General features: G+C 38.9%; 191 protein-coding genes, 8 tRNA genes and 1 pseudogene (1 of these 200 cut by a window edge). 122 read left to right on the forward strand and 78 right to left on the reverse strand.

The window, feature by feature from the left end; genetic code table 11:
• Positions 1 to 219: pseudogene (locus T530_RS0100005) on the reverse strand (IS110 family transposase); the annotation flags it as partial.
• 175 nt (positions 220 to 394) lie between these two features.
• Between T530_RS0100005 and T530_RS0100010 the strand changes: the two are divergent.
• From T530_RS0100010 to T530_RS0100020, 3 genes are all read left to right on the forward strand, one after another.
• Positions 395 to 928, forward strand: a complete 534-nt coding sequence (locus T530_RS0100010) for a hypothetical protein (RefSeq protein ID WP_156011470.1) — start codon at positions 395 to 397, stop codon at positions 926 to 928.
• Positions 929 to 953: 25 nt separating this feature from the next.
• On the forward strand, positions 954 to 1,520 hold the full coding sequence (locus T530_RS0100015; RefSeq protein ID WP_027727241.1) for a WG repeat-containing protein: 567 nt from the start codon (positions 954 to 956) through the stop codon (positions 1,518 to 1,520).
• Between the two features lie 272 nt (positions 1,521 to 1,792).
• Entirely contained in the window at positions 1,793 to 2,506 is a 714-nt protein-coding gene (locus T530_RS0100020) for an MORN repeat-containing protein (RefSeq protein ID WP_027727242.1), read from the forward strand.
• Positions 2,507 to 2,713: 207 nt separating this feature from the next.
• On the opposite strand, the gene T530_RS13050 is transcribed toward T530_RS0100020, so the two are convergent.
• The 3 genes from T530_RS13050 to dapA all read right to left on the reverse strand — a co-directional run bounded on the left by T530_RS13050 (position 2,714) and on the right by dapA (position 6,701).
• Entirely contained in the window at positions 2,714 to 4,321 is a 1,608-nt protein-coding gene (locus T530_RS13050; protein ID WP_051537668.1) for a carboxylesterase/lipase family protein, read from the reverse strand.
• A 212-nt stretch (positions 4,322 to 4,533) separates the two neighbouring features.
• Entirely contained in the window at positions 4,534 to 5,631 is a 1,098-nt protein-coding gene (gene asd, locus T530_RS0100030) for an aspartate-semialdehyde dehydrogenase (protein ID WP_027727243.1), read from the reverse strand.
• A gap of 155 nt (positions 5,632 to 5,786) precedes the next feature.
• Entirely contained in the window at positions 5,787 to 6,701 is a 915-nt protein-coding gene (gene dapA, locus T530_RS0100035) for a 4-hydroxy-tetrahydrodipicolinate synthase (RefSeq protein ID WP_027727244.1), read from the reverse strand.
• 159 nt (positions 6,702 to 6,860) lie between these two features.
• On the opposite strand from dapA, the gene T530_RS0100040 reads away from it, so the two are divergent.
• From T530_RS0100040 to T530_RS13055, 3 genes are read left to right on the forward strand one after another with little or no spacing between them, the layout of a single operon-like run.
• Positions 6,861 to 8,120, forward strand: a complete 1,260-nt coding sequence (locus tag T530_RS0100040) for a POTRA domain-containing protein (protein ID WP_038073175.1) — start codon at positions 6,861 to 6,863, stop codon at positions 8,118 to 8,120.
• 31 nt (positions 8,121 to 8,151) lie between these two features.
• Entirely contained in the window at positions 8,152 to 9,252 is a 1,101-nt protein-coding gene (gene aroC, locus T530_RS0100045) for a chorismate synthase (RefSeq protein ID WP_027727246.1), read from the forward strand.
• A 2-nt stretch (positions 9,253 to 9,254) separates the two neighbouring features.
• A complete protein-coding gene (locus T530_RS13055; protein ID WP_051537671.1) occupies positions 9,255 to 10,709 on the forward strand; it encodes a D-alanyl-D-alanine carboxypeptidase family protein in 1,455 nt (484 codons plus the stop codon).
• A gap of 312 nt (positions 10,710 to 11,021) precedes the next feature.
• Here T530_RS13055 and T530_RS0100055 read toward each other — a convergent pair whose 3' ends face one another.
• A complete protein-coding gene (locus tag T530_RS0100055) occupies positions 11,022 to 12,026 on the reverse strand; it encodes a class II fructose-bisphosphate aldolase (protein WP_027727247.1) in 1,005 nt (334 codons plus the stop codon).
• Positions 12,027 to 12,257: 231 nt separating this feature from the next.
• Between T530_RS0100055 and T530_RS0100060 the strand changes: the two genes are divergently transcribed.
• Positions 12,258 to 13,022, forward strand: a complete 765-nt coding sequence (locus T530_RS0100060) for a flagellar filament outer layer protein FlaA (RefSeq protein WP_027727248.1) — start codon at positions 12,258 to 12,260, stop codon at positions 13,020 to 13,022.
• Positions 13,022 to 13,744 carry a flagellar filament outer layer protein FlaA gene (locus T530_RS0100065; protein ID WP_027727249.1) on the forward strand — a complete coding sequence of 241 codons (723 nt, stop codon included), beginning with the start codon at positions 13,022 to 13,024 and terminating at the stop codon, positions 13,742 to 13,744. Before T530_RS0100060 ends, T530_RS0100065 begins: the two co-directional genes overlap by 1 nt.
• Positions 13,745 to 13,788: 44 nt before the next feature.
• On the opposite strand, the gene T530_RS0100070 is transcribed toward T530_RS0100065, so the two are convergent.
• Positions 13,789 to 14,523, reverse strand: coding sequence for a hypothetical protein (locus tag T530_RS0100070; RefSeq protein ID WP_027727250.1), 735 nt, complete (start codon positions 14,521 to 14,523; stop codon positions 13,789 to 13,791).
• 162 nt (positions 14,524 to 14,685) lie between these two features.
• On the opposite strand from T530_RS0100070, the gene mraZ reads away from it, so the two are divergent.
• The 15 genes from mraZ to miaA (T530_RS13075) all read left to right on the forward strand — a co-directional run bounded on the left by mraZ (position 14,686) and on the right by miaA (T530_RS13075) (position 30,438).
• Positions 14,686 to 15,129 carry a division/cell wall cluster transcriptional repressor MraZ gene (mraZ, locus tag T530_RS0100075; RefSeq protein WP_009105828.1) on the forward strand — a complete coding sequence of 148 codons (444 nt, stop codon included), beginning with the start codon at positions 14,686 to 14,688 and terminating at the stop codon, positions 15,127 to 15,129.
• 27 nt (positions 15,130 to 15,156) lie between these two features.
• Positions 15,157 to 16,143, forward strand: coding sequence for a 16S rRNA (cytosine(1402)-N(4))-methyltransferase RsmH (rsmH, locus tag T530_RS0100080; protein WP_009105829.1), 987 nt, complete (start codon positions 15,157 to 15,159; stop codon positions 16,141 to 16,143).
• Between the two features lies 1 nt (position 16,144).
• Positions 16,145 to 16,450: a septum formation initiator family protein gene (locus tag T530_RS0100085; RefSeq protein WP_038073180.1), complete on the forward strand. Its 306-nt coding sequence runs from the start codon at positions 16,145 to 16,147 to the stop codon at positions 16,448 to 16,450.
• 19 nt (positions 16,451 to 16,469) lie between these two features.
• On the forward strand, positions 16,470 to 17,939 hold the full coding sequence (gene murF / locus T530_RS0100090) for a UDP-N-acetylmuramoyl-tripeptide--D-alanyl-D-alanine ligase (RefSeq protein WP_027727252.1): 1,470 nt from the start codon (positions 16,470 to 16,472) through the stop codon (positions 17,937 to 17,939).
• Positions 17,940 to 19,130 (forward strand): FtsW/RodA/SpoVE family cell cycle protein, encoded by a 1,191-nt coding sequence (locus tag T530_RS13060; protein WP_081773631.1) that lies wholly within the window; start codon positions 17,940 to 17,942, stop codon positions 19,128 to 19,130.
• Between the two features lie 44 nt (positions 19,131 to 19,174).
• Positions 19,175 to 20,035, forward strand: coding sequence for a cell division protein FtsQ/DivIB (locus T530_RS0100100; protein WP_027727253.1), 861 nt, complete (start codon positions 19,175 to 19,177; stop codon positions 20,033 to 20,035).
• A gap of 10 nt (positions 20,036 to 20,045) precedes the next feature.
• A complete protein-coding gene (gene ftsA, locus T530_RS0100105) occupies positions 20,046 to 21,317 on the forward strand; it encodes a cell division protein FtsA (protein WP_027727254.1) in 1,272 nt (423 codons plus the stop codon).
• A gap of 56 nt (positions 21,318 to 21,373) precedes the next feature.
• A complete protein-coding gene (ftsZ, locus tag T530_RS0100110) occupies positions 21,374 to 22,801 on the forward strand; it encodes a cell division protein FtsZ (protein WP_027727255.1) in 1,428 nt (475 codons plus the stop codon).
• A 6-nt stretch (positions 22,802 to 22,807) separates the two neighbouring features.
• On the forward strand, positions 22,808 to 23,689 hold the full coding sequence (locus tag T530_RS0100115) for a tyrosine recombinase (protein ID WP_027727256.1): 882 nt from the start codon (positions 22,808 to 22,810) through the stop codon (positions 23,687 to 23,689).
• A 29-nt stretch (positions 23,690 to 23,718) separates the two neighbouring features.
• A complete protein-coding gene (locus T530_RS0100120; protein WP_027727257.1) occupies positions 23,719 to 24,441 on the forward strand; it encodes a tetratricopeptide repeat protein in 723 nt (240 codons plus the stop codon).
• A 133-nt stretch (positions 24,442 to 24,574) separates the two neighbouring features.
• Positions 24,575 to 25,465 carry a DNA-processing protein DprA gene (locus T530_RS13065; RefSeq protein WP_197018219.1) on the forward strand — a complete coding sequence of 297 codons (891 nt, stop codon included), beginning with the start codon at positions 24,575 to 24,577 and terminating at the stop codon, positions 25,463 to 25,465.
• A gap of 20 nt (positions 25,466 to 25,485) precedes the next feature.
• Complete coding sequence (gene topA / locus T530_RS0100130; protein WP_027727258.1) at positions 25,486 to 27,621, forward strand: type I DNA topoisomerase; 2,136 nt, start codon at positions 25,486 to 25,488, stop codon at positions 27,619 to 27,621.
• Positions 27,622 to 27,635: 14 nt separating this feature from the next.
• Positions 27,636 to 28,217: an HAD family phosphatase gene (locus tag T530_RS13070; RefSeq protein ID WP_038073183.1), complete on the forward strand. Its 582-nt coding sequence runs from the start codon at positions 27,636 to 27,638 to the stop codon at positions 28,215 to 28,217.
• A gap of 18 nt (positions 28,218 to 28,235) precedes the next feature.
• A complete protein-coding gene (locus tag T530_RS0100140) occupies positions 28,236 to 29,489 on the forward strand; it encodes a class I SAM-dependent rRNA methyltransferase (RefSeq protein WP_027727259.1) in 1,254 nt (417 codons plus the stop codon).
• Between the two features lie 4 nt (positions 29,490 to 29,493).
• Entirely contained in the window at positions 29,494 to 30,438 is a 945-nt protein-coding gene (miaA, locus tag T530_RS13075; protein WP_038073185.1) for a tRNA (adenosine(37)-N6)-dimethylallyltransferase MiaA, read from the forward strand.
• Between the two features lie 156 nt (positions 30,439 to 30,594).
• Here the strand turns inward: miaA (T530_RS13075) and T530_RS0100150 are convergent, their stop codons facing one another.
• Positions 30,595 to 30,807 carry a hypothetical protein gene (locus tag T530_RS0100150; RefSeq protein WP_027727260.1) on the reverse strand — a complete coding sequence of 71 codons (213 nt, stop codon included), beginning with the start codon at positions 30,805 to 30,807 and terminating at the stop codon, positions 30,595 to 30,597.
• Between the two features lie 107 nt (positions 30,808 to 30,914).
• Between T530_RS0100150 and T530_RS13080 the strand changes: the two genes are divergently transcribed.
• From T530_RS13080 to T530_RS0100165, 3 genes are all read left to right on the forward strand, one after another.
• A complete protein-coding gene (locus tag T530_RS13080; RefSeq protein ID WP_051537675.1) occupies positions 30,915 to 31,682 on the forward strand; it encodes a TatD family hydrolase in 768 nt (255 codons plus the stop codon).
• An 85-nt stretch (positions 31,683 to 31,767) separates the two neighbouring features.
• Positions 31,768 to 33,078 (forward strand): hypothetical protein, encoded by a 1,311-nt coding sequence (locus tag T530_RS0100160; RefSeq protein WP_027727261.1) that lies wholly within the window; start codon positions 31,768 to 31,770, stop codon positions 33,076 to 33,078.
• Between the two features lie 9 nt (positions 33,079 to 33,087).
• Positions 33,088 to 37,545, forward strand: a complete 4,458-nt coding sequence (locus T530_RS0100165) for a hypothetical protein (RefSeq protein WP_027727262.1) — start codon at positions 33,088 to 33,090, stop codon at positions 37,543 to 37,545.
• 140 nt (positions 37,546 to 37,685) lie between these two features.
• On the opposite strand, the gene T530_RS0100170 is transcribed toward T530_RS0100165, so the two are convergent.
• Both T530_RS0100170 and ptsP read right to left on the reverse strand, forming a co-directional pair.
• A complete protein-coding gene (locus tag T530_RS0100170; RefSeq protein ID WP_027727263.1) occupies positions 37,686 to 37,943 on the reverse strand; it encodes an HPr family phosphocarrier protein in 258 nt (85 codons plus the stop codon).
• A 14-nt stretch (positions 37,944 to 37,957) separates the two neighbouring features.
• Positions 37,958 to 39,571: a phosphoenolpyruvate--protein phosphotransferase gene (gene ptsP, locus T530_RS0100175; protein ID WP_027727264.1), complete on the reverse strand. Its 1,614-nt coding sequence runs from the start codon at positions 39,569 to 39,571 to the stop codon at positions 37,958 to 37,960.
• Between the two features lie 346 nt (positions 39,572 to 39,917).
• Here ptsP and T530_RS0100180 point away from each other — a divergent pair, with 346 nt between their 5' ends.
• The 6 genes from T530_RS0100180 to secA all read left to right on the forward strand — a co-directional run bounded on the left by T530_RS0100180 (position 39,918) and on the right by secA (position 48,203).
• Positions 39,918 to 41,834, forward strand: a complete 1,917-nt coding sequence (locus tag T530_RS0100180; RefSeq protein ID WP_027727265.1) for a glucose PTS transporter subunit IIA — start codon at positions 39,918 to 39,920, stop codon at positions 41,832 to 41,834.
• 100 nt (positions 41,835 to 41,934) lie between these two features.
• Positions 41,935 to 43,371 carry a 6-phospho-beta-glucosidase gene (locus T530_RS0100185; RefSeq protein WP_027727266.1) on the forward strand — a complete coding sequence of 479 codons (1,437 nt, stop codon included), beginning with the start codon at positions 41,935 to 41,937 and terminating at the stop codon, positions 43,369 to 43,371.
• A 12-nt stretch (positions 43,372 to 43,383) separates the two neighbouring features.
• Complete coding sequence (locus T530_RS0100190) at positions 43,384 to 44,190, forward strand: Cof-type HAD-IIB family hydrolase (protein ID WP_027727267.1); 807 nt, start codon at positions 43,384 to 43,386, stop codon at positions 44,188 to 44,190.
• 21 nt (positions 44,191 to 44,211) lie between these two features.
• Entirely contained in the window at positions 44,212 to 45,054 is an 843-nt protein-coding gene (gene licT / locus T530_RS0100195; RefSeq protein ID WP_027727268.1) for a BglG family transcription antiterminator LicT, read from the forward strand.
• Positions 45,051 to 45,335, forward strand: coding sequence for a PTS transporter subunit EIIB (locus T530_RS0100200; protein ID WP_038073188.1), 285 nt, complete (start codon positions 45,051 to 45,053; stop codon positions 45,333 to 45,335). The genes licT and T530_RS0100200 overlap by 4 nt, the downstream gene beginning before the upstream one ends.
• 45 nt (positions 45,336 to 45,380) lie before the next feature.
• Positions 45,381 to 48,203: a preprotein translocase subunit SecA gene (gene secA / locus T530_RS0100205; protein WP_027727270.1), complete on the forward strand. Its 2,823-nt coding sequence runs from the start codon at positions 45,381 to 45,383 to the stop codon at positions 48,201 to 48,203.
• Positions 48,204 to 48,344: 141 nt separating this feature from the next.
• Here the strand turns inward: secA and lepB are convergent, their stop codons facing one another.
• Positions 48,345 to 50,075, reverse strand: a complete 1,731-nt coding sequence (lepB, locus tag T530_RS0100210) for a signal peptidase I (protein ID WP_051537677.1) — start codon at positions 50,073 to 50,075, stop codon at positions 48,345 to 48,347.
• 63 nt (positions 50,076 to 50,138) lie between these two features.
• Here lepB and T530_RS0100215 point away from each other — a divergent pair, with 63 nt between their 5' ends.
• The 11 genes from T530_RS0100215 to T530_RS0100265 all read left to right on the forward strand — a co-directional run bounded on the left by T530_RS0100215 (position 50,139) and on the right by T530_RS0100265 (position 62,848).
• Entirely contained in the window at positions 50,139 to 51,362 is a 1,224-nt protein-coding gene (locus T530_RS0100215; RefSeq protein WP_027727272.1) for a hypothetical protein, read from the forward strand.
• Positions 51,363 to 51,374: 12 nt separating this feature from the next.
• Positions 51,375 to 51,935 (forward strand): hypothetical protein, encoded by a 561-nt coding sequence (locus T530_RS0100220; RefSeq protein WP_027727273.1) that lies wholly within the window; start codon positions 51,375 to 51,377, stop codon positions 51,933 to 51,935.
• A gap of 2 nt (positions 51,936 to 51,937) precedes the next feature.
• Positions 51,938 to 52,336 carry a (deoxy)nucleoside triphosphate pyrophosphohydrolase gene (locus tag T530_RS0100225; RefSeq protein ID WP_027727274.1) on the forward strand — a complete coding sequence of 133 codons (399 nt, stop codon included), beginning with the start codon at positions 51,938 to 51,940 and terminating at the stop codon, positions 52,334 to 52,336.
• A 3-nt stretch (positions 52,337 to 52,339) separates the two neighbouring features.
• Entirely contained in the window at positions 52,340 to 52,708 is a 369-nt protein-coding gene (locus tag T530_RS0100230) for a hypothetical protein (RefSeq protein WP_027727275.1), read from the forward strand.
• Positions 52,709 to 52,724: 16 nt separating this feature from the next.
• Positions 52,725 to 53,843: an N-acetylneuraminate synthase family protein gene (locus T530_RS13085; RefSeq protein ID WP_038073192.1), complete on the forward strand. Its 1,119-nt coding sequence runs from the start codon at positions 52,725 to 52,727 to the stop codon at positions 53,841 to 53,843.
• Positions 53,844 to 53,889: 46 nt separating this feature from the next.
• The gene (locus tag T530_RS0100240; protein WP_027727276.1) at positions 53,890 to 55,113 is read left to right on the forward strand and encodes a HisS family protein; all 1,224 of its coding nucleotides are present in this window, start codon (positions 53,890 to 53,892) and stop codon (positions 55,111 to 55,113) included.
• A 287-nt stretch (positions 55,114 to 55,400) separates the two neighbouring features.
• Positions 55,401 to 56,639: a TetR/AcrR family transcriptional regulator gene (locus tag T530_RS14475; RefSeq protein WP_027727277.1), complete on the forward strand. Its 1,239-nt coding sequence runs from the start codon at positions 55,401 to 55,403 to the stop codon at positions 56,637 to 56,639.
• Positions 56,639 to 58,099: a TolC family protein gene (locus tag T530_RS13095; protein WP_051537679.1), complete on the forward strand. Its 1,461-nt coding sequence runs from the start codon at positions 56,639 to 56,641 to the stop codon at positions 58,097 to 58,099. Before T530_RS14475 ends, T530_RS13095 begins: the two co-directional genes overlap by 1 nt.
• A gap of 20 nt (positions 58,100 to 58,119) precedes the next feature.
• Positions 58,120 to 59,037, forward strand: coding sequence for an efflux RND transporter periplasmic adaptor subunit (locus T530_RS0100255; RefSeq protein ID WP_027727278.1), 918 nt, complete (start codon positions 58,120 to 58,122; stop codon positions 59,035 to 59,037).
• 19 nt (positions 59,038 to 59,056) lie between these two features.
• The gene (locus T530_RS0100260; protein WP_027727279.1) at positions 59,057 to 62,542 is read left to right on the forward strand and encodes an efflux RND transporter permease subunit; all 3,486 of its coding nucleotides are present in this window, start codon (positions 59,057 to 59,059) and stop codon (positions 62,540 to 62,542) included.
• Between the two features lie 9 nt (positions 62,543 to 62,551).
• Positions 62,552 to 62,848: a PG0541 family transporter-associated protein gene (locus T530_RS0100265; RefSeq protein ID WP_027727280.1), complete on the forward strand. Its 297-nt coding sequence runs from the start codon at positions 62,552 to 62,554 to the stop codon at positions 62,846 to 62,848.
• On the opposite strand, the gene T530_RS13100 is transcribed toward T530_RS0100265, so the two are convergent.
• Entirely contained in the window at positions 62,845 to 65,001 is a 2,157-nt protein-coding gene (locus T530_RS13100; RefSeq protein ID WP_051537680.1) for an EAL domain-containing protein, read from the reverse strand. The genes T530_RS0100265 and T530_RS13100 overlap by 4 nt on opposite strands.
• Before the next feature lie 190 nt (positions 65,002 to 65,191).
• Here T530_RS13100 and T530_RS13105 point away from each other — a divergent pair, with 190 nt between their 5' ends.
• The 3 genes from T530_RS13105 to T530_RS0100285 all read left to right on the forward strand — a co-directional run bounded on the left by T530_RS13105 (position 65,192) and on the right by T530_RS0100285 (position 73,169).
• Positions 65,192 to 66,820, forward strand: coding sequence for a DEAD/DEAH box helicase (locus tag T530_RS13105; RefSeq protein WP_038073195.1), 1,629 nt, complete (start codon positions 65,192 to 65,194; stop codon positions 66,818 to 66,820).
• Between the two features lie 131 nt (positions 66,821 to 66,951).
• A complete protein-coding gene (gene gltB / locus T530_RS0100280; protein ID WP_027727281.1) occupies positions 66,952 to 71,472 on the forward strand; it encodes a glutamate synthase large subunit in 4,521 nt (1,506 codons plus the stop codon).
• Positions 71,473 to 71,573: 101 nt separating this feature from the next.
• Entirely contained in the window at positions 71,574 to 73,169 is a 1,596-nt protein-coding gene (locus T530_RS0100285; RefSeq protein ID WP_027727282.1) for a glutamate synthase subunit beta, read from the forward strand.
• A gap of 7 nt (positions 73,170 to 73,176) precedes the next feature.
• Here T530_RS0100285 and T530_RS0100290 read toward each other — a convergent pair whose 3' ends face one another.
• The 3 genes from T530_RS0100290 to T530_RS0100300 are packed head-to-tail and all read right to left on the reverse strand — an operon-like array spanning position 73,177 to position 76,523.
• Positions 73,177 to 73,743 carry an ANTAR domain-containing response regulator gene (locus T530_RS0100290; RefSeq protein WP_027727283.1) on the reverse strand — a complete coding sequence of 189 codons (567 nt, stop codon included), beginning with the start codon at positions 73,741 to 73,743 and terminating at the stop codon, positions 73,177 to 73,179.
• A 2-nt stretch (positions 73,744 to 73,745) separates the two neighbouring features.
• Positions 73,746 to 74,912: a glutamine synthetase family protein gene (locus tag T530_RS0100295; protein ID WP_197018220.1), complete on the reverse strand. Its 1,167-nt coding sequence runs from the start codon at positions 74,910 to 74,912 to the stop codon at positions 73,746 to 73,748.
• An 18-nt stretch (positions 74,913 to 74,930) separates the two neighbouring features.
• Positions 74,931 to 76,523 (reverse strand): CTP synthase, encoded by a 1,593-nt coding sequence (locus T530_RS0100300; protein WP_027727285.1) that lies wholly within the window; start codon positions 76,521 to 76,523, stop codon positions 74,931 to 74,933.
• A gap of 373 nt (positions 76,524 to 76,896) precedes the next feature.
• Here T530_RS0100300 and T530_RS0100305 point away from each other — a divergent pair, with 373 nt between their 5' ends.
• The 4 genes from T530_RS0100305 (at position 76,897) to asnB (ending at position 84,414) form a co-directional block, all read left to right on the forward strand.
• The gene (locus T530_RS0100305; protein WP_027727286.1) at positions 76,897 to 79,002 is read left to right on the forward strand and encodes a glutamine synthetase III; all 2,106 of its coding nucleotides are present in this window, start codon (positions 76,897 to 76,899) and stop codon (positions 79,000 to 79,002) included.
• A 138-nt stretch (positions 79,003 to 79,140) separates the two neighbouring features.
• Complete coding sequence (locus T530_RS0100310; RefSeq protein ID WP_027727287.1) at positions 79,141 to 80,841, forward strand: ammonium transporter; 1,701 nt, start codon at positions 79,141 to 79,143, stop codon at positions 80,839 to 80,841.
• Between the two features lie 277 nt (positions 80,842 to 81,118).
• Positions 81,119 to 82,516 (forward strand): sodium-dependent transporter, encoded by a 1,398-nt coding sequence (locus T530_RS0100315; protein ID WP_027727288.1) that lies wholly within the window; start codon positions 81,119 to 81,121, stop codon positions 82,514 to 82,516.
• Between the two features lie 137 nt (positions 82,517 to 82,653).
• Positions 82,654 to 84,414, forward strand: coding sequence for an asparagine synthase B (gene asnB / locus T530_RS0100320; protein ID WP_027727289.1), 1,761 nt, complete (start codon positions 82,654 to 82,656; stop codon positions 84,412 to 84,414).
• Positions 84,415 to 84,703: 289 nt separating this feature from the next.
• Here asnB and trpA read toward each other — a convergent pair whose 3' ends face one another.
• The 5 genes from trpA to T530_RS0100345 are packed head-to-tail and all read right to left on the reverse strand — an operon-like array spanning position 84,704 to position 91,312.
• Positions 84,704 to 85,465 carry a tryptophan synthase subunit alpha gene (gene trpA / locus T530_RS0100325; RefSeq protein WP_027727290.1) on the reverse strand — a complete coding sequence of 254 codons (762 nt, stop codon included), beginning with the start codon at positions 85,463 to 85,465 and terminating at the stop codon, positions 84,704 to 84,706.
• On the reverse strand, positions 85,462 to 86,736 hold the full coding sequence (trpB, locus tag T530_RS0100330; RefSeq protein ID WP_027727291.1) for a tryptophan synthase subunit beta: 1,275 nt from the start codon (positions 86,734 to 86,736) through the stop codon (positions 85,462 to 85,464). Before trpB ends, trpA begins: the two co-directional genes overlap by 4 nt.
• A 19-nt stretch (positions 86,737 to 86,755) precedes the next feature.
• A complete protein-coding gene (locus T530_RS0100335; protein ID WP_027727292.1) occupies positions 86,756 to 88,228 on the reverse strand; it encodes a bifunctional indole-3-glycerol phosphate synthase/phosphoribosylanthranilate isomerase in 1,473 nt (490 codons plus the stop codon).
• Positions 88,228 to 89,841 carry a bifunctional anthranilate synthase component II/anthranilate phosphoribosyltransferase gene (locus tag T530_RS0100340; RefSeq protein ID WP_027727293.1) on the reverse strand — a complete coding sequence of 538 codons (1,614 nt, stop codon included), beginning with the start codon at positions 89,839 to 89,841 and terminating at the stop codon, positions 88,228 to 88,230. The genes T530_RS0100335 and T530_RS0100340 overlap by 1 nt, the downstream gene beginning before the upstream one ends.
• A 13-nt stretch (positions 89,842 to 89,854) precedes the next feature.
• Positions 89,855 to 91,312 (reverse strand): chorismate-binding protein, encoded by a 1,458-nt coding sequence (locus tag T530_RS0100345; protein ID WP_051537682.1) that lies wholly within the window; start codon positions 91,310 to 91,312, stop codon positions 89,855 to 89,857.
• 189 nt (positions 91,313 to 91,501) lie between these two features.
• Here T530_RS0100345 and T530_RS0100350 point away from each other — a divergent pair, with 189 nt between their 5' ends.
• The 3 genes from T530_RS0100350 to T530_RS0100360 are packed head-to-tail and all read left to right on the forward strand — an operon-like array spanning position 91,502 to position 94,229.
• Complete coding sequence (locus tag T530_RS0100350) at positions 91,502 to 93,154, forward strand: ABC-F family ATP-binding cassette domain-containing protein (protein WP_027727295.1); 1,653 nt, start codon at positions 91,502 to 91,504, stop codon at positions 93,152 to 93,154.
• Between the two features lie 15 nt (positions 93,155 to 93,169).
• Positions 93,170 to 93,697 carry a winged helix-turn-helix transcriptional regulator gene (locus tag T530_RS14480; protein ID WP_051537683.1) on the forward strand — a complete coding sequence of 176 codons (528 nt, stop codon included), beginning with the start codon at positions 93,170 to 93,172 and terminating at the stop codon, positions 93,695 to 93,697.
• A 7-nt stretch (positions 93,698 to 93,704) separates the two neighbouring features.
• A complete protein-coding gene (locus T530_RS0100360) occupies positions 93,705 to 94,229 on the forward strand; it encodes a KOW motif-containing protein (protein ID WP_027727296.1) in 525 nt (174 codons plus the stop codon).
• A gap of 32 nt (positions 94,230 to 94,261) precedes the next feature.
• Here T530_RS0100360 and T530_RS14485 read toward each other — a convergent pair whose 3' ends face one another.
• The 7 genes from T530_RS14485 to T530_RS14490 form a co-directional block, all read right to left on the reverse strand.
• Positions 94,262 to 94,720 carry a helix-turn-helix transcriptional regulator gene (locus T530_RS14485; RefSeq protein ID WP_051537684.1) on the reverse strand — a complete coding sequence of 153 codons (459 nt, stop codon included), beginning with the start codon at positions 94,718 to 94,720 and terminating at the stop codon, positions 94,262 to 94,264.
• Between the two features lies 1 nt (position 94,721).
• Positions 94,722 to 95,090 (reverse strand): hypothetical protein, encoded by a 369-nt coding sequence (locus tag T530_RS0100370; RefSeq protein ID WP_027727297.1) that lies wholly within the window; start codon positions 95,088 to 95,090, stop codon positions 94,722 to 94,724.
• Entirely contained in the window at positions 95,083 to 95,544 is a 462-nt protein-coding gene (locus T530_RS13120; protein ID WP_051537686.1) for a hypothetical protein, read from the reverse strand. The genes T530_RS0100370 and T530_RS13120 overlap by 8 nt, the downstream gene beginning before the upstream one ends.
• A gap of 407 nt (positions 95,545 to 95,951) precedes the next feature.
• Complete coding sequence (locus T530_RS0100380; protein ID WP_027727298.1) at positions 95,952 to 96,554, reverse strand: hypothetical protein; 603 nt, start codon at positions 96,552 to 96,554, stop codon at positions 95,952 to 95,954.
• A 160-nt stretch (positions 96,555 to 96,714) separates the two neighbouring features.
• The gene (locus T530_RS0100385) at positions 96,715 to 97,488 is read right to left on the reverse strand and encodes a DUF4469 domain-containing protein (protein WP_027727299.1); all 774 of its coding nucleotides are present in this window, start codon (positions 97,486 to 97,488) and stop codon (positions 96,715 to 96,717) included.
• Between the two features lie 6 nt (positions 97,489 to 97,494).
• Entirely contained in the window at positions 97,495 to 97,743 is a 249-nt protein-coding gene (locus T530_RS0100390; protein WP_027727300.1) for a hypothetical protein, read from the reverse strand.
• The gene (locus tag T530_RS14490) at positions 97,734 to 98,201 is read right to left on the reverse strand and encodes an NlpC/P60 family protein (protein ID WP_051537687.1); all 468 of its coding nucleotides are present in this window, start codon (positions 98,199 to 98,201) and stop codon (positions 97,734 to 97,736) included. The genes T530_RS0100390 and T530_RS14490 overlap by 10 nt, the downstream gene beginning before the upstream one ends.
• A 234-nt stretch (positions 98,202 to 98,435) precedes the next feature.
• On the opposite strand from T530_RS14490, the gene T530_RS15070 reads away from it, so the two are divergent.
• The 33 genes from T530_RS15070 (at position 98,436) to T530_RS13145 (ending at position 135,597) form a co-directional block, all read left to right on the forward strand.
• Entirely contained in the window at positions 98,436 to 98,606 is a 171-nt protein-coding gene (locus T530_RS15070; RefSeq protein WP_156011472.1) for a hypothetical protein, read from the forward strand.
• A gap of 461 nt (positions 98,607 to 99,067) precedes the next feature.
• Positions 99,068 to 100,387, forward strand: a complete 1,320-nt coding sequence (locus T530_RS14495; protein WP_215904672.1) for an Abi family protein — start codon at positions 99,068 to 99,070, stop codon at positions 100,385 to 100,387.
• 955 nt (positions 100,388 to 101,342) lie between these two features.
• Positions 101,343 to 102,434: an FRG domain-containing protein gene (locus T530_RS0100415; RefSeq protein ID WP_027727302.1), complete on the forward strand. Its 1,092-nt coding sequence runs from the start codon at positions 101,343 to 101,345 to the stop codon at positions 102,432 to 102,434.
• Positions 102,435 to 102,699: 265 nt separating this feature from the next.
• Positions 102,700 to 103,698, forward strand: coding sequence for a UDP-N-acetylglucosamine 4,6-dehydratase (inverting) (pseB, locus tag T530_RS0100420; protein WP_027727303.1), 999 nt, complete (start codon positions 102,700 to 102,702; stop codon positions 103,696 to 103,698).
• Between the two features lie 24 nt (positions 103,699 to 103,722).
• A complete protein-coding gene (locus T530_RS0100425) occupies positions 103,723 to 104,580 on the forward strand; it encodes a glycosyltransferase family 2 protein (protein WP_027727304.1) in 858 nt (285 codons plus the stop codon).
• A complete protein-coding gene (locus tag T530_RS0100430) occupies positions 104,577 to 105,644 on the forward strand; it encodes an FkbM family methyltransferase (protein WP_027727305.1) in 1,068 nt (355 codons plus the stop codon). Before T530_RS0100425 ends, T530_RS0100430 begins: the two co-directional genes overlap by 4 nt.
• Positions 105,645 to 105,655: 11 nt before the next feature.
• Positions 105,656 to 106,348 carry a pseudaminic acid cytidylyltransferase gene (gene pseF, locus T530_RS0100435; RefSeq protein ID WP_027727306.1) on the forward strand — a complete coding sequence of 231 codons (693 nt, stop codon included), beginning with the start codon at positions 105,656 to 105,658 and terminating at the stop codon, positions 106,346 to 106,348.
• Between the two features lies 1 nt (position 106,349).
• Positions 106,350 to 107,642 carry an aspartate aminotransferase family protein gene (locus tag T530_RS0100440; protein ID WP_027727307.1) on the forward strand — a complete coding sequence of 431 codons (1,293 nt, stop codon included), beginning with the start codon at positions 106,350 to 106,352 and terminating at the stop codon, positions 107,640 to 107,642.
• A gap of 50 nt (positions 107,643 to 107,692) precedes the next feature.
• Complete coding sequence (locus T530_RS0100445) at positions 107,693 to 108,757, forward strand: N-acetylneuraminate synthase family protein (protein ID WP_027727308.1); 1,065 nt, start codon at positions 107,693 to 107,695, stop codon at positions 108,755 to 108,757.
• Entirely contained in the window at positions 108,754 to 109,347 is a 594-nt protein-coding gene (locus T530_RS0100450; RefSeq protein ID WP_038073203.1) for a YdcF family protein, read from the forward strand. The genes T530_RS0100445 and T530_RS0100450 overlap by 4 nt, the downstream gene beginning before the upstream one ends.
• Positions 109,317 to 109,922, forward strand: coding sequence for a hypothetical protein (locus T530_RS0100455; RefSeq protein ID WP_027727310.1), 606 nt, complete (start codon positions 109,317 to 109,319; stop codon positions 109,920 to 109,922). The genes T530_RS0100450 and T530_RS0100455 overlap by 31 nt, the downstream gene beginning before the upstream one ends.
• 315 nt (positions 109,923 to 110,237) lie before the next feature.
• Positions 110,238 to 111,788 carry a hypothetical protein gene (locus tag T530_RS0100460; RefSeq protein WP_027727311.1) on the forward strand — a complete coding sequence of 517 codons (1,551 nt, stop codon included), beginning with the start codon at positions 110,238 to 110,240 and terminating at the stop codon, positions 111,786 to 111,788.
• Between the two features lie 17 nt (positions 111,789 to 111,805).
• A complete protein-coding gene (aepX, locus tag T530_RS0100465; RefSeq protein WP_038073391.1) occupies positions 111,806 to 113,104 on the forward strand; it encodes a phosphoenolpyruvate mutase in 1,299 nt (432 codons plus the stop codon).
• A 2-nt stretch (positions 113,105 to 113,106) separates the two neighbouring features.
• On the forward strand, positions 113,107 to 114,231 hold the full coding sequence (locus T530_RS0100470; protein ID WP_027727313.1) for a phosphonoacetaldehyde reductase: 1,125 nt from the start codon (positions 113,107 to 113,109) through the stop codon (positions 114,229 to 114,231).
• A 114-nt stretch (positions 114,232 to 114,345) separates the two neighbouring features.
• On the forward strand, positions 114,346 to 115,314 hold the full coding sequence (locus tag T530_RS0100475) for a polysaccharide deacetylase family protein (RefSeq protein WP_027727314.1): 969 nt from the start codon (positions 114,346 to 114,348) through the stop codon (positions 115,312 to 115,314).
• Between the two features lie 12 nt (positions 115,315 to 115,326).
• Positions 115,327 to 116,085 carry a glycosyltransferase family 2 protein gene (locus T530_RS14500; protein WP_051537691.1) on the forward strand — a complete coding sequence of 253 codons (759 nt, stop codon included), beginning with the start codon at positions 115,327 to 115,329 and terminating at the stop codon, positions 116,083 to 116,085.
• The gene (locus T530_RS14505; RefSeq protein WP_051537692.1) at positions 116,078 to 116,983 is read left to right on the forward strand and encodes a phosphorylcholine transferase LicD; all 906 of its coding nucleotides are present in this window, start codon (positions 116,078 to 116,080) and stop codon (positions 116,981 to 116,983) included. The genes T530_RS14500 and T530_RS14505 overlap by 8 nt, the downstream gene beginning before the upstream one ends.
• Before the next feature lie 249 nt (positions 116,984 to 117,232).
• Complete coding sequence (locus tag T530_RS0100490) at positions 117,233 to 118,990, forward strand: ABC transporter ATP-binding protein (RefSeq protein ID WP_038073206.1); 1,758 nt, start codon at positions 117,233 to 117,235, stop codon at positions 118,988 to 118,990.
• 71 nt (positions 118,991 to 119,061) lie between these two features.
• Positions 119,062 to 119,466 (forward strand): FdtA/QdtA family cupin domain-containing protein, encoded by a 405-nt coding sequence (locus T530_RS0100495; protein WP_027727316.1) that lies wholly within the window; start codon positions 119,062 to 119,064, stop codon positions 119,464 to 119,466.
• Entirely contained in the window at positions 119,463 to 119,939 is a 477-nt protein-coding gene (locus tag T530_RS0100500; protein WP_027727317.1) for an acyltransferase, read from the forward strand. Before T530_RS0100495 ends, T530_RS0100500 begins: the two co-directional genes overlap by 4 nt.
• A complete protein-coding gene (locus T530_RS0100505; RefSeq protein WP_156011518.1) occupies positions 119,921 to 121,021 on the forward strand; it encodes a DegT/DnrJ/EryC1/StrS aminotransferase family protein in 1,101 nt (366 codons plus the stop codon). The genes T530_RS0100500 and T530_RS0100505 overlap by 19 nt, the downstream gene beginning before the upstream one ends.
• Positions 121,022 to 121,448: 427 nt before the next feature.
• Positions 121,449 to 122,741, forward strand: a complete 1,293-nt coding sequence (locus tag T530_RS0100510; protein ID WP_197018222.1) for a CDP-glycerol glycerophosphotransferase family protein — start codon at positions 121,449 to 121,451, stop codon at positions 122,739 to 122,741.
• 356 nt (positions 122,742 to 123,097) lie between these two features.
• Positions 123,098 to 124,171 (forward strand): glycosyltransferase family 4 protein, encoded by a 1,074-nt coding sequence (locus T530_RS0100520; RefSeq protein ID WP_027727320.1) that lies wholly within the window; start codon positions 123,098 to 123,100, stop codon positions 124,169 to 124,171.
• A gap of 233 nt (positions 124,172 to 124,404) precedes the next feature.
• Entirely contained in the window at positions 124,405 to 125,370 is a 966-nt protein-coding gene (locus T530_RS0100525) for a glycosyltransferase (protein WP_027727321.1), read from the forward strand.
• Positions 125,367 to 126,287: a glycosyltransferase family 2 protein gene (locus T530_RS0100530; RefSeq protein ID WP_027727322.1), complete on the forward strand. Its 921-nt coding sequence runs from the start codon at positions 125,367 to 125,369 to the stop codon at positions 126,285 to 126,287. Before T530_RS0100525 ends, T530_RS0100530 begins: the two co-directional genes overlap by 4 nt.
• A 41-nt stretch (positions 126,288 to 126,328) precedes the next feature.
• Positions 126,329 to 127,534, forward strand: a complete 1,206-nt coding sequence (locus T530_RS0100535; RefSeq protein WP_027727323.1) for a glycosyltransferase — start codon at positions 126,329 to 126,331, stop codon at positions 127,532 to 127,534.
• A 23-nt stretch (positions 127,535 to 127,557) separates the two neighbouring features.
• On the forward strand, positions 127,558 to 128,343 hold the full coding sequence (locus T530_RS0100540; protein ID WP_027727324.1) for a glycosyltransferase family 2 protein: 786 nt from the start codon (positions 127,558 to 127,560) through the stop codon (positions 128,341 to 128,343).
• Positions 128,344 to 128,352: 9 nt separating this feature from the next.
• The gene (locus tag T530_RS0100545) at positions 128,353 to 130,293 is read left to right on the forward strand and encodes an AAA family ATPase (RefSeq protein ID WP_027727325.1); all 1,941 of its coding nucleotides are present in this window, start codon (positions 128,353 to 128,355) and stop codon (positions 130,291 to 130,293) included.
• Positions 130,294 to 130,598: 305 nt separating this feature from the next.
• Complete coding sequence (locus T530_RS0100555) at positions 130,599 to 131,390, forward strand: hypothetical protein (RefSeq protein ID WP_027727326.1); 792 nt, start codon at positions 130,599 to 130,601, stop codon at positions 131,388 to 131,390.
• A gap of 61 nt (positions 131,391 to 131,451) precedes the next feature.
• Positions 131,452 to 132,327, forward strand: a complete 876-nt coding sequence (locus tag T530_RS0100560; protein WP_051537694.1) for an AraC family transcriptional regulator — start codon at positions 131,452 to 131,454, stop codon at positions 132,325 to 132,327.
• A 97-nt stretch (positions 132,328 to 132,424) separates the two neighbouring features.
• Positions 132,425 to 133,501: a GDP-mannose 4,6-dehydratase gene (gmd, locus tag T530_RS0100565; protein ID WP_027727328.1), complete on the forward strand. Its 1,077-nt coding sequence runs from the start codon at positions 132,425 to 132,427 to the stop codon at positions 133,499 to 133,501.
• Positions 133,502 to 133,503: 2 nt separating this feature from the next.
• Positions 133,504 to 134,481 carry a GDP-L-fucose synthase gene (locus T530_RS0100570; RefSeq protein WP_027727329.1) on the forward strand — a complete coding sequence of 326 codons (978 nt, stop codon included), beginning with the start codon at positions 133,504 to 133,506 and terminating at the stop codon, positions 134,479 to 134,481.
• A gap of 51 nt (positions 134,482 to 134,532) precedes the next feature.
• Positions 134,533 to 135,597, forward strand: coding sequence for a mannose-1-phosphate guanylyltransferase/mannose-6-phosphate isomerase (locus T530_RS13145; RefSeq protein ID WP_038073399.1), 1,065 nt, complete (start codon positions 134,533 to 134,535; stop codon positions 135,595 to 135,597).
• A 340-nt stretch (positions 135,598 to 135,937) separates the two neighbouring features.
• Here T530_RS13145 and T530_RS0100580 read toward each other — a convergent pair whose 3' ends face one another.
• From T530_RS0100580 to T530_RS0100590, 3 genes are all read right to left on the reverse strand, one after another.
• Complete coding sequence (locus T530_RS0100580) at positions 135,938 to 137,080, reverse strand: reverse transcriptase domain-containing protein (RefSeq protein ID WP_027727330.1); 1,143 nt, start codon at positions 137,078 to 137,080, stop codon at positions 135,938 to 135,940.
• A 163-nt stretch (positions 137,081 to 137,243) separates the two neighbouring features.
• Positions 137,244 to 138,440 (reverse strand): hypothetical protein, encoded by a 1,197-nt coding sequence (locus T530_RS0100585; RefSeq protein ID WP_027727331.1) that lies wholly within the window; start codon positions 138,438 to 138,440, stop codon positions 137,244 to 137,246.
• Between the two features lie 159 nt (positions 138,441 to 138,599).
• Entirely contained in the window at positions 138,600 to 138,959 is a 360-nt protein-coding gene (locus T530_RS0100590) for a hypothetical protein (RefSeq protein ID WP_156011474.1), read from the reverse strand.
• Between the two features lie 536 nt (positions 138,960 to 139,495).
• Here T530_RS0100590 and T530_RS0100595 point away from each other — a divergent pair.
• Together T530_RS0100595 and T530_RS0100600 are read left to right on the forward strand one after the other, a co-directional pair.
• Positions 139,496 to 140,824 carry a hypothetical protein gene (locus T530_RS0100595; RefSeq protein WP_027727333.1) on the forward strand — a complete coding sequence of 443 codons (1,329 nt, stop codon included), beginning with the start codon at positions 139,496 to 139,498 and terminating at the stop codon, positions 140,822 to 140,824.
• A gap of 56 nt (positions 140,825 to 140,880) precedes the next feature.
• Positions 140,881 to 141,777, forward strand: coding sequence for a hypothetical protein (locus T530_RS0100600; protein WP_027727334.1), 897 nt, complete (start codon positions 140,881 to 140,883; stop codon positions 141,775 to 141,777).
• A 57-nt stretch (positions 141,778 to 141,834) separates the two neighbouring features.
• Here the strand turns inward: T530_RS0100600 and T530_RS13150 are convergent, their stop codons facing one another.
• The 4 genes from T530_RS13150 to T530_RS0100620 all read right to left on the reverse strand — a co-directional run bounded on the left by T530_RS13150 (position 141,835) and on the right by T530_RS0100620 (position 145,909).
• Positions 141,835 to 142,278 carry a Mov34/MPN/PAD-1 family protein gene (locus T530_RS13150; RefSeq protein WP_051537695.1) on the reverse strand — a complete coding sequence of 148 codons (444 nt, stop codon included), beginning with the start codon at positions 142,276 to 142,278 and terminating at the stop codon, positions 141,835 to 141,837.
• The gene (locus T530_RS0100610; protein WP_038073209.1) at positions 142,263 to 143,711 is read right to left on the reverse strand and encodes a ThiF family adenylyltransferase; all 1,449 of its coding nucleotides are present in this window, start codon (positions 143,709 to 143,711) and stop codon (positions 142,263 to 142,265) included. Before T530_RS0100610 ends, T530_RS13150 begins: the two co-directional genes overlap by 16 nt.
• A gap of 101 nt (positions 143,712 to 143,812) precedes the next feature.
• On the reverse strand, positions 143,813 to 144,937 hold the full coding sequence (locus T530_RS13155; protein WP_051537697.1) for a cyclic GMP-AMP synthase DncV-like nucleotidyltransferase: 1,125 nt from the start codon (positions 144,935 to 144,937) through the stop codon (positions 143,813 to 143,815).
• Positions 144,938 to 144,949: 12 nt separating this feature from the next.
• Positions 144,950 to 145,909: a CBASS cGAMP-activated phospholipase gene (locus T530_RS0100620; RefSeq protein ID WP_027727336.1), complete on the reverse strand. Its 960-nt coding sequence runs from the start codon at positions 145,907 to 145,909 to the stop codon at positions 144,950 to 144,952.
• Between the two features lie 329 nt (positions 145,910 to 146,238).
• Between T530_RS0100620 and T530_RS0100625 the strand changes: the two genes are divergently transcribed.
• The 7 genes from T530_RS0100625 (at position 146,239) to truB (ending at position 155,733) form a co-directional block, all read left to right on the forward strand.
• Entirely contained in the window at positions 146,239 to 147,576 is a 1,338-nt protein-coding gene (locus tag T530_RS0100625; protein ID WP_027727337.1) for a hypothetical protein, read from the forward strand.
• A gap of 9 nt (positions 147,577 to 147,585) precedes the next feature.
• The gene (locus tag T530_RS0100630) at positions 147,586 to 149,250 is read left to right on the forward strand and encodes an RNA-binding domain-containing protein (protein WP_027727338.1); all 1,665 of its coding nucleotides are present in this window, start codon (positions 147,586 to 147,588) and stop codon (positions 149,248 to 149,250) included.
• 336 nt (positions 149,251 to 149,586) lie between these two features.
• Complete coding sequence (locus tag T530_RS0100635; RefSeq protein WP_027727339.1) at positions 149,587 to 150,078, forward strand: ribosome assembly cofactor RimP; 492 nt, start codon at positions 149,587 to 149,589, stop codon at positions 150,076 to 150,078.
• A 1-nt stretch (position 150,079) separates the two neighbouring features.
• Positions 150,080 to 151,564, forward strand: coding sequence for a transcription termination factor NusA (gene nusA / locus T530_RS0100640; protein ID WP_027727340.1), 1,485 nt, complete (start codon positions 150,080 to 150,082; stop codon positions 151,562 to 151,564).
• A 17-nt stretch (positions 151,565 to 151,581) separates the two neighbouring features.
• Positions 151,582 to 154,284 (forward strand): translation initiation factor IF-2, encoded by a 2,703-nt coding sequence (infB, locus tag T530_RS0100645; protein ID WP_027727341.1) that lies wholly within the window; start codon positions 151,582 to 151,584, stop codon positions 154,282 to 154,284.
• Complete coding sequence (gene rbfA, locus T530_RS0100650) at positions 154,284 to 154,691, forward strand: 30S ribosome-binding factor RbfA (protein WP_027727342.1); 408 nt, start codon at positions 154,284 to 154,286, stop codon at positions 154,689 to 154,691. The genes infB and rbfA overlap by 1 nt, the downstream gene beginning before the upstream one ends.
• Positions 154,681 to 155,733, forward strand: a complete 1,053-nt coding sequence (truB, locus tag T530_RS14510; protein WP_051537700.1) for a tRNA pseudouridine(55) synthase TruB — start codon at positions 154,681 to 154,683, stop codon at positions 155,731 to 155,733. Before rbfA ends, truB begins: the two co-directional genes overlap by 11 nt.
• 22 nt (positions 155,734 to 155,755) lie before the next feature.
• Here truB and T530_RS0100660 read toward each other — a convergent pair whose 3' ends face one another.
• Both T530_RS0100660 and T530_RS0100665 read right to left on the reverse strand, forming a co-directional pair.
• Positions 155,756 to 157,390: a GGDEF domain-containing protein gene (locus tag T530_RS0100660; protein WP_038073213.1), complete on the reverse strand. Its 1,635-nt coding sequence runs from the start codon at positions 157,388 to 157,390 to the stop codon at positions 155,756 to 155,758.
• A gap of 163 nt (positions 157,391 to 157,553) precedes the next feature.
• A tRNA-Val gene (locus T530_RS0100665) sits at positions 157,554 to 157,627 on the reverse strand.
• Positions 157,628 to 157,793: 166 nt separating this feature from the next.
• Between T530_RS0100665 and T530_RS0100670 the strand changes: the two genes are divergently transcribed.
• Both T530_RS0100670 and T530_RS0100675 read left to right on the forward strand, forming a co-directional pair.
• Positions 157,794 to 158,444, forward strand: coding sequence for a hypothetical protein (locus T530_RS0100670; protein WP_027727344.1), 651 nt, complete (start codon positions 157,794 to 157,796; stop codon positions 158,442 to 158,444).
• A complete protein-coding gene (locus T530_RS0100675) occupies positions 158,437 to 159,375 on the forward strand; it encodes a hypothetical protein (protein ID WP_027727345.1) in 939 nt (312 codons plus the stop codon). Before T530_RS0100670 ends, T530_RS0100675 begins: the two co-directional genes overlap by 8 nt.
• A gap of 10 nt (positions 159,376 to 159,385) precedes the next feature.
• Here T530_RS0100675 and T530_RS13165 read toward each other — a convergent pair whose 3' ends face one another.
• From T530_RS13165 to T530_RS0100725, 10 genes are all read right to left on the reverse strand, one after another.
• The gene (locus T530_RS13165; protein WP_038073216.1) at positions 159,386 to 160,459 is read right to left on the reverse strand and encodes an AI-2E family transporter; all 1,074 of its coding nucleotides are present in this window, start codon (positions 160,457 to 160,459) and stop codon (positions 159,386 to 159,388) included.
• A gap of 37 nt (positions 160,460 to 160,496) precedes the next feature.
• Entirely contained in the window at positions 160,497 to 161,777 is a 1,281-nt protein-coding gene (gene serS, locus T530_RS0100685) for a serine--tRNA ligase (RefSeq protein ID WP_027727346.1), read from the reverse strand.
• A 34-nt stretch (positions 161,778 to 161,811) separates the two neighbouring features.
• Positions 161,812 to 162,504, reverse strand: coding sequence for an SIMPL domain-containing protein (locus T530_RS0100690; RefSeq protein ID WP_027727347.1), 693 nt, complete (start codon positions 162,502 to 162,504; stop codon positions 161,812 to 161,814).
• Positions 162,505 to 162,515: 11 nt separating this feature from the next.
• Positions 162,516 to 163,931 (reverse strand): outer membrane protein assembly factor BamD, encoded by a 1,416-nt coding sequence (bamD, locus tag T530_RS0100695; RefSeq protein WP_027727348.1) that lies wholly within the window; start codon positions 163,929 to 163,931, stop codon positions 162,516 to 162,518.
• Positions 163,928 to 164,347, reverse strand: coding sequence for a hypothetical protein (locus T530_RS0100700; protein WP_027727349.1), 420 nt, complete (start codon positions 164,345 to 164,347; stop codon positions 163,928 to 163,930). Before T530_RS0100700 ends, bamD begins: the two co-directional genes overlap by 4 nt.
• A 5-nt stretch (positions 164,348 to 164,352) precedes the next feature.
• Positions 164,353 to 167,277 carry a chromosome segregation SMC family protein gene (locus T530_RS0100705; protein WP_027727350.1) on the reverse strand — a complete coding sequence of 975 codons (2,925 nt, stop codon included), beginning with the start codon at positions 167,275 to 167,277 and terminating at the stop codon, positions 164,353 to 164,355.
• Between the two features lie 194 nt (positions 167,278 to 167,471).
• Positions 167,472 to 168,023: an SMI1/KNR4 family protein gene (locus tag T530_RS0100710; RefSeq protein ID WP_027727351.1), complete on the reverse strand. Its 552-nt coding sequence runs from the start codon at positions 168,021 to 168,023 to the stop codon at positions 167,472 to 167,474.
• Positions 168,024 to 168,069: 46 nt separating this feature from the next.
• On the reverse strand, positions 168,070 to 168,312 hold the full coding sequence (locus T530_RS0100715) for an Imm59 family immunity protein (RefSeq protein WP_027727352.1): 243 nt from the start codon (positions 168,310 to 168,312) through the stop codon (positions 168,070 to 168,072).
• Positions 168,313 to 168,349: 37 nt separating this feature from the next.
• Complete coding sequence (locus tag T530_RS0100720) at positions 168,350 to 169,351, reverse strand: YARHG domain-containing protein (RefSeq protein WP_027727353.1); 1,002 nt, start codon at positions 169,349 to 169,351, stop codon at positions 168,350 to 168,352.
• 11 nt (positions 169,352 to 169,362) lie between these two features.
• On the reverse strand, positions 169,363 to 170,421 hold the full coding sequence (locus tag T530_RS0100725; RefSeq protein ID WP_027727354.1) for a YARHG domain-containing protein: 1,059 nt from the start codon (positions 170,419 to 170,421) through the stop codon (positions 169,363 to 169,365).
• A 93-nt stretch (positions 170,422 to 170,514) separates the two neighbouring features.
• Between T530_RS0100725 and T530_RS0100730 the strand changes: the two genes are divergently transcribed.
• A complete protein-coding gene (locus T530_RS0100730; RefSeq protein ID WP_027727355.1) occupies positions 170,515 to 172,788 on the forward strand; it encodes an SH3 domain-containing protein in 2,274 nt (757 codons plus the stop codon).
• A 15-nt stretch (positions 172,789 to 172,803) separates the two neighbouring features.
• Here T530_RS0100730 and T530_RS0100735 read toward each other — a convergent pair whose 3' ends face one another.
• The gene (locus T530_RS0100735; RefSeq protein ID WP_051537702.1) at positions 172,804 to 173,925 is read right to left on the reverse strand and encodes a glycosyltransferase family 1 protein; all 1,122 of its coding nucleotides are present in this window, start codon (positions 173,923 to 173,925) and stop codon (positions 172,804 to 172,806) included.
• A 47-nt stretch (positions 173,926 to 173,972) separates the two neighbouring features.
• Here T530_RS0100735 and T530_RS0100740 point away from each other — a divergent pair, with 47 nt between their 5' ends.
• Complete coding sequence (locus tag T530_RS0100740) at positions 173,973 to 175,163, forward strand: DEAD/DEAH box helicase (protein ID WP_038073223.1); 1,191 nt, start codon at positions 173,973 to 173,975, stop codon at positions 175,161 to 175,163.
• A 109-nt stretch (positions 175,164 to 175,272) separates the two neighbouring features.
• Here T530_RS0100740 and clpX read toward each other — a convergent pair whose 3' ends face one another.
• From clpX to T530_RS0100790, 10 genes are all read right to left on the reverse strand, one after another.
• Positions 175,273 to 176,547, reverse strand: coding sequence for an ATP-dependent Clp protease ATP-binding subunit ClpX (gene clpX, locus T530_RS0100745; RefSeq protein ID WP_027727358.1), 1,275 nt, complete (start codon positions 176,545 to 176,547; stop codon positions 175,273 to 175,275).
• Between the two features lie 28 nt (positions 176,548 to 176,575).
• A complete protein-coding gene (gene clpP, locus T530_RS0100750) occupies positions 176,576 to 177,175 on the reverse strand; it encodes an ATP-dependent Clp endopeptidase proteolytic subunit ClpP (protein ID WP_027727359.1) in 600 nt (199 codons plus the stop codon).
• Between the two features lie 145 nt (positions 177,176 to 177,320).
• The gene (gene tig, locus T530_RS0100755; RefSeq protein WP_027727360.1) at positions 177,321 to 178,673 is read right to left on the reverse strand and encodes a trigger factor; all 1,353 of its coding nucleotides are present in this window, start codon (positions 178,671 to 178,673) and stop codon (positions 177,321 to 177,323) included.
• Between the two features lie 106 nt (positions 178,674 to 178,779).
• Positions 178,780 to 178,851 (reverse strand) — tRNA-Gly (locus T530_RS0100760).
• A 35-nt stretch (positions 178,852 to 178,886) separates the two neighbouring features.
• Positions 178,887 to 178,958, reverse strand: a tRNA-Gly gene (locus T530_RS0100765).
• 38 nt (positions 178,959 to 178,996) lie between these two features.
• Positions 178,997 to 179,076 (reverse strand) — tRNA-Leu (locus T530_RS0100770).
• Positions 179,077 to 179,103: 27 nt separating this feature from the next.
• Positions 179,104 to 179,176 (reverse strand) — tRNA-Lys (locus T530_RS0100775).
• A 243-nt stretch (positions 179,177 to 179,419) separates the two neighbouring features.
• A tRNA-Arg gene (locus T530_RS0100780) sits at positions 179,420 to 179,494 on the reverse strand.
• Positions 179,495 to 179,548: 54 nt separating this feature from the next.
• Positions 179,549 to 179,620 (reverse strand) — tRNA-His (locus tag T530_RS0100785).
• A 115-nt stretch (positions 179,621 to 179,735) separates the two neighbouring features.
• On the reverse strand, positions 179,736 to 180,365 hold the full coding sequence (locus T530_RS0100790; protein ID WP_027727361.1) for a hypothetical protein: 630 nt from the start codon (positions 180,363 to 180,365) through the stop codon (positions 179,736 to 179,738).
• Between the two features lie 198 nt (positions 180,366 to 180,563).
• Between T530_RS0100790 and T530_RS0100795 the strand changes: the two genes are divergently transcribed.
• From T530_RS0100795 to csrA, 5 genes are all read left to right on the forward strand, one after another.
• Positions 180,564 to 180,992, forward strand: coding sequence for a hypothetical protein (locus tag T530_RS0100795; protein WP_027727362.1), 429 nt, complete (start codon positions 180,564 to 180,566; stop codon positions 180,990 to 180,992).
• Positions 180,993 to 181,014: 22 nt separating this feature from the next.
• Positions 181,015 to 182,889: a flagellar hook-associated protein FlgK gene (flgK, locus tag T530_RS0100800; protein ID WP_027727363.1), complete on the forward strand. Its 1,875-nt coding sequence runs from the start codon at positions 181,015 to 181,017 to the stop codon at positions 182,887 to 182,889.
• Positions 182,890 to 182,942: 53 nt separating this feature from the next.
• On the forward strand, positions 182,943 to 184,187 hold the full coding sequence (locus T530_RS0100805) for a flagellar hook-associated protein 3 (protein ID WP_027727364.1): 1,245 nt from the start codon (positions 182,943 to 182,945) through the stop codon (positions 184,185 to 184,187).
• Positions 184,188 to 184,303: 116 nt separating this feature from the next.
• Positions 184,304 to 184,747, forward strand: a complete 444-nt coding sequence (gene fliW, locus T530_RS0100810) for a flagellar assembly protein FliW (protein ID WP_027727365.1) — start codon at positions 184,304 to 184,306, stop codon at positions 184,745 to 184,747.
• Positions 184,747 to 185,001 (forward strand): carbon storage regulator CsrA, encoded by a 255-nt coding sequence (gene csrA, locus T530_RS0100815; RefSeq protein ID WP_027727366.1) that lies wholly within the window; start codon positions 184,747 to 184,749, stop codon positions 184,999 to 185,001. The genes fliW and csrA overlap by 1 nt, the downstream gene beginning before the upstream one ends.
• A gap of 99 nt (positions 185,002 to 185,100) precedes the next feature.
• Here csrA and tsaB read toward each other — a convergent pair whose 3' ends face one another.
• From tsaB to T530_RS0100865, 10 genes are all read right to left on the reverse strand, one after another.
• Entirely contained in the window at positions 185,101 to 185,778 is a 678-nt protein-coding gene (gene tsaB, locus T530_RS0100820; RefSeq protein ID WP_027727367.1) for a tRNA (adenosine(37)-N6)-threonylcarbamoyltransferase complex dimerization subunit type 1 TsaB, read from the reverse strand.
• Positions 185,775 to 186,209: a tRNA (adenosine(37)-N6)-threonylcarbamoyltransferase complex ATPase subunit type 1 TsaE gene (tsaE, locus tag T530_RS0100825; RefSeq protein ID WP_027727368.1), complete on the reverse strand. Its 435-nt coding sequence runs from the start codon at positions 186,207 to 186,209 to the stop codon at positions 185,775 to 185,777. The genes tsaB and tsaE overlap by 4 nt, the downstream gene beginning before the upstream one ends.
• Positions 186,203 to 186,469, reverse strand: a complete 267-nt coding sequence (locus T530_RS0100830; RefSeq protein ID WP_027727369.1) for a hypothetical protein — start codon at positions 186,467 to 186,469, stop codon at positions 186,203 to 186,205. Before T530_RS0100830 ends, tsaE begins: the two co-directional genes overlap by 7 nt.
• An 81-nt stretch (positions 186,470 to 186,550) precedes the next feature.
• Positions 186,551 to 187,141, reverse strand: coding sequence for a hypothetical protein (locus T530_RS0100835; RefSeq protein WP_027727370.1), 591 nt, complete (start codon positions 187,139 to 187,141; stop codon positions 186,551 to 186,553).
• A 47-nt stretch (positions 187,142 to 187,188) separates the two neighbouring features.
• Positions 187,189 to 189,147: a flagellar filament capping protein FliD gene (gene fliD / locus T530_RS0100840; RefSeq protein ID WP_027727371.1), complete on the reverse strand. Its 1,959-nt coding sequence runs from the start codon at positions 189,145 to 189,147 to the stop codon at positions 187,189 to 187,191.
• 23 nt (positions 189,148 to 189,170) lie between these two features.
• Positions 189,171 to 189,557 (reverse strand): flagellar protein FlaG, encoded by a 387-nt coding sequence (locus tag T530_RS13170; protein WP_051537703.1) that lies wholly within the window; start codon positions 189,555 to 189,557, stop codon positions 189,171 to 189,173.
• A gap of 152 nt (positions 189,558 to 189,709) precedes the next feature.
• On the reverse strand, positions 189,710 to 190,558 hold the full coding sequence (locus T530_RS0100850; protein WP_027727372.1) for a flagellin: 849 nt from the start codon (positions 190,556 to 190,558) through the stop codon (positions 189,710 to 189,712).
• A 492-nt stretch (positions 190,559 to 191,050) separates the two neighbouring features.
• A complete protein-coding gene (locus tag T530_RS0100855; RefSeq protein ID WP_027727373.1) occupies positions 191,051 to 191,911 on the reverse strand; it encodes a flagellin in 861 nt (286 codons plus the stop codon).
• Positions 191,912 to 192,159: 248 nt separating this feature from the next.
• Positions 192,160 to 192,819 (reverse strand): RdgB/HAM1 family non-canonical purine NTP pyrophosphatase, encoded by a 660-nt coding sequence (rdgB, locus tag T530_RS0100860; RefSeq protein WP_027727374.1) that lies wholly within the window; start codon positions 192,817 to 192,819, stop codon positions 192,160 to 192,162.
• 31 nt (positions 192,820 to 192,850) lie between these two features.
• Positions 192,851 to 193,768 carry a hypothetical protein gene (locus T530_RS0100865; protein ID WP_027727375.1) on the reverse strand — a complete coding sequence of 306 codons (918 nt, stop codon included), beginning with the start codon at positions 193,766 to 193,768 and terminating at the stop codon, positions 192,851 to 192,853.
• Positions 193,769 to 193,974: 206 nt separating this feature from the next.
• Between T530_RS0100865 and T530_RS0100870 the strand changes: the two genes are divergently transcribed.
• The 3 genes from T530_RS0100870 to T530_RS0100880 all read left to right on the forward strand — a co-directional run bounded on the left by T530_RS0100870 (position 193,975) and on the right by T530_RS0100880 (position 195,758).
• Positions 193,975 to 194,047: transfer RNA gene (locus T530_RS0100870), tRNA-Met, on the forward strand.
• A gap of 232 nt (positions 194,048 to 194,279) precedes the next feature.
• On the forward strand, positions 194,280 to 194,690 hold the full coding sequence (locus T530_RS0100875) for a hypothetical protein (RefSeq protein WP_027727376.1): 411 nt from the start codon (positions 194,280 to 194,282) through the stop codon (positions 194,688 to 194,690).
• An 81-nt stretch (positions 194,691 to 194,771) separates the two neighbouring features.
• Complete coding sequence (locus T530_RS0100880; RefSeq protein ID WP_027727377.1) at positions 194,772 to 195,758, forward strand: bifunctional oligoribonuclease/PAP phosphatase NrnA; 987 nt, start codon at positions 194,772 to 194,774, stop codon at positions 195,756 to 195,758.
• Between the two features lie 168 nt (positions 195,759 to 195,926).
• On the opposite strand, the gene T530_RS0100885 is transcribed toward T530_RS0100880, so the two are convergent.
• The 5 genes from T530_RS0100885 to lnt all read right to left on the reverse strand — a co-directional run bounded on the left by T530_RS0100885 (position 195,927) and on the right by lnt (position 201,912).
• Entirely contained in the window at positions 195,927 to 196,688 is a 762-nt protein-coding gene (locus tag T530_RS0100885; RefSeq protein ID WP_027727378.1) for a radical SAM protein, read from the reverse strand.
• 9 nt (positions 196,689 to 196,697) lie between these two features.
• Positions 196,698 to 197,234 carry an anaerobic ribonucleoside-triphosphate reductase gene (gene nrdD, locus T530_RS0100890; protein ID WP_027727379.1) on the reverse strand — a complete coding sequence of 179 codons (537 nt, stop codon included), beginning with the start codon at positions 197,232 to 197,234 and terminating at the stop codon, positions 196,698 to 196,700.
• A gap of 18 nt (positions 197,235 to 197,252) precedes the next feature.
• Complete coding sequence (locus T530_RS0100895; RefSeq protein WP_027727380.1) at positions 197,253 to 199,361, reverse strand: ribonucleoside triphosphate reductase; 2,109 nt, start codon at positions 199,359 to 199,361, stop codon at positions 197,253 to 197,255.
• The gene (nrdR, locus tag T530_RS0100900; protein ID WP_027727381.1) at positions 199,354 to 199,836 is read right to left on the reverse strand and encodes a transcriptional regulator NrdR; all 483 of its coding nucleotides are present in this window, start codon (positions 199,834 to 199,836) and stop codon (positions 199,354 to 199,356) included. The genes T530_RS0100895 and nrdR overlap by 8 nt, the downstream gene beginning before the upstream one ends.
• Positions 199,837 to 200,106: 270 nt before the next feature.
• On the reverse strand, positions 200,107 to 201,912 hold the full coding sequence (gene lnt / locus T530_RS0100905) for an apolipoprotein N-acyltransferase (protein ID WP_027727382.1): 1,806 nt from the start codon (positions 201,910 to 201,912) through the stop codon (positions 200,107 to 200,109).
• Between the two features lie 87 nt (positions 201,913 to 201,999).
• On the opposite strand from lnt, the gene T530_RS0100910 reads away from it, so the two are divergent.
• The 3 genes from T530_RS0100910 to T530_RS0100920 are packed head-to-tail and all read left to right on the forward strand — an operon-like array spanning position 202,000 to position 205,946.
• Entirely contained in the window at positions 202,000 to 203,181 is a 1,182-nt protein-coding gene (locus T530_RS0100910; RefSeq protein ID WP_027727383.1) for a galactokinase family protein, read from the forward strand.
• 21 nt (positions 203,182 to 203,202) lie between these two features.
• A complete protein-coding gene (locus tag T530_RS0100915; protein WP_027727384.1) occupies positions 203,203 to 203,886 on the forward strand; it encodes a lipopolysaccharide assembly protein LapB in 684 nt (227 codons plus the stop codon).
• Entirely contained in the window at positions 203,886 to 205,946 is a 2,061-nt protein-coding gene (locus T530_RS0100920; RefSeq protein ID WP_027727385.1) for a hypothetical protein, read from the forward strand. The genes T530_RS0100915 and T530_RS0100920 overlap by 1 nt, the downstream gene beginning before the upstream one ends.
• On the opposite strand, the gene dinB is transcribed toward T530_RS0100920, so the two are convergent.
• Entirely contained in the window at positions 205,947 to 211,922 is a 5,976-nt protein-coding gene (dinB, locus tag T530_RS15355) for a DNA polymerase IV (RefSeq protein ID WP_081773633.1), read from the reverse strand.
• Positions 211,919 to 213,859 carry a hypothetical protein gene (locus T530_RS0100930; protein ID WP_027727386.1) on the reverse strand — a complete coding sequence of 647 codons (1,941 nt, stop codon included), beginning with the start codon at positions 213,857 to 213,859 and terminating at the stop codon, positions 211,919 to 211,921. The genes dinB and T530_RS0100930 overlap by 4 nt, the downstream gene beginning before the upstream one ends.
• A gap of 89 nt (positions 213,860 to 213,948) precedes the next feature.
• Here T530_RS0100930 and T530_RS0100935 point away from each other — a divergent pair, with 89 nt between their 5' ends.
• The 4 genes from T530_RS0100935 to ligA are packed head-to-tail and all read left to right on the forward strand — an operon-like array spanning position 213,949 to position 218,435.
• Positions 213,949 to 215,112: a hypothetical protein gene (locus tag T530_RS0100935; RefSeq protein ID WP_009105306.1), complete on the forward strand. Its 1,164-nt coding sequence runs from the start codon at positions 213,949 to 213,951 to the stop codon at positions 215,110 to 215,112.
• A gap of 1 nt (position 215,113) precedes the next feature.
• On the forward strand, positions 215,114 to 215,776 hold the full coding sequence (locus T530_RS0100940; RefSeq protein ID WP_027727388.1) for a hypothetical protein: 663 nt from the start codon (positions 215,114 to 215,116) through the stop codon (positions 215,774 to 215,776).
• A gap of 4 nt (positions 215,777 to 215,780) precedes the next feature.
• Positions 215,781 to 216,485 carry a tRNA (guanosine(46)-N7)-methyltransferase TrmB gene (trmB, locus tag T530_RS0100945; protein WP_051537705.1) on the forward strand — a complete coding sequence of 235 codons (705 nt, stop codon included), beginning with the start codon at positions 215,781 to 215,783 and terminating at the stop codon, positions 216,483 to 216,485.
• Positions 216,486 to 218,435 carry an NAD-dependent DNA ligase LigA gene (ligA, locus tag T530_RS0100950; RefSeq protein ID WP_051537707.1) on the forward strand — a complete coding sequence of 650 codons (1,950 nt, stop codon included), beginning with the start codon at positions 216,486 to 216,488 and terminating at the stop codon, positions 218,433 to 218,435.
• Between the two features lie 9 nt (positions 218,436 to 218,444).
• Here ligA and T530_RS0100955 read toward each other — a convergent pair whose 3' ends face one another.
• The 4 genes from T530_RS0100955 to recO all read right to left on the reverse strand — a co-directional run bounded on the left by T530_RS0100955 (position 218,445) and on the right by recO (position 223,030).
• Positions 218,445 to 219,002 (reverse strand): hypothetical protein, encoded by a 558-nt coding sequence (locus T530_RS0100955; protein ID WP_156011476.1) that lies wholly within the window; start codon positions 219,000 to 219,002, stop codon positions 218,445 to 218,447.
• 87 nt (positions 219,003 to 219,089) lie between these two features.
• Entirely contained in the window at positions 219,090 to 220,070 is a 981-nt protein-coding gene (locus tag T530_RS13180; RefSeq protein WP_051537708.1) for a M23 family metallopeptidase, read from the reverse strand.
• Positions 220,071 to 220,099: 29 nt separating this feature from the next.
• Entirely contained in the window at positions 220,100 to 222,247 is a 2,148-nt protein-coding gene (gene recJ / locus T530_RS0100965) for a single-stranded-DNA-specific exonuclease RecJ (protein ID WP_027727392.1), read from the reverse strand.
• A gap of 3 nt (positions 222,248 to 222,250) precedes the next feature.
• Positions 222,251 to 223,030, reverse strand: coding sequence for a DNA repair protein RecO (gene recO / locus T530_RS0100970; protein WP_197018223.1), 780 nt, complete (start codon positions 223,028 to 223,030; stop codon positions 222,251 to 222,253).
• Positions 223,031 to 223,095: 65 nt separating this feature from the next.
• On the opposite strand from recO, the gene T530_RS0100975 reads away from it, so the two are divergent.
• From T530_RS0100975 to truA, 8 genes are all read left to right on the forward strand, one after another.
• Positions 223,096 to 223,293, forward strand: a complete 198-nt coding sequence (locus tag T530_RS0100975; RefSeq protein WP_009105325.1) for a DNA-directed RNA polymerase subunit omega — start codon at positions 223,096 to 223,098, stop codon at positions 223,291 to 223,293.
• A gap of 5 nt (positions 223,294 to 223,298) precedes the next feature.
• A complete protein-coding gene (gene miaA / locus T530_RS13185) occupies positions 223,299 to 224,282 on the forward strand; it encodes a tRNA (adenosine(37)-N6)-dimethylallyltransferase MiaA (RefSeq protein ID WP_038073229.1) in 984 nt (327 codons plus the stop codon).
• 218 nt (positions 224,283 to 224,500) lie between these two features.
• The gene (dxs, locus tag T530_RS0100985; protein WP_027727394.1) at positions 224,501 to 226,399 is read left to right on the forward strand and encodes a 1-deoxy-D-xylulose-5-phosphate synthase; all 1,899 of its coding nucleotides are present in this window, start codon (positions 224,501 to 224,503) and stop codon (positions 226,397 to 226,399) included.
• A 62-nt stretch (positions 226,400 to 226,461) separates the two neighbouring features.
• Positions 226,462 to 227,277, forward strand: coding sequence for a diadenylate cyclase CdaA (gene cdaA / locus T530_RS0100990; protein WP_027727395.1), 816 nt, complete (start codon positions 226,462 to 226,464; stop codon positions 227,275 to 227,277).
• Positions 227,255 to 228,286, forward strand: coding sequence for a YbbR-like domain-containing protein (locus T530_RS0100995; RefSeq protein ID WP_027727396.1), 1,032 nt, complete (start codon positions 227,255 to 227,257; stop codon positions 228,284 to 228,286). The genes cdaA and T530_RS0100995 overlap by 23 nt, the downstream gene beginning before the upstream one ends.
• On the forward strand, positions 228,283 to 228,696 hold the full coding sequence (gene acpS, locus T530_RS0101000; protein WP_027727397.1) for a holo-ACP synthase: 414 nt from the start codon (positions 228,283 to 228,285) through the stop codon (positions 228,694 to 228,696). The genes T530_RS0100995 and acpS overlap by 4 nt, the downstream gene beginning before the upstream one ends.
• Positions 228,687 to 229,556, forward strand: coding sequence for a DUF2225 domain-containing protein (locus T530_RS0101005; protein WP_027727398.1), 870 nt, complete (start codon positions 228,687 to 228,689; stop codon positions 229,554 to 229,556). The genes acpS and T530_RS0101005 overlap by 10 nt, the downstream gene beginning before the upstream one ends.
• A gap of 21 nt (positions 229,557 to 229,577) precedes the next feature.
• A complete protein-coding gene (gene truA / locus T530_RS0101010; RefSeq protein WP_027727399.1) occupies positions 229,578 to 230,369 on the forward strand; it encodes a tRNA pseudouridine(38-40) synthase TruA in 792 nt (263 codons plus the stop codon).
• A 164-nt stretch (positions 230,370 to 230,533) separates the two neighbouring features.
• On the opposite strand, the gene priA is transcribed toward truA, so the two are convergent.
• Positions 230,534 to 230,686: the final stretch of a primosomal protein N' gene (gene priA / locus T530_RS0101015; protein ID WP_027727400.1), read on the reverse strand. Its footprint extends 1,857 nt past the window's final position; only the last 153 of its 2,010 coding nucleotides appear in the window; its start codon lies off the right edge, out of view; its stop codon occupies positions 230,534 to 230,536.

Below are 230,686 nucleotides of genomic sequence, written 5' to 3' on the forward strand. Positions count from 1 at the left end.
TCTACAAAGTTTATAACCTGTAGGGCCAGCTTCATAACCAACAAGGACCGGTTCTTCAGAGCCTGTCGTTTTTATAACGGATTTTATGTAATTGATTGCATTTTTTGAATCCGCTTCACTTTTATGTTCTGCGAAAAAACAGTCTTCTTCTTTTGAATAAGCGCAGTAAGAATAAGAACTCTTGTGGACATCAATTCCAATGTAAATTATACTATTCATGTAGTGTCTCCTTTTTGCATGAGGTAATGTCATGCTTTGTTTTGTTATAATTAAGAGTATTAGACTAAATCCTCGATTTTTGCAAACCTGTGAGGCACTACATATTGTTCTGTTTGCCTACGCAGCTAATAATCCGGTACACTATATAGACCCTACAGGTATGTGGTCCGATAAAATGGAAGCAGCTATTGACAATCATATATCAGAAGCTTATGAAGCAGGAACAAATGATTGTGATGCTTGGACTCAAAAAGTTGAAAAAGAAGCCCATCCAGATTCTAATCTTAGTGAGAAGTGGGGGGATGCATCAAAGACAAATGCATCTGGACATCGTGAAAATTTAAAAGACTCTTTGTCTGACAATATGTCGCTTGGAACAAATATTGTAATACAAACTCAAAAATCTAAATCAACACCTAATCATGTATTGATAGCCTGTCTGAATGAAGATGGTACTGTAGATGTTGCAGAGTGCACTAAGTATCCATGTGATAAATCCTTAAAAGATACAATGCCGGGTGGTTATTCGGAAAAGTTTTCATATGCTTCTGAAGATGAATTTAAAAATGACGGGTGGGGAAAACTAGAATTCTATTCCTTAGGAGATGCTGATGACTATGTTCAGAAATCTCAAAATCAGACCTCTGAAAATACTCCCCAAAAAACACCACAAGAGAAAATGCTAGATATGTATTATAAGCATCACTAATAATTTAGAGGAATTAATTTGCTTTATGACACAAAAAATTAAATTATTTATAATTTCATTGTTTTTTTTCTTAGGATGCAATAAAGCTGCAATTACAAATAATGAGAATCAGTTATACAGAATAAAAATTTCCGGAAAGTGGGGATTTATTAATTATAATGGTGATATTAAAATTCCATGCATATATAAAAATGAAACAGATTTTATAAATGGAATTGCTTTGGTTGATGATGGATATGAATCTTATTATATCAATACAGAGCAAAAAAAAGTACAGGGATTAAAAGAACTAAAATATAGCTCTGATGTATATAAAAACTATATAACCGATAATATAGAGCCTGATTATATACCAAAAGGATATATGTTGAGTTGTGATAATTCTTATATCGGTGAAAAAATGTTTACTGTTTCAAAAAAAGACAATGATGAACTTGTAGGCATTATGAATAAAACTGGAGATATTATTGTTGAACCTAAGTTTTATGATATTGGAATCTTTAAAAATGGAATGGCTCCTTTTAAGTATGGACATAACGGCATTGATGGCTATATTCGAAAGGATGGCATGATTTTTGATTATTCAAAGTAGTAGAACTTACTTATGAACACACTGCATCTAGTGTGTTCAACATTGATGAAAACGCTGTTTCTTAGTCCTACAAATACAAATTTGCAGGACTAAGAGAAGAATTGACTGATTTATAGCCGTAAAAAGGCCTTTTTTAAGTGAATATGACAGGTTTGAACCGAAAAAAAACTTGCTCTAAAACAAAAAGCAGGATTTTATACACTATTTTGATATAGAAAATTATTCGGTTTTTCTTATTAAAATTATCGTAAATCTGAGGAGGAAATAAACTAATGAAAAAATATTATCTAATAAGTTTTTTATTATTAACTATTTGTATGGATGCTCATTCTATATCAGATAGAATTCAATTACCCGATGGCTCATTCTACCAAGGAGAAATAGAAAATAATCTTTTTAATGGAAAAGGTAAACAAATATTTCCTGATGGATCATATTATGAGGGGGATTTTAAGGATGGATTATATAATGGTACAGGAAAATATGTTAATAGCATATTTTCATATTCAGGTGATTTCGTTAATGGCAGAATGACTGGAAAATGCAAATATCAATATTTTGACGGAAGTAGCTATGAAGGGGATATAAAAGATGGAATATTTAATGGAAAAGGAAAACAATTATTATCTAATGGGAATACATATATTGGTGATTTTTTAAATGGTAAACCAGATGGTAATGGATTTTACGTTTTAGCAAATGGAGATACATATACAGGTCATTTTTCAAATGGTGATTTTAATGGAAAGGGTGTATATTCATTTGCAAATGGTCAAAAATACATTGGTAATTTTTCTAATGGATTTTTTGAAGGTGAAGGAACATTTATTTATGCCAATGGAAAAACAAAGAAGGGTATCTATAAAAATGGATATTTAATTGGTAAGAAAAAAGTTGAAATAAATCTTTCTACTGCATTGCTTATTTTTATATTTATTCTATCTAATTGTTTTTGGCTTATTAAAATAAAAAAAATGAAAAAATAGACCTACACAAATTTGATATATGTATAGGTTTTCCTTATTCCACCAAATAGCAATTAGTTTGAGTAATAATAAAACTGATTGATTTATAGCATAAAAAAGACCTTTGCGACCTTGAACTGTCAATTTTTGAGTCGGAAGAACTTATAAAATGGGTAGATTGTTCAGTAGTACCGATTTCAAATCTGATTTATTTATAGCTAAGTTAAATCACTTCAAAAACTTGTAGAATCCCCTGAACGGATCTTCCCTCATTCGGCATTCGTCCCCGATTTCTAAAAGCAGTCCTCCGCTTGCCGCGCTTTCTTCCCACATGGGAAGTTCACGCCCCAAAGTGTCATTTCCGTTAGGATTTCCTGTTTTCACAAAGTTTATCCAGTAAGAGGACATTATTTCTTCAATTTCAAAATCTTTTTCGCTGTAATACTTGTTTCGCGGCACGTTTCTGTAAGCATAAATCATTTCACCAGAATGGTTGGAACCGATGCTTCCGTTTTCCCGTGAAAAATAATATTCCCAGACCGGCCTTCCCTGGGCAGCAACAGTCTTTGTCCATTTATCATGTGGCTTTGTAAAGCACCAGGCAGAAAAGATGTCGTTATATAAGGTCTTTGCTTCCCTGTCATTTTTGACAGGATATTTTTCAAAAAATTCTTCTGTCCTGTCTTTAAAAGTCGGTCTCATCATTTCCGGAAGAGACTTTGCAGTTACCTTTGTAAAGAAGGTAAAAGCTGCTCCTTCATTTTTATTAAAGCCGTTCAAAAGCGCTTCTTCGTGATTGAGCCCTTTCCTGTAAGTTTCGTAAGGCTTTTCTACCAGCGCGTAGCCGTCCACCGTCATCGAATTGTGGTCATAGCGGCTTTTCAAAAGTTTCTTTGCCGGAATCTTTCTGAGCTCCTCTATGCTTTTTACTCCAAACTCAGCCTTTACGTCTTCTCCCATTTTCAATGCCGCCTCCATCGTTCGGAAGGTGTGGGGAGGAGTTTCTTCTACAATCGAAGAGCTTTCCGCGATGGCGCGCCGGAAGGTCCCTTTAGTCAAAGGGCTTGCACATAGCGCATTGACAGATGATGACCCTGCGGATTCCCCCGCAATCGTGATGTTATTTTCATCACCCCAAAATGCCCTTATATTCTTGCGGACCCAGTCCAGGGCTTTTATCTGGTCTAAGAGCCCGTAGTTTCCCGTCGTTCCGTGAGGGCTTTCTTCCCTAAGTTCAGAATCTGCCAGGTAGCCGAAAATTCCTACCCGGTAGGCAATGGTAACGACAATAATTCCCTCTTTTGCAAGATTTTCTCCGTCATAACTTTCGTACCAGCTCTGTCCGCTGTTTAAACTGCCCCCGTGAATGTAAACAAGCACAGGAAGCGGCTCAGAAGCCTTAGAATCAGCGGGCTTCCATACGTTCAGATAAAGGCAGTCTTCACTCATAGGTGCCTTATAGGTTCTGCTCTTTTTCTGATGTGTATAAGCGTTATATAAAAAGTTCAGGAATCGTCCCAGCTGATTCTGCATTGCCATTGGCGCAAAATGATCTGCCTTGTAAACTCCCTCCCAGGGAATTACGTCCTGTGGCTCTTTCCAGCGTAAGTCTCCCACTGGAGGAGCCGCAAAAGGAATGCCCGCAAAAATTTCAACACTTTTATCTTTATTCCAGATTCCCTGTATATCTCCGCCACTTACGTGAATGATCTTTGTCTCATGTGGATTTTTTTCATTTACAGGTTTTGCAGCGTTTTTTGTAGTCGCACAGGAACTCAGCGCCAGAGAACTAAACGTAAGAATTATAAAAACAGAAATAATAATCGTAATTTTCATACGAATCAAAATTATAACATAGAAAAGCAGAAGTGTGGTTAAATAAAAAACACGAATCCTCACATCCGTGAAAATCCGTGTTTATCCGTGTCAGAAAAACTATCTGTGTTTATCTGTGTCCATACGCATTCGTCAAGGCACGCTTCGCTTAAAGCCTTGACAAACGCGTTTGACGGGTGGCTAATACATTATCCACCCGTCATCTGTGGCTATTAACCAAAGAATCCTTTAGCCTTCAAAAGTTCTGCGTTCAAAATACCGCCGAGTGCTGCTCCGCGTTTTGTGTTGTGGCTGAGCGCTACAAACTTAACGTCGAATACGTTACATGGGCGAAGACGTCCGATAACGCAGGCCATTCCCTTTTCAGTCTCGCGGTCACGGCGTGGCTGAGGGCGGTTTTCTTCGTGGCGAACAACAATCGGATGCTCTGGTGCGCTAGGAAGCTTAAGCTCCTGTGGCACTGAAGTATAAGAAGTCCAGATTTTTTCAATTTCTTCAAGGCTTGGTTTTTTGTCATCAGGCAAATCAAATTCAAGACTTACACAAGCTGTATGTCCGTCTACTACAGGTACACGTGTACAAGTAGAAGAAACGATAGGGTAAGAAGCGTTTTCAATCTTTCCGTCTTTTACAGTACCCAAAATCTTAAGGCATTCTTTTTCAGTCTTTTCTTCTTCACCGCCAATAAACGGAACGATGTTATCAATCATATCGAATGAAGAAACTCCAGGGTATCCTGCACCAGAGGTAGCCTGAAGAGTTGTAACAATCATTCTTTTGATTGGGTAGCCGGCCTGAATAAGAGCGTGAATAGGCATCATGTATGTCTGCAAAGAACAGTTAGGTTTTACTGCAATAAAGCCCTTGTCCCAGCCGTGATGTTTTTTCTGTTCTGCAATTACATCAAGGTGAGCGTAGTTGATTTCCGGTACCAGCATTGGAACATCTTCTGTCCAGCGGTTAGCAGATGCGTTAGAAACTACCGGGATTCCTTCAGCGGCATAAGCAGCTTCCAGAGCTTTGATTTCATCTTTTCCCATTTCCAAAGCAGAGAAAACGAATGAACATTTTCCAATGGCTTTCTTTTCATCATTTGCGTCTTCTACGATGAGGTTTGCAACGCCTGCCGGAATATCAGAACCAATCAACCAGCGGTTTTTTACAGCTTCACAGTAAGGTTTTCCAGCCGAACGTGGAGAAGCTGCAACATAAGTAACTTCAAACCATGGATGATCTTCCAGCAATTTAATATATCTCTGGCCTACCATACCAGTAGCACCTAATACACCAACTTTAATTTTATCTGCCATATCCTTATCTCCTTTTTTTTAGGTGTTAGGTTCCAGGTTTCAGGTTTTAGGAGGGGGATGCCTTCCCCTGGCTCGCACTTTGTTGCTCGCCACCCCTTCTCCTAGGAGCTACGCCCCTAAAACCCTAGCACCTATAACCTAGCACCTATAACCTATTATAAACCACAATCCTTAATAGCCTGCTCAATCTGCTTCTTAGCAGCGTCGTTTACCTCTACCAGAGGCAATCTCAAAGCGCCTGCAGCCATTCCCTTTACGTTCATTGCATATTTAATAGAAGAAGGGTTTCCGTCGCAGAATTCAGCCTTGAAGAAAGGCGCAAGACGATAATGAATCTCGCGGGCCTTTACAAAATCGCCTGAAAGACCGGCTGCTGCCAGATCATGCATCAAGGCTGGAATCATGTTAGAAGCAACAGAAATAATTCCGTCTCCGCCAGCTGCAATCAAAGGTAAAGTCAAACCGTCATCTCCGCTCAATACAGCAAAGTCCGGATTTTTAGCCTTAACCTGACCGATTACTTCCATCATCTGTGCAACAGAACCGCTTGCCTCTTTTACGCCGGCAATATTAGGAAGTTCAGCAATACGGGCAAGCAAATCAGTAGGAATATTCAATCCTGTGCGTCCTGCAATGTTGTAAACGATGATTGGAATTCCAACCTTCGAAACTGCCGCAAAGTGCTGGTAGATACCTTCTTTTGAAGGCTTGTTATAGTAAGGAGTTACGACCAAAGCAGCATCAGCTCCTGCTTTTTTAGCGCGTTCACAGTACATAACTGCATCTCGAGTGTTGTTCGAGCCTGCACCCAAAATTACAGGGATTTTTTTACCAGATTTTTTTTCAAAGGCTCGTACTTCTTCGAATACGATTTCAATAATTTTGTCCTCTTCCTGACCTGGACGCTCGTCCAAAGTAGGAGTTTCTGCAGTGGTTCCAAGAGGTACAAGGCCGTCAATTCCCTGCTCAAGCTGGTATTTGACATTTTTTCTGAAGCCCTCGTAGTCAACTGAACCATCATTGTTCATCGGCGTAATCAGCGCCGTAAAAGCACCCTTAAAAATGTTCATGGTAAATCTCCTGTGTAGATGATTTTTTTCTTGCAAAATACTATTATATTTTTACGGTTAATTCAATTATATTGAATAAATTAAGTAGAATTAAATTTCTGAAACGGGGTTGAATTTTTGGCACGCAGATTATTTCTTCTTTTTTCTATATTAATGATGATGTCCTCAGTCGCACACAGTCAAAATCTCAACCCGTCCGAAAGCGCCCCTTCCCAGGATGCCAGCCTAAGCGCTCCTTCGGAATCCCTTCCAAACCAGAACGGCCCTGTAATCTCAAAAATTTCTTTTATAGGTTTAAAACGCACCAAAGAGTCTTTCCTCCAGGATTCCCTTAAATCCTATATAGGAAAGCGTTACAATTCAAAATCAAAAAGCAATCTTGAATCAGATTTACAGGCGATGAATCTTTTTTCTTCAATAGAGTTTTCTTCATCCTTTACCGATGGCGGCACTGTAGAACTTAATATCAATGTAAAGGAAAAAATCGCCTTTATTCCTCTTCCTTTTGCAATGTATTCTTCATCAACCGGTTTTATGGTGGGTGGCTTTGTAATGGACATGAATGCCGGCGGTCAGAAGGATATGTTTGTTACAGGTCTTCTCTGGTCACCGAATAACACAATGGTCCTGGGACTTTATTCCCACGCGCCAAGAATCGGGGCGCCAGGCTTCAGAGTTCATGCTTCTGCCAGCAAACAGAACGCCTTCTTTAGAAATGCAGAGGGCGACGAACTCTTAAAAATAGAAAACTTTAATGCCGGTCTTGGAACTGCAATTTTATTCAAGCTGGACCGCTATAATAATCTAGACTGCGGTCTTACTTATCAGGGCTTTTTTCCTTATGACACGGACGTTCACCCTGACGCTTACCGCCGCAATAAATTCGGGGCAAACACCGGCTGGAAAATTTCTGACCAGAACTGGAACGGAGTTTTTCTTTCAGAAACTTCTTTCGGCCTAAATGGCGGTCTTTATATAGATACAAAAGCTCACCTTACAGAAAGTCTTTCGGCCAGCGTAAAAGTTCAGCAGCCTTTGATTCCAAAATTAAGGCTTAATGTCCTTTCGGGAGCTGGAATTGTTTTCAACGGCCTTATAACAGATAACCTTCAGAAGGGAACTGCCTGCGTCACAATTCTTGATGATAAATTTTCATCTCCAAAAATTGCAGGCGCCGCTTCAGGCTTGGAATTTGCTGTTTTCCAGCACAGAAAAATCGGAACAATTTCCATCTACGGAAACTATGAGTTTGTCTTTGCCCAGGAATTTGATGACAGCCTTTTGTTCTGCCAGGGCTTTAATGTGGGTTCAAAAGTTTATCTTTCAGGCCTTGCCTTTCCGGCAGTCAGCATGGGACTTGCCTATAACGCAACAAAAAATAAATTTTACTTTGCGGGAAGCTTCGGTGTGAGTTTCTAGCCGCTCAGTCCAATAAAAAAGTGAGGATAAAATGTCAGGAAATAGTTTTGGTTCAGTTTTTAGAGTTACAACTTTTGGTGAAAGTCACGGAGCTGCTCTTGGCTGCGTGATTGACGGCTGCCCTGCCGGGGTAAAAATTGACCGCGATTTTATTCAGGCTGCCTTAAACCGCCGCCGTCCCGGTGCCTGGGGAGAGCAGGGCTTAAACGCTTCTGTTACTGCCCGCAAGGAAGCTGACGAAGTTGAAATTCTTTCCGGCCTTTTTGAAGGCCGTTCAACAGGCACACCGATTTCACTTTTAATCAGAAATACTTCCCAGCATTCAAAGGACTATTCAAATATTGCCGCCTCTTACCGTCCCGGCCACGCCGATTTTACCTACGATGCAAAATACGGCTTCCGTGATTACCGGGGAGGGGGACGTTCAAGCGGCCGCGAAACAGCTGCCCGTGTTGCAGCCGGGGCAGTTGCCGCATGCCTTACTTCGCTTTCCGGCATAAAAGTTACCGCCTACACAATCGAAGCTGCCGGAATCAAGGCAGAAAAACGTGATCTTAGTCAAATAGAAAAAAATCCACTTCGTGCCCCGGATGGAGACTCTGCCCTTAAAATGAACGAAGCCATCGAAAAACTCCGCTCAGAAGGCGACTCAGCCGGCGGAATTATAGAATGCCTTGTAGAAGGCTGTCCTGCCGGTCTTGGCGAGCCCGTTTTTGACAAACTGGACGCTCTTCTTGCCCACGCCATGCTTTCAATCGGCGCAGTAAAAGGAATTGAGTTTGGTGACGGCTTTGAAGCTGCCCGTTCTACTGGCAGTACTAACAATGACGCCATGCACGCAGAAAACGGCGCCCCTGTCTTTGATACCAACCACGCCGGAGGAATTTTAGGCGGCATTTCAAACGGAAATAAAATCATTTTCCGCGTAGCCGTAAAGCCTGTTCCAAGCATTTTTAAGCCTCAGAATACAGTCCGCCACGAGGGTGACAGCCTTGTATCTTCTCAGCTTCAGATTCAGGGCCGCCACGACGTATGCCTCTGCCCGCGAATTGTTCCCGTTATTGAAGCCATGGCTCAGCTTGTCCTTGCCGACCTGCTTTTGCAAAATCGCTCTTCAAAGGTTGATTTTTAAAGATGATTACCGGCAATATTACTCCAAAGTCTTTCCCTGATTCATTACCCCAAAAACCTGCTAAAAAACTTGCAGTCCGCCTTGGGGTTATAGGCATCCTCCTCCTTGCCAGCTTCGCCCTTTTCACTGCAATCCGTTCTAATCAGTTTGCAAAACTTACATCTGCCCGTGTCCTGACTTCTGACGAATGTCTTTTGTTACAGTCAGAGCTTCAGACCCGCTATGCGTCTCAATATCAGATTTTAAAATCTCTTCCATATAATTTAGGCTCCCGAAACCTTGATGTTCGCGCAGAGTCTGCAATCTTAATTGATACAGCAAACGGCTGCATCCTGTATCAGAAAAATGCTGACGAGGTTATTCCTCCTGCCAGCATGACAAAGCTTTTTTCAATGTATCTTGTTGAAGAAGAAGTACGCAAAGGCCGTTTTTCCTATGACCAGATAATTCCCCTTCCGCCGGAAAGCTGGGCCTGCAATATGCCGCCTCACTCTTCCCTTATGTTCCTTGGAGAAGGGCAGAAGGTCACTCTTGAAGAACTGCTGCTTGGTCTTTCAATCTGTTCGGGAAATGATGCCGCCTATGCTCTTGCCTATGCCACCTGCGGCAATATGGAAAATTTTGTTGACGGCATGAATCAGATTGCTTACGATTTGAATCTTCCTCATACTTTTTTTGAAGAAAGTTCCGGTTACAGCGAAAAAAATACAACTACAGCTTATGAAATGGCTTCCTTTTGCCGTGTATATTTAAAAAATCATCCTCAGTCGCTTAAGAAGTTTCATTCAGTCCGTGATTTTAAATATCCGAAAGAAAAAAATCTTGCTCCCGGCGACAAACTGCAGCCACAGGATTTTTCACAGGGCTTACCCCGCCATATCACCATGTCGATTTACCAGCAGAATACAAATCCTCTTCTAGGAAAGCTTGAAGGCTGTGACGGTCTAAAAACCGGTTACATCGACGAAAGCGGCTATAATCTTTCCCTTACAGCAGAGCGAAACGGCACCCGCTTCCTTTCTGTAACCATGAAAGGGCCCGGTTCTAACACTGCCGAAGGTCAGGCTGGCCGCGTCCACGACGGCAGTGAACTTATGGAGTGGGCATTTTCAAATTTCTTTAATTACGATCTTCCTCAGGAATGTCTTCAGATTTTTACAAAAATCTACGGTTATAAAGAAAAGTCTCTTAATTTAATCTCTGCCTGGAATGATGCCGTAACAATTCCCTTTATTGCAGGTCAAAGCCTTGATGAGTGCAGGGGACTTGTTACTGCTCAGATTAATCTTACAAATCAGAAAGAATATCCATCTAAAATTGCCGCGGGCCAGGTTCTTGGAAATATTGCCATAAAAGTCGGCGAAACAGAATTGTGTCAAATCCCTCTCGTCAGCGACCGTTCCGTTCAAAAATCAAATATCTTCGTTCGAGCCGCAGACTGCCTTATAAGAAAATAGCCGCAGATAAACGCAGATGAGACACAGATTTGCAATGGTCGTAATGCAACTTATTCTCTCTAAATACCCGTAAACATTGCCTAACTTGCGCTAAAGCGCAAGTCGTATAATCATCTGTGAATATCTGTGTCCCATCTGTGGCTATAAAAAAAAGACCGCCTGAAAAGGCAGTCTTCTGTTGCGGTGCGCATAGTCGCACCGCTTGAGCCGTTTTCATGTAGAACCTAAACGTCGCTGAAATCAGCTTGATTAGCCCTTCGGGCTAACGACCCGCTGTCGCAGCTCGGTTTTTAACGGTTCTGCTATTATCGGCTAGTCGAGAGCGTGACCTGCAGATCCAAGTACGTCTTTACATTTGTGCATGTACATCTTCTTGAGTTCGTCGCGGGCTGGTGTCAGGTACTGACGTGGGTCGAAGTCACCAGGGTGCTCAACAAAGTGGCGGCGGATAGCAGCTGTCATAGCAAGACGTCCGTCTGAGTCGATGTTGATTTTGCAAACTGCAGATTTAGCAGCCTTGCGGAGCTGTTCTTCTGGAATACCAACTGAATCAGGGATTTTTCCGCCGTACTGTTCGATGATTTTTACGTATTCTACTGGAACTGAAGAAGATCCGTGAAGTACGATTGGGAAACCAGGAAGTTTCTTTTCAATAGCTTCGAGAACGTCGAAAGCCAGTGGAGGTGGAATAAGAACACCGTCAGCAGTGCGTGTACACTGTTCTGGAGTGAACTTACAGCGTCCGTGTGATGTACCGATAGAAATAGCAAGAGAGTCACATCCTGTTTTTGATGTGAAGTCGATTACTTCTTCTGGTTTTGTATATTTTGATTCTTCAGCAGCAACGTCATCTTCTACACCACCAAGAACACCAAGTTCAGCTTCTACTGTAACATCGTGTGCGTGAGCGTATTCAACAACTTTCTTTGTCAAAGCTACGTTTTCATCATAAGGAAGAGCAGAACCGTCGATCATAACTGATGAGAATCCGTTATCGATACAGTCTTTTGCTACTTCAAAGCTTGGACCGTGGTCAAGGTGAAGAGCGATAGGAATATCACATCCCAGTTCGTGTGCATATTCTACAGCACCGCGAGCCATGTTACGAAGGATGTTTGCATTTGCATAAGCGCGTGCGCCTTTTGAAACCTGAAGGATAACAGGAGACTTAGCTTCAACACAAGCCATAATGATAGCCTGCATCTGTTCCATATTGTTGAAGTTGAATGCTGGGATAGCATATCCGCCTTTCATAGCCTTTGCAAACATATCGCGTGTGTTTACAAGACCAAGATCTTTGTAATTAACGTTAGCCATATTACTTCCTTTCTTTAGGCAATTATTGCCTGAGATTTATTTAATGCATTATAAAATTAACAAGGATTTTGTTCAATGAAAGTTTTTTATATAGATACTTTTTTTTATATTTGACAAAGATAATTATAGAAAATATAATTTAATTAGTAATTAATTTGTGATATTATGCCGATATTACAAAGGGGACGTTAATGTCCATATCGGAATGATATAAGATTCAAGGAGTATTGCATGAAAAGGGGACTTAAAGTCTTAGTTGGTCTTGCATGTTTTTTTGTCATTGGTTTACCTGCTTTCAGTCAGCCAAGTGCCAAAAGTCTTGCTACAGTATTGATGGACGATTTTGATTCTGTTGGCGCACAGGATTATCTGTATGCTGGACAGAAATACAGCTGGGAATGGGGTGTACAGGCCAGCCGCTTTGTGGCTGATGGTTTCCCTAAATTGGAATATTTTAATGGTATTTCAAATTCATTGGCAGTGCTTAAACGTGGTATGGACGGAGAGCGCAAGTGTCTTGGTGTTCAGGTTTCATACAAACGAAAAGGCGATAACTGGTTTGAAGTTTTCCCTACAAAAGATGATAAAGCATTTGAGCCTGTATTCCAGGGAACTGTAAATACAGTTGATTTCTGGGTATGGGGTGCAAACTATAATTACTATCTTGAAATGCTTGTACGTGATGCAAACGGTACAGTACATGTTCTTAAGGTAGGAAGTCTTGCTTTCTCTGGATGGAGAAATATCGTTGTAAAAATCCCTGGATGGCTCTGTCAGCATTCAAAGCTCCGCTCAGGTCCTCCAAACATGACTTTTGTAGGATTTAGAATTCGTTCGGATGCCGGTGAGTTCGTAGATGATTACGCTATCTTCTTTGATGAACTCAAGTATACTACTAATACTCTTTCTGACATTTATGATGGTTATGACCTTCGTGATGTTTTTGAAAGTGCCGTTGATTCTGAAAGCAGTGATGAAGTTAAGGATGGTGAATAATGAAAAGGTTGTTAGCTCTTTGTTCAGTTGCAGTTTTGTTTGCTGGAATTTCATTTGCTCAGAATACAAGTTTGGGTGATCCAGATCCAGAAAATGTTGGTGCTGATTCAGCAATGGCATCTTTGCGCGAAGTATCTGTAGATAAGTTCGAGCGCGAAGGTTCATGGAATGTTCATATTTCATCTGATGACGGTGTAATCCGCGGACGTCTTTTTCAGGGTAGCCCAATTATGAAAGAGCCTTTGGAAGAAGATGAAGGTAAAGAAGAAGATGATGCACAGGTATACGGTGTAAAAGTTTCTTTCTTCCGCCGTGGTATCAACTCCTTTACAATTAAATCTGGTCGTCCAATGCCAATTGAAGGAACTGTAAAAACAATTTCTTTGTGGGTTTGTGGACGTAATCAGCAGCATGATATGTATGTTCTTGTTCAGGATTATTTTGGAAGCAACTTTGAACTTTACCTTGGTAATCTTGGATTCAGCGGCTGGAAGAAACTTACTTGTGTAGTTCCTCCAAGTCCTGATGGAGAGCATGGTATCGTTCAGGCTAACGCTTACTTTGGTGATAAGCCTGGTCTTAGAATTATTGGTTTCCGCGTAGACTGTAACCCAGTTCAGGCAAAAGGAAACTTCTACATGTATCTTGATGATTTGAGAGCTGTAACAGACTTGTACGATATCGAAAATCATGATGAAGATGATATGGTAGATAACTGGTAATATAAACCTTGAATAAAAAAAAGCGGCTTTAGAGCCGCTTTTTTTTATGCCTGAATGACTTTTTTGTAGTAATGGCTTTTATTTTCTGTTTTTGTTTCTGAGATAAGCTGAATTTTTTTAAGAAACCATATGATAAGGTTTGAGTTATTGTATATTCTTGCAGGGCAAAGTTTTTCTTCTTTCAGTCCTTTTGCAATATCTTTTGCGCAGAATTCTTCCGCTAGTGAAGCTGGGAGTAGTGAAAGGTAATCTTCCGGACTTTTAAAAGTGTGAATTTTATTTATTTCGTTCAGCTTTTTATTTATTTTATTCCAGTCTCTTTTGTATCTTCTTCTGTTATTTTTTGACTGAACAAGACTTTCTTCCTGAACCCTTATTTCAGTTATATCAATTTCCGGAACTTCGAGCGTAAAATTTTTCTCAAATAAAATCTGGTAGATTCCTGCTGCTTCACGAAAAACATCATAAACAGAACCTTTTTTAGAACTGCGGCTTCTTTTTATTATATTTCCATCTTTATCTTTTAATTCAATCTTTTTAGTAATTACAACAGGGTGAACAACTTTTATTTTTAATCCTTTTTCTAAAGTGTCCTTAATTTTGGGAAAAATCTGCTTAAGGTTTTTATTCTGGATTTCAATTATCTCACCGTCTTTTGTGATTATGTCGTAAATGTGCCCGTATTTTTCAACCTCAGTTTTGCCATCTGTCTGGTATGCGTAAAGCTTTTTCAGGGTATTGTGCAGGCTGCTTTCATTTAGAATGGAGAAATTAGACATAATTTTGCTATTAATATTTTTAGTAAATCTGTATCAAGTGATTTTTATAAAAAATGATAATATTTAGTTATTATCGGTAAAAAAATGGATTGACTTTAGAAAATTTTGGTATAAAATGATAGATAAGTGGGAAAAAGTGGTAAAAAGTGGTGTTAAGTGGGTATGAATCTATTAACTGGTGAATACAATAATACGATCGATGAAAAGGGACGTCTCTCATTTCCTGCTAAACTGAGAACGGCTGTAAATCAGAATGTACTTATTGTTACTAAAGGTTCAGAACGCTGCTTATGGCTTTTTACTACGGAAGAATGGGAATCATTTCAGACAAAACTTATGGGTAATGCATCAATGATGAAATCTAAAGACAGACAGATTGTCCGTCACTTTGTTGCTCCAGCCCAGGAAGTAGAGTTTGATAAAAACGGACGACTTTCTATCCCACAGAGCTTGCGCGAATATGCAGGGCTTTCAAAGGACTGTACTGTTTTGGGTATTTCAAAATATATAGAACTTTGGGATTCTGCTGAATATAAAAAGTGCGAAGATGAAAGTTCTGAATCTTTCCAGGAAGCAATGGAAGAATTCAGTGACATCACCTTCTAAATAAAGTTGGGTCAGGAAGTTAGAAAGTTGGAAATTGTTCACACACCTGTTCTTTTGAATGAATGTCTCGAGTATTTGGCGCCGTTGGGGGAACCGTACGAAAATCATGCCGTTATGGTTGATTCAACTACGGGGGAGGGCGGCCATTCTTTTAATTTTCTGACAAAATTTCCTAATCTTGAACTCAACTGTCTTGATGCAGATCCTGTAATTCAGGCTCGTGCTAAAGAGCGTCTTGCGCCTTTTGGAGATCGTGTTCATTTTTACAGCGGCTGGTTTCAGGATTTTTATGCAGATTATCCTTCTGATTTCAAAAAGCCTGATATCATCCTTTTTGATCTTGGAATTTCTGTATTTCATTATGAAAAATCTGAGCGCGGTTTTTCTTTCCGTTATGATGAAAAACTTGATATGCGCCTTAATGAAAATGCAGGCGAGTCTGCAGCTGACCTTGTAAATAATCTTCCGGAAGAAAAGCTTGCTGATTTGATTTACCTCTATGGTGAAGAAAAACTTAGCCGCCGCATTGCAAAGGCAATCTGCGATGCCCGTAACGGCGGAAAAATCGAATCTTCAAAAAATCTTGCAGAAATTATCTGGAATGCAGTGCCTGCAAATTACCGCTATGGTCAGATTCATCCGGCAACAAGAACATTCCAGGCTTTGCGTATTGCCGTAAACGGTGAACTTAAGCGTCTTCCACAGGCTCTTCATAATGCATTTAACTGTCTTAATGTGGGTGGAAAAATGGGAGTTATCACTTTCCATTCCCTTGAAGACAGAATTGTAAAAAATTACTTCAGAAATCTGGGAAAACAGTGTGTTTGTCCGCCGGAAGTTGCTCAGTGCAGATGCGGCGGCAAAGAGTGTGCAGAAATCCTTACCAGAAAACCTGTCTGCCCTTCTGAAGAAGAAATAAAAACTAACAGTCCGTCCAGAAGTGCTAAGCTTCGCGTGGTAAAAAAAATCTGCCAGGCTTCAGATTTCAGGTTGGATGGAGTAATCGGATATTAGAATGAGAGTTGAAATTGGAGATTTTTTTAAGAAAGTGCTGCTTTGCGCGCTTGCCTTGTCTATTCCTGTAATGCTTTACCTTTATGCTGTTCAGGCAAAGCGTTATACAGACCTGGAAAAGGATTTACGTGATCTGGAACGTAAGCAGGCAGAACTTATTGAACAGAACAAAAAACTTGTAAGTGATATAAGTGTCCTTTCAAGTGCAGATAGAATTGAAAAAATTGCCGTTGAAGATCTTGGAATGCACAAGGCTCAGGCAGAAGATATAGTCCGTGTTGAAATGACCGGCGAAAGAAAAAAATAAAAATAGCGAGAGAGTATTTATGAAAGAAGAATCCTTGTTAACAAAAGATGAACTTATCTCTGGTACTTCAGGTGCTGCTTTGGAAAACGGCGCAGACTGCTATTTTACAAACGTTGTTACTGACAGCCGTAATGTCTGCAAAAATTCAATGTTTGTTCCTCTTGTAGGTGAGTTTCAGAACGGTCACAAATATATTCCTCAGGCAATTGAATCCGGAGCTTCTGTTGTATTGTTGAATAAAGCTGAACTTTCAGAAAATGGCAGTCTTTATGAAAAGCTTGCTGCTGAAAATCCTTTTGTACTTTTTGTTGCAGTTGAAAATACCCTTCACGGGCTTCAGGATGCTGCCGAAAAATATGTAGAAAAGTTTTCTGATTTAACAAAGGTTAGTATTACCGGTTCCAGCGGAAAGACTACCACAAAAGAGATGATGGTGAGTGTTGTAAAACAGCATTATGGTGAAGATTTTGTTGTTCATACTCAGGGTAACCTGAACTCTGAAACAGGACTTCCTCTTTCTGTTTTTAATATTCGTAAGGCTCATAAAATCGGAGTTTTTGAAATGGGAATGAACCGTGAAAACGAAATCGGAGAAATTTCAAAAGTTCTTAAATCTCAGTACGGAATTATTACCAATATTGGAACTGCTCATATTGGAATTCTTGGCAGCAAGGAAAATATTGCCCGCGAAAAACGCAAGTCTCTTGATTATATTCCTTCAAACGGCGCTGCTTTTGTTCCTGCTAACGATGAATTTGCTGATTTCTGTACAGAAAACGTAAAAGGAAAAATCGTAAAATTCGGCGCTGATAATACAGATAAGGGCCGCTGGAGCATTCAGCTTATTAAGGATGACGGCCTTTTTGGAATTAATTTTAAAATTAACGGAGTAAACGTAAAGCTTCCTTTGAGCGGTGAACATAATTATTATGATGCCCTTGCCGTTGTTGAATGCGCAGAAGAGCTTGGTATTTCTGAGCAGGAAATCAAAGCTGGGCTTGAAAGCATGAAGTCTGTAAGCGGACGTATGGAAACATCTACCTTCCAGACCCGCAATGGCGCTGAAATTACAATCATTAAGGACTGCTATAACGCAAATCCTGATTCAATGGATAAGCTTCTTACTTTTGTTGACAAGCTTGATAACGGCGGACGAAAGCTTCTTGTCCTTGGCGATATGAAAGAACTTGGCGCAAATGCAAAAGAAGCTCACGAAGCTGTCGGTAAGAAAATTCTTGAAGTAAAGCCTGATTATACTTTCCTTGTCGGCAATGAAATGAAGGCTGCCTATGAATTGATCAAAAACCGTCCTAACGTTTTCTGGTTCGAAAAAAATACTGATGATGTTTTTGATTTGATTGTTAAGACAATTAATCATGCAGTTAAAAAGAATGACATCGTAGTTTTAAAAGGTTCTAACAGCATGAATCTTGTAAAAGTTTACGAAAAAATGCTCGAAACTGTTACCGTAATGCAGGAGGCCCGCTAAGTGGAAAGTTTTACTTTTTACGCAAACAAGCCTTCTGAAAATTATCATAAGGTTGATATGCTCCTTTTTGTCTCAATGATTTTGCTCTGGGGACTTGGCGTATTTTCAATCTTTATCTGTTCTCAGAGACTGGGATCTAACCGTTTTGGAAATCCTTATTATTTTGTAAACCGCCATCTTATCTGTTCTCTTGCAGGCTTTGTCCTCTTTATGTTCTTTCTTGTAAGTGACATGTCCTTTGTAAGAAAACTGGTATTTCTGATTGTGCTTTTTTCCATAATCAGCTGTATTTTTACATATTTCCCGGGCATTTCAATTGAAAAGAACGGCGCCCGCCGCTGGCTTAAAATGCCAATGAACTTTACTTTTCAGCCTTCGGAACTGATGAAGTTTGCCCTTGTTCTTTTTGTTGCAAACTACTTTGAAAAGCAGGAAGAAATTCTTGATGAAGATGAAAAGACTGTTTTCCCTTGCGTAGTAGGCTTTTTTGTTTTTGTCGGCTGTGTAATGGCTCAGAAAGACTTTTCAACCGGAGTTTTTCTTGCAATTATCGGAATTCTGATGTTTTTTGTTTCGGGAACAAAGCTAAGATGGCTTTTTCCATTTATGTTCGTTGCAATTCCGGCTGTAATTCTTCTGATTACTCTGGAACAGTACCGAATGGAACGAATTATCGGATTTTTAAGACCTGATGAGTTTGCTTCTTCTGTAAACTACCAGACTTTGGCTGCCAAAAGGGCAATAAGTGCCGGCGGTTTCTGGGGAAACGGAATCGGAAGCGGACTTAGCAAAATAAACAGCATTCCGGAAGTTCAGGCCGACTACATTTTTGCAGGCTGGTCTGAAGCAATGGGCTTCTGCGGAGTTCTTGCTTATTTTGTCCTTCTGTGTGTATTTGCCTGGCGCGGCTATCTTGCGGCTTTCAATAGTCCTTCACGATTTACCGGCTATGCATCATTCGGCTGTGTATCGATTATCTTTATTCAGTCGATAATTAACTGTATGGTTGTCTGCGGACTTTTACCTTCAACGGGTATTCCGCTGCCATTTTTCAGCCTTGGCGGTTCATCAATAATTGTGACCTTAGCCATGTGCGGATTTATCCTGAATGCCTCCAGGGCAGACGAAGGAATTGTAAAAGAAAAAAAATATGAAGAAATAAGTTTGAATACTTTTTCGGTTTTAAAATAGGGAGTTAGGGGGAGTAAGGCAGTTTTACTGCTTAAAAAAAAGTTATGAGTGATTTAAGTTTGATGCTTGACGATTATCTTGATGATGACAAGGCAGATTTGAATGAGTATTTCCAGGATGAGGATGTTGCTGATACTCAGGACGATTCTGCTGATAAAAAAATTAAAGCCATAAAAATTATTTTTGCAATTCTCTGTTTTCTTCTTGTTGCTGAACTGGTTGTTTATAAATATATCCTTCCAAGTTTTTCAAGCCCGAAGATTTCAGTTACTGGCTTGTCTTCTTATACTCCAGAAGATTTTGCAGAAAAGCTTGCTCCATTTTCTAACGCAAACTGGTTTGATTTTGATGTAGATCAGGCTGCGGCTGTAATTTCGAACGATGCTGGAATTGACAGCGTTATTGTTGAAAAGCACTTCCCTGATAAGATCTTAATCAAGGTTGAAGAGAGAAAGCCTGTTGCAATGATTTTCCTTATGGATAACGGAATTTCTTCTGCCCTTGAAATTGATAAAAACGGCGTAATTTTCCCTCAGCGCGCTTCAGAAGTAAGTGATAATTCTTATATGCCAATTATTTCCGGTCTTCCTGTTGAATACATGGCTCAGGGAATGCGTATTCCTTTGAAATACCGCCCTCTTATTGATCAGATTGCAAGAATTAAATCTCTTCCTCAGCAGTATTTTGCATCTGTTTCAGAAATCTGTGTGCTTCCAAAAGACACAGGCAACTATGAGCTGGCTCTTATTCCGGCTCAGGCAAAAGTAAAGGTACTGACCGACCGCTCATTGAATGAAGAGGCGTTAAAGTATATGATGATAGTACTTGACGTTGTAAATCAGCTCGGCTCAAATGTTACGGAAGTTGATTTGCGATACGGTTCGGTTTCTTATAAAACAAGGTAGGATTTTTTTAATGTCTGAAAATAGAATTGCAGTTGGATTGGATATAGGAACCAGTGAGATCAGGGTCGCAATCGGTGAATATGACGAAAACGGAAAGATTCAGATTGCCGGAACTGCATCTAAGAAATCTGCGGGTCTTAGAAACGGTGTAATTGTTAATATCGAAGATGCTAAAGCTGCTATTGAAGAAGCTATAAGTGCTGCTGAAATGAATGCCGGAATTAATGTTAATTCGGTGATTACGGCTATCGGCGGTTCTCAAATTGAAAGCGCCACCCACAAAGGCGGCGTTGCAGTAAATCCTAACGGCAGAAATAATAAAGAAATTACAAATGATGATGTTGAACGTGTAATTGCAAATGCAACTGCGGTTCCAGTTCCGGAAGACCGCGAAAAGCTGCATGTAATTCCACGCGATTATATTGTAGACGGTTATCATGGAATTTCTGATCCAATTCACAGAATAGGTACTCGTCTGGAAGTTGAAGTTCACATTGTAACTGCTGCCCGCACAATCATTCAGAATATGCGTTCTACAATTTCACGCGCAGGTTATATTCTTGACGGCGTTATGCTTAAAACTCTTGCCCAGACTTTTTCCGTTTGTCATGAAGACGAAATGGAACTTGGCTCAATTCTGATTGACCTTGGTGCGGGAACAACAGATGTAATCGTTCTGGTAGGCGGCGCTCCTGTAAGTACGGCAAGTGTTCCTGTCGGCGGAAATCTTGTAACAAATGATATTTCTATTGTAACTGGTATTTCATCAGCTACTGCAGAAGAAAAGAAAATTGAAGCCGGATGCTGCTGGCTTCCTTTAATTAATGAGCAGAATGATAAGGAAGTGGTTTTGCCGGGTGTTGGCGGCCGCGCTCCTGAAGTAATTATGAAAAGTCAGCTTTGCCAGATAATTCAGGCTCGTATGGAGCAGATTTTTACAATGGTAAAGGCTACAATCATAAAAAATACCGATGATTCAATCAAAAAGCTTTCTGGAAACATTATTCTTACCGGAGGCGGAGCCCAGATGGAAGGTGTTATTGAACTTGCTCAGAATGTGTTCAGAACATCATCTGTTCGTCTTGGCTGCCCGGAAAATCTAGGTGGTATAGAAGAAGATTACAGAAATCCTGCTTTTGCAACTGTAATTGGCCTTGTTCTTGCAAGCAAAAATATGCCGGCCAGCAAAGATTCGCGTAAAAAACACCGTTCTTTTGCTGACAGAAAAGAAAAAAAAGATGGCGAAGGTGTGCTTAAAAAGATTTTCAAATCGCTGTTTTAGTATATAATGGATATTGGGGAAATGTGTTAGGGGAAAAACACAGGGAGGAATAAAAAGTGGGAAATCTAAATATTTCAATCTTGGATGAAGAGTCTAATTTTAACGAAGCTTATGCAGAATCAAGCCCAACTGTAATCAAGGTAGTGGGCTGTGGCGGCGGCGGTTCAAATGCAGTTAACCGCATGATAAGCCACGAACTTAATAACGTAGATTTCATTGTTTTAAATACAGACTTACAGGCTCTTGGCCGTTCAAACGCGCCTACAAAACTTGCAATCGGACAGAAGGTAACTAAAGGTCTTGGTGCCGGTGGACGCCCTGAAGTCGGTGAGCAGGCCGCTGAAGAAGATAAAGAACTCATCACAAATGAACTTCGCGGCGCTGATATGGTATTCATCACAGCAGGTATGGGGGGTGGAACTGGTACTGGTTCTGCTCCTGTTGTTGCCCGCATTGCAAAGGAACTTGGCTGTCTTACAGTAGCCGTTGTTACAACTCCTTTCGTTTTTGAAGGAAATGTCCGCATGCGCCAGGCTCGCGAAGGTCTTAAAAAACTTCATTCTATGGTTGACTCAATGATTGTCATTCCAAATGAACAGCTTTTCAATACAATCGATAAAAATACAACTGTAAAGGAATCTTTCCGCCGCGCAGACGAAATCCTCTGCCAGGGTGTAGAAGGAATTTCAAATATCATTACAAACCCAGGTGATGTAAATACTGACTTTGCTGACGTTCGTAACGCTATGAGCGGTCAGGGAAATGCAATTTTTGGTATTGGTATTGCAGAAGGCGAAAACCGCGCCGCAGATGCTGCTTATGCCGCTATCAATAATCCAATGCTTGAAGATTCTCATATTGACGGCGCTAAGAATATTCTTGTTAATATCTGTGCATCTGAAGAAATTTCTTTGAGTGAAGTTGGTGAAATCTGTAAGATTGTAACTGCTTCTGCTGATAAAGATTACAATATGTTCTGGGGACAGGTTACTCAGCCGGATTTGGGTGGAAAAATCAGCGTAACTGTAATTGCTACTGGTTTTGAAAAGCCTGAAAATGAAGCTGTTGAGCCTGTTGCAGAAGAAAAGGCAGTTGAAAAAACTCCTGTTCAGTATTCTGAAAACGTTATGCGCTCTTCTGAATTGAACGGAATTCTTCATCCTACAAATAAGATTGGCGGAGATTTTGTTTCAAGAAAGGAATTTGCCGCTATGGCTTCTTCTAAACCTGCTGCTCAGCCGGCAGCTCAGAGACCTGTAGCTTCTGCTGCAGCTATGAATACTGAAGCTGTTAAAAAGCCTGAAGAAAAGCAGAACGGAAGCCTTGGACGCTCACTTTTTGAAGATACAGAACCTTCAATTGCAAGCCGCGCAGTAATGAACCGTTTTTCACCTCCTGAAGGATATAAAGGCGGAAACGACATCAATCAGCCTGCAATCTGGTCTAACATGAACTTTGGTCGTGGAATTAATCTTTCTGACTAAATAATTATGACAATTGAAGGGCTTTTGAATCAGTTTTATTCAGATTTGATTCTTGTAAAGCGTGACGCGCAAAAAACTGCCGAAACTTATAAAATTTCGGCAGAAGCCTTTTTAAACTGGCTTGTTGAAGAAAGAATAAAGCTTGTTGATGTAACGCCTCAGAATATCACTTATTTTCTGGTAAAGCGAAAAACTGACGGCTGTAATGAATTAACGATTGCAAAAGATATTTCCGGTATCAGGGCTCTGGGCGATTTTCTTGAACGCAAGGAATACTGGACTGAAAATAAGGCCCTGCTTCTGGAACGTCCTAAAACATCACATGCCCTTCCAAAAGTTTTGACAGAAGAACAGGTTGACGCACTTCTTGAAAGCATAGATACTTCTGATAATGTAGGAAAGCGTGATGATGCCCTTTTTGAACTGATTTATTCATGCGGGCTTCGTATCAGTGAGGCCTGCGATTTAAAAGTTGCAAACGTTCACATGGACGAGCAGATAATTCTTGTTCATGGAAAAGGTGATAAAGAGCGCATTGTTCCCTTTGGAAAGCGCGCCTATGATAAATTAAAAATTTATCTGGAAGAAGTTCGTCCTCTTCTTACAAAAGGAAAAAATGTTCCCGAAGTTTTTGTAAACTATAAGGGTGAGGGAATTTCCAGAAAAGGAGTATGGAAGCGTTTTAAGGAGCTGGAGACACTCTCAGGAGTTCAGGCAAAGGTTCATACCCTGCGACATTCCTTTGCAACTCATTTATTAAAGGGTGGGGCAGATTTAAGGGCTGTGCAGGAACTTTTAGGCCACAGCGACCTTGCAACCACTCAGATTTATACACATGTAACTAACGAGCAGCTTGAAGATGCTCATAAAAAATATTTTAAACGTTAAAAGTAGACTGCAATATAGCGGAGGATAATATGAAAAAGATTTTGTTTGGATTAGTTATTTCAATTTCTCTTATGACACTTTTTACTGGTTGTATAAAATCAAATAAAACAATTATCCGCTATCAGAAGATGGAAGAAAAAGTAGATCATCCTACTACAATTGAAGAACTTAAGGAAGCCATTGATAAATACGAAAACCGCGTTGCAGATATTCAGCTTGCAAACCAGCAGATTGCCATCTGGTACAAAATGCTTGGAACCCGCTATGTTGATGCAAAAATGTACGGAGAAGCCTTGAAATGCTTTCAGAAGGCACTTGAGTTCTATCCTAATAACCAGAACCTTTATTACTGGGTTGGCGTTTGTGCCGGCTACATGTCTCATGCTGCAATGGACTTCAGTGGAACAGGTTCTACACAGGTACGCATGAATTACCTGAAGCTTGCAGAAGATGCTTATTCACGCGCAATTCAGATTGATGACCGTTTTGTTCGCGCTCTTTACGGACTTTCTGTAATCTACGTTTTTGAACTTGACGAAAGCGAAAAGGCAATTCCTCTTCTTGAAAAAGTCATGGAAATTGAAACTAAAGATTTTAATGCCATGTTCGTGCTTGCCCGCGCTTATTATGAAAATTATGAATTTGACAAAGCCGTAAAAATATATGATAAAATAATATCATTAACAAAAGCGGCTGATATTATCAATGCTGCTCAAGACCTCAAAAAACAGGTTTTAGATGCTTCATACTGATGACGAATTAATTTTTCATATTTCTCTTGCAAGGATTACATTTTTAAAGTTCTCTGAGAAAGTTTTTTTATCAAAAAACATTGACAATTCTAAGGCTCTATCATTACTATCTATAGAAGAGATTGAAGCGTTTTTGGAACGAAAGCTTTCAAAAACTGTAATCTGGGATGGAAAGAAAAATCTTGAATTTGCAAGGAAGGCTTTTCAATTCTGCAAGGCTTACGGCATAAAATGTCTTTTACATGAAGACAGAAACTATCCTGAGCTTTTGAGGCAGATTTCAGATCCTCCCTATATGCTTTTTTGCAGGGGTGATGAAAGTCTTCTTACAGGATGCTCTGTTTCGCTTGTAGGAACAAGACGACTGAGTCCTGAAGGAAAAAAGGCTGCAAGGGAATTTTCCTATGCGGCGGTAACGGACGGAACTAATGTCGTATCGGGGCTTGCAAACGGGGCTGACGGTTTTGCTCATCAGGGGGCAGTAGACGCTTTCTTTGATTATGAAGAGAAGGGGCTTGATACTGCATCGCTTGGAAAGACTATAGCCGTGCTGCCAAGTTCAATTGATGAGGTAATTCCTTATTCGCATAAAAGGCTTGCGACTCAGATTTTGCAGACTGGCGGGCTTTTAGTGAGTGAGTATGAACCTGGCCGGGATATGGAAAAATGGCATTATGTGGCGCGAAACCGCATAATTGCGGGTTTGTCTCCGGCGACAGTAGTGGTTGAAGCGCCTGCGGGAAGCGGTTCCCTGATTACGGCGGATTTTGCCCTGGAAATGGGACGCGACGTAATGTTTCATAAAGCAACCTTTGGAGAGCTTGCAAAAAAGATAGCTGATACATCTAATGCTGAGCTTGAAAGACAGCATGCAGACGGAAAAGTCAGCAGATATAAAATAGAAAATCGTCCTGAAAAATTTCTGGAGGCAGGAGCCCCGGTTATCAGTGACTACAAAGATTATTTAAAATGCCTTGCCGAAGCGCCGGGAACTAGGAATCCTGTGCAAGGCCAATTATTCTGAAAACAAGGATAGGAAAGATTATGGCAACAAAGAAGACAAAAGAAAAAACTCCACAGACCCTGGTGATTGTAGAGTCTCCAGCAAAGGCACACACAATCGAAAAATATCTGGGCCCTGGCTATGTGGTTAAGGCTTCTATGGGACATTTGATAGACCTGCCTAAATCGCGCATGGCAATCGATATTGAAAATAATTTCCAGCCGGAATATATCACAGTTCGCGGAAGGGCAAAACTTCTTAAGGAACTTCAGAAAGATGCAAAAAAATCAGATTTTGTACTTCTTGCATCCGATAACGACCGCGAAGGAGAGGCAATTGCCTGGCATTTGAACAATGCCCTTAAAGATAAAACTGACGCTAAAATCAGCCGAATTGTATTTAACGAAATTACTCCGGTTGCAATTACAGAAGCCGTAAAACATCCCGGCGAAATTGTAGAAGCAAAGGTAAATGCCCAGAAGGCCCGCCGTGTTCTTGACCGCCTTGTAGGTTATAACCTCAGCCCTCTTTTGTGGGCAAAGGTAAAGAACGGTCTTTCTGCCGGACGCGTGCAGTCAGTTGCTTTGCGCCTTATTTGTGAGCGTGAAAAGGAAGTTGAAGATTTTATCCCTGAAGAATACTGGTCTTTGGATGCTGATTTTGCTAAGGGAAAATCAAACTTTACTGCTCAGCTTGTAAAGTATAAGGGAGAAAATCCTGAACTTAAGTCTGAAGACGTTGTCAATAAAATCATCGATGAGATTAAAAATTCTCCTTGTACAGTAACTTCTGTTAAGAAAACTGATAAGACAGTTCGTCCAAAGCCACCTTTTACAACATCAAAATTGCAGCAGGCAGCCGCTAACCGCTTTAATTTTACATCACGTAAGACAATGCAGATTGCCCAGATGCTTTACGAAGGTATTCAGATTGGCGAAAACCGCGTGGGTCTTATTACTTACATGCGTACAGACTCTGTCCGTATTTCTGATACAGCCCTTGCTGATGTTCGCGGATGGCTTTCAAAAAATTATCCGGATGCTCTTCCTGCTGAACCTATTCATTATTCTGTCGGAAAGGCAGCTCAGGACGCTCATGAAGGTATCCGCCCTACATACACAACTTACACACCTGAAAGCGTAAAGGAATATCTTACAAACGATCAGTTTAAGCTTTACTCAATTATCTGGGAGCGCTTTGTTTCTTCTCAGATGAATAATGCAAAAATGACTACAACTTCAGTTGAAATTACAAGCGGTGACGCAGTTTTCAGAACAGCCGCAAGTAAAATCAGCGAAAAAGGTTTCTATAACGTTATCAAACTGCTTTCTTCAAAAGAGGATAAATCAACATCACTTCCTTCTTTGAAAGAGGGTGAAACTCTGGAGACAGGAAAATTCCACCCTGAACAGCACTTTACCCAGGGACCTGCCCGCTATACTGATGCTTCTATCGTTCGCATGCTGGAAGAAAAGGGAATCGGACGTCCTTCAACTTATGCACCTATTATCTCTGTATTGCTGGACCGCTATTATGTTACACGTTCCAACAAGCAGCTGGTTCCTACTCAGCTTGGCCGCGTAATTTCTAAAATCCTTGTAGAAAGCTTCCCTGATGTAATCAACGAACAGTTTACTGCTGAGGTAGAAAATACTCTTGATAAGGTAGAGGCAGACGAGCTTGTATGGAACGATATGATAAGCGACTTCTACGGACCTTTTAAAAAGCGGGTAGAAGAAGTTACCTCTACAACCGAAAGCATTAAGGGCTTCCTTGACGAAGAAACAGACAAGGTTTGTGACCTTTGCGGAAAGCCTATGATTAAAAAGCTTGGAAAGTTCGGCTTCTTCCTTGCCTGCTCGGGCTTCCCTGAATGCCACAATACAAAATCAATTCCACTGGCAAAATGTCCGGTTCCTGGCTGTAACGGGGAAATTGTTGAGCGCAAGCAGAAGGGACGGGGAAAATCTTTCTTTGGCTGTACAAACTATCCTAAGTGTACCTTTATCAGTCACTTTAAGCCAATTGATTCTTACTGTCCTAAGTGCGGCTGGTTCCTTGTTGAAAAGTTTGACAAAAAGAACGGAAGCTATAAGTCTTGTATCAATCCTGACTGTGATTACCTGCACTCAGCTGATGATGAGCCTATGGTTATGCCGGAAGCCGGCGAAGAGTAAAAACAGGACTGACTATGCTTTTTATTTTTGATATGGGGGGCGTGGTTACCACAACCTTCCCCCTGGACGTACTCACTTCAAAACTTGGCCTTACAAAAGATGAATTTTTAGGCATTTGCCGCGAAAACGGAAATATCTGGGCAAAGCTTGAAAAAGGCGAAATTGAAACCCACGAATTCTGGGCTTCCTTTAACAAGGCAAAACCAGCTTCTGTGCCGGAAGTAAAAAATGATTTATTCCGCCTTTATTTTCATCCTCAGCTGCAGGAACGCACTGCTGAACTGATTAAGGCTCTTCGCAAAAAGCACCGTGTAGTTTGCGGAACAAACACAATTCAGAGTCATTGGGAAAATCACATGGAGCGCGGTGATTACGCATTTTTTGACCAGACTTATGCCAGCAATAAAATCTGCGAGGCAAAACCGGATCCTCACTTTTTTGAAGTGATTTTAGAGGCTGAAGGGTATAAGGCAGAGAATGCGTTTTTTACTGATGATAAAATTGAAAACTGCAGGGCGGCAGAAAGCCTTGGAATAAAGGCAGTGCACTTTGAAAGTCCTGAGCAGCTTTGGAAAGAGTGGGAAAAATATATTTAAACTTTTTTAGGAAGAAACATGTACGCAAAAGTATTTTTGAACGCAAAGGAAGAGAGAGAAATTTTACAGGGCTTTCCCTGGGTATTTGATAATGAGATTTCACATTTTAAACACCGTGCTGATGAAAAATCTGAATGGAAAAATGAAAGTCTGGCTGAATGCAGCCTGACTGACGGAAGTGCCGTTGAAGTTTGCACTAAGGCAGGCGGATTTTTAGGAACCGGTATCCTTAATAAAAAATCAAAAATTGCAGTTCGCCTTATCGGTACTGAACACGCTGACGTCATTTTTTCTGACATTGCAAAATTCTGGGAAAAGAGAGTTGAAGCGGCTTATAATTACCGCCAGCTTTATTATTCTCCGTCTGATTCTTACCGTCTTGTTTTTGGTGAGGCAGATTTGATTCCGGGCTTTATCTGCGAACGTCTTTGCAGCGAAGAGCGGAAAGTTTTCCTTGTAGTTCAGTTCCTGTCTATGAGCTGTGATATTTTCAAAAATGAAATCATCAAGGCTCTAAAAAAGGTTTGCAAGCCGGAAGGAATTTACGAGCGCAGTGATGAAGCTGTTCGCGAAAAGGAAGGGCTGCCTATGGTAAGCGGCTGGCTTGACGGCAAATCTTTTGATACTGACATTGTTATCGTAGAAAACGGAATTAAGCTTTGTGTTGACATTGCAAACGGACAGAAAACAGGCTACTTCCTTGACCAGAAGTTCAACCGTGAACAGATTAAACGCTTCTGCCACGGGAAAAAAGTCCTTGATACCTTTACTCACACAGGCGCTTTTGGTCTAAATGCCTTTAAGGCAGGGGCGCGCGAAGTAACTTCTGTTGATATTTCAGAAGATGCTGTAAAAATGGTAAATCACAACATCAAGCTCAACGGCGCTGAAAAAGTTATGAAGGCTTTGTGCGCTGATGTTTTTGACCTTCTAAAAAAATACGAAGCAGACGGTGAAAAGTTTGACGTAATCATTCTTGACCCTCCCGCTTTTACAAAATCTGCAAAGAACATTCAGAAGGCTTACGGCGGATATAAGGAAATCAATCTCCGAGCTATGCGACTTTTGAATGAAGGCGGAATCCTTGTTACCTGTTCATGCTCTCACTTTTTTGACACAAATACCTTCTATGATATGATTGTTCATGCCGCAATGGACAGCCACAAGAAGGTTCAGATTCTTGAAAAACGCGGTGCCGGACCAGATCATCCTCTTCTGGCAGGCTATCCTAAGTCTGAATATTTGAAGTGTGCAATCTGCGTTGTAAGGTAGTTTGATGAGCGGTAAGGCGGAATATAACTGTATAATAGTTCTCGGGCCGACGGCGGTGGGAAAAACTTCTATTGGAGTTGCCCTTGCCGGAAGTTTTGACGGAGAAATTATTTCTGCCGATTCCCGCCAGACTTACCGCCATCTTGATATAGGTTCTGGAAAAGACCTTGATGAATACGTCTGGAATGGAAAGCCCCTGCCTTATCATCTGATTGATATTGCAAGCCTTCCTGACGAATATAACGTTTATAATTATCAGAAAGATTTTTATACCGCTTTTAAAGATATTATCGCCCGCGGGAAACTCCCTGTGGTAGTCGGCGGAACGGGCATGTATCTTGATGCGGTGGTTCGCGGCTATGAAATGGTAATTTTACCGGAAAATCCTAAGCTTCACGCAGAGCTGGAAGAAAAATCCCTTGAGGAGCTGGGCCAGATGCTCTTAAAAGAACAGCCTGACTTACACGTAAAGGCTGACCTTAAGGAAAAAGAGCGTGTAATCAAGGCACTGGAAATTATTGAAGCTAAAAAACAGGGAATTGAATCAACTGCGGTTGAGCGCCCTGATATAAGGCCTTTTATAATCGGAACGACATTGCCGCGACCAAAGCTCTGGGAAAATATTCAGCTCCGACTTAGAGAACGCCTGGACGGCGGCATGATAGAAGAAGTTGAAAATATTCATAAAAGCGGGATTACCTTTGAACGCCTTGAAAAACTGGGACTTGAATACCGCTTTTGTTCAGAATACTTACAGGGCAAATACAAAAGCCGCGACGAAATGGAAGAAAAACTTTTTATTGCCATCCGTCAGTTTGCAAAAAGACAGGAAACCTGGTTCCGCATGATGGAAAAAAAGGGTGTAGAAATTCACTGGCTGGGTCAGGGCAGTAAGGCTGAACGCATTGAAGAAGCGGTAAAAATAGTTTCTGATTTGAAAATGCGGTAGCGATGGGAGCGGCGGCGAAGCCGGCCACCGGCAGGGGGCTGGAGCGATAGCGGAACCGCGGACGTAGCGACGGCGTCAGCCGGACCGCCCGAATAAAAAAAACGCCCCGACGGAGCGTTTTTACAAGGCTATTTCAAAATATAAAGGAGTTTCTTTCTAAGCCGAAACAACTACTTTTTCTTTTATTTCTGTCAGATATCCGGTTCGGATGCAGCTGTCGAAGAGTTCGCGACTGATGTAGTCTGTTTTTACGTCTTCGTAGCCGTCAAGGTCGCGCACGATTTTTACGACAAATCCGTCTTCCATTTCACGAAGGATTGTCATGTAGTCTGAAGTTTTTCCTATGCTCTTTAATGTGTAACTTTTCATATTGCCTCCCGCAATTAAGTTTAAGCACATCTATGAAGTAAAGTTTTTATCAAAATTAAGAGGGAAATCACGTTCCCATACCTTAATATTCGGTTATAATAAAAAAAATGTTAGAAAAATTTGAAAAAAAATTTTGTGATGCGCATTTTCACTATGCTGTCTGCCGGGACTTTCAGCCTGACCTTAAAGTAGACTGGAATGCGCTTTCCTGTGCTCATTCTTTTGAAGAGTGGGAAATCCAGAAGAAGGCGCCGGCCTGTGTAAAGAAGGCTTTTGGCCTGCATCCGCAAGCTTGTCTACAGCCGGATTTTGACATTAAAAAGTATGCTGATTTTCTTGAGGGCTTACTGAAGGCGGGAAAAAATACAATTCACGCAATCGGGGAAGCTGGCTTTGATTATTTTACTCCAGCCTTTCGTGAAAAAGCTCTTTTACAGGAAGAAATGTGGAACATTCAGCTTGAACTTGCCCTGCAATATAAAATGCCCCTTGTAGTTCACTGCCGGAAGGCTAACGAAAAGCTTTTTGAATATGCAGCTCGCCTTAAAAAACTGCCGGCGGTACTTTTTCATTCTTTTATGGGAAGTTTTGTAGAGGCAGAAAGTCTTATCCGGCGGGGAATTCCCTCTTTTTTTAGTTTTGGAAAGCAGATGAAAAACGGAAATAAAAAGGTGATTGAATGTGTAAAAAAGCTTCCGCTTGAAAATCTTCTTCTGGAAACTGATGCGCCTTTTCAAACTTTAAAGGGTGAAGCTTTTACCAGGGCAGGGGAAATCAGGCTTATTTATGAAGCGGCCGCAGAAATCCGAGGTTTCAAAGAAGAATATCTTGTTCAAAATTTACAACAAAATTTTATAAAATTTCTTAACTTCTAAACATTCTGGATTTAGCATGAATATAAGTTAAAAAAATTTGCAAGTAAAAATGTTTTTTTGTGATTTTTCATTAAGGAGTACATTTATGAAAAAGCATTTTTTTACATGCGCACTTTTTACTCTTGCCTTCCTTATTTTTTCCTGTGCAAACGGAATGAATTCATCTGACAATAATTCTTCCTCAACTCCAGCTCTGCCAACCGGTATTAATGCCAGAATGTCTTTTGTAAACGGTTATCTTTCTGCATGGATTGAAGATAATGGAAAAATTATAAGCGGCGAACAGTATGAAGATGAAGATGAGACAAAACCTCTTCTGAAATATCAGTGGTACAGATTGTCTGAAGATGAGGATGAGATTGATCAGCTGTTTTCTGAAAATTCATATTATGAATATGATGATCTGGATGATGAAAATCACATAATTTTGGCAAAAATTACCTATAAGGGAAATCAGTATGAGGTAAAATCTGAAAAACTTCTCGGCTGTTTAGACATGGATAATAGTGACATTAACGTTATCGATTTAGTTTGTGAGGAAGGTGACTACTTAGAGTCTGATGACCTTAAACTTCTGCATGCCTGGAAGGCTAATGATGAGGATGAAGAGGAATTAGATATTTCTGATATGTCGATTTCTTTTGCAAGGGTTTTCCGGGCAAGCAGTGAAAACGAAAATGTTTATACTGTTTCTCCTATTGATGATTTTTACTCGCCATACTCCGCTGAATGTCCTGTAATGATTACAAAACCAGGTTATTCCACATACATCTTAAATGTTTATGTTCTTGTAATTAAAAGCTTTGATGATAATGAAGTTCCAAAGCTTTCTAAATCTATTCAGAATATTACCAGAGGCTGCATTCGTCTTGAAGATACTGAGCTTGACCTTGAATATAAGTTTGGTAATGAATGGCTTCGCTATAGTTCGGGAAAGGAAATTCCTGTGACGTCTTCTGTTACGGAAATTTTAGTAAGAAAGGCTGCTGTCGGAAAAGAAGATGATGAAGTTTATATAGGTTACTCTGATGAACAGACAATTCCTGTAACAAAAGAAAATATTGGTGTTGATGTTTCAAAAATACCTCCTGTTACAATGTCTAATTTTGAAAGCTTCAACATTGATAACAGCGACATAAAGATTCTGAATATGGGAAACGGAGCTTTTTATGCCGCTTTAAGTAATCAGAATTTTACGGAAGAGAACATAACTTTCGAGTGGTATATTAATGACAGTTCTCCTGAAGGATTTTCCGGAGTTACTGTTTCCGGGGCAACCCTCCAGATTTCGCCTGATTCAGATATACCAAAGGGCACTGTTTATATAAGGGTAAAAGCCAGTTCAAAAGATACAGAAGGGCTTTTTTACTATAGTCAGTACAACTATTCATTTTAGGAGAAGCATATGACTAAAAAGATTTTTTTATTATCATCAATTATTTTTTCACTTTCTTTCTTTGCCTGCAACAATATGCTTGATACTCCTCTTGATACTTCTTCGCAGACAGAATCTGTCTCGTCTGACGGAAAAACATATATTTCTGCGGCAATCAATGATGACGGTTCCAGAACAGCTCTTCCTGTTCTTACAGAAAGAAATGCTTTTACTTACATAATTCTTAAGGGAAAAAAGGCTGGCAGTACAGAAGAAAAAATTCTTGGTTCATGGACAAGTGATGGAGCATCTTCATCTTCACCTTCAGCTTATTCTAAGATGGCTTCCGCTTCTATTGCCCTTGAGGCCGGAAGCTGGGATTTTTATCTTCGTGCATCAAAAGATGGAGCTGTTTCCTATGAGTCAAATATTAAAAACGTAACTCTTGCAAACGGTACCATAAGGCTTTTGAACTTTTATCTTGGCAGAAGTGATATTGTATTAACAGGTTCCGGAAAAATAGAGATTACGCTTAATTATGCCAATCCTACTGAAGAAGAAGATATAAAATCAGTATATGCTGCGTGTGAGCAGGAATCTGGAAACGGAGAATATGTAACTTCTATAGAAAAGCTTACAAAAAGCGGAGGAAATTATACTTTTACAAAAGATAATGTTCCTGCCGGTGTGTACTGCGTTACTTTTTTCTTTTATTCGGATAATGATCTCCGTAAAACAGATGATACATCAGCCTGGTGGAAAAACTGCATTGGTTACTGGAGGGAATACGCAATAGTTGCAGGTGGCCTTACTAGTATTTCTGAACAGACAGTTGAAAGTGTCGGAAGTCTTTTTCATCTTAAACTTTATGACAGCGACGGAAGCACAGAATTAACACCTACTGGTTCTGCCGGCTCTACTTTCCCAGTGACCTTTACACGCTTTTCATCAGAAATCAATCTTCCACTCGCAAAAGATGCCTGGGATACACTTTCTAATGAAGAAAAAGCAGAATATTTTTATGTTGAGAAACCAGGATATGATTTTGACGGCTGGTACACAAGTTCAGATTATTCTGGCGTACAGGCAGAAAGCGTTTCTGAAGGAACAATGAAGGACTGTGCTTTTTATGCAAAGTGGCTTAAAAAATGGACTTTGACATATAAATTGACTTCTGACAAAGAAGTGCCACTTTATGATGGTTATTCCTATAATCTTTGGGGAATTGAAGATCTGGATGAAGATGACAGACAGGCTGGAAAAATTCTTCTTGGCTGGACAAAAACTCAGAACTCTACTAAGCCGGATAAAAATTTTGAGGCCGGTGCATCTTTTAGTCCGGAAAGTGACCTTACGCTCTATCCTGTCTGGATTGAAATGCCCGCAACGACAATCCCTGTAATTGATGCATCTAAAGTAACGGCAGACACTGATGAGGAAAAAACTCGTAAAATTGCATTGTATCAGGATGAGGTTTTAAGGCTTGCTAAAACTAATGCCATCATGGATAAAAATTACGGTGAATATAAGCCTTATGTATCAACTGTTGACTCGGACGGAGACGGTCTTTATAACTGGGAAGAAGTTTATGTAACAATAACCAGCCCATGGCTCCGTGATACCGATGGTGACGGCTGGGATGATAAATATGAAATTACAACCTGGAACAAACAGTCTAACTCTTTTAATCCTCTTATTGCGGATCTTCCGCGGCTTAATGTAACAATTGAAAGTGCCCCATATTTTTCTTATAACTATACCACTACAAATGGTAAGACTTTAAGTGACAGCATAACAAGAAGTGAAAGCGGAACAATGGGACATTCTACCAATGCCACTCACTCTGAAACATCCGGCTATTCACGAACAGCTAATGTTAATGCTTCCTGGAATTCTAAGTGGGAAGTTAATCCTGCTGGTGGAAAACTTGAGCATGGATACAATACTGGCTTTGGTTATTCCCGTGCCTGGAATGGAAGTGACAGCTATAGCTTTTCAAAGGGCGAAAGTGAAAGCTATTCAAAGTCTGTATCAAACGGCCGTGTTAATACTACAAATGAGTCCCGCTCTATTACAGGTGGTTCTGTAAAATTTGCACTTAAATTTGAAAACCCGAGTGATATAGCCTATACCATTGGCAGTCTTGCTGTTGAAGCCTTCAGAAAACAGATTGGTGTTCCTTTTGGAGATAATGCTTCTCTTTACGTTCCTCTTGGTTCAATGAAAACGAATTCTTCTGTTTCAATGACTTTGCAGCCTCATTCATATTCTGGAATTATAAATTACGAAGTAACACTTAATCGTCAGCAGTATGAAGAACTTTTGCGTAATACAAGCGGTCTTGAAGTAAGTATTGCGGGATTTTCAATCAATTCAAAAGATACTCAGAAACGCACAACCGACTTCACAGATGCCTATACCAGTGTTTATCAGCTTACTTCCCGCATTTCAATTGACTATGGCCCTACTTACCTTTCTAAAAAACCTGAAATTTATAATGTAGCGGTAAAGTATAAGCCTAAGAAGTCTTCTTCAGGAACAGTTTCCGGGGCAATATATGAAGATGTTACTCTGCAGGATCTTTTAAATATTTGTGTTGGCGAAGGAAATTATAAAATTGAAAACGGAATCTTAAAAAGTATTTATGGTCTTTCAAATGCTTCGAAAGAAAAGGAAGGTTCCTGGTATGTTGATTACCGTTACTTTGACGGCGATGTGCAGAAAATGAAAATTGCAGGCCCTAAGGCAAATCTCACTGGAAAAACACTAAATGATATTACTTCTGTGGATGCAAAAACATCTTTTGGTATTTTCTATGATGTTGATGCTGACGGTGACAATGTTCCTCTTAAAATTGAAAAGGAATACGGCTCTTCAGATACTTCTAAAGATTCTGATGGAGATGGAATTTCGGATTATGAAGAAATCTACGGCTGGACACCATCTGAAAAAACAGGCAGAAGCTGGAAAAAAACAGATAGTGAAGATCATGCAAACGTATTAAACAAGATGATAAGTACCCGTCCTAATCTTGCGGATACTGACGGAGATGGCTGGAATGACGGTGAAGATGCTAATCCGATTGTTCCTCGTAAACTTGATGATTCAAGCTTAAGAAGTTTGTCCTACGCTTTTGGACTTGGTCAAACCGCTAAAAAGGTAGACAAGATTCCAGCTGCAAAATCAGGTTCGGCTGTATTTGGAAATCTGACAAATGCGGGTTCTTCAAAAATCTGGATTTCCGCCATTCCGACTCTTGTTACTTCAAAGGTTACTTACGCAATTGTGGAATCTCTGTCTGGAAAAATGCCTGAAAACATTCCAGCTGATGATCAATTTAAGGCAATTCCTGTTTATGGAATTGAACTGAAAAGAAACAAGACCTTTATTTATATCAGGGTTCTTGCACCGGACGGAGCATCAAAAACAACTTATACTCTTCCTGTTGAATCTCCTTATGTTGATATGGCTAATTTTACTTACAATACAAAGCCTTATGATACAGGGCTTACATTTGAAGCGGCTTTTAATTCTTATGAGGAACCAAGACATGGAAGTGATACAGCTGTAAAATATGCTTTCTATGCTACAAGCTCAGAGATTGCTGATGGTTTTTTGCCGAAGGGAGCTGATCTTACTGAGCTCAGAAATCCGGAAAAAGAAACTCCTGTAAGCAGTGAACTTCTAACCTCTATTTCTGCTGATGATATGAAAAAAGGCCGCTTTATGGTAAAAGGCTTTAAGCAGAGAACGAACTATAATATTGCAATCTTTGCATATTCTGGAACTGGTAATGATTTTTATATCAGACGGATTTGTAAGAAAGACAAGGTTGAGTTTGGTTATGCAAAAAAAGGTAAATTCAAGGTTTATCTGAACTGGATGCGGCTTGCCTGGGATCCAAATGCCTTCTGGAGTAAACCTGAATATATCTGGAATTTTAAAATGACTGGTGCAAATTCTGAACTGCTTAATAATGGAAAGCTTAGTGAAGTTACTTCGGATTTTTCACGTTCATTAAATATGGGAAGATATAACTGGTCCAGCTTCTCTGAGGATCAGTACAGGTATGGACGAAAGTATAAAGATGAATGTAGTCCAAAAAGCTGGGAAATTGAGTTTGACCAGTATGAGGATCTGGATATCAGGCTTAAAAAACAGATTTTCTATGAAACTGCAGAAGGACCTGATCAGCCTCTTACTATGAAAGATTATGTAATCAAATATGATAGTAAGAACAAAAAATGGACTATTAAGACAGATTGCCGGCAGTACACAAGGGGAAATAATTATAAACCTGGAACAGACCCTATGACTACAGCGGCTGATAAATACATGCTGTCGGCTTATGATGTTACTTTGACTCTTGATAAGCCGGATGGTCAGAAAGAGCTTGAAACCTACTATTCAGCCTGCAGCAGTGACAGTTCTGTAAGATGGGAGTACGGTGGCATGATTGTTAATGTTTCGTTTGAATGGACTGAATAAAAGATTTTATTTCTGTAGCTTAGGGGGCATTGTGTCAAATCTAAAGGTTATGTAAACTGAAATTGAGAGGGTTTATGAGGCGGCGGCAAAAATAAGGGGCATAAGTCTTGACCAGCTTATACCCCTTTTGAAAAGAAATTTTACAGATTTTCTTTGAAGAAAGTTTCCAATGCGGCTGCAGCTGCTTCTTCGTCGTCGCCTTCTACGCTGACGTTTACTACGTGGCCCTGTTTTGCGCCAAGACTCATAACGGCAATAAGGCGTTTTGCATCGGCTGTTTTTCCGTTGCATGTAAGAGTGATTTTTGAAGCAAAAGGTTTTGCTGCTTTTACAAGTTCTCCGCCCGGACGAGCGTGAATTCCAAGTGAATCTGTGATTGTGTAATCGAATGTTTTCATTAGGGGGTCTCCTCTTATTTTATATTTCTAATCCTGTCTCTTAAGGCAAGTATATGTGACGGCGAAACTGAAAGTTCGTCAATTCCCATATTTATAAAGGTCTCTGTAAGTTCAAGGTCTGCGCCAAGTTCTCCGCAGATTCCGACCCAGCAGCCGTGCTTGTGGCCGTTTTCTATTGTCATCTGGATTTCGCGCAAAACTGCCGGATGGTGAGGGTCATAAAAGCTTTCCAGCCGCGAGTTCTGGCGGTCGATTGCCAGCGTGTACTGGGTAAGGTCGTTTGTTCCAATAGAAAAGAAATCTACTTCCTGGGCAAGCTCTTCGCTCATCATAACTGCGGCCGGGGTTTCTATCATAATTCCCTGTTCAACATTTCCGTAAGGAATGTTTTCTTTGTTGAGGGAATAGCAGACATCCGAAGCGATTTTTTTAATGCGGCGAACTTCGTCCACGCTGATAATCATAGGGTACATGATTGCAAGGTTTCCAAAGGCGCTGGCACGGTAAATGGCACGAAGCTGAGTTTTGAAAAGGTCCGGGCGGTCAAGACAGATGCGGATAGCTCGGAAGCCCATTGCAGGGTTTTCTTCTTCATCAAGCTTAAAATAATCAGCCTGCTTGTCTGCTCCAATATCAAGAGTTCGGATAATCACCTTTTTGCCGTTCATCTTCTTTGCAACGTTTTTGTAGGCTACAAACTGTTCATCTTCGGTCGGGTAGGTGTGGCGGCCCAGGTAAAGGAATTCACTTCTGAAAAGACCGATTCCTTCGGCATCATTTTCAAGGGCTAAATCTGCGTCTGCAACCGAGCCTATGTTTGCATAAAGGTTGATTTTCTTTCCGCCCAGGGTGATGCTTTCTTTTCCTTTAAGATTCTGCAAAAGCTCTCGTTTGGAAAGAGCTTCCTTCTGAAGCTTTGTTTTTTCGGCAAGAGTTTCCTCATCCGGCTCTAAAATTACTTCGCCTGCAAAGCTGTCTACAATGCATTCTTTTCCGTTCCATTCTGAATCAATTACAACGCCTGTAATGGCAGGAATATTCATCGTGCGGGCAAGAATGGCTGTGTGCGACTGGGAAGAACCGAACTTTGTTACAAAGGCAAGGATTTTTGATTTATCAAGAGCTACGGTTTCTGCCGGTGTAAGGTCATCTGCATACAAAATGGCAGGAGCATCGGAATCAACATTTTCATCTTCGCCGCCGCAAAGAACTGTAACTACGCGGCGGGCAATGTCCTTAATATCTGCCGAGCGGGCCTTCATATATTCATCTTCCATTCCGGCAAAAATCTGACTGATACTTTCGCCGCTCTGGAAAACTGCGTATTCTGCGTTTGCTTTTTCGTCGCGGATTAATGAATAAACTGAATCTGTAAAATCATCATCGCCAATCAGCATGGACTGCACGTCAAAAATTGCTGCGGCTTCTTCTCCGACTTCTGTTTTTGCTTTCTGGTAAATTGCCTGAAGCTGGGCTACCGCTGTGTCGCGTGCCTTATTGTAGCGTTCAATTTCTGCTTCCGGGTTTTCAATAGGATGAAGACTTGTGTCGTAAACGACTTTCTTTAAGATTTTTACCGGGCCGATTGCAATGCCCTTGTAAATTGATTTTCCATTATACCTTTTCATACCGTCTGTGCTCCTGAATAAGAGGTGTATTTTTCCAGTTCTGCCCGGGGATTGATTTTCAACCGAGGTCACAGTCCGGTAATTTATGCGTACTTACGCTTTTATGTTATTTTAGCACGGGAAGATTTTGACTGCAAGATATTTTTATAAAAATTTGACGGACTTTGAATGATTTTGAAAGATTTTTGATATAGCAAAAAATTATTTGACAGAAATAAAGGTCTGCCACAATAATTAATTTGTAATTTAAGAAAGATTGTTACGGACAAAGCCGGCAAAACTTTTTACCAATTTCATACGAAAAGGGGTAATGGGTTTTGCCTTTTTTCATTTCAGGAGGTTCTATATGAACAAATATGATGGTCTTGCCCGTATCATCATTCAGAATGTTGGTGGAAAAGCTAATATTTCCAGTGTAACACATTGTGTAACCCGCCTTCGCTTTAAGCTTAAGGACGAAAGCAAGGCTCAGACAGAAATCCTTAAGGATACAGACGGAATCGTTAATATCCTTAAAGCCGGCGGCCAGTATCAGGTTGTAATCGGTCAGCACGTAGCTGATGTTTATGACGCTGTAATTTCTGTCGGTCATCTTGAAAATCTTGCAGAAATCCAGTCTGACGGCCCTGCAGAAAAACAGAATGCTTTCAACGCCTTTGTTGGAATTGTAACCGGCGTATTTACTCCCTTCCTGGGCGTACTTTCTGCCTGCGGTATCATAAAGGGTATTCTTGCCCTCTGCAGCGCAACCGGCTGGCTCAATCCTGCAGGAGGAACCTATAACTTCCTCATGGCAATCGGCGATTCAGCCTTCCTTTTTATGCCTGTTATTCTTGGCTTCACAGCAGCTAAAAAATTCAAGCTCCCTGAACTTGAAGGAATTGCTCTTGGTTTGATCCTTACTTATCCGGAATTGAAATTCCTTGCTCCTGCCGGCGCCCTTGCAAAAGACGCTTTGAGTCTTTTCAATATTCCGGTATTGTGGCCAGCTGCAGGTTACACAAGTTCTGTAATTCCAATCATTTGTGCCGTGGCCTTTGCTGCCTGGTTTGAAAGACTTTTCAAAGACCACGTGCCTAATGCCTGCAAAATTTTTGCAGTGCCTCTTATCACTTTGATTGTAACAAGCTGTCTTACTTTCTGGGTAATCGGCCCGGTTTCATCACTTCTTTCTACAATTCTTTCAAAGTTCTTTACTACAATTTCTGCAATCAGCCCTGTTTTGACAGGACTTTTGATTGGTTTCTTCTGGCAGATTTTAGTAATGTTTGGACTTCACTGGTCACTCGTTCCTCTTGCAATACTGAACTTTACAATGCTCAACGCTGGACAGGGACCTGGAGATACAATCCTTGTTGCTATGTTCGGAACAACTTTTGCCCAGACTGGTGCTGTAATCGGTATCATGCTTAAGACAAAAGATCAGAAGCTTAAATCACTTTGTCCTCCTGCAATCATTTCTGGTATTGCGGGTGTAACTGAACCAGCTATTTACGGTGTTACTTTGCCTAAAAAAGCTCCATTCTTCCGCACCTGTGGAATTGCCGCTGTAGCCGGTGCTGTTTTGTGTGCTCTCGGCGTTGTTGGAACAGGTATGGCCGGAATGGGCGTATTCGGATATCCTGCTTACATCGGAACTGCTGCTTCTGCTAAATACGGTCTTGCAGAAGGAAGCGTTTCAAAAATGGTTATTGCAATTGTTGTTTCTTTGATTTGTGTTGTAGTCGGAATGATTTCTGAATTGATTTTCTATAAAGACGGCGCTCCTGCAAAAAAACAGGCTGTAAAGGCTGATGCTTCAAGCGTAAATGTTGATTCACCTTTGTCTGGAAAAGTTGTTGAACTTACTTCTGTAAAGGACGAAGCTTTTGCAAGCCAGACTCTTGGTAAGGGCTGCGCAATTCTTCCTTCTGTGGGCGTAGTAAAGGCTCCTTGTGACGGAACTGTTTCAGTTCTTCCTGATACAAAGCATGCAATCGGGCTTACAAGTGCAGGCGGCGCTGACATTCTTATTCACGTGGGAATGAACACTGTTGAGCTTGGCGGAAAGAACTTTACTGCAAAGGTAAGCGAAGGCCAGAAGGTAAGTAAAGGCGATGAGCTTCTGGTATTTGATATTGATGCAATTAAGGCTGCCGGTTACGATATCACAACTCCGGTAATCATCAGTAATGCAGACAACTATGCAAACGTAGATGTCCTGGCTGAGGTCGGGGCAAATGTTGCTGCAGGCGACGCGCTGATTGCAGCTTCAAATATGTAAAAATTCTATAGCCACAGATGGGACACAGATTATCGCAGATTATTTTTATCTGTGTCTTATCTGTGTGTATCTGTGGCTAATTTGAATGGGAGAATATTTTATGAAAGGATATAAAATGCCCGAGGGCTTTTTGTGGGGCGGCGCTACAGCCGCTAACCAGTGTGAAGGCGCCTGGCAGGAAGGCGGACGAGGTCTTGCAAACGTAGACCTTATCCCTTATGGAAAAGGCCGCTTTCCTGTAATGGCAGGAAAAATGCGCATGCTGGAATGTGACTCAGAACATCTCTATCCGAGTCATGAAGCAATTGATATGTACCATCATTATAAGGAAGACATCAGGCTTTTTGCTGAAATGGGCTTTAAGTGCTACCGTCTTTCCATTGCGTGGACAAGAATTTTTCCAAATGGTGATGAGAAAGAGCCTAATGAAGCAGGCTTAAAATTCTATGATGACCTTTTTGATGAGTGCCATAAATACGGAATTGAGCCACTTGTAACTCTGGTTCACTTTGATGCGCCGGTTGGTCTTATCAAAAAGTTTGGAAGCTGGAAAAACCGCGAAATGGTAAACTGCTTTGAGCGTTATGCAAGAACTGTTCTTACCCGCTATAAGGATAAGGTAAAATACTGGCTTACTTTCAACGAAATTAATATGCTTCTCCATCTTCCTTTTATGGGTGCCGGAATCCTTTTTGAAGAAGGCGAAGATGAAGATACTGTAAAATACACAGCCGCTCACCACGAACTGCTTGCCAGCGCCCTTGCCGTAAAGATTGCTCACGAAGTAAATCCAAAAATGAAGGTTGGCTGTATGCTGGCTGCCGGTCAGTTCTATCCATATTCCTGCCGTCCGGAAGATATGTGGGCTTCTGTTTGTGATGACCGCAAAAATTACTTCTTTATTGACGTTCAGAGCCGGGGTGAATACCCATGCTATGCAAAAAAAGAGCTTGAGCGAAAGGGAATTAAGATTCCTCTTCTTGCAGGCGATGAAAAAATCCTTAAGGAAGGAACCGTTGACTTTATCAGCTTCAGTTACTATTCAAGCCGTGTAAGTGCCCATCCGGATACTCCTGCTGACCGCACGACAGGAAACGCAATCATCATTGGAATTAAAAATCCTCACCTCAAGGCATCTGACTGGGGCTGGCTGATTGACCCTCAGGGCTTGAGAATCACAATGAACGTGCTTTATGACCGCTATCAGAAGCCGCTTTTCATAGTAGAAAACGGACTTGGTACCAATGATAAGGTGGAGTCAGACGGCAGCGTAATTGATGACGACCGTGTTGCCTATATGAGCGCCCACATCCTGGAAATGGAAAAAGCCGTTGTAGAAGACGGAATTCCTCTTATGGGCTATACTATGTGGGGCCCGATTGATATTGTAAGCGCAAGTACCGGCGAAATGAAAAAACGCTACGGCTTTATCCGTGTAAATAAAGACGATCAGGGCGGCGGAGATCTTTCGCGCTCTAAAAAGAAATCGTTTGAATGGTATAAGGAAGTTATTGCCTCAAACGGTGAAAATTTATAGGACATTTTTTTTATGAAACTTATTTTCTTAGATGTAGACGGAACACTTATTCCTTTCGGCGGTTATATGCCTCCGGCTTCGGCTCTTGAGGCAGTAAAAAGCGCTCAGAAAAAAGGACATAAGGTTTTTCTTAATACCGGACGCTGCAGATGCGAGGTACACAAGGAGCTTACAGATATTGGCTTTGACGGCATAATCTGTTCAAACTCGCTCTACATCGAAGAAAATAATCAGAAACTCTACCAGAAGGATATTCCTGAAGAGGGGGTAAAACGCCTTGCGGAATGCCTTCTGGCAGAAAAGGTGGGATTTTTCTTTGAAGGACAGAAATCTGTAAAAGCCGTAAGCCTTTATTTTGAACAGATGGCTCAAAAATTCGGCGATAAGGCTTTGCGAGACCTTAAAAAAGGTTTTCCTTCAATCAAAGAATCCGACCTTTCCTATGACGGCGTCGCTAAAATCAACTTTATCACAAAGCCCGGCGCCTATGAAAAGCTGAAAAAAGAATTCGGAGAGGAATTTCAGATAAATCACTGGTCATTTTTAGGTGATGACAAAGGAATGGGAGAAATTACCCTGAAAGAAGCCAGCAAGGCAGAAGGCGTCCGCTTTATGGCAGAAAGGCTTGGCGTTAATATCGAAGATACCTGTGCTTTTGGTGATACCCGGGGCGACCTTTCAATGATAAAATTCAGCGGAACCGGTGTTGCAATGGGAAATGCCGAAAAGGAGCTGAAAGACGCTGCCGATTTTATTGCAGATGATATAGAAAATGACGGCTTATATAAAGCTTTTGAAAAATTAGGTTTATTAGATTAAAATGGTTTTGTAGGTTTTGTGATGAAGATTTTAAAGGTTTTAAACAATAACGCTGTTGTCTGCGCCGGAAAAGACGGAAAAGAAACAATCGCCATGGGCCGTGGAATTGCCTTTCAGCAGAAGGCCGGCAACGAGCTTGATGAAGGAAAAATCGAAAAGACTTTTGTCCTTCAGACAGAAGAAAAAAGCAGCCGTTTCCAGAAGTTTATTAAAGATATTCCTATGGAAGATGTTTTTCTTGCAGAAAAAATCATTTCTCATGCACAGGTTTCGGCCTCAAAAGAATTTGACGACAGCATCTACATCACCCTTACAGACCATTTGAGCGGCGCCCTTGAGCGTATGCGTTCTAATATTTCAGTTACAAATCCTCTTACAAGTTCAATCAAGACTTTTTATCCGAAAGAATTTCAGATGGGAAGTGATGCCATAAAAATTATCAAGGATGAAACTGGCATTCAGCTTTCAACTGATGAAGCGGCATTTTTTACCATGCACTTTGTAACCGCAGAACTTGGAAATTCTGAAATGGAATTCAGCGGTGTTCTGAATTTTGTTCAGGAAATCAGTAATATTGCAAAAGACTCTCTTTTAAATCCTGTCAGCGAATCATCAGTTTCATGGCAGCGCTTTTTGACCCATCTTTCCTTTTTTGCCCAGCGACTTATGACCGGCAAGGAAAGCGAAGACAAGGATTCTCCTCTTTATGATTCAGTATCAAACGCCTATCCAAAGGCCCGTTCCTGTGTTGAAAAAATCTCCCGCTGGGTTTTGGACAAATACAACCACAACGTAAACCGCGAAGAAAGAACCTATCTTATGATTCACGTAAACCGCCTTCACGAAGAGTGCGGAGCTAAATGATGTGGTCTTCCACTGTCTGCCTCACCGCGGGAATGCTTGTGGGGGGCACAAAAAACATTGTCCGCATAATTAACTGTTTTACACGGGTTCACATTCAGGTTCGCGACCTTGAAAAAATTACAGAAGAAACGAAGGCGCGGCTGGGAAAACTTCCGATGGTGAAGGGGATTTTGATTCGCGGGGATGAAATTCAGCTGATAATCGGCGTAGAAGCAGTCCAGATTACAAAAGATTTGAATAAACATCTGGGTTTTTACAATGACAAAACTTCTATTATATAGTAAAATATTATACCTATCTTTTGAAAACAACATAAGGATATAAAAATGTTATTGGATAAAATTCTTACTGCAATCTTCGGCTCTCAGAATGACCGTGATGTAAAAGCCCTCCGCCCGATTTTGGCGGCTGTAAATGCAAAAGAGGAATGGGCAAAAAGTCTTAAGCCGGAGGAGTTCCCAGAAGAGACTAAGAAATTTAAAGAACGTCTTGCTAAGGGTGAGACACTTGATGATATTCTTCCGGAAGCCTTTGCCCTGGTTCGTGAAGCTGCCTTCCGTATCCGCGGTGAGCGTGCTTTTGACGTTCAGGTAATGGGTTCTATCAATCTTCATCAGGGTAAAATTACTGAAATGAAGACTGGTGAAGGTAAAACTCTTGTTGCCGTTGCTCCAGCTTATTTGAACTCTCTGGAAGGAAAGGGCGTTCACGTTGTAACAGTAAACGATTATCTTGCAGAACGCGATGCCAATACAATGCGTCCTGTATTCAGCTATCTTGGCCAGACAGTCGGCGCAATCCTTTCAAATATGGATACAGAAGCCCGCAAGGCTGCTTATGCCTGCGACATTACTTACGGTACAAACAACGAATTCGGTTTTGACTACCTTCGCGATAACATGAAAATCGACCTTAAAGACAAGGTTCAGCGCGGATTCAACTATTGTATCGTCGACGAAATCGACTCTATCTTGATTGATGAAGCCAGAACTCCTCTTATTATTTCCGGAGCAGGCGAAGATGATACTTACAAATTCCACGAAGTTGATAAATATGTAGGCGAACTTAAAGAAGTAGAAAAGGACCCTAAAACCGGCGAATATCCTGATGAAACTCAGATGGAGCCGGAAGAGCGTGCAAAAATCGAAGGTGACTACACTCTTGATGAAAAATCAAAGCGCGTGTCATTTACCGACAAGGGTATGCTTCACATCAACGAAATCCTTCACAAGCACAATCTGATTACTGGTGCCCTGGAAGATGAAGAAAACTTTGAGTATACACATTACTTTACTCAGGCTCTGCGTGCCCATCTTTTGTTCCACAATAACGTTGATTACATCGTAAAAGACGGACAGGTTCAGATTGTAGATGAATTTACAGGACGTGTTCTTGAAGGCCGCCGCTATTCAGACGGGCTTCATCAGGCAATCGAAGCAAAAGAGCACATCAGAATTGCTCAGCGCAACCGCACAATGGCTACAATCACATTCCAGAACTTCTTCCGTATGTACAACAAGCTTTCCGGAATGACTGGTACTGCCGCAACAGAAGCTGTTGAATTTAATAACATCTATCATCTGGATGTAGTAGCAATTCCAACAAATAAGCCGGTTGCCCGCGTTGATGAAAACGACCTTGTTTACCTGAATGAAGAAGATAAGTGGGAAGCAATTGCTAAGGAAATTGCAGAAGCCCATGCAAAAGGTCAGCCAATTCTTGTCGGTACAGTTTCTGTAGAAAAATCTGAGCATCTTTCTGCTTTGCTTACCCGCAAAGGTGTCCGCCACGAAGTTTTGAACGCTAAAAACCATGCCCGCGAAGCTATGATTATTGCAGAAGCCGGTGCAAAAGGCGCTGTAACAATCGCAACTAACATGGCTGGTCGTGGTACAGATATTAAACTTGGCGGCAGCCCTGAATTCCGCGCTAGAAAGCGCGCCGGCACAAATGCTACAGAAGAGCAGTACAAGGAAGCTCTTGCAATTGAAAAGGAAAACTGGAAAAAGGATTACGAGGAAGTAAAAGCCCTCGGTGGTCTTTATGTAATCGGTTCTGAACGCCATGAATCACGCCGTATTGATAACCAGCTCCGCGGTCGTTCCGGCCGTCAGGGGGACCCTGGACGTTCCCGCTTCTTCATCTCTATGGATGATGATTTGATGCGCCTCTTCGGCGGCGAACGCATGAAGCTTATGATGCAGAGAATCGGTATGGAACCTGGTGAACCAATCGATCATCCATGGCTGAACAAGGGTATTGAAAAGGCCCAGTCTAAAGTAGAAGACCGCAACTTTGAAATCCGTAAACACCTTCTTGACTATGATGATGTTTTGAACGAGCAGAGAAGCGTTATCTACATGCAGCGTGATGACATCCTTGCAGACGACAATCTTTCTGAGCGCGTAATGAACAACGCAAAAGATGTCGTTGAAGATTTGTTCGACGAATACGAAGATGCTGTAAAACACGACAAGCATTCAAATGCTCCTTTGAACAATTTGAACGAAAAGCTCAGAAACTACTTTGGTTTCCAGCTTCCTGCAGAGCGCGTTTCTAAAGAGGCTGTAATTGCAGCCCTTCAGAACGATATTACAGAAAAGGAAACACTTGCCGGAAAAGAAAACCTCAATATGTTCATTCGCTACCAGTATGTTCAGATTATTGATAAAAAGTGGCTTGATCAGCTTGAAACTCTTGAAGGCTTGCGCGAGGCAGTTTCTCTCCGTGCTTACGGTTCAAAGAACCCTCTTACAGAATACAAAAACGACGGTTTTGATATTTTCTACGAAATGCTGGATTCAATCCGCAATACAGTAATGAGCCGCGTATTCAAAGTACGCATTCAGCTTTCACCTGAAGCTGCTGAACAGCGCCGCCGCATGGCAGAGGCTCAGGCTGCAGCTGCAAATGCCCAGCACAACGAGGCTCAGAGCATGGGAAGTCAGGCCGCTCAGGCTCAGGCTGCAAGTGCTGCCCGCCAGAATTTCAGCGGTGCTCAGGCCCGCGCCCAGGCTGCCGGTTCTGCAACTAACGCCCGCTCTCAGGGTGACAACGTAACTGTCCGCCGCACAATGCCAAAGGTAGGCCGCAACGATCCTTGTCCTTGCGGAAGCGGTAAAAAGTTTAAGAACTGCCACGGCCGTTAGTACAATAAGGATAATGTCCCATAAATAAATAGCCACAGATGGGACACAGATTTTCACAGATACTATTTTTTATCTGTGTCTCATCTGTGTTTATCTGCGGCTAATTTTTTCCCCTAATACCTATAACCTGTCACCTATAACCTAGACCTTACCACGTCTGGTTGCCGGCCAGAATCTATACACAGGTTTTCCGATAATATAGCGCTTGTTTACATACTGTGGCGCCATCATCGAGTAATAGGTGATGGCATTTTTGTCATCTGGAGTAAGAGGCTTTTCTGTCTGCTCGTATGAGTGGCGCAAGTCCAGGGAATTAAAGCGGTTATCACCCATCATAAAGTAGCAGTTTGCCGGAATATACTGGGCATTTCCGTTTTCATCATTTGCAGGGAAAAGAGGCATATTGCGTTCATCAAGAAGGCTCTGAATATACCAGTTGAGTTTCTGGGCAAGCTCATAGTTTTCTGAAAGCAGGCTGTCTTTTTCCCAAAGTTCTTTTCCGGCATTGCTGAACTGTAATTCTGCAGTACGCAAAACTATATTTCCAAAGACGATTTTTGCCATAACGTTCAGTCTGTAATTTGCCTCAGCATAAAGGTCGCGCTCCTTATTTTTAGCCCCAGTCCAGGAAGTCATAAAATCACTGAACCATTTAAGGCCATCTTTTTTTGTGATGATGTTATAGGCAATTTCACTTGCATTTGAAAAAAGCTTATATTCAAAGAGGGAAGGAGCCTTAAATTCTTCTGAAGATTTAATTTTGGCTGCTGCTTCACTGCCTGTAAGACGCTGCAGATTTCTTACAATTTCATTTGCCCGGAATTCAGCAACGGTTAAATCGTAATTGCGGCGGTATTCCTCAAAATTAAGCATTTCTTCGTATTCAGAAGCAGAAAGAGGGAAGGTCTGAACCTTCTTTTTAATGCCCGGCTGCAAGTCATTGAGATTCCATGTAGCAAATTTATTATCAAGAGTTACTTCTTCAAAATCGTGATTTTTTGTACGGGCATAAAGCTTTCCGTCCTGCATTACAAGCTGTTCGCCCGGAACACCGCAGATACGCTTTACAAGAGGGTCTGCTTTAAGCTCTCCGTCTTCATCGCGGTTGAGGTTTACAGTCATAAAGGTCAGCATGTAAATCAGCTGGCTGGTAACAGTTTTTACTTCACTTTTACGGTCAAGACTGTAGTGAGGATTTCTGAGGACAATTGTCTGGCCCCGCTTGTATTTTCTGAAGTCAGGAAGTCCGATATTTGTAAGCGGGAACTTTGGTCCGCAGTCGATTTTAGAAACAATTACCCGGTCTTTAATCAAAAAGGTCGGAACCATTGATTCAGATGGAATTTCGTAAAGCTGGAAAACAAAAATCTGAAAAAGCATTACGGTAAAAATCGCCCAGATAAGGGCATCTACCCAGTCGATAACTTCGTAGGCAATACGGCCGGCGCCCTTAGGCTTTTTGAAGTCCGGCTTGATTTTCCAGTTTTCTGTAAGTTTTTTGATGTGCTTTTCATTCATTTTGTTAGAAAGCATAAGGCTTGTAACAAAAATGGCGGCCCACAAAAGCACTGTGACTAAATCTAATACGTATGGTGTTCCGTTTTTACCTGCTCTACGCAAAATGAAGCAGATTAAAAGAAAATAAGGCAGATATTGAATCAGCTTTAATACTGCAACTGCCTTGCCGCCATCAGTTTCTATAAAAATCTTATTATATAGAAGAAATGCAAGAATTCCTGTAAAGGCAAGCGCCATAGGGAAGGCAAGCAGTGAAATATCAAATGAAAAATTAATCAAAAGAAGGGTAAAAAGTGCAGCGCAGGCAAGCTGAATGCACGAAAGCTTTTTAAATGATTCAAATTCTTTATTCATGCAAAAACTATATCACAAAACTCTGCATTGAAAAATCCCTAAAATTCGTAGATAATATTTCTTATGAAAAAGAGTTTTGCCGTTTTTGCAAGCGTAGTTTTTGCCGCAGCTTTTACTTTTACAGGCTGTTTCCGTTCAGAAAGCATTGAATCCATTAATGAAAATCAGCTTTTTACGGTTCCTTATGGTAATTTTGAAGAGCAGCTTGGAATTAAAGACTTGAACGGTGTGGGCGGCGTTCGTTACGGCGTTTTCATGCGAGACGGTTTTTTCTATATTAGTAACGGCGATGCAAAAAAAGTAATGGAGCTGAACTCTTACGGCGATCTTTTGACTCTTTACTATAATGAAGATTCTGAAATCAGCGCTCTTTTGAAAAACTCAAAACGTGACGCCCAGAGCATTCACTATGAAATTTCCTATCCCTTTAATTATGAAGGAAAAATTGCTGTCGATTCTCAGAAAAATATCTATCTTGTATGTTCCATGCCTCGTGACCGCCAGGAACAGAGTGAAGACGGTTCAAATCTTTTCAGCCAGACAGTTCTGCGAATTGCCCGAAACGGTTCTTCGGTTGAATATCTTGGTCAGCAGGGACCTGGCGGAATTCCATTTCCATTCATAAAGAATATCTACACTACAGAAAAGGACGAGCTTGTTGTTGTCTGCAATTCTTCTGACGGTGTTCTGGTTTACTGGTTTGCGACAGACTGCTTTTTGAAATATAAGATTCCGCTTTCTGAAAAATCGCTTCCAAAGCCTGACAGTTCAGAAGATCTTCCGGAATATTTTGTTACTATTGATAACGTAATTCCAGATTTGACTTCAAACTTTTTGTATGCCAAGGTTGATTATTATTCAAATTATATAGATGAAGAATCAAAGGTACAGTCTGGAATCAATTATGTTCAGACCCTGCTTTTCCCTCTTGATATCGAACAAAGTAAATTCGGTGAGCCTGTTTCAATTCCGCCTTATGAGGAATCTGTAGTAGCAGATTACAGCCGCCTTACCTATAAAATCCCTTATGATTTCCTTGGTGTTACAAAATCGGGCTGGAAATTCTTTATCATAAAAAATGATGACGGTTTTACAATTCAGATGGTTCAGAGCGAAAATCAGAAAATTTTGAGACGGCACTTTACAGCTGACCACAATTCTATTCTTTATGATTCTCTGGCTCTTTCGCCAAACGGAATTATTACTGCCCTTTATCTTGAAAAAGAAAATGCCCGCGTTGTCTGGTACAGAACTGACAGTTTGATTGAATCGATTTTGAAAAACTAGCGGGGGCGGGCTTTGTTCGAAGACGTAAAGGAAATCCTTGATCCAGAGCGGGAAAAAAAAGAATATCACTTTTTTTATAATCACGAAGAGCGAATCAAAAATGCCCCTCAGATTGTGAAGGATTATTATGCGGGCAAGATGAAGCCCTTACGTGGTTTTCAGGCCCTTTATAAAAATAAGGCAAATCTCTACATCCTTCTTGCCCTTGTTTTTTTTGTTGGCGTTGCCTGGATTTATACGGGCTTTAACCGTTCCAGAAATTATGCCAAAATCCAGGGAATTGACTGTCAGCTGACTGCTTTTTCCTATGATGATACGATTTATGCAAGCTGCAAATTTTCGCCAAATCCAAGGTCAAAAAGAAATGAGCCCGCCCAGATTCAGGTAAAATATCAGGCCATAAATGCAGATAAACAGCTTGCCTGGGAAAGTGAAAAAGATTATGGAAGCCTGGAAGCAGGCGGCGAGCTTTTTTTACGCACAAAACTTATGGATTATGATATTATAAGAGTAGACGCACTTGTGTCGGTTGACGGAGAAGAAAAGGAACTTTCAACTCCTGTAAAGAGGTAAGCATGAGCAGATCTGTTGCGTGTATTGATATTAGAGAGGGAAAGGTTTTTCTTGCAAAACGCCAGAATACCGGCGATATGGGCGGAAGATGGGAATTCCCCGGCGGAAAAATCGACGCCGGAGAGGATTTTGAAACTGCCATTAAGCGCGAAATGAATGAAGAGTTCGGCGTAGAGGTGGAAGTTTTTGAAAAACTCTGCGATGTTACTTTTGAGCACAAAGGAAAAGAATGCTTTGTAGATGCCTTCCGCGTTCATTTTGCCGAAGACGGTCTTAGCCGCCGCTTTACTCTTACCGAACACACTGACTATAAATGGGAAGATTTTAATAAAATCCCTGAATTGAATTTTGTTGATTCTGATTTGAAAATTTATACTAAGCTCAAAGAGATGGGGCTGTAATTTATGAAAAAGTATCTTGTCCTTCTTTTTTGCGCCGGCCTTTTGATTTTTGCTTCCGGCTGTAAAAAAACTGATGATAAAATTGAAACTGTAGATTTTGATAATTCATATCCATTTGCAATTGCTCCTGATGTGGACTGGGCTGTTGTTTCTGAACCTTATGTCGGCTTCAGGGAAGAACCTTCCCGGGATTCGGCAACAAATTCTTACTGCCGTAAAGATGAAATTTTACAGGTTACAGGCTTTGCTATTAATCAGGAAGGGGAGCAGTGGTATCTGTTTGAAAAGGGCTGGATTCCTTCTTCAAGCCTTGTAATTTATTCAAACCGCTATAAGGCTGAGTCGGCTGTAAAGCAGGCTGAAAAGAAATAGCGGAAAGGTTTAGAAGATGCTGATTATTGCAGAAATCGGGACAAGTCACGAAGGTTCAAAAGAAAAAGCATTCCGCCTTATTGACGCCGCCGTAGAAAGCGGGGCAGATGCAATTAAATTTCAGTGGGTTTATGCTGATGAGATTTTGCATCCGCTGACGGGCTTTGTTGATTTGCCTACGGGACGCATTCCTTTGTACGAACGCTTCCGCCAGCTGGAATGTGAAAAGTCTTTTTACAAGGAACTTCTGGATTATACTCATTCAAAAGGCTGTAAGTTCTGCTGTTCTCCTTTCGGGCTGAAAAGTCTTAAAGAGCTTTTGGAAATTGAGCCGGACATCGTAAAAATTGCTTCACCGGAATTGAATCACTATAAGATGCTGGAAGCCCTGCGGGATTACCGGGCGGCAGAGAAGCAGGCTGGAAAATCTCCGGTCCCTGTGATAATTTCTTCCGGGGTTTCAAAGCTCTGCGATATTGAACGCGCTTTTGAGATTCTGGGAAGAGAAGACGTAAGCTTTTTGCACTGCGTAACAAGCTATCCTGCCCCAGAAGCGGATTATAAACTTGGAGTTATGGCTTCTCTTGGAAAAATCTTTGGTGTGGAATACGGTGTTAGCGACCACAGCCTTGATCCTATGCTGGTGCCTTCTTTAAGCGCAGCGCTTGGCGGTACTGTGATAGAAAAGCACTTTACACTTAGTAAAAAAACATCCGGTCTTGATGACCCTGTAGCTCTGGAACCTGAGCAGTTTGCCCTTATGGTTCACGCAGTCCATCAGACTCAAGCCTTGATGAATCGTTACGGACGCGAGCGGGGACTGGAAGAAGTTATCAAGCAGTTTAGCGAAAACTTCCCTCGCGAACAGCTTGAAGCCATGCTTTTTGACTGCAAAAAAGAACTTGCGCCTTCAGAATCTGCAAACTACGGGCGGACAAACAGAAGCCTTCATTTTATGCGGGATATGAAAAAAGGCGAAAAAATAGGCCAGGGGGATATTGCGATTTTGCGTACAGAAAAAGTGCTAACCCCGGGAATAAATCCTATGTTTTATGATATGATGATTGGCGCTGAACTTACCTGTGATGCCAAGAATGGAGAAGGCGTACAGTTCAGTCACGTGATAAAAAAGTAAATAAATATTTGCCATGTCCGCTTAGGCGGAGTTTTAGGAGACATAAATGAAAACAAATGCATTAAAAGGAATGAGAGATATTTTGCCGGAAGAACAGAAGCTCCGTGACTATGTTCAGGGAAAGATTCTGGAAACTTACCGCGCTGCAGGTTTTGAGCGTATCTCTACACCAATTCTTGAAGATTCAGAAAATCTTGATAAATCTGACGGCGGCGACAACCTCAACCTGATTTTTAAGGTTCTTAAACGCGGAGAAAAACTCGATGCCGCTCTTGCCGCTAACCCTGATGCAAAAACTCTCAGCGATATGGGACTCCGCTACGATTTGACTCTTCCTTTGAGCCGCTTCTATGCAGCAAACAAAGATAACCTTCAGACTCCTTTTAAGGTAATTCAGACAGACCGCGTTTACCGTGCAGAACGCCCTCAGAAAGGCCGCCTCCGCGAGTTTGTTCAGTGCGATATCGATATTCTTGGTGATTCTTCTCCAAATGCAGAAGTTGAACTTATTGACGTAACAGCCCGCGCAATGCTTGCAATCGGTTTTAAGGATTTTTCTATCAATATCAACGACCGCCGCATTCTCCGCAACATGCTGGAAAACTTCGGCTTTGCCACAGATACTCTTGATTCTGTCTGCATTTCTTTTGATAAGCTTGATAAAATCGGAGCAGACGGCGTAAAGGCTGAGCTTACAGAAAAGGCTTTCCCGGAAGCAGCCGTAAATGCCCTTTATGATTTTATTACCGGGGCTGGTGACGGCATCACTCTTGAGCAGGTTGCATCAAAATGCGCTGACCCTGCAATTGCAGATGACCTTAAATATATTATGGAAACTGCCTCAAAAATTGCAGGCGGCCGCTACAAAATCACTTACTGTCCTAACTTGGTTCGCGGACAGGGCTACTACACAGGCCTTGTTTTTGAAATTGCCTGCCCACAGTTCAGCGGTGCAGTTGGCGGTGGCGGACGCTACGACAACATGATTGGAAAATTCATCGGACAGAATGTTCCTGCTGTAGGCTTTTCAATCGGTTTTGAACGTATCTGCGGAATTTTGTTTGACCAGAAATATCAAATTCCTGACGCAAAAGAAAAGTGCGCGCTTTTGTATGAAGACGGAGTAGACTTCTGCGAGGTAATGAAAAAATCTGAAGAACTCCGTAAGGACTACACGGTAGCAATCTTCAAAATGAACAAAAAGCCTGGTCCTCAGTTTGCAATGCTTGAAAAGTGCGGGTATACCAAGTTTGAAAAGATGAAAAAATAGCCACAGATTGACACAGATATACACAGATAAGGTGGATTAAAAAAAAACGCGAGAAGGAGAGGTTCAGATTTCAAAAACATTCTATTTTTGTCTGCCGTGCGCTAGCGGCGCGTTCAATAGTTTCATTACAAAAATAGCATGTAGCGCCTTATGGCGCGGTTTTGAAAGCTGAATTTCGACTGGAAGCGTTTTTTTTTTTATTTGTACATAATTGACATTATTTATTCATATTTGTATATTTGTTACCGAACAATCGGTAACGTTACCGGCTGTTCGGTAACATTATTATGGCAGAAGAACTTTCTACAAAAGAAAAAATTATTCAGGCAACTTTCTCTTTATTGAAATCAATTTCCTTAAACTCGATTTCGCTTTCCCGTATCGCAAAGGAAGTTAATATTTCTAAAACTGCCATCTACCGTCATTTTAAAAGCAAAGAAGATCTGGAACTGGCAATTAAGGAAAGGGTTTTTGAAACAATTTATTCCAATATGAAGAAAATTGACCTTCTTTACCGCGAAAAAAAATACAAGGAATGCATTGTTTCAGCCCTCCGCTTTTTGAAGGTTCATCCTGAAATCATAAATTACGGACTTTTTTCTTCACCTGATGTAGGCGAGGACAAGCGCCTTTACCGCTACTGTGATGAAGGTGTCTGCTTTTTCTCTCCTTTCTTTGACGAAAATCACCGGGTAAAAGATTATCCCCTTTATACAAAGGGGCTTTTCGTTGGCGTAACGATGATTGATTTTATTCTGGGCTGGTTTAGAATTTCTGAAACAGACGAAAATCAGTACGAAAATTTTGAAACAAACGTTTTGAAAATCATCCATGAGGGCCTTACATGCAAAAAAGACCTTCTTTCTAACGCTGATTTTGCCCGCCTTGATTCTATCTGCCTCAACTCTCTTGCTTCTCTTCCTCAGCTTGATAAAAAACTTGTTGCCCTTTCTACTGTCGTAGCAAAAGTCGGCTTCCCAAATGTAACTGTAGAAGCTGTGGCAACGGAACTTGGAATGGTAAAAAGCAGTCTTTACACCTGGTTCAGCGACAAACAGCAGATGCTGACTTCTCTGATCGCGCCGGAAATCAACCTCATGCTTTCTACTGTACTTCAGAATATGACTCAGGTTCAGAGCCCTCTTGAAAAACTTTACGTGCTTTTAAAAACAGAAACCATCTATTTTAATACAAGAAAAAAGATGCTGACTGCCTGCAAATGGATTCAGCTTGAAGGAAACTATAACCGTGAACGCTTTGAAACAATAGCTGATGAAGAAATCGCAAGTGGAATTGCAGCCGAAATTGGAAACTCGGTCACAAAAAATGCAAAGAAATTATATTCCTGCTTTGACCCGAACCTTATTGGCGGATGGATTTTTTCATTCCCGGTATTCCTTGTTGTAAATGCAATTCATCACGAATTTTCAGAAATAGAACTAAATGATTCATTAAGGAGTTTATTTAATATGATAGCCGGTGGACTTACATTGGATATAGATTTAAAAAAGGGAGGTAATGTTTGATGAAAACAATTACTAAATTATTTGCAGCATCGTGCTTTTTGCTTAGCCTTTCGTTTTTAAACGGTCAGGAAAAAATCACTTTGACAATTGACCAGGCGGTAGACTATGCGCTTGAAAATTCTAAGACTCTTAAGAGCGCGGCCATTGACCTGGAAATTTCTAAACGCGCCAGTGCCTGTTCCTGGAATACACTTTTACCAAGTGCCAGTTTGAGCGGAACTCTTGCCCGCAGCAATAATATTGATTCGGTGAAGCAGGCTTTGGGAACTTCAGCTTCAATTATGGGACTTCACACAGGACAGCTTACAGTTGCAGACTTGATGAACCCTGACTCCCCTAAGAAAAATGCTCTTGTAGATAATATGTTTGATGGCATGTACGAAAGCGAAGAAGTTGCCCGCTGGCATCCAGTCGGCTCACTTGCTTTCCGCTGGGATTTTAATATTGCAAAAATCTCAAAAATGTTAATTGCAAAAAAGCAGTATGAAGCCGGAAAAATCAGCTGGGAAAAGACCTGCAACGAAACAGAACTTCAGATCCGCCAGTTATTTTACGGAATTCTTATGATGCAGGAAAAACTCAAGATTGATGAAGATTCCTTGAACAATTCAGAAGCCCGTATGAAACAGGCAGAAATCAATTACCGTAACGGTCAGGTGCCGGAACTTTCCCTGCTTAATGCCCGCGTAACTTATCTGAACAAAAAGCCGGAAGTTGAGTGGGAACGCCAGCAGATGGAACAGCAGATTGATATGTTTGCCTTCCTGCTTGGACTTCCTTACGGACAGAAAGTTGAACTTATTGGTTCTATTGATAATGATTATGAAAGACTCCGTTCAAATCTTGGCGAACTTGATGCAGATTCTCTTTATGCAAAATGCGTAGACCAGAATTCAGAGATTTTGAACCTTAAAAAGACAATCGAAGTTCAGAAAAAGGCAATCAATGCTTCTAATTTTGTAACTTTCACACCTTCACTTTCTGTAGGCTGGGGCTTTAGTCCGACAGTAAGTAACATTAAGCAAAACTGGTTTGATGATAAAAATTATTCAGACAGCGGAACTCTTACAATTACTCTTGCTTATCAGAATCTTTTTGACATGCTGCCATTCAGCGCAAACATGCAGAGCATCAAAGATGCAAAACAAAAGCTTGCAAAAACTCAGATTGGTCTTGAACAGCTTTATCAGAATACAGAAATGAAAATTCACAACTCTGTAGCTGACATCAACAAAAGCCTTGATAACATTGCTAACATGAAACGTAATATTGAAGTTGCCCAGAGTGCCTATACTTCAACTTTGCGCGGTTACAACAACGGTTCACAGGAAGAGCTTGCCGTAAAAGATGCAGAAAACTCCTTGAAGCAGGCAAAACTTGGCCTTATGAATGAAAAACTTACTTTCATTACAACTGTAATGAATCTTGAAAATCAGCTTAATACAAAGCTTACAAAATAGTAAAAAAAGAGGGAAAACATATGAAGAAAATTATTTTTACTTTGACGGCGGCTGCTCTTTTGGTGACTGCCTTTACATCCTGCGGAAAAAAGGCTGCTAAGGCTGCAGACGAAGGTTCAGATGAAATTTTGTATGCAGTAACTGCAAAAAAACTGTCTGTCGGTACTCTGGACGATTATCTTGAATTCGGAGGAGACGTTGATTCAGTTTCTTCTGTAAGCGTATTGCCTGATATGGCCGGAAAACTTTCTGCTGTAAAGGTTTCTGTCGGAGATAACGTCGTAAAAAATCAGATTATCGCCTATGTTGATGCAAGCCGCCCGGGATATAATTATTCAGAAAGCCCTGTAAAGGCTCCTGCTGCAGGCCGGATTATTTCTCTTGTTACAAATATCGGTACAACTGTAAGTCAGGCAATGCCAGTTGCAAAAATCAGTAATACTGAAGAAATGGAAATTAAAATCAACGTTCCTGAGCGTTTTATCAGTCGCGTAAAGGAAGGTCAGCGCGTAGAACTTACATTTGATGCTTATCCTGGAGAGGTTTTTGGTGCAAAGGTTTCTGAAGTAAGTCCTGTTCTTGATAATTCAAGCCGTACAATGCTTACAAAAGTCCGCATTGTTCAGCGTAATAATCAAATTAAAATCGGTATGTACGCCCGCGTAAAGCTGATTACAGAAACCCGCTCAAATTCAATTGTTCTTTCTTCAACAGCGATTGTAACACGCGAAGGAAAGCCGTATGTATTTGTCCTCAATCAGGCTGCATCTGAAGATGAAAAGCCTACAGTTCATCAGCAGGCTGTAAAGCTTGGCCTTACAATCGATGATAAAACTGAAATTGTAGACGGCCTTACTGCCGGTCAGATTGTTGTAACAAAAGGTCAGAGCCTTCTCAGCGAAGGTTCAAAGGTAAATGTAGTTTCTCTTACTGAATAAAAAAGTCAGGTGGATTTTTATGACATTTGTAGAAAAATTTGTTAAAAAACCGGTAACGACACTGCTTGTTTTTATAGTTCTCGTTGCCCTTGGTATATACTGTACCTTCAGTCTTCCTCTGGATTTGTATCCTGATATGGATCTTCCTTACATGATTGTTTACACACAGTACGGAAATGCTGGTCCTGAGGAAGTAGAGCAGAGCCTTACCCGAACTCTGGAAGGCTCTCTTTCCGGTGTAACTGGTCTTAAAAAGCTTCAGTCGCGTTCCATGACTGGTATGAGCCTTGTAATCATGGAGTTCAATTACGGAACCAACCTTGATGCGGCCGCCAATGATATCCGTGATAAGATTGACCTTGTCCGTTCTTATCTGCCGACCGACGCAAAAACTCCGATTACAATCCGAATGGATCCTTCCATGATGCCTATTATGATGCTGACTGTAAAGGGGCCCCGAACTCCTGAGGAAATCCGAACTCTGGCAGAAGATACACTTAAGCCTCGACTTGAGCAGATTGATGGAGTTGCTTCCATTAATGTAGTTGGTGGACGCGAGCGTTCAATTAATGTTGATATTCCCCGAGACCGTCTTGAAGCTTACGGCCTTAGCGTAAGTACAATTGCCCAAATGATTGGTGCTCAGAACGTTCAGTCTTCGGGTGGTTCCATTGAAAGTGATGAAATCAACTATTCGATTAAGACAAACGGAAAATACACAAGTCTTGAGGATTTGAAAAACACTGTAATTTCCTATAAGACTACTGCAAGCGACGGTTCTTCTGCACCTTCTGTTGTAAAGCTCCGTCTGCGTGATATTGCGGATGTTTATGAGGGATATAAAACTCAGTCAACTCTTGCCTTCCTTGATGCGGAACCTTCCGTAATGCTCATGGTAACAAAACAGAGCGGTAAAAACTCTGTAGCGGCCGCAAAAAAAGTCCGCAAGACAGTTGATAAGCTCAACAGGGAAATTCCTTCAGATCTCAGCATTGTAGAAACCTACAATACAACTGATATTATTGAGCAGACTGTACATGAGGTTGTAAAGTCGGTAATTATTGGTGCGGCTCTTGCCATCATCATCCTCTTTATCTTCCTCCGTTCATTTAAAACAACCTTTATCATCGGTCTTTCCATCCCGATTTCGGTTTTCATTACCCTCATGCTCATGTACTTTAAGGGAATCTCAATCAATATGATTTCCATGGGTGGACTTCTGCTGGGTATCGGTATGCTTGTAGATAACTCAATCGTAGTTCTGGAAAATATCTTTGCTTACCGCCAGACAGATGCAAAGCCGACCGTTTCTGCAATCCTGGGTTCTCAGGAAATGGTTTCTTCCATTACCTCAAGTACACTTACTTCAGTTTGTATCTTCCTTCCAATGGTAATGTTCCAGAAGCAGCTTGGAATGATGGGACAGATGTTCAACAACCTTGCCTTTACAATCATCTTCTCTTTGATCTGTTCGCTTTTTGTCGCCGTTGCCCTTGTTCCTGTTTTGTGTTCGACCTATCTTCCTCTGGATAAAATGAGTGAAAAAGACCACAAGGGACTCAGCTACGGAATTAACCGCGCCTTTGACCGTTTCTTCATCAATCTTGGAAATGTTTACGGCCGCGGGGTAAAATGGGTTTTACACCACAGAAAAACTTTCATTTTCAGTATTCTCGGACTTCTTCTGATTTCTTTCATTTCTATCAAATGGATCGGTTTTGTATTCATGCCGGAAGAATCAGAAAATACAATCAGCCTTGACGTAACCCTTCCAAAAGGTTCTACTCTGGATGCAACTTCTGAAGTTGTTGCTGAATTGCAGCAGAAGTGCTGGGGCGTTCTTAAAGGTGTAAAATATACTTCTACAACTGTAGGCGGCTCATCCTTCCTTTCTTCAAGTGCAACTACAAACGAAGCTACAGTCCGCTTTACTTTCTATACAGGAAAAGAGCGCAAGCCGGGCTGGGATAACGATAAGTCTGCAAAAAAGAAGGTTGAAGAATTCTTTAATGACTTCCCTGGAACTCAGATTAAATATTCTCAGAATATGAACAGTGTAGGCTCGGGCGGTACTGTAATCGAAATTCGCTGTGATGACCTTAATCTTTTGCGCCAGACCGCAACTGATGTTCAGAAGGCTCTTGAAACTTACGGAAGCGACTTTATTACCTCTGTAACAAGCGACCTTGAAGACGGTCTTCCTCAGGCTGAAATTGTTGTTGACCGCGACCGTATGTATGAGCTTGGTCTGAATGTTTACAGCGTAGGTTCAGAAATTTCTGCCGCAATCAATGGTACAACAGCCAGCCGCTACACAAAGAACGGTAATGATATTGATGTTGTCGTTAAGCTTGCAGAAAAAGACCGCAAAAAGCTCAAGGATCTGGATTCAATTTTTGTAATGAACAGCTTTGGATCCCGCATTCCTCTTTCAAGCTTTGCTCACGTTGAACAGACAACTTCTCCGGTAACAATTTACCGCCAGAACCAGACCCGAATTATTAAGGTTACTGCAAAAACAGTTGCGGGTACTTCTCTTGATGTAATTCAGAAAAACATCAATAAGATTATTAACGACAACATTCCAAAGGATGATGCTGTCAGCATTACAATCAGCGGTGACTTTGCCGATATGATGGAAGCCGTTGTAAAATTCGGTGCAATCATCATCATGGCGGCAATCCTGGTATTTGTAGTTATGGCCAGCCAGTTTGAATCACTTGTGGATCCATTTATCGTATTGTTTACAATTCCTCTTTCCTTTATTGGTGTAATTGCAATTTACGCTATTACAGGAACAAAGCTCAACGTAATTACGATTATGGGTGTCCTGGTTCTTGTAGGTACAATTGTAAATAACGGTATCGTACTTGTAGACTATACAAACCTTTTGCGTAAGCGAGGCTATGGTCTGGAGGAAGCATGTATTCAGGCTGCTTCTAACCGTCTGCGCCCTATTTTGATGAGTACTTTGACAACTGTTATTTCCCTTGCACCTATGGCCTTCTTCCCTGGTGAAGGAAATACTTCAATGCAGCCGATTTCCCTTACCGTATTCGGAGGTATGACCTTCGGTTCTTTGATGACTCTTTTCTTAATGCCTACTATTTACTTTATCGTGAACTCTAAGCGTATGAAAAAGGCTGAAAAGAAGGCAGCTAAAAAGGCTCTTAAGGAACGCAAAAAGCTTGCTGACCGCGGATTTACAGAAGAGGATATTACTCATATGGCAGGATATTCAGAAAATATTGTTGCCAGAACTTCTGCCTCAAAGAATGTTTTTGAAACTGAAAAAACTGCAAAGGTAGAAGAGACAGAAAAGCCTGAAAATCCTGCACCTGTAAAAGCTTTTGTTTCTCCTATTGCTGAAATTTCTGAAGATGAAGAAAAAGACGGAAAGAAGAAAGCCAGAAAAAAGGATAAAAAATCTTCTGAAAAGTCTAAAGAAGGCAAAAAAGAAAAGAAGCACAAGAAAGATAAAAAACATAAAAAGGATAAGGAATAAGGTTATAATATGGAAAAGAAAGTTCGTATTGAAATTATGTGCTCTCAGGCTCTTGAAGAAGACTTTACCGAAGAATTCAAAAAGCTTGGAGTTGGCCAGAAGTTTACAAAAATCAATCCTGTTATGGGTGCGGGTTTTAATAAGCCTCATCTTGGAGACAACGTCTGGCCTCAGCTTAACCTTATGTACATAATTTACTGTTCAGAAGAAGAAGCTGAAAAAATCAAGCACGTTGTAACAAAATTCAGAAAGCTTTTTATTACCGAAGGAATCGGCTGTTTTATTTCTTCGGGATACGAGTTCTAGCTGATATTAAGAACCACAACTACAAGGGCGACAATTTTAGAAACCGGGTTTTCTGCAATGCGCCCGAAGTAGAGGTGGAAAACAGTTCCGTCAGACTGTTTAATATCAACAATCTCAGAAGAGCTTTCCGTCTTGCATTTTAGAACGGTATTTATAAACTCAGAGACTCCGGTTTCTGGGTTTTTATTTTTTTCAGCCAGAGGAAGAATCTTTTCTTTTAAGTAAGGCGGGAAATAAGTTGTCAGGAAGGTCCTGTAAGATTTATTTCCCCTTGTGAATTTGATTTTTTCATCATCAACTTCAAAAAGACCCATAGGGAGGGTGTTAAAATAATTTTTGTAAGATTCGCCTTCATTATTTGTGATGACAGAAAGGTCGTAGAGATTGATTTTTCCAAGGGCTGCGTAATAATCTGATTCGGCAGGATTTTCAAAACCAATCTGAGTTCCCTTGTCATAGCGTTCAAAAATCTGGATAAGAGGAATCGGTTTACAGAAGTGATAGCCCTGAAGTTTTGTACAGCCGACTTCGCAGAGGAATTCAACCTGTTCTTCAGTTTCAACGCCTTCTACAATTGTCTCAATTCCAAGGCTCATTGCCATGCGGATAAGTTCTGTCAGGATAATCTTGCTTTTCTGGCTTGAAGCAAAATTCCTCATAAACTTCATGTCCAGCTTAATCAGGTCAAAGTGGAAATCCTGCAGAACATCAAGGGAAGAATATCCGCTTCCAAAATCATCCATCCAGACTTTAAAGCCCAGGGACTGGAAGCGCTCAACCTGAGTTTTCATGTATTCAAAATTACTTCCGATTACACTTTCTGTAATTTCAATCGTAAGCTTTTCGTGAGGAATGCCGCTCTGGTCAACCCGATTTGTAATTTCCTTTACAATATCACAGGTTTCAAAATCCGAACGTGAAAGGTTTACAGAGTTTGGAACGACGTAAAGTCCCTTATCAGCCTGGGCCTTCATTTTTTCAAGAATCTTTTCTGTAACGTAAAGGTCAAGCTTGTAAATGAGGTTAGATTCTTCAAGAATTGGAATAAAGGCATCCGGGCTTAGCATTCCGTGAATAGGATCAATCCAGCGGGAAAGAGCTTCTTCATCACAGACCCGGCCGGTAGCAGCGCGAACAATAGGCTGGTAATAAACCTGAATCCATTCTTCCTTTAAGGCGCGGTCAAAGTTTTCTATTATATAAAGCCTGTTCTGGCTTTCCTTTAGCATGGATTCATCAAAATAAGTAAAGTGGGAAACATAGGCGTTGCGGGTTTTGTCGCAGGCCATTTTTGCCCGGTCGCAGGCAAAGCAGGCTCCGATTCTTCCCATCTTGCTTGAATAAATGCCAGCCCGCACAGGAAGGGTCTTTCCGCCGTTCAGGTTTTCGCATTCTGCAAAAAACTTCCAGAGGCGCTGTTCCAGATCATCATCACTTGTAAAGACACAGAACCTGTCCATGCCGAAGCGGGTACAGTTTTCATTTGAAAAATATTTTACCAGAAGCTTTGAAAAAGAGCGGATAAGGTTATCGCCCTCTGAAAGTCCGTATTTTACATTAAAATACTTCATGCCGTTTAAATCAAAAAAGAGCATGACAGGAGTTTTTCCGGCATTAATCAGTTCATCAACTCCTTTTTCGGCAATCTCAAAAAAATAGCCCATATTAGGAAGCCCGGTCAGGTAATCGTAGGTTACCTTATGATAAAGACTGCTGATTTGAAGGGCGTTGGTGATTGTATGTGTCAGGTCATTTGAAATGGAAGCGTCTTCTACATATTCACCTTCATCAAAATACCAGACGGCGGCAAGCTTTATCCCGTTTTTGTAAAAATGTTCGCCGCGGGAATGAATGATTCTGTATCTGTTGTTTACTTTAGTTCGGAAAATAACGTCGTATTCGCCCTGGTCTTTTGCAAAGGTAACTGCGGCATCGGCAATGCGGGCCGTATCATCAGGGTGGCAGTCGCGGTACATATCATTTTCTGTCAGGAAATAGGCATCTTCTTTTGTTTTAAAGCCAAAGAGGTCGCAGAAGCCCTTAGACAGCGCAACTGTAACAACACGGTTGTCCAGGAACTGATAAACAGCTAATGGAACTGGAGTATTTTCTATAAGTGCAAATTCCTGCTCTTCGTATCTAAACTTTTCCATTAAAGCTCCGTTATAAATACCTATAATTAAGTTTAATTCAGATTTTCAGAATGTCAAATTGATTTTCTTTTGCAAAAAAGGCCGATTTCGCCATATGGTACAAAAACGCAAAATACTGTATTATTTTCTAGATAGACTGCAAAAATGGGCGAAAAATACGCCTTCTACTATATATTATAAGGACAAACAAATGGATTTTGTTGAATTTGGTCTTGATGAAAGACTTTTGAAGGGAATTGAAGCCGCCGGTTATGTAAGCTGCACACCGGTTCAGGAAGAGGTGATTAAGGCTTCACAGGATGGTTCTGATTTATATGTTCAGTCACAGACAGGAACCGGAAAAACTGCTGCATATCTTGTTGCCGTTATCAACGAGATGATTACAAAAGAAGAAGCAAAGGGAAAGAAGCTTCTTGTATTAGTGCCAACCCGTGAACTTGCCGTTCAGGTAGAAGAAGAGGCTAAGGTTTTAGTTGGAACTTCTGGCCTTAAAGCCTTCAGCGTTTATGGTGGTGTAGGTTACGAAAAACAGATTGCAACACTTAAAAAGGGAGTTGATATTGTAATCGGTACTCCTGGCCGCGTAATTGATTTGCAGGAGGGCGGAAACCTTGATTTGAGCAATGCTGCTTTCTGTGTAATTGACGAAGCTGACCGCATGTTTGATATGGGCTTCTATCCTGATTTGCGCCAGATTCTTAAGTGCATTCCTGAGGCTGAAGACCGCCAGACAATGCTTTTCTCTGCAACTTTGAACTCATACGTAAAGAACCTTGCATGGGAATATACACGCGATCCTAAAGAGATCACAATTGAAGCAGAAAATATCACTGTAAGCGAAATCCAGCAGGAGCTTTTGCACGTTGCAAGCAGCGACAAAATGAAGCTTTTGATTGGTATTTTGAAGAAGGAAAATCCTGCCAGTGCAATTGTATTCTGTAATACAAAGAGAAGCTGTGAGGTTGTTGCAAAACGCCTTCAGATTAATGAAATTAAGGCAGACTTCCTTATCGGTGATTTGCCACAGTCGAAACGCCTTAAGCTTTTGAATTCATTTAAGGCTGGCCAAGTTCCAGTTCTGGTTGCAACTGATGTTGCTGCCCGCGGAATCGACGTTGATGACCTTGCAATGGTAATCAACTTTGACCTTCCTGTTGAGGCTGAAAACTATGTACACCGCATTGGTCGTACAGCCCGTGCCGGAAAATCTGGAAAGGCCTATACCTTCTGTTCAGAACAGGATGTTTACAATCTTCCTGCAATCGAACGCTATGTAGAAATGACAATTCCTTCTTCCGTTGCATTTGAAGATCAGATGCTGGAAGATAAATCTGCCGGCATGTACATTAAGACAGAAAACTGGCGTGACGATGACACTTACGACAACCGCGGCGGCTACAGAAAAGGCCGTGACGGAGACTTCCATAACAAGCGTGGTGGAAAATCAGGCGGTAAGGGAAGAAGCGGCGAAGGCTATAAAAAATCTTACGACGGTAAAAAGTCTGACTACAAGAAAGACGGATACAAAAAAGATTACAAGAAGGGCGACTTCAAGAAGGGTGCTCCTAAAGGTAAGTCTTATATCGACCCGGAAAAGCTTGCAGGTATGTCTTACGACGAGCGCATGAAGATGTACAAGGAACGCTACGGAAACGGAGCTGCATCAAAATCTTTAGGCTACAAGAAGGCAGATTACAAGAAGAAGCCATATAACAAGGCTGGAAAGAAGGGTAATAATGGTGGACGCTATGCTAACAGCAAGAAAGCTGCTCCTAAGAAGACCTTCTGGCAGAAAGTTAAGGCTTTCTTTGGCCGCTAATACTTGACTTAGACTAATAAAATTTAATATTATTAAAGAAATATACGGCAAAGAGGTCGTAGATAATAACTTAGGGATAATCTGTCCCCAAAGCTATTGTCTACGGCCTCTTTTTTTATTTGAGGTAAAGAATGAAGACACTGTATGAACCATCGTTTGAGCATGACGCCTGCGGTATCGGGGCTGTTGTGAATATTGACGGAAGCAAGTCGCATAAAATTGTTGATAATGCGCTCAGTATTGTTGAAAAACTTGAACACCGTGCGGGTAAAGATGCCAGCGGAAAAACAGGTGATGGTGTTGGAATCCTTTTACAGATCAGCCATGACTTTTTTAAGAAGGCTGCCGCAGATTTTGTCGGCAAGCTTGGTGAGCGTGATTATGGTATTGCACAGATTTTCTTTCCTGGTGACGCTGCTGAATGCAAATCAGAAAAAGCTGATTTTGAAAAATGCGTAAAAGAGGGTGGATTAAAGTTTCTTGGCTGGCGCGAAGTTCCAGTTAATCCTGATGTTCTTGGAGAAAAAGCCCGCGACTGTATGCCGAATATCTGGCAGGCTTTTATTGCCCGCCCGGAAGGATGCGAAAAAGGCCTTGAATTCGATAAACTTCTATATAAAGTACGCCTTTCTTTTGAAAAAAAAGATAATCACAAAACTTACATCTGTTCTTTAAGCAGCCGTACAATTGTTTACAAGGGAATGTTTCTGGTTCACGAGCTCAGAACCTTCTATAAAGATTTGCAGTCAGCTGAATATGTATCGGCACTTGCCCTTGTTCACTCACGCTTTTCTACAAACACAAATCCAAGCTGGCAGCGCGCTCACCCGAACCGTTTTATAGCTCACAACGGAGAAATCAATACAATCCGCGGAAACGTAGACCGAATGCTTGCCCGCGACGGCGAAGTTGATACAACCGGTTCCGACTCTGCAATGCTGGACAATAGCCTTGAATATTTTGTAATGAACGGCATGCCTCTTCCTCTGGCAGTTATGGTTTGTATTCCGGAGCCATGGAAACACGATGAGAGTCTTAGTCAGGAAAAACGAGACTTCTACCATTACTGGGCAACAATGATGGAGCCCTGGGATGGTCCTGCAGCAATCCTCTATTCAGACGGTGATGTTCTTGGTGCAACTCTTGACCGCAACGGACTCCGCCCAAGCCGCTATTTTATTACAAAGGACAATATGCTGGTACTTTCCAGCGAAGTAGGTGTTCTCGATATTCCTGAAAGCCAGATTGTAGAAAAATCACGTCTTATGCCAGGCCGCATGCTTCTTGTTGATACAAGTCAGAAACGTCTTATTACAGATAAAGAGCTTAAGGAAACTTACGCTACAAAAAATCCTTACGGCGAATGGCTTGATCAGAATCTTATTCACCTTGCAGACCTTAAAATTCCAAATAAAAAAATCCCTGTAAGCAGCCAGGAAGAACGCAACCGCCTTTACCGCGCCTTTGCATGGAACTACGAAGACCTGAACGAAATGGTTCTTCCAATGGCACGTAACGGGGTAGAACCAACTGGTGCCATGGGAGTTGATACTCCGCTTGCCTGCCTTTCAGACAAGCATCCCCCTCTTTACAGCTACTTCAAACAGCTTTTTGCCCAGGTTACAAACCCTCCAATTGACAGTCTGCGGGAAAAAATCGTAACAGATACAACAGTTTACGTTGGTACAGACGGTGACCTTCTTCATACAAAAGGTTCAAACTGCCGCGTACTCGAAATCAATAATCCTATTTTGACTGGAACCGACCTTGTAAAAATTGCCGCATTGAATCAAACTGGTTTGCGTGCTACAAGCCTTTCTCTTTTGATGGATATGGATAAGCTTACCCTTGAATCTGCTTTGGAAAATCTCTTTAAGCAGATTGATGCTGCTTACTCAGAAGGTTATAACATCATCATCCTAAGTGACCGCGGAGTAGACGAAAAGCATGCAGCAATTCCTTCGCTTCTTGCAGTAAGTGCCGTTGAGCAGTATTTAATCCGTACTAAAAAACGTACAAAGATTTCTATCATTCTTGAAAGCGGTGAAGTTCGTGATGTTCATCAGGCTGCAATGTGTATGGGCTACGGTGCCCGCGCAATCAATCCTTACCTTGCGCATGAAGCAATTGCCGAACTTATAGACCAGAAGCTTCTGGACAAGGATTATCACACAGCAATTGATGATTACAACAAGGCAATTATCGGCGGTATTGTAAAAATCGCTGCAAAAATGGGAATCTCTGCCGTTCAGTCTTATCAGTCGGCACAGATTTTTGAAGCAGTTGGTATTGCGCAGAAGGTAATCGACAAATACTTTACAAATACAGTCAGCCGCGTTGGAGGTATTGGTCTTAAAGAAATTGAAGAAGACATTATCTATCATCATAAACAGGCATGGAATGATATGGGCCTTACAGTTAATACTCATCTTGATTCTGTTGGCTTCCATAAATTCCGCCGCGGCCCGAATGCAGAAGATCATCTTTATAATCCAGAAACTATTATTGCCCTTCAGGAAGCAACCCGAAACGGTGACTATAAGCGCTTTAAGGAATACACAGCCCTTGTTGATGACAACAGTCGCCCTCACACCCTGCGTGCTATGCTGGACTTTAATTTTGATGCAAAGGGCGGTATTTCAATTGACGAAGTTGAAAGCGTTGATTCTATCGTTCAGCGCTTTAAGACTGGTGCCATGTCTTACGGTTCAATTTCTGAAGAAGCCCATAAGTGTATGGCAGCCGCAATGAATCATCTTCACGGAAAGTCTAACTCTGGTGAAGGTGGAGAAAAACCGGAACGTCTTGGAACAGAATATAACTCAGCAATCAAACAGGTTGCTTCCGGCCGTTTTGGCGTTACAGAAGAATATCTTTTGAGCGCCCGCGAGATTCAGATTAAGATGGCACAGGGAGCAAAGCCTGGTGAAGGAGGCCACTTACCTGGTAAAAAAGTATACCCCTGGATTGCAAAAACACGTTACGCAACCCCGGGTGTATCTTTGATTTCGCCACCACCTCACCACGATATTTATTCTATCGAAGACCTTGCTCAGCTTATTTATGATTTGAAAAATGCAAACCGCGCTGCCAGAATCAGCGTAAAGCTTGTAAGTGAAGCAGGTGTAGGTACAATTGCTGCCGGAGTTGCAAAAGCCGGTGCTCAGGTAATATTGATTTCCGGTCATGACGGTGGTACAGGTGCTGCGCCTATCAGTTCAATTCACCACGCAGGTCTTCCCTGGGAACTTGGTTTGAGCGAAGCTCATCAGACTTTGATTCAGAATGGCTTGCGTGGCCGTGTAATTATTGAAACAGACGGTAAGCTCATGAGCGGCCGTGACGTTGCAATCGCCTGCCTTTTGGGGGCTGAAGAGTTCGGATTTGCTACAGCGCCTCTTATCACAATGGGCTGTGCTATGATGCGTGTCTGCAACCTGGATACCTGTCCATTTGGTGTTGCAACTCAAAATGAAAAACTTCGCGCACGCTTCCCGGGAAAGCCTGAATACGTAGAAAACTTTATGAAGTTTATTGCTCAGGAACTTCGTGAATATATGGCAAAACTTGGAGTTCGTTCTATTGATGAAATGTGCGGACGAACAGACCTTCTTAAGATGAAGGAAAAGCAGGGCTTTAAGCGTGCGGGTCTTATTGACCTCAGTCGGTTGCTTGCGCAACCTAAAGGTTCCAGGTTAGAGGTTTTAGGTTCTAGAAATGATGATTGGAAAAAGACCCGCGATACATTCAATTTTGAACTTGAAAAGACAATTGATGAAAAGACACTTCTTCCATGGATTGAAAAAGTGTCACACGGATTCGAAACGACTGACGTCGTTTCTGATGACAAAAAAGCAATTCAATCAACAGATCGCACTGCAGGTACTATTCTTGGAAGTGAGATTCAAAAGCACTTTGGAAGCAGCCTTGCAGACGATACCTTCATTGTAAACTTTGAAGGTGGTGCTGGTCAGAGTTTTGGTGCCTTTATTCCAAAGGGACTTACACTCAGACTTACCGGTGATGCCAACGATGCCTTTGGTAAAGGTTTGAGCGGCGGAAAGCTGGTTGTAACAAAGCCTGCAGATTTTGCCGGCGATGCAGACAGCAATATTATTGTAGGAAACGTTGCCTTGTTCGGTGCTACAAGCGGAAAAGCTTATATCAACGGTGTGGCAGGTGAACGCTTCTGCGTTCGTAATTCCGGGGCAAGTGTTGTTGCAGAAGGCTGTGGTGACCACGGTCTTGAATATATGACAGGCGGAACTGCCGTAATTCTTGGACGCACTGGACGCAACCTCTGTGCCGGTATGAGCGGTGGTCTTGCTTACATTCTTGATGAAAAGCATGATCTTTACAAACGCCTTAATCACGAGCTTGTAAAGAGCTACGACCTTGATGATGAGATTTCTACTTTGCGTGGAACAAGCGACGAAGAATTTCTTCACTCTCTTATTGAAGAGCACGCAAAAGAAACCGGCTCAGAAAAAGCAAAGACAATTCTTGCTGACTGGGAACATTACAAGACCTGCTTCAAAAAGATTATCCCTAACGATTATCTGAAGATTATGACAGAAATTGCCTCAGAAGAGTCTAAAGGTCTTGCTCATGATGATGCAGTCCTTGCAGCCTTTAAGAAGGCGACTGCATAAGTGGGGCGTTGCGGGGTGTCCCCGCATAAGGGGTAGCCCGCAACGAAGTGCGGGCGCAGGGGAAGGCCTTCCCCTCCTTAAAACATCATAGGAGAATTAATATGGGTAAACCAACTGGATTTATGGATTATAAAAGAATTGAAAACGGAAGCTTTGAACCGCTTGATCGTATAAAGAATTTTAAGGAATTTCATCCCGTAATGGAGGATGCTAAGCGCCGCGAACAGGCTGCCCGCTGTATGAACTGCGGTGTGCCAATGTGTCAGAGTGCAATCCGTCTTGCCGGAATGGTAACAGGCTGTCCTCTTCACAATTATATTCCTGAGTGGAACGATGCGCTTTACAAAGGTCAGTACGATATGGCTGCCTGGCGCCTTTTAAAAACTTCAAGCTTCCCGGAATTTACAGGCCGGGTTTGTCCTGCCCTGTGCGAAAAAGCCTGTAACTGTGGAAATCCTGTCTGCGGAGACGGGGCTGTTACAGTTCACGAAAACGAACTTTATATTATAGAAAAGGCTTTTGAATCAGGTTACATGAAGCCGGAAATCCCGGCTCTTCGAAGCGGTAAAAAGATTGCAGTAATTGGTGCCGGTCCTGCAGGTCTTGCAGCTGCTGACTGGCTCAACCGCCGTGGTCACAGCGTTACAGTTTACGAGCGCGAAGATAAGGCCGGCGGACTTTTGATGTACGGTATTCCGAACATGAAGCTGGACAAAAAAATTGTTGAACGCCGAATTTCCTTGATGAAGGCAGAAGGCGTTGACTTTGTATTCAATGCTGACGTAGGAAAAAATATTTCTGCAGAGCATATCTTAAATCAGTTTGATGCTGTTGCCCTCTGCTGTGGTGCAAAAAAAGCCCGCGCACTTACTTCGGCTGGTATTTCTGAGCTTAAATCAGAGCGGGAAGGCGCTGCCGGCGGAATGATGTTTGCAGTAGACTTCCTTAAAGCCGTTACAAAATGTGTAATTGCAACAACTGGCGCCCTTGAAAAAATCGGAATCAATCCTGCAAACAAGCAGATTGACCAGATGCTGCTTCAGGATTTTGGAATTGAAGTTGAAGGTAAACATGTTGTGATTGTAGGCGGTGGTGATACTGGAAACGACTGCTGCGGAACTTCAATCCGTTTGGGTGCTGCAAGTGTTACTCAGATAGAAATGATGCCATGTCCCCCAAAAGAGCGTGCAGCAAATAATCCGTGGCCACAGTGGCCTAAAGTTCTTAAAACTGATTACGGTGCCGAAGAATCAATTGCAGTATTCGGTCACGACCCTCGCGTTTATGAAACAACTGTAAAAGAAGTAATCAGTAAAGACGGTCACATTACAGCCGTTCGCACTGTAGAAGTTGAATTCAAAGTGATTGACGGAAAGCGCCAGCTTGTAGAACGCGCTGGAACAGAAAAAACTCTTCCCTGTGACCTTCTTCTTGTTGCCGCAGGCTTTACCGGTTGTGAAGAATATACCGCACAGTCATTCGGTGTTGAACTGGGAGCTCGAGCAACTGTTGCAACTGCCCTTGCTGAAGGCCAGCAGAAGATTGAAACTTCATTCAGTTCAGATACAGGCTATGCCACATCAGTTTCTAAGGTTTTTGCCGCCGGCGACATGCACCGCGGACAGTCACTCGTAGTCTGGGCAATAGCTGAAGGCCGCGAATGCGCACAGGAAATTGATAATTTTCTTTTGAAGTAATACTTAATTACGAATAGGTTTTTACAACGTTTTCTGCAACCGAGGTCTTTTTAAGGCCTCGGTTCATTGCTTCTTTTTCTATATAATGGTGAGCTTCCTGCTCTGTCATATTCAAATTCTGCATCAAAAGCATCTTGGCCCGGTTTACAAGCTTAATTTCTTCCATTTTATTCTTGAGTTTAGTTGTCTGGCTCGAAAGAATCTGTACTTTATACTGCACGGCAATTGCTGCCTTAATCATATTGTAAAAATAGAACTGGTCAAAAGGATTTGTTACAGAAATGATTCCGTAGCCTTCTACCCTGTAGCTTACTTCTTCAAAAAAAGCAGGAGGAGTAAGCAGAAGTATTGTGCTTAGGGAATCTGAAGCATCCAGGACAAAATCAATGCCGTCTCCTTCTGCATAATCTACAAGGATGATGTTGTATACGCGTTCCGATACCCGGCGTCTTGCTTCATTGAAGTCGCTTAAAATATCAACTTCAAAAAGAGGTGCCATAAGCATAAGGCTTACAATTTGAGAAAGTTTGGGATCTTTTGTTACAAGTAAAACGCAGTGGCAGTCTTCAATCATTTTTAGAATCCAAGAACTTTCTTAATGAACGGACTGTTTTCTGCAATCTGACGGGCTGAATCCAGGGTGTCTGGCAGGGTAGCGCACTTGCAGCTTGTCGTAAATAAGTTTTCCTTTACTTCTGCAGGAGCCTGCAGCTTGTTTTTGATTCCGTCAAGGGCGGCATAAATCAAAAGGGTAAATACAAGGTAAACATTACATTCACTGTCAGGAGTTCTGATTTCCAGGCGGCTTGCGTTATTGTTTGTAACGGCTGGAATGCGGATAAAAGTAGAACGGTTTTCAGAACCCCAGGCAATGTATTTTGGTGCCTTGCATGAGCCAAGTCGGTCGTAAGAATTTTCCGTGCAGTTCATGTAGTAGGTGAGTTCCGAAGCGTGCTTCAAGATTCCTGCAAGTACATTTTCCTTTTTTGCATCATCTGAGCAGGAAAGATTGATGTGAAAGCCGCTTCCTGCCTTATCTTCAAGAGGTTTTGGAGAAAAATCAGCATAAAGACCTGCGCTAGAAGCTCTTGTGCGGACAATCCATTTAAAAGTTGAAGCATTGTCGGCCGCTGTAAGGGCATCGGCATAGTGAAAGTCAATTTCGTTCTGACCAGGGCCTTCTTCATGGTGGCTGGCCTCCGGCTGAATGCCCATCTGTTCAAGGGTAAAACAGATTTCGCGGCGGATATTTTCACCCTTGTCTTCCGGCGCAATATCCATATAGCTTGCGTTATCAAAAGGAGTTTTTGTAGGCTCTCCATTTTCATCAAGCTTAAAGAGATAGAATTCAATTTCTGTACCAAAACGGAATTCTACTCCGTACTCATCACGGGCTTTTTTAACTGCATTTGCAAGCAGGGTACGGCAGTCCTTTTTGTAAGGAGTACCGTCCGGGTGCGAAATTGTACAGAACATTCGCACAACTTTTCCTGTATTAGGACGCCATGGAAGAATTGAAATTGTTGTTGGATCCGGGTGAAGAAATAAATCAGATTTTTCCGGACTTTCAAAGCCGTAAATGGCAGAAGCGTCAAAGCTTACTCCGTTTTTAAAAGCCGATTCCAGCTGACTGGCCATAATAGAAATATTTTTCTGAACGCCGTGTAAATCAAAAAAAGCAAGACGTACAAATTTTACATCTTCTTCTTCAACATATTCCAAAATTTCACTTGCTGAATACATAATAACCTCGTATATATTTTATAAGCATGCCTTTAAGAATTCAACAAAGAGAGGGCCTGCATTGTTTGGACGGCTTTTGAATTCCGGATGGAACTGAACGCCAACGTGGAAGTGGTCTTCAAGTTCAACTGCTTCTACAAGAGTATTATCTGGGGAAGTTCCGCTTATTACAAGACCTGCATTTTCCATTTCTGATCTAAAATCATTGTTAAATTCATAGCGGTGGCGGTGGCGTTCTGCAATATTAGAACTGCCGTAGGCTTTTTCCAGTCTTGTGCCCGGAGTAATCTTACAAGGATAAGAACCTAGCCTCATGGTTCCGCCCTTAATTACGCCTTCCTGGTCTTTCATAAGGTCAATTACAGTATGTTCGCAAAGTTCGTCAAATTCGCGGGAGTTTGCATCCTTGTAGCCCAGGACGCTGCGTGCAAACTCAATTACTGCAATCTGCATTCCAAGACAGATACCGAAATAAGGCAGCTTGCGGGTGCGGGCATAGCGGCAGGCAGAAATCATTCCTTCAATTCCGCGGTGACCGAATCCGCCCGGCAGAATGATTCCGGCGCAGTCTGCAAAAATCTGTCCGGCGCTTTCATCTGTTACGCTGTCAGAATCTACCCATTTGATTTTTACGTTTTTACCAACTACAAAGGATGCGTGGTTCAAGGATTCTACAATACTCAAATAAGAGTCGTGAAGCTTTACATATTTTCCTACAAGGGCAATCTGAACCTGGCCTTTTCGGGCATGAATTGTTTCAACCATTTTTGACCAGTCAGACAGCATGGGATAATCCTTGCGGGTATTATCAATTCCAATGTCACGGCAGACAACATCATCCATGTTCTGGGCGTGCAGCATAAGAGGAACTTCGTAAAGACTGCGGCAGGTTGTGTTGTTGATAACGCAGTCTTCTCCCACGTTACAGAAAAGGGAAATCTTTTTACGGATTTCAAGAGGAATCTCTTTATCACAGCGGGCTACAATAATATCAGGGTGGATTCCCACAGCCATAAGCTCCTTTACCGAATGCTGGGTTGGCTTTGATTTATATTCGTCCGAACCGCTGATGTAAGGAACAAGACATACGTGAATAAAAAGACAGTTGCGGCGGCCTACTTCAAGAGCCAGCTGACGGATTGCTTCAAGGAAAGGCTGGCTTTCAATATCACCGATTGTACCGCCAATTTCTACAATGCTTACATCTGCCTGGCTAACTTCTGCATTTTTAAGAATGAAATCCTTAATTTCATTTGTTACGTGAGGAATAATCTGAACTGTCTGTCCAAGATATTCTCCCTGTCGTTCTTTGTTCAAAACATTCCAGTAAACGCGGCCGCTTGTAAGGTTTGAATATTTTGTAAGGTTTTCATCGATAAAGCGTTCGTAGTGGCCAAGATCAAGGTCAGTTTCTGCTCCGTCGTCGGTAACAAAAACCTCTCCGTGCTGGAAAGGACTCATAGTACCCGGGTCAACGTTCATATATGGATCCAGTTTCTGCGATGCAATTTTAAGCCCGCGGCATTTTAAGAGGCGTCCCAGAGACGCAGCAGTAATTCCTTTTCCAAGCCCCGATACAACTCCACCAGTTACAAAAATAAATTTAGTCATAATAGTATTTTCTCCAAAAAAAAGACGCTCATTCCATTTAGCGACAATCTGCCGTTAAATCGAATGAGCGTCTTTGCTCTTCTTTTTTCATTATTATTTATAATGCTTTTGACCGGGGAATGTCAATAAAATTTAAGAAAACTAAAAATTTTTACAAATACTGTTGACAGTTTTTTTTTTAAACTGTATAAAGTGGAATATCAACGGCAATGAGGTCGCAGAAGTAGTACTTTTGCGACCTTTTTTGCTTTTAAAGCAAATTCTGGATATTTAAGACAAAGGCGTCGACTAATTTTCTGTCCGGTGTACAACGGGCGGTAAATTTCGACGCCTTTTCTTTTTTCAAAAACAATGCAAGGAGAAAAAAATAAAAATGGACGAAGTAACTAAAATTTTTGGTGAAAACGTTTTTAATGAAACGGTTATGAAAGCCAGGCTTCCAAAAGAAACCTATAAGCAGCTTATGAAGACTATTGAAGGCGGCGAAAAACTTGATCCTTCAGTTGCTACAGTTGTTGCTAATGCAATGAAAGACTGGGCTCTGGAAAAGGGGGCAACTCATTTTACCCACTGGTTCCAGCCTCTTACAGGAATCACTGCAGAAAAGCACGACAGCTTTATCAGCCCTATTGACGGCGGAAAAGTTATCATGGAATTCAGCGGAAAAGAACTTGTTCAGGGTGAACCTGATGCTTCTTCTTTCCCAAGCGGAGGAATTCGCGCAACATTCGAAGCCCGCGGTTATACAGCATGGGATCCTACATCATTTGCTTTCATTAAAGACGGTACTTTGTGCATTCCTACAGCTTTCTGTTCATATACAGGTGAAGCTCTGGATAAAAAGACACCGCTTCTTCGTTCTATGCAGGCAATCAGCAAGCAGGCTGTACGCGTGCTCAAGCTTTTTGAAGGCAACGAAGCAGTTACAAGCGTAAAAACAACTGTAGGTCCAGAACAGGAATACTTCCTTGTAGACAAATCTGTTTACGACAAGCGCGAAGACCTTATTTACACTGGCCGCACACTTTTTGGTGCAAAGGCTCCAAAGGGTCAGGAGCTTGAAGATCACTACTTTGGTATGATTAAGCCTCGCGTTCAGGAATTCATGAAGGACTTGAACAAGGAACTCTGGAAGCTTGGAATCCTTGCAAAAACAGAACATAACGAAGTTGCTCCAGCTCAGCACGAACTTGCTCCTATCTTCACTACAACAAACATTGCCTGTGACCACAACCAGCTTATGATGGAAATGATGAGAAAGGTTGCAAGCCGCCACGGAATGGTTTGTCTTCTTCATGAAAAACCATTTGCAGGCGTAAACGGAAGCGGTAAACACAACAACTGGTCAATTTCTACAAACACAGGAAAGAACCTTCTTGATCCTGGTGCTACTCCAGATCAGAATGCTCAGTTCCTTTTGTTCCTCTGTGCAATCATCAAGGCTGTTGATGAATATCAGGATCTGCTGCGCATTTCTGTTGCATCTGCCGGAAATGACCACCGTCTTGGAGCTAACGAGGCGCCTCCTGCAATCATTTCAATCTTCCTTGGCGACGAACTTTCTGCAATTCTGGACAGCATCGAAAAGGGTGTTCCATACGGTAAGCATGAAAAAGAAAAGATGAAGATTGGTGTTACAGTTCTTCCTGAATTCAACAAGGATGCAACAGACCGTAACCGTACATCTCCATTTGCCTTCACAGGAAACAAATTCGAGTTCCGTATGCTTGGTTCAAACGAATCAATTGCCTGCGCAAACGTATTCCTCAACACTGTTGTTGCAGAAGAACTTTCTCAGTTTGCTGACCTTCTTGAAAAATCAAAGGACTTCAAGGCTGACCTTCATGCACTGATCTTGAAGACAATCAAAGAACACAAGAGAATCATTTTCAACGGAAACGGCTACGATGATTCATGGGTAAAAGAAGCTGAAAAACGCGGACTTTATAACCTTAAATCTACACCAGAAGCTTTACCACACATTCTTGATGAAAAGAACGTTAAGGTTTTTGAAAAGTTCGGAGTATACTCAAAGGTTGAGCTTACAAGCCGCTACGAGATTCACAACGAAAACTACTCAAAAATCATCAATATTGAAGCTGAAACAATGCTTGAAATGGCAAAAAAAGATATTCTTCCTGCTGCCAGCAAATATGCAAACAAGCTTGCTGAAACAATCGGCTTGAAAAAATCTGTCTGCGCTGAATGTGATTCAAGCTACGAGTCAGAAATGCTTAAAAAAGTTTCTGCACTCACAACTTCAATCTATGCAAAAACAAGCACTCTTGAAGCCGCTCTTGCAGAGGCAAAAGACGTTGCAGAAAAGGGAGATTCAGGAAAAACAGCCCTCTTCTTCCGCGAAAAAGTTTTTGCCGCAATGGGCGAACTTCGTGCCGTTGCAGATGAACTTGAAGTGATTACACCAAAAGAGTTGTGGCCTTTCCCAAGCTACGGCGATTTGTTGTATTCCGTACGCTAACTTTGTAACAAAACATGTCACCTTCGGGCTTGACCCGAAGGTCTATAAAAAGGCAATGGCGCCGCAGAAAGTAATCCCCTTATGGGCTGACTGTCTGCGGCGTTTTTTATATTTACATCTTTTGAAAAGGAGACACATATGAGTGAAGTTTGGGGCGTTTGGTTCCTGATTGGTGCGGCACTGGTATTCTTTATGCAGTGCGGATTTGCGATGGTTGAAACTGGTTTTACACGGGCAAAAAACGCCGGAAATATCATTATGAAAAACCTCATGGATTTTTGTATTGGTACTCCAATGTTTATGCTGCTTGGTTTCGGCTTGATGATGAGCGAAAATTATCTGTTTGGTTTTATTGGTAAACCACATTTGCAGCTCTTTACAAATTTTGCTGAGCTTGACTGGTCAGCATTTGTATTCAACCTTGTATTCTGTGCTACAGCCGCAACAATCGTCAGCGGTGCAATGGCAGAAAGAACAAAGTTCAGCGCATACTGTATTTATTCAGCAATCATCAGCGCAGTTGTTTATCCTATTGAAGCCGGCTGGGTATGGAACTCTCAGGGCTGGCTTGTACAGCTTGGCTTTGTAGACTTTGCCGGTTCTGCCGCAATCCACTCGGTTGGTGGTACTGCCGCTTTGATTGGTGCAATTTTCCTTGGTCCTCGTATCGGAAAGTATGATTACGATAAGGACGGAAAGGTAACAAAAGTTCACGCTATTCCAGGTCACTCTTTGACTTTGGGTGCCCTCGGTACATTCATCCTCTGGTTCGGATGGTACGGATTCAACGGCGCTGCCTGTACACAGCTTCTTGGTGTTGGTGGTTTGGCTGCTGTTTTCACAACAACAACAATCGCTCCGGCAGTTGCCGCAGTTACAACAATGCTTTTCACATGGTTCAAAAACGGCAAGCCTGATGTTTCCATGACTTTGAACGCTTCTCTTGCAGGTCTTGTTGCAATCACCGCTCCTTGTGCTACAGTAGACGCTCTTGGTGCAAGCATCATCGGTATTGTTGCCGGCTTTATCGTAGTACTCGTTGTTGAAGGCCTTGATATGAAGCTTCACATTGATGACCCGGTTGGTGCAGTTGGTGTTCATCTTGCAAACGGTGCCTGGGGTACAATTGCAGATGGTCTTTTCAATGTTGAAAGCGGTGTATTCTACGGCGGCGGATTCAGCCACCTTGGAGTACAGTGCCTTGGTGAAGTTGCAATCGTTGCATGGACTACAGTCTGCATGGTAATCGTCTTTACATTGATTAAAAAGTTCCACGGACTGCGAGCCAGCCGCGATGAAGAAGTAATCGGTCTTGATAAGCTTGAACACGGAATTGCTTCAAGTTACGCAGGATTTATCATGGCTCCTCAGGTAATGACAGAGGGCGAAGCTGGTATCGGCGGATTGAGTGCCGCTGCCGCAGCAGAAGCTGGTGACGTTCCTGTAGAAAAGGCTCTTCCTGTAACAAAGGGAACTTCACGTCCTGATGCAAAGTTCCATATGGTTACAATCATCACACGCCCAAGCAAGTTCGACGAGCTTAAGCATGCAATGAACGACATCAATGTAACCGGTATGACAGTTGCAAACGTAATGGGATGCGGTGTTCAGCACGGAAATACAGAAAAGTACCGCGGTGTTCCAATTGAAATGACACTTCTTCCAAAGATTAAGGTTGATATCGTAGTAAGTGAAGTTCCTGTAGAGCTGGTTATTACAGCCGCTAAGGAAGTTCTCTACACCGGCCACATCGGCGACGGTAAGATCTTCGTTTACGACGTTCAGAACGTAGTAAAGGTAAGAACCGGCGAAGAAGGGTATGAAGCATTACAGGATTAGATGAGCGTTATAGTAAATATTTAATTAAAACTGGCGCGAGGGAGCAAAGTGCGGGTCAAAAACACTCTGATTGTTGCGACCGCGTGAGCGGTCAATTCTATAGTTTCTTTGCAACAATCAGCGTGTAGCGCATTATTGCGCGGTTTTGACACGCATTTTGCGACCGGGAGCCGTCATTTTAGATATTTTTTCCTTTGTCTTGATAGCAGCACTATCATCAAACCTCAAAAATCATTATAATAGAAAAGTTACTAAAAATGATTTTTGAGGTTTTTTCATGGACACACAACTTAAACAGCGCAACTCATTTTCAGGCTCTTTAGGCTTTGTCCTTGCTTCGGCAGGCAGCGCAGTAGGACTTGGAAACATCTGGCGTTTCCCTTATCTGGCCGCAAAATTCGGCGGCGGACTTTTTCTCTTAGTTTATCTTATTCTTGCAGTAACTTTTGGTTTTGCCCTTCTCATCACAGAAATTGCAATCGGACGCAAAACCCAGGAAAGTCCGCTTACAGCCTACAAAAAAATTAATCCTAAATGGGGATTTTTAGGCTGTTTTTCTTTTATCGTTCCTTTTCTTATTTATCCTTACTACTGTGTAATCGGCGGCTGGGTATTAAAATACGCTTTCTCCTACCTTGCCTTTCAGGGCAGCGTTACAGTAGAAAAGGACTTTTTTACCGGCTTTATCACTTCCCAGTGGCAACCCCTTTTCTACACAGTAATTTTTGCCTTCCTTTCTTTTATCATCGTTTACAAGGGCGTTGAGCGCGGAATTGAAAGATATTCAAAAATTCTCATGCCGATTCTTGTTTTAATCGTTGTTTTCATCGCCTTTTATTCGCTTTTTATTTCCCACACTGATGAAACAGGCCTTACAAGAACAGGACTTCAGGGCGCCGCAGTTTATTTTATTCCTAACTTTGAAGGCCTTACATTTAAAGGATTTTTGAAAGTCTGCCTTACAGCCATGGGTCAGCTCTTTTATTCTCTTTCAATCGCCATGGGAATTATGATTGCCTACGGTTCTTACATGAAAAAGAGCGGCAACCTTGGAAAAGCAGTTAATCACATTGAAATTTTTGATACAGGAATTGCAATTCTTGCCGGTATGATGATTGTTCCTGCCGTTTATGTTTTTTCCGGAAAAGAAGGAATGTCAGCAGGTCCTGGACTTATGTTCATCACCCTTCCAAAGGTTTTCAATTCCCTTGGAAACATCGGAGAGTTCATTGGTCTTATTTTCTTTGTGATGGTATTGTTTGCAGCCCTTACATCTGCAGTTTCAATCCTTGAAGCAATTACTTCAAGTATGATTGATAAATTCAACTGGAGCCGCAGACGTTCTGCCGTAGTTATGGCAGGGGCAACCTTTATCGTTTCTATAATTGTTTGTCTTGGCTACAACGTATTCTACTTTGAACAGAAACTCCCTAACGGAAGCACAGGTCAGATTCTCGATATTCTTGATTACTTCAGTAACATTATCCTTATGCCGATTACAAGCCTTCTTACCTGTATCCTCATCGGCTGGGTAACAAAACCAAAGTTCCTTATCGATGAAATCACAAGAAACCGAGAAAAGTTCGGCCGCAAGGGACTTTACATCGTTATGATTAAGTTCGTAGCGCCGGTTCTGCTTTTTGTTATTCTTCTTGCGGGCATGGGATTGTTCTAATTTATATAGAAGATATTGATATAAAAATCTAAAATTGGTAATATAAAACTAACGGCAAAGAGGTCGTAGATTTTACACTGGGATTGTCCCCCGACGGAAAGTCTACGGCCTCTTTTTTTTATTTTTTGGGGGTATATATGTGTGGCTTTGTAGGCCTGTTCGATTTAAATGCAGGAAGTAAACCTATTGCGGAAGGTTTAAAAGAGGAGTTGCGCTCGCAGGTTCTGGAGATGTCTAAGAGAATCAGACATCGCGGGCCGGACTGGAGCGGGGTTTATACTGGCGAAAATGCTATTTTGAGCCATGAACGACTTTCTATTGTTGACCCGCTTTCTGGAAAGCAGCCTCTTGTCAGTGATGATGAAAAAATCATTCTTGCGGCTAACGGTGAAATTTACAATCACAAGGAAATCCGAAGCTCTTTTGAAGGCAAATACAATTTCCGCACAGGTTCTGACTGCGAAGTTATCATTCCTTTGTATAAAAAATACCGCCAGAGCGGCAACTTTGCACAAATGATTGAAGAGCTTTCCGGTATTTTTGCCTTTGCCCTTTACGACAGCGAAAACGACCTTTACCTTATTGCCCGAGACGAAATTGGCGTTATTCCTCTCTACCAGGGCTGGGACAAGGCTGGCCGCTACTATGTTGCAAGCGAATTGAAAGCTCTTGAAGGCGACTGCCAGACAATCGAAGAGTTCCCTAACGGTCATTACTTCTATTCTAAGGATGAAAAACCTGCCCGCTGGTACAAACGCGACTGGGAAAGCTTTGATGCAGTTAAAAACGCCCCTAAAGCAACTGATGAAAAAGGCGATGTAATTAATCCTAGCGTTATTGAAAAAGTCCGCAATGGTCTGGAAGCAGCCGTAAAAGCTCAGCTTATGTCGGATGTTCCATACGGTGTACTTTTGAGCGGCGGTCTGGATTCTTCTATCATCGCGGCTATCACACAGAAATATTCTAAAAAACGTGTTGAATCTGACAGTAAGGAAAGTGCATGGTGGCCTCAGCTTCACTCATTTGCAGTAGGCCTTGAAGGTTCCCCTGACCTTATCGCTGCACAGAAGGCTGCTGATTACATCGGAACTGTTCACCACGAAGTTCACTTTACAATTCAGGAGGCCCTGGATGCCCTCCCGGATGTAATTTACCATATTGAAACATACGATATCACAACTGTCCGCGCTTCAACACCGATGTACCTGCTTGCCCGCGTAATCAAATCTATGGGAATCAAGATGGTACTTTCCGGCGAAGGAAGTGATGAGCTTTTCGGCGGCTACCTCTATTTCCACAAGGCGCCAAATGCCCGGGAATTCCACGAAGAACTTGTCCGCAAGATGAGTAAGCTTCATCTTTACGACTGCCTGCGCGCAAACAAATCACTCATGGCATGGGGTGTAGAAGGTCGCGTTCCTTTCCTTGATAAAGACTTTATCGACATTGCAATGAGATTGAACCCAAGCGACAAAATGAACATCCGCCTCCCGGACGGCAAGCAGCGCATGGAAAAATGGATTTTGCGCAAGGCCTTTGAAGACATGCTTCCGGAAAACATTGCATGGCGCCAGAAGGAACAGTTCTCTGACGGTGTAGGCTACAACTGGATTGATACCCTTAAAAAGATGACTGAAGAAAAGGTAAGCGACGCAGAATTTGCCCGCCGTGAAAACCGCTTCCCGGTAAATCCTCCAAAAACAAAAGAGGAATACTACTACCGCGAAATCTACAGCCGCCTCTTCCCAAGTGATTCCGCTGCACGCTGTGTTCCTCATGAAGCCGGCGTTGCATGTTCAACTGCAAAAGCCCTTGAATGGGATGCGGCATGGGGCAAAATGGATGAGCCAAGTGGTCGTGCGATTGCAGGTGTGCATAATGATGCTTACAAGAGCTAGAGCACTTTCTGCTTTTGCAGAAAGTGGTAAGCACGCTTGCGTGCGACAAGAACCGTCAGGACGCGCTATAGGTGGCGTACATAACGACGCATATAAAAAGTAGGAAGAATTAAAGCAAAGTAAAGTAAAGTACACATAGGCTCCCGGCGGCGGGGTGTGTGCAAAACCGCTCGGTACCTCGCTACATGCTATTTTTGTAAGGAAACTATTGAATGCGCCGCTAGCGCGGCAGACAAAAATAGAATGTTTTTGCACACACCCCGCCGCCTCGCGCCAATATGCCACTTAGTTATTTGTTTGTTTTTCCTGTAAGTTCTTCTGCTTTGGCACGCACTTCCTTGTATAGTTTGTCAGCATCATTCTCATTCTTTGTAATAATCTTTACAAATACCGAGCCGGCAACAATTGCTTCTACGTTATCTGCAAGGGCTTTTGCCTGCTCTCCGCTTGAAATACCAAAACCGCCGTATACTTTACTTCCGCCCTGGGCTACTGCTTTTAAGAATTCCAGCGTACTTTCTTCTATAATAGTGTCAGTTCCTGTGATTCCCGTTCGCAACGCAGCGTAAATATATGGGAAGCCGGCCTTGGAAAGTTTTGCAAGGCGTTCCTTAGACATGCTTGGCGCCGCTACCGGAATGTTTTCCATCCCGTTTGCGTGGCAGGCTGCCGTTAATCCTTCATCATAATCAAAAGGCAGGTCCGGAATAATCATTCCCTTTACGCCGGCCTGAGCCGCCCGCTTACAGAAATTTTCAACTCCGGGAGTATAAACAAGAGATCCGTAACTCATAAGGTAAATTGTAACCTGAGGGAACTCCTTATGAAGGCGCTCGATAAAGGCAAGTCCGTCTTTTGTTTTGTAGCCTCTCTGCAAGACTTTTGTGCAGGCAGTCTGAATTGCAGGGCCGTCTGCACTTGGATCGCTGAAAGGAAGCTGGATTTCAAGAATATCGGCTCCACCGTTTACAAGGGCGCGGGCAGCGGTAAAAGAAAGTTCGTCAGTCGGGTAGCCTGCTACTAAGTGGCTCATCAGTTTTATTTTGCTCATTTTGAGGCCTCCATGATTTTTGCGTTGTGAATTTCTGTGTCGCTTTCAAGGCGTTCGATTTCTGCGTGCAGGAATTCTATCCATTCACTGCGGCGGAAAACAGGGCAGGTGATAAATACGTCTTTGTCACCGCGTCCGCTCATATTTACGATAATTGCCTTGTCTTTTGGAAGAGTAGGTGCAAGACGGATTGCTTCTGCTCCTGCGTGGGCGCTTTCCATGGCAAAAAGAACACCTTCGTTCCGGGCAAAAAATTTAACGGCTTCAAGGGCTTCCTTGTCACGGGCACAGGTGAACTCAATTCTGCCTTTCTGTCCCAGGTCTGCAAGCTGAGGTCCGATTCCGCAGTAGTCAAGTCCAGCAGAAATTGAGCGGGTTGGGAGGGCCTGGCCGTCTTCATCAAGAAGGAAGCGTGATTTATAACCGTGCATGATTCCGTCCCGCGCTGCCATTCCTGACATGCGGACTGCATTTTCTCCGATTCCGTCTCCAATTCCGCCGGCTTCTACACCGATAAGACGAGGTTCTTTTTTGTCGATGAAAGGCGAGAAAAATCCGATTGAGTTAGAACCGCCGCCTACGCAGGCAATCATTGCGGCAACGTCGAGTTTTCTTTCTGCAGCCTGGCGTTCAACTTCGCGACCAATTACGCTCTGAAACTCTCGTACGATATCAGGGAAGGGTGCTGGTCCCAGGGCACTTCCAAGAACGTAATGTGTTGTATCCGGATTAGCGGCCCAGTCACGCATGGCTTCATTTACTGCGTCTTTAAGGGTGCGGCTTCCGCTTGTAACCGGATGAACTTTTGCCCCGTAGAGTTCCATTGCGGCAACGTTCGGCTGCTGGCGGCGTACGTCAACTTCGCCCATGTAAACGGTACAGTCAAGTCCCAGTTTGGCGCAGGCAGCGGCAGTTGCAACTCCGTGCTGGCCGGCCCCGGTTTCCGCGATAATGCGTTTTTTGCCCATTCGCCTGGCAAGAAGGCACTGACCGATCGCATTGTTGATTTTATGGGCACCTGTATTTGCAAGGCCTTCAAGTTTTATGTAAATCTGAGCTCCCCCGAGCAGACGGGTTGCAGTTTCTGCAAAAAGAAGGGGAGTTTCACGTCCAATATAGTCTCGCTGAATTGTTTCAAGTTCGCTCATAAAAGCAGAATCTTTTACTGCTTCCTTAAAGGCAATTTCCAGCTCATCAAGCGGGCGGCGCAAAACTTCTGCTACGTACTTTCCGCCAAATCTGTCAAAAAATCCATTATCTGAATGTGTCATTTTATCCTCGATTTTGATTTTATATTGCTCTTGATATTTCTATCAGTTTTTTTATTTTTTCCTGATTTTTAATTCCCGGAAGGTCATCCTCAATTCCGCCAGAAACGTCTATAAGTTCCGGCTGAAATTTCTGAATCAATTCCCCGGCATTATTTTCTGTTACGCCGCCTGCAAGCCATAGCCTGCGCTTTGTATCATAATCATGCCCTTTTGAATCCTGCAAGAAGCGGGGCTCTCCCATTAAAAAAAGCTTTTCTGCCTGGTCTGCAAGCTTTCCGCCTTTTTCTGTGATGGAAAAATAATGAGGCAGGGAAAGCATTTCCTCCGGCACCTTGTCATATTCAAGTCCGTGAAGCTGAATGCAGTCAAGAATTCCTTCTTTTACGTATTCAACGGCTGCCTTTGCTTCCTTAGACTGAGCGTCTGTAATAACCGCAACCTTTTTTGCCCTTACATTTTTCAGGCGGGGAAGCATTTCTTCAAACTTTTTTCCGCAGACGTTTCTTTCAAAGCCATCTGCAAAAATAAAGCCTGTAAAGTCAGCTCCAAGTGAATCTGCGTAAATGACATCTTCTGCCCTTGTAAGTCCGCAGATTTTTACAAGAGGATGATTGGCATTTGTCTTTTCTGCAAATTCCATCCAGAAGTCTGAATTCCTGTCGGCCTTAGCCTGAACAAAGGAGCTTACAAGACTTTCTCTAAGCTCAGGAGCTTTTGCTGCAGCTTCTCCAAGAAGAAGACCTGTAAAGCCTGTGCTTCCCGCAAATCGGGCAGACTTTGGAGTCCTTATTCCGCTTTCAAAAATTACACGGGCATTCTTTCCAAGAATGGCCCGGATTTTATTCAGCATGGAACAAGGCTTAAGCAAGTCAATTTTAAAGTTAGAAAGATCCCTGCTGTTTACTCCGCAGACAATAAAGTCTTTTTCTTCAGGGGAAAGGGCCGCTTTCAGCGCAGAAAGCTTTTCCAAATCCTCATCAGTGCGAACTTCTACCAGTGATGTCATTTTATAACCGGCTGCCTTTTTTGCCATTTTTATCATCATTTCAGAGGAAAGAATTCTGGCAATTAAAAGTACAGCGTCTGCTCCAGCCCGGTAAGCAATCTGGACTTCTTCTTCATTAATCAGAAAGTCTTTTCGCAAAACTGCCGGGGCAGGGCGGCCTGTCTCTTTTTCAAACTTATCTACAGAGGCGCAGACCTTCATTAAATCTTCAAGGGTTCCCTTAAAAAAGTTGCTTTCAGTAAGACAGGAAATTGCTGCCGCTCCCGCTTCTGCATAGGAAAGTGCAGTTTCTGCAGAATCAAGATCCAGAGCAATGTCACCCTTGCTTGGGGAAGCCCTTTTTACTTCCAGAATTACGCCTTTTTCAGAAAGAAACTTATGTACCGGGCGCTGCCTCTGCTCTGGAATTTCAAAGCCAAAAGTCATGCCCAGTTTTTTTATGTCTGCAATTCTTTTTTCTACAATTGTTGTGAGAATATCAGCCATTACGCACTGAGCCTCTCGCTTACATTCTGAATTTCTTCAAGCTTTCTAAGACTTGTTCCGTCAGAAATCGCCTTTACAGCCATGTCATAGCCCTCTTTAAGGGTTTTAGCCTTTCCGCAGAGATAGAGAAGAGCCCCGGCATTAAGACCAACTGCCGCTTTGATTGCAGGGCGGCCCTTTCCATTCAGAACATCCATTGCAAGCTTAGCGTTATCAGCACCGCTTCCGCCTTCAAGCTCATTTGCATTTGCATCGATGATGCCGAACTTTGAAGGCTCAATTACATAGCGGTATTCTTTTCCGTCTTCATTAATCTGGAAAACGTCTGTCGGCTGGCAAGGAGAGATTTCATCAAATCCGTCTCGGCTGTGAATTACCATAACTCGTTTTGCACCAAGAGCCTTTGCGGCGCGGGCATAATCTTCCATTAAATCTTCATTGTAAACGCCCAGCACTTCATATTCTGCATTTGCAGGATTCAAAAGAGGTCCCAGTACGTTGAAAATTGTCTTGATTCCAAGAGCCTTGCGAACCGGGGCTGCAAAACGCATGGCGGCGTGATAAACAGGAGCCATCAAAAATCCAAAGCCAGTCTGCTTTACAAGAGAAGCTGTTTTTTCAGGCTCTGCCATGATTTTAATTCCAAGGTTTTCAAAAAAGTCTGCCGCACCGCTCTTTGATGAAACTGCGCGGTTTCCGTGTTTTGCCACTCCCTGACCGCAGCTTGCCGCAACAAGGGCAGAAAGTGAAGAAATATTAAAGCTTCCTTTCCCGTCTCCTCCAGTTCCAACAATTTCTGCAAGGCCTGAACCTGCTTCTGCAGGGAAAGGTGTCTTCTTTTTTAAGAGGGCTCCTGCACATCCTGCCATTTCTTCTGCAGTTGGAAGGCCGCGGGCAGCCATAGCTGTAAGAATAGAAGCTGTTACCTTCTGGTCCATGGTGCCGTCTGTAAGGTTTTCCATAAAGAAGGAGGCCTGTTCGCGGCTCAAAGGTTTTCTTTCGTCAATCAGCTGGCGAAGATATTCTGAAACAGGAAGATTATCGCGGCGGTAGTTCAAAAATGCCTTGAAAAGCTCTTCGCATGCCTGGCTGGCAATTGATTCGGGGTGGAACTGAACGCCTTCTATCGGAAGAGTTTTGTGACGGATTCCCATAATGTCTCCGTCTTTTGCGCGGGCTGTAACTTCAAAATCTGAAGAAAGGCTTGCTTCTTCTATTACAAGGGAATGATAGCGGGTGAACTTTGCAGACTTTCCGATTGTACGGAAGATTCCGCGGCCGTCCAGGTCAATTTCTTCTACAATGCCGTGCTTGATGAACTTTGCGCCGACAATTTTAGCACCGAAAGCTTCTCCGATAGCCTGATGTCCAAGGCAGATTCCAAGAATTGGAATGCGGCCTGCAAAATATTTGATTGCGTCAACGCTGACACCTGCCGAAGCTGGATTTCCTGGTCCTGGAGAAACAACAAGGTGAGTTGGATTCATTGCCGCAAGCTGTTCAACTGTTGCCTCATCGTTACGAACTACTTTAATTTCTTCTGCCGCAGTAGCCTGCAGAGCCTGAACTACATTAAATGTAAAACTGTCATAGTTATCAATTACTAAAATCATGTCTAATTCCTCCTTATTTTGTAAGAGTGTCTATTAATGCCCCGAGCTTTTCGCAGGTTTCAGTAAACTCGCGCTCAGGCTCCGAATCATATACAATTCCACCGCCCGCCTGCAGGTTCCAGATGTTTCCTTTGCGAAGGGCGCAGCGGATTGAAATACAGAAATCAAGGTCTCCGCTTGGCTGGATATAGCCCACAGCCCCCGCATAAAAACGGCGCTTTGTTTTTTCAAGGCCGCTTAAAATCTGCATGGCGCTGATTTTTGGAGCCCCGCTTACAGTTCCAGCCGGGAAGGAAGCCCTGAGTACCTGAATAGGCTTTACACCATCGCGAACTTTTCCTTCTGTTGTACTTACAAGGTGAATTACGTGGCTGAAAAGTTCACATTCCATGTACTGGGAAACTTCTACCGAACCGATTTCGCATACCCGGCCCAGGTCGTTGCGGGCCAGGTCTACCAGCATAAGGTGTTCAGCCTGTTCCTTGGGATTATTTTTAAGTTCCATTTTTAATTTTTCATCTTCTGCTTCAGATTTTCCGCGGCGGATAGTTCCCGCAATCGGATGGATTACAGCCTTTCCTTTACGAACGCGGACAAGACTTTCCGGAGATGCACCTGTAAACTGGAAATCTCCAAAATCAATGTAGAAAAGATATGGAGAAGGATTTACCTTGCGGAGCTTTCCGTAAACTGCCATTGCAGGGGCCTTGCATTCAATCTGAACGCGGCGGCTTGGAACCGCCTGAATGATGTCTCCTGCAATGATGTGCTTTTTAAGGGCATTTACCTTCTGAATGTATTCTGCCTTTGAGGCTTCCAGGTCTGTAATCATTTTGTAATCAAAAGTTTGATTTTCCTCCTCAACATAGGAGAAGTCCATATCGTTGATTCGCTTTAAAAGCTTATCCATGGCAGCCTGCAAATCAATCTGATGCTCATTGTAGTTGAGGGCAAAAATATGCATTTCTTCTGTAAAGTGGTCAAAAATGATGTAAAGGTGTCCTGTTACAAAAAGGCTTTCCGGGATTTCAAGATTATCCTTCTGCTCGAAGAAGCGGATATTATCGCAGTGCTTTGCAAACTCGTAGCTGAGGTAGCCAAGACCAGAGGCAGGGAGCGGCAGTTCTGAAAGTGGTCCCTGAGGAAGTTCGTTCTGGCGGGCAACGTAGAGAAGGGCGTCCAGAATATCAGGAGTTTTTTCATGACCAAGAGCATCAAGACTTTTTTCTCCGCCCATGCAGGCTTCTGCATCAAAAAGTGATTCTTTTCCTTCTATTAAAAATGTGATTTTGTCATCTTCCTGTTTGATTTTAAAGGCTTCTTCAGTCATTAAAATTGAATAGCGTTCCCGCCCCTTGGCAAAACTTGCAGATTCCAGAATGGCTTTTGCTCCAATCTTTTTAGCAAGCAGGTAAGGTGTATAGCGCGAGTTTGGAATGCATTTGTAAATAAAATCAGTCCGTTTTTCCATCGTTTCCTCCGCAGAAGTTCTCAGTGCAGTTTCATGTTACTGTTAGTAGTAACGTATCTATATATAGAAACATACACTATGAAACTGTTTCTGTCAATAGAAACGTAAAAGAAAAATTTACCTACATTGTAATAATCCGAATAAAAGGCTAAAATATATCATAAAATTTTATTCAGATTGGGGATATTAATGATTACAGTAAGCGATGTAAGCGTTTCATTCAGCGAAAAACCGCTTTTTAAAGACGTAAACCTTAAATTCAATAAAGGAAACTGTTACGGAATTACCGGTGCAAACGGTGCCGGAAAATCTACATTTTTGAAGCTGCTTTCAGGCGAGCTTGAACGCGATTCAGGCGATATTTTTATGACACCAGGCGAGCGAATGGCCGTTTTGAAGCAGGACCACTTTGCCTACGACGAATATTCTGTAAAAGACACTGTTATGATGGGCTTCCCAAAGCTTTACGAAGTTTCTAAAGCCCGCGACGAAATCTATGCTAAGGCTGAGTTTACAGAGGAAGACGGAATTAAATCTGCAGAGCTTGAAGCTGAATTCGGCGAACTTGGCGGTTACGAAGCAGAAAATCAGATTGAACAGATGCTTTCAGGTCTTGGTCTTGAAGAAGAGTTCCACGACAAAATGATGAGTGAACTTGATGAATCTCAGAAGGTTCGCGTTCTTCTTGCACAGGCAATTTACGGTAACCCTGATGCCCTGATTCTCGATGAACCTACCAACGGTCTGGACATTGAATCAATCACATGGCTTGAAAACTTCCTTCTGGACTTTGAAAACACTGTAATTGTTGTATCGCACGACCGTCACTTCCTCAACACAGTTTGTACTTACATCTGTGATATCGACTTTGGAAAAATCACTCAGTTCAGCGGAAACTACGACTTCTGGTATCAGATGACCCAGATTATGCAGCGCCAGGCCCACGAACAGCAGAAAAAGACAGAAGATAAGATGAAGGATTTGCGCGAGTTCATCCTCCGCTTCTCTTCAAACGCTTCTAAGGCTAAACAGGCAACATCACGCAAAAAGATTTACGACAAGCTTGCAGAAAGCATGGAAGAAATCCCTGTTTCTACCCGTAAGTTCCCATATGTAAGCTTTAAGGCAGACCGCGAAATCGGAAACAACGTTCTTGATATTAAAGGTCTCAACTTTAAGGATGCAGACGGCGTTCAGCTTCTTAAGGATTTTTCTTTGAGCGTTGGCCGCAACGATAAAATCGCCTTTGTCGGTATTGAACATAACTCAAAAACAGCGCTTTTCGACATTATCAACGAGGTAAAAAAGGCAGATTCAGGCGAATATTACTGGGGACAGACAACTTCCCACACATATCTTCCACGCGATACTTCAGAATATTTTAACAATAATCTGAACATCACAGAATGGCTCAAGCAGTATTCTAAAGATCAGGACGATGCTTATGTCCGCGGCTTCCTGGGCCGTATGCTCTTTTCCGGTGACGAATCCCTCAAAAAGGTAAAGGTTCTTTCGGGTGGAGAAAAGGTCCGCTGTATGCTTTCAAAGCTTATGCTGAGCGGCGCAAACGTTCTATGTATGGATGATCCTACAAACCACCTTGACCTTGAAGCAATTCAGTCTTTGAACGAAGGTTTGATTGCCTTCCCTGGTGTTGTACTCTTTACCTCACACGACCACGAGTTCATTCAGTCTATCGCCAACCGCATTGTAGAAATCACACCAAACGGAATCATCGACCGCATGATGAGCTTTGATGATTATATTAAAGACGAAAGCGTTGCCGAGCTCCGTAAGAAGCTGTATGAAGGCACCGGCAAGAAGTTGAAGTATAGAGTTTAAAAGATTGTCACACGGATGAACAATGATGTAGCTGTTTTACAGGACATTGCAGATACTCTGGAAACTGAGCCGATGGCAAGTCAGCGGGTGCTGGCGGAAAAGGCAGGGATGTCTATCGGGCTGATGAATGCCGTCCTCAAGCGTTTTGTGGAGCGCGGCTGGATTATGCTTACGAACGTAAATTTACGAAAGCTTTCCTACGCTGTAACTCCGGCCGGGATTTCTGAACTTACTGCCCGCAGCCAGAAGTTTGCCAGACGAACCTTTGCCATTGCAAACAATTACAACGAAGCCCTTCTTAAACTAGTTGCTGATGCAAAAGATTCCGGAAAAGAGTCTGTAATTCTTTACGGCGAAAGCTACATCAAATTCCTTCTTGTATATGCCTGCCAGAATCAGGATGTAAAATTTATTCAAAAAAAATCAGATGAAGCTTACGATTCAAAAGCCCTTTGTATTGCAGGTGAACTTAATGAGCCTGCTGAACTTGAACGTCTTTCTAACCAGGGCTGCATCAATCTTTTAAATCTGATTACACAGTAGTTTTTATATGGAAGAAAAAAAGATTTACTGCATCTGGGTTCGGACCGGGCAGGAAGATAATTATGTAAAGGAAATGCAGCCCCTCCTTGATTCCGGGGAACTTGAAATTACAGGCAGGCTCTACGTCCTTAAAAAGCAGATGCGCCTTAAAAACGGAAAAGAATATATGGATCTCTTTTTTCCAGGCTATGTCTTTTTTGAAACTTCTGAAACCGAAATCATAAAACTTCTACCTCTAAAAAAAGGGAAAGGCTTTGTAAAAATTCTTCCTCAGACTTCTGCTGCCCAGCCTCTTGTTCAAAAAGATTTGAATATCATCCGTTCTATTTTACGCTTCGGTTCAACAATCAGCATTGTTCACGTAGACTTTAATGAGGACGATAAAATCGTAATTCTTGACGGTCCTTTCAAAGACTTTGCCGGAAAGATTGTAGCCGTCAACCGCCGCAACAAGCGGGTAAACGTACAGTTTGACTTTATGAACGGGTTGAAAATTGTCGGACTGACCTACGAAGTGGTAAAGAAGGTGTAGGAGAAGTTTTTTAATAATTTTTTTTATAGACATTAGATAAATGGATTTACAATCTTTTTTTCTTCTAATGATGGCGAATTATTTCCGAGTGTTGAATAAAGTCGATCTGTTTCTTTTTTGGTAATTTCCAAGAGTATAGAGAGAAGTTTTAGTTTTTCACTGTAGTCTAATTTTGTCAATTGTTGCAAAATATAATCCAAATTAGGAGAATTTTTTACTACTCCTGAATCATGAACTTCTAATTTTTGTAGATTATGTATTTTATATTTGGCTTCGTGATGTTGTGTATCGGTATTTTGTAGTTTTCCGTCAATTATAAAATCATATGGTACTTTGTATATCTTTGCCAATTGTGTAATTATTTTTACAGGAGGATTTACTTCGCCTTTTTCATACTTTATGTACATCTGACGCGAAACTCCTAAAAGATGTGCTATTACATTTTGTGATAAATTATTCTGTTCTCTGAGTTTTTTTAATGTTTCTGTCATACTATGCTGATACAATTTTGCAATAATTTGATAAATGTCGTCTTTGTGATGGACTTAAAAGAGGATTCTTATCACTTCCATGAATTTCTGTATGATATTTACTTCTTTTTGTCGGCTTATAAATTACAAAGGCATTTACTGCGAGACATAATTCAACTGTTACTGATATTATACAACCTATAAAGAATTTTTTCATGTTTGAAACAACATCTTCTTCACAACGATAGTCACCACGTTCTACAGACAGTCCTTTTTTATCTAAAAAAGCAGCAGAAGAAACATGTAAATCATCTCTCCAAAACATTTTTCTATGTTCAGGTGGAAAAACAGCACGATATAATAATTCATCATTTCTAAAAATATTATTCATAAAACTCCTCAAGCATCTGATTTATATAATAGTGTGAACAAGGAATAGTTCCGGATGTTTCTGAGCCATCTTTTGTTATTTTAAGGAATTCTAATAGTTTTAATTTTGATATCTGGAATTCAAGGTAACTTCCGTCTTCAAAGTTATATTCAATTTGAATGGAATCATTTGCAGTTGGAAAAACTTGTGGTTGTTTATTTAGTTCAAAAAGAAGTTCTTTTACTTTATTGATTAGTTTTTTTGAAAAACGTGATGCTCCATTACCATTCCAGTTTTTTGGTAATTTTTGTATTTCATTTAATTTTTGCAGATTAGCGAGTAAATCTTTTGAATATATTTTCTCTGCAGTTTCTTGACGTAATTTATCTGTAATTATTTGGCGAATACTTTTCCCAGTTAAAGAGGATTCATTTTTAACAGCATTCTGAATTTCAAATGGTATTGGAATAAACATAATAAACCTTCCTTCTGGTTATTTATGATTTGAATGAGTAATACATTCTGATTAATAAGATAATACACAATTAACTGAGTGTCAAATAAAATTTACTTACAATTGTAAAAAAAAATATACTATAAACCTAAAAGTTTAGAGTGATATTTTTTATACAATCGAACTGTGATGCCCGTTTGCTTACAGCTTCCTGAATGTAAGATATCCGTACGATAAAATTATTGCAACATAACCGGAAATATATTTCAATATAAGTGTGATTATGTTGTAACATAAGTTTGCTTATATTGTAACATAAGCATGATTATGCAGCTGAATAAAGAGAATTATATTGCTGTATAAGTTTGATTATGTGACTGTATACGGAGATATGTCCGTGATACAGTCATAGTGGGAGGTGGGGGGACTTAGTATTTGTTTCTCAGCTGGATTACAGAATGTACCTGATATTTTTTAAGTACAAGGTTCCAGTGGGTAGAGGCTGTGCTTAAAGCTTTAAAGCCGAAGTCAGTGCGGAATTCTTTTAGAGATTTTCCGCTCATCATGTAATGGAACGCGCTTTTTTGTTTGTCTGAAAGTTTATTGTAAATATCTGAGTTCGATTCATAATTTTTATTTTTTAGTATAATACTTCCTTTTGAATGGTAGGATGTATTGGTTTCAATGGCTTTTTTGCAGTGAATTAATTCATCCTGGTGCTTAAGATTAATGAGTATGTGCCGTATTCCATGTTGAAAAAGCAGTTCCAGATTTTTCTGCGATACAGAAACCTGTGAAAGTCCAAGAATGTGTTCCTTTACATTCTTCTTTGCAAGAGAAATAGCAAAATCCAGCTGCCAGAAATGTAATGATGCATTAATACAGATTGAATCAAACTGCTCTGGTGAATTTTTGAGTTCATCAGTTGTTCCTGCAAAAAAGATTCTGCAGTTTCCAAAAAGGAAGTTTACTGTGGGTGTTAAAAATACCGCCTGGTTTTGTGGGAAACCATAGATTAAAACTTTTTTCATAGCTTTTCTCCATATTTTTAGTTATTTTTAGTACTTTTGTACTATAAATATCGGAATGTTATAAAGTAACATAACAAAAAATTATAAAATAAATTCAAACTGCGGCCACAGATAATGAAAAATGCATGTCACTGCAGCCGCAAGTTGGGCTAACTGTTATTTATTCAACTATAAAAGTCTTGTCAAACACTTCACAAACAGTTTCTTTTGACGGATTCTGTTTTGATTTTTGTGTCTTAATCATAAGACTGTAGGTTCCTGACGCTAAGGAAGCTGGAACAGAACAAATTATTTCTGCAGTTCCATTCTTTGCCATTTTATCATTCTTAATACATACTTCTTCCTTTGTGTCCCTGTTTACAAAATAAAGACCAACATCTTCGTTTGTACCGGTAATAAAAAGATTTTTGCCCTTAATTACAAGCTGACCGCCTGGGGTGAAAACACCGTCTTTTCCGCTTTCAATATCAAGCACTTCAATAAGTTCCGGCATATGAGTATTGCCCTGACCAATTACCGGACGAACAGTAGATGCAAGCTCCTTAGTTTCCTTATTTGTTCTGAATCCAATGTCAATAAAGTGCTTTAATGGATCAAAAACAGACTGACTTGATTCAAAACTCCCCAGAAGCTTTGCATAAAGGACGCCAATTCCAAAGTCAACTACGGCACCGTTCAGAATACGGTCAATCATGGCTGCGTTCAGCTTGTTCCATAAAGTAACAATTCCTACCGTGTTTTCATTAGAAATTACACCTGTTGCAATAAGATCATTTGCAATGTCTTCCATGCTGAGTCTATTACGGAACATTGTTTTTGCATGGTAGGTAACCTTTCCGTCTTCCGTTTTACGCATATTTGTAGGGTAGAGTCTTACCGGAAGTTTATACGATTTGTATTCAATATTTTCCTGTGCAAGTGTGTTAATATTCATTTTATTTTATACTCCTGTTTCTGGTGTTTCTGATTTTATTTTTGTAATTATTTCTTTTCCGGTGCGGTTTGCGATGATTCCAAAGACCAGTGAACACCACACTACGCCAGAAATTATCCCGCACTTTAGAAAAAAACAGCCGACCACAAATGCAAGTCCCTTAAAGCTGATAAGCTTAGCCACAAGATATATAACCCTTTTGAGCACCAGCATGAACAGCTGCCTGAATGTGCTTTGAATCAGGTTTATGCCCATTTACCCTCCTTGAGTTTACGTCTGGTGAAAAGAAACGGCGAATATATTCTCTTAAGTTCCGTAAGTGTGCGCGGTGTGCCGCCATGTTCTTCCAGGCTTGATTCGTTCATGAATAAACCTTTACCCATGTAACCGGCTACGTGAACGGCTTTTCCTTCATTGTTTAAGAAGAAAGCTGCCTGAATGCCGTCGTAGTCTTCTGCAGGAACTGTAAAATAATTTCTGTATAAAGAATCTGCCGTAACCCGAATGTTTTTTTTGTACAGTGCATTAAGGCTTGCGCAGACTGTGCCGGAACAGTCACTGCTTTCTGTAGTTTCATCACCCCATACATAAGGTGTGCCGTTAAATTCTGCAAGCAGATTGTGGAACATTTCCATCTTGCCGCAGCCCTGAGCTTCAAGAAAATCTGAATACTTTTTCAAACTTTCTTCTGCCTGTTTTGAATAGTCTTTCATGAAGACCTCCTGTGTTTTTAAGATGGTCTAACCATAACAGAAAAAAGAGGCGAAAAAACTCGTAGTTTTATTAACGTGTGGTGGGGAAATGATGTAAATTGATATTGATTCCTACTGAAAATCAAGCGATAAATCAAATCAAAAGCAGGAAGATGTTGAAAAAGAAATAATTCTAAAATCAGAGATTCCGTTAGGAATCTCCAATCCGTGTGATATTGTTTTAGTGAGGTTCATATGCTTAAATACGAAGAACAAACCGGTAAAATTATAAATGTCGTATCCGTGAAAAAATGTAGAGAAATTCCGGCGTTGCCTGTTTATATGCCCCTTGAAGAAAATATTTTTTATTCAGAAATTCATGATTCAGAAGAAAAAATTGGACTTTCTGGCAGTAAATGCAATTAATAAGATTAGAGAAGTGATTTTTGTTTTCATTTAATTATTTCCTATGATTTTTTAATATACGTGGCCATTAGTCAGGGCTGAAAAATATAGCAGAAAAGAAAATTTGATGCTATATGTAATATTCAATTTATCAGGAAATCTGTAGTATAACTATTTTTAAATGACAAGCTAACTTAATATTGTATTAATTGATATATATATAATCATTAGAATTCCTTACGATCATCGATGCTCAGAATTTAAACATATTAATAAAATAAAATAATTTCTTATTGTTCTGAAGCAGGCTGATTTTCTCAGAATTTCATGCAAGAAAAATCTTACAATTTGTAATAAACAGCTTTTATCCGATAAATGTAAAGAGTGCCTTAAAAAAACTCTTAATTATTTATAATATGGAAGCGCTGTTTTATTCACAAAATGAGAAATTTTTTTGACAAAAGATTCTATGTATGATATATTTGTTACTAACAGTACCTGTTCTTATTTTGTTTCCTCGTGAAACATTATGTAGAGCAGGCCTTTTTTTTATTATGCAAAAAATAGAGTTTACAAAACCTGCATTAACAATCTCTCAACAAATAGCAAGATTAACCTCAAGAGGAATGACAATAAATGATGTCAGTATGGCTCACAAAAAATTGTCTGAATTAAATTATTACAGATTAGAAGGATATTGGTTACCATTCGAATCAGACCATAAATGTGCCACCTTCATAACAGGTTCTAATTTTTCCCTTGTTTTGAATTGGTATAATGTTGATATGGAATTGCGGTCTATTCTTTTTGAAGCAATCAGTTCTATAGAGGTGTCTTTTAGAACTAAATGGGCTTATTATCTATCAACAAAATATGGACCCTTTAGTTATTTAAATCCACAATATTTTCACGATAGAAAGAAATGGTTAGAATCGATAAATAAATTTTCTGCAGATGTGTTTAGGTCAAAAGAAAATTTTGTAAAACATTTTATTGAAACTTATAAAGAGTTTTTTCCGCCTGAATGGGCTGCTGTAGAAGTTATGTCTTTAGGAACTTTGTCTCATTTATATGAATATATGAACGAAGAAATGCCTGTGGACTCATCTGATTTAATACCAGCTAAGGCTGCAATTGCTAATGATTATGGTTTGTCAATTAAAGAACTTGTGTCTTGGATGCGTACAATAAATGTATGTAGAAACTTTTGTGCCCATCAATCTAGATTAATAGCATCATATCTAACATCGCAGCCAATTGCGCCTAATTCAACTAATCCTTTATCCCATGTATGGTGTTTTCAATATATGGCAAAAGATAATATTTCTATAGAATTACTACCAGATGGAATGTTGAAGACTTGTACAGGAGTAGAAATTTTATTGTCTGGAAGAAGTTCTGTTGGGGATTTACCAACAGGATTATTAATTTATTTACCTGATAATGCAATTATAAGAAATGATACAGGTGATGCTTATAATCTACCTGATGGAACTGTTCTATTACTACCAATAGGGTATAAGATTGGGGTTCTAACAAATACAATTTTTAAAATTCCCAAAGGTTCAATTTTAACATTTCCACTAAGTTTTACACCGGGGGTTTCAGATTTAGAGCCTTTTTGTACACGAACGAATAATTTATGGTATAATGCTGTAATTTCGATTTGCTATATGTATAATAAAGTAATGGGTACAGATGCAATAAAAGAAAAAATACGCAATTTATTAAAGAAAAATACAATATGCTCACATTTGTTAGGTTTTCCCAAAAACTGGGAGACTATAAGTTATTGGCTATAAATGCGATACACTGTTCAGTTATTGGGATTCGGCATATAAGATTTCCTCCGTCATATGAAGTAGGAATCATCATATAGTTTTAGTACATAGAAACGGTATATCATCTGTTGTAAATGCTGATATATAATTTAGAAAACTGTCCAGAATAAATTGCACTACTATATATGAATTTTCGGTTGAAGAGTATGGTTTATTTCGTATTGAATGGAATTATAAATATTTAAACAATAGAAAAGAATAGAAGCCAAAGTTTTTAGTAATTTAATTTATATTCAATTTTTGAACATTTACCCCAAGTCATGCGGTATAATAAAATTATTATATTAAAAGGCAACCAGTGTCAGGCTCGGAGCTTGGTTCAAGCACGGCAAGCCGGGTGGGGTAATCTTTCTTTTTGGTGACTGCGTTTTTACACGTATTTGCCAGTGGGAAGGTGTCCTATTTATCAATTATCAGATGAAAATTGTAAAAAACAAATAAAAAGTTATGTTACTGATTTAGAACTAACAAATGGAGTAAAGCAGCCTGATGATAAGTTAGACTTTTATATAATGAAACTTCTATTCTTTACGACAAAAATAGAGAATGTTAATCTTGATATTATATCTGTTTTAACTTCTTATCCTCCGGATACTTTCTCTTCAAAATTTTTTCCTTTGCAAAATATGGTTACTTCTATATGTAAAATAGAAAAGAGTTTTGCTGAATAATTAAAAGCTATAAAGATGACGAAGTTACTGCAAGAATTAATAAAACCAGAGAAACTTTTAGAACAAATTTGAGAAGTTTAGAAAGAAAAGAACTTAATAACTCGTATGGGTGCTAATAAAAACAGTTATTGGATAATAAATACTTCAAGCACATACCTACCACAGGCAACAACCCACAGAAAATAAATTCTGCTTTTGGTAAAATAATAATAAAAGTTGTGACAAAAAGGGAATGGTTTTAGGCTATGGATGAAAATATAGTTTTTGATGAAGATGGATTTCCGACTCTTTGTATTGTAAAAGAGAGAGGAAGAGAGGGGCTTTCTCTTCCTGATATAAAAATTGCTTCAAAATCGTTTTTCAGGCTTGATTATAATATGTGCCCTGTAAATGCATTCGGTATGTTTTCTGCACCGCAAGGACAATATTCTGGTGTATATATGAAAACAAGAGAGCATACCTTCGGGATTATGCTGGGGGAAGAATGCAATCCGTTTTTATATCGTGGCGAAAATCAAAAATATGATGATTTTGTACCATCTGCAAAAAGATATGATTTATCAAAAATTGATTCTAAATTAAAACAGTGCCTCAGCTGGATTAAAAAGCAGGAATTTATCAATCTTTTTAAGGAATCTCCATATTATAAACGCTGTAAGAAGTTTTCTGTCTTAGATTGTAATTACGATTTTGATTTGGAAGCAGTAGCTCAGCATTATGGTTTTGATACTAATTACATTGATGTAACAAAAGATTTGTTTACTGCCTTGTTTTTTGCCTATACCTATAAAGATAATAATGGCTATCATCCAATAGCAGACTTTTCAAAATATAGGCCAATGCTTTATACAGCAAATATGCAACTGTTTGATGAAAATATAATGGACCAGATAAAAATTATTGGTTTTCAAGCTGTAATGCGTCCTTATAAACAAAATGCGCTTGCTATAGATTTGTCTGATGTGTCAGTAAAGAAATATTTTTCTGTCTGGGAATTGCCAAAAGATTTTGCTGTTTCTAATGCAGTATTTGAACATTTTTATAAGGGTGCAGTTCTTTTTCCAGATGAAATAATATCAAGGCATGCAGATTATATTTTGAATGATAATAATATTGATAGTTCTTTACTAAAAGAATTTTGCGTGAGTAATAAGCTGGATTATGACACTGTAAAAGAAAATCTTGAAAAAGAAGGCTTTGCACTAACAACTTTACATTATGCTTTTTCGCCTGCAGAGTTATGTGTTATGAATACCGAAATATCTGGTGGAATAATTCCTTTTTTGAAAACAAAAATAGCATATAGGGGAGTGAGTCCTATGGCAAGTGGGCAATAAATTTCGAAGAACTGAAAATCTGTAAATATTCAAAAATTGAACACTTGAATATAATCATACGGAATACTAAAATTGAAATATTAAAGACAGCCATTGTCTGCTATGGAGTTTGGTTCAAACACGTAAAACAGGGTGGGGAAAACTTCTTTTATAGGTGGTTGCGTTATTCTACGTTTATGCCAAAGGGAGAGTTATATTTAAATCTGTGTTTAATATTATTAATAAATATTTTATATAATTTTAATTATTTTTAGAGGAAAATCATATGCTTTCAAATTCAACAATTCTCATTACTGGTGGTACAGGTTCATTCGGTAACACATTTGTGCCAATGACTCTTGCAAAGTATAATCCAAAAAAAATCATCATCTATTCTCGTGATGAAATGAAGCAGTGGAACATGGCAAAAAAATTTCAGGGGGATGAGCGTGTTCGTTTTTTTATTGGTGATGTTCGTGATAAAGAACGTCTTATGAGAGCTCTTGATGGGGTTGATTATGTTGTTCATGCAGCTGCAACAAAAATTGTACCAACAGCTGAATACAATCCTTTTGAATGTATTAAAACAAATGTTCATGGAGCTATGAATCTTATTGATGCTTGTCTTGATAAAGGTGTAAAGAAACTTGTGGCTCTTTCAACTGATAAAGCTTGTAAACCTGTAAACCTTTATGGTGCAACAAAGTTGTGTTCAGATAAAATTTTCGTAGCTGGAAATTCTTATTCTGGAGGTAAATCAACAAAGTTTGCTGTTGTTCGTTACGGAAATGTAATGGGTAGCCGCGGTTCTGTTATTCCGTTCTTTATGGAAACTGCAAAGACTGGTAAACTTACTATTACTGATAAACGTATGACTCGCTTTATGATTTCTCTAGAACAGGGTGTTGAACTTGTATGGCATGCTTTTGATGACATGGAAGGTGGAGAAATCTATGTAAAAAAAATCCCTTCAATGAATATCTGTGATATTGCTTCTGCAGTTGATGCAAAGGCCGAACAGGTTGAAATTGGAATTCGTCCTGGCGAAAAGTTACATGAAGCTATGATTAGTCAGGAAGATGCATTTTATACATATGAATATCCAGAACATTTTAAGATTTTACCACAAATTTGCGAATGGGGTACTATTGAGAAAATGATAAAAGGTGGAAAGCGTGTTCCTGAAGGATTTAGTTATACATCAGATAATAATACTGAATGGATGACAATTCCCCAGTTGCAAGCTTGGATTGAAAAGAATCGTGCAAAAGTTGGAAATATTTAAAATTCAGACTTTGGAGTTTTAATTATGAATACTGATATTTCAGATATTTCTGTCGTAATATGTACAAGAAATAATAAAAATAATATTCAAACTGTTGTTCAAAGTGTTCTTATTCAGAATCCTGGAGAATTAATTGTTGTTGATGGCAATTCTTCTGATGGAACAAAAGAAATTCTTGAAAAGATGCCTGTAAAAGTTCTTACTGATCCAGGAAAAGGTTTAGCTCTTGCAAGGCAAATAGCTTTAGATGTTGTTCAATGTAAATATACTCTTTTTGTTGGAGATGATAATGTAGTACCTGATGGAAATATTGCTAAGTTAAAACAGTATATGTTAAATCATGATTGGGTGGGTGCAGCATTTCAAACACGAATTAAAGAGGCTGAAGTAAATTATTGGTCTTACTGTGCAAATTGGCGATGGATAACTCGCTTCTTTGAAGGTGAGAGAGATGTAATAGGTACACCTTATATTTTTTATACTGATTTATTGAAAAAAGCAAAATATGATGAATTTTGTACAGATTCTGATGATAGTGATATTGAAGAAAGAATAAAAAAAATAACTTCGAAAAAATTTGGATATTCAAATCTTGAATGTTTTGAAATAGGTAAAACAAGTTTTCTTGAAACAAAGAAACGATTTTTAATATATGGTAAATCTGATGCACAATTTTGGAATAAGTATAAAAATGGCTGGAAGGTTAAGAGAAAAATTCTTTCTATAATTCATCCTTTTAAGGATGAATTAATAAATCCATTAAAAAGAATAAAGTCTTTTAGAATAAGATTAAAAGTATTTCCATATTTCTTTTATATAACAATTGTTAGATATATTGGTTGGGTGAAAGAAATAAATATTATAAGGAATAAGCAAAAATGAAGAATTGTATTCTGTATGGTGCTGGTAGTGATTTAGAGAAAATTTTACCCCTACTAAGGAAGAACGATTACAATCCATTATGTATAATTGATGGTAATCCTCAGAAAGTTGGTAAAATAATTTATGATATTCCTGTTGTTTCATCAGAAAAAATCTTTGATTATAATTCTAAAATAATAATAATTACTGCAAGCTTTTTTGATAGTATACATGAGAATTTAGTAAAGATTTTGGATAGTAATATAAATGAATATTCTATTTTAGTTTCTCCTTATGCTTGGCTTATGCTTGTTAATGTAGAATATAATTCTGATTTATTAAAACGAGCTGCAGAATTTATTGAAGATAATAAGGAAAGTATAGTTAAATTATATGATTGTTCTGACAGAAAGACTGATGACATATTAAATTTTTTAATAGGAGCAAGGACTGAAAAGTTTTATAAATTCTATGAATACAACCTTATTCAAGGTATGCAATATGTTGAAGGGTATTTCTATGAAAATGAGTTAAAAGATATTGGTTCGTTTACTTTTGTTGATGTAGGTGCCTATATTGGAGATACATACAAAGCAATGATTTCTATGTATAACAATATGATAAACTACTATGCATATGAACCTTCTGAAAAAAATTTTAAGTTACTTAAAAAGTTTAGTTCTGAGAGAAACAATGATAACTGTGTTTTAGAATGCAGAAATTATGCTTTGGGTGATATGAATGGTCAGATATCTTTTGGTAAACAAGGGGCAGAATTTGGAATTATAAATGATTCTAATTCAAGTTTTTGTGAGAAAATTAATGTGAAAAGGTTGGATGATGACAATATTAATGTTATAGGAAAACTTGTAATTAAAATGGATGTCGAAGGTTCGGAAATGGAAGTTCTGGGTGGGGGGCTTGAAACGATTAAAAAGTATAATCCTATTATGGCTATATGTGTATATCATAGATATCAGGATATTTATGATATACCGAAATTTTTGATTGATAATGGCTTAAAATATAGATTTATCTTAAAATCTGGTATTCATACACATTTACTTGCGATTCCAATTAAATAATAGAGAATATAATGAGTATTATAGCAATAATCACAGCTCGAGGTGGATCAAAAAGAATTCCCAAAAAGAATATAAAACCTTTTATGGGAAAACCAATGCTTGCTTATGCAATTGAAGCTGCAAAAGAATCAGGTTTGTTTGAAGAAATAATGGTGTCGACAGATTCTGAGGAAATCGCAAATGTTTCAAAAGAATATGGTGCAAAAGTTCCATTTATGCGTAGTGAACGAACAAGTAATGATTTTGCAACAACATTTGATGTTCTTGAAGAAGTAATTACAGAATATAAAAAACAAGGATTTGAATATGAAGAACTTTGCTGTATATATCCATGTGTGCCATTTTTGACATCGAAGACTTTAAGAGAGTCATATATTGCTTTGAAACAGTCTAATGCAGATGCTTTACAACCTGTATGCAGATATCCTGCACCTGTAGAATGGGCTATGAAAATTGAAGATGGTCTTTTAATACCAAATGACAAAAATGCCCAACTTATAAGATCTCAAGATTTAATTCCTAAATTTTATGATGTTGGGATGTTTTATTATTTGGAAACTAATGTTATGCTTTCTGAAAAAACAATTACACCGAACAAAACTTTAGCATACATTATAAATGAACAGGAATGCCAGGATATAGATACACAAGATGATTGGAAAATGGCAGAGATGAAATATAAATTATTGCATTTGGGAGAATAATATGAAAGTCATAAATCGTTCACTCAAGAAATCTAATGAATTATGGAAACAGGCACAAAATACAATTCTTTCAGGCGTTCAATTGTATAGTAAAGGACCTGAAACACATATACAAGGTGTTTCTCCAATATATATTGACCATGCAAAAGATGCCCATGTTTGGGATCCTGATGGAAATGAATATATTGACTATGATATGGGACTTGGACCAATTTTACTTGGATATTGTTATAAGCCTGTTGATGATGCTGTTCGCCGTCAGTTGGAAAGAGGAATGGGGTATTCACTCGTTGCTCCTGAGGAAGTAGAATATGCAAAGCTCTGTATTGAAAACATTCCTTGTGCTGAAAAAGTTCGTTTTTTAAAAACAGGTTCCAGTGCAACAGAAGCTGCTGTACGCATTGCACGTGCCTATACAGGTAAAAAACATATTCTGCGCGGTGAATATCACGGTTGGCATGAGTGGACGACAGCTGCTGAAAGTGTGCGTCAGGGCGGAATTTTGGAAGATTTAAAGAAATATGTTCATAAATTCGACTATAATGATTTTGATGCCGTTGAAAAATATTTTGAGCAATTTAAGGGGGAAGTTGCAGCTGTTATAACTGAGCCTGTGCAGGTTGATGCTCCTGAAAATAAGTTTTTGGAAAAATTGCGAGATATCTGTCAACAGAAAGGGGCACTTTTAATATTTGATGAAGTTGTTGACGGTTTCAGATTCAGTATAGGCGGAGCTCAGAAATATTTTGGCATAACGCCGGATATGGCAACTTTTGGCAAGGCTGCTGCTAACGGAATGCCGCTTTCAATCGTAGCTGGTAAAAAAGAAATAATGGATGCGGTTGATAAAAAGGTATTTATTTCAACAACATTCGGTGGTGAATGTCTTTCTCTTGCAGCTGGTATTGCTGTAATGAATGAATTAAAAAACAAACCTGTTACGGAACGGCTATGGAGTCTAGGCACAAAGATACAGGATAATTTTAGATTTCTTGCACAAAAAATCGGAGTTCCGATTGATTTAGCAGGATATCCTGTGCGTCTTGATTTGCGATATTCTGATTATGAAGGACATCATGACTGGCTTTATAACTCAATTTTCATGCAGGAATGTGTAAAACGCGGTGTGTTGCTTGGATGGCATATATTTCCATGTTATTCTCATACTGATGAGGATATAGATTTCACATTAAATGTATTTGAAGATGCAATGAAAGTTTATAAAAAGGCATTGGATTCGGGTAATCCAGCTTCTTTTATGGAAGGAGAGCCTTTAAAAATTGTTTTAGGATAAAAACTTTTGTAGTTTTAGAAGAAATTTAGATTGTAAGGAGTGTTAGTTTTATGAATGTATTTCCAGAAGAAATCAAAATCGGAAATAAAACAATTGGATTGAATCATCCAACTTATATTATTGCAGAAATTGGTGCCAACTTTGACGGTAGCATTGAAAAAGCTAAAAAACTTGTTGATGCTGCAAAAGAATGTGGAGCTGACTGTGCTAAGTTCCAGACTTTTACTGCAGAGAAAATTGTTTCAGATGCAGGCTTTAAGAAAATGACTTTGCATGGCGTTCACGGAAGCTGGGGGCGCTCTGTATATGATGTTTTTAAGGATGTTGAATTTCCACATGAATGGCATAAAGAAATTTCTGATTATTGTAAGAAAGTAGGTATCGATTTTTCAACTTCTCCTTATGATAAGGAAGCGGTTGATTTGTGCTGTGATTTGGACGTTCCTTTTATTAAGCTTGGTTCTGGAGACATTACTTGGCTTTCTATGCTTGAATACATTGCAAAGAAAGGTAAACCAATGATGCTTGCTACTGGTGATGCAACAATTTCTGAAATTGATGATGCAGTAAGAACTATCCTTGCAACCGGAAACAATCAGCTTGTTCTTATGCAGTGTGTTACAAATTATCCTTCAAAACTAGAAAGTGCCAACATTCGGGTAATTGAATCTTACCAGAAGATGTATAATATTCTTACTGGTTATTCTGATCATGCGCCAGGTTCTGTTGTTGCTTTGGGAGCTGTTGCTCTTGGTGCCAGAGTTATTGAAAAACATTTTACTCTCAACAAAAATGATAAAGGACCTGATCATCCTCATTCAATGGAGCCAGATGAATTCAAGTTTATGGTAAAATCAATTCGTGAACTTGAAAAATCTCTTGGAACTTCATTCAAGCAGGTTGTAGAAGAAGAATCTGAAACTGTATTTGTTCAGCGTCGCGGACTCTGTGCAAAGAATGAAATTGCAGAAGGTGCAATTATCAGACCTGAAGATATTGATGTTCTCCGTCCTGCTCTTGGTATTCCTCCAAAGTTTGAAAAAACTATTGCCGGAAAGACTTCTTCAAGAAAAATTCTCAAAGGCGAGCCTATTTACTGGGAAGATATCAAATGACAGAAAGAGAAGCTTTTATAGCTTTACTTGATACCGACGAGCCTCAAAAAAGCGATGCAATAATCCTGTTGGAAGGAGATGGCTTTGCGCGTTATAAAAAAGCTGTCTCCTTGTATAAAAGCGGAATTGCACCGCTTATCTGTTTTTCCGGTGGATTTGACGATGAAAAATCAGGTGCTTTTACTTATGAAAAAGTAAAGCCTTTAATTTTAGAAGCAGGTGTGCCAGAAAAAGATTTAATCTTAGAAGATAAATCTAAAAATACTTATGAGCAAGCTATCGAAATAATGCAGCTTGCTCAACAAAATAACTGGAAAAGAATTGTTCTTGTTGCTTCACATTATCATTCTTATCGTGCATTTTTGACTTTCTTATGTGTACAAAAACTGAAGTTTCCTGATTTAATAATGGATATGGCTGCTGTGAAAGATTTGGATTGGTATGAAGAAACTGATTGGGGAAGAAGAATAGATTTATTAGCTTCTGAACTAGACAAGATTGAAGTTTATCAAAATAAAAATAATGTTGCTTCATATGCGGAAGGCTTGGAGTATTTGAAATGGAAGAAGCAAAAGCAAGAGAGATATTAGGTAAAAATTTCATTGGGATTGACGAATTAAAGAAAATAAGCGGAACATTTTCACTTGAAATACCAGCTGCTGTTCCTGAAATTTCATATGATGAAGTTTATTTGAAAAATCATAAAGCCTCACATTTACTTGTACTATGCGTTGAGAAATTCTTTGATTGTAGAGATATAAGCATTATTGAAATAAAAAATAAAATTGCTGCATATGAAGGAACTCCTTGTTTTTATAACCAAGACTGGTATTTGAATGAGCAATTTATCAATAAACCATTGGAATTAAAATGGCTTTTGATTTCAAAGTCTGTGATTGATGAATCTAGAGCAATGCCAGCTGATAAGATTGTAGCAACTTATAAGTTAAATTCTGCAGTTGAGCTTACATATGCTTTTTTTGTTAATTATTTTGTTAATAATGCTGAAAAACTCTGGAATAATGATTATGTCTGGTGTTCTGATGTAGATGACAAAGGAGATCAGATTTATGTAGGCAGATATACAGATGCTAGTGGTTTAAATGCCGATGGTTTTGAGATTCATAGACATTTGAGAATTAAGAAGAATTATGGGGTAGTGTAAATTAGTAAATAAGAAATTCATAATTTTTTTAGTTTTGAAATTTGGTTAAAAAATTAAATATTCATGGCTAACCGTAATTATTTTTGAATTGCATAACTTTTTATTAATATTATTAAATATTAATAAAAAGTTATTTCTATTCTAAATATAATTTATTTAATTTTAAATATTTGGAAAGTTATGAAGATTAAGACATTTAAAATTTGTTCTAATTGATAGATATAGAATATCTATTTTTTATAAAAAGAAATGTTTAACGAAGAAGGAAAATAGCAAATTTATATATTATAACTGAACAGATTTGGGAGAAATAGATTGAAGACAATTAATAATATTGAACAATATAACGAGTTTATTGAAACTATAGATTTAGAAAATAATGAAAAAATAGATGAAAACAAATTGAATCGAAAACTATATATATATTTTGATGCATTTGAAAAATATGTAATAAGTAGATTTTATCCAAGAGTTTTGTTTGCATTGGGAATTCGTGCAAAAATTGGAGGAACAATTTATCAGGTAAATTATGGATTAAGAGATGAGGAAGAAGAATTTGAAACCTTGTTTAATAAACTGAATATTAAAAACTATACAATTAAATCAAGTATCTTTATTAAGGGGATTGCAATTTTTAAAGCCATATTTTTGATTATAAGGCATTTACCTCTTGAAAAACTATTAAAGTATAAAGTTAAAGGTGTTGAAATTGGTATTGCAATGTGTGATCAGCTGATTCGGGCTAGAGAAGAACTTGATACAATAGATAGGCTGAAATGGAACATGTTAAGAGAAGTTTTTGGTACTATTAGACTTGCATTGACAATAGATAAGCAATTTAAAAAAAATCCACCAATGTATTATTTAACTCAAGAAGTAGGATATAATTATAAGGTAGTTATTGATTTTGTAGGAAAATATGGTGGAAAAGTAGCACAAATTGAAGCGGGGGGGATAATTGATGAATGGGTGGCACCTGATAATAGACCATATTATGCAGATGCTCCAGTAAAAAGAAGAATTATAAAAGGGGTATGCGAAGCTGATAAATTCGATTTTATTTCAATAATTAATAATTATTATGTTAATCGTAGAAATGGTACATCATTACAAAAATCAATGGATGAAAGGCTGGCATATTCTTTAAAAAAAAACATTTCGAAAGAAGTTTGGTTAGAGAAGAATCATATAGATAAAGCTAAAAAAAATGTCTGTATTATGTGTCATTGTATGTCAGACAACCCTCTTACATGCGAGTCAGGACTTTATATGGATTATTATCATTGGCTTATTGATACTTTACGAATAATCTCAAAAATTAAAAATGTGAACTGGATTTTAAAGGCTCATCCTAGTCGAAAACTCTATGGGGAAGGAGATAGAATTTTTAATATTTTCCAACAATATGGAAAATCAGATAATATTTATATACTAGACGATAGTATAAATTCAAATTTGGTTTTTGATTTAGCAGATGTAATTGTTACGGTAAGAGGTACTGCGGGGTTAGAATATTCTAGTGCTGGTATACCAGTTATTGTTGCAGGAAAAGGTTTTTATGATGGTTTTGGATTTACAATTGAACCAAAATCTGTAAAAGAATATGAATTAGTTTTAAAAGATTGTGATAAAATTCAACCTCTTACAAATGAACAAATAGTAATGGCAAAAAAAGTTTCTTGGGCGTGTTATTGCTTCTGTAAAACATTCGATGACACTGATTTTGTATTAACGAATGCTATTAGAACTGATTTTCCACATATAGGACAAAATGATATTATATTCAGTAAATTAATTGAATTATATAATAAAGGTATAACTTATAAAGATTCGTATTTTTATAAAGCGGGATATCATTCAGTGTAATGCACATAGAAGGTAATATGAAATCAGTTTATTGTGGCATGAGTGCCGATTTAATTCATCATGGACATTTGAATATTATTCATGAGGCTATGAAGCTTGGAGAAGTAACAGTCGGGGTTCTTACGGATGAAGCTATTGCCAGTTACAAACGGCTTCCATATCTTACTTATGAACAGCGTGCGGAAATTGTTTCAAATATAAAAGGAGTTGCACGAGTTGTTCCACAGACAACTTTGGATTATGTTCCAAACCTTGAAAAATTAAAACCTGATTATGTAGTTCATGGTGATGACTGGCTTATTGGGGTGCAGCAAGAAACTCGTCAACGAGTAATAGACTGTATTTCAAAATGGGGCGGAAAAGTTATTGATATTCCATATACACCAGGTATTTCTTCTACCGTTCTGAATGCAGAAGTTCGTGAACTTGGAACAACTCCAGAAATTCGTCAGAAGATGCTACGACGTCTTATTGCTGCAAAACCAATTGTACGCATAATGGAAAGTCATTCAGGACTTACAGGTCTTATTATTGAAAAGACAAAAGTAAGGGTAAATAACAAGACAGAAGAATTTGATGGTATGTGGGCAAGTTCACTTACAGATTCTACAAGTAAAGGAAAACCTGATATTGAAGCTGTAGATCTTACAACAAGACTTCATGGGCTTAATGATGCTCTTGAATGTACAACAAAACCTGTAATTTTTGATGGAGATACAGGTGGAAAAATAGAGCATTTTGTTTTTACTGTTCGTACATTGGAAAGACTTGGTGTTTCTGCTGTAATCATTGAAGATAAAGTGGGCTTGAAGAAAAATTCTCTTTTTGGAACAGATGCAACTCAAACTCAGGATACAATCGAAGGCTTCTGTGAAAAGATTCGTACTGGTAAAAGAGCTCAGATTGCTCCGGATTTTATGATTATAGCGCGTTGTGAAAGCCTTATTGCTGGTAAAACAATAGAAGATGCTCTTGAAAGATGCTTTGCTTATGTAGATGCAGGGGCTGACGGAATTATGATTCATTCAAAAAATAAGAGTGGTGAAGATATAAAAGAATTCTGTCATAAGTTCCGTGAAAAGCATGCAGCTGTACCTATTATTGTCGTACCAACAACTTATAATCAGGTAACAGAGAACGAGCTTCAATCTTGGGGGGTAAATGTTGTAATTTATGCAAATCATATGCTTCGTTCTGCATATCCAGCTATGGTAAATACTGCAAAGTCTATTCTTACGCATCATCGTTCCTTTGAAGCTAATGATATGTGTATGAGTATAAAAGAGATTCTTGAACTAATTCCGGGTACAAAGTGATTATGGATCAAGTTATCATTTTTGCTCATCAGAACTATTCTGCTCTAGATAGTTTTTTTATTAGTAATAAAATTCAAAAGGTGTTTTTAGTACATACTAAATCATTTTTGAATTTTAAAATTAGCAAATATTTTGCATCCTTAAAAGAAAAACTTGGAATTGATATTGTTTCATTTACCAATTTTCATCCTAATCCAGATTATGATTCTGTTGTAGAAGGCGAAAAACTGTTCCGTGAAACAAATTGCGATTGCATTATTGCTGTTGGTGGTGGAAGTTCCATTGATGTTGCAAAATGTATAAAACTTTATATGGGACTTGACAACAATAAGCTATTTTTTGAGCAAGTTCCTATACCAAATGATATAAAATTAATTGTTGCTCCAACGACTGCAGGTACAGGGAGTGAGGCCACAAGATATGCAGTTATATATTACAAAGGTGAAAAGCAATCTATTACGCATGATACTTGCATTCCTTCTGAAGTGATTTTTGATTCTGCTTTTTTACATACTCTGCCAGATTATCAAAGAAAATCTACAATGTTGGATGCATTATGTCATTCTTTGGAGGCATATTGGTCTGTTAATTCAACAGCAGAGAGTAAGACGTTCTCAGAGAAAGCAATTAATATAATATTAGAAAATTTGGATTCATATCTTAGAAATGAGGAAAAAGGTAACTATAATATGCTTATGGCTGCAAATTTGGCAGGTAAAGCAATAAATATCACCCAAACAACTGCTGGTCATGCAATGTGTTATAAGCTTACTAGTATGTATGGCATTGCTCATGGTCATGCTGCAGCTTTATGTGTTAATAAATTGTGGCCATTTATGGTAAACAATACCCAAAAATCTAACGATGCTCGTGGAAAAGAATATCTTGATAATATGTTTTCACAGCTTGCGCAAATTATGGGATGTAAAAGTGTGAAAGAAGCAACTGTCAAATTTTCTTCAATTCTTCAAAAACTAAATATTGAAATACCTAATGTAAAAAATGTTGACGATTTTGATATGTTAAAAATTTCAGTTAATCCTGTACGCATAAAAAATAATCCTATAAAATTAACAGAAGAGGATATTAATATTTTGTATCATCAAATTTTAAGAAATAAGAACTAACTGATACTTAATCGTAGTTAAATATTTTGTTGGTGGTTGTTCTGTGTGTGGAGTACCGGATGCAATTAAAAAATTCTATGGAGTATCTGAAAGGGAAAAATAGGTATAGAAATTATGTCAAAATTAAAGAACGTAATAAAAAAATCTTTGTTTGGAAAATTTTTACTTAATCTTAAACATATTTTTAATAGATTTGGAGACTATGGATATGTTTTAATGCTTCATAGGATAGGGGAAATAAATCCCAATGGAATTTCTGACAATGAAAATATGAAAGTGTCTCCAGAGTATTTGAAACGATTAATTCTGGATGTTCAAAAAAAATATGATATAATTTCTATTTCTGATATAGCGGACAGATTAAAAACAAAACAAAAGAGAAAATTTGTATGTTTTACTTTCGATGATGGGTATAAAGACAATTTTACAATTGCTTATCCAATTTTTAAGAAGTTGAATGCTCCTTTTACTGTTTTTACAGCAGCATGCTTTCCTAATAGAACAGCTTTATTATGGTGGTTCAAAGTAGAAGAATTATTATTGAAAAATGAATGTATAAAACTTTCAGATGGCAGTAATTTTATCTGTAAATCCTTAAAAGAAAAAAATATTGTATTTTCAGAAATAAGAAAAAAAATATTACAATTAAATCAGTTGAATCTTGAGGAAGAACTTAATAATTTGTTTTCGGATTATACTATTGACTGGAGAGATAAAGATGATGAACTATGTCTTACTTGGAAAGAAATAAGTATGCTTCATAAAGACCCCTTAGTTACAATAGGAGCTCATACATCTCATCATTATAATTTAAAACAATTAAACAGTAATGAAGAAGTAAAACAAGAAATTCTTGAAGGTATTTACTATTTCGAAAAGTACTGTGGTTTTAAACCAATGTTTTTTGCATACCCTTTTGGCTCTTCTTCTGAAGTTGGAGAACGAGAGTATCGTGTAGTTCAAGAGATAGGATTTTCATCAGCATATCTTGGTTATGGTGCCGGAATAAAAAAATATACAAATTCATATTCGTATCCCCGTATTGCACTTATGGATAATACTGATATTAAAAAATTATTATAAGGAACCGTAAATATGAAAAGATTAGAAAACCCCAAGATTTCAGTAGCTATTGTGGTTTATAATCGAGTTAAAACATTAGGGGCTACCTTACAAAGTATAGCTAATCAAAATTATAATAATATTGAAGTTATTGTAATTGATGGTGGTAGTACAGATGGAACAACTGATATTATAAAAAAATATGAGTCGTTAATTACATATTCAGTTAGTGAACATGATAATGGAATTTATGACGCAATGAACAAAGCTTTAGAAAAAGCAACTGGTGATTGGCTTTTATTTCTAGGGAGTGATGACAAATTTTACAATAAAAATGTTCTAAATTCTATTGTTCCAAAATTTAAGAAAAATGCAGTAAATTTAGGAATGGTCGAAAAGAGTGATGATTTGAATATTGAGGGTGGCTTTCCGCTTGCAAAATACAGAGTATCTTTTAGTAATCCATGTCAACAGGCTCTTTTTTACCCAAAAGTTGCATATACTAAATTTCGATTTAATCTAAAATATAAAATATTTGGAGACTGGGATTTTAATATCAGAATGTTTTGTAAATATCCAGTTCATTTTTTTAAGGATGTGGTTTCTGTTTATTGCACAGAAGGTATAAGTTCCTGTTCTAAAGATTCTGTCTTCATAAATGACAGGGAAAAAATAATTAGAGATAATTACTCAAAAATACAGATGATGATTTACTTTATTATGAAGTATCGACGAGTAATTCAAGATAAATTCCAAAGAAAAACTTCATATAAAGGAGTTTTGTATGAATAATTATAATTGTCCTGAGAATTTCTTAAAAGAGGACGAAAGATGTGAATATAAAGTTTCGACAAAACTTAAAAAAATATGGGCTGTTGAAATAGATTTATATCAAAAATTTGCTGAGGTATGTGATAAATATAATATTAAATATTTTGCTTGGGCAGGGACTTTGCTTGGCGCTATAAGACATAAAGGTTTTATTCCTTGGGATGATGATTTCGATATTGGATTATTACGTGAGGATTATGAAAAACTAATAAAAATTGCACCTAAAGAGCTTAAACATCCATATTTCTTACAAAATATGTACTCTGATAAAAAATACTTTTGTGCATATTCACGTTTTAGGAACAGTGAAACGACAGGTGCAATTGTGGGTACAGATACTCCAGATTATAATAATGGAATATATATAGATATATTTGTATTGGATGGTAAGCCTGAAGATGAAAAGGAACTAAAACGATGGTATAAAAAAAGAGATTATGTTTCATTTTTGATAAACCATTTTGAAAGCAATTTTAAATATTCACACGGATTTAAGAAATTATTACACTATGTAATAAAAGGTTTTGTTAAGATATTTTTCAGTTATGATAGATTATGTAAAAAGTATAATAAAATAGTTCAAAAATACAATAATAAATGTAATTGTGTTGGATTAATGACTCATTCATATGATTTTATTCATAAATATTATTGTACTAAGGAGTCGTTGGAACAAATAGTGTCTGTGCCTTTTGAATATACAAAAATAAATATTCCTAAAAATTATGATGAACCACTAAGAAATATGTATGGAAGCTACATGGAGTTCCCACCGATTTCAAAAAGAGGTATATGGCATAATGGACAGCTTATCTTTGATCCAGATACACCATATAAAGAATTTTTATCGAGGAAATAAATTGAAAATAATCAAGAAACTTGATCAATATAAATATTTCCTTGAAACTTTAGGTTCAAACAATGTAAAAAACAGTTGATAACAATAAATATAAATTAATTATAAATATTTATTTTGATGCTTTATAAAAATGTAAGATATGTAGATTTTATCCAAGAGGATTATTTAATCTTATCGAAATTAACATTTTTATAAGGTGGATATGAATTAGTCTAAAATAATATAGTTTTTATATAATTAGGTAGAATAATGAAATCTAGATTAAGTAACTACATAAAAGTATTTAAAATATTAACTCCCCGCCAAAAAAGAATATGTTTTGTAATTGTTATAATGATGTTTATTGGTGCAGTACTCGAAACTGCTGGAATTGGTCTTTTGTATCCTCTTATATCAATAATAGGAGATACCGAGAGTATTATTAAAGTTGTAAAATTTCCATTTATACAAAAGATTCTTTTAAAGTTAGGAGTTAACAGTCATATACGTTTTATTGTTTTTTCTTCTGTTTTTCTTCTGATTTTTTATATTATAAAGAATATATTTATTTTTTATTTAAATAAGAAACTTATTGATTTTTCATTAAATAATCAAAAAGACTATACAGTAAGGCTTTATGAATATTATTTGCGTAAACCATATCTTTTTCATACAAAAACAAATTATTCTGTTATTAACAGAAATGTAAGTTCTGGTGGAGATTATGTTTTCATGGTTATATTAAACTATACCTTGAACATAATTACAGAATTAATAACATTACTTGTAATATGGGGCTTTTTGTTGCTAGTGGATTGGTTAATTGCACTTGTCACTTTTTTTGTTATTGGTCCAGTTATTCTTGTAATGATGATTTATTTTAGAAAACGTCTAACTAAGCTTGGTATTATCCAAAGTAGGGCCAGTGCTGCATATGGAAAATGGTTGGTTCAGGGTTTCTTTTCTATCAAAGAAACAAAAGTTCTTCAAAAAGAAGATTTTTATATTAATCAATTTAATAAAGTCTATTCTGAATATATTGACAGTTCAAAGCATGCAAAGGAAATCAATTTTATTCCTAAATCTTTAATTGAAGTGATTGCAATGTCGGGTATTATAATGTTAATTATAATTGAGGTGTTGATAAAACGAGATCCAGCTGCAATTATTCCTGTTATGTCGGTTCTAGCATTGGCTGCTGTCAGATTAATGCCTGGAGTAACAAGAATTATCAATTATTTAAATTCAATAAAGTTTCAAATGCCATTATTTTTGGAACTCTATGATGATTTAATTGCTGTAAAAAATAATAAAAAATTTGAAACTCCTTTTTTCAAAGAAGAAAAAAAATATATACCATTCAATGATAGAATAGAAGTAAAAGATGTATGTTTTAAATATCCGGAAACAGAAAAAGAAATTCTTCACAATGTCAATTTTGTAATTCCGAAAGGAAAATTTGTTGGAATAATTGGTTCAAGCGGTGCTGGAAAAACTACATTTGTGGATATATTATTAGGGTTACTCAAACCTCAAAGTGGTAAGATACTTATTGATGGTTTGGATGCTAATGAAAATCTTTCTGCATGGCTAAATCACTTAGCTTATGTTCCTCAGTCTATTTATCTTTTAGATGCTTCTATTCGTGAAAATATTGCTATAGGAGTTGATACTGATAAAATAGATGATGAAAAAATGGAGAAAGTTTTGAAAATGGCAGAATTATACGATTTTGTTCAAGGTTTACCTGAAAAAGAAAATACAGGTGTCGGTGATAAAGGCGCTAGAATTTCAGGCGGGCAACGCCAGAGAATAGGTATTGCGCGTGCTCTGTATCAGGATCCTGATGTACTTGTTCTAGATGAAGCGACATCTGCATTGGATACGGAAACAGAATGTGCAATTACAGAAACTATACAAAAACTGAAGGGACAAATTACAATTATTGCTATAGCACATCGTTTATCTACGCTTGAAAAATGTGATTTTAAGATTAAATTTGAGAATGGTGTAGCGGAAATCGTTTAATACAATCGTAATTATATGTTTTTATGCTAATATTAAATAATTATAAAAAGAAACAGGAATTATAGTATTTTATGAACTACAAACTTATTGATATGGAAGTCCACGGTGATCGTCGTGGAAAACTCATTTCTCTGGAAGAAATGCATAATGTTCCTTTTGAAATCAAGCGTATATATTATATGTTTGATACTTTACCAAATGAATCTCGTGGGTTTCATGCTCATAAAAATCTTGAACAAATAATCATTGCAATTGATGGCGCTTGTCGTTTTATTCTTGATGATGGTGAGAGACGCGAATCTGTTTTACTTAACCGCCCAGATGTTGGTTTGTATATAGGACCCGGTATGTGGCGAGAAATGCATGATTTTTCATATGGTTGTAAATTAGTGGTTTTGGCAAATGAATATTATGATGAAAAAGAATATATCAGAAATTATGATGATTTCTTGAAGTCTTTGAAGGAAGGTAAATGATACATCAGCTTTCTGATTGTAAAGCAGTAATTCCACAAAGTACAAATATCTGGCAATTTTGCATAATTTTTCCAGAGGCAAAAATTGGTGAAAACTGTAATATTTGTGCTAATGTACTTATTGAAAATGATGTTGTTGTTGGAAATAATGTCACTGTAAAAAGTGGTGTCCAGCTTTGGGATGGCATTACAGTAGAGGATAATGTTTTTATCGGCCCTAATGCTACATTTACAAATGACTTATTTCCCCGTTCAAAAAATCCCGATTGGGAATTAAAGAAAACAATAATAAAAAAGGGTGCGAGTATTGGAGCTAATGCAACAATACTCTGCGGAATAACAATTGGTGAAAATGCTATGATAGGAGCTGGAAGCGTAGTAACAAAGAATGTTCCTGATGGAGAACTTTGGGCTGGTAATCCTGCGAAATGTCTAAAGAAAATAGAGGAAAAAAAATGCAAGTTCCCTTTTTAAGCTTAAAAGATGTAACAAATAAATACAAAGATGAAATACACGAAGCTGCTCTTCGAGTAATTGATAGTGGTTGGTATCTTCAGGGGAAAGAAAACGAAAGATTCGAATCAGATTATGCCAACTATATCGGAACTAAATATTGTGTAGGTTGTGCCAATGGACTTGATGCCCTCGTTTGGATTTTCCGAGCCTATATTGAACTTGGCATTATGAAACCTGGTGATGAAGTAATTGTACCTGCAAATACTTATATTGCAACAATTCTTGCAATTACAGAAAATGGTCTTGTTCCTATTCTTGTTGAGCCAAATATCAATACATTTCAAATTGATGATAATTTAATTGAAGAAAAGATAACTTCTAAAACAAAGGCTATTACAATCGTGCATCTTTATGGGCAGTGTGCGTATACAGATAAGATTGGGGACTTGTGTAAAAAATACAATCTTAAGCTTATTGAAGATAATGCGCAGGCTCATGGCTGTATATTTAATGGTAAAAAGACTGGTAGTCTTGGTGATGCAGCTGGACATAGTTTCTATCCTGGAAAGAATCTTGGAGCTTTGGGAGATGCTGGCGCCGTTACAACAAATGATGAAGCGCTTGAAAAAGCAATTAGAAGCCTTGCAAATTACGGGAGTGCAAAGAAATATGTATTTCAGTATACAGGGCGTAATAGTCGTTTGGATGAAATTCAGGCAGCTATTCTTGATATAAAACTGAAACATCTTGATGAGGATGTATTACTTAGAAAGGAAGTTGCCAAGCAATATATCGATGGAATCAAAAATCCAAAGATTATACTTCCAAAAATTACAAATTGGGATCAGCATGTATTCCACATTTTTACAGTGCTTTGCGAGCAGCGTGATGAGTTGCAGAAACATCTTGAATCAAAAGGTGTAGGAACTAATATTCATTATCCAATTCCACCGCACAAACAGGACTGTTATAGGATGTGGAATAGAATTTCTTTGCCTGTTACAGAGAAAATTCATGCCCAGGAATTGAGCTTGCCGATGAGTCCTTGTCTGACAAATGAGCAGGTTCAGTATGTTATTAAATGCATTAATCAATTTTAGTATTTAGGAAAGTAAATATTTGAAGTATAAAAAATAATTAATTTAAAAGAAAGTTATTTGAGTATTTAATGTCATTTAATTAAGAGATTAACTGAAGTAAAACAAAGATATATACATTTTTATTTTGTACTTATTATAGAACGTAAGAAAAAGTATAATGTGATTCCAAATACAGAAATAAGCTATGTTTTCAATGAATTATCGATTCAACAACTGTATCAACATGTCTAAAACGCATAATTTACAGTTATAAGTAACAAAAGACCTGTCATCTTGCGTAAAATCTAACAAAGGATGTTTTTATAACTTCAATGTTAATGATGTCTGTTCTGAAAAATGACTAGTTTTTTTACATAAAATTAGTTCATCCCATAGTATTAATGAGATTTTTTTTATGAACCGAGTGATACATAAAATTAAATATCAAATGAAAAGAAGCAAGCTAGTTCTTTCGTTATATTCTTTTTATTTAAGGGCAAAAGAGAAGCTAACATATAACTTATTAAATAAAAAAGCTATAAAAAACTACAAAGAAGAATTGAGGATTGTTAGGTCAGGAAAAATAAAAATAGGTTTTTTGTTGCAAGACCTAAATGTTTGGAATAAAGAATCGAGCATTGCAAAAGTTTTATTTAATGATGATAGGTTTGATGTATACTTAATTTGTCTTCCTGGGGCATTTAATGATGATAGAATAGTTGTGCGCTTAAATGAAAACTATAATAATGTCATAGAAGAGTATAGTTGTCAAAGATGTAAAATTATAAATGCATTTGAGAACAACAAGTTTATTGATTTAAGAAAATTAAAATTAAGTTATTTATTTTATACTCGACCTTATAATAATTTTCTACCAAAAGAATATAGGTCTTACAATACATCACGTTATTTAAAAATTTGCTACACTCAATATGCAATAATTCTAGATAATAACCTATATAAAGATTTATGCAAAATAGATTTTTTTAGAAATGTATATGCAGTTTATGCTAGTACAATGGATGAAGAAAAATATATACAAAATAGAATTAGCAAAATGGGAATGTCAGAATATCAAAAGTCTAAATATTTTGGCTATGCGGCAGCAGCTACTTTTTTAGATCAAAAAATAAATGGAAAAAGTGCATGGCCTGAAAATGTAGGGCAAAATAGAATAGTATGGACACCGCGTTGGTCAGAGAATAATTTTGGACGTTATGGAAAATATATAATAGAATATGCAAAAAAAAGAAATGATATTTTTATACTTCACAGACCTCATCCTTTAACACTTGGTACTTATTTGCAGACAGGTAAAATGACTGAAAAGGAAGTTGAACAATATAAATTATTAGTCAATAGTAATAATTCAAAATTAGATGAATCAAAAGAATATGGAGCAACTTTTTGGCAAAGCACACTATTAATAACTGATTATTCCTCCATAATATTTGAATACTTTCTTACTGGAAAACCTATTATTTTTTGTCCGTCAAAAGAAATTATCTATTCACCTATTGGTCTATTTGAGGAAATGTTAAAGTATTGTTATATAGCTAAGAATTGGTCAGAAATACAGCAAACGATAGATATGCTTTTAAGCGGAGATGACTTCAAAAAAAACGAACGTGAATACTTTATAAAAAAAGAATTTGGTCTAGATTACTTCAATGCTCCTGATAAAATTGTTAATGATATATATGAAGATTATATATTCCACGGTAATAAAATAAGAAATTGAAAACTTTTCTTTGAATTAAATACTTTGAAGAAATGAATACTTATGAATCAAAATTGTTGTTATACGGAGATTTGGGAAATACTGGTAAAAATGCAGCTGTTTGGCCAAATACAATTTATGCAAATTATTATGAAGTTGATACATTTATAACTAATTAAAAATATATTATTTTATAATTTTAAGATAATAGGATTAAATGTATTATAGTAAACTAAGGAAATGAGAATCAGGTTTATTTTTTATTAATAGTTATGAAATCTATAATATAATTAATTTATATATTAGAAAATAGTCTAGTCATTTATTAATATTATTATATATGTGAAGCTTAGTTTCGGAGTATACAGTTTGTAAGAATGAAAACAAAAACAATATCTTTTCTTATGCCTGGAGGTGGCGGCTCCCCAAGTGGTGGAGTAAAAGTAATTTTTGAACAAGCGAATATGCTTGCTCAAGATGGATATGAAGTGCATATTATATATCCAGTTCATACATTTATACGTCGTATAACTTTAAGAAATGTTGTAGGTACATTAAAAAGATATATGCTAGGTTTTTGGCATGAGGCGTATAAGGCAAAATGGTTTAACTTAGACCCAACAATAAAAGAGCATAAGGTTTTTAGTCTAAAGTATAAGAATGTTCCGAAAACTCAATTCTATTGTGCTACAAGTCTTGAAACTTCATATTTCCTAAACAATTATCCAATTTCCTCTGAAGATAAGCTTTATTATATTCAAGGTTATGAAACTTGGAATGTTCCAGAGCCATATACATCTAATTCATATAAATTTCAGATGAAAAAAATAGCTATAGCTCCATATTTACTTGAGAAAATACGCTCAGTAGGAGAGGATGCCGTATATATACCAAATGGATTTAGCTTTACTGAATTTGGATTAGACATTCCAATTGAAAATAGAAATCCACATATTGCAATGATGCTTTATTCATCAAATAATGATATAAAACGATGTTCAGATAGTATTGCAGCTCTTAAAAACGTAAAAGATAAAATATCAGATTTAAAAGTTATTATGTTTGGAATCCCTGAACGGCCGAAGGATTTACCAGAATGGTTTGAATATTATCAGACACCAGATAGAAAAACATTAAGAAAGTTATATAATTCGGCCGCAATATTTGTTGCTGCAAGTAGAACTGAAGGTATGGCATTACCTCCTGCCGAAGCTTTTATTTGTGGGTGTGCTTTATGTTGTACTGACATTGGCGGTTTTGGGGTCTATGCAATAAAAGATAAAACTGCATTAGTATCTCCTGTTTTTGATATAGAAAAGTTAGCTTCAAATATTGAAAATTTGATGAGTAACGTAGAAAAAAGAATTTCTTTTGCAAAAGCTGGAAATTGTCTAATGCAAGAATATACATGGGAAAACGCATATAAAAAGTTTGTTTCATTACTAAAATAGTTTATGAAACAAATATTTTTCACTAATATATAAAACATTCTCAATCTGTCAAACAATAATTTGATTTTTTATTGTAGTATCGACATTCTTTCTTTTATACTTATAGTAAGTAGCATTTTGATTTCTATTGATATAACTAGATATGTTGAATATTAGTGAAATTCTATTTCTAGACATATATAAGTGTTATGAGTATCTTTGTGCTATCTTTTGTGAGGTTTTAATTATAAATTATGGGAAAAATAAGACATGCAGTTTTAATGGTTACTTATAATCAAGAAAAATTTATATGTGAGGCATTAAATTCCATATTAAACAATAAAGTGCTTCCAGATTTAATTATTCTAAGAGACGATTGTTCTACAGATAATACTTGGCGAATAATAAAAGAATTTGTAGAAAAATATCCAGAGATTTTTGATGCTAAACAAAATGACCACAATCTTGGAATATATGATAATATGAATCTAGTTTGGTCACTTGGTATACATTCTGATTGCGATATTCTTTCATGGTGTAGTGGTGATGATTTATGGGCTCCTAATGTTATTGAAAATCTTAATAGAGCAATTGAAAAAAACAATATAGATGTCAAAAATGAAGAGTTTGTAATAGTAACAAATTCATACTTACTATTTCCTAATGGCAAAAGATCTTTGTGGAATAATTATAAACTCAGAAACAAAGATATACGATTACATCGTCTTGGTAAAAAATTAAATTATCGTGAAATTGGTGTTTCTAGAAATATATTTAAGAATGGATATGAACCACTTAGAAAGGATTTAGGTTTAGCATCTGATACAATTTTTGTATTAAATAATGAAGCCAAAGTAAAAAAATGGTATTTTGAAAATTTTGAAGCAGCTTACTACAGGGTAAGTGTCGGTGTCGTGTCAAGAGAAAACGTAAAGAAATTATTAAAATCTGAAGCCGATGCATATAAGACTTTGTATAATTCTGAAAAATTTAATTTTAATAGAAGTGAAAAAAAACTTATTGAACTATGGATTTCTTTTGATAATTATATTGTTGAACAAAGTATATGCAATTGGTTGTCTTTTGTAAAATCGTATTTTTCAAATTTTGAAAATATACAATTTTTTACCTTTAGAATGTTTGTAGCTTTATTACCACCATTAATTTTAAATGTTTTAGTGACAATAAAATCTAAATTAAAGGAAAAAAGAGATAAATGAAATCAATATGTTATTTAGTATTAGCATTTAATAATTATGATGATACCGTTGAGACGATAAATAGTATTAAAAAGCAAAGAAATTATAATGCTGATATAGATATTCTCGTTGTTGATAATAATTCTATACCCAAGTTTGCTAAACCATTGTGTAAATTCTGTGAAAAAAATTGTATTCAATATATTTATCGAAATATAAATGATGGATATGCTGGAGGTAATAATTTTGGCTGGAATCTTATTAAAGATAAATATAAATATATTTTTGTAGTTAATAATGATATCATCATTAATAATGTAGATTTGTCTATTAAATTAGTTAGTATTCTGGAAAATGATAATAAAATAGGAATTGCTGGTCCTGTTGTTTATTATGGCAACAATGAAAGACTAACTGATAAAGGAATAAGACGTATATTTTTCAATTATTTTTATGAGATAAAACTAATAAAAACACAAGATTATGAAGAATGTGATTCTGTTATCGGATGTTTTCTTGCATTAAACCCTAAAAATATAAGCAGTCCTCTGTTTGATGATAGTTTTTTTATGTATGGAGAGGAGCTTAACTTAGGACTCCGAACATGGAAAGAAGGGTATAAAGTTATTCATCTTACAGACGATGAATATTCTATATATCATAAAGGTGGTTGCAATCCTTTTGGAAATGGTTCTATATGGAAATTTTATTTATCAATTAGGAATTCTATCTTATGCTCAAGACAATTAAATAAGAACAGAGGTATATACATTTTTTTGATTTTCGTTTCTGTATTAAGAACATATTTTAAGTTTAATTATTTAAGAAATCAGAGGCGGGCAGCATTAAAAGGCTTTATATCTGGAATAAAACTATTAAATAAAGATAAAAACTCTATTTCTTTTGATGCTCAAGAGGCTCTCCAAGGAAAGTTCTAGATAAAAAAAGTAATATTAAATATAACGAAGAAGCAAGTTTTATGTATAAATTACTTCAAATAAATACAATTATAAATTCTGGTTCTACTGGTCATATTGCGGAATCTTTGGGAGAATTTGTTATTGCAGATGGTTGGGAAAGTTACATAGCCTATGGTCGTAATCCAAGGGAATCTGCTTCTCATTCAATAAAAATCGGTAATAAGTTTGATATATTCTGGCATGTGTTTGTTACACGTGTGTTCGATTTACATGGCCTTGCATCACTGGGGGCTACAAAAAAACTGATTCGTAAAATAGAAACAATAAAACCTGATGTAATTCACTTGCATAATATTCACGGTTATTATCTGAACTACAAAATCTTGTTTAATTATCTTGCAATAAAAGGAATTCCAATAGTATGGACAATGCATGATTGCTGGGCTATAACGGGTCATTGTCCACACTATACTTTTGTAAAATGTAAAGAGTGGCAGTTCAAGGAAGGTTGTAGAACTTGTCCCCAAAAAAAAAGGTATCCATCGTGTATACTGTTTTCAAATGTTGCTTATAATTTCAGAAATAAAAGGAAATATTTTAATTTATTAGCAGAAAATCAGCTTACAATAGTTACTCCTTCAAAATGGCTTTCTGATGAAATGGGGAAATCCTTCTTGAAACACTATTCAAGAAAGGTTATATATAATGGAATAAATATTGACGTATTTAAGCCATATCCAATTACTCAGATTAATGAGAAAAATATTATTCTTGGTGTTGCAAGTGTATGGAATGAAGAAAAAGGGCTAAACGATTTTTTAGAACTTTCAAAACTTATAGATGATGAATATGAAATCGTTTTGATCGGAGTAGAAGACAAGATTATTAAAGAATTACCAGAAAATATTAAAGGAATAAAACGGACTGAAAGCAAAGAGGAGCTGGCACAATGGTATTCAAGGTCTCTTTGTTATTTTAATGCAAGTGTCGAAGAAACTTTTGGAATGACTTGTATTGAAGCACAGGCGTGTGGGACTCCTGTGGTCGCATATAATTCTACTGCTATTCCGGAAACTTTCTCTGAGAATACGGGGATTATGGTCGAAACTCGAAATATAAAAAAAGTATACGAAGCAATAAAAACAATAGAAATAAATGGAAAAAAATTTTATTCTGATAGTTGCCGTAATTTTGTGGTTTCAAATTTTAATGAGAAAAATAAATTCCAACAATACATTGAATTGTATAAAGAACTAACAAAATAATAATAAATTGGATAAAATAAATTATGAAAATTTCAATCATTACAGTCTGCTACAACAGTTGTCAAACTATTTCTCGAACAATTGAATCGGTTCTGGCACAAAATAATGTTCATCTTGAATATATAATTTTTGACGGTGCTTCAAAGGATAATACTGTTCAAATAGCTGAGTCATATCGAGATTCTTTTGCACAAAAGGGGTTTGAGTATCGAATAAACTCAGAACCTGATAACGGCATTTATGATGCAATGAACAAAGGTATAAATGCTGCTACTGGTGATGTTATTGGAATATTAAATTCAGATGACTATTACGCTTCTTCTGATGTTTTATCCTCTATAAATTCTTGCTTTGAACAAAACAATACTGATAGCGTTTATGGTGATTTATTGTATGTGAAAAATGATAAGTCATATCGTTATTGGAAATCTGGTAAACAGAAATCATTTCGTTCTGGATGGATGCCACCACATCCTGCTTTTTTTCTAAAAAGGTTAGTATATGAAAAATACGGCCTGTTCCGACTTGATTGTGGAATTAATGCTGATTATGAATTAATGCTGCGTTTTTTAGAAGTTCAGAAAATAAGTACTATCTGGCTAAATAAAGTTTGTACATATATGGAAGCCGGTGGAACAAGTAACAATGGCTTGAAAGCACGTATTGCTGGTATGAATAATGATAAACTTGCCTGGGAAAAGAATGGTTTGAAGCCTTGTAGATTTACAATTCTGCTTAAGAAACTAAGGAAACTGCCACAGTTTGTTGGTGCGAGATTTTATTCTTTAAAAATAAGTAGTACTATCTAGGAATGTACAATGAATTTGCTTGGAATATATCTAGAAGATGGTTCAGAGACTGTAATAAAAAACTTAACTAAAAAATCTTGGTTTCCTTTTGTCCCTATAGAGGTAAATGAAAAAGGACTTCCTGATTATTTTCAAATGAAATCCTTTTCTGATAAAACGGCATTTTTATATAATTCCAATGAAGATGAGAATCCTAAAATTACAATAAATTGTTTAGTTGGGAAAAATGGGGCTGGAAAATCTGCGTTATTGGATCTTTTGTATCGGTTAATTAATAATCTCAGTTATTTATTGCTTGGTCAGTATGGGTATGAAATAAATTATGCTTATGGTTTTCAAGCCTCGTTGTATTTTAGTGTTCCTAATAAAACTGATTGTGATGTGTATTGTTATTATAGTAATAATACAGATGATAAAATTTTCAAAAATAATGAGTCGTGTACAGATATACTTACATCTTATTCGATTAGTAAAATAAAAAACTTTATTAAAAAACTATTTTACACAATTGTTGTAAATTATAGCAATTATTCTTTTAACCAAAACGACTATCTCTTTAATTCAAACTTTTCGACCAAGCAATCCAAATTCTGCTCAAGAAAATTTATTAACGGAAAATGGTTAACAAGTCTTTTTAACAAGAATGATGGATATACAACCCCTTTAGTTATCACTCCATATCGCAGTTCTTCTGGAGTTATAGATGTTGAAAAAGAAGATCATTTAGCAAAGAATCGAATAATTGCTGCTCTTCTCTTATTTCAAAATACTTTAAATAATCAAGATGAATATGACTCTTTTATACAAGGATATAAACCTGAAAAGTTAACATATAGACTTAATGGCTATTATACTAATATTAATCAAAAACTTGGCAATTTTATAAAAAGAATTCCTTGCTTAAAAAAAAATTACAAAACTCTTTCAAAAACGAATATTGACAAAATAAAGTCTTTGATGATTACAGCATGGAAAGAAGTCCTAACTGAAAGAAAAATATGGACAGAAGAATTAACAGTGTCAAAATCGGAACGGGCTTTAAACTATTTATGTTATAAAACATTAAAAATATTGAGCTGGTATGAATTGTATTCTAATAAACTACCAGCAAAATTATCAGAAAATGATTATATAAAAGAATTTAAAAATATTATAAACAAAATACTTGATACTCCTATTGATCATATCACAATAAAAATATTTCAGATATTAAATTATTTGAGAACTTCTCTTTATGATAAAACATATACTTTGGATATATCAAAAATAATGCCTTATGAGAATATACAGACAATTGATAATTATCTTGTTGTATTACCTCCACCTTTCTATTCCATAGATATTGTTCTTACAAAAAAGGCTGGTGAAAAAACTTTAATTTCAAGGAGGAGTAGTGGAGAAAAACAGTTTTTATATAGTTTAAGTTATGTTTTATATCATTTGAGTAATTTAAATTCCAAAAATAGTAATCCAAAGTATAAACATATATTAATATTTTTTGATGAAGTTGAATTATATTTACATCCAGATTGGCAAAGATTGTTTATTTCTAAGCTTTTATATGTAATAAAAAAATGTTGCTTTATTAATATAAAAACTATAAATATCGTAATTGCAACGCACTCTCCTTTTCTATTAAGTGATATTCCATTATCAAATGTTTTAGCATTGGAAAATGGAAAGGCAATTAAAAAAAATGATATGAAAGAATCATTCTGTGCAAATTATTATGATTTATTATCAAACCAGTTTTTTCTTGATTGTTCTATAGGTGAAAGATCTAGACAGATAATCTCGCGATTATTTGAAATAGCAAAGAAAGGAAACTGTAACCTAACAATAGAAGATAAAGCTTTTCTTAATTCAAATTCTCAAATTGTTGATTATATAGCAGATCCATTTATTCTAAAGAGTCTGCAATCTTTAGGAATTAATAATGTTAAAGTTTAATTATACAAGTAATGTTATTCATAAATATAAATCTGCAATTAATTTTGAAAATCAAAATGATACTGATTGGGATAACTTCGTAAAAAAATATAATAAATATAAATTACCAAATAAATTAGGAGATTTAATAAGCCTCTACTTTAGAATTAGCTAATATTTATATAAATACAATTAATGATATACAATTTAAAACTGATGCTGAGAGTTTGACATTTTTATCATATGATAACTTTTCTTCTGCTATTATTAGTTTTTTTATAGATAATAGAGATTTATTGAATATTAGTACATGTATTTATTGCAATATGTCATATGTTAATATTTTTGAAACTAAAGAAGAAGACGTAATTTATCTATTAAATAAGGCTCCTATAGAAGAATTAGAAAAGGTTTTAAAGGTAAACGAGCCAAATATTACAAAAAGACAACTCACTGGATTTATAAATAGAATTAGAAAAAATAAAAAAAACACATTAAAAGATTATCTTAGTATACAAGGCATAAAAACAAGAATAACGAAAATTATTTCATACCGTATTAAACAACAATTTGATATTGATCATTTTCTGCCTAAAGATAAATGTAATTTGATTTCCCTATCGATTAATAATTTTATTCCTAGCTGTCAAGTTTGCAATTCTAGACTTAAATTGGTAAAAGATGTCTATAGTTCAAATATGACGGCTACTGAACTTGAAACTTTATTTCCAACTAGTCCAAACTATAAATATTCAGAGGAAATGAAGTTTTCAATTGAAACACAAAGTTTCGTAAAGCCAACTTCTTTTGTTAAGACCATAAAGAAATGTAATTTATTATTAAAACCAATAAAATATAAAACATTGTATGAAAAAGAAGCACAAATATTTAGAATTCAAGACAGATATAGATATCATATTATAGAACCATTAACATATTTAGATAAATTAACAATTTTTAATGATTCCTATTTTAAAATGCTAAAAAGTACAACAAAATTAACTGATTACGAAATATCTATATTGAAAGAAGCAATTTTTGAAAGTTTTTTTCGTACAAATAATAAAAGAATATTTGAAAAATTATATATGGATATAGAAGAACAGAATAAAATATAACACAACTAATTAACTCAAAAGATTTTACTGAAAAAGCAAGTGCTATCTGAGTATTTTTTTTATGCAAAACTCACCACCTTTATTCATCGGAGACCTTGTACAGAGTCGCCGAATCATTTATCAGCCTTCCTCTTTTGCTATGCAGAATCTGCTTTATCTGCAGGAAACAGGTTTTCTAACTGCAATTAAACCTCATACTTCAAGCCGACAGAATCTTTCTTCATTTTTATTTTTCTACGTTGAAGAGGGAGAGGGGAGTCTTACTTACCAAAATCAGAATTATTTAATGAAGAAAGGGGATTGTGCTTTTATTGACTGCCGTAATAAATATTCACAAAGTTCTTCCTGTAAAAATCTTTGGTCTCTTAAGTGGGTGCATTTTTATGGCTCTAATATGAGTGAGATTTATGCAAAGTATCTTGAGCGGGGTGGTGGAGTTTGTTTTTCTGTGGATTCTAAGAAGCCTAATCCTTTTGTGCCAGTTCTTGATTTGATTATGGAAACGGCCTCTTCATCATCATATATCCGTGATATGAAGATAAATGAACACCTGTCGCATTTGTTGACTCTTTTGATGGAATATTCCTGGAATCCTGAAAAGGCAAAAGTTTCAAATACAAAATGTCTGAATATTTCAAATGTAAAGGCATTTATTGACCAGAATTTTACAACAAAAATTTCCTTAGAAATGGTTTCAAATCAGTTTAATGTAAATAAATCTTATTTGCTAAGGCTTTTTAAGGAAAATACGGGCCTTACCGTAAATAATTATATTTTGCAAAAACGAATTCTTATGGCCAAAAATGAACTTCGTTTTTCCAATAAGACTTTAGATTTGATTGCAGAAGAATGCGGGCTGGAAGAGGCAAATTATTTTATCCGTGTTTTTAAGAAGATAGAGGGCATGACACCCGGTGAATATAGAAAACGCTGGTAAAATGTCAATATTGTGCTACTTTTGATTTATATTTGCTGATTTATACTTTATAATTATCTAATAAGATTTATATGAAATATTAATTTTGGAGAAATTTATGGCAAACATAGCACTTATAACAGGTATTACAGGTCAGGACGGTTCTTTCCTTGCAGAATTCCTGCTTGAAAAAGGTTACGAAGTACATGGTATTATCCGTCGTTCATCATCTTTTAATACAGGACGCATTGAGCATCTTTATCTTGAAGATGCAATTGAAGATATGCACAAAAATCGTAAAGTTTATTTGCATTATGGTGACCTTACAGATTCTGAAAGTCTTATCCGTTTGATTCGCCAAATAAAACCTACAGAAATTTATAACCTTGGTGCACAGAGTCACGTTCAGGTTTCTTTTGAGGTTCCTGAATATACTGCAGACTGTGATGCTACTGGTGTTCTCCGTATTCTTGAAGCTGTTCACTTCCTTGGAATGGAAAAGACTTGCCGTATTTATCAGGCATCTACTTCTGAACTTTTTGGTCTTGTTCAGGAAGTTCCACAGAAAGAAACAACTCCATTCTATCCACGTTCTCCTTATGCAGTTGCAAAGATGTACGGTTTTTGGATTATGAAGAACTATCGTGAATCTTACGGAATGTTCTGTTCAAATGGTATTTTGTTTAATCATGAATCTGAGCGTCGTGGTGAAACTTTTGTTACCCGTAAAATTACTCTTGCTGCCAGTCGCATTGCACAGGGCTTTCAGAAAAAACTTTACCTTGGTAATTTAAATGCTCTCCGTGACTGGGGATATGCCCGCGACTATGTTGAATGTATGTGGCTCATTTTGCAGCAGGATAAACCTGACGACTTTGTTGTTGCAACTGGTGAACAGCATTCAGTTCGCGAGTTCTGTCAGTACGCTTTCAAAGAAGCTGGTATTGAAATTGAATTCAAAGGTGAAGGTGTAAATGAAAAAGGTTATAACAAGGCAACTGGAGAAGTACTTATTGAAGTTGACCCTAAATACTTCCGCCCTGCAGAAGTAGAAACCTTGCTTGGTGATCCTACAAAGACAAAGAAAGTTCTTGGCTGGAATCCGACAAAGACAAGCTTCCCTGAACTTGTTCGTATAATGATGAAGCATGATATGGAGTATGTAAAGGCTGAAAAAACTTTACATCAGAGATAATTATGGAAAAGAACGCAAAAATTTATGTTGCCGGACACCGCGGACTTGTTGGCGGTTCCATTGTAAGATGCCTTAAAGAAAAAGGTTATACAAACATTATTACAAGAACTCATAAAGAACTTGATTTGCTTAATCAATCTGCCGTAAATGAGTTTTTTGCTGCTGAAAAACCGGAATATGTTTTTCTTGCGGCAGCTCATGTTGGTGGAATTGGAGCTAATTCCACTTACCCGGCTGACTTCATTTACCAAAATATGGTAATTGGCTTTAATGTAGTTGAAGCTGCCCGTATTAATGGTGTAAAGAAGCTGATGAACCTTGGTTCAACTTGTATCTACCCTAAAATGGCAGAACAGCCGATAAAAGAAGAATCTCTTCTTACAGGTCCTCTTGAACCGACAAATGATGCCTATGCCCTTGCAAAAATCAGCGTAATTAAGCTTTGTACTGCTTATAACAAACAGCATGGAACAAACTTTCTCAGCGTTATGCCTACAAACCTTTACGGGTTAGGGGATAATTACGAATTACAGGGAAGTCACGTTTTCCCAGCTATGATTCGCAGGTTCCATGAAGCAAAGGCGAGTGGGGAAGATGTAGTACACCTTTGGGGTGATGGTTCTCCGCTTCGTGAGTTCCTATATGCAGGCGACCTTGCAGATGCTGTCGTTTACCTTATGGAAAATAAAGACGCAGCAGATTTGAGAACTCCTACAGGAGATTTCGTAAACGTTGGAACCGGTAAAGAGTGCACTATCAAAGAACTTGCAGAAACTATAGAAGATGTCGTGTATGCTGATGTCCGTAAAGATGGTCGTAAATGCAAAATGGAATGGGATATCTCAAAGCCGAATGGTACACCACGAAAACTGTGTGATGTAACCCGTCTGAACGCGCTTGGTTGGAAAGCTAAAGTTGATGTGCGGGAAGGTGTAAAAATCGCATACGATGATTTCCTTCATGGGGAAGTAAGGAAGTAAATTTAAAAAGAGGGCATCCGTTTGGATGTCCTTTATTGTTTCGAGGTAACTATGTCAACAATTATTCCAATTATTCTTTCCGGTGGGGCTGGAACCCGCCTTTGGCCTCTTTCCTGGGGCGATCATCCGAAACAATTTTTGTCGCTTGTAAGTGATAAGACAATGATTCAGGAAACTTTGCTTCGTCTTAAAGGTCTTGAAACTGGAAATCCTGTTATTTCTTGTGGAGAAGGATACCGATTCTTGGTCGCACAGCAGATTGGCGAAGTAACTGACAAGAAGCCTACAATCCTTCTTGAATCTATGGCAAAAAATACAGCGCCAGCAATTGCCGCTGCTTGTTGTGCCGCAATGAAGCAGGATAAAGATGCCGTTGTAGTTGTTCTTCCAAGCGACCATGTTATTGCAGACGTTTCTGCTTTCCAGAATGCAGTAAAAACTGCGGCTCTTAATGCAGAAAAAGGCTATCTTGTTACTTTCGGAATTGTACCGACATTTCCTTCAACTGGTTATGGATACGTAAAAGCTGCTGGGGCAGAAACTGACGGTGCTTTTACTCTTGAGAAGTTTGTTGAAAAACCATGCCTTGAAAAAGCTCAGGAATATCTTGCAAGCGGTGAGTATGCATGGAACAGCGGAATGTTTGTTTTCAAGGCATCAACTTTCCTGGACGAATTGAAAGTTCACAATCCTGAAATGGCAGCACTTCCTATCGAGGCTTTTGAAAAAGCAAGTGTAGAGACAGATTTTATCCGCCTTGATAAGGATTCATTCGGTAAAATCAAAGGTGATTCCATTGACTATGCCGTCATGGAGAAAACTTCAAAGGGAAAAATCGTTAAGCTTAATGCCGGCTGGGATGATGTAGGTTCAGGGACTGCCCTTTATGACATCAGCAAGAAGGACGAGAATCAGAATGTCGTAAAAGGTGATGTTATTACTCTTGATACTGCAACAAGCTATATCCGGGGCGGTCAGCGTACAATTGCGACAATCGGTCTTGATAATATTGTAGTTGTCGATAGCGATGATTCACTTTTGATTGCTTCAAAAGATAAAATCCAAGACGTAAAGAAAATCGCAGAAGAAATGAAAAAAAGAGAAGCAAAGCTGTGAAACAAGCACTTCTTTTTCTATTAGAGTTCACTGATTTCAACCACACCTAAGTTCAGTGAACACCCTAACAGAGTATCATATTTGTTACTCATTTACACAGAAAATTTTACAAGGTCAGAAATATGGGTGAACAGAAAGAAAGTGTCGTTAGCGATAAAAATTAATTCGTGTCAATTTCTTTTCTTTGATCTAAATTACTCATCAATAAAAGATAAGCTTAAGTCATTTATTGTAATTTAATATTTGTTTAGCAGATTCAAAATTTCTACGAAGAATAAGAAGTTCAAAATATATAATTAGTTTCAAAATGACGAATATCTATTTTAAGCTTTATAACGTCTTAAATATTGAAGAAATCTGTATCTATTTGATATTTTTTTTTTAATTTTTTTACATAGTTTGAATCTATTTGTTCTGCATAAGATAAAAGCCCATGGATGTATGCTGTTGCTCCAAAAACGGTATTAAACCCCCTATTTAAAGTATGTTGTATTTTGTCTTTTTTAAAGTAGAATAAATGACATTCTAATATGTTTCTAAAATGTTTTGTAAGTTTAACATCAGAAGAATTTACATTTATTCCTAAAATATTTTTACATTTTCCTGGGCGAAAAATCTTTGTTTTATTTTTATTAGGTTCAAAACCATGGGAAATAATAATTGAATATACTGAGTTTAAAACCTTCCTAATATGTGTATCATCAATTTGTTTTGAATTAGTAGAAATAAAAATATCATCAGCATATCTTGAATAATTAAAATCTAAATCTATGGATTGAAGGAAATTATTTATATCTTCATCTAATTGACTAGTTATTAAATTTGCTAACATAGGACTTGTCGCAGCCCCTTGTGGCAGGAATCCGATTTCAGAATTTTGTAGAAATTTGTATTGTTTATTCTTATGGTATATAAATTTTGATGGAAGAGTATCTATTGTCTTATTTCTGCTATCGTTAACTGTACAGATTCTAGCTAATTGAAAAGATAATAATTTATTATAGCCTAATTTGTGAAAATAGTTGTAAACATCAATTTCTGATATAGATTCAAAATAATTTTTAATATCAAATTTAATAAGCCAAGATTGATTACAATGAATTGATGCACAATCTCTGATACTAAGACCTTTCCTAAAAGCATAAGAAAAGTCAGAGATATTTGTATCTTTTTGAAGAATTTCTCTATTTATCCATTGTTGAATTCTAAGTAAATTATAATTGGGGGAATAAATTCTTCTTGTTCCACCAGATCTCTTTCTGATTGAAAAATGTTTATAATTATCTATTTGATTATAGGTATATCTTTTTAAGGCAGGGTAGGGAATATTCAATATTTTCGATAAATGATTTATAGTTAAAATGCAGGGAAAAGGAGTCTTTGAAAAATGAGTATAAATTTTGATAGCATTATTAATTATTGAAAGAGATAACCCCTTTTTTAGTGCTGTTTTTCTATAAAGAGCAGGCTGCCAAATTTTCATCTACTTTAACCATGATGTATATCTATCAATGGAAACGACCCAAGCCACTGCGTAGGAACGAGGCTTCCATTGACAGAAATATTAAGCGGTCGATTTTACCAAGAAAAACAGAAATCTGTCTTTCCAAATGTTTTTAAAACAGGTCTCATTACGAGTAGCTAGACTAATAATTTGGTGCCTGCAATGAAGTAGGATAATAAAAATCATAATTTTCTTCAATATTTGTTTTTGTTTTTTCTTTTTTTCGTTTATTAATCTTTTTTAGTACTAAATATCCTTGTTCTGTAATTTCTTCATTTGGACCAATCCAATTAAATTGTTTTAATTCTTTTATATAGTAATCCAATTGAAAGTTATTTAAATCTAAAAATTTCTTTACAGAATCTTGATTACCACGAAATTTACTAAGATATTTTAAAATAAGAATACTTTTTTTTGTGTCACTTCGAAGAATATAGCTATTCTTTTTTACATAAATTTTTAGTTTTGCATATAAAGTATAAATAAATTGATAAGATCCAATAAATGATGATGAAATTTCGAAATTTGGTCTTGTATACATTAATGGAATCCATACATTTTCTTTTTCACCCCATATAATAATAGGTACATTATTTGGACATTTATGTGAATAAATATACAAGCTGAATGAATCCTTATAACCAAGAGCTTTTTCTGGATCAATTAGATTCCCATACTTAAGGCAAATATTCTCTATTTTTTGTCTTTTCTTTAAATCCCAATCCTTTGCTCCGTATGAAGCATGTATGTTATAAAAAATATTATTACGCGGTATGTATTTATTGTAATAAACAAGAGTATGCATTCCCTGTGATGACAAGTTATGAGAGTAAACATGAAAAGAGATTAATTTTGAGGACCACCAACTTTTTATTGTTTTGTTTCTGAAAAAGAATTTAAAAAAATCATAGATTTGTGTACCAGATGCGCCAATATCATTTATAAAAATAATATTACGGACTTTATTAGCTTTCATACTTTGTAAACTGGGATGATCAAATAAATTATTGTCCTTATTATAATTTTTTCGAAAATCTCTAATAAAGTGTGCGATTTCTCCTTGGCTTCCGACTCCAATATCATTATTAATCTTAATTGGTTTTGCAGAATAGTCCGGAAAATAATCTACCTCAGAACGGAGAATATCACGTACGGCAAATAATGCAATGTTTCCTGTTAATTTATTAATGTAAGCTAATAAATCATTTGTCATTGACTTAATGAAATTGTCATGTGTTATGAATATTAAACTTTCAACAAGTTCCTTTGCATAATATTTATCCTGGGGTGCAAATTGTTTAATCCATTTATTGTAATTAGGTATAAAAGAAGGATCCATAATTATTCCAAAAAAAAGTATTTGTGTTTATTTTAGCTTATTACAGTATATTTATAAATATAAGAATATTATAATTTAAAACTTCTTGAAGAAACTTCACTTTACAATAAAATTGTTGTATAAGGCGTACTTAAAGCTACAGAAACATAAAGTGATTATTTAAGATTTTTCCATTCTGGAAAAATCTTCAGCAGTTTTAGCAGTAACAGCTTTTCCTTTGATAAATTTTGCTTTTACACGAATAGTTTTTCCCCGCATTTTCGTGTAGCGTTCGTCTCTGAAAGTCATAAAATAAGTCCCTTTGATATAAGGAGATTTTTCGCCACCGCTTCTAATTATTTCTTTAATATCTTCAGAAGCGGATAGTTTACAAGTTTTTTCCGGAGATAAATTAGCTTCCATATTTTCAGGAATTCCATCAACAATACATTCTGGATAACAATCCATATACATAATAGTATTAATGCAGAGTTGAAACGATTTTACTTTAAGTTTTGCTTTTTCTTCTTTACTTTTCAAAAAAAAACTGATAAGTATCATCTGTTATTTCAAAGCCACCTGTAACATCTTTACAACAGATTGTAATTAAATGGTTGTCATATAACATGAATTTAAGTGCATAGCTATATTCTTCATCTGGAATACGAACTGCAAAGCAATAAACACTTACTTCTATATTTCCATGGTATGTGTCTGTGTTAGAGTCGGGAGAAAATCGCCATTTGAAGGTGCGTACGATTTCCTCCCGACTCTAACACGGAAACGGAATCCTCTCCGCTGGTTAACTGAAAGAACTTTGTCATATACTGCTTTAGAGTTTGAAGTTCTAAACGAGGATAAAAAGTCTGCATAATGATAATATTTATGCGACATCTATGTTGACATTTTCCGGATACAATGTCAGTTGAAAATTATAGGATATGGTGAGTTTTGTCAATAAATATGTCAAAATGGACAAAAGAATAAGTTATTGATTATTGGCAAAATGAAGAATTTGAACTTGTCGATTCTTCCGACTTATTTGAATAAAATTGATTAACTAGGTTTTATAAACTATGTCAAATATTGCTTTTGATTTTTTAACAGAAAGTTTCCTCTTTAATGAGTCTGCAACGAATTATGCAAGAAGGTCAATTGATGAAATTGATAAGGAACTTCATTCATATCAAGACTACATTTTGAAGCATCTATCAGATATTAATGCTGAAGTTTACAAAGAGTATAACTTTATACAACCGTTATCAAACAAAAGTACGCTACCTTCAATGGAAGAATTACTGCAAGGGTGTATTTTTCTTGATACGTACCTTATTGATGATCCTATTTTCAATTTTAATATCAAGCGAATTAAATTTGCAGATACAGAAAGAGTTTCTATGGGAATGGAAAAACTTTCTAATGACGAAATCAAAGCAGAGTTGGGTTCATATGCGGAATATATGAAATCTTTGACCGCCGGTGTAAATGTTGAAAATGGCTATATAAAATTTTATCCGTTCAGTTTGTGGTTACAGCCAGTTTTTAATCCTGTTATAAAGGTTCCAGATTTATCCATTGAAAATATACCTAAAAATGTTTACGACTGGTTTCAAAATCAAATAGAAGTAAAAAATCTTGAAAAAAACAGAACTAATCCTAAGTTAAAAATTTCAAACAAAATCCTTTTAGAATTTAAGAATGATACAAGTGATAGTGCTTATATTGCACACTATCATGTAATGATCCCTGAAAGATTTGAAAAAGACCATGTTATTGTTAGATTCGATGGTAACTATGTTCCCAACGCAATGGAATACAATACTTGGGTTAATGAAGAAATTATAAAGTATATAAAAAGTAAAATTGAGTTTTTTGTATTTAGAGATAGCATTTGCAATTATTTTAATTCACCAGTGTGTCTTTATAATGATTTTCAGAAAAAGTTTTATAGCACTAATTTTTCTCTTTCACAAAAAAATCATATGTATAACCTGGGGTTCGATTTAAATATTCCAGGACTTGATAAGATGGATTTTGACAAAGCAATGAAAATAAGAAAAAATGCTCACTGGAGTTTTATTGAGTTTCAGAAGAAGATAAAGGAAGATTCAAAACAATTACGAGCAGCCAATGATGAAAAGATTTATAATGACATTATAAAACAGATTGAGAATGATTATCTGGAAGGAATAAAATCGACAAATACTGTTCTGAAATCCATGAAAAAATTATTCTCCGTAAACAATTTGATAAATATGGGGTTTGCAGTAAATTCATATTACACAGGGCAGTTCTCAAAGGTAACAACTGGACTTACTGTTATAAATGGTCTGTATAATGTGTTTGACATTACGAAAACTCAGTTGTCTAATCCGATGTATTTTTTGAAGAAGATGTCGAAATAATGTTGATAAAAAAGCACTTCAATAGGGGATAAAGTTAGTTTCAGCATGGAGAATTTATGACAAATAATTATTTAACTGAAATTGAAAGCAATGATCTTTTAGAAAAAGAATTAAAGTTGTTTTTTCGAGGCCAGGATGATTTCTGCTATTATATTCAGATTTATGATAAAGATGAAATTCTAAGAGATAAGAATTATACCTGCCATTATGAAATTATGCAAATTCGAAATAGTAATGATTTGTATCATTCTAATGGGAAGATATATGTTGAGATACATTTTGAAAGTGAAACAAATAGTCCAAAATTCATTCCATTGATTGAATCTCTAGTAAAACATGATAAAAGGTTGATGAGTTATGAATGGAGTAGCTTTTGTCCTGCAATAAGATTGAAGGATAGTGAGTTTGTTGTTGGTGAAAAAGAAAAGATACTAAGTAATCTGGCAGAATTAAAGAATCGAACTTTGCAATGTCTTCTAGAAAAGTTCAAAGAGATAAAACAAAGTAATGGATTTATAGTTGGGTTTGAATTTGGTAAAGGCAAAAAATCTGCAACAAAGAAGCATTTGCCTGAAATTATTAGAGAGGAAACTGAAATAACTGTTATTCATGAGCAAATAAAAGAAAAACTTATTGAAGAATTAAAAAGGGATAAGAATCTTGAAATAGTTTCTGAGAATGCTGTAAACAAAATTAATTATATTGATATAGCAACTAAGGATAAAAATGGTATAATAACCTTCTATGAAATAAAAACAAATTCAGATGCAAGATTGTGTGTTAGACAGGCTTTAGGTCAGTTAATGGAATACGCATTTTTTCCAAAAGTTAGAAATGCAAATAAAATAGTTGTTGTAGGAACAGGCTCTAGTACTCCTGAAATAGATGAATACATAAGTGAATTGAATGAAAAATTCAACATTCCAGTTGCTTATCGCCAAGTAAAACTTTGATGGGCGTGTTCCTGTATTTAATTAAGTCTTGTCATTTACTTAGATTTTATGGCAGACTCATTTATAAACAGAAAAATAAGTACTTTCCGTACCCAAAATACAAAAAATAAGAGACTCTGTGTTATGTTTTTTGATTTGCTGCCATTCTTTTTTGTCTAGAGGTGATGGTATTGGATTACTTTCTGGATGTGTATGCCATTCCCCCAAAAATGATATTGCCCTGTTTTTATGCGTGCGGAGTTTTGAAAAGATAGAAAGATGATTACTGTCGTTTCTTTCAAAATATTTTCGTTTTTGAATATCTTCTGGAAAGGGAACTGTTACTTTAGTAATTTCAAAATTATTTCCATGTCTATATCCTAGCAATAAACCTCCGGCTTCAGGTTTCAGTTTATCATTTTGTACAAATTTTAGAATTGTTTTTGCTGCAGATTTTGAAAAAATGACAACTGAAAAAGGTGATGTTGTTATAACAATTCCTTCTGTTAGTTTTCTGAGCATATAGGACAATCCTCATATAGTTCAATTTTATTATAAGTAATTAATCCAGATTCTATATCTTGGGTGTAGAACATTGTATTGGCAATTTGGTTATTTACAAAGTCAAGAATAACCCTACATGTCAGAAGTGCAGCTTGTTGTGATACAATTATTGGAAATGGAACATATACAGAACTGCATGAATTACGTTTTGGAAAATTTTCAGGTATGTCTTTTCTGAAATAGAATTTGGAGTATTTAAAACATTCATGACAAGGTGCTTTTGTGTTTGGAATAATAAGACAATTCACTTCCTTGCCATCTGTGCGTATCCATGCAATAATAAGAACTGTCTTATTGTCTAAAGTTTTGTATTTTCTATTAATATAATCCGTAATATTTTCCTCTCCTGTTGTATCAATAATCATATTGAATGTATCTAATGAATAATTAGTGATGGAATAAGAGAATGACTCAATATTTATAAAAGAATTTGAGGATAGAATATTATTTCTTAATTCAACAGCTTTGTTTTTGCCAAATGACGAAAAAGATAATGTATGTCTTGAATAGTTTTCCGGCATATAAATATCATTATCTATTATTGCAATTTTGTGATTAACTGTATTTCCTGCGCCTAGTCGTACAAGTTGCTCTAATAAATTACTTCCTATTGTTCCTCCTCCTACAACTGCAATATCATAATTTGATAAATCTGGAAAAGATGAGTCTATATTGCTTTGTAAAACTTTTTTTCGGGTAATATTATTAACCCAAAAACGCACTGTATCATATTTATTAAGAAAAGCTTTTCTTTGTGCTTCATTTTTATGCTTTATAACTTTTATCTCGCTTTTATATATAAAATGTATTCCAAAAAGCAATTGTTCTTTTCTTGTGTAAAAAACTATAGTAGTATCAAGAAAAAGTTTTGCCTTTCGCTTTATTTCTTTTGATACTTTCTCATTTTGTATCCATTCAATAATATCATCTCTAGTTTCTGGTGGCCAATTAATACCTTGTATATTTGGAACACTTTCTATTTCAAAAATAGGAATACAATTTTCATTATAAATCTTTGTTTCTCTGAGCCAATTATTTTCTCTAAATACAAGTGTGGGAATACCTTTTTCAAAGTTACAGAAATAATTTTTATCTCCATCCCAGTAACTTTTAAATTCCGGAACTATTTCGTCCATGTCATCTTCTTGTACATTATTTAGGATTTGTTTAAGACTATCTATAACAAATTTGACGGAACCTTGAATATTTGTAGTATCAAATACAATACTGTTATCATGATAGCATATATCTAAACCTAGGCTGGTTATACTCATGTGAGGAAAATGATAAGCTTTAAAAAATGATTTTGATTTTTCTCCAATAATTGCAATTGGAAATGTAAGTATATCTTTCTTAAAGAATAATTCAATTTCAACATTTCCATAATGCATAGTATCTATATAGCCAGAATAAATGAAATATTTATTACATAAATCAGGCTTAAAGCATGAGATAAAATTATAATCTGCTAGATATCTTGTTACTTGTTTTATCAACCGGCACGAGTCCTTGTTAGAGGTCTAGACTTAGATGCTTCATTTATAGGAGTTGATTTTACATACTCTCGCAAACGTTCTTTTTCGTGAATAACAAAACTTTCCAATGGGAATCTTGTACCAAGATGCTTTCTTAATAATTTACAAGCTTCTTCATCTGTAATCATTTCATTTGTTATGGCTGAAGATAAATCTTTAGAAAAAGCTTTTGCATACTCTTTCAATAATTCGCAATCTGATTCATCTATTGGTAGTGGTTCATTTTCTGCTTTATTTTTGACAGGTTCGCCACTCTCCAATCTATTTGGTATTTTGCTAATAAGGTCTAAAAAAGCTATGTCATCTCCTAAATTGTTTTCATATTGAAATAAGTCATCTGCAAGACACATGAGATATATGGATTTAGGACCACCGTTTTCCCATTTAAAGTCCCGCCATGCTTTTAAATACCTGCATAATCTGCGGAGTTGTTCTCCTTTCTTTTCAAATGCATCGGCAAAGTACATGTTGATTTTCCGAGGATCCGATTCCTGCCAGTCACCGTTTCTTCTTCCTAGCAGAACTTTTTTAAAATTGAAATCATCCCAACTTTCTGTTTCATCAAATTTTGAATCTGCCGCACAAAATGATTTACTGAAACTCTCTGTTGCATGTTCATGTATTGATGAAAACTCGTCGTCCGGTACGGAATATAACGGAATATCTATATGAAGCTGTGAATTAATACAAACTCTTGAGCAAGTTTGTTTTTTAGTATTTATTCCTTTCCAATGATTCTCTTCTGCCAATTTTTGAAGAGCATTATCTACTGTTGTATAATAAATATTAGCTGCCGTTTTGGGTTTTCCTGTGTCTTGAATTTCTGAAAAGGGTAAATAGCACCCAATATCATAATCTACTTCTTGTGAAGAATAACATGGAGTGTTCTGAGTTTTATAACCTGCAGATCCCTGTGTCATAAATCTTGGATGTATACCATATTCTTTAGAAATTGCTTCATTAAGACATATTTTGATTTTTGAAACAGCATCTCGCATCAGTTGATTTTGTTCTTCACTTAGGCTAATATTTTTGAGTAAGTTATTTTTCCCTCTGAAAAATAATGGTGAAAGGTTTCTCACTGGCTACTCTCCTTATATATCATTACAATTGGAATCAAAATCTAGGGCAGAATAATTCTTTAGGAATTTGAAGTTTTCAGTTCCCATAAATTTTTGGACAGCAGATTCCGCCTTTTGCATTAAAAGATCTTTTGATTTTTCTGATACAGCATCTAGTTTAATTTTTTTTGCTTGCTCATCAGACGTCTCTGCATCAATAGAATAATATCGATTTCCTAAAACATATTTTAAGAAAAAGTGTGTGGTATTTTCTTGGCAAGAAAATATAAGACTTATTAGTTTAGCACCCCACGATAAGAAAGAGGAGGTTAAAATACAGTTTGATGATGAGGATATGAATTTCTGTGAAATTGTACCTATGTGTAATTGGTGTATATTTTGAACATCTTGATTTAAATATTTTTGAGCTTCTATTGTTGCAAAGTATCCCGGATGGTTGGCAACCAATCCTCCATCAACAAAATCTCCAAGTGTACTATGATATATGGGAAAGTATGTTGGGGCTGCGCTCGTTGCCATAGCAACATCAATAAGTTTTGTGTTCTTATCTTTACATAACTCTGAACAATGTGGGGTTTTGAACAATTGAGTTTTTCCTTCTGTGTAGTTAATAGTTGGAATAATAATTCTGTGTTTTAAGTCTCCTATTGTTTTATCCTCAAACAAAATGGTTAGAGTGTCTTTCAATCCTGAATTATTATATTTTGAGTTGAATAATATACCCTTAGACCAGAGATGTCGTTTTTTGAATATAATATTACCTTTTTCAATAAAGAGGGATTCGATTTCTTTTGCAGGTATTTCCAGCGCTAGAGCAATTGCGATTATTCCACCAATTGATGTTCCTGCAATGAGATCAAACTTTTTTGCAATGGGGCAACCAAATTCTTTTTCTAAACAACTAAGTACGCGTGCAGAAAACAGACCTTTGTAACCACCACCAGATAAAGCTAAAATATTAAAAGGATTCATACTATAAATATAAAAAAGAAAATTAGTTTTGGTCAAATTTATTAGTAAAGAAACAGACGAATTTTGTAAGTTGATTTATAGGGCACCATTATTCTTAATTGTTAAACTTAAATTAAATATATTTTCTGAAAAAAATCGTGATTAAATATGATAAAAGAGAAAAATTATGAAAGATTTTTTTTAAGAAACCTGCACACAAATATTAAACACTTAAAAAATAGCATTATAAATGCAACTTACTATTCTTAATTACTTTTTTTAAGACATAGATATAAAAAGGATAACATAAGTGATATAATAAATGAAGGTTTAATATAATAAGAGTTCATATGGATATAAATTTAAGCCAGCAGGTTCTAACTGCAGTATATGATTTTTTTGTTTCTTCTCACGATTTTAATGGCATACCCTTAAGAAATATATCTAAACAGTTTGAGATAGATTATATTGAATCAATTGAAATTATAAAAGATTTAGTGAAAAATAATTTAATATCTATTCAGTCTAGTACAAATCCCCATATTATAGGTCATCAACATTTTACTATTGAAAGTCAGTTAAAAGTTCTTGATATGGCTAAAGATATTCAGGAAGAAGAGTTTCTTTCCATGGAAACATTAAAATTTGTGTCTGAAAATACCGAGTATCCGATATGTCTATATCCGTCACAAGAATATTTAAGGGAAAATAGAGATGTATCTGATCTATATATTAAACCATATACGAAAATGTTAGCTTTGGGAGAACCTCAATTATGTTTTCATTTTTTTGAAATTGATGTATTAGACCGTTATTATAACGACCCAAGATATATCTTTTCCTTTCAAGATTATTCTGGATTAATTTCATGTGAAAAAGATGAAGATGGTAATCCTATACTAGAGAAAAAAGATCAAATTTTTTTAGAAACATTCGGTTTAGGATTTGATGAGAACAATAACAGAGTAGCTGTTACTTTTACGCGATATCTCAATGACTTACCATCTTGTCATCAATTATATTGGAGAACTAAAGAAATTACAGATAATTGTTCTTGTAAGGTACTTGAGGAATACTATAAAAATGCTATTCAAGGGGAATTTACAAATTCAATTTCGATTTTTTCAGGATTTATAAATGAGCTAAACTGTATATATGATTTAACAAAACATATTTTTGGAAAAAGTTTACTTAATCAGAAATTTGATGCTGATGATAAAAGACCAAAAGAGATGTCTTTTTTCTTTATTCCAACATCTAAAAATTATGATGATTTTGTACTTCTATTAGACAAAATGTTATCTGATAATATTAATAAGAGATTCTTTTATGGATTTGTTTCAGAGTATGAATTAGTTCCTGTTGAAAACAATCTTGTTGAGCGAAGAATGAAGGGAACTATAAAAATGTTAGAAGAATGGTTTGCTCAAAATTTCAAAGCAAAAGATGAGCAGTTGTTAAAAGATATATTTAAATACTTGAAAGAAATACGGAGAGAAAGACAAAATCCAGCCCATCGGATAAGCAAAAATGTTTATGATAAACAATATATTGATAAGCAAAAAGAAATGATAGATAAGGCCTATACAATAACCAGATCGTTAAGAACTGCATTTCAGCAGCATCCTTTTGCTAAAAACTTTGAAATACCTCTTTATTTGGATGATGCAAATATTAAAATATTCTAAGGTAAATATATGAAAGAACAAGAACTAAAAGAGTTTATTGCAAAATACTATTCTCGTGAAAATGAAAGCTGCGAATGGAAAGAATTCAAAGAATTAAAGCATTCTGTTTCTGGTAAAGATATGGATGATGTTATTTCTTATGTTTCAGCTCTTTCTAACATGAATGGTGGTACTCTGATTATTGGGGTAAAAGATCAATCACTTGATATAATAGGTATTCAAGATTTTTATAATTATACGCCTGAGAATTTAAAATTCCGCATTTTGGATCTATGCACGAACCTTCCGTCTGATAACTTTTATGTTGATGAATATGTTACTGATGATACAAAAAAGACAGTCTGGATTATTCATGTTCCAAAACATAATCCAAGAAAGCCTGTAATTGCACATACAAAAGCCTACATGAGAATAGGTGATTCTCTTGTTGAAATGAGTGAGGAACGACATAATAAAATTCTTCATGAACTGATAATTGATGATGACTGGACTGCAAAAATAATTCCTGATGCAACTATAGAAGATTTGGATAAAGAGGCTATAGAGAAAGCTCGCAAAGAATTCAAAAATCGTAATCCTAAATATGCAAATGAAATGGAATCTTGGGATGATGAAAAATTTCTGAATAAGGCAAAATTACTTATTCAAGGAAGAATAACAAGAACTGCAATCTTACTTTTAGGTAAAGAGGAATCTGAGCATTTTATCAATCCGTCAGTTATGAAGATACGCTGGTCCTTAAAAACTCATACAAATGAAAATAAAGACTATGAAGTCTTTTCCATTCCAATGATTTTGGCTGTTGATGAACTTTTAGCAAAAATAAGAAATGTAAGAATGATTTCAATTAGACCAGGTACTCTTTTTCCAGAAGAAATGATGAGATATGATCCTTTTACAATTCGCGAACCCTTAAATAATTGTATAGCTCATCAGGATTATACTATGGGTGCTAGAATTGAGGTCGTTGAATACGAAGATGAAAAATTGATTTTTAGAAATGCAGGCTCCTTTATTCCAACTTCAGTTGAAAGGGTAGTTATGAATGACTGTCCGGAATCTGTTTATAGAAATCCTTTCTTAGTTGAAGCAATGCGTAATCTTGGGATGATAGAAACTCAGGGCGGTGGTATACGAAAACTCTATCTGCAGCAACGAAAAAGATGTTTCCCAATGCCTGATTATACTTTTGAAGAAAACTATGTAAAAGTTGAAATTGTTGGAAATGTAATAGATGAAAAATTCGCAAGAATTATTCTGAAGAATAATGATTTATCTTTAGTTGAAGTAATGGCTTTAGATAAAATCCAAAAGAGAAAAGAGATTTCTGAGTATGAGATAAAACTTTTAAGGAATCGAAATTTAATAGAAGGCCGAAAACCAAATTTCTATATTGCAGCAGAAATATCGAAGAATACAAAAGATAGTAAATTAATGGCTTCGTATATTAGAAATAGAGCATTTGATGATGATGTATACAAACAGCAAATACTTGCTTATCTCGAACAATATGGTAAAGCTAACAGACGTCAGATACAGGAACTGATAGGTAAGCATCTGTCGGATATTCTTACTGAAGAAAAGAAATATAATAAGATAAAAAATATCTTACAGTCTATGCGTACGGCTGGTTTAATTAATGTAGATGAAGACAAAAATTGGTATAAAGTCTAAATTAGACAAGTTTAGACAAGTTTAGACAAGTTTAGACAAGTTTAGACAAGTTTAGACAAGTTTAGACAAGTTTTTAGTAGAGATTGATAATAATCAAATAAATGGCAATATCAAAGATCTGTATTGAAAGTTGCAGGAATTTTATTGTAAGAAATAACGAGAATAAATTATTTTGCAAATGTCATAAAATTAGCTTTCACCTTGACAACCCTTCATTTTTCCTCTATATTATATATGTCAGTTTAATATAAGTATTAAAAAGACTCGTGCAGAAACACGGGTCTTTTTTGTTACCTGCGCTTGTAATCTGCGTAAAACTGGCACTGAAACTAGGATATGGAATATACATCATATAAATCAATTAAATACTATCCTGAGTGTGCGGCTCTTGTAGAAGAAATGGGCTACAAGCTTGTAGACCTTAAGATTGTTCCTGCAAAAACAATCACTAAGATTTCTGCAATTGTCTGCACTAAGGAGCCTGACGGGAATATGGGCGTAAATGACTGCGCTAAGGTTCACCGCGTGCTTCTTCCAAAGCTTGAAGAGCTTTTGGGAACTGAAGAAACAAGCATGGAGCTTACAAGCCCGGGCATTGAGCATAATCTTAAGAATGCGGCTGAGTTTGCGCTTTTTGTAGGCAGAAATGTCCGCATCTGGGATAAAACCCTTACAGACTGGATCAGCGGAAAAATCCTTTCTGCTGATGAAAAATCGGTTACAATACAAAAGGACGAGGGTACAGAATATACTCAGACTTTTGAAAATATAGCAAAGGCAAAATTTATTTCTGCCTCAAATAATACAAAGAAGGAAAAGGAGGCTTAAAATGTCAGAAATGGCAGAAGCTATCCGTCGTTTGATTGAAGAAAAAGGTTATTCTGAAGAATCAGTACGACAGACTATCGAAAAGGCGCTTAAGGCTGCTTATAAAAAGAGATATGGAACAGACGAGAACGCAATCGTAAAATTTGCAGACGATATGTCGGATGTGTCGCTTTTCTCAAGAAAAGTTGTAATTGACGGTGTTTACGACCCTACAATGGAAATTGAACTTGAAGAAGCCCGCGCACTTGCAGGTGATGAGATTGAAGAGGGTGATGAAATTGATATTCTTGAAGACCCTAAATCTTATGAGCGCTCAGAAGTTTCTACTGGTAAGCAGACTGCTCATCAGGGGCTCAACGAAACTTACAAGACATCTCTTTATAACGAATATAAAGACAAAGTTGGCGAAATCATCATCGGTTACTACCAGCGCGAACGCAACGGAAACATCTACGTTGACCTTGGAAACGCAGGCCGCCTTGAAGGTGTGCTTCCTGTTAAATATCAGTCTAAGCTTGAATTCTATGACAAGAATGACCGCATTAAGGCCCTTATCGTAGACATTAAGCCTACTAACTCTGGTATTCAGCTTATTCTTTCACGCAGCGATCCAAAGCTTGTATGCTCTATTCTGGAAAAAGAAGTTCCTGAAATTGCAGACGGCACTGTAGAAATTGTTAAGGCTGTACGTGATGCAGGCTACCGCACAAAGATTGCTGTAAGCACAAAACGCGAAGAAGTTGACCCTGTTGGAGCTTGTGTTGGTCTTAAAGGTGTTCGTATTCAGAACGTTATCCGCGAGCTTTTGAACGAAAAAATCGATGTTCTTAAGTATGAATCTGATCCTGCTGAGTTCATTAAAAATGCCCTTTCACCGGCTCAGGTTAACCGCGTAGTTATCATGGATGCAGAAAAACGTCAGGCTCTTGCAATCGTTGATGAAAGCCAGTTCTCTCTTGCAATCGGCCGTCAGGGACAGAACGTTCGCCTTGCTAACCGCTTGTGTGACTGGAACATCGATGTTAAGACAGAAGAGCAGGCAGCAGACATTGACTTCTCTAATGTTAATACTGTTCAGAATGCACGTGCTCTCTTTAATGATGAGGCTGCAGAAGAAGAAAATTATGATGAAATTACAACTGTGGCAGAGTTGCCTGGTGTAAATAAAGAGGTTGCCGAACTTCTTAAGGCAAATGGAATTGAGCAGATTCAGGACTTTGTTGAAGCTTACGATTCAGATAAGATTCAGATTGAAGGTGTTACAAAAGAAGCACTTGATGAAATCAATAATCTTATTAATGAAAACGTAGAGTTCGTAGAAGACGAAGCTGAAACTGAAGAGGCTCCGGCTCAGGCTGAAAGCACAGAAAAAGCTGAAGAAGAGGAAGAATACTTCTGTCCTGAATGTGGAGCTAAAATCACTCTTGATATGACTCACTGTCCAAACTGTGGATGTGAGTTTGAATTCGAAGAGGATGCAGAATAGAGGTAAAGAATAGAAACATGGCAGAAGAATCAGAAAAAAAGCCAGGATTTGTAGTACATAAAAAGGCACAGGCTCCTCAGCCGGCAGCATCAGCTCCAGCCGCTCCGGAAAAGAAGCGTGTTGTAGTTGTAAGAAAAAATACAGCTCAGAATGCGGGGCAGGATGCTTCAAAAAATGACGGAGCTAAAAAGAGCCCTGTTAAGGTTGTCGTAAAGAAAGCTGAAGGTCAGGCACCTGCTCAGGCAGAAAAGCCTGCAAAGCCAGCTCCACAGGCAGCCGCACCGGCAACTGAGGCTGCAAAGCCTGCAGCTGGTCAGGCTCCACAGCGCCCGCGCACATTTGAACTTAATCAGGCTCGTCCTAACGTAAAAGCCGGAAATCTTTCTGACCACGGTCGTCAGAATAACCGCGGAGGATATAACCGCAGTGGTAACGGTCAGGGCGGCTACAATAATTATAACCGCGGCGGTCAGAGTGGCCAGGGTGGCTATAATCGTGGTGGTAACAGCGGACAGGGCGGCTTTAACGGCGCTCAGGCTCGTCAGAGCTATCAGAACCGCGAGCGCGATAACCGCGAAGGTGGTCAGGGCTTTAACCGCGGCGGACAGGGCGGCTTCAACAGAGGCGGTCAGGGCGGCCAGGGTGGCTTTAATCGCGGCGGACAGGGCGGTTTCAACCGTAACGGACCTCAGGGAGGCCAGGGCGGCTTCAGACCTCGTCCAATGGGCGGCGGTATGGCAGCGGCTCCTCTTCCTGTTGACCAGCGTTCACAGGGTAAAAAGGCCGCATACAAAGGTAAAAAACAGGTTTATAACCGCAAGGACGAAGAGCAGTACGATGATAACCTCTTTGAACAGAAGAAGAAGGTTGAAACTCCTGCAAGCGTAGTTCCAAAAGAAATTGAAATTATGGAAACTGTTTCAGTTTCTGACCTTGCACGCAAAATGAACCTTAAGGCAAGCGAAGTTATCGGTAAGCTCATGGGCATGGGTGTAATGGTTACTATTACTCAGTCAATTGACCATGAAACTGCAGAGCTTCTTGCTGCTGAATACGGCTGCGAAGTTAAACTTGTAAGCCTTTATGATGAAACTGTAATCGAAAGTGATAAGGATGACGGTGTAGAACTTCTTCCTCGTCCTCCAATTGTTACCGTTATGGGACACGTTGACCACGGTAAAACAAAGACTCTGGATGCTATCCGCCATGCAAACGTTGCAGCTGGCGAAGCCGGTGGTATTACTCAGTCTATTGGTGCTTATTCAGTTACTACAGAAAAAGGAAAGATTACCTTCCTTGATACACCAGGTCACGAAGCATTTACTATGATGCGTGCCCGCGGTGCTCAGGTAACAGATATCGTAGTTCTTGTAGTAGCTGCAGATGATGGTGTTATGCCTCAGACTCTGGAAGCTATTGCTCACGCAAAAGATGCAAAGGTTCCTATTATTGTTGCAGTAAACAAGGTTGATAAGCCGGAAGCTAATCCGGACCGCGTTAAAACTCAGCTTTCTGAACTTGGTCTTACTCCTGAAGAATGGGGTGGAGACACACAGTATGTTCATATTTCTGCCCTTAAGAAAGAAGGTATTGATGATTTGCTTGATGCAATTCTCCTGCAGGCAGAAATGCTTGAACTTAAGGCTAACTTTGAATGCCGCGCAGAAGGTAAGATTCTTGAATCCCGCGTAGATCAGGGACGTGGTGTTGTTTCTACTGTAATCGTACAGCGCGGTTGCCTCAAACAGGGTGATCCATTCGTTGCCGGAATCTATTCTGGTCGTGTTCGTGCCATGTTTGATGACCGCGGAAAGCGTATTCAGGAAGCAGGTCCTTCTATTCCGGTTGAAGTTCTTGGTATGGAAGAAATGCCGAATGCTGGTGATCCTTTCCAGGTTACTGAAAGCGAAAAAGACGCACGCGCAATTTCAGCTAAACGTCAGGAACTTAAACGCTTTGAAGCTGCCAAGGCAGTTAAAAAGACAACACTTGATACTCTTTACAAGGATATTGAAAACAGCGAAGTTAAAGAACTCAAAGTTATCATTAAGGCTGACCTGCAGGGGTCTGCAGAAGCTCTTAAGGCATCTTTGGAAAAACTTTCAACCCGCGAAATCCGTCTTTCAGTTATCCATTCAAGTGCCGGTGCAATCAACGAATCGGATGTTACACTTGCATCTGCTGATGAAAATGCAATCATCATCGGATTTAATGTTCGTCCTACTCCAAAGGCAAAAACTCTTGCTGAACAGGAACAGGTTGAAATCCGTAAGTACAATATCATCTACAAGTGTGTTGAAGAAATTCAGGCCGCTATGGAAGGTATGCTGCAGCCAGATACAAAAGAAGAAACAATCGGTATGGTTGAAGTTCGCAACACATTCCGCGTTCCAAAGGTCGGCGTAATTGCCGGTTGTATGGTTTCGGAAGGTATTGTTCGCCGTACTTCAAGTGTTCATCTTGTTCGTGATGGAATCGTTAAGTTTACAGGTAAGATTACTTCCCTCAAACGCTTTAAGGACGACGCAAAAGAAGTCAGCACAGGCTATGAGTGTGGTATCGGTCTTGAAAACTGGCAGGACATCATGGTTGGCGATAAGCTGGAAATCTTTGAAATTGTAGAAGTTGCTAAGAAACTTGGAAAGACTCTTGCCGAAGAAGAGGCAGAGGCTGCTAAGCAAGGCGCTTCTGAAGCAGATAAAGAAGGAGAAAATTCATAATGGGACAGTATCGTTTACAGCGATTGAACGACCAGCTCCGTGATGAAATTTCCACATTAATTTTGCGCGGAGAAATTAAAGATCCCCGCGTAAATACATTCCTCAGCATAAACAGGGTTGAAGTAACAAACGACCTTGCTTATGCCAAGGTTTACGTTTCTACATTTTTACCGGACGGTCAGCTTAAAAAAGGCGTTGACGGTCTGAATTCTGCAGCCGGTTTTATTCAGCGTGAAATTGCCGGAAAACTCAGAATCCGCCAGTTCCCTCATCTTCAGTTTAAGATTGATGAAGGAATGAAGGCAGGCTTTAAGATGGTTCAGAAATTGAATCAGCTTGAAGCAGAGTCTAAGGCTCGTGAGGCTGATCAAGCCCCTGAAGAAGCTGGAACTTCTGATGCAGAATAATGACGGAATTGTACTCCTGGCAAAAGGGCCGGGAGTAACATCTTTTTCATCCCTTAATAACGTAAAAAAATCTCTTCACACGACTAAAGTTGGTCACACAGGAACCCTTGACTCTTTTGCTCAGGGGCTCCTTGTTGTATGCACCGGTAAAATGACAAAGCTTGTAAGCCACATTACAGAATTTGATAAGTCTTATTCTGCTGTAATTAAATTCGGCGAAGAAACTGATACGCTGGAATTTACCGGGAATGTGGTGAAGAAGGCGGGACTGCCTACGCTGGAGGCACTTAAAGATGCTCTGGGGCACTTTACCGGCGAGTTATTACAGGCGCCGCCTGCCTACAGCGCAGTGCACGTAGACGGCCACAGAGCCAGTGACCTTGCCCGCCGTGGAATTGAAGTTGAAATCCCCAAGCGAAAAATCAACGTATTCAGCGCAGAGCTCAAGGAAGTGGAATTGGCGGCGGGCACTGATAACGTCCTCTACGCCCGAGTTGACTTCTCCGTTTCTAAGGGAACTTACATCCGCTGTCTTGCCCGTGATATAGCTGATGCCTGCGGCTCTACAGGGCATCTTGTAGGTTTACTTCGTACAAAAGTGGGAAACTTCACTCTAAACGACGCCGCAGGCCTTTCCCTGCTGGAAGACTTTTCTATTGCTTCTGCAAAAAAGACTGCAGCTGACTTCCTTAAAATAGAGGCTGAAAAAACTGTAACACCCCCAGAAACTCAGTCAAAAAAGCAAAAAACTCCCTACATCCCCACAGAAGAAGACCTTCTTATTCAAAAAGAAATCCAGTTTAAAATGCAGACTTTCTCAGAAGAAACTTCTCTTTTATGCGGCTTTAATAACATTCACTTAAAAATGGTAGAAAGACTTGCAGACTTCAAGAACGGTAAGAAGCTTTTTCATTCAGATTTTGATGAGGCTATTAATGCTGAAGACAAAAAAGACCTGGCTGTCTTTTACAAGGGAACTTTCTGCGGCCTTCTGGAATCCGGCAGCAATAAAAAACTCTACTACAAGTTTGTCGCTTTGTAATTAAGCCCTTATCAAAAGTCTGTTAGGAATCTGTTCTTCTTTTTGTGCCTGATTTTTCGTAATAATCGTTTTTCATCTTATACATAAACTCATCTGCTTTTGAAACAAGGCCTTCAAAGGTAGGATTATCATAATCGCAGGCAGAAGAATAACCGTATGAAACTGCAATAGTCTTAATCTTATCGTTGTGCCAGTTTTCAATAAGCGAATCAAAGTAGAAGAGTCGCTTTTTAAGCACATCGCGGCTTGATTTAAGTACAACAAGGAATTCGTCTCCACCCATACGGCAGCGAAGCATAGCGTCGTAGAAGACCTTTTTCAGAATGTCTGTTACGCCAATAATATATTCATCACCGGCGCTGTGTCCGAACTTATCGTTTATTGTCTTTAATCCGTTCAAATCAAAGTAAACAACGTGGAAATCATCTGTAAGAGTTGTGTTGCCGATATGCTTTTTGAAAACTGAGTAAGCGCGGCGGTTGTCCATTTTTGTAAGCTGGTCTGTAAAGGCATATTTTTCAGCTTCTCTGAGGGCTGCCTGCTTTTTAATCATCTTTACAAATCTTACTACAGAAACTTCAATCTGCATCAGACAGTAAATAAAGAAGGCTACAACAGCAAAGAGGAAGTAATTTCCGTCGCGGTTGTAATTGTAAAGGATAATTACTACCAGAGTGAAGCTAGCAAAAAGAATGTTGCCGATGTTTAAGAAAAGCTTTTCTGATGTTTCAAATTTATGCAGGTTTACAATACTCATTATGATTGTATAAAGGATTTCTGTTCCAAAAATCAGGTGAGTAAAAATAATCAATTCATTCAGGTCTTTAATTCCCAGAATAAAGATAAGGGTCTGAATTACAATATTGAGCTGAGACAAAATCGAAATGATTTTGATTACGATGTTTTCGCCGTATAAAGAAGTAAGGTAGCCCGCAAAGGCAACTGCCATAAGAAGCAGGGCTGCAAATACAAGGACACCGTCAAGCAGCAGGTTGTCCGTAAAAAGCGAAAGAATATGTGAATCGCAGATACTCCAGATTGAAGTAAGGATAGAAATACCGGCCAGATAAAAGAGGCTTTGTGAAAGAGAAGTAATGCGCTGTTTGTTTCCAAAGTAACTTAAAAGGAAGAATACAAAAGATCCGAAGCTACAGATTATCAGAAGGAGGGAAGTAACAAAAAGAAGAATGTTTTCCTTCAGATACTGAATCATGTATGAAGAACGCGAAGAAAGTACAATTTCTGAAAGCGAAGATTTTGCAATTTTTGACTGCTGCAGCTGGATAGAAATTTCAATTTCCTTATTGCTGAATTCCTTTGAAAGCGGAATATGGCAGCGGGTCTTACCGATTGTAGTTTTTATTCCCGCTACAGTTGCAACGTCGGAAGCGTAAATAAAATCGCCGTCAATTTTTGCAGTAAGGGTTTCATAGCGGCAGCGGATAAGCAGCATGGAAGTTGAGTTTAATTCCGGCAGTCTTGCTGTGATCTTAAAATCGCCCAGAGAATCCTTGGAAGAATAGGGCAGAACCAGAGTCTGATTATCATATTCAGCAGAAGTGATTTTCCATTCAAGATACTGGGTATCGTTTACGTCAGTTATTTTTTTGAAGGTGTTGTCTTTAATATGGAAAAAAGAATAAAAAATAAATAGCAAAAAAGCGCCGATAAAAAAACGCCATAAGTATTTTGTGATTTTTGGTAATGTCAGAATATAAAATTGTATAAATGTGTTCACCATTAAATAATATCACATTTTTGAATTAGGTGAAATCTTTTTTAAATAAAAAAAAAGCACTCATTTAAGAGTGCTTTTGAAGTGGGCAGTGAGAGGATCGAACTCCCGACATTCTGGGTGTAAACCAGACGCTCGTACCAGCTGAGCTAACTGCCCGATTTGTTTTTGCAAGCTGCTGTATCGCTGCTTGATGTTTATATATTATACAATCGCAGAAATTTAGTCAACAGGTTTTGCAAAAAAAATTAAAAATTTTTTAAAAATTGCAAAATTGATTAATGACTAGAAAATAGAACTGTGTTAAAATATTTTACGCTCAAAAATGAAAAAATGTCTGTTTTCAGCTCTATTTCTGATTTCTCTTCTATTTAATTCCTGTTCCGACGGGGCTTTAGACGGAAGCCTTGCTTCTGAAAATTCTGAGCTGGAAACAATAAAGAGCCGGGTTGCCAGAATTGAAAAGGAAACTGAATGGGCAGATGAACTTGAAAAAGACAGGCTTTTTACAGACCTTACTTCCCAAAAAGAAAACTCCATAATAATTACGACCGACATTGAGGGGCTTTACCCTTCTTTTTCTGATTTCGGTTCTCTTGATATTTCTTCGCTTGAATACAAGTTCCAGGCTTCTGCAGAGGAAATCTGTAATACTCTGACCTCTTTTAATGAAGAAAAGCTTTATTCTTACTTTTTGTCTAATTACCGCTTTAATTACGTATTTTTTGCCCAGGAGCTTAGAAAAGGCTGGAAAAACGAATTCGGACAGAAGTTCCCGGAGCTCCAGGCTGAAAAAGATTTTAAGCTTTTTGACCGCTTTATTTTAGGCCAGGCTTTTACTTCAGACAATCTTATTCAGATTCCGGCCAGATTTTATTGTAATATGGGATTTGTTGATGTAACATTATATATGAGCACTACTCAGGAAAAGTCGCTTTATAAAATAAAAATCGTAAGGTGGGAGAAAAATGTCTGATTCAACATTGACTGGAATTGAGCGCGAACTTGTAGTTCAGTATCTGATAGACGGAAACGTTCCTGTTACAATCACTCCTCTTGAGGACGAGTCTTCTGATTCAGATGAAGAAATCCGTCCTGTAAATTCACAGATTTTTCCTGTTGCCATTAAGGGCGAAAATATCACTGTAAAAAAGAACGGAACTATAATTCTTGAAAATCCCGGAGCTTCAGTAAAAGATTTTTTGAATAAGGATGTAAAGGTAGAGTTTTATTTCAACCGGGTAGGGCTTTATTTTAATTCTAAGGTAAGCTGCAAAAAGGATGTATATTCTGTTTCCATTCCGGACGTAATTTACCGTATTCAGGATGTTATAGAAGAAAAGCATTATGATTTCAGCGCCCTTTTATACTACGAATGCAAAACAGGCCGCGAACTCAATATGACCTGCGTGCCATGGGAGCACACAGAGCTTTTAACCCGTCCTGTGTGGAAGTCCATTCCCCTTGAAAATCAGAAAAAGGCAAAATCTCTTCTGGAAAATTATGTTGCCCAGGCCAAGCTTGAAAAAAATGCCGGAAACGGAATCCAGCTTATCCCGGTATGTAATTATCTGACTTTTGAAAATCCTGTAAAAATTGAATCGCTTCAGGACAGAATTAAGCCTCTGAAGGTTCTTTATGTGGATCACCAGCGCCTGGTTCTTGGTCTGGACACTATTAATTATACTTTTGTTCAGAATGATGAATATGGAATAAAGCTTTCTTTTTCGCTCAAATCTGGCCCAATTATGACCCGTGATATTTTTGTTACTGCCGTAATAAATAAGATTTACCGCTCGGAAACTCAGGGTGACAACAGAATCTGCGTAGACTGCCGCTATACGACAATTCAGGAAGAAGATATCCGCTTTATTTACGAAAAAGCGACAAAAACCCTATTTATTTAATTAAAACTCTTTACTGAAAGTCCCGCTTTGTCTGTTTTGGGTCATTTCCCAGAAGAATTGCAAATGGATGCAGGTAAGAAATATTTTCGCAGATAATTTTGATGATTACAGTCATTGGAATAGCTATAATCATTCCCACAGTTCCCCAGATATAGGCCCAGACAGTCAGGCTTACGATAATCACAAAAGGAGAAAGTCCCAGGTTTTTTCCCTGAACGCGTGGTTCAATAATATTTCCCAGCATAAAGTTTACAAAAACTATCAGCGTGAAAATTACAAAAACCTTAGGATAGTTAGGGTAGAACTGAACCAGAGCAAACATGGTTGTTAAGCCGCATGAGAAAATTGAACCGAAGGTCGGGATAAAATTCATCGTAAAGGCTAAAACGCCCCACAAAACGGCAAAGTCCATCCCGAAGCAAATGGCAACCAAGAATACGAGAAAGCCTGTTGCCAGGGAAATGGCAGTTTTAATAGAAAGATAATGAACGATTTCCATGATAATGCGGCGGATAACGCGTAAAATCTTTCCTTTTGCACGGTCTGCAAAGGCGTAGCTGATTTTGCGGTTTGTCATTCTGTATTCAATCAAAATAAAGAGAGAAAAAATCAAAACAAGAAAGATGTTTTTTCCCGAAGCAACAATGCCGCTTGAAAGTGTAAATACAATTCCCTGAATGTATTCGCGCACCTTCAAATGCTGCCAGATGTTTCCGGCCAGGCTCATTTCCTCGTCAAAGCGGAAATCGAAGTTTTCTGCAAGGATTTTGTAAATGTGAAGGAACTTGCTTTCGTACTTAGGATATTCCGAAACGATTGAGGTGACGCTTGAAATCAAAAGCGAAGAAACTCCAAGCAGTATGAAAAAAAGGAAAAAAGTAATAAGAATTGCAAGAATTGTCCATGGAATCTTAAATTTGTAATTGATTTTCTGGATAATCGGTGCAAAAACGCAGGCAATGAGGGCTGCTGTAATTACCGGCAGAAATACGGAAGCAAGGATTTTGAAAAGAAAACCTGTCAGCACTGCAAAACTTGCAAGGAGAATGTAATAGATTTTTCTCTGATAATCGCTTTCTTCCATATTTACCTGCCGGAGCGGGCGTTAACAGCCCTATTATTTATTTTGTTTTTGGCATAATTTTTTCAAAACCACAGAATGGCACCAGCACCTCAGGAATTGTAACAGAACCGTCGGCATTCTGGTAGTTTTCAAGGATTGCAAGCATAGCACGGCCAACGGCAATTGCAGTACCGTTTAATGTGTGAACGTACTTGTTCTTTCCGTCATCATCCTTGTATTTGATGTTAAGGCGGCGGGCCTGGTAGTCTGTACAGTTAGAAGTAGAAGTAACTTCACCGTATTCACCACCGTTGCGGCCAGGCATCCATGCTTCAAGGTCCCACTTGCGGTAAGCTGGAGCACCAAGATCACCAGTACAGGTATCAACAACGTGGAATGGAATACCAAGACCTTCAAAAATCTCCTCTTCAATCAGGCGGAGTTTTTCGTGGAGTTCATCACTCTGCTCTGGAGTAGAGTAAACAAACATTTCTACCTTGTCGAACTGGTGAACGCGGTAAAGTCCCTTAGAGAACTGACCAGCGGCACCTGCTTCGCGGCGGAAACAGTGTGAAAGTCCACCGTACAAAAGCGGCAGGCTTGCCTTATCAAGAATTTCATCCTTGTGGTAACCGCCCAAAGTAATTTCTGCAGTTGCAACAAGACAAGTGCCTTCTTCCTCAATAGAGTATACGTTAGATTCGTTTCCGCGTGGATTAAATCCGATTCCCTTAAGAACTTCTTCCTTAGCAACATCCGGAGTGATAAAAAGCTTGAATCCGTGCTTGCGGAGAATGTTCAAAGCATACATAATCAATGCCTGCTCAAGGAATACAGCGTCGTTTTTCAAGTAGTAGAATTTTGGACCAGAAACCTTAGTTCCGCGGTCAAAATCGATGATGTCCAGTTCTTCACCAAGCTGTACGTGATCTTTTGGTTCAAAGTCAAACTTGCGTGGAGTTCCAACCTTTTTTACTTCAAGGTTTTCTGTATCAAGTTTTCCAACCGGTGCATCAGGGTGAACCATGTTAGGAAGCTGGCGTGCAGCCTCCTCAAGTTTTTCTTCAATTGCTTTTGATTCGCTTTCTACGTCTGCAATTTCAGCCTTAATCTCTTTTCCGGCTTCAATAAGTTTTGCGCGGGCGTCGTTATCAAGCTTCTGCTTCATAGCCTGAGCGTTTTCGTTACGTTTCTGCTGCAAAGCCTGAAGTTTTGTAACAAGGGCAGTGCGTTTGTCGTAAAGTTCAACAACGATATCTGCATCAGCCTTCATGTTGCGGTTGATGATGTTCTGTTTTACAGCTTCAAGATTGTCTTTAATAAATTTATAGTCAAGCATTTTAATCCTTCTTTTTGGGTAAGCCCCAATTTATTTATTCAATAGTATACTTAATTGTTACGTTTGAAGTAATATCCAGTTTTCCCGGTTCAATAGTTGTTTCTGCCATAGAGTTTGCAGCCTTTGCAAGCATTACGCCATCGTTTCTTGAAGTAGAAGTGTAGTTTTCTGAGATTTCAAGAACATTTCCAACCTTGCAGCCGCTAGCTCCTGCCAGAAGGTTTGCCGCATCCTGAGCATCCTTGATTGCAAGAGTACGTGCCTGACGCAAAGCTGTAGAGCGGTCAGAAACCATATATTCAAAATCAGTTACACCGTTAGCGCCCACATTCTGTTTTACGGCAGCATCAATAACCTTTCCTGTAAGTTCAGGATTTCTGATGATTACAGAAATTGTGTTGCGGACTGTGTACTGTCCAGGGTAAGCCTGAGAGTTATCCTGAGTGATTTTGTAATCGCTTGTAAAAATATCATCATCTGCAAGACCGGCTGCCTTAATTGCCGCAATTGCATTGTTTGTGTTGATTGCATTGCGCTCAACTGTCTGAGAAACATTCCAGCCCGACGAACGGACGATGAATTTTACCGAAACTAAATCTGGAGAAACCGAAACGGTTCCGCTTCCAGAAACTGTTATGACGCGAGGTGCTTCTGCCGGTTTGTTGATAGTACAGGATGTAAGCGAAAGTGCCAGAACCGACGCTGCTGCTAAAACGATTTTTTTCATAATCTAACCCCTTATCTTCCCTGAAGATAAAATCTTTTTAAATATATTATGCGCTTATTTGCCTTATCCCAGAATTTGCTTGCCGGGTAGTTTTTTGTAAGCGTTGTATACGAATTAATTGCCCCGCTGATGTCCTGAATGTCAGACTTTGCTTCCAGAATCTGCCCCTGAACATACAAGGCTTCATCCCGGCTGTCGCTTGAGCCGCCAAGATATTCATTTATGTTTTTCAAAGCTTCAGAATATTTTTTTTCTGTAAGCTGAGTCTTCGCAAGCGTTAAAAGTTTGCTCAAATCCTTCTGACTTTTTTCATTAGAAGATAGTGTGGAGTCACCGTTTGCGGCATTATCTGACGCGGAAGGTAATGCTTGACGGCTTGCTTCTGCATTGCCGCCACCATTTTCTGTCTTCTGGCTAGACTTGCTGACCGGTTTTGGTTCTTCAAGCAGTTCTACATCATCGTTAGAATCATCATATTCTACAATTGCAGGTGACACTTCAACAGTTTTTTCAGCAAGCTTTAATACAGGGCGCTTAGCTCTTACAGGCATTTTGAAGGCAGGTGCTTCAATGTGAGTTGCGCTGCTTCCGCGTTCTGTCTGCACAATTACTTCTATATAATCATCAATAATCTGACCGCTTACAGCGTCGTTTTTATAAAAATGTAGTATTTTCCTTCCCGGCTGACGGGCCTGCAAAGAAAAGTTTGTGTTTTCTGTTCCAAGCTGTCTTCCAAAGTACATTATGTTCTTAGAGTTATCTGTGGCGCCCATGTAAATCCAGCCCTTACCAGGGTAGCTTACATCAAGGTATTCTGTAACCTTCATTGTTACCGAGCGGGAAGGGGTGATTGAGCTGCCGTTTGTTGTGGCAGTGTCGTCTTCCAGGTCTGCTGCGTCATCTTCCAGGGCGTCGGCGTCACTTTCACTGCCGTCAGCAGTTGCAAGGGCTTCGTCTGCGGTAAGAATGCCTTCTCCCGCGGTGCCTGAGTCTGTTGTGCCGTCTGCCTGGGCGGAAGTTTCATTGCCGGCCTGCGCACCTTCTCCAGTGCTGTCTGTACCATCCGATTGTGTCTGGGCTTCTGCGTCTGCCGCTGCCTTTTCTGCGTTAGTGCCGTCAGCGCTTTCTCCGTCAGTATTCAGCAGGGCGGCTTCATCTTCTGCATTTTCAGCGTCACTTATATTTTCATCATCAAGTTCTGGAAGTTCATCAAGCTGGTCAGCTTCTACAAACTCAACTTCGTCATCTGCAAGTTCGCTTTCTTCTTCCGGAGGTAAATCTGTAATTTCTGGCTCTTCAATATCAGAAAGTTCTGCTTCAGAGGCTGGCGCATTTGTATCAGCATCCTGACTGGCTTCCGGTTTTGAGGCACAAGAGAAAAATAGCAGTGTTGAAAGAGCTGTAAAGGTGAGAAAAAGTTTTTTCATGGTGCTGCCTCCAGTATATCATTTACAATTTTGTCGTTAGAAAAGCTCAGTGATTCTACTTCTTTTTCAGAAGGAACTGTGAACCACTCTTCTGACTCTTCTTTTGTCCATCTGTCTTTTGCCGGACGTGAAATATTATAGTCTTTTGGAAGTTTTGGTCCGTCCGGAATTACGGGAGTTTCCGTTCCCATAACTGTAGTTTCAGGAATGCCCTTGTTCTTGTCTTTTTTGCCGCTTCCGCCTGCAATAATGAAAATCAAAAGAATAAGGCAGATTAAAATTGCAAAAATCATTCCCAGTATGGCAAAAAAGAGCGTCTTATTTGTTTCCATTAAGTCGCGGGCTTTTTCGCCTATGCTTTCTGTGACTTCTGTAATCTTTTCCTTTACTGACTCAAATATTGAACCAAAATCCATACAGCTTATTCAGTTTCCTTCTGTTCTGTATCACTTTCATTTTCATGGCGATGTTTTTCCGGGCGTGGAGGGAGTACAACTCCTTCTTCATCCGGAACATCTTCGTCCACAAAGTCTTCGCTTGAACGGTCAATTTCTGCCCCGGTCTTAATGTCTTCATCAAGACGAAGCTGAATTGTCTTACTTACGCCGGATTCCTCCATTGTAATACCAAGCATTGTAGAAGCACCCATTACGGTCTTCTTGTTATGTGTAATTACGATGTACTGACTGATGTTTGCAAAGCTTTCCAAAGTTGTTACAAAGCTTGAAACGTTCTTGTCGTCCAAAGCAGCATCAATCTCGTCCAAAAGACAGAATGGGCTAGGGCGAACCTGATATGTTGCAAAGAGAAGGGCAACTGCAGTCATTGTCTTTTCACCACCCGAAAGCAGGGCGATGTTTTCAAGGTTCTTTCCAGGCGGCTGAGCGTAAATATCAATACCGGAAGTAAGGATATTTGCAGGATCCGCAAGCTTAAGCTCTGCTCGTCCACCGTTAAAGAGGCGGCGGAACATATTGTGGAAATTCTTTTTAATCTTATTGTAGGTATCAAGGAACATTTCGGCAGATTTTGATTTAATCTCTTCCGAAACGATGATAAGGTTTTCAAGGCTCTTTTTAGTATCGATGTAGTTTGAGTTCTGGCGCTCGTAGCGGTCTTTTACTTCCGCAAATTCTTCCGGCGCCATAAGGTTTACGGTTCCAAGCGAGTTGAAGGCCTTTTTTGCTTCTGTAAGTTTTTCACGAAGGTCAGCTGACGATGTATTGATTTTATACATGCGCTCTTCGTAAGCCATAAGGTCGCGGCTGTACTGATCCTGGAAGTTCTGTTTTACGTTACGGATGTCGTTATCGGCAGAGTTCAGGCTCAAAGTAAGGCGTTCGTACTGTTCCTGATAGCGGCGTTCATCTTCGCGCTTTTTATCAAGAGTACCGGTTTTACCCGAAACTGATTTGTCGCACTTGGTAATTTCTTCATCCAGCTTTGCCATTTCTTTTGCAAGCTTTTCACCGCGGTATTCAATTTCGGCAAGTTCATCCTGAATGCCGTTGATTTTTTCGTTGAGTTCTTCCTGACGCTTTGTTTCTGTAAAAATATCGTCTTCAACTTCGCGAAGGCGGTTTTTCTGCTCTGCAAAAGTGCGTTCAAGGTTGTTAATCTGATTCTTAGCGGAGTTAATCTGCTCCTGCATCTGAATTTCATTAATCTTGAGCTTATGAAGAGTGTCTTCATACTCGTTGATTTTTGCAACAAGTTCTGAGTTTTCAGAATGAAGGTCTGTAATCTGGGAATTGATTTTTTCTACAGCGGCAATATTTTCGTTGATTTTTGAATCAATGCCGCGTTTTTTAGTCATTACACCTTCAGGACTCAGGAATTCTGTGATGAAGGCAGGAGAAGCGTTAAGATATTTAGAAAGGGCATCTTCCAAAGCCGCAATCTGGCTTTCTGCTTCTGCAAAGGCATCGCTTGCTTCGCGTACAGTTTTAGAAGATTCTTCTGCGCTGTGATTCTGGCTTGCAAAGTCTGTAAATACGTTTTTACGGCCTGTTACAAAAACCTTAAGCTTACCAAGGGCTGTATCAAGCTCTTCCTTGGCGTTTCTCATTGCGTTTTCGCTGAAGCCTGCAGACTTAAGCTTGTCATCAAGCATTTTAACGATGTCTTCTGTAATGGAAGCAAGTTCGTTCTGAAGTGCTTTGCGTTCTGCTTCAAATTCTGCGATTTTTTCGCGGAGTTCGTCTGCCTTTAAGTCATTGTCATTAATCTGAGCGCGGCTTTTTGTTACATTATCTTCTATTGATTTAATGTTTGCGCGGGCATTTTCAAGATTTTTTGTCTTTGAATGAAGCTCAGCGTTCTGCTCGTCAATTTCTTCCTGAGTGTTATCAAGCTGTTCGCTGATGGCGCGTTTACGTCCGTCAAGGTTATTGATTTTTTCCTTGATTTCGATAGCCTGCTTGTTGAAGTTAGAAATCAAGTCCAGCTTACCGTTCTTTTCTGTACCGATTTTAATAAGTTCAGCCTGCTTTGCATAAAGTTCATCCTGCAAAGCCTTAGACTTTTCGCGGTTTTCAGAAATTGTATTGTTGATTTCATCGATTTCTTTTCTTACGGCATCGCGTTTCTGTTCAACAACCTTCAGTTCATCCTGATGGCGTGCCTTGTCCTGAACAAAGTTTTTAAGGCGGAGAAGGGTAATATCAAGTTCGTAATCAAAAATTTCGTCTTTGTACTTACGGTATTTGATTGTCTTTTCAGACTGAATTTTCAATGAATCATACTGGCGTTTTATTTCGCCAAGGGCAATTTCAATCTGAGTGAGGTTCTGGCGTGTACGTTCAAGTTCGCGTTCTGCTTCAGCAACTTCTGCCTTACTTCGGCTGATTCCGGCTGCCTCTTCAAAAAGATAGCGGCGGTCTTCCGGCTTGCTTGAAAGAATCTGATCGATTTTACCCTGTTCCATAACAGAGTAGGCTGCCTTACCAACACCAGTGTCCATAAAAAGACGGCGGATTTCTGTAGGACCCGCAGGGCGTCTGTTAATAAAATATTCCTGATCGCCGGAACGGTAAAGACGGCGGGTAATTGCAATTTCATCTTCATCAAGAGGGAGTAATCCCTTGTCGTTACAGAGTGTTAAAGTTACTTCGGCAGCATTAAGCTTCTGGCGGCGTTCTGTTCCGTTAAAAATAACGTCTTCCATCTTTTCTGCACGAAGATTTTTTGAGCGGTTTTCTGCCAGTACCCATTTAATGGCATCTACTACGTTTGATTTTCCACAACCGTTAGGGCCAAGCAGGGCAGTAATACCTTCTGCAAAATCTATATGAGTTTTATCAGCAAAAGATTTGAATCCGTATATATCAAGACTTTTTAAAAACACAAAATTCTCCAAAAAATAGTCATAATATTATAATGAATTTACAAAAGATTAGCCACAGATAGGACACAGATATACACAGATATTTTTAGGAGCGGATAGTATGGATGATTTCCAAAAAGATAATTCTGTTTAATGTTTTTCGACCCTGTCATAAATTACCCTCCCAGAATTGGGAGGGCAATTCATTTCTGATATTATAAAACCAGTTCTTCCTGTTTCATTTTTTTATAATGCTTATACTGTTCTTTCCAGTGTTTTTGTAAGACTTTATTAATGCGGTCGGCATGACCATTTTCAATCATTCGTTTTTTACAGGCTTTTGGATGCATCCTCTCTACATCAACTAAATTACTTTCACAGCAGCTGATAAATTCCTTGAATGAATTGGCTAATTTTGATTTTCTATATCCGCGTTCATGATTGCAAAAATAAATCTGTCCAAAATCTTCTTCCAAAAATCCTATTGCAAAATAGTTTCCAAAAACATCAGAACCAATTGGAAGCCAGCCTTTTTCCTTAAAATCAAAATATTCAAATTGCTGGTCAATGGATTCTTCAGTTTTAATTCCATACAAATATCTCAGGACTTCTTTTCTTCTTCCTTTTGAGAATGTTGTATCGGGAGTTTCTCCGCCATTGTATTTAATTAAAAAATCACGATACTCTGCTTCTAATTTGACATCAAATTTTTCTTCAAACTGTTTTACAAGTTTTTCGCTTCCTTTTCCATATTTTGCAATTAACATGGTACTCTCCTAATTTTATAAGTTGTATAAAAGTTTCATAGCTATATTATAGTGAATCTATATAAGCCTGATCTCTTAACCATTTCAGCAAAAAATCTATGGCTTCACTTTCTGTCTTGAAATTCCATTTCAGGAATTCACTGGCTCTTTCATCGGTCTCAAATACAATATATTTGCCGTCCTCCTGATAGTAACCATAGGCAAATACATCATTATGAGGTTTTTGAAAAAGCAGATTGAAATGTAATCCTTCTTTTTTTAAGGTCTTCAAAAATTCTTCTTTTGTCATAGTTTTTTATATCTAAATTCTTTTAGCTTTGTATATCCTACTGTTTTCCCGTCTCAAACTTTTGAACAAGCTCAATATTATATTTATCAGTTTCCGTCAGCAAGTCGTCGCTGTAGGTCGGATTCCTTTCGTACCATGTATAACATTCCCAAAGCGACTGCAAGTCCACACTCTTAAAAGTGCGGCCGTGGCGGGCGTAGATGGCATTTCGCATCAGGCGGAGCTGGGATTTGTCTAAATCTTTTAAGTCTGCTTCTGACAGTTTTGAATCCAGCATGGAAAATTTTAAACCGTTGTAGGCAAAGTAGTCATGAGGGCAGGAGGCATTTTTTAGCTGGTCTGGAGTTACATTTTCGTCGAGTATGTAACGCCGTTCATTTTTGTTCCAGTAAAAGAAATTTAATTTCTGCTTATAATCATTGCCCTCATAAAAATATTTTTTTAAGAGAATGCCCCGCTTTTGATTAACGATACAAAACTGAACATAATCTTCAAAATCAGTGACAATATTGGCAATACGATTTTTCGTCCAATTTATCTGTGATGCATGATATGGTTTTATTAAATCTGAAGAAAAATCCTGATAAACAAACAGATTATATATTCCACAATAAATTTCTTCTTCACCAAAATATGACAAAATATCTAAGCTTTCATCATAATCAAAATCTGCAAAGAAACTTGTAGCTTTTGTTTCTGCACAATATTTATTCTGCTGCTTTGGTTTATTATTTTTAATCCCATCATATTGGTAAGAATAAAATGATTCTATTTTCTTTCCATCTGTATAAAATGTTATTACAAGAAAATTGTTTCCCTGCTTTGATAGACGAGAATCCTTGTAGTTAATAAAATACAATTCATCCGATAATTTTCCACTGCATAAATACGTCAAATTATTTTCATTTTCAATTTCATGATTTTTAAATTCGATAGATGTTTCAATAAACTTTCTAAAATCTTTATCATCTTTTGTTTCAGAAAACAGAAGCGTTACAAAAAGGATACTTAATGGAAGAATAAATAGTTTCTTTTTCATTTTTCATCCCTTTATTGTTTTTCAAATCTTTGTATTAATTCAATATTATATTTATCAATATCAGTTAGCAAAGAATCGCTGTAGGCCGGGTTTCTTTCATACCATGTGTAACAATCCCAAAGCGACTGCAAGTCCACGCTTTTGAAAGTGTGGCCGTGGCGGGCGTAGATGGCGTTTCGCATCAGGCGGAGCTGGGATTTGTCCAAATCTTTTAAATCCGCTTCAGTGAGTTTTGAATCCAGCATGGAAAATTTTAAACCGTTGTAGGCAAAGTAGTCTTTCGGGCAGGAGGGATTTTTTAGCTGGTCTTGAGTTACAGACCTGTCGAGCAAATAACACTTCTGATTTTTATCCCAGTAAAAGAATGAATAGGATGAGTCATCTCCGTTTTTTACATCCATCATGTATTCCTGAAAAGTTTCCCATGCATCACAATCCTGATAAACTTTTCCAATCGTGTAAACGCAGATGCCACGCTTGCCGTTTACAATGCAGAATTTCACATCATCAAGAGAAATATAAAATTCAGATTGTACGCGGGGATTTTTTCCTGTGTAATAATATTCACCGCCGTCTGTATTATTGGCAACAATTTTTAAGCCTGGAAAAATCAGCTTGAAATATCCGGCTGACCACATATCTTCAATATCATCTAATTTTCTGATTGTAATATGATTGTAGCCGTTATAGCCCTTGTAAAAAGCGACAGAAAGCTCCATGTAATCCAGATTTTCATCAAATGAAAAATCTCCGATTAAACAACTTGTTTCAGGAATATGATAAATATATTTTGGAATATTTGTCTCAGTTTTTTTTGATTTTCGAATATCATAATCAAATAAATTTTTTCCGTCAGAAACATATGTGTATATGCAGTTGTAGCCTACATCCAGAATTCCGATGCTGTAAGTCTCATTAAGAGGATGAATTTCTATATCTTCAGCATCCCATCTGTTGTTATATCCGTTCATGTTTTTTTGTGAAATTATCCGCCTGAATTTTGAATCATCAAGTGAATAAACAGCCGAGCAAAAACAAATCAGAAGCAATGTAAGAACTTTTCTTTTCATATTTTATATCTATTTTAATAAAGATTTGTCGTAATTTACAAGACTGTAATTTTTAGTTTATTATTGTAGTAAAAGTGTCGGAGGAAAAATAATATGAAAAAAAACATTTTATATGCCGGAATCATTTTTGCTTTTATCGCGCTATTTGCCGGCTGCAAAGAAAAAGCCGAAATTTCTGTGGCTGGATTAAAAATCAATACAGGATATGACAATACTCCAAAACTTTTTAAGACTCTGCCGGATGGCGAAGAAATTGGAAAGCTGGAAGCTGAAACAGAATATACGATTGTAAAATCAGATGCCACTGGAGAAACTCTCCATATCAGAAATGAAGATAAGAGTGTAGACGGCTGGGTTTACACAAATGAGGTTATTGTAGATAAAGAAGTTTATCTCCGCTACTTAAAACTCCTGCTTGAAGGAAACAAAACTGCTTATAATCTGGTACACAGCGTTGATGAAAATGCCCTTACCTTTGAAGAAAAGATGGAAGCTCTTCAGTTTATCATTGATTTTATAGGAAAAGATAAGTTTAAAGACTTTCATTTCCCGTGTGAAAACGGAGATGCTATTGACATGGCTTTCAGGTATACTTCACCATCCTGGGATACCGAACTTTCTGATCATACAACAAATCAAATTCATTTACTGGCAGATTGTGCCAACATAACTTTCCTTGACTGGTATTATGCTTATGCTTCATCGCTTTATCAGTTCTTTCTAAAAGACAGTCAGGGGCTGACCTGCGAAATGAGGGCAATTAAAGCTCAGAATTATGATGCCGTTCAGTATTATTTTCAAAAAGGCTTTCTGGAATATTATTATAAGCATAAATATAACACATTTGATTCCATGAAAGTCGCTGAACTTATAGCTACAGACAAAGATGATGAAGGACATGACCTTAATTATTATCTTTCTGAATGCACTGATGAAAATATCAAAAAGTTTGTAACTACAATGCGTTTTTCCATTCCTGATATTTTTAATAATGGCAGTAATATAATTGAAAATAAAAAAAATGACACCATCTTTGATTTGATTAACCTTCTATACGCGCCTCTTCCTTATACAGCTTACAATAATCAGGACGAGAAGTTTGCCTATGTTTATCTGGAAGACGATAACTGGGAAAAAGACTATGAGTCAAATTTAAATCTTCGAAGCGAAGCTGACACAGATTCAAAAGTTGTAGGCAGGCTCCCGTTTGGAACAAAAGTAGATATTCTTGATGTTAGCAGCGAAAAATCAGAAGTAGGAGAAATTAAAGATTACTGGTATAAAGTTTCTGCAAACGGCAAAGAAGGCTGGTGTTTTGGTTCCTTCCTTGTTGTGCCGGTAAATTATGAAGATTTGGACAATTATCAGACGGCGATTTCTGAATATGAAGATGAAATACTTTCTGAGCGCCTGACACAAAACAGACGCAAATTTAAATGGCTTTATCAGTATAATTTTGAAAAAAGATGTTATTACACTGTCATGAAAGAAGCTAAGGTTTATACAGACAGCGAGAATTTCTTTATTGTAAAACCATTTGAAGAAGTAATGGTTCTTCAGAAAATTAAAACTGAAGATCAGGATTATTTCTATGATTACGGAGACTTGGACAGCAACTTCCCTTGCGATTTTTACAACCGTTACAATTATTATCTTGTCCTTGTCGATGATAAAGTGGGAATTATAGGCGGATCAGCCCTTGCTCATTGCAAAATGGATGTGCATATTGAAGCTTTTTCAGGTTCAGAACCGGATTTTGATATATATTATACTTATCTTGTAGATGAAGACTACTATAGTTATGGCGTTACAAGGCTTTACGCTGATTTATATGAAGCAAACCCAGAGTCTCACACCATTAGAAAGCTTAAGTATGGAAAACTTAGAGGTATGGAGCTTACTCTTAGCCCTGTTGACTGGGATATAATAGAAAATATGGAAACGCTTAGTGTCGATATAAGTTCATACCGTGAGTTTACAACAAATTACACAAGTCTTGAAACTAATAAAAAAGAACTTAGATCATACTATTCTATAGTTTTTAATGTATCTGACTTCCATAATGACAGGGCTACAGAAAAATACATTGTTTTCACTGTAAACAAGAAGTATGGCATTGCATATGAAGGGGCAAGTTTTGCAAAAGATTATTCTAATGATTATAACAGCTCTCAGGGTGTTTATGGATATTTCACTTCTGAAGAAGGTCAAATGCCGGAAGTTACCTTTGGATATTATGGTTCCTATAAAGACTATGATGATGAATCATACGAGTACCATCGATTTGTAAATGGTGTAATGGATCCGGTTGATTTCTTCTTTACCTTCGGCGAAGAAGAGTCTTGTCCATACTTGCCGGAATGGTAAAAAGAATTTTTCTTCCTAAACTCCAATTTCCTTAATAACGCCGATAAGTTCCTGAACTGTAGTATTCCAGTTAAACTTGCCGGCCTGAACAAGGCCCAGGTCTACCATGCGGATTCTAAGTTCTTTATCTTCTATGATTCTCTGCATTGAAGAAGCAATTTCTTCAGGCTTGTCGGAATTAAAATAGAGTGGGGCATGACCGCCAACTTCTTTAAGGGCGCCGGATTTAGAACACAAAACCGGGATTCCGCAGGCCATGGCTTCAAGAACAGGAAGTCCGATTCCTTCATTTACAGCCGGGAAAATGCAGGCTTCAGCGCCGGTGTACAAAGTGGCAAAGCTTTCGTGAGGGAAAAAGCCTGTAAGGAAAATGTCCGAGGCAAATTCGCTTTTAAAAACAGCGTCGTGGATTTCTTTAGAAAAGTCACCGTCTTCGCCAGCCAGAACAAGGCGGTGAGGAAGTCCTGTGTTTTTCTTGAAAATCTCAAAGGCCTTGATAAGCTCCAGGTGCTTTTTATTTTTATCAGAAAGTTTTGAGCCGTAAATAAAGTAAGGGCGTTTAATAGAAAAAGGACTTACTTCAACAGCTTCTTCATCATCAATGGGTTTCGGGAAGAAGATCTTATGGTCAATTCCGTTGTAAATTACGCGGATTTTTTCTTCCGGGATTCCAAGCTTTGTTAAATCCTTTTTAATGTATTCAGTTCCTGCAATAATCAGCTTTACCTTTGAAAGACCGTGCTTCAAAAGCTTTTTGTGGATAAAGTTCATCTTTTCAATAGAAGAAGAAAGAACTGTGTTTACCAGCGCGATTCCGTTCTTAATGAAAGTGAAGGGGAAAACCTTTGAAACTGCAGGGTAAATTACCAGGTCATAGGCATTCATCATCACAAAGAATTTAATTCCGCTTCTGTGATGCCATGACTGCTCTGCCTTTGGATTGTCTGCAATATTTACAGCCTGATAGCTGAATCCATTATTTGAAGTAAATGTAAAACGGTCTGTTTCTGAGCCAAAAAGTTCGAACTGTATGTCTTTATCTGTTGACGGAAGATTTGAAGTCAAATAAAAAAGACAGGAACCAAGTCCCGATCTTCCGTGGTCACAGCCGAACGTATCGATGCCAACTTTAATCATTCTTCTATTCTATCATTTTTTGCCTCTGTATGCTATATTTTAGGAGTATGAAAAACGCATTCACTTTATTATCAGAAAATCTTAATCAGAAGCTGGCAGGCCTTGGAATTAAAGAGCCTACTGCCGTTCAGAACGAAATTATTCCCCGCATTTTGGAAAAAAAGAATGTGATTTTTCAGTCAGAAACTGGAACTGGAAAAACCTTTGCATACCTTTTGCCCCTTATTCAGAACTATGATGAAGGAGAAGGCACGTCTTGCGACGTGCGCAATAACGAAAATTGCAATGCACCTTTAGGTGCTGGTGCGGCGCGGAATACCGCCGATGGTGTTAAGATTTTAATAGCCGCACCAACTTTTGAATTGGCTTCACAGATTAATCAGGCCGCTAAGCAGATTACAGAAAAGAAAACGGCTCTCTTCATCGGCGGCGCCCCGATAAAACGCCAGATAGAAACCTTGAAGGAAAAGCCTTTTCTGGTAATCGGAACTCCGGCCCGCCTGGTAGAACTTATCCGCCTTAAAAAGCTTAAAATCAGCGCTCTTAAGGCAATTGTTTTTGATGAAACTGACCGCCTTGTACGCAAGGAACTTTTTGAAGAATCTGATGCCCTCCGACTTTTGGTTCCAAAAGAAACTCAGGTTATTGCCTGCACTGCAACCTTGAATAAGCAGACAAAAATCTTTTTTGCAGGCATTGAAAATGTCGTTCTTCCTGCAGAAGACGTTCTTCGCAAGCGCATTACTCACTGGGCAATTTATGCAGAAAACCGCGATAAAATTGAAACACTTCGTAAGTTTATTGCAGCCTGCGATTTCCAGAAGATTTTGATTTTTACAAGCAGGGCAGACCAGGTAGAAAATATTTATTCAAAGCTTAAGTTCAAGAAGGTTGACTGCATGGCTTTGCACGCCAAGGCAGACAAGCAGCTTCGTAAAGCCGCTATCGACAAGTTTAGAAGCGGGAAGTGTAAGATTTTAATTACAAGTGACCTTGCAGCCCGCGGTCTTGATATTGCAAATATTTCTCACGTTGTTCAGATGGATTTACCGGAAGATGAGGATTTCTTTATCCACCGCAGCGGCCGTACAGCCCGCGCCGGAAAATCTGGAATAAACGTAGTTATTGGTGATGAATACGAAATGCGAAAATACGCCGCCCTGGAAAAGAAGCTTGGAATTGTAGTTTATCCTAAGGAAATCTACGACGGAAAGATTATCTCTCCTAAAATGGACTAGCCACAGATGGGACACAGATAAACACAGATGATATAAAAAAAAGCGATGAAGTTTTAATCTTTCATCGCTTTTTATCTGTGTAAATCTGTGTGTATCTGTGGCTATTTTTCTAAGCCGACTCAATCTGATTTGACTGTTTATTAATCAGCTTCATCACATCCTGTTCTTTCTGTAAAACTACATCTTTTGTAATCTTAACAGATTTCTTACCTTCAATATCAGGAACTTCAAACATGATGTCCATAAGCATCTTTTCTACGATTGTACGAAGTCCGCGCGCACCTGTTTTCTGGCGGATAGCTTCGGCGGCAATTTCCTTGATTGCGTCGTCTTCAAATGAAAGATCAACGTCATCAATCTTAAAGCTTGCCTGGAACTGCTTTGTGATGGCATTTTTAGGCTCTGTAAGAACAGAAACAAGATCATCCTGTGTGAGCTCTTTAAGGGCACATGTAATAGGCATACGACCGATAAGTTCAGGAATAAGTCCGAATTTTACAAGGTCGTCCGGTGTTACCTGTGAAAGAAGCTTCATCTTCTGACTTTCGTCCATCTGTCCGATGTTTGAACCAAAGCCCATAGAATGAGCGTAAACACGCTGTTCAACAATCTTATCAAGACCAACAAAGGCACCGCCAAGAATAAAGAGGATGTTTGTTGTATCAATCTGAAGCATTTCCTGGTTAGGATGCTTTCTTCCGCCCTGAGGTGGAACGCTTGCAACTGTACCTTCGATAATCTTCAAAAGTGCCTGCTGAACACCTTCACCGCTTACATCGCGGGTAATAGATGTGTTTTCAGACTTGCGGGCAATCTTATCAATTTCATCAATAAAGATGATTCCGCGTTCTGCAGCTTCAATGTTTCCGTCTGCAGCATTAATCAGTTTAAGAAGAACGTTTTCTACGTCTTCACCAACATAACCTGCTTCTGTAAGGGTTGTGGCGTCGGCAATGGCAAATGGAACCTTAAGCTTCTGAGCAAGTGTTTTTGCAAGAAGAGTTTTTCCGCTTCCTGTTGGTCCAATCAAAAGAACGTTTGATTTTTCAATTTTAACGGCATTTTCTTCTGTCTGAAGAGCCTGTGCCGAAGACATTCTCTTGTAGTGGTTGTAAACGGCAACAGAAAGAACTTTTTTTGCGTCATCCTGGCCAACAACATACTGGTCAAGGTAAGCTTTAAATTCTTTAGGAGTAGGAACGTTATCCAGTTCAATTGGAAGAACGTCAGCTGCCTGCTGTTCAAGAATTCCTGCGCAGATTGCAACACACTTGTCACAGATAAAAGAGTTTCCAGAAGGTCCGGAAATCAATTTTCTGTCTTTACCGGCTGTGCTGCCGCAGAAAAAACAATATTTATCGTTAGGTGTACTAAAAAGACCCATCGCTTATCTCCACTTATAGATTTATGATTTATTTTCTAGATGGCATTACGTGATCTACAATTCCGTAAGCAAGCGCGTCCTGAGCTGACATGTAGTAATCGCGTTCCATATCTTTTGCAACTTCTTCAATTGATTTTTTTGTATGATGTGCAAAATATTCAATAGAAAGTTTTTTAAGTCTGATGATTTCCTTTGCCTGGATGGAAATATCACTTTCCTGTCCCTGAACTCCGCCCCATGGCTGATGAATCATTACGCGGCTTGAAGGAAGGGCATAGCGTTTTCCGGCTGTACCGCCTGCAAGAAGGATAGCGCCCATAGAAGCTGCCTGTCCCATACAGATTGTCTGAATGTCGCATTTTACGTACTGCATTGTATCGTAGATAGCAAGGCCTGCTGTTACGCTTCCTCCAGGTGAGTTGATGTAAACACTGATATCTTTATCTGGATTTTCTGATTCAAGGAAAAGAATCTGAGCTACAGCAAGGTCAGCTGTTGCATCGTTAATTTCGCCGTCAATAAAAACGATTCTGTCTTTTAAAAGGCGAGAAAAAATATCGTAAGTTCGCTCTCCGTTTCCGGTCTTTTCTACAACGTAAGGTACAAGAGTGTTCTGCTGTTCGTTCATAAAATCATCCTGTTATGAAAAATAAAATTTCGTACTTTATTAATATAATGAAAAATTCTAAAAAAGGGTAGTGATATTATAAAATAGATAAAAAAAATCCCCCGAGATTTTCGCCCGGAGGATTCTTCTTCACTAAGTTTTAAACTTAGTTATTTGCGAACAATTCTTTGAAAGTAAGTTTGTCGCCCTTAGCAACTTTTACTTCCTTGTAAAGTTCGTCATAAAGTTTGTTCTCTTTTGTATCGTCAATAAGATATTCTTTTGCGCGAGCGTCAGAATAGTGCTTTTTAACTTCTTCTACAGTCAAACCGCCTTCTTCAGCGATTTTTGCATACTGTGCTTCAATTTCTTCTGGAGTAACGCTGATGTTGCGTTCTTTAAGAAGTGAATCAACGATGATTCTAGATTTAAGCATTTTTTCGCTGTCGCCAGTCCACTGTGTAAGCATAGCTTCTTTTGTCTGGCCGCTTGCTGTAACCATCTTTTCAAGCTGCTCTGGGCTTGTCTGGAACTGCTGAGCCATCATTCTCCAGCGTCCGTCAAGTTCTGCAGCGAGCATTGAAGCTGGGATGTCGAACTTGTTCTTTTCTACAAGCTGTTCAAGAAGTGAGTTGTTCTTCATCTCACGAACACGGCGGTTCTTTGCAGCTTCCATGTTGCGGCTGATGTCAGCTTTCATGTCTGCAAGAGTCTTGTATTTAGCGTTGCAGTCCTGTGCAAAATCATCATCCAGAGCCGGGAGATCGCGAACTTTTACTGCTGTAACAGTTACGCTGAGTTTTACAGTTTTTCCTGCAAGGTCAGAATCTTCGTAATCTTTCTTGAAAGATTTTGTGATTTCTTTAGTTTCGTCTTTCTTCATACCGATGATTTCGTCATCGATTTTGTAGAGGTTCTCACCACTTCCAACTGTGAATACATAATCCTGGCGTTTTGAACCGGCGATTTCTTTTCCGTCTTCACCGATTTCTGAGTAGTTGATTGTTACGATGTTGTCTTTTGCAACAACTCCGTCTTTTTTATCAACAACCAAAGCGTTGCGTTCCTGCATAGCCTTGAGCTCGTCGTTCAAGTCTGCGTCAGAAATTGTAACCTGAGGTTCTTTTACTGTAATTCCAGAGAAGTCTTTTACTGAAACTTTTGGGAATACATCGTAAGTTACTGTATATGTAAGGTCTTTTGTTACATCCAGTTCAGGAGCCTTGTCCATAACTGGCTGTGCATATGGAAGAGGGCGGTTTTCTGTTTCTTTTTCGAAGATTTCGTTCAATGAAGAATCGATAAGCTCTCCGAGTGCGTCAGCCTTAAGGGAATCACCATATTTGCGCTCAAGAACATTTGCCGGAACGTGACCTTTGCGGAAGCCAGGAATCTGTGCGTTTTTAACATACTTTGACAAAGTAGATTTGTAAGACTGCTCTACGTCAGCTTTTGCAATTGTTACTGTCAGTTTTACTGCAGATTTTTCCAAATTTGTGAATTCTTTTGTAAGTTTCACGGTGGTAACCCCTTAAATAAAATTAACTGCCGGCAGGCAGTAAAGTTCAAAATTATAAAAAAAAAAGCGGTTCAGATTTATAACTGAATCGCTTTTCTTAATTTAGAGCGGAAAACGGGAGTCGGACCCGCGACATCCACCTTGGCAAGGTGGCGCTCTACCACTGAGCTATTTCCGCAAAGCTTTATGCGTTTTCAGGTCTCTGAAAAGTAGAGCGGAAAACGGGAGTCGGACCCGCGACATCCACCTTGGCAAGGTGGCGCTCTACCACTGAGCTATTTCCGCAAGTTTTGTTTCCTTTGCAAATGTCCAGGAAAGACAATTGCGAGAGGAGGGACTTGAACCCTCACGCCGAAGCACTAGATCCTAAGTCTAGCGTGTATGCCAATTTCACCACTCTCGCGTGATTTAAGGCCAAGCCTTTCTTTGATGAGCGACCGGGGGATCGAACCCCGGACCCACAGATTAAGAGTCTGTTGCTCTACCAGCTGAGCTAGTCGCCCGAAGTGATTAGTAATATAACAAATCGACGCATTTTGTTCAAGAGGGTAATTCTTGATTTTTCAAAAATTGTTGATTTTTTTTATTCACGACTTTTTGAGTGCCGTTACATGCGTCTGAAGGGACTCGAACCTGCGTACAATCGTTCGCGGAAGCGAACATCCTCGTAGCAGGGGGCAACGGGGGCGGCGCTGAGCCACCGTTAGGGCAATTGAAAAATGGTGATTGCCTTCCTTCGTTTTACATGCGTCTGAGAGGACTCGAACCTCCTACCTTCGGTTTCGAAGACCGACGCTCTGATCCAGATGAGCTACAGGCGCATTGCAGAAAAATCTGCCTAAAAAAAAACGAACAGATTTAGCTGTTCGTTTTAGGGTGCCTAGTCGGGATCGAACCGACGACAACCAGATCCACAATCTGGCGCTCTACCGCTGAACTATAGGCACCGTATTTGTCGTTAAGACTTTGAAAGTTTAACAGATTTTCGCTTTCAAAGTCAATGGTGCACAGCGCAAATATTAGAAATTTTATGAAAATTTTGCATCTGCGCTGTGTAATTTCCTATTTGAAGGTGTAAAGAACACCGGCTGTGAACGAATGTTTGAAAATTCCTCCAAAGCAAATGTTATCTTCTGCGAGTACAGCTAACTTATCTGTAAATGCCCAGCGGCATCCAAACTGAAGTTCTACATCGAAATATACTTCTGTTTCTTCATTTGATGCTGTTGATTTCTGAGTACCTCTAGAAGTGTAAGTATATGTATCATATTCAACCTTGTAGAAACCAATTGGAACTGAGAAGCCTGCACCTACAAAAGGAATAAGCTGATCCTGCCATGTTCCTGTTTTTCCGCTGAAGAATGAAATTGGAGGAGCCCATACTGCTCTAGTTCCTGGCACAATAAAAATAGACTGAAGGTTATATCCGCCCCATTTCTTTCCACCAAAATCCATGTTACAGAATCCTTCAATTGCGAAGTGTGGAACAGGAACAAGACCTGTAACACCAAAAACTGGAGCTACTTCAAACTCAGAAAGAGTTTCTGTAAAAATGCTCTTATGGTATACAACATTTGCATAACCAATGTTGAGGTTTCCATAGAACCCAATACCTTTCTTTTCTGCATTCTTAGCAAATGCAGAACCAGCAAGTGTCATAAGAAGACACATCAATCCGATGATTTTCTTCATTTTTTTATAATCTCCTTTTTAATTACTGTTTCTACTATAAGAAACGTATCTTTACGGGTCAATATCATTTTGATTTATATAAGTAAAATTTATATTTTTAAGCGAATTTTTTAAATTTCCCTAAACCTTTTTTTTCAGATTCCGATGAATAACTGAAAGACCGAATCCTTATCAAAAGGATATGGTAGTGGAGATTTTATGAACGAAGAATTCAAAATCATTCTGGAAGATGAAAATAATCTTCTGGAGCATATTGCAGAAGAGCAGGGTGCTTTGCGTCTTGCCGTAGAAAAGAAAAACTGGAATGCCCTTATGACAAGCATTTCGGAAATCAATCTTATGTCTGATGCCTTCAAGACACTTGATTCACGACGCGAAAAACTTCAGAAATCAATTGATAGAGCAGAACTTACATCATACAGCGAAGTTCTCTTAAATCTCCGTTCAAAACTTCTTAAATGCAAGGCAGAAAACAAGGCTTTTGCAAGTTATGTAAATATCAGCCGTTCCTTTATTCAGCAGGTTGTGGAAAAGGCTCTGCCTCAGTCACGCAATAAGAATTATTCACGAACCGGTCATATTGTTCAGCCTCAGCCACAGAGCGTTGTGGTAAATCAGTTGTTTTAATTAAAAAAGAGAGGTAGAAAAAATGGGATCAACTTTTTCTGGAATTGAACTTGGAAAACGCAGTATTATGGCTCATACAGATGCCATCACAACTGCAGGTCACAATATTTCAAATGCAAATACAGAAGGCTATTCTCGTCAGCGTGTTCAGATGAAGGAATTTGATCCTCTTTATAAACCTGACCTTGAACGCGCAGAACGCGCCGGAATGATTGGACAGGGTATTGATACTCAGAGCATCAACCGTATCCGTGACGAACTTCTGGACGGCCGCATTGTTGCTCAGGCTAATCAGGAAAGCTACTGGCAGACAAGAAGTGATTATTACACAATGCTGGAACAGATTTATAATGAGCCTGCGGATATTTCTATCCGTTCTAATATGGATAAATTCTGGGAAAGCTGGCAGGAACTCAGCATGAATCCTGAAAGTCAGGCTGCCCGCCAGGCTGTTGTTACCCGCGGCGTTACTTTGACAGATTCTATTAAAAACCGCTGGGAAGGTTTGAGCGGCGTTGCAAATATTATTGACGGCGACATTGAAGCTACAATGCGTCAGGTAAACTCTATTACAGCTCAAATTGCAGAGGTAAACGGAGAAATCGTTCGTTCAAAGGCAATGGGAGATAATCCTAACGATTTGCTTGACCGCCGTGATCTTCTTGTTGATAAACTCAGCCAGCTTATTAATGTAACTACAGATCAGCGCGATTCAGATGAGTTTGAAGTTCACGTAGACGGAAAAATCCTTGTTCAGGGCAGTGTAGCCCGTGAATTTGCCCTTGAACCAAAATATGACGACACAGGCTATTCAAAACTTATCTGGGCAGACACAGGAAGCGATGCTCATTTTAGCGGCGGAAAACTTGGCGCTCTTGTAGAACTTCGTGACCTTGATATCCGTAAGGAAATTCAGAGCCTTAACACAATGACTATGAACTTTTCTGACCTTGTAAACGACGTTCACCGCAATGCAGTTGGCGCAAACAAGGTAACAGGCCTTGATTTCTTTGTTCAGCACAGCTTTGTAGAAAATACAAACGGTAATTTTGACCGTGACGGCGACGGCGAACTTGATACATCATATATCTTCCGCTTTACAGGAAATAATGCCCTTGATTTGCAGCAGCAGGTTGGTTTTGAAGGCGTCATGAAGCTTAGCGGTGCAAACGGCGATGTAGAAATTCCTTACTATCATACAGATACAGTAGAAACTGTAATTGCCCGCATTAATGACAGCACAAGTGAAGTTAAGGCTTATCTTGATAAAAACAATCACCTTGTTTTGAAAGGCACAACAGCCCTTCACGAAGAAAATCCTGATTTTGTAATCCGCCATGTTGAAGATTCTGGCTACTTCCTTGCAGGTTATGCAGGAATCTTGCGCGGAGCAGGAGAGGCTTCTGCTTATGATTTTGCTCAGGCTGATGCTGTTGTGGCTCTTGCAGAAGGCAGTCAGTATGCAGTAAGTCCTGTTTATAATCCTTCTGCTTATGTAGAAGTAAATCCTGCAATCAGACACGACGTTATGAATGTTGCTGCAGGCTATAACGACGGTAATTCAGGCGTTGCTGCCGGTGACGGCCGTGCCGCAGTAGAAATTGCAGCAATCCGCAATTCTCAGGTAATGGTTGGCGGTCAGAAAACTTTTGATGATTATTTTGCAGATGCCGTAACAAATGTTGGTCTTATGGGCGAACAGGCAGAAATGAATCTTATGAGTCAGAATGCCATTATGGATGACCTTCGTGGACTTAGAGATTCAATCAGCGGTGTAAATATTGATGAAGAACTTGCAGATATTCTTAAGTTCCAGCACGGCTACAATGCCGCTGCCAAGTTTATCACCGTCTGGGATAATCTGGTGGATACTGTAATTAACCGTTTGGGTGTGTAAATAGATTGTCGGGTCAAGCCCGTCAATGACAGATATTAGCAAAGGAGCATAAAGTGCACAGAATCAGCAGTCAGATGAATAATAATAATACTCAGAGCAATTTGCGCATTCAGGAACACAGACTTAACCGCGCAAATAATCAGCTTGGAAGCCAGCAGAAAATCCAGCAGCTTCGTGATGATCCGATTGCTGCAGGACATCTTGTGCGCTATCAGTCATACCTTGACCGCGTAAATACTTTTGAAAAAAATGCTGCAACTTTGAGCGACTCTTTTAATCTTCGCGAAACTTATATGACAGATTCTCTGGAAATCATGCAGAGAGTGCGCGAGCTTGCCGTAACTGGAGCAAACGGTATCTACACAAAAGATGACCTTAAGAATATGGCGACTGAAGTTGATGAGCTTTTGAAACAGCTTATTCAGAATGCAAACGCCGTTTCTTCTGACGGAAACTCAATTTTTGCAGGCACAAACACAAAGGCAACTGCCTTTGAAGTTGATATGGGAAACGTTGAAGGCTCTGGCAGCGCTTTGATTCAGAATGTCCGCTATAACGGAAATATTCAGGTAAATAAAATTGAAGTTGATGAAGGAAAATACCTTGATAACGACAATGCCGGTGTAAGAACCTTCTGGGCAGAAAATCAGCAGGTTTTTGGCGGCCGCGACGGTTCTCAGTGGCAGGCAAACAGTGATTCTATTATCAGCGTTGACGGTGTTCAGATTAAAATTAACCAGGGCGACAATATTTACGCCGTTGTTGGAAAAATTAACGAAAGTAATGCTGCCGTAAAGGCTAGTGTAGACCCGGTTCGCAAGAGCTTAAATCTTACGACAACTGATGCCCGCCAGCTCTGGCTTGAAGATATTCAGGGAAACGCCTTGAACGAGCTTGGAATTATCAAGGATTCTTCTCAGCGTCCTCCATATAATCTTGGTGACAGTACCCGTGTAAGCGGCGGTTCTCTTTTTGACACCGTAATTGCCTTCCGCAATGCTCTTCTTGCCGGCGACAGCGAATCAATTGGCGGACGCGTGCTTGGAAGCCTTGATCAGGGAATCGGAAACCTCGTAACCCGCATTGCAAAAAACGGTTCTGAATACGAGCGTGCCCAGCTTAACATCACCCGTAATTCAAAGCTTGCCCTTGATGTAAACAGTCAGATCAGCCGCGAAGGTGACCTTGACTTTACAAAAGCCATCACCGACCTCAAGATGCTCGACTACACAAATCAGGCAACCCTTAGCCAGGCTGGCAAAATGTACAGTTCAACTTTGTTGAACTATATGAGGTAATTATAACTCACACAAAGTGTGGAAAACCTAAAAATTGCTTTCGCAATTTTTTTAACGGTTTGCTATAAATCAAGAGGCTGCATAGCAGCCTCCTCAAGTAAACAAAGGATGAATTTATGGAAGTTCTAACAAGAGAAAAAGGCAAAGTGGATGTTGCCGCCGAAAATCTTCTGACTATTCCGGAAGGTTTATTTGGTTTTGAAATGTATTCAAAATACGCGCTTATTGATTCTGAATACATGCCCTTTATCTGGCTGCAGTCTTGCGAAGATTCAAATCTTGCATTTTTGATTGTAGATCCTTTCAGAATCTGCGCCGACTATGAAGCCGACATTGATGATGAAACACTTTCAAAAATCGGAATTGAAAAACCGGAAGATATTATCATAATGGCGATTGTTACAGTTCCAAGAAACGGAGCTCCAATCACTGCAAACCTTCAGGGACCTCTGGTAATCAATAAAAAGAACCAGAAGTGCATGCAGGTTGTGCTGAACGACAATCGCTGGAGCACAAAGTTTGACATCATGAAGGCTCTTGAGCAAAAAGGAGAACGATAATGTTAATCCTTTCAAGAAAAATCGATGAGAAAATTAAAATCGGCGAAAATATCACAATTACCCTGATTGATGTTCACGGAGATCAGGTAAAAATTGGTGTTGAAGCTCCAAAAAACGTAAAGGTTTTCCGCCAGGAAGTATTTGACGCTATCCAGAGCGAAAATAAAGCTGCCGCAGTGGAAAATAAAGCTGCCAATGAGGAAAAATCCGCTATTGCTGCTGTCAGCGCGCTTTCTAAGTTGTTAGGGAAATAGCCACAGATACACACAGATGGACACAGATATTATATTTTTGAAATAAGAAAGCGTTTTGTTATAAATCACTATCTGTGTTTATCTGTGTCTAATCTGTGGCTATTTATTTTGTGTAAGTTTCACTTCCGCTTCGCTGGCACGCAGGTAAACAGGGCCGTCATAATCTGCAAGAGGCTTTTGCCCCTCTGCAATCATCTTTTCTGTAATCTGGAACATGCTTTCTGCACTCAATGCCTGAACTTTAGGACTGAATACTTTTGCTTTTAAGCCCTTTTCTGAAAGAAGCTTGCAGAAAACTTCGCAGTCTGTTCCGCATACAAAAATCTTATCAAACTGATTTGCCTTTTCTACGATGGCTGGAATTTCATAGTCTCCGTCCGGGAGAATTTCTTTTCCGCCTTCTGTAAGGCTTGCATAAAATCTGTCTTTTTTAGCATCAATTCCGCAAAGGACAGGAAGCTCTGAATCCAGATATGGCCATGCGTGAATTTTTAGAGATGAAATTGCGTAAAGGGGTGTGCCGTTAGCAAGCGTCAGCGCCTTCAAAACTGAAAAGCCAAGACGAAGACCCGTAAAGCTTCCAGGACCGCCTGTAACGCAGGTATAATCTAATTCTTTTGCAGTGATTCCCACTTTTTCCAGCACGTAATCAACTGCATTTACGATTGTTTCTGACTGCTTCATGCCGATGTCGTAAACAGCGGCGCACATGTTGTCATCATTTTTTGCGGCTACAATAAGTCTTGTAACTGCACAGTCTATAGCCAGAGCTTTCATTTGATGTCTCCGTTATTCCAGTTTTCGATTGTGATTGTTCTCTCGTCTCCGTCGCCCGGAGTGATTTTTAAAAGAATTGTCTTTTTTGGAAGCTCGTCCATGATTTTTTCGCTCCATTCGATGATGGAAACTCCGTTTCCGTAAATCATGTCGTCTGTTCCCAGGTTGATAAAATCCTCTGAACCTTCAAGACGGTAAACGTCCATGTGGTAAAGGGGCATCTTTCCTGAGTATTCGCTAATCAGACAGAAAGTAGGGCTTGTAATTGTGTCTGATACGCCCAGAGCCTTTGCAATTCCTTTTGTGATTGTTGTTTTTCCAGCTGCGAGTGTTCCCTGCATGGCAATAACGTCACCTTTTTTCAAAAGGGAGCCGATTTTTTCGCCAAGGGCAATAGTCTCGTCAGCGGAGTGAGTTGTAAATGTTAACATTGAGGGAGTCTGCCTTCCAGTTCTTCTGTTAGAATAAATTCAGTAAGCGCTTTTTTTACAGGCAAAAGAGGATAGTTAATGGGCTTTATGAATGAAATATTGATGATTCGTTTACCCATTGGATTTACTTCAATTGTAAATAAAATCCCGGCGGTTTCGGTTGCGGTTGGCAGTTCAATAACTGCATCGCAGGTATATTTGCGCAGATAAAAAATCTGACCTTCCTCACGCTGTAGATTTTGTAATTCAAGCACCTTCATCGTTCTATCATTCTACTCCAAAAAGTTACTATTCACAAGTTTAAATACAATTTTGTTATTTTGTACTTTTTAACGTAGTGATTAGAAATGCAATGCCTGAGAAATTGCTGTCAGACGAGGACAGATTTCGTATTCAGACAAATCTCCAATAAGAACAGTATCATTATTTTGCAGAGCCTGCTCAAAATCAAGTAAAATCTGAGAAAAATCTGCAAAAAAGTCCTTGAAGTTCATGCCGTTGATTGTGATTTCCTTGAAAGTGTCAGGGAAAAGTGAAGCAAGAGTTGCAACATGGCAGAACTCATTTATATTATCTGCAAGTTTTTTGATTGATTCTACAACTTCAGAATTCTGGCCGTTCTGAAGGGCAACAGGAACCTGTTCCATTTTTTCAGAAAGGCTTGTAAAAAGAACTGAAAGATTTTCAAAAGATTCTCTTATAGAACCCTTTGTTACTACAGAGAACTCAAATTTTGTATTTTTTCCAAGTTCTTTTGCAGCTTCTTCGTCAAATATATCAGCTGTTATCTGCTTGCCGTCTACACTGATTCCGATTACGGCAGCTTCGTTTTCTTCGCAAGTTTTTTCAAAAGATTTAAGAACATCACCTACTGTCTGTTCGTCTTCAATCTGAACATCAACATTCTGTCCGTTAATATAAAATTCTACCATAAGTTCCTCGTATTATTACTTAATAATCGGCATAATTTATATTTTTTTTACCTGTTTCTGTTCTGCTGATTTGTAAAATTGTTGATGGAATTCTGCTGGCTTTCAAGGCTGTTGAGGGAACCTTCCATCTGACCGTATTTGTTGCGTAAATCAGCCTCTTTTTTATCCATCTGGATTTCAAGGCGGGCAATTTTCTGTTCAGAAGATTTGATTTTTGAATCAAGGCCGCTTGTTTTCATTGCAAGAATTCCGCCGGTCTGGGTGTAGGCTCCAATCTGCTTGTCCAGCTGCACTCCGATTCCGCTGTCTGAAACTAAATCTCCATCTGAATCGTAGCCGAACAGGAGTCTTATGTCTTCAAGGTGGTTTTCTATTGCCTGATCAAGTTTCTTTTCGTCAATTTCAAGATAGCCGCGGAGTCTGCTCTGAGAATAACTGCCGTTTCCTCCGCTTGCATTAGTGCTTATTCCAATCTGATTAAGCATTGTGATTTTTGCCTGGTCTGAAGTCTGGTAGCCGGCGTTAAGAATGTTAGACATATTTGACTTTATGGAAGGAAGGGTAAAGTCCGTCTGGAACATGCCGAGCTTTTTCATTTCAGTTTCGCGTTCATCAGAAGTAAGGTAATCCAGCTCCTGAATGATTTCTTCCTTGTTCTGAGAAAGGATATTGATTTCGGCAACTGTGCGGTTATACTGTCCGACAAACTGAATCAAGGCGTCTTTTGATGCTTCCTTATCCGGCTTTACTGTGATTGTTGCAGTTTTTTCGGTCTTATCGTGCAGGTGAAGGGTAATTTCAGGCACAATGTCGTCTATGTCGTTTGTAGGACGGCTGATTTTAATTCCTTCATATTTTACGATTGCGTCGTCTGCCTCTGATACAGGATTTTTCGGCTGATAGCCAAGCTTTTTTCCACCGTCATAAGATGAAAAGGCCGAAGTGTCAAGCTGCTTTCCTGTATTGGCGTTTTTAATTCTGATGGCTGTAATGCCTTCGTAATCTTTAAGGGCAAAATCCACGAGAGTATCTTCTGTAAAAAGTCCCGGTGTTTCTATCAGCTTTTCTGAGCCGTCTTCCATAACTGCAAAAACTACATTTTCTGTAGAAACCTTCTGCTTAGGTTCAGGCATCTTTTCCGAGCTTTCTGAATCTGAATCCAGGTTTGTGATTGTAATTCCGCCGAATTCTGCTGAACCAGAGCTCTGTAAGTCCGGAGTTCCAGGAATAGTCTTGTTGTAGGCATCTGCGACGTCTTCTGTGTCTGTCGCAATCAGCGAGAATGTAATGTGGGTATTTTTTAGCGAACGTATATCCGCAGGGATTTCTACATCGATTGAATTTTCTGGAAGCAGGGTAGAGTCTTCGTAAAATTCGTTGCCCTTTGCCTTTGCAGGCTCAATCATTCCTGAACTTAAGGCAAATTCCTTTGCGTTGCCTATGAATTCAAGCCTGTTGTCTGCTCCCGTAACCAGAGATTCAATCATCAAGGCAGATTTTCCTGTGCTTCCGCCGATTATCATTGATTTTACGATTCCGTTTGAGCGGCGGTTGATTGCATTGGAAAAATCTTTTAGAGTTCCGCCCTTCCAGTTCAAGTTCAGCTGTTTTTCGCCAACTTTGTATGTGTAGGTTCCTGACGGCACTTTAAAATCTTTTTCCATCTCATCAGACATAAATCTGTCTGCAGTAGCAGGCTGGATAACGTCAATTTTAAAAGACTGAATTTCCGCGCTACGGGTTGCTTCTGCGCTTACGGCGCTTTCCTGAGAGGATTCTGTTATTTTATTGTTAAATGGATTTTCAAAAGAATAGAGTGCTTTTGTTTTTTCTCGTAATGAGGCGAGTTGAGAGTTCATATCTCTCCAGGCGTCTTTCTGGGCTTTAAGTCCATCAAGCTGAGTTTTTTCCCTGTTCAGCGGGATACGCTCAACCTGCATCAGTTTTTCTATAGTCTCATTTGTCTTGTACTGATCTGTGACGCCTGGAATATTGAGTCCAGCCATAAATCTTTCCGTTCAGAATTTAATCAGATTACTTCGTCAAAAATATTACCGATAGCTTTTCTGATTCTAAGCTTCAGATTTTGAATCTCTTCCGACGGTATCTGTTTTATAACCTTGTCTGTGCTTGCATCTACAATAGAAACAATAACACTGCCCAATTCTTTGTTTACACTGAACTGCAATTTATTATCAGAAATTAATTCTGAAAGCTTCTGCAGCTGCTGTGAAACTTCTTTTGTCTGTGCAGCAGTCTGTTCAATATTCTGAACAACCTGTGCTCCTGTTGGTGCAATGGATTGCGTTTGTACCTGCGTCTCTTTGCTGGTATTCACACTTTTTACATTGTTTTTATAGAGAGTCTGGCCATCCATTGCCATCTGAACCATGGAACTGTTTGTAATAGTGTTCATAGTTCACCTCCTGTATATAAGGGTAATATGTCAAGAATTTCTTCCTGAAAAATCCCACCCTGATATTTCCAAAAAAAAAGCAGGAGAGGGGCGCAACCCCTCCTGTTAAAAACTATTTCAAAAAGACGACATCCAGTGGTCTCTTTGAAAACTTACTGCAAAAGTCCAAGAACAGTCTGTGTCTGTGAGTTAGACTGTGCGAGCATTGCTGTACCAGCTTGTGTGAGAATCTGGTTCTTAGTAAACTCAACCATTTCGTTAGCCATATCTGTATCGCGGATGCGGCTTTCTGCAGACTGAGTATTTTCTGCGGCAATGTCTACACCTTTTGCAGCCAGCTCAAATCTGTTCTGGTATGCACCAAGATCTGCTCTCTGTTTTGTTACTGTTGTTAAAGCAGCGTCAACAGCAGCGAGAGTCATGTTTGCATCCTCTGGAGTTGAGATGGTAATCTGTTCATCGCCACCCTGCATGCCCTTCAAACCAAGAGCTGTAGCAGTCATAGTACCGATGAAAACACGTGTGTTCTGGTCAACGTTGGCACCGATCTGGAACTGCATTACTGACTGTCCTTCCTGTGCAAATCGTCCTGTCAACATATTCATACCGTTGAACTGAGCCTGACTGGCAATGCGGTCAACTTCAGCAACGAGCTGTGATACTTCTACCTGAATCTGCATACGATCTTCATCGCTGTAGATACCGTTAGCAGACTGTACTGCAAGCTCACGAACACGCTGAAGAATGTCTGTTGTTTCAGTCAAATAACCTTCAGTTGTCTGAATGAATGAAACACCATTCTCAATGTTGCGGCTAGCCTGGTTAAGTCCGCGAATCTGGCTTCTCATTTTTTCTGATACTGCCAAACCTGAAGCATCGTCTCCGGCGCGATTGATGCGTTCACCAGAAGAAAGTTTCTCCATGTTCTTCATGATTGAATCATTAGAAATGTTCAATACACGATCAGCATAGAGTGAACTCATATTGTGATTAATAATCATAGTTGTGCCCTCCATGTTTACTTATACATAAAGCATCTTGCTTTACGCCTGCAGGCGAAGGCTGAATTAGTTCTGCGCCCCTAATTCAGTTTCAGACCTATTACAGCAGGAATGGTCAGAATAAATAGGCGTTTAGTCTGACCGTTCTTGCTGTCACCTGCGGGGCAGGGAAGGCACTATGTCAAAAATCTTCGGTATATCTGAAAATATACTCTCGTTATAGTCTAATACTATAATACTACTAATTGGTGTTTTTGTGGAATAAATTTTAAGAAAAAAAGCAGAAACACCGTGCTGTTAAAGAACAGCCTCATCGACTGTCCTTTAACATATTTAGTATAACTCACTATTAAAGTAAAGACAACCTTTACTTAAAAGAACTATCTCAAGAGACTGAGAACGTTCTGACTCTGAGAGTTGGCCTGAGCCAGCATTGGTCGCAAGCAAGCTTGCTTAGCAATGCTGCTTATGACTTAACTCCTACTTGCCAGACTATCTCAACAAACTGAGTACATTCTGACTCTGGCTGTTAGCCTGAGCGAGCATTGCAGTACCTGCCTGCTGGAGTACAGAGTTCTTAGTGAATTCAACCATCTGACTAGCCATGTCTGTATCACGGATGCGTGATTCAGAAGCCTGTGTATTTTCAGCTGCAATATCCAAGCCTTTTACAGTCATTTCAAGACGGTTCTGATATGCACCGAGATCAGCACGCTGTTTGTTGATCTTCTTCAATGCATCATCTACTGCACCAATAGCACGGTTGGCATCTTCCGGTGTGGCAAGTGTAATTTTTTCGCCAGTTCCGATTTCGCGGATTCCGAGAGCATCAGAAGTCATAGTTCCGATGAAAACCTGTACACGCTGATCCATGTTAGCACCAATGTGGAACCACATAGAACCTGTAACCTGGTTTTCTCCCATTACCTGTGCGAAGCGGCCTGTAAGCATGTTCATGCCGTTGAACTGAGCAGAACTTGCAATACGATCAACTTCAGATACGAGAGCAGAAATTTCTACCTGAATCTGCATGCGGTCTTCAGAAGAGTAGATACCGTTTGAAGACTGAACTGCAAGTTCACGGATACGTTGCATGATGTCTGTTGTTTCCTGCAAATAGCCTTCAGTTGTCTGAATAAAGCTGATGCCGTTCAAAGCATTCTTAGAAGCCTGATTCAAACCTCTGATCTGGCTGCGCATCTTTTCAGATACTGCAAGACCTGAAGCATCATCACCTGCACGATTGATTCTTTCTCCTGATGAGAGTTTCTCCATGTCTTTTGTGAAACTTACACCAGTTACTCCGAGCTGACGGTTGGCAAACATTGCCGACATGTTGTGGTTGATAACCATAGTATTCCTCCTTGGAATGTTGTGGCAGAAGAATCCTTTCTTCTGTAAAAAAGACGCAAAAATGCGTAAATGTTCTTACAAGGCTACATCTACACATTTTTGCCGAACTGTTTGGCTTTTGCTTCTACGAAGTCGTAAAACCATAACACTTCTTATATATAATCGGAGGACTGGTTCTGAATCTTTAGTGAAAAATCGAAAAAAATTCAAAAAAAAATTAAAAATTTTTGAATTTTTTTCGAAAAAAGTTAGATATTCAGTGAATCAATGATTTTTTTAAGCTGTTTTGTGGCTTTTCCGCGGTGTGAAATGCCGTTTTTTTCATCTGCAGACAGCTGGGCAACTGTTTTATTGAACTCTGGAAGGAAAACAATAGGATCGTAGCCAAAGCCGCCGTCGCCAGCTTTCTTAGATATATCTTCTATTAATGTACCTTCAAAAGTTTCCTGGCAGACATAGAGGCGGTCTGTTCCAAGGTATAAAACCATTGCGCAGGTATAGTGGCAGCTTCGCTTTCCGTGAAGATATGCCGCCTCTGGGAGCTGACCTTTTTTTACAGCCTCATTAAGCTGGTTAATAAGAAAGACATTCTGCTCTTCCTGAGGAATTTTTGTGCCGTCAGGCTTTCCCTTCATGAAGTCAGGACCTGCATAACGTGATGAATAAATGCCAGGTGCCCCGCCCAAAGCGTCTACACAGATTCCTGAATCATCAGCAATGACTGGTTTATGAACGATGTCATAAAGCGCCTTTGCCTTAATCAGGCTGTTTTCGTAAAAGGTAATACCCGTCTCATCAGGATCAAAATAGATTCCTTCATCAGACGGGATAAGAATTTCATGTTCCGGGAGAAGCTGCTGCATCTCGCGTTTTTTGTTTTTATTTCCTGTCGCTAAGTAAATTTTCATGTACATATATTAGCGGAAATAAGGCTTCTAGTCACTCTTCATAGCTTTCCAGAATATTTTTGTAATTCTTGGCGCAGGAAAGATAATATCTGACCTGCCTTTCGCAAATGCCCAGCAGTTCTCCTATCAGTTTGTTTGAAGTTACAAGGTGGGAAGTTTGCAGCAGAAGCAGGTGATTCTTATTCTGCCAGGCATGCGTGTGATGATTTAATTTCTTTTTTAAATTTGTGTCAGAAAAATATCCGTAATCTTTTTCTTTTGTAAGGAATTTCAGCTGGGACTGGTACCGTGTCCTGTAAAAATAGGATTTATTTCTGGATTCTGTCAGCAGCTTCTGATTTTCAAGCTTGGTATTTAAGCTTAATTTGCAAATCCTGATTCCTTCAAGTATCACGTTGTAATCAAGCTTTAAGGCCTTACATATAGTGTAGAGATTTTTTTCATCATAGAACTGAACGTATTTCAGAAGCAGGGTGATGAGAACCCTTTCTTTCTTTTCTGTATAAGAGTGAAGGGCTGCCTGCAAATCTTCCGGACTGACGCGCTTTCTGTTGTAAGGAACTTTTTGTTCTGCGCAGCAAAGTTGACTAATCGGTTCGTATTTATATCTGTCCTGGAGGACCTTCGAATATTCTTCGTGGTAGCTGCAGAGTTCCTCAATGCTTTGTTTTGCCCGTTTTTTCAGGTTCTTGTTTACTATTGAAGAAATCTGAGAATAGAAGTAGGGGAAAAAGTTTCCTATAGAACTTTTGTAACAGTCGATAAGGTTTCCGCCTTTTTCCAGGAATTCCAGAAGGATTTCTTCCCGAAAATCTTCATCATATTTATGAAGTCCGAAAAGAGGATAGTTTTTGAAGATGAATTCGGCCATAAAGTTTACAGCCTGATTTCTTGTAAGTAGACCTTCTTCAAGAAGAGATGGAATCTTGTTCAATTCGATTTTTAACATTGTTTTTTCCTTTTTTTTGATTAATTTTTTTTGCAGTTATTTTTCTGCTATTGTGCGCACGCTTTTTATATAGCAATATTTGTGCCAGAATTTGACTTTTTTGATGATTTCAGGCAGAAAAAGAAAATATTTTGAGAAATTTTAAAAAAAAGAGATTTATGCTATTGACCCAAATGCCCTGATTGTGTATTATTCTACTTACTTACGGCGACCTAGCTCAGTTGGTAGAGCACACGGCTCATATCCGTGATGTCAATGGTTCAATCCCATTGGTCGCTATCAGGCTTCCAGAAACTGGAAGCCTTTTTTATTTTAAATTCTGCTAATTAATTAGAAGATATTAATTTAAGATTATTAAAATTAATGAGAATTAATGAAACTGTGACAAATATAAATTTTAAGAAGATTAAAAGTTTTATTTGCATAAAAAAAATGTTGTTAAATTGAAGCAATCAGAATATAATAAGGATATATAAAAAGTTGGTGGGAAATTATCTTGCAGGAGTTACGTATGAAGAAACTTTTTATTTTAATTGCTATGGCAGTTATGTTTATTCCATCGCTTGCGGCAAAGGCGCAGAAATCGCTGGTTACATATTATAGTGTTCCTGTCTTAAAAGTTCTGGACAGCCGTGATGCTTATGTTGTTATCTACCAGAAGAATAAAATCGGTACAGCTTCTGTTCTTCTTCCTAAAAAATGGTGTCTGCCTACAAAGGGTGAACCTGTTAAGCTTAAGGTAAGAGCTGTAAATACAATGGATGAAGCTTACTTCAGCGTTTACAAGAGAAACGGTGAATTTTACCGCGCTGTTCTCAATGTACCTTTGAAGAAGACAAATCCAATCTGGGGTATTGTTGACCAGAAAAATAACAGACTTGAAGGTGCTGATAAAGAGACACTGGAAGAGCTTGAATTATAGTAATTTTGCAATTAATTCTGTAATATAAAAGAGGACTTTTTAGTCCTCTTTTTTTTATTTTTTACAGGAATTTTAATTTATATGAAACAGATTTTAGATTCAGACGTTCAGTCATTAAGAACATTTATAGAAAACCACGATTTTTTCTTTGTTGTAGGACATAAGGAGCCGGACGGAGACTGTATGTCTTCCTGCCTTGGTGCAGCGGCTATTCTTGACGGTTTTAATAAACGATATCAGCTGCTTTCTGCTGGTCCTTTTAAGCGCAATGAAGTAAAGCGTTTTGAAGAAAAGTTTTCAAACACAATGGAATTTCTTGATGATAATGACCGCAAGACTGCCGGAGTTATTATTGTTGACTGCTCGGAATTGAGCCGCCTTGGAGAAATTGACGGAGATTTTGAAGGTCTTGATATTTTTGTAATTGACCATCATAAAACTTCAGGGCTTCCGGAAGGGGCTCTTGGCTTTATTGATTCTGATACTCCTGCCTGCGCTTATCTTGTTCAGCAGTTTTACGAGCGTTTGATTGGTCCTGTTCCTGAAGAACTTGCAAAAAATCTTTTCTTCGGACTTTGTACTGATACTGGCTTTTTCCGCTTTGTAAGCAACAGCGGGGCAGAGGTTTTTGACGGCGCCAGCAGACTTGTAAAGGCCGGAGCTGATCCAAGAAGAACCTATAATCAGATTAATTCTGGAAAGCCTTATTCAACCCGCAAGCTTTTGGGAACCCTTTTGATGAAGGCTGAGCGCTATCTTGAAGGAAAACTTGTAATTACAACTGAAAGTCTTGATGATACAAAAAAATATGGTCTTGAAGGTCGGGATTCTGACGCCCTTTACCAGCTTTTCCTTGCAACTGAAGGTGTTCAGGCGGTTGTTTTCCTTCGTCAGGATACCGAAACTACCTGTACAGGCGGCTTCCGTTCCCTGGAAGAAATTGACGTTTCCCAGGTAGCAGCAAAGTTTGGTGGCGGCGGTCACAAAAACGCCAGCGGCATGAGCTGTAACGGCAAGATTGAGACACTTTTGCCGCAAATTGTAAAAGAGTTTGCAAGGATTATCTAAGAGCTGCAAAAAATGGCGCGAAGGAGTGTAGCGTGGTTCAAAAACACTCTGATTGTTGCGACCGCGTGAGCGGTCAATTTAATGGTTTCTTTGCAACAATCAGCGTGTAGCGCATTATTGCGCGGTTTTGAACCATGCTACGCGACTGGAAGCCATTTTTTGCAAGTGTTAACGTAATTCTGCACCTTCTACAAATGTTCGCGCGTATTCTACCAATTCTGCGGCTTCTGCGTCGCTGTAGGGCAGGATGTCATTGTAGGCGGGGTTCAGGCAGTTTTCGTTACGGAAAGGGGCGAACTGCCAGCTGGCATCCTGTGGAAGAATTTCTGCCATTTTTTTTATGTCTTCCTTCTGTACTAAAGAAGGCACTAAAACTGTGCGGAACTCCCGCTTTTCTGCCGGGAAGGACGAAACAATTTCTGCACAGCGTCTTACTTTCTTTTCCCAGTATTCTGTTTTTCCAAAAAAGGGCGAGCTTTTATTACAGATTTCTATGCCATATCGTTCAGGGCTTGTCTTTATGTCCATTGCAATAAAATCAGGACGTAAATCAGAATTATTTATTATGGCTTCAAGCTCGTCCGGAAGGGTGCCGTTTGTATCAAGCTTTATCAGATAGCCAAGCTCCCTTGCTTTTTTTATGATTAGAGGGGTGTAGGGATTCAGTAAGGGTTCCCCTCCGCTTATAGTAAGCCCGGTTAATATTCCCTGCCTTCTTTCAAGATGAGTAAAAAGCTCCTCGGTACTTGCAAGTGATGTTGACGCCTCTTCTGCATCTTCAAAACCCAGAACTAAATCCCGGTTATAGCAGTAGGGGCAGCGGAGATTACATCCTTTTAGAAAAAAAGAACCTGCCAGATGTCCCGGAAAATCCACACAGGTGGTTTTAACCAGAATTCCGGCAGGTCTGTCTAAGGGCAGGTCAGCCATTGTACTTCCTTATGCAGAAACTGCAACCTTCTGGAATACAACTTCGAGTTCTTCAACGTTGTGGCAGCGGGCTGTTTCAACTCCCTCTGCATTATAGAAGATAACTGTAGGTGAAGCAAAAATTCCTTTTTTGGCTGCCTCAGCAAGTCCTTCTTTTGTGTCTACGTCAATATTTCTGCCTGGCATATCAAGGTCGTTCATAAAAGCTTTTACTGGAGGACAGTTAGGGCAGGTTTTACGTGTGTAAAGCTCGTATGTAACGCTTGTGAGGTCAGAATTTTCTGCTTTTGCAACTTTGGCAGCGGCTTTTGGCTCTTCTTTTACAGCTTTTACATCTGCTTTTGTCTGAGCAAGCTTGCTGTCTTCAAGGGTAAACATCTTACGGATTCCGAATTCATCTCGTTTTCCGTTGTTCCAGTGTTTTACGGCGCGGTAGTAGCCTACGATGCGGGCGTAAACTTCTGTTTCTGTTCCATGAACATTTTCCAATGCAGCCTTTGTCTCTGCAATTTCCTGTTCAATCTGAGCAAGTGTCCTTTTTTCCATTTTTATTCCTCCCACTTTTTATGCATTTGCAAGTATTTTTTCTTTTTCAGCTTCAAGCACCTTAAGCTTTTCGAGAAGTGCCTTTTCCTTCTCTGCCTTACACTTAGGACATTCAAACTGCTGTCCCACAAGATAGCCGTGAACAGGGCAGATTGAATAAGTCGGCGAAATTGTAAAGAAAGGAATGCGGTATTTGTGAGAAATTGATTTTACAAGTTCTGCACATGCCTTCCAGTCTTTAATTGCTTCTCCCATGTAAACATGGAACATTGTACCGCCGGTGTACTTTGTCTGCAGTGATTCCTGATGATCCAAAGCTTCAAATACATCTGAGGTGTAGTCAACAGGAAGCTGAGAAGAGTTTGTATAGAAAGGAGCGTCCTTTCCGCTTGTAATAATGTCAGGGAACTGCTCCTTATCGTGTTTTGCAAGACGGTAAGAAGTTGATTCAGCAGGAGTTGCTTCAAGGTTGAAGAGGTCTCCTGTTTCCTCCTGATAATCCTGCATTTTTTCACGCATATGAGTAAGAACTTTTTCTGCAAAAGCCTTTCCTGCAGGCTCTGAAATATCAACACCAAGGAAGTTGAGACAGCATTCGTTCATGCCGCAGAGTCCGATTGTGTTGAAGTGGTTTGTAAGAGTTTTAAGATAGCGTTTTGTATAAGGGAAAAGTCCGCCGTCATAAAGACGCTGAATAACCTTTCTCTTGATGCAGAGGCTTTCTTTTGCAAGTTCCATAAGATAATCAAGGCGCTTGAAGAATTCCTGTTCGTCGTTTGCAAGGTAAGCAATCTGAGGAAGGTTGATTGTAACAACACCGATAGAACCTGTGAATTCATCTGCACCAAAGAGACCACCACCACGACGGCGGAGTTCGCGTTTATCAAGCTGGAGTCGGCAGCACATAGAACGTACGTCGCTTGGATTCAAGTCTGAATTTACAAAGTTCTGGAAGTTTGGAGTTCCGTACTGAGCTGTCATTGTAAACAAAAGCTTTGCGTTTTCGCTTGTCCAGTCAAAATCCTTTGTGATGTTGTAAGTCGGGATAGGGTAAGCAAATCCTCGGCCTTCAGCGTCACCTTCAATCATCAGTTCAATGAATACCTTGTTGATAAGGTCCATTTCCTTCTGGCAGTCACCGTAAGTGAAATCCTGTTCCTTACCGCCAACAATAGCCTTTTTATTTTTAAGGTCATCAGGACATACCCAGTCAAGGGTGATGTTTGTAAATGGTGCCTGAGAACCCCAGCGGCTTGGTGTGTTTACACCGTAGATGTATGACTGAATGCACTGGCGAACCTGTTTTTCTGTAAGCTTGTCTGTGCGTACAAATGGAGCAAGATAAGTATCAAAAGAAGAGAAGGCCTGAGCGCCTGCCCATTCGTTCTGCATGATTCCCAAAAAGTTTACAATCTGGTTTACAAGAGTTGAAAGGTGAGTTGCAGGAGTTGATGTAATTTTGTCAGGAACTCCGCCAAGACCTTCTGCAATCAGCTGACGAAGAGACCAGCCTGCGCAGTAACCAGAGAACATTGAAAGGTCGTGAATGTGGAAGGCAGCAGTTTTATGTGCTTCTGCAATTTCCTTTGAGTAAATATTGTTGAGCCAGTAGTTGGCTGTGATTGTACCTGAGTTATGAAGAATAAGTCCGCCCAGAGAAAAGTTAACGTTGGCGTTTTCATTTACGCGCCAGTCGCTCTGAGCAAGGTAGCCGTCCATTGTTTTATTGATGTCCAGCATGAGTTTTTTTGTATCGCGCATAACTTCATGTCTTGCGCGGTAAAGAATGTAGGCCTTGGCAATGTCTACTTCCTTATTTTCAATAAGAACGCTTTCTACAATATCCTGAATTTCTTCGATTGCAGGAATTGAGTGAGCGCGGTTTCCTGCCATCTGAAGACGGATTTTTTCTTCTACTGCATTTGTTAATTCATAAGCGCGGTCAGGATCTTTTCTTCCTTCAACCGCTTCAATTGCCTTGTCTATGGCAGTTTCGATTTTTTTCCGGTCGTATTTTGCGATTTCACCGCTTCTCTTTACAACCTGTTTGATAACGCCCTGTGTTTCTTCATCAGAGCTGGATCCCAAAAAACTTCTCCACTCAGGAAAAATTGACTGGTCACTCATTGCTTCCCCCCTTCGACTTTTTCTTTATTTTTTTAACTTCTGTCATAAATTCTTCAAGGTTTTCAAAATGGCGGTAAACCGAAGCAAAACGAATGTATGCAACCTTGTCTATGTCATAAAGTTTTTCCAAAACTAATTCGCCCAAAGCTGATGTAGAGATTTCGCGGGCTTCCTTTCCCTGTTTGATTGCAAGGTCTTCTATATCATTGCAGATCTGTTCGACCATTGCTGTTGAAACAGGGCGTTTTTCAAGTGCCCGGATAATTCCTTTTTCGAGTTTTTCACGGTCAAAAGGCTGACGACGCTGTCCGTCACGCTTAACAACCATAAAAGGTTTTTCGTCAATGCGTTCGTAACTTGTAAAACGATAACCGCAGAAAAGGCATTCACGGCGGCGGCGGATGCTTTCACCGTTTACCATTGTTCGAGATTCCAGAACTTTATCGTCTAATTTTCCGCAATAAGGGCAGCGCATTACTTTTCTCTTTGTGGCGTGAATTCATAGTGTACTTCCCACCACAATTTGAATGATATAACACTAAATATGTTGCGACAATAGAATTTTGGTGAATTCAGAAGAATTTTTTTAAACTATTTTTCTTGACAAAAAAAAATTTTATGCTTTGATAAAAAATCTTGTTATGAAGTATTGACTAAAAATGGAATTTTGAATTTATAGCCGCAGATAAACACAGATATACACAGATGATTTTTTTATCTGTGTACATCTGAGTCCCATCTGTGGCTATTTCTTCTTGTGAGACTTCTTTTTCTTTTTAAATTTTCTTGATGAAGGAATGTAATCGGTTGCTTCAAAACTGAAGTATTCAATAAGGCAGTAGATTGTGAATAGAAAAAGTATGATAAGAGGAAGCCAGTTTCCCAGGCGGGCATAAACTGTTCTTTCGTGTGCATAAACCGGAACCTGGTAAGCAAGGGCATATTCTTCAAAAAGAGGTGAGTCTGCAAGTACCTTTCCTGTCGGGGAAATTACGCAGGAGTAGCCGGCATTTGAAGAGCGGATCATTGGGGTTCGGTATTCAATTGAAGAAAAGGAAGAAATTACAAAATGCTGGATTTCGCTTGATTTTTTAAGGGACCAGGAATCATCTGTAATGTTTACAAAAAGCTCTGCGCCGTATCTGCTCATTTTTCCCATAACTTCGGGAAAGGCGTCGTCAAAGCAGATTGGAGTTGAAATGCGGACTGTAGGGGCCTTGTCTTCTTCAAGGCTTTCCTGAGACCAGCTTTTTGATAAATCAAGGTATTTATAGGGCGGTAAATGACGGTCCGGATTCCATTTTGCAGGAATGTCAAAAAGGACAATCTGATCGCCCGGAGTCCAGCCGGCAGAAATCTTAAGGTATTGCTTGAGGAATTTTCTTACCGCTTCTGATTCGCGGCCTGGCAGGGCTTCTGCAAAGGGAACAAGATGATTTTTTCCGTAGTGGCCGCGAAGATTGCTGTCTTTATCGAATACCAGGGCTGCGTTGTTTACCTGGGCTTTTTCTGCATTTTTTATATAGCGGCCGCCAAGAAGGAAGGGAAGCTTTGTTTCTTTTATAAAGTCTGTAAGAGGTTTTTCGCCGGGGAAAATGCTGTAATGACTTTCGCTGTTGGGAAAAGGACGCCTTAAGCAGCCTTCACTCCAGACAACAAAATCTGCGCTTATATTTTCAGCCTTGAGCTGGTCGAGTTTCTCTTTTGTGAGGCGCTGGGAGCGGAGAATTGAATCGTGGTCGGATTTTTCCTTCCAGGGGTCTGAGTTCTGCTGAATCATCACCGCTGTAAGGTATTTTTGTGGCACCCTCACTTTTAGAAGCTGATATGTGCCGTATAAAAGTGATAAAAGTGTTAAGGCGGCCAGGACTTTTTCTGATTGCAGGACCATGCGGAAGGGGGCCTGACCTGGTGCTGACGGCCTGGTCTGGCCTTGAAAGCCCTTTTGCGTGACTGGGGACGAAAAAATTCTTTCTTCAAGAAGGGCATTAAAAAGCGCTGTCAAAAAAGTGATGCCGTAAGTGCCGGTAATTGAAGCAATCTGGGTGAGAAGGGACCAGCGGTAGAGTGCTGACGGGACTGTTCCCCAGGGATAGCCCAGAAAACCTGTGGATTTTACCCATTCGTAGAGGGTGTAAAGAGATGCGAAATAGAGGACTTTGAAGTCTTTAGTGCGGAAAGTGCTTTTTTCTATGGAAAAGTCCAGGAGGGGATTCTGTTTTTTTGAGGAATTATAGGGCAGAAAGAGAAATAGTCCGAAAATTCCTCCGATTATGCCCGTTCCAAAGGCCGAGGCACCCAGAGTGAAGGCGGCAAAATCCATAAAATTGGCCAGCCAGAAGCTTGAAAGAAGGTGGGTGACGCAGGTCTGGGTAAAGCCGCACAAAAAGGCTTCTTTAGGGCTTTTGCAGTTTTTTATTGCGTGATAAAAGGGGGCAAGGGCTAAGAGTGCGGCGAAGGGAAATCCAAAAAGGAAGAATTCGTTGGGAATGGCGGCGGAAAGCAGCAGACCCGAAAATGCAGAATAAAAAACTTGTAAAATCGCACTCATTACTATATTATTATCTACATATATTCAAAAAAAATTAAGCACTTAAATTAAAAAAAAGTGGCTGACAGGGATGAGGGGGTCAGGTTTTTGAAAGCACTGAATGATGCCCACGAGCAGGAGTACAAAAAATTACCGGAGGTTGTGGCAAAAGCGCCCGGCAGATTTCATCTGATTGGCGAACACTCCTGGTTTTTTAAAGATAAGACACTTTCCATGGCAATAAATCTTCCGGTTTATGTTGCCGTTTCTAAAAGAGAAGATTCATCACTTCATTTTTATTTTCATCAGCTGAATGACAGGAAAAAGAGTTCTTCAACTGGTGTAAAGCTCAAAAAAGAAGATAAATGGGCAAACGCAGTAAAGGCAGTTGTCTATGGTTTTACTTCGGGCGGTTATGCTGTCGGCGGTTTTGACCTTACGATTTACAGTCAGATACTTCCGTCTGCCGGCTTTGGTATTACGACGGCTGTAAAGGTTGCGGCGGCGCTTGCGATTAAGGAACTGTTTGGCTTCAAATGCGACAACAATGTTCTTCTTCAGGTTCTTGAACGTGCCAACAAACTCTTCTTACAGACTGCTAACCACATTGCCGATAACTATGCGGCTCTCTTTTCTAAAAAAGATACACTTTTAATCACTGACCATTTCAAGAACTCCTGGGACTATGCAAACTTTGACTTCCCGGACAAGAAAATCCTTCTTGTAGATACAAAGGTACCTCGCTGGACTGTCTGGAATGAAGAGTCGATTTACGAGCCTCAGTATGCCCTTTTGCTTGGTGATTTGCGCGAGAAAAAGCCTAACGTTTATGGCGGCTGGCAGTATATTTCTGACATCACTGATATTAATGAAATTCTTGAAGTTGTAAGTGAAGATATTCACAGAAAGCTTTATACTATGCTTCGCGAACATAATGACGTACTTGAAGCCCGCGAAGGTCTTATTAAGTCGGATTTCTTCAGGTTTGCCCGCGCTGTAAATGACAGCTATGTTACTATGCGTGATTTGTATGACATCTCATGTCCTGAAATTGACTGGATTTTGAAGCGTGTAGGTGAACTTGAGCCAAATCTTGAACAGGTTCGAAATCCTGTTACCTGCGGTCGTATTACAGGTAAGGGCTTTGGACGCTGTCTTTATGCAATTGTACGTAATAGCGATGTAGATACATTTAAGGCAAAAATTGCAGAATTTGAAAAGATTTTCGGCTTCCATCCGGATGTGTACGAGGTTGTACCTTCTGATGGTGCTTCTTTAGTACGTGACTAGCATTTTTTTTGGGAGGAAAAAATGGCTGAGAATATTTTAAAAGAAGGCATTAAGCTTTATAACGAGGGTAATTATTCCGATGCCCTGGCGTTTTTTCTTTCTCTTCCGTCTGATTCTGCCGTTGACAAAATGGAAGTTGCCTATTTTTTAGGTCTCTGCTACACAAAACTTCAGAATTATGATGAAGCCCTTTTGTTCTTGGAGCAGGTGGTTACTTCCGGCGGACAGCTTGACCGTGTACTTCAGTGCCGTTTCCTTCTTGCAGTGATTTACGCCCTTTCCGGCCGTAAGCGCCTGGCAGATTTTGAGCTTGGAAAGCTTCTGGAGACCGGCTATAAGCCTGCTTCTGTTTATGCGGCAATTGCTTTTGTTGCCTGGGAACAGAATGATACTGAAAAATGCCTTTCATACTACGAAAAATCTCTTGAAAATGATCCTGATAATATTACTTCGCTCAACGGGCTTGGCTATGTGCTTGCCTGTACAGAAAAGGATTTAACCCGGGCCTTGAGCCTTTGCAAGCAGGCTGTAAAGAGCGCGCCAAAATCGGCTGCCTGTCTTGATTCTCTGGGATATGTTTATTACAAGCTTGGCCTTTATGATGATGCAAAAAATTATCTTACTCAGGCAGAAAAAATTGACGGAGATAACGAAGAAATTGCAAGACACATGAAGGATCTGATGCTTGCGGGACGTAAATACTGATGAAAAAAAGTTTACTTTTAGTTTGTTTTTTAATATCTTCTTCTCTTTTTGCGCAGAATATTACCTCTGATGCGGGAATGACTGTTCCTGAAGACAGAATTCGAACCGCTTCGGAAGGATTTGCTTCAGAGGAATTCCGCAGGGGTGTTCAGGCTTATTACAAGGGAGCATTTAACGAGGCTATAATTCAGTTTGAAAAGGCTCTTTCTTTTATGCCTAACGACAGCCTGATTCTGGACTGGCTTGGAAAATCTTACTACAAAACTGGACTTGAAGGTTCGGCACTTTCTTACTGGCAGTCGGCACAGGATAACGGATACGGTGGAATCTTACTGGCAAATAAAATTGAAGTTGTACGTGAGCGCCGCGTAACTGGTGATACAAACGAAAATCTTATGCGGCTTTCTGAGGCTGGAAGTTATCCGGGGGAATTTAACGGGAATATGATTTATTCAGGTCCTGTTTCTGTTCTTCCAAACTATGACGGAACTTTCTGGATTGCGGCCTATAATACAAATAATCTTCTGCTTATGAATCAGAACGGTTCTGTAATTGACAGAATTACGGGGCCTATAAACGGTTTTGACCGTCCTAGCGATATTATACGCATGAGTGACGGAAATCTTCTGGTAAGTGAAAGCGCTGGAAACAGAATTTCCCTTTTGAATTCAAACGGTCGTTTCATAAAGTATATCGGGCAGAAGGGAAGGGAGCTTGGCGGACTTGTGGGACCTCAGTATCTTTCACTTGACCAGCTTTCCCGCATTTATGTCACTGATTTTGGTAACCGCCGTGTTGATGTTTTTGACCGTGAAGGAAATCCTCTTTATTTCTTTGGAACAAAATCTGCTTATTTTGAAGGCCTGAAGGGACCTACCGGCATTTGCGTGCTGGAGGATTCGGTTTTTGTTGCTGATTCCATTAGCGGATCTATTTATGAGTTTGACCGCGCAGGAAACTTTATTCGCGAGCTTGTTGAAAAAAAGACTTTCAAAAAGCCGGAAGCCATAAGAGTCTGGAATAAGATGCTTGTAATCTGCGACCAGAATAAAGTTATCGCGGTAAATCCGCAGACCGGATCGCTTTTTGAGTACGTAAAGACGGGAAATGCGCCGTCCCGCGTTACAACAGCTTCTCCGGACGTAAACGAAAATCTTGTCGTGTCTGATTATACTGCCAACGAAGTTTATGTAATGTCAAAGCTTTCCGAGCTTGTGGGCGGACTTTTTGTTCAGATTGAACAGATTGACGCTTCAAAATTCCCGGAAGTTACTCTGGAAGTTCGTGTAGAAAACCGCCACCGCCAGCCTCTTGTCGGCTTGCAGGAACAGAATTTCTATATTTCTGAAAACAAGCAGCCGGTTCAGAACATGAAGTTTTTGGGAGCTGCTTCAAACAATACAGATGCTGACATTACTCTTGTAATTGAACGTTCTGTAGAAAGCCTTCGTCATAAAACTGAAATTGAAATGGCAGTCCGGGAGATTGCAGAAAGCATGAAGGAACAGGGAGTCCTTCGTATTGTGACGGCAGGAAAGATTCCTGTTACAGAATATATTGGAAGTCCTTTCGGGGCACGTAACTTCAGCCTGGATGCCCTTAAAAATCCTGTTTCTGATACTGTCGCTCTTGACCTGGCACTTCGCCTTTCAAGCAATGATTTGATTAATGCGGCAAAGAAACGCGCCATCATCTTTATTTCCGGCGGTTCTGAAAATGCCCTCAGCTTTGAAAGCTACAATCTTTCTGAGCTTACAGCCTATATGTGCAATAATTCAATCCTCTTTTCTGTGATTCAGGTAACTCAGGGCTCTCCAAGTTCGGAAGTAAGCTATATCAGCGAAAATACAAACGGTGATATGTACTATGTTTACCGGGAAGAAGGACTTGGAAACGTCGTAAAGGAAATTATTGAAAGTCCACAGGGAATCTATCAGCTCAACTATGTTTCAATGCAGACTTCAAACCTTGGTGAAAAATATATTCCGGCAGAAATTGAAGTTTATCTTTTGAACAGAAGCGGCCGCGACGAAACCGGTTATTTTGCGCCTTTGCAATAATTAGAACTCTGCCTTTCCGCCGATGCTGAACTTGATTGCAAGGGTGTTTGGCAGATTGCTGTAATAATTAAAATCAATTCCAATTCCTGTGCTCATCGTGAAATATTTCAGGAATTTTGCTTCAACAAGATGAGAGTAGGAGTAAACCTGTTTTTTCACTTTTCCGGATTTTGAAATCTGGAAGTTTACCGTTTCCTTTCTTGAAATGCCGAATTCCGTTTCTGCGGCTCTTTTTGAGATAAGCTTTGCAATTTCTACGACCGGCGTTGTTTTTCCTTCATGCTGCCAGATAAGGGTTGTTTTGGCACTGTAATCAAGATTTGTTTCAATCGAAGTGTCAAGCGCGGTTTTAAGGGTGTTTTTGTTGTCGATGTAAAACAAAAGCTGGGCATAATATGCTAAAAGATAGGTGATGTTTTCCGGGGCTCCAGACGGCACTTTTACGATTCCTGTAAGGCTTGAAATTACTTCGTCCTGATTGTACCAGTTGAAAATAGGGTGGAAGCTTTCCCTGCCGAAATTATTTATTGAATTGTTTGTAAGTGTTGCCCGGTACTGGTAGACGTCGCTGGTTTTTGAAGAGACTGTCAGGTCTCTGCTGACTGCAAAACTTGCGGATGACGGAATTAAAAGGTCTTTTGGAGTGTTGAAAAGGCGGCGGCTCCAGAAGGTCTGATATTTTGTCGTGTAGGCAAGCTTTTGTACCGAAGCTTTTTTTTCATTTTGAATCTGCGAGTCTAAATCTTTCTGGAATAAATCATAGAAGGGCAGGGATTTATACATGTAAGCCCGTTCATTTTGCCTGGAAAAGAGCTTGTTTGTGTCATCAAAGTAAGTGCCGTTTATATCTGAATCATTTTCTGTTCCAGAGGCATATTTTGAAAGAGTAAACTTAAAGTTGTTTGAACTCAGCTGGAAAGGAAGCTGGAAAATAAAACCTTCTGAGTCGGAAAAGAGGCTGTCATTTGAAGAAGATGAAGTTCCCTGGATTTCGTAAGTAAGATCAGGTTTTAGATTCAGGAGAGGAAGTGAGGCGCCTGCCTTTGAAGTGTATTTTTCTGATTTATAGATGGCATATTCTTCTCCGCTTGAGAATTCAAATTCTGAAATTTCACGCCAGCCTTCAAAATAATTATTTGTATTGAAAGTTTTTGAGGCCGCCTTTTTTGTGTTTATCTTTTGTGAGAACTCGGCCTTTTCCGTAAAGTCCAAAATCCAAGGCTTGAAGTTCAGTGACAGGGCGGAATTTTGAGTTTGAGTTGACCAGGAATTCTGGGCTTTTGTTTCTGCACTTACTTTTACAGGAACTTTAAGCTCTGTAAGGTCGAGTGAAAGGGAGTTCTGCTTTTTTAAGTTTTTGTCATCGTTGTTAAAGCGGTAAGTTTCTTCAAAGCCCACAATTTTTTGAGTTTCGATGTCGCTTTTTATTGAGTGGCCGGCGTTTTTAAATAAAGTGTAGTCCGTAGCATTTGATGAAGTTGAAAGAGACGCGTCTGCAGAAAGCTCTACGCCGCTTACTGTTACTGCTCCCTGGGCTGTGGAAGTAACCGCTCCCTGTTTTGCAGAATCTTTAGGCGCATTTGCTATTGCCTGACTTCCTGTCTGACTTGAATCAACGGAAAAAGATGCGTTTTTTATTACGGAAAAGGATTTTTCGCCTTCGTCATTGTAAGTGGCAAGAATATCGCCATCTTTTTTTAATTCCAGCTTTGTGTGGTTATGGGCGGTAAGATTTAGCGCCGACTCCGAAAAATACAGGTTATCTACATAGAAAGAGCCTTCTGTGATAATTTTTCCGTTTGAGTAAGTGTCAAAAACTATCCTCTGTCTTGAAGGGATAATTTTTGAATTAATGTCAAGTTCATAATCATTTGTATTTAAGCTGATGCCATTAAGGCTGATTTCTTTATTTGAAAGGTTAATGGAAAGCCTGTTCCAGGTGAGGCTTGAGGAAATATAATTCTGTAAATTGTGAATTACAAGCTTTACAGCAGGGGAATCTGCTTTTGTTGTATTTTCAAGATAAAATGTCATTCCTTCATTTGAAGCTGTGTAGGAAGAAGAAGCTTCTGTTTCTGATGATTTAATATAGGCAAAGTCAAAATCAATTTCGCCGTAATTTGAAAAATCTGCAGCTTCAAAATAATTTATAGCGGTGATTTTTGTATCATCTGAACTTGTAATTGTGGCTGCGTCTTTTATGTATTTCCAGTGAATAATTGAAGAATAATTTTCTTTTTTTGCAAGCTGGTCTGCAGAAGGGGAAGATGTTTTATCGCTAGTAGTATTTACATAAAGATCTGATGCGTGCTTGGTGTATATGCTCTGGAGGTAGGGCTTGTAAGTGCCGAAGTAGATTTTACCCTTTTCATCGCCAATAGTTTTTGCAGAGGAAGTCTGAACAATAATGAGGCGGGCGTCGTGGTTTGAAGAGAGTTTTGCCCGGTCTTGGTCATAAAGCCTGATTTTGATGTTCTGAGGATTTTTTGATAAAAGATTAAGCCCCGTGATTGTTTTATCATCATTTCCTGTCAGTTTCCAGGTTGATACAGAGTCACTGTCTTCGCCGCTAAAGTCGCTTTCTGCTTTTACGCCAAGCTGAAGATAAACTTCATAGCTGTCCGTATTTTTAGGATTAAAATCTGGAGTCAGCTGAATCTGCATTTCACTTGCAGAACTTATTACGCCAGAAAGCTTTACGTCTACCGCTGCCCACGCATCGCTTGAAATGGAAGAAAAATCCCAGGCGAGGGGAATTTTATAGCCCTTAGAGTCGCTTTCTCCTCCGTGTTTTAGGATTGTTCCGTTTGTAGTCTGAAAAAGCTGCCTTGCACTTCCAGTATCTCCGCTCCAGTTTAAGACTGGTTCTGCCTTTGTCGTATAGCCTGCGGTGCTGGAAAGATAATAATTTTCCGGAACGAAATTTTTTTGTTCGCTGACTAAAAGCTTTCCTGCTGCATTCTGTGTGTTTATGCTGGCCGCAAGCTGTTCTGTAAGGCTAAGATTTTCTCCTCTGTATTTAACACCGCCGGAAAGAGCTGCAAAGCCGTTTTTAAGGTTGTCCTGAACAGAGTATTTTTCCTGAATGCTTACGGGCCAGGTGGCGGTAAGAGCCAGGTCTCCGCGGAGTTTTTCTGTAAAGTTATAAACAAAGCCGGCCCCCGAAGAAACTGAGCCGCTTCCAAAATTGCTGCTGTCTTCCTGCCAGATGATGTAGATTTTGTCGGTGTTTCCAATGCTGCCGGAAGGCACGACCTTTCCTGTATCTGAATAATATTTTGCGCCGGAATCAAGAATACCGTTTTTGTAGACCTGGACAGTTCCACCTGCGGCTGCTGTTCCTATTAAGATTTCAGAAACAGGGGAATAAGAGCGCACAAGAATAGTGATGTCATTTCCTGTGCTTATATTAAGGTAAACTTCTGGATTTTCCCTGGCAAAAGGAAAACGGTTTTCTGCCAGCTGAAGCGAAGTATTTGCCGCTATGGCAGATTCTGTCGTTACCCTTGCATATTTATGATTTACTGCAAAAAAATCGTCCTTTACTGCAGAAAATGTTTCCAGAATTTCTTCAATATTGTATTCTTTTGCTTCTTTTTCTGTATTTTTGTAAATAACGGAAATGTCAGCTTCTTTTGTGATTCCAAGATCGTAATAATTTGCGCAGAGGTAAGGAGTAAGTTTTACCGGATGCTGAATTATGAGGGCAGGGCTGCCTTCGATTTCAGTTTTCAGCTGGTCGTCTGCGAGAGCATAATTTTCAAGAGGAATTTCTGCATAGGTATTAAAATATTTTTTTACTTGTCCTGCAAATGTTGTTTCTTGTGAATAGTTTCCAGTTGCTGTTACAATTGAAGTTATATCTGCAGCCGAATTAAAAGTAACAAGGATTTCCGGCACCTTTCCGTTTACCCGGCCTGTATTTGCGCTTGTAGAAAAAATAATCTGACTTTGTGATTCAACAATAAGATAATCTGCGTTTGAAAGCTTTTTATATTTCCTTTTACTTTTATCTGTGTAGGTTCCGGAATCAGACTGAACGTAAATATCCTTTATGTTGGGAAGAAGTGATTTAACTGAGTCCGGGAAAACAAAGCGGCTGCCCCTCATGTAATCTGAAGGAGCAATATTTACGTCGGTGACGCTGTTCATTCCGTAGAAGGTTGCCGTTTTTGTTTTTGTCATGTCATATCGCAGAATAAAATCTGCTGCCCAGCGTCCGTCCAGAAAATCTTCAAAATGAAGGGAAAGTCCAGGAGCCTGATTGTCTCCGCCTTTTAAGCCGTAACCAAAATATTCTGCAGAATATTCGCTCTGCATAAAAATCTTTCGGTTGGAAAGGCGGGCCTCGCGAAGATAGCCTTTTCCTTTATAAGTTACGGCATAGGTGTTTTTCTTGAACTCGTCGGCAAAACTTGCCTCAAAATACCAGGTGTTATTCAGTTTTACAAGGGCTGTTAAATCTACTGCCTGCTTAAAAACAGGCGTTCCCGGCGAAAAACTCTGGCTGCCTGAATCCTGCCCCGAATCATCACTTCCGCCAAAAGACCATAAAAGACTTTCTTCAAAAAGTCCCTGCCAGTAGCCCTTGAGGGAAAAATCTACATGATTTTTATCGCTTAAATCCCAGAAATAAAGGGTATCGGGATTTTTATTTATTACCTCAGACGGAAATACGTCAGGAAGCATGGCTCCTGCACCGCCTTCTGTAACGGAAGTGTGAGTCTGAGAAAAAGCCACCTGCCTGCTGCCTGCTGCCCCCAGCATTACCGCAAGTAAAACAGCCTTTAAGGTCCGCGCCTTCTGCACCCGGATTTCAGGATGTTTTTTTTCAAGTTTCAGGATGGCTTTTTCTACCGCCTGCTTTTTTTCATTTCCGTCCTGGAATAATGTCAGCTGAAGTGGCTTTTCTTCCTTCGTTACGTTTTCTACTCCAACTCCCAAAAGTCTTATCCCGCTGCCTTCTGTGTATTTTTTTTCAAAAAGGCCTTTTACAACTTCAAAAAGAGAATCGAGGGTGAGGATGTTTGTATCGCAGGTTTTCTGGACTGTTATTGTGCTGAAGTCGTTATAGCGGATTTTTACCATTGCAGTTCGCGAATAGCTTTCTTCCCGCAAAAGACGGAATAAAACTTCATGGGAAAGTTCCATTAGCGCCGTCTCCGCGGCATACGCGTCCGTTAAATCCACAGGGAAAGTCCGCTCCGCACTTATAGAATGGCTCTTGCGCTCCCTCTTAAAAACGCCAGCGCCCCCAGCCGTCATCACATCCCACAAAAAGGCGGCAGTATTTTTTCCGAACTGAAATTCCAGCGTCTCGTAATCGCGCAGTAATATATCTGAAGTTGTATAGATTCCGCCCTTGTTCAGGGCCTCCAGCGATTTTGCCCCGATTCCCCATACCTTGTTCAGGGGAAGGGCTTTCATAAACTTCTGCTCGCTTTCAAGCCCGGCTTCAACAAAATAAAATCCATCCGGTTTATTGTAGCCGGAAGCAATTTTTGCAAGGTATTTGGTTCTTGCAAGTCCTATGCTGACTGTAAGTCCTGTTTCTTTTTTTACCCGTTCTTTTATCTTTTTTGCCGTTTCCCAGGGCTGCCCGAAAAGCTTTTCAGTTCCTGTAAGGTCAATGAAAGCTTCATCAATGGACATCTGCTCAACATCCGGAGAATAATCCTTAAAAATCTGCATTATTTTATAGGAAATTTCTTCATAGCGTTCCATTCTGGGGTTAAGGAATATTCCCTGAGGGCAGAGCTGGAAGGCCTGAAAGCCCGGCATGGCAGAATGTACTCCGAATTTTCTTGCTTCATAAGAGGCTGTTGAAACAACACTGCGCTTTTTATTGGGATTTCCGCCTACAATTACCGGTTTTCCCCGGTATTCAGGATGATCAAGCTGTTCAACAGAGGCAAAAAAAGCGTCTAAATCAACATGTAAAAACCAGGTTGAGGCAGTTACTGGAATTCCGCTCATTCTGCCTCGCTTACAGCAAAGATTTTTTCCTGTCGAATGTAGGTGTTTTCTTCATCTGTCGGGAAGATAACCGTTATTTTTACAAAACCCGGCTCTTCTGTGGTTCCGTAGGTAAAGGTAAGATTCTGCGGAGGATTTTGCGGAATTAAGAAGTGGGAAGTCGTAGCGTTTATGACTTCAAAATCATAATCAGAATATTTTAATGACTGGGAATTAGGACTGAAAAGCTGAACGTCGCAAAGTTCCGGCTTTTGAGAAAGAGTAATATTAATTGTCCTGATAATATCGTCAAATACCACTTTATCTGTATGAGTAAGTTTGATCAATTCATTATCGGAAGAAATGACGACCGGCATTTGAGTTTTTGTAACAGATTTATTTCTGAGCGGAACAGAGATAAGGCAGATTTCTGTCTGAGTAAAGATGATGGAAACTGCATAAACGATTACAAAAAGGGCAAGGCTTCGCTTCTGAGGATGAGTCTGGCGGAATTTTATCACAATGCGAAGGTACAAAAGTAAAACTGGGGTAAAAATCAAGGCAAGGGAGAACTGGTAAACTTTTGTGCCAAGTAAAAATGACAGTATCTGTGAACTCTCAAAGCTTCCCAAAAAAGAAAATGTATAAGGAAAGAGAAGGAGAATCAGAATGAAAAAGAGATATAGATGTGAAAAGAATTTTCTGTAAAAGATAGCAGAAAAGGCTGCCAGGAAAATCAAAAGGAACATAGGGAAAAGCGAGATGTCAAAAAAAGCAAAAAAGGACTGATTAATAAAAGTTGAAAGAAGAACAAGATAATCAACCGAGCGCTCTGTAAACTTATGATTTAAAAACGAAAGAAAATAGTAAAAGAAGGAAGTCAAAACAACGGCAAAAGAAAGCTGAAGACATAATAAAAGGAAAATCTTTCCGAATTCAGTTTGCGGATTAAAAAGGTAAAAAAGGCCTTTTCCCATCTCAAGACCTGCGGCAATTAAAACGAAGGTAATCGGAGCCGCATACCAGACATAGCGGATTTTTTTCCAGGCTTCAAATTTAATGAAGGAATTGATATAGCCGAATACAAAAATAAAAAGCAGAAGAGTAAAAATTACAATAAAAAGGATTGTAAGGATGTGCTTTTCTGTCAGAATGTGAAAGCTTCCGAATAAATTATAAAGGATAAAGTGCTGGTCCCAGTTAAAGTTTGAAAAATCCTTTACCATATCAGTCAGGGTAGAAAGAATAATTTTCTGGTCAAGCTGACTGTCAAAATCAATTTTAATGGCAGGAATATCCTTTTCAAAAAAAGAATCAAGCCTGCGGTCCTGCTGGAAAGAAAGCCTATATAGTTGGCTTAAAAAAATAAAGCGGTTTGTGACGGGAAGCTTATTCTTTAAAAATGCATTAAGGCAGTTTTTTATAAGATTACCCGGCGCAATAATCTGATTGCTTGAAGAACTGATTTTTGTTTTTGGCGAATCAAGGTCTATTAAAACTGCCGTAAAATCATCCTCAAAGTAGAAGTCATCCAGGAAAACGTCAGTTCCATAAATCATGCCCGGCTTTTCAAATTTCGGGACTTCGCCATAAGCAAAAAGAATGGTTGGATTACAGGTAAGGTCTGTTATTTTCAGATAATTGATGAATTGCCTGATAATTTCCCTTTTTTCATAGGCGCTTTGCATTTCAAATACAAAAAGTACATTTTCAAGGTTTTCAGAATTGGAGTATCTGCCGATATTTTCTATATAAATATTGTAGGGAAAGTCATTCTGGTTATAATTTAAAAGCGGCTGGGCTTGCGGCTTAAAATTATTATCTGAAAGGAATTCAAAAAAAGACAGGCATAAATGGCTTCCTGTCGGAGTTTTTTGCAGCTCCTGTGCAGACAGGTTTGTAAAAAACAGATGAGAAAGCAGAAGTGTAAGAAAAAATGCTGTTTTTTTGAATTTCATGCAAATTCAGTTTAAGAATTTTATGTTTACAATGCAAGTCCAATAGGTTATAATTTTAATAGGATAAAAAGTTACTTTTTGGGTGGATTATGGCGTCTGACAAAAAATTTATACTTGAATTACCGCTGAAGGTTATATTGACTGAAGATGGCGCTTCAAATTTTATTAGTCATAATAAAAAGCTTCTTCGTTTTAAACTTGCAGATAACATTGAAGAATACGGTATTTCATTAAACAAATTTTCTCCTCAGTCAATTCAGAGCATGATTTTAGTTGATTACATTTCTAAAATAGAAATTTCCATGTCTGAATTTGTTTCTTCACGCCAGGAAGTAATGGACCTTTCAAAGGTTATCGTTTTCTCTATCCTTTACAAGCAGTTTGACCGCGAAGTTTATTCAGCCCTTATTCAGTGTGACTGTGTAAGAAAGCATAACCGCGCAAATCCTACTCATTTGATTGATGAAAGAACAGAAATGAGCGAAAGACAGCTTCGCGCAATTCTTTCTAATAAAGAAAATATCATTCAGACTACACGCCGCCAGATTCTTGAGCCGGTATGGAAGGCTGTAATGGGCAACGCTGAATTTTCATCAGAGGAAAAGAACATCTATCTTTTGATGAGTGAAAAGTTTATGAACCGTCTTGGTCTTATGAACTGGTATATCATCACTTTGTTTGCAAAAAATGAAGGCGCAAACGAAATGTATATTGCAATCCGTAATATTTTGAGCCAGTACATGGAAAAATCAAAGGTTGCTGAATATATTTCGGTAATGGTGATGGAGCTTGCCCTCAACAACGAAAATACCAATATCCGTAAAGAAGCAAAAAATATGTATCACGGAATCAAGGATATTGATGCCCTTATTTACGACCCTGAAATCCGTGCAAAAATCGTTCAGGAACTTCAGCGAAAGCACGAACTTGTATTCCTTAGCTGGAAGCTGGGCGGTGGTTCAACTTCTATCGGTAAACAGGGAAGACTTTCCATTACCCTTTACAACAAGGACGATGAGTTTCAGGAAGTAAAGGAAAACATTGAAACAGCTAAATCATCTAATACAGAAAAACGAACCCTTATAGACTTCTACCGAGATTTGCCGGAAGGGCAGGAAGGAACGGATTTGGGCTTGTACTACCTTTCTTATCTTGATGATGCCTGCAAAAAGGTAAACGTAAAGTTCGAATCTCTGGTAAATCAGTTCTCTGCAAGTGAACTTACCGTCATCAATTTGAACTTTAACTTCTAGCATGGACTATCACATACGACGCTCCAGTAAACTTTTCTCAATTTTTTCAGCAGCTCTTTTATTTATTTCCTGCGCTCAGAATTCTCTGGATATAAATCAGTCAGAAATGACGGTTGTTTTTGAATATTCAGATGAAGAAAATCTTCCTTCCGCAAGACTCTGCGCCTTTGTTGAATCAGATTCAGACAGCAGAAGAAGCGGACTTCTGCAGCTTTCAACCAAAAAGGACGGCTTTATCTGGAATGCCCAGTCGCCGCTTCGTTTTAAATCCGGGGACAAATTCTGGACAGGCTATACTAATTTTTTGATGCAGAAAAACGAGCCTTTTCCTCTTGATTCCTACAGGATTTTAATTCAGAACGCGGACGAAAAAGAGGCAGAGGAAGTTTTTGATTTTAATTATGATTCCAGCTTTTATAATTTGAAGGCCTCTGAAGTTGAAGAAAAAATGAAGAGCCTGGGTGCCGTAAAGAAAATCGCAATTTATGATGAAAGTCACAGCCTTTTATATTACGGAGACCTTAAGGATAATCTTTCTTCATCCAGAAAAATATGGAATGTTTATTCAAAGGCAAATTATTTTAATGTAATCTGGCAGACTAAAGACAATACTGTGATATGTATTTTGCCGAAAGAACTTGTAGTTCCTGACGAAAACGATTAAATTTATGGGTATTAATATGGAAAATGAAAATACAATTGAAGGTCTTAAGCGTGAAATTAAGACTTATGTCCTTAGAATCGGACGTATGACTGCAGCCCAGGAGAAGGCTTATAGTGAACTTTCTCCCCGCTGGTGCATTCCTTTTGAAAAAAAACAACTGAACTTTGTTGATATTTTTGGAAACACAAATCCTGTAATCATTGAAATTGGATTTGGAATGGGTGATGCAACTGCAGACCTGGCAGAAGCAAATCCTGACATCAATTATCTTGGAATTGAAGTTCACCGCCCTGGCGTCGGAAAGCTTTTAAACGAAATCCAGAAGCGTGATTTGAAAAATCTTTTTATTATTGAATATGATGCAGTTGAAGTGCTTCGTGAAATGATTGCTGATAACTCTATTAACGGCTTTCATATCTTCTTCCCTGATCCATGGCCAAAGAAGAAGCACCACAAGCGCAGAATGCTTCAGCGTCCCCGCACAGATCTTTTTGCCCAGAAGCTTTCTAAGGGCGGCTACCTTTATTTTGTAACAGACTGGCTTGAATATGCTGAATTTGCCCTTGAAGAACTGAATGAAACAAAATTGCTGAAAAATAAATACGACGGTTTTGCAGAGCCTCAGAAGTGGCGAAAACAGACTAAGTTTGAACGCAAGGGCCTTGCAGCTGACAGACCTATTACTGAACTTTTCTTTGAGAAAATCTAAATGGACTTATTTGATAATTCTGAACTTGACGAGCTGGCTAAAAAAAACTCCCGCATTAAGGAGCTTGAAAAGCTCATAAAAAAATATCAGGCCTCTTATTATAACGGCGAGGCTGAAATTTCTGATGCTGAATTTGATAAGCTCTGGGATGAGCTGAAAGCTCTTGATCCAGACAATGCCATCTTGCAAAAGGTAGGTGCAGACAGCGGAAATTTTGCAAAAATCCGCCACGTAATGCCGATGGGCAGTCAGGAAAAGGCCGCTGACCCTGAGCAGTTCCTCGCATGGGCTAAAAAGCACGTATACGATGAATACCTTGTAGAATACAAGCTGGACGGTGCTTCGCTGGAACTTCAGTATGAGGAAGGAAAGCTTGTAAGGGCAGTTACGCGCGGGGATGGCGTTATAGGGGATGACATTACGGCCAACGCGCGAAAAATGGGCGGAGTAAAGTCTCAACTCATAATTGACGATGAAAAAATAAGTTTTACAGGTGGAATCCGTGGCGAAGTAATTATGACCCACGAAGTTCACAAAAATCATTTTTCTGATAAGGCTAACTGCCGTAATGCTGCGAACGGCCTTATGAAGCGTAAGGATGGAGAAGGAAGTGAGTTTCTTAATCTTATTGTTTATGATGCGCTCGAAACTAGGGGAAAAAATTATTTTAATGATGAGCAGGAGAAAATCTCCTTTCTTAAGAAATGTGGCTTCCAGACTGTACGCCTTGAGATCTGCCACACTGCAGAAGACGTCATAAAATACCGTGAAAAAATAATGGAAGAACGTAAGGCTTCCATTCCATATGATATAGACGGACTTGTCGTAAAGGAAAGGTCAATTAATCTTGATGATGCCTTCCGTAACCGCCCGGACCGTCAGATTGCCTTTAAGTTCAGCCTTGAAGAAGCAGTTTCTATTCTGCGCCAGGTTGAATGGAGTAAAAACGGCGGAACCTATACCCCGGTTGCTATTTTTGATGAAGTTGAACTCAACGGAACTAAAGTACAGCGGGCAAGTCTTGCAAACCCTGACACAATGCGGCAGCTTGGCGTAAAAATCGGCAGTCATGTAGTTGTCGTAAAGCGTGGTGAAATAATTCCAAAAATCATGTCGGTTGTTCCTTCTGAAAATCCTTCGGAAGAGACTGAGGTTGTTTTCCCTTGTACCTGCGAGGTTTGCGGAAGCAAGCTTTTGGATGAAGGCAGCAGACTTTTCTGTCCGAATAAGGATTGTAAAAAGCGAGTACTTCACCAGCTTTTAAAGTGGCAGAATGTCGTTGATATCCGCGACTTGGGTGAAACTTTAATTACATCGCTTTTTAATGACGGACTTCTAACTTCAATTACTGATATTTATAAGCTTACAGTCGAGCAGCTTGTCCCTTACTTTTTGAATGAAGAAAGCATAGAAGCTGAAAAAAAGTCCCTGGGGGCCGAAAAGGTATATGTTTCTATTCAAAATCACCGCAAAATGAAGCTTCCTGTTTTTCTTGCAGGTTTTGATATAGAAGGTTTTGGCGAAACTCTCGCAGAAAAGCTTGCCTCAAGCGGCTTTGAAACTCTTGAAAAAATGCTTAATGCAAGTACAGACCAGATTGCTTCTGTGTATGGTTTTGCAGAAATTACAGCCAGAATAATTACAGAAGGCCTTGCAGAAAACCGCGAAGAAATGCTTGCCCTTGTAAACGATGGTATCATTACAATAGAAGAAGCTGGCGGCGGAAAGCTTGCAGGTAAATCTTTCTGTTTTACAGGCGAACTTTCAATGAAGCGCGCAGATGCAGAAAAGCTTGTAAAGGATAACGGCGGTTCAATTAAATCTTCAGTTACAAAAGACTTGAGCTATCTTGTTACAAATGATACTTCAAGCGGATCAAGTAAAAACGTAAAGGCTGCAAAACTTGGAATCCCTGTTATTGATGAAAAGCAGTTTATGGAGCTCTTTTAATCTATAGATTTATAGAGGAGCCAGCTTTAAGTTCCCGTCCTTTTCTACCCTGATAGAATAATAAACTCCGGTTCTGCAGAAAGAAAGATCCATTCCGATTTTTTTTACAGAATAAAAGCGGGGAACCTTAAGGCTTCCGTTTGCAAAGGAAGAAATATCATAAAGCTTGTGCCTCTGCTTTTTGGTAGAAGCAAAGCCTAAAAGCATGCACTGTCCGTTTTCATCATAATAGCGGGAAAGACTTGTTCCTTTTCTGCGTCTGTTTCCATCGAATATCTGATCTTTGGAAGAGATTTCTGCCGGAAAATAGAAAATCTTTTTGTTTATTGAAACCTTGTAAAAATCAACTGTAAGATAGTTTCCCACCCAGGAACGCTCGATAACGGCTGTTTCGCTGCCGCTGGAATCAATTAGGGAAAAGGTTGCGCTTACGGTGTTTTCTCCTTCACGCTGGCTGTTTCCGAATATGTTTATTCTTAAAAGTTCTTTTTCTGTGGAGTCCGGGATTGATTTTGCCGCAGTATAGACCTTAGAAAGGGTAAATCCCCAGTAAATAATGTAAAACACAATTATTACGGGAATAAAAAACGCGATTTTTGCTTTTATATAAGCTTTATCAATAACCAAAAAGCAAATCCTTAGAATTAAATCCTCTTATTCAGCTTCAAAAGTAAAGTCTCTTAAAAAGAATTCAGGAACAATTGCGCTGCCGTTCAGACGCATTTCCCAGTGAAGATGCGGTCCTGTTGCAAGTCCTGTTGCTCCAGATTTTCCAATAAGCTGGCCCTGCTTTACCATGTCGCCTTCTGATACGCCAAGTTCGCTGAGATGGTAGTAGACGCTGTAAAGGCCTGGAAGATGTTCAATGACAATGCTCCAGCCGGTTGTAATTCTGTTTTCTGCAAGAACAACCTTTCCTTCTGCACAGGATTTTACATCGCTTCCGGTCGGAATTCCGTAATCATTTCCAAAGTGAAGTGTCGTAGATTTTTTTCCGTTGGCATAGATGAAGGTTCTTCTGTCTCCGCAGCGGGCTGTGTAACGTGTAGAATCTGTTGGAGATGTAAATGGTTTTGTCTGGTAAACAGCCTGATAAGAGGTTGAAAAGAATATGTTATTCAGTTTTTCAATCTGGGCCATTCTTTCGGCGCTTGTATCGGTTCTGATGTCAGTGTTTGCCTGATTAAGAGGAATGTCTTCTTTTTCAAAGGTATAAGCCTTGAATACTGTCGGCAAAATGAATTCCTGAGGCTTTTCTCCGTTAAAACTGAAGACAACCTTTACCTGATAAGGCTGTTCGCTGTCATTCCAGATTGTAACTGGAACCCCGCTAAGCATTTCCCAGGAATTTCTGTTTTTCTTAGGATTTATCTGATAGAAAGGAGAAGTTTCAAGTTTTTTTCCAAGATTTAAAAGCTGAAGTTCTGCCTTAAGTCCGCCGGCCTGTTTTTTAATGTTTTTTGCAGGAATTACATTCATCCTTACAAAAACTGCGTGACCCGGGCTTACTTCATTATTGTATTTTACGTTGATTGTATAATTTTCAGACTGAAAACTTGCGCTCTCTGAAAAAAGAGGAAAAGCTGTAAAAATTGCCGCAAGTGCAAGAAGTTTTTTTATCATTTTTAATTTCATTTTTTTATTGCCCCCGATTACTGTCTGGCTTAGTTTCCGTTTTTGGAAAGTTGCAGCTCTTTTATAACCATCTGATTTGTTACTGTTCCATTAAAATAATTTCTGTTTAATGAATAAAGTATATCATAAGACTGGCCTATAGTGATATCTTTTTTTATTCTTTCCCCCTGACCCCAGAACATTGCAGGAAATTTGTACTTTCCAAAGTCAAAGGTCAGTTTAAGGTGAAGAGGTTCTTTTTTTCCTACAAGCATTGCATCGCAGATTTTTGCATTTTTTGTCATAAAAAGAAGCTCTGCGTTTTCATTCCCGTAAGGCTCAAAAATATCTACAAGCTTGAAAATATCAGGAGTCAGATAACCGGATGGAATTTCTGCATCAATTTCATATTCCGGCTGGTCATTTGTAAGCTGAATGCTTTTTGAAGCGTTTTTCAGATAGTTCAAAAACTGAGGAAGCTTTTCTTTTTCAAAGCTGAAGCCTGCCGCATAATTGTGGCCGCCGTGATTTAAGAAAAAGCCGCCCATTTTATCAAGAAAATCTGTTGCAATAAAGCCTCTTTTACTTCTTACAGAGCCTATGCAGATATCTTTATTGAAAGTGATGGCGAAAGACGGCACTCCAAAATCACTCATAAGCTTTGCTGCAAAAAGACCTGTGAGTCCGCTCTGAATTTCTTCGCTGACTACCACGCAGAAGTTATTATTGTGCTCTGCAATGCTTTTTTTTGCCTCGTCAGATACTTTAAAGCTTGCGTTCTGAACAAGAGTTTTTCTCTCTTCATTAAGCTGCAGGATTTTATCTGCAAGATTTTCCCTTTCCTTTGGATTCTGGCTCAAAAGAAGATTGATTGCAACGTCAGGTTTTCCAAGGCGGCCGGCAGCATTTATTGCTGGAATAATGTTCCATGAAAGGTCAATTGAAGTTGCCACGTCTGCAATAATACGGGATTTAGAAAAAAGTTCAGATAAGCCTTCGCGGGTTTTATTTTTCTGAATTGAGGCCAGACAGTTATTTACAAAGATGCGGTTTTCATTTTTCATCGGCATAATGTCTGCCAGGGCTGCAAGGCCTACAAGCTGCAAATCTCTTGTTTCCCCCTGAATGAATTCAGGATGCTTTTGAGAAATCAGTTTTTTACAGTAAGTAACATAAAGATTGTAGATGCTGTCTAAAGTTCCGCTCTGAGTCTGAAGGTATTTTGCAATAGAGGAAAGTTTTGTAAGTTCCTGTGAGCTTTTATTTCTTATCTGCGGAATGACTTTTGCAATTTCTGAGCGAAGGTCATTAATCATAAAATCAATGCCGCTTCCAAACATAGCCTGAAGCTGATTTCTTACAGCCTGAGAATCCCAGGCGTATAAAAGCTGTCCCTGCAAAAAGGAAATCAGTCTTGTATTGTAAATTGAAGTCTTTCCTAAAATCAGTTTTTCGTGAAGCTCCTTGTGCTTTACAAGATTTTTGATTTTAAGGCAGTCTATTAAAAGGGCTTCTTCATTTTCATCCTGATTAATTTCTATGATTGTAATTTCCGAATTGTAAAAGTCTGTATGAGCAAATCTAAGGGCGCTTACAAGCTTATAGGCAACCGCCGCGCCGGAAATGTCCTTAAAAGGATATTCAGATTCACTAAGCTTAGGATTTACGATAACGCTTGCTTCAGGAACTTCTTCCTGAGGGTTGTGATGGTCAGTAATAATAACATCAATTCCAAGCTGGTTTGCGTGGCGGACTTCTTCAAAGCAGGAAATGCCGCAGTCAACTGTAATGATAAGGCTTCCGTTCTGATTATAGAAATTATCTACGGCTTCTATTGAAAGACCATAAGCTTCTTCTTCAAGGGGAACCCGCCAGCTGACGTCAATATTACGGCTTTTAAGGTAATCATAAAGAATGGCGGTACTTGTAACACCGTCTGCATCACTGTCGCCAAAAATCAGAACTTTTTCACCTTCTTCTTCGGCCTGCAAAATGCGTTCAACGGCATCTTCCATATTGGGAAGCAAAAAAGGCTCGTGCTGGAAGCGTAAATCCTTTTCCAAAAAGTAAAGGATATCTTGTCCGGAAGTGATTCCCCGTCTTACAAAAATTGAAGCTAAAATCTGGTCAATATTATAATTATTGCAGAGCGGCTCAATCTGCTGCTTTGTAACACTTTTTTTTGTCCATTCAGTCATGATTTATAAAATTCCCACACCAATTTCAATTGTATTAAGCTTAGTTCCCGCTGCATTTTCTATAAGGAAAAATACAAGTTCCTTAAGCTGATTGTATTCCTGCCTGTCAATTTTAAGTTTTCTTGCTTCTGCCGGCTCCAAAACCGTAATGCCCGTTAAATACCGTAAGGCAGAAAGTTCAAGTGAAAAAACAAAGTTCTGGCCGGCATTCCCCTGGGAAAAACAATCTGCACAGATAAAACTGTTTTCCATAATATTATAATAGGTTTTACTGTCAGGTGTAAGTAGGGGCTCTAAAAAAGATTTTCCGCAGTGGCCGCAGCAGTGAACCTCCGGCTGAAGGCCTAAGATGGCAAGAAAGCGCCACAAAAATCTGATTAAGCCTACATGCCCCTGATCTTCATTTGCAAGCTCAAGCCCGTCCAGAAATCCGTTTATCAGATGCCAGCAGTTTTCGGGGCTTCCGGCGCAGCGGGTTTTAATGGCAAGTTCACAGGCCAGGCTTGCGGCATAGTTCTTAAAAAGATTTTCCCCAAAAGATACGTGATAGTTTTTTACGTCAAAGTCACTTATCTTAATCTGATTTTTTTCGGGATTATCGTAGAGGAAGATAGTTCCGCTGTGCCACTGACTTACAAGGGAACGCAGCCTGCTCTTAGGTCCTCCGTAAAGGGTTGCATAAACTATTCCTTTTGATTTAGTGAGCAGGGTAACAGACTGATTGTTTTCGCCAAGAGGCTTGAGAGAAATTACGGTTGCTGAGTCTGAATAGGAACGGTTCATATAAGAATAATATTGATTTTTACGAATAAAATCACTATAATAATAATTCATTTTGGGGGTAGGTAATGGTATTTCCATTGGAAAAGTTAGTTGAGTTCAAAGACAATATTTATGAAATCACAGTGGCTGCTAGCCGACGTGCTTATCAGATGGCTCGTGTAAACGACCCTGAAATTGAAGCTAATCAGGATAAAGATGTTTGTGCTGCGGCAAAACAGCTCTTTAACAAAAGAGTAACATATCGTATTGAGCACAAGGACTAATTTTAATGTCTGAAAGCTTGTCTGGAAGACATATTCCTGTAGTAGTGATTTTTGCACCTACAGCTTCTGGAAAGACTGCCTTGACCCGAGAATTATTTTCCGGGAAGGGCAGTCATTTTATTTTAAATGCAGAAATCATAAGCGCAGATTCCCAGGCTGTTTACAAGGGAATGGATATTGGAACTGCCAAGCCTGAGCCTGAATTTTGCCTGGAAATTCCCCATCATCTTATTGATTTAGTTACCCCTGACGTACAGTTTTCTGTAGCAGATTTTGTAGAGCAGGCTGATGCTGTATGCCGTGATATATATTCGCGGGGAAAACTTCCTGTTGTCTGCGGGGGAACAGGCTTTTATATCAGAAACTTTTTATTCGGACTTCCAAAGACTCCCAAATCAGATGAAAAGATACGCAGCCGCTTAAAGGAAAGGATAGCTGAAGAAGGGAACCAGGCCTTGTATGCGGAATTAGAGACTGTAGACCCCCAAAGCGCCGCTAAAATCCATGTGAACGACGCCTACAGAATTTGCCGCGCACTTGAAGTCTTTTACACGACAGGAAAAAAGCTTTCTGACTGCGTTCTGGAAAATAAACTTCGCGAGCAGTATAAGTTTTTGTTTCTGGTTTTAGAGCCTCCCCGGGATGTCCTTTATGAACGTATCCGCCAGCGGGTAGATATGATGTATGAGGCTGGGCTTGAAGAAGAAGTTGCAGCTCTTATAAAAGCAGGCTACACAAAAGATAGTCCCGGCATGAAGGCGATCGGGTATTCGGAGTTTTTTGAAGAGGGCTGGACTAAGGAAAAAATCCGGGAAGCAATCAAGCACGATTCCTGTAAATACGCAAAAAAGCAGTATACCTACATTCGGGATATTCCAGAAAGTATCGTAATCAGCTATAATAATACTGATAAGGATTTACAGAATATTGCAGGTTTGGTAGGGAATTTTGCCCGAGAGGCTGGTTTTTCTATTGACCTAAAAGCGTGATTCTGTAATAATAAGAACACTTTATAAAGTAGGAGTGCCACCTCATGCCTTGTGGAAAGAAAAGAAAGCGCCAGAAGATGGCGACACATAAGCGAAAGAAGATGCTTAGACGTAATCGACATAAGAGTTCATAATTAGAACGGCTTAGTCGAGACTTGTGTCAGATGGACCGCATTAGTTTTATACTAGGCGGTCTTTTTTTTCGGAATTAATACAGGATGCTGCTTCCAGATATAAAATCACCTGCAGACATAAAAGATTTCTCTCAAAAAGAGCTTACTCAGCTGGCAAAAGAGTGCCGTAAGACAATTATTGATGTTGTCGGAAAAAACGGCGGTCATCTTGCCAGTAATCTTGGTGTTGTAGAACTTACAATTGCCCTTCACAGAGTTTTTAACAGCCCTCGTGATGCAATTATCTGGGATGTAAGCCACCAGTGCTATACACATAAGCTTCTTACGGGGCGTTATCAGCAGTTCAGCACAATCCGTACAAGAGGCGGACTTTCAGGCTTTACCAACAGCGAAGAAAGTGAACACGATTTTTTTATTAACGGACATTCTTCAACATCAATTTCGAGCGCCCTGGGACTTCTGACAGCCAGAAGGATTTCCGGCCAGGAAGGGAAGGTTATTGCTGTTATTGGTGACGGCGCCCTTACCGGCGGTATGGCCTTTGAAGGCTTGAGCCATGCAGGTCAGCTTTGCAATGATCTGATTGTCGTACTGAATGATAATCAGATGTCGATTGACCACAATACTGGAGCCTTGTCTCGCTATCTCAGCCGCATGACGGCATCCATAAAATATCAGTCATTTAGAAATATAATCGATAAAATCGTTACTCATATTCCTTTTTTTAACCGTTTCCTTGAAAAACTTATTTTCCGTTTTAAGCGGGCAATTAAAGGTCTCTTTTTTGCAAACAATCTCTTTGTTGAACTTGGTTTTGAATATACAGGTCCGATTGACGGCCACAACGAAAAGGAACTTGAAAAGGTATTCCGCCGGGTTTCAAGACTGCATCAGCCGGTTGTCGTTCACGTAATTACAAAAAAAGGAAAGGGCTACAGTCCTGCAGAAAATAAACCGGATGTTTTCCACGGAGTTGGACCTTTCCAGACCAGCGACGGAACCGTAGAAAAATTTGATACTACAAGCTTTACGGAAGCTTTTGGAAATATGATTGTAGAGGCGGCAGAAAATAATAAGAAAATTGCCGCAATTACAGCTGCCATGGCAAAGGGAACTGGCCTTACAGCCTTTTCTCACCGTTTCCCTGACCGTTTCTTTGATGTTGGAATTGCTGAAGAGCACGCAGTTACCTTTGCAGGCGGACTTGCTGCCGGCGGCATGATTCCTGTTGTCTGCATTTATTCTACTTTTATTCAGCGTGCCGTCGACCAGCTTATCCACGACGTTTCCTTGCAGAAGCTTCACGTAATTTTTATGCTGGACAGGGCAGGGGCAGTCCCGAATGACGGTGTAACCCACCAGGGCTGTTTTGATATTGCCCTTTTTCGCCCGGTTCCAAATGTTCAGATTTTGTCTCCTTGCAGCGAAAATGATCTTCGCCTCTGTTTTAACTACGCTCTTAATAATAAAGGCGCCTTTGTAATCCGCTATCCAAAACTTTCCTGTCCTACAGAAATCGAAGAGTTTTCAAGTCCAGTGGAAGCTGGAAAGGGAATTTTTGTTCCATGCACAGAATTTGTAGTTGAAAATATCACGGAAAAAGAGCTTTTATCCCGCAAAAAGAAGGTTCTTATCGTTACAACTGGCGGCATGTATTCAGAAGTTCAGAAGGCTGTTCGTTCAGTTATTCTTAGCGGGGGATATGCTGATATTTTGGTTCTTCGCTTTATCAAGCCTTTTGATGAAGCTGCCTTTACAGAAATGGCTAAGTCTTATGCCGGGGTTGTTTTTGTTGAAGACGGAGTAAAAATCGGCGGAATAAGCGAGCACCTTTCTGGCATTCTTAGTGAAAATAAATACAATAAAACTCGAATTCTTGCTTTTGAAGATAAATATTACAGTCACGGTTCCCGCTCAGATGTTCTTGAAATGGCAGGCTTGAGCGTAAAAGACATTGAAAAGGCCGTAAACTCTCTTCTATAAAAATCTTTCAATTTTCTTTTTATCAACTTTATTTATCTCTTATTTTCATCTATAATATATTTATGGTTGGAATTGACAGGCTTTTACATATCTATGACTTTATCCGTCCTATTCTTGATATAGGGCTTCTGACTTTTTTGCTTTTTAAGGTTTACGACTTTATTGCAAAGACTAATTCCATTCAGATTCTTAAGGCAGCGGTAATTGTTGCAGTTTCCTTTGGCGTTGCAATCCTGCTTGATTTGAGGACAATCCTCTGGCTTTTAAATACCCTTGCCCCGGTTCTTATCATCGCATTTGCGGTAATCTTCCAGCCTGAAATCCGAAAACTCTTTTTGAAAATGGGCCAGTCCAGCTGGTTTTCTTTTGGTAACCGTTCAAAACATACATATATCGAAGCCGTTTTGATTGCGGCAGAAATGCTTTCAAAGCAGAAACGCGGTATGCTGGCAGTTTTTGTCCGCCACACAAAGCTTGATAATATCATGCAGACAGGAACAAAGCTTAATGCTGACCTTTCTTCCAGCCTTTTAATGACAATTTTTGGAAAAGATACTTCCCTGCATGACGGTGCCTGCTTCATCCAGTCTGGAAAACTTCTTGCGGCCGGCTGTTTTTTGCCGACAAGTGAAAACTACACAATCAAAAAGACTTTCGGTACCCGTCACCGAGCGGCTCTGGGACTTTCTGAAGTTTCGGATGCGGTTGTTCTTGTCGTTTCTGAAGAGACCGGCGCCCTCAGCCTTGCTTACGATTCAAAATTAAACTATGACCTTTCAACAAGTGAAATCCGTAAGATTCTTGAAAATCTTCTGGATATCACTCCTGAAGAAAAAAATATGGAGGACACCGTAGATGAGCATCAGACAATTGATTGAAAAAGTCATGGACAAGTGGCCTGCAAAAATCATCTGCTTTTTACTGGCTATTTTCCTTTACGTTTTTCATCAGATTTCTCTTGTAGAAAAAAAATCTTTTGTTGTTCCTCTTAATATCATTGAAAATGGAATGGTTTCTCACGTTTCCCAGCTTCCTTCTTCTGTAAGTGTTGTGGTCAGGGCAAAAGCTGCGGCAATCAATGTAATAAATACGTCTGATATTACTGCCTTTCTTGATTTAGACAGCATAACTGAAGTGGGAAATTATGACCTTCCTGTTAAAATCAAAGTTTCTGACCGTCTTATGGAATTTGATCCTATGGAAATTAAGGTTGTGCCGGAAGTGATTTCTACAAAAATTGAAATAAAGAAGGCAAGATTTGTAAAAATTAAACCGACCCTTGTGGGTGAAGTTGCACACGGTTATGAAGTTTCCAATGTCGAAGTCGTGCCTTCTTATGCCGAAGTAATCGGTTCTGAATCAATCGTTAATAAACTTGAAGAAATTGAGACGACAAAGGTTCTCGTTTCAAATGCTATCAGGGATTTTTCAACTGAAGCTGAATATATGTCAGTAAACAAACTGCTTGATGTTGTTGATAAGGGGCCATATAAGGTTACAGTTACTGTCAAACCAAGTGATTTGGAAAAAGTTTTTGATGAAGTTGCAGTTCTTCCTGTTCATCTTAATAAAAGACTTACCCTTGTAAAGGAAATTCCTTCTGTAAGCATTAAATTAAAAGGTTCAATGCTCAATCTTGAAAAATATTCTCCGGCAATCAATGCCGTAACTGCTGATTTGAGTAAGATTACAGAACCTGGCATTTATGATATTCCTCTTGTTTTTAATATCCCTAAATCATTTTTGATTATGGAAAAATCAAATGAGGTTGTTACAGTTCAGGTTGACGTAATTCCTGAAAACTCCGAACAGAAAGAAGATTTTAAGGAAGTCCCAAAGGCAAATGATGCTGTAAATGCTATTGATTTTTCCGGTGGTGCAGTATGATTTTTGGAATCGGAACTGATATTGCTGAAGTCCGCCGTTTTGAAAAATGGGTAAAAAATCCACAAATGTTCATGCGTTTTTTTAATTCTGCCGAAATTATGGATGGCGGTAGTGAAGGCGCCCGCTGTCAGCACTATGCGGTACGTTTTGCCGCAAAGGAAGCTTTTGCAAAAGCGATTGGAACTGGCATTGCCTTTGACCTGAAAGATGTCTTTATCACAAAGGACCAGCTGGGAAAGCCTTTTTTGAATGTTCAGGGCAGTGCAAAAAAACTTTTGGAAGAAAAAGCCGGCTTGGGGTATAATATTCATGTATCCTTGAGTCATGAAAAAGAATATGCGCTTGCTTTTGTAGTAATAGAAACTGATACAAAAACTGATGCAGAGGAAAATGAAGGAATATGGCTGTAATTAAAGAAGCAAAAAAACTTTCTCTTTCGTATTTTTCTAAAGATAAGATTATCTGCCCGGTATGTAAAAAGGCATTTTCCCGCGAAATTATGCGAAGCGGTAACGGACGAATGATTGCCGGAAAGCTTACGGACGAACTTCACAGAAATTTTGAACCTTCTGCAAAATATGGCCGTGTTTTCCCTATGATTTATGAAATCGGAGCCTGTCCAAACTGCTTTTCTGCCATGTATTGGAGTGATTTTAAAGAGAAGTTTCAGAAAGAAGATACAGACATTCTTTATTCAAAAGCAAGAGAAAGAAAAGAAAAAGTAGAAACAATCTTCCCATATTTCAGCCTCAAGCACGAGCGTACGCTTTATGACGGCGCTGCAATGTATTATCTGGCCCTTTTGACTTATGATAATCTTGGCGCCTATATGACTCCGACCCTTAAAAAAGGAATCATTTCACTTCGTCTTGCATGGCTTACTCATGATATGGATTTACTGTGCTCGGATCATAATTTTGATATCATTTCAAAAGTTTTTTACAGCAAGGCTCTTTTCTTTTATCAGCAGTCTTTGTATTGCGAAACAGATAAAACAGAAGCTTCTTCTTCTTTAGGAAATATGGGCCCTGATATCGATAAAAACTACGGCTGGGATGGCGTTGTTTATTTGTGCGGCCTTCTGGAATACAAATATGGTCAGCAGGATGACATGCAGCTTAGAATGAAAAAACTCAGCGAGTCTAAAACTGCAATTGCCCGTATCTTTGGTCTTGGAAAATCTTCTAAAAGTAAGCCGGGCCCTTTGCTTGAACATGCCCGCGATCTTTATGATAAAATCTCAAAACTCGTAGCAGATGATGAGTTCTAATGCCTCCTTTGGGACAAAATAATGCGTAATATTTTATTGAAAATCTCCTATGACGGCACCGACTTCTGCGGCTGGCAGAGACAGGATAAGCACGGTAAGGAAGCCGAGCGCACCGTTCAGGGTGAAATAGAAAAGGCTCTGGAAAAAATCCATAAAGCACCGACAATTCTCTACGGTTCTGGACGCACTGACAGCGGGGTTCACGCCTACGCCCAGGCAGCAAACTTTTTTTCTCCCATAGAATCTATTCCTGCAGGAAATTATGTCCGCGCCCTCAATGCTTTTTTGCCCCAGGATGTGCGTATTCTGGAAGCCGTTGAAAAGCCCGAAGATTTTAATGCCCGCTTTTCTGCAACAAGCCGCGTCTACCATTATTTTATTTCGACAGCAGAAGCAGTTCCAGCAAACCTCAGCCGTTATGTCTGGCACGTAAAAAATTATCAGCCGGATTTAGAGCGTCTTAATCATTTCTGTCAGTGCCTTAAGGGCGAAATTGACTGCGCAAGTTTTGCTTCCAGCGGAGATGATTCTGTTTCTACAAGCCGCTATATTGACGGCGCAAAATTCTTTTTGCAAAAAGACATGTGGGGCGGGGAACTTTTAGTTTTTGAAATTGAAGCAAACGCCTTTTTGTGGAAGATGGTAAGAACTCTTACCGGAACCCTTGTAAACTTAGACCGAGATAAAAAGCCGCTTGATAGTATGGAAAAGATTTTGGCGGCTAAGAACCGCGTTTCTGCCGGGGTGACAGCGCCGCCGACGGGGCTCTTTTTGTATGAAATAAAGTTCGACGGGATTAGGCGGCATGTGTAAGAAAGAAATTTTTTGACACAGATGAACACGGATGGGACACGGATTTGATGTGGATAGATTTTTAATAAAATACATCCGTGATAATCCGTGCCTATCCTTGTAATCCGTGTCTAAAAACATTCGTAAAATTATCTGTGTAAATCTGTGTCCCATCTGTGGCTAAACTACAATAAACTCACAGGATCAACGTCGTATTCAATATAGACATTCTGATTGTGAGTATATTCAAATGCCAGCTTGCGGGCTGCGGCCTGCAGAGGGATAACTGACTTACCTTTCAGCAAAATCTGATATCTATAATTCTGACTTATTTTTTC

Source organism: Treponema sp. C6A8, from assembly GCF_000619925.1.
Lineage (GTDB): Bacteria > Spirochaetota > Spirochaetia > Treponematales > Treponemataceae > Treponema_D.

Coding starts and splice junctions, on each gene's coding strand:
- T530_RS0100010 (WP_156011470.1), top strand. CDS start 395: ATGGAAGCAGCTATTGACAATCATATATCAGAAGCTTATGAAGCAGGA.
- T530_RS0100015 (WP_027727241.1), top strand. CDS start 954: ATGACACAAAAAATTAAATTATTTATAATTTCATTGTTTTTTTTCTTA.
- T530_RS0100020 (WP_027727242.1), top strand. CDS start 1,793: ATGAAAAAATATTATCTAATAAGTTTTTTATTATTAACTATTTGTATG.
- T530_RS13050 (WP_051537668.1), bottom strand. CDS start 4,321: ATGAAAATTACGATTATTATTTCTGTTTTTATAATTCTTACGTTTAGT.
- asd (WP_027727243.1), bottom strand. CDS start 5,631: ATGGCAGATAAAATTAAAGTTGGTGTATTAGGTGCTACTGGTATGGTA.
- dapA (WP_027727244.1), bottom strand. CDS start 6,701: ATGAACATTTTTAAGGGTGCTTTTACGGCGCTGATTACGCCGATGAAC.
- T530_RS0100040 (WP_038073175.1), top strand. CDS start 6,861: ATGTCCTCAGTCGCACACAGTCAAAATCTCAACCCGTCCGAAAGCGCC.
- aroC (WP_027727246.1), top strand. CDS start 8,152: ATGTCAGGAAATAGTTTTGGTTCAGTTTTTAGAGTTACAACTTTTGGT.
- T530_RS13055 (WP_051537671.1), top strand. CDS start 9,255: ATGATTACCGGCAATATTACTCCAAAGTCTTTCCCTGATTCATTACCC.
- T530_RS0100055 (WP_027727247.1), bottom strand. CDS start 12,026: ATGGCTAACGTTAATTACAAAGATCTTGGTCTTGTAAACACACGCGAT.
- T530_RS0100060 (WP_027727248.1), top strand. CDS start 12,258: ATGAAAAGGGGACTTAAAGTCTTAGTTGGTCTTGCATGTTTTTTTGTC.
- T530_RS0100065 (WP_027727249.1), top strand. CDS start 13,022: ATGAAAAGGTTGTTAGCTCTTTGTTCAGTTGCAGTTTTGTTTGCTGGA.
- T530_RS0100070 (WP_027727250.1), bottom strand. CDS start 14,523: ATGTCTAATTTCTCCATTCTAAATGAAAGCAGCCTGCACAATACCCTG.
- mraZ (WP_009105828.1), top strand. CDS start 14,686: ATGAATCTATTAACTGGTGAATACAATAATACGATCGATGAAAAGGGA.
- T530_RS0100085 (WP_038073180.1), top strand. CDS start 16,145: ATGAGAGTTGAAATTGGAGATTTTTTTAAGAAAGTGCTGCTTTGCGCG.
- murF (WP_027727252.1), top strand. CDS start 16,470: ATGAAAGAAGAATCCTTGTTAACAAAAGATGAACTTATCTCTGGTACT.
- T530_RS0100100 (WP_027727253.1), top strand. CDS start 19,175: ATGAGTGATTTAAGTTTGATGCTTGACGATTATCTTGATGATGACAAG.
- ftsA (WP_027727254.1), top strand. CDS start 20,046: ATGTCTGAAAATAGAATTGCAGTTGGATTGGATATAGGAACCAGTGAG.
- T530_RS0100115 (WP_027727256.1), top strand. CDS start 22,808: ATGACAATTGAAGGGCTTTTGAATCAGTTTTATTCAGATTTGATTCTT.
- T530_RS0100120 (WP_027727257.1), top strand. CDS start 23,719: ATGAAAAAGATTTTGTTTGGATTAGTTATTTCAATTTCTCTTATGACA.
- topA (WP_027727258.1), top strand. CDS start 25,486: ATGGCAACAAAGAAGACAAAAGAAAAAACTCCACAGACCCTGGTGATT.
- T530_RS13070 (WP_038073183.1), top strand. CDS start 27,636: ATGCTTTTTATTTTTGATATGGGGGGCGTGGTTACCACAACCTTCCCC.
- T530_RS0100140 (WP_027727259.1), top strand. CDS start 28,236: ATGTACGCAAAAGTATTTTTGAACGCAAAGGAAGAGAGAGAAATTTTA.
- miaA (WP_038073185.1), top strand. CDS start 29,494: ATGAGCGGTAAGGCGGAATATAACTGTATAATAGTTCTCGGGCCGACG.
- T530_RS0100150 (WP_027727260.1), bottom strand. CDS start 30,807: ATGAAAAGTTACACATTAAAGAGCATAGGAAAAACTTCAGACTACATG.
- T530_RS13080 (WP_051537675.1), top strand. CDS start 30,915: ATGTTAGAAAAATTTGAAAAAAAATTTTGTGATGCGCATTTTCACTAT.
- T530_RS0100160 (WP_027727261.1), top strand. CDS start 31,768: ATGAAAAAGCATTTTTTTACATGCGCACTTTTTACTCTTGCCTTCCTT.
- T530_RS0100165 (WP_027727262.1), top strand. CDS start 33,088: ATGACTAAAAAGATTTTTTTATTATCATCAATTATTTTTTCACTTTCT.
- T530_RS0100170 (WP_027727263.1), bottom strand. CDS start 37,943: ATGAAAACATTCGATTACACAATCACAGATTCACTTGGAATTCACGCT.
- ptsP (WP_027727264.1), bottom strand. CDS start 39,571: ATGAAAAGGTATAATGGAAAATCAATTTACAAGGGCATTGCAATCGGC.
- T530_RS0100180 (WP_027727265.1), top strand. CDS start 39,918: ATGAACAAATATGATGGTCTTGCCCGTATCATCATTCAGAATGTTGGT.
- T530_RS0100185 (WP_027727266.1), top strand. CDS start 41,935: ATGAAAGGATATAAAATGCCCGAGGGCTTTTTGTGGGGCGGCGCTACA.
- T530_RS0100190 (WP_027727267.1), top strand. CDS start 43,384: ATGAAACTTATTTTCTTAGATGTAGACGGAACACTTATTCCTTTCGGC.
- licT (WP_027727268.1), top strand. CDS start 44,212: ATGAAGATTTTAAAGGTTTTAAACAATAACGCTGTTGTCTGCGCCGGA.
- T530_RS0100200 (WP_038073188.1), top strand. CDS start 45,051: ATGATGTGGTCTTCCACTGTCTGCCTCACCGCGGGAATGCTTGTGGGG.
- secA (WP_027727270.1), top strand. CDS start 45,381: ATGTTATTGGATAAAATTCTTACTGCAATCTTCGGCTCTCAGAATGAC.
- lepB (WP_051537677.1), bottom strand. CDS start 50,075: ATGAATAAAGAATTTGAATCATTTAAAAAGCTTTCGTGCATTCAGCTT.
- T530_RS0100215 (WP_027727272.1), top strand. CDS start 50,139: ATGAAAAAGAGTTTTGCCGTTTTTGCAAGCGTAGTTTTTGCCGCAGCT.
- T530_RS0100225 (WP_027727274.1), top strand. CDS start 51,938: ATGAGCAGATCTGTTGCGTGTATTGATATTAGAGAGGGAAAGGTTTTT.
- T530_RS0100230 (WP_027727275.1), top strand. CDS start 52,340: ATGAAAAAGTATCTTGTCCTTCTTTTTTGCGCCGGCCTTTTGATTTTT.
- T530_RS13085 (WP_038073192.1), top strand. CDS start 52,725: ATGCTGATTATTGCAGAAATCGGGACAAGTCACGAAGGTTCAAAAGAA.
- T530_RS0100240 (WP_027727276.1), top strand. CDS start 53,890: ATGAAAACAAATGCATTAAAAGGAATGAGAGATATTTTGCCGGAAGAA.
- T530_RS14475 (WP_027727277.1), top strand. CDS start 55,401: ATGGCAGAAGAACTTTCTACAAAAGAAAAAATTATTCAGGCAACTTTC.
- T530_RS13095 (WP_051537679.1), top strand. CDS start 56,639: ATGAAAACAATTACTAAATTATTTGCAGCATCGTGCTTTTTGCTTAGC.
- T530_RS0100255 (WP_027727278.1), top strand. CDS start 58,120: ATGAAGAAAATTATTTTTACTTTGACGGCGGCTGCTCTTTTGGTGACT.
- T530_RS0100260 (WP_027727279.1), top strand. CDS start 59,057: ATGACATTTGTAGAAAAATTTGTTAAAAAACCGGTAACGACACTGCTT.
- T530_RS0100265 (WP_027727280.1), top strand. CDS start 62,552: ATGGAAAAGAAAGTTCGTATTGAAATTATGTGCTCTCAGGCTCTTGAA.
- T530_RS13100 (WP_051537680.1), bottom strand. CDS start 65,001: ATGGAAAAGTTTAGATACGAAGAGCAGGAATTTGCACTTATAGAAAAT.
- T530_RS13105 (WP_038073195.1), top strand. CDS start 65,192: ATGGATTTTGTTGAATTTGGTCTTGATGAAAGACTTTTGAAGGGAATT.
- gltB (WP_027727281.1), top strand. CDS start 66,952: ATGAAGACACTGTATGAACCATCGTTTGAGCATGACGCCTGCGGTATC.
- T530_RS0100285 (WP_027727282.1), top strand. CDS start 71,574: ATGGGTAAACCAACTGGATTTATGGATTATAAAAGAATTGAAAACGGA.
- T530_RS0100290 (WP_027727283.1), bottom strand. CDS start 73,743: ATGATTGAAGACTGCCACTGCGTTTTACTTGTAACAAAAGATCCCAAA.
- T530_RS0100295 (WP_197018220.1), bottom strand. CDS start 74,912: ATGTATTCAGCAAGTGAAATTTTGGAATATGTTGAAGAAGAAGATGTA.
- T530_RS0100300 (WP_027727285.1), bottom strand. CDS start 76,523: ATGACTAAATTTATTTTTGTAACTGGTGGAGTTGTATCGGGGCTTGGA.
- T530_RS0100305 (WP_027727286.1), top strand. CDS start 76,897: ATGGACGAAGTAACTAAAATTTTTGGTGAAAACGTTTTTAATGAAACG.
- T530_RS0100310 (WP_027727287.1), top strand. CDS start 79,141: ATGAGTGAAGTTTGGGGCGTTTGGTTCCTGATTGGTGCGGCACTGGTA.
- T530_RS0100315 (WP_027727288.1), top strand. CDS start 81,119: ATGGACACACAACTTAAACAGCGCAACTCATTTTCAGGCTCTTTAGGC.
- asnB (WP_027727289.1), top strand. CDS start 82,654: ATGTGTGGCTTTGTAGGCCTGTTCGATTTAAATGCAGGAAGTAAACCT.
- trpA (WP_027727290.1), bottom strand. CDS start 85,465: ATGAGCAAAATAAAACTGATGAGCCACTTAGTAGCAGGCTACCCGACT.
- trpB (WP_027727291.1), bottom strand. CDS start 86,736: ATGACACATTCAGATAATGGATTTTTTGACAGATTTGGCGGAAAGTAC.
- T530_RS0100335 (WP_027727292.1), bottom strand. CDS start 88,228: ATGGCTGATATTCTCACAACAATTGTAGAAAAAAGAATTGCAGACATA.
- T530_RS0100340 (WP_027727293.1), bottom strand. CDS start 89,841: ATGATTTTAGTAATTGATAACTATGACAGTTTTACATTTAATGTAGTT.
- T530_RS0100345 (WP_051537682.1), bottom strand. CDS start 91,312: ATGGAAAAACGGACTGATTTTATTTACAAATGCATTCCAAACTCGCGC.
- T530_RS0100350 (WP_027727295.1), top strand. CDS start 91,502: ATGATTACAGTAAGCGATGTAAGCGTTTCATTCAGCGAAAAACCGCTT.
- T530_RS14480 (WP_051537683.1), top strand. CDS start 93,170: ATGAACAATGATGTAGCTGTTTTACAGGACATTGCAGATACTCTGGAA.
- T530_RS0100360 (WP_027727296.1), top strand. CDS start 93,705: ATGGAAGAAAAAAAGATTTACTGCATCTGGGTTCGGACCGGGCAGGAA.
- T530_RS14485 (WP_051537684.1), bottom strand. CDS start 94,720: ATGACAGAAACATTAAAAAAACTCAGAGAACAGAATAATTTATCACAA.
- T530_RS0100370 (WP_027727297.1), bottom strand. CDS start 95,090: ATGAATAATATTTTTAGAAATGATGAATTATTATATCGTGCTGTTTTT.
- T530_RS13120 (WP_051537686.1), bottom strand. CDS start 95,544: ATGTTTATTCCAATACCATTTGAAATTCAGAATGCTGTTAAAAATGAA.
- T530_RS0100380 (WP_027727298.1), bottom strand. CDS start 96,554: ATGAAAAAAGTTTTAATCTATGGTTTCCCACAAAACCAGGCGGTATTT.
- T530_RS0100385 (WP_027727299.1), bottom strand. CDS start 97,488: ATGAATATTAACACACTTGCACAGGAAAATATTGAATACAAATCGTAT.
- T530_RS0100390 (WP_027727300.1), bottom strand. CDS start 97,743: ATGGGCATAAACCTGATTCAAAGCACATTCAGGCAGCTGTTCATGCTG.
- T530_RS14490 (WP_051537687.1), bottom strand. CDS start 98,201: ATGAAAGACTATTCAAAACAGGCAGAAGAAAGTTTGAAAAAGTATTCA.
- T530_RS15070 (WP_156011472.1), top strand. CDS start 98,436: ATGCTTAAATACGAAGAACAAACCGGTAAAATTATAAATGTCGTATCC.
- T530_RS0100415 (WP_027727302.1), top strand. CDS start 101,343: ATGGATGAAAATATAGTTTTTGATGAAGATGGATTTCCGACTCTTTGT.
- pseB (WP_027727303.1), top strand. CDS start 102,700: ATGCTTTCAAATTCAACAATTCTCATTACTGGTGGTACAGGTTCATTC.
- T530_RS0100425 (WP_027727304.1), top strand. CDS start 103,723: ATGAATACTGATATTTCAGATATTTCTGTCGTAATATGTACAAGAAAT.
- T530_RS0100430 (WP_027727305.1), top strand. CDS start 104,577: ATGAAGAATTGTATTCTGTATGGTGCTGGTAGTGATTTAGAGAAAATT.
- pseF (WP_027727306.1), top strand. CDS start 105,656: ATGAGTATTATAGCAATAATCACAGCTCGAGGTGGATCAAAAAGAATT.
- T530_RS0100440 (WP_027727307.1), top strand. CDS start 106,350: ATGAAAGTCATAAATCGTTCACTCAAGAAATCTAATGAATTATGGAAA.
- T530_RS0100445 (WP_027727308.1), top strand. CDS start 107,693: ATGAATGTATTTCCAGAAGAAATCAAAATCGGAAATAAAACAATTGGA.
- T530_RS0100450 (WP_038073203.1), top strand. CDS start 108,754: ATGACAGAAAGAGAAGCTTTTATAGCTTTACTTGATACCGACGAGCCT.
- T530_RS0100455 (WP_027727310.1), top strand. CDS start 109,317: ATGGAAGAAGCAAAAGCAAGAGAGATATTAGGTAAAAATTTCATTGGG.
- aepX (WP_038073391.1), top strand. CDS start 111,806: ATGAAATCAGTTTATTGTGGCATGAGTGCCGATTTAATTCATCATGGA.
- T530_RS0100470 (WP_027727313.1), top strand. CDS start 113,107: ATGGATCAAGTTATCATTTTTGCTCATCAGAACTATTCTGCTCTAGAT.
- T530_RS0100475 (WP_027727314.1), top strand. CDS start 114,346: ATGTCAAAATTAAAGAACGTAATAAAAAAATCTTTGTTTGGAAAATTT.
- T530_RS14500 (WP_051537691.1), top strand. CDS start 115,327: ATGAAAAGATTAGAAAACCCCAAGATTTCAGTAGCTATTGTGGTTTAT.
- T530_RS14505 (WP_051537692.1), top strand. CDS start 116,078: ATGAATAATTATAATTGTCCTGAGAATTTCTTAAAAGAGGACGAAAGA.
- T530_RS0100490 (WP_038073206.1), top strand. CDS start 117,233: ATGAAATCTAGATTAAGTAACTACATAAAAGTATTTAAAATATTAACT.
- T530_RS0100495 (WP_027727316.1), top strand. CDS start 119,062: ATGAACTACAAACTTATTGATATGGAAGTCCACGGTGATCGTCGTGGA.
- T530_RS0100500 (WP_027727317.1), top strand. CDS start 119,463: ATGATACATCAGCTTTCTGATTGTAAAGCAGTAATTCCACAAAGTACA.
- T530_RS0100505 (WP_156011518.1), top strand. CDS start 119,921: ATGCAAGTTCCCTTTTTAAGCTTAAAAGATGTAACAAATAAATACAAA.
- T530_RS0100510 (WP_197018222.1), top strand. CDS start 121,449: ATGAAAAGAAGCAAGCTAGTTCTTTCGTTATATTCTTTTTATTTAAGG.
- T530_RS0100520 (WP_027727320.1), top strand. CDS start 123,098: ATGAAAACAAAAACAATATCTTTTCTTATGCCTGGAGGTGGCGGCTCC.
- T530_RS0100525 (WP_027727321.1), top strand. CDS start 124,405: ATGGGAAAAATAAGACATGCAGTTTTAATGGTTACTTATAATCAAGAA.
- T530_RS0100530 (WP_027727322.1), top strand. CDS start 125,367: ATGAAATCAATATGTTATTTAGTATTAGCATTTAATAATTATGATGAT.
- T530_RS0100535 (WP_027727323.1), top strand. CDS start 126,329: ATGTATAAATTACTTCAAATAAATACAATTATAAATTCTGGTTCTACT.
- T530_RS0100540 (WP_027727324.1), top strand. CDS start 127,558: ATGAAAATTTCAATCATTACAGTCTGCTACAACAGTTGTCAAACTATT.
- T530_RS0100545 (WP_027727325.1), top strand. CDS start 128,353: ATGAATTTGCTTGGAATATATCTAGAAGATGGTTCAGAGACTGTAATA.
- T530_RS0100555 (WP_027727326.1), top strand. CDS start 130,599: ATGTCATATGTTAATATTTTTGAAACTAAAGAAGAAGACGTAATTTAT.
- T530_RS0100560 (WP_051537694.1), top strand. CDS start 131,452: ATGCAAAACTCACCACCTTTATTCATCGGAGACCTTGTACAGAGTCGC.
- gmd (WP_027727328.1), top strand. CDS start 132,425: ATGGCAAACATAGCACTTATAACAGGTATTACAGGTCAGGACGGTTCT.
- T530_RS0100570 (WP_027727329.1), top strand. CDS start 133,504: ATGGAAAAGAACGCAAAAATTTATGTTGCCGGACACCGCGGACTTGTT.
- T530_RS13145 (WP_038073399.1), top strand. CDS start 134,533: ATGTCAACAATTATTCCAATTATTCTTTCCGGTGGGGCTGGAACCCGC.
- T530_RS0100580 (WP_027727330.1), bottom strand. CDS start 137,080: ATGAAAATTTGGCAGCCTGCTCTTTATAGAAAAACAGCACTAAAAAAG.
- T530_RS0100585 (WP_027727331.1), bottom strand. CDS start 138,440: ATGGATCCTTCTTTTATACCTAATTACAATAAATGGATTAAACAATTT.
- T530_RS0100595 (WP_027727333.1), top strand. CDS start 139,496: ATGTCAAATATTGCTTTTGATTTTTTAACAGAAAGTTTCCTCTTTAAT.
- T530_RS0100600 (WP_027727334.1), top strand. CDS start 140,881: ATGACAAATAATTATTTAACTGAAATTGAAAGCAATGATCTTTTAGAA.
- T530_RS13150 (WP_051537695.1), bottom strand. CDS start 142,278: ATGCTCAGAAAACTAACAGAAGGAATTGTTATAACAACATCACCTTTT.
- T530_RS0100610 (WP_038073209.1), bottom strand. CDS start 143,711: ATGCATTATGGAAATGTTGAAATTGAATTATTCTTTAAGAAAGATATA.
- T530_RS0100620 (WP_027727336.1), bottom strand. CDS start 145,909: ATGAATCCTTTTAATATTTTAGCTTTATCTGGTGGTGGTTACAAAGGT.
- T530_RS0100625 (WP_027727337.1), top strand. CDS start 146,239: ATGGATATAAATTTAAGCCAGCAGGTTCTAACTGCAGTATATGATTTT.
- T530_RS0100630 (WP_027727338.1), top strand. CDS start 147,586: ATGAAAGAACAAGAACTAAAAGAGTTTATTGCAAAATACTATTCTCGT.
- T530_RS0100635 (WP_027727339.1), top strand. CDS start 149,587: ATGGAATATACATCATATAAATCAATTAAATACTATCCTGAGTGTGCG.
- nusA (WP_027727340.1), top strand. CDS start 150,080: ATGTCAGAAATGGCAGAAGCTATCCGTCGTTTGATTGAAGAAAAAGGT.
- infB (WP_027727341.1), top strand. CDS start 151,582: ATGGCAGAAGAATCAGAAAAAAAGCCAGGATTTGTAGTACATAAAAAG.
- rbfA (WP_027727342.1), top strand. CDS start 154,284: ATGGGACAGTATCGTTTACAGCGATTGAACGACCAGCTCCGTGATGAA.
- truB (WP_051537700.1), top strand. CDS start 154,681: ATGCAGAATAATGACGGAATTGTACTCCTGGCAAAAGGGCCGGGAGTA.
- T530_RS0100670 (WP_027727344.1), top strand. CDS start 157,794: ATGAAAAAATGTCTGTTTTCAGCTCTATTTCTGATTTCTCTTCTATTT.
- T530_RS0100675 (WP_027727345.1), top strand. CDS start 158,437: ATGTCTGATTCAACATTGACTGGAATTGAGCGCGAACTTGTAGTTCAG.
- T530_RS13165 (WP_038073216.1), bottom strand. CDS start 160,459: ATGGAAGAAAGCGATTATCAGAGAAAAATCTATTACATTCTCCTTGCA.
- serS (WP_027727346.1), bottom strand. CDS start 161,777: ATGCTTGACTATAAATTTATTAAAGACAATCTTGAAGCTGTAAAACAG.
- T530_RS0100690 (WP_027727347.1), bottom strand. CDS start 162,504: ATGAAAAAAATCGTTTTAGCAGCAGCGTCGGTTCTGGCACTTTCGCTT.
- bamD (WP_027727348.1), bottom strand. CDS start 163,931: ATGAAAAAACTTTTTCTCACCTTTACAGCTCTTTCAACACTGCTATTT.
- T530_RS0100700 (WP_027727349.1), bottom strand. CDS start 164,347: ATGGATTTTGGTTCAATATTTGAGTCAGTAAAGGAAAAGATTACAGAA.
- T530_RS0100710 (WP_027727351.1), bottom strand. CDS start 168,023: ATGTTAATTGCAAAATATGGAAAAGGAAGCGAAAAACTTGTAAAACAG.
- T530_RS0100715 (WP_027727352.1), bottom strand. CDS start 168,312: ATGACAAAAGAAGAATTTTTGAAGACCTTAAAAAAAGAAGGATTACAT.
- T530_RS0100720 (WP_027727353.1), bottom strand. CDS start 169,351: ATGAAAAAGAAACTATTTATTCTTCCATTAAGTATCCTTTTTGTAACG.
- T530_RS0100725 (WP_027727354.1), bottom strand. CDS start 170,421: ATGAAAAGAAAAGTTCTTACATTGCTTCTGATTTGTTTTTGCTCGGCT.
- T530_RS0100730 (WP_027727355.1), top strand. CDS start 170,515: ATGAAAAAAAACATTTTATATGCCGGAATCATTTTTGCTTTTATCGCG.
- T530_RS0100735 (WP_051537702.1), bottom strand. CDS start 173,925: ATGATTAAAGTTGGCATCGATACGTTCGGCTGTGACCACGGAAGATCG.
- T530_RS0100740 (WP_038073223.1), top strand. CDS start 173,973: ATGAAAAACGCATTCACTTTATTATCAGAAAATCTTAATCAGAAGCTG.
- clpX (WP_027727358.1), bottom strand. CDS start 176,547: ATGGGTCTTTTTAGTACACCTAACGATAAATATTGTTTTTTCTGCGGC.
- clpP (WP_027727359.1), bottom strand. CDS start 177,175: ATGAACGAACAGCAGAACACTCTTGTACCTTACGTTGTAGAAAAGACC.
- T530_RS0100790 (WP_027727361.1), bottom strand. CDS start 180,365: ATGAAGAAAATCATCGGATTGATGTGTCTTCTTATGACACTTGCTGGT.
- T530_RS0100795 (WP_027727362.1), top strand. CDS start 180,564: ATGAACGAAGAATTCAAAATCATTCTGGAAGATGAAAATAATCTTCTG.
- flgK (WP_027727363.1), top strand. CDS start 181,015: ATGGGATCAACTTTTTCTGGAATTGAACTTGGAAAACGCAGTATTATG.
- fliW (WP_027727365.1), top strand. CDS start 184,304: ATGGAAGTTCTAACAAGAGAAAAAGGCAAAGTGGATGTTGCCGCCGAA.
- csrA (WP_027727366.1), top strand. CDS start 184,747: ATGTTAATCCTTTCAAGAAAAATCGATGAGAAAATTAAAATCGGCGAA.
- tsaB (WP_027727367.1), bottom strand. CDS start 185,778: ATGAAAGCTCTGGCTATAGACTGTGCAGTTACAAGACTTATTGTAGCC.
- tsaE (WP_027727368.1), bottom strand. CDS start 186,209: ATGTTAACATTTACAACTCACTCCGCTGACGAGACTATTGCCCTTGGC.
- T530_RS0100830 (WP_027727369.1), bottom strand. CDS start 186,469: ATGAAGGTGCTTGAATTACAAAATCTACAGCGTGAGGAAGGTCAGATT.
- T530_RS0100835 (WP_027727370.1), bottom strand. CDS start 187,141: ATGGTAGAATTTTATATTAACGGACAGAATGTTGATGTTCAGATTGAA.
- fliD (WP_027727371.1), bottom strand. CDS start 189,147: ATGGCTGGACTCAATATTCCAGGCGTCACAGATCAGTACAAGACAAAT.
- T530_RS13170 (WP_051537703.1), bottom strand. CDS start 189,557: ATGAACACTATTACAAACAGTTCCATGGTTCAGATGGCAATGGATGGC.
- T530_RS0100850 (WP_027727372.1), bottom strand. CDS start 190,558: ATGATTATTAATCACAATATGAGTTCACTCTATGCTGATCGTGTATTG.
- T530_RS0100855 (WP_027727373.1), bottom strand. CDS start 191,911: ATGGTTATCAACCACAACATGTCGGCAATGTTTGCCAACCGTCAGCTC.
- rdgB (WP_027727374.1), bottom strand. CDS start 192,819: ATGAAAATTTACTTAGCGACAGGAAATAAAAACAAAAAACGCGAGATG.
- T530_RS0100865 (WP_027727375.1), bottom strand. CDS start 193,768: ATGTTAAAAATCGAATTGAACAAGATTCCATCTCTTCTTGAAGAAGGT.
- T530_RS0100875 (WP_027727376.1), top strand. CDS start 194,280: ATGAAGAAACTTTTTATTTTAATTGCTATGGCAGTTATGTTTATTCCA.
- T530_RS0100880 (WP_027727377.1), top strand. CDS start 194,772: ATGAAACAGATTTTAGATTCAGACGTTCAGTCATTAAGAACATTTATA.
- T530_RS0100885 (WP_027727378.1), bottom strand. CDS start 196,688: ATGGCTGACCTGCCCTTAGACAGACCTGCCGGAATTCTGGTTAAAACC.
- nrdD (WP_027727379.1), bottom strand. CDS start 197,234: ATGGAAAAAAGGACACTTGCTCAGATTGAACAGGAAATTGCAGAGACA.
- T530_RS0100895 (WP_027727380.1), bottom strand. CDS start 199,361: ATGAGTGACCAGTCAATTTTTCCTGAGTGGAGAAGTTTTTTGGGATCC.
- nrdR (WP_027727381.1), bottom strand. CDS start 199,836: ATGCGCTGCCCTTATTGCGGAAAATTAGACGATAAAGTTCTGGAATCT.
- lnt (WP_027727382.1), bottom strand. CDS start 201,912: ATGAGTGCGATTTTACAAGTTTTTTATTCTGCATTTTCGGGTCTGCTG.
- T530_RS0100915 (WP_027727384.1), top strand. CDS start 203,203: ATGGCTGAGAATATTTTAAAAGAAGGCATTAAGCTTTATAACGAGGGT.
- T530_RS0100920 (WP_027727385.1), top strand. CDS start 203,886: ATGAAAAAAAGTTTACTTTTAGTTTGTTTTTTAATATCTTCTTCTCTT.
- dinB (WP_081773633.1), bottom strand. CDS start 211,922: ATGAGCGGAATTCCAGTAACTGCCTCAACCTGGTTTTTACATGTTGAT.
- T530_RS0100930 (WP_027727386.1), bottom strand. CDS start 213,859: ATGAAATTCAAAAAAACAGCATTTTTTCTTACACTTCTGCTTTCTCAT.
- T530_RS0100935 (WP_009105306.1), top strand. CDS start 213,949: ATGGCGTCTGACAAAAAATTTATACTTGAATTACCGCTGAAGGTTATA.
- T530_RS0100940 (WP_027727388.1), top strand. CDS start 215,114: ATGGACTATCACATACGACGCTCCAGTAAACTTTTCTCAATTTTTTCA.
- trmB (WP_051537705.1), top strand. CDS start 215,781: ATGGGTATTAATATGGAAAATGAAAATACAATTGAAGGTCTTAAGCGT.
- ligA (WP_051537707.1), top strand. CDS start 216,486: ATGGACTTATTTGATAATTCTGAACTTGACGAGCTGGCTAAAAAAAAC.
- T530_RS13180 (WP_051537708.1), bottom strand. CDS start 220,070: ATGAAATTAAAAATGATAAAAAAACTTCTTGCACTTGCGGCAATTTTT.
- recJ (WP_027727392.1), bottom strand. CDS start 222,247: ATGACTGAATGGACAAAAAAAAGTGTTACAAAGCAGCAGATTGAGCCG.
- recO (WP_197018223.1), bottom strand. CDS start 223,030: ATGAACCGTTCCTATTCAGACTCAGCAACCGTAATTTCTCTCAAGCCT.
- T530_RS0100975 (WP_009105325.1), top strand. CDS start 223,096: ATGGTATTTCCATTGGAAAAGTTAGTTGAGTTCAAAGACAATATTTAT.
- miaA (WP_038073229.1), top strand. CDS start 223,299: ATGTCTGAAAGCTTGTCTGGAAGACATATTCCTGTAGTAGTGATTTTT.
- dxs (WP_027727394.1), top strand. CDS start 224,501: ATGCTGCTTCCAGATATAAAATCACCTGCAGACATAAAAGATTTCTCT.
- cdaA (WP_027727395.1), top strand. CDS start 226,462: ATGGTTGGAATTGACAGGCTTTTACATATCTATGACTTTATCCGTCCT.
- T530_RS0100995 (WP_027727396.1), top strand. CDS start 227,255: ATGAGCATCAGACAATTGATTGAAAAAGTCATGGACAAGTGGCCTGCA.
- acpS (WP_027727397.1), top strand. CDS start 228,283: ATGATTTTTGGAATCGGAACTGATATTGCTGAAGTCCGCCGTTTTGAA.
- T530_RS0101005 (WP_027727398.1), top strand. CDS start 228,687: ATGGCTGTAATTAAAGAAGCAAAAAAACTTTCTCTTTCGTATTTTTCT.
- truA (WP_027727399.1), top strand. CDS start 229,578: ATGCGTAATATTTTATTGAAAATCTCCTATGACGGCACCGACTTCTGC.